This is a genomic window from Bacillus sp. N5-665 (assembly GCF_022637375.2).
Classification (GTDB): Bacteria; Bacillota; Bacilli; order Bacillales; family Bacillaceae_G; genus Bacillus_A; species Bacillus_A wiedmannii.
Genome location: NZ_CP093325.1, coordinates 4,613,249 through 4,787,500 on the forward strand (window position 1 = coordinate 4,613,249; position 174,252 = coordinate 4,787,500).

Genomic DNA, 174,252 nt, shown 5'->3' on the forward strand with positions numbered 1-174,252 from the left:
TGGCTGTATTACGGTCTTTTACAACGCGATATACGATAGAATCTAATTTAGCTTTACCTCCGACATAATCATCGAATCGATCTAATGCAACGTACTCATCTGATTTATACTCTTTAAACTTAAATGGACCTGATCCTACAGGCTCTAAGTTTTTCTTACTCTTCGCTAAATCTGCTTCCCCTTCAAATACATGTTTCGGAATTGGGAAGAAATCATTCATACCCCCTTCAAAAGATGCACTTACTTGTGGTAACACGAATTGAGTCGTTAGCTCATCCACTTTTTTCACCTCAAGCGGCTTTCCTTTAAAAATAAAGTTTTCACGACTTGAACTATTTTGCTTCTCATCTAAAATAGACTGGAATGTAAATGCAATATCGTCTGATGTAATCTTCTTGCCGTCATGCCATTTCAAATTATCCTTTAGTTTTAAAGTCCATGTTAATTGATCCTCTGAAGGCGTAAAACTTTCAGCAAGAACAAATTTTTTCTTACCGTCTTCCATATGATACAGCGGTGCATATAAAGCTTGCTGTATCGTTAATGACACACGATCATTCGCATAAAGCGGATTCATCGTATCCGGGTTATCGCTAACACCAATCGTTAACGTTCCTCCATCTTTCGGAGTCCCTGATTTACTAGTGCCCGCTTGCTTCGAAGAATCTTTCTCCCCAGAACAAGCCGCTAATGCAATAAGTAATAGTAGGACAAATGGTAATGCAAATAATTTCCGTTTCATCTTTCGGCCCCCTCGAAATATTTATACCCATAAGAAAACTCGGAATTAATCCCGAGTTTTCTTATAAGTTTTAAACTACCACTACCCGTATATAAAGTCAAACTTTTTCGTAAAGGTAGAAAGTTTGAAATCTATTCATGCATTCTTGCGATAAGCTATATTGATGCGCAGAGCAAAATAAGTTAAAAAACTAGCAGCCTACAAAAAAGTTCTCTTAAATGATTGTTATATATGATCGAAAATGTAGAATGGGATTAAGGACAAAAAACACTTTTAGGAGGTTATCATGACATTTGATGAATTGAAAAAAAACAAACCAACAAACTCATGGGTTGAGTATGATGAAGATGGAGAATTTTTCACTGAAGAAAATATAAGTGCAACAAATAAGGTTCTTGACACTTACATTAACCATTTACAGCAATTAGGTGAGAATCCAACCGAAGTCGAAGTAATGCAAGTTGTTAAAGAGGTAGTTATTAAAATAAATGAACTAAATATCGAACATGACCATTTTATCGAAACAATGGAAAGAGAAGATCTCTATGAATTTATCGATACAGCAGCACGATTAGCTGGCTTAGAATCTGAAGAAGATATAACTGAAGAATGGCGGGAATGGTAAAAAGCTGCATTTACTCCTCCATAAAAATTTGTCCCTTATTCTCCAATTGGAAAATAAGGGACAAACAAAGACAATCTACTCAGCTCCCCTAAGGTTTTAATTGTTTAATATTTTGATTTTTAAGTTTGCCTTCACAAATTCCTGTTAACACTGATAATAAGAAAAACAGGCCGTAAAACGGGCGATCAATTTGGTCATAAAGGTCATACGCTTCGCCAAGTGGAACATCCGAATCATGTGGTTGTTCACCCTGTAACAATTACTAACAGCGCGTAGAAAACATTTGGATAAATAAGAAGCAAATCAATGATTAAAAGATTGTAACCCCTACTATAAGAAATACTATTATTACCAAAGGAAGAATGATAATCATAAAGGATATTATTATTGTTAATAATGCTTTCCATGCTGAAAATTGGTGTGCTTCTCCTAAACATTTTAAGGAAATAATGATTGTCCAAATTCCAATAACTATATCAATTATGGCAAAAATAAGAAACAAAATCGTTAAAGTTATGCTACTATCCATTTCCGGTGTCTCACTCGTAAAGTTTTCTATCCCAAACAAGAAAAATGAAGGCACCCAAACTAATATAAGAGAATAAACGTAAGGGATATAAGAATAGGCAACTGAGTAACGTGTTTTTTCAAAGGTACCTTGTCCACCAAGTTTTTTTGCCACCCAATTAAATAACGCTGGTAGCAAAAAATAATAAATTAAGAAAGCAACAAAGGTACCGAATATAACCATTGAGATTAATGAAACTGGACTACTTATTGAATCTGCCATATTTTTAGAAGATGCTCGATCTAAAGTCTGTACGAATGAGCCTAATAAAATAAGTAAAAACACATTCTTAGGTTTGGATATAAAAATTTCTTTCATTGTATCACGTGGTTTTGTCCAAATGGAGAACCAAGGATTAAGTGCACGTTTAAATTGATTTTCTGGAGTTTCCATATAAAAAACATTCCCCTTTCTTAAAACATCTTAAATATAATTTCCTAATCATCCCAATTATGTACCTAGAAATATTAAAGCATAAATAGTCGGTTATTTAAATATAAATATTCAATCATTTAATTTCATCTGAAACTTAGGGGGAGTGCTTCTTAGCAATTACCTCTATATTGTCTTGCATTTTTAACTATGGGCTGAGTAGTTACTTTCATTTTTGAGTACCTCACATTCTTTAATACATTGGATAAACATTTATAATCCTATCATTAATAAGAACAAACCTAATTTCCATTCCTTCAGATGTTTTACTAGAATATAATCTTCCACTTATACATCTTTTATTGCTATAAGTCTCGTGAATGGCTTCCATAAGAAGAATGCGATTATATACTTGAAATGCAACAAATCCTCTTTAAAAGCCTATACGTATTTTCCCTCCATCTTCTATATGCTGCCGTAAATAATAATACTTATGAAGTTCTATAATCATATAAAACAAACCAAACGAAAACACTGTGCATGCAGACATAAATACAATTGCCCCCATCTGTTGTGTTGCAATGCTAAGAATTATATTAGCGATTAACTGCCCCAATCCCGCTGCAATAGCTGCTACTTTTACACCACCAGTTCCTTTCGATGATTTTGATTTTTTTCTTGGTTCCTGAAGTTTTTCAATATGATTTTTATAAAAATAATACAAAGCAAAACCATACAAACCAAATGAAAGAATAAAATAGATAGGAGTTTGTAATTGTAACACTTCATAAGCATATTTTTGAGTTATAACCAATAATCCGACTGAACATATGATGCCATATACTCCTCGAAATAGAGTGTATTGTAATTGTCGTTTCCGAGGATTGATAGCAATCCATATCGCCCATAAATTTAAAAAAATAACTGGAGGAGTTACTATATATACATAGAGTAATCGAAAAGGATTCGCAAACGCAGGCAAAAGAACAAACACGTCTGCCCCCAAAAGGACAAGACCAATTACGTGGACCCTTATTTCATTTACAGGATAAAGTGCCATATAATGTGCAAAAGCCTTCTTATTAAAATCTATACTTTTTTTCATGTTAATTAAACCACCCTGCTATTGTTGACCAAGCTTTTTTCATTTCCCCTTTACTACTATCATCTTCACCATCACCATCTAAATCAACATCCCATTTTACACCTTCTGTGAAATATCATTCCCTTCTCGAAAAGAAGATCAACCCATTAATAAGATCTAGGCTTATCAAAAAATTCAAAAAGCCGGAGATTTTGCCGGTATCGAATCTATCGGGATTCACACCATGCATAAAACCTTCGGCTATTGGTTCTATAAACAAACTAAGGATGTGGCTATGTTGCAAGAAATTTTAAATCACAGCACCCCACAAATTACACTGAAATATATTTGGCGTTAAAATGTTAACGTAATTCCTCATTTATCGTTCTCGCCATCATAGTCGCAAACTGTTCTCGTGTTAACGGATCCCCTGGTCCGAACATTCCATTGCCATATCCAACCGCAATACCATTTTTGGCTAATGATTGAATGTACGAATGTGCCCAATAACCTTTTGGAACATCTGAGAATTCTTCGCTGTGTGTCCCATTTAAATTATAGTTACGAGTTAAAATAGTTGCCATTTCAGCACGGGTTAACACGCCATTTGGCTCGAAATATTTTTGGCCGCTGTCGTTTACTTTGCCTGTAACAATACCTAATTCAACTGCTTTTGCAATTTCTTTGTACCCATAAGTACTAGGATTTACGTCGATAAAATTAGGATTGGATACATTAGATAAATCTTTAATACCTTTTTCGTTCAAAATCATAAAAATAGCTTGTAAACGAGTGAGTCTGTCTTCTGGTTTGAATGTCCCGTCTGGGAAACCTGAAATAATTTTCTTTTCAGCTAGAAAATTAATATAAGTCAAAGCCCAGTGGTTAGTAGATACATCTTTAAATTGCGGTTTTGGTTTTGGTTCAGGTTTTGGTTCAGGTTCAGGCGTAGAAGCCGGAACTAGGTCACTTTCGTTATGAAGGCGGTCTACTGCTGAAACTGCGTATGTGTAGTCACTACTATTCGTTACTGCCTTGTCTACATATGATAGTACCTCTGAACCGTTGTTACGAATTGTTGTGACAATCACAGATGAGTTGTTTCCGTCGATTAGTTGTCCTCTGTTAAAACGATAGATAACGAAATAGGCCGCGTCATTACCAGCATTGTTATTCCATGAGATTGTTGCACCGTTAGGGCCGTCTGTCACAGAATGTATAGAAGGCTTACTTGGCGCAGAGTTATCTAACCAAGGCATAGTTGGAATTAATGCTGGGTATTTGTACGCATTTGCTCGTAATTGATCTTTGATACCTAATATATTTGTCTTTAAATTGCGGTAACTAAAGAACATACTTCCTTTTACATTTTGAAGTGTTGAGTTAAGAGCCAATTGATTGTTTGTCTCAGTCGGGTTCTCCCAGGCCTTGTCCGAATCGTTATTAATCTTGTAAGCAGCTTGTCCAATGTATAGGTGTATGTTCTTTCCTTGTGCTTCGTTGTTCCACCATTTTGTTATTACGTCATAGTTTGCGGCATTATGGCCAATGCTCCAATAAACTTGAGGTGTTAAATAGTCCACCCATTCTTTATGCACCCATAATCTTGAGTCAGCATAGATGTTGTCGTAAGCGGATAAGCCATTTGTCTCGGAACCTTGTGTGTCATTATGTTTGTTTCTCCAAATACCGAATGGGCTAATTCCGAATTTCACGTGAGATTTTGTTTGTTTAATACTTGTTGATAAATCGCGAACAAGTGTGTTGACATTCTCACGTCTCCAATCGTCTTTATTTTCACCTTTCCCGTATGTTTCGTAAGTTGTTTCATCCTTGAAATTTTCCGCATCTGCGTATGGATAGAAATAATCATCCATATGAATCGCGTCTACATCATAGTTTTGGACAATTTCGAGAGTGCTATTTTTAATATAGTCTCGAACAGCTGGGATGCCAGGGTTATAGAGCAGTTGCTTGCCGTGTTTAACAACCCAATCAGGATGTTGTTTAGCTGGGTGATTTACAGCTAGTTTGTTTACATCTTGGTGACTTGTTGTAATGCGATATGGGTTCAACCATGCGTGGAATTCTAGGTTGCGCTTATGCGCTTCTTCCACCATAAATGCTAGTGGGTCATAGCCTGGGTCTTTTCCTTGTGTACCTGTTAAATACTCTGACCATGGGCTATGTTTTGATGGGTAAAATGCATCACCAGTTGGCCTTACTTGTACAACAACAGCATTCATCCCCATTGATTTAACATCATCTAAGATGTTAATAAACTGTTTCTTTTGTTCGTCAGCGCTTGCACCTTTCACTGGCCAATCGATATTGAACACAGTTGAAATCCAAACGGCACGTAGTTCACGTTTTTTATTTATGGCTTGTTGTTCTGATGCTTCTACGCTAGAAGCAGATATGATAAGTGCCAGAAATAAAATGGGAATGAGTAGACTCTGAACGCGCCCCCTACTTATTACTTTTTTTATAAACATATTTATTTCCTTTCTCTCTTTGCGATATAACAACTAGTAGATTTTTTGTTTCCTAGAATCAAAAGGTTATATATTCCAAATGCTATTATAACATTTTATATGTTTTCCGTCACAATCCCCTCATTCGGTACCTCTACTAAGCCAGGAGAAAACCTTTCTAAATTTCCATCCCCCTATTAATTCATTATCTTCAAATACAAAATACATAAAGATAACCTTATGTAACGATATTTAATTATAATCCGTTTCAGAAACTAGTAAAATTCAGGAGAAACATTGTATGAGGAAAAAGTATAGGAGGTTTTAGATCTACTTTTGAACCAGAAACATTCGGTAATCGTCCAAAACATAGGATTGCAATACAAATGAATTATGAACAGTTTTTTAAGGAGTTTATGACTGTAACGACTGGCGACCTATTTTAGTGAATACCCTTGTCCATTAAGCTAAGATTTTAAAGTACCCTCCAAATGGAAATTTTTTGTTTTTATAGACCTGAAATTTATTTTTATCATTTTGGGGGTAACCTGTTTTCTTAAGTTGATGGATGTGAGGTACTACCCCAATCTTCAAATAAAGAATATATTTATGATTAAAACTAATTATATTTTTTTACATTTAAAGGAATAGATATAAAATACAAATCTATAGCATAAATAGTAATCAAAATACCTTTACCTTCATCAGCAAACTTTGATTGAAGAAACTGTTCTGAAACTTTTCTTTTTCCCCATTTTTTAGGAAACCATTGAAATCCTGAAAACATATAATTAATCTACCTTTCCACTAAAATTTTGATAGTTTATTTCTTAACTCTAACTCTTCAACTGTTTCAAAACCTTTAAAAAATACATTGTATTCTTTAGACAAATTCCCATGAGGATATGGACAAGACACGTAATCCCACATTTTATTTCCATTCACTTGTCCCTGTTTTCTACCGTAAATCACAATTTTCTTCGTCCCACCTTTTAAGAGAACAATAGAACCATTTGGTAAAAACTTTTCTTTAGAAAATTGCATAATTCCCCATCCTTGCTTTATCTAAATGTAATTCTATATTCATGATGTTGCTTCTCCCTTTTCTTTTCCGCATTCTTTACTGACTATAGGAGAACCACGATTATATACTGAATATTCAATACAGACTCTTTAAATGGTTTCATGTGTTCTACCCCCATCTTCTATATGCTTCCTTAAATAATAATACCTATGGAGTTCCATAATGAAATGAAACAACATAAACGAAAGCATGGAGTATACACACATTAATACAATTGCTACCATCTTTTGTGTTGCAAAACCAAGACTGATATTAGCAACGAGTTGACCCAACCCTACAAAAGCCACTACTCCAAAACCAGAGTTTTTTTTCGATGATTTTGATTTTTTGATTGGTTCCTGAAGTTTTTTAATATGATTTTTATAATAATAATTCAAAGCAAAAATATACAAACCAACCGAAAAAATAAAATAGATGGGAGTTTGTAATCCTAACATTCCATATGCAAACTTTTGGGTTATAACTAATAATCCTACTGAACATACGATGCCAAATACCCCACGAAATAGAGTGTATTGTAATTGCCGCTTCCTAGGATTTATAACAATCCATATTGCCCATACATTTAAAAAAGCAACTGGTGGAACTATTATGTACATATATATCGGTTGAACAGGATTCGCAAAAGCAGGTAAAAGCACAAATATATCTGCTATCCCAATCACAAGAGTAATTATAGTCGATCTTATATCATTTACAGCATAAAGAGCCATATAATATTCGAAAACTTTTTTATTAAAATTTATACTTTTTTTCATGTTAATTAAACCACCCCACTACTGTTGACCAAGTTTCTTTCATTTCCCCTTTAATACATAATGAGTAAAATATGAATCGGTTAATTTTACTAAACATATTATGCGATTTTGTTGCGAATTTTCAAACATCAAATCTTTCTATTGAATATTAGCATATAATCAATTCTAATCATGAAACATTCTACCTTTTATAATGATTTTGGATAAGTTATAAATAGCCTCTACCTATTAATATTGTATAATTCAATAAATTTGTTAAGACTGTCTTCTAATCTCTTAATTGTGTTTGGATACTTTTTTGAATAACCCTCACACATTTTTTTTAAATAATGATAAAGTGTTTGATAATTAATTATTACCTCATCACCACTGTATAATGCAAATTCTACCCCTTCAAATGAATCTCCATTGGCAATATCATACTCATCCAAATCTCCTGGAAAAGTACATGCGCCATATTCCTCTCCAAATCCTACTCCTTCACAAACTGAATTGATTACCTTTAAAAATCTTTCATCATCTACCATATTAAACACTGCTTGTATAGGAAAATGGGTTAAATCTAGTAAATCCTCATCTTTTAATCTAAATTCTCTTTGCATACATATCTCTCCTCGTATATCTTTAATTTATTCTGGAAAAAAAGAAGAGATTTCTCCACCTTTATGGTATCCTCTCCAAGTTATTTCTTTACCGTCAACACCTGTCCCTTCTCTCGAAAGAACTCCATCACTGGTTTTTAATTTAGCGTCATTAGCTGCTTCAATTCCACGGTTAATAAATTCCTTATCACTTATAATTTTAGGATCATAAATGTTGTTTGTGAATACTTTATTTCCATACTCTCCTGTAGGGGTGCCATCCATATTTAACTTAGGCATATTGTATTCTACTATTTTTACACCTAGAATTTTTGAAGGTGATTCACTGACTATTTTTAATATCGTTTTTAAAGAACTCTTCACTGTTGTGTGCTCCATCAATACCTCTCCTTCTTGGAACAGAGGGATCTATATTTTTAATATGATTTTCTAATTTAGGAGTCGCTTTAAACTTTCAAGTGATTTAATGGTGAATGTTTTTGATACTTTTTACCTATTATGGACATTAAAAAAGCTTATGCAGGTTATACATAAGCTTTCTTACTCATGATTAGATATTTTTCAAATGCTACACATTAAAGCAAGTCTTAAAAAGATTAAATATAATAGTCAGGATTTTCATCCATTTTAATTAAAAATTCTTCTAAAGAATCCGCTATTTTTCCATCCTCAGAGTAAATAGGACATTGACCTAATTCATTTTCCTCTTTAAATTTAATGGTTAAAAAGTTAAGTTCTGTTACTTCAAAAAACACTAATGATTCATCATCATCTACATCATCTAGGTTGGGATTATATTCATAAATATCTTGTCTTAAACGGAAATCTGCAACTGAAATCGGGTCCATAAATCTGTTAAAAAACGTTCTTTTATCAGAATTTAAAAACCCACAACCTATTTCTTGATAAAAGCGTTTCAGTTCTTTTGGAAGTTCCATTTGTAATAAGCTTTCTGCCTCATCTATCTCATCTTGATATATAGGATAGAAAATAGGTTTTTGTTTAGAACGGACACTTCTGTCTGCTACAACATATTCTTTCAAAAAATTAAACATAATTTTTACTACCTCCTATTAAAGAAGGGTTATTTTTAACGCTTCCTCAAGCATTGTATTAAAATCATTATATGTGTTCATTACCGTACCTGATGGTTTATCAAGTTCTAAATAAGTACCGTCTGATAAGCTTTTACAAAACCACGCAATATTTGAATCGCCAAAGAAAAGATACTCTTTTTGAAATTCATTTTCATACCAAATCTCATTCGTGTCTATAAAGCCGCAAATATGTTCATGTTCATCTTTTTCTGTTTCTAGTAAAGGAGAATCGACTCCGTAAAGTACCAATCCATCAAAGTCTAAACCATTTACAGTTTTAAGAAACTCTTCGTATTCACTCGGTAAATCAACATTAAATTTCTCTTTTGCATATTCTCTTAATCTCTGAACTTCAGTATCCGTTGCGGGTGTATTCAGCTTATAATTAACACTTTTCAATATATCTTCAATTTCTAAAATCAGATTTTTCCACATATAAATTTCACCATTTCTTCAGCTTGAATCAGTTCAAAAATTTCTTTTTCATTTCCCTCATAATTGTTTAACATTCTTAGAATTTCTAAAACCTTTGCATCCATGTCACTAACTCCTATCAATTATTTTAGGACTTTCTTTTACATGTTTGCTTCTGAATCCCATACCTCTATAAATTCAAAACCTTTTAAATCACTTTCTAACACTGTATTTCTAAATTCATCTGATACAAAAACGGAAGGAATATGTAATATTTCATTTAAGTAAACTTTAAATATTGTTTGGTTCTTAACCATATTAGGTAAGAATGCGTATTTTTTGAAATCTATTACTAAGCCAGAACGTAGTTTCTTTAGTATAGCTTTCTCATAGTCAATAGCATCTAGTGCATTTAAAACGTTAATTATATAATACACTTCTCCCATCACATCATGAATTAGGGGAAGAAATTCTACATTATCACCAAGTATAGACTCTAAGAATTTTTTAGCTTTCCCACTAACCATTGGTGTACCAACTTCTCCCCAAAAATGAGGCAAATCACTTTGATTTCCTTCTTCTACACATTTAATACGTATTTCTCCCCATGAATCAGATGCTTTTACTGCCGAGTCAATTTTTCCTTCAAAATACTTTTTAGAATCTTCTTCTAAGTTCAATAGTTGAAAGGATTCATAGTCATCAAATGAACTCTTTAATTCCCAAATTTTCATGTTTACTCTCCTTTGTTATTTTTCTATTCTAAGATTACTCTTTCTTCGGTTTATTTAATTTTAATTCACCATTTAATAAACGTTCTCTTATATCATGTAAGGCGTCAACAGCATCTTCTTGAGTACCGCCCCGTTTCTTAACAAGACTTAATACTCTCTCTACTTCAAGTATGTACTCTGAACTATGCTTTCCTATGTGTAAGACTTCAGTAGTCACGTATTCATTAACTTTATAAGGTAAAAATACTCCATTAGCCGCTGAATCATGGTCTATCCCAAATTCCTTTAATAATTTTTGTGCCTTTTCTGCCCTACTATCGTTCCAAGGTGTTAGATGATGCGCTGCATTAGAATATGGGGTTGGTTCAATCCCTGCATCCTTAAGTTCTTCACGTAATATTTTAGATGCTGTATACGAATCAGGATACTCATTTTTCACTTCAACTCTATCAAGAACTTTATCCGCATAATCTTGTATTACTTCTTGTACACCTTTAACTCTATTTCTTCCACCAGTTTTAGAAAACATAAATGTATCACGGGCTTCTTGTAAAGCTTCAAAAGTTTTATCTGATTGCTACCAAAGCCACTAGTACCTGCGAATGCAAATCGTTCTTTCAATGGTAAATGATTCGAAACAGACGAAATACCTTCTGAGAATTTTGTTAGATTTGCAGTAGTTGCTACCTTCGATACTTTACTTAATCCTTTATCACCAATGAGGCCTAGCCCAATTTGAGTTAAAGCATAACTTCCCCATTTAGCACGACTTTCAGCATCTCCATTTATTACATCATTAATAAATGAATCTGACAATACATTATACATCGTACTAAGGGTATCAATAGGGTGCAAAGCAGCGTTCCCCATGTTTTCCCACGTTTCCCATTTACCAAGTGCCTTAAATCCTTCTATAGTATCTTCAACCGCTTCCCCCGCGCCTTCTACAATACCATCCCGAATTTTTTTGAAAGTAGATTTTTCAGGTAGCTTACCACACATTGCGCCTTCTTCACTTGAACTACTTCTCAGAAGATTTTCAGACTGACGTGCCCTCTCTTCTCCAATAGCTTGAATAGAATTTGTCCACTCCATATTCAACCCTTGCGTACTAAATGTACCACTTGCAGGACTAAAACCTTTTCCACTTTGAACTTCAGCAAGACCAGTAGCAATACTCGCTGCTAGTTGAAGAGCCGTACTATAGTTATTACTGGACGTATAATTGAATTCATATAGATGCTCTACTTTTTCTTGCTTTACAAGACCTTATGCAAAAAAAAGACCACCAAAAGGTAGTCCCTCAAAACTCAATCCTATTCCCCACTCCGCGCTCCACCGCTTTCTCATACAAATACTTCGCAACAATAATATCTACTACTGCCAAACCAACTGATTTGAAAATAGTAATCTCTTCATCGTTTTCGCGGCCAACTTTTTCTCCGCTTACGATTTGGCCGAGTTCCGCGTGGATGTCATTTGCTTTGAATAAACCTTCTCGCACTGGAACTTGAAGGTCCCCCGTTTCTTCTAATGCTGCTTCTTTTGATTCGACTACTACTTTATTTGCGCTCGTGATAGCGTGAGATGGTAGTTCTTGCATGTTCGGTTTGAATGAACCGACGGCGTTTATGTGGACGCCTTTTTGTAGTTTTTCTGAGAAGACTGGTGTGGATGCGTTCGTAGTTGTGACGATGATGTCTGCTTCGCTTATTGCTTCATTTGCATTTGTGTGAACATATGCAGGTTTGTTAAATCTCTCTTGTATATATTGCGAGAATGCATACGCCTTTTCTTCTGTTCGATTGTATAACATGACTTTTTCGATATCTCTTACCGCAAATACAGCTTCAGCAATTCCCTTCGCCTGTTCGCCGGTCCCGATAATGCATAAAGTTTTTGCGTTATGACGAGCTAAATGTTTTGTCGCTACTCCTGATAGAGCCCCTGTTCGAATCATCGTTAAGTAGGATCCTTCTAAAAGCGCGAGCGGTTCTCCCGTTTGAAAGTCTGATAGCATCACAATCCCGTTTATCGTTTTCTTTCCTATCTTTTTGTTCTCGGGGACTACTGTTACTACTTTTAAGCCAAGCGCCTCAAGTCCTTCCGCTACTGAAGGCATAATTAATGCCGTATTTTTCTCATTCGCAAATGGTAATGAACCTCGTATTGGCGTAATCGTTCTTTCTGCGGAAAATTCTTTTAAAGCAAGCGCCGCGTATTCAATGACTTCGTTCATTTTTACTAAGTTTCTTTGTTCGTTCGCGCTTATGACTAGCATATCTTTCCACCTCCTCCTTCTATCCTAACAAAAATCCCCTATTCAAATCATCTCTCGGGTCTACAACGAACTGATGAAATCCTGTAATAAATGCATGCCCCGTTACTTTCGGAACGACAGCTTCATATGTATGTACCGTTGTTACTGACAATACTTCTCCTTCGAATTTCCCGTCAGTAATGCATTCGTGGATGAAAATTTCTCCCTTTTGTAAAGCATCTTTTTCAAAAAGAGTTGCAATTCTTGCAGAAGTTCCTGTGCCGCAAGGAGAACGATCTACTTGCCCATCAGCAAAGATTGTTACATTTCGTAAAGTTGCGTCTTCCCCTTTCGGTTCATCTGAAAAAATAACACCGTATATTCCTTTTAGCCCTTCTTCAAGTGGGTGCTTTACCTCCATTTGGCTCTCGATGTAGTGCTTAATTTTACCGCCCCACGTTTGAATAGCAGATAAGTCCTTGAAATCAACTTTCAAACCAAATTCTTTACTATCTACTACCGCATAAAAAGCTCCGCCAAACGCGATATCTACTTGAAATTCATAGTTATCTATTTTAATAGGAACATCTTTCTTATATACAAATGAAGGAACGTTTTCAAATGATACAGACTCTACTTCGCTCCCGTTATATTTTGCGTACGCAATCACTTCCCCAGCAGGGCTATCAATAATGAACTTTTGTTCCTCACCTGTCACTTCAAACATACCTGTTTCAATTCCGACTGTAATAACAGCAATAATGCCGTGCCCACACATCGTACTCCAGCCTTCATTATGCATAAATAATACGCCAAAATCAGCGTGAGCACTTGCAGGCGGAGTAATGATACAACCGTACATGCCATGATGTCCTCTCGGTTCATACATAAGAACTTCGCGAAGATGGTCCAAATGCTCCATACAGTACGCGCGTCTTTCTAGCTGCGTTTCTCCTTTTATTTCTGGCACGCCGCCTGTAATAATTCGAAGCGGTTCCCCAGCTACGTGAGCATCAATTGTCGTGTACACTTTACTAACCTTCATTTCTATCTCTCCCCTATATGTTGATACTATTTTCATTGCAAATATCATGCCAACGCATAGGGTATAAATTTGTATACATTGTGTAAAAAAGCATACACTACTGTCTATTTTTTTATACAGTAGACAGTGAGTGACTCTTAGCCCGCACAAAACAAAAAAGCCATAACGTCACTACTTGAGCAAAGTTATGGTTCCTTTTTTAATTATTTTGCGGGATTTGAGCCAAAATCAAATTTATATGTCACTCGGCAATTTTTCCCACTCACTTAAATGCATGACATCTTGTTTTACGTTTTTCTTTTCAGGAAGTAGACATAGAAACTCTAAAGAATTTCCGTCAGGATCATAAAAATAAAGATTTGCAGTAGGTGTCCACGTCTGAACCATAGGCTCAGACGGTTCAAGACCGAAAGCGGCTCTTGGTTTTATTCCTTTATTAAGAAGCCATTCTCTTGCATGAATGATTTCTTCATAGTTAACCTTGAATGCAAAGTGACTTTTATGGAATTCTTCTTCTGATACCTCCCAAATGCCCAGCATTTGTTCCTTCTTATTATCTTTATCAAACCAAAAGAATGCTACACGGCGTTCTTCAATTGTGCGAGCATGAAATAATCCAAGTTTAGTATAAAACTCTTTTGCTACTTCTAAATTTCTTGTTTTAACATGTGTTTCATATAAAGTACCTGGAAACAAAGCATATCCCTCCTTTATCTTTTTAGAAATTCTTACTATAAAGCCTATTTTAATAAACTAGAAATAGAAGTGATATCCTATTCTTCTTACATGTTTTTCAATTTTGTTGCCCTAATGCTGAATAAAAAAGAAAATTCCCTCACCCCGCCACATATACTGTTCAAAAGCAAAAGGAAGTGATCCAATGTACTACGGAACAAAAGGCTGGTACGTAGCTGAATTAAAAAAATTAGGCGTGCGCTATCATGAAGGACGAAAACTAGAAAGTTACCGCGGACACGTCTTACGAAATTTATTACTTGCACAACAAGAGAAATTAAAAGAACAGTAATATACTAATGTAAGATATCGACTTGCCGACAAATTCCGCCAATTCATCTATCTAAACCGCCAACCAATCACACATCAATACAAACCAAAAAAGGTCACCCAAACGGGTGACCTTCCTTTCTTATTCACAAACAAGAATTTGTCTAGTAAATGATCCTTTTCTTGTAATACAGCGATCTGTAATTTCAAATCCTGCTTCATGAATCATGTCGTCCATTGTTTCCATCGTGACAACGACTACCTTTTTAGCGATGCGGCGCGCACTTGAAAGAATGGAGAACTGATCTTCTGGTGTTGCATGCGTAAATAAGTCGTACGGCATATCGATAATGGCAACGTCGTAGTTCTCAGTAATTTCCTCAATTGGACCTATTGTTACTGTCCCTTCAAATCCGAAATGTGCGATGTTTTTTCTCGTTCCAAGAACTACAAGTGGATTTATATCTCTACCAACGATGTTAATTCCCATAGAAAGTGCTTCTACTACTACTGTTCCAATACCGCAGCACGGGTCAATTGCTCGTACTCCCTCTGGATTTGGTACAGCGATATTTGCAACTGATCTCGCAACACGTGTGCTAAGAGATGTCGAATAACTATGCGGTTTTTTTATGTGATGATACCAAACTGGCTCACTTTCTACATAATGTCCGAAGTACCAGCGTCCTCCAAGAGGAACAATCCCGAATACACGCTCTGGATTACGAACATCTGCTTCTCCTTCAATATGCATACCGAGGTCGCGTTCAATGAGACGTCTTTCTCCATATTCAATTTTATTTTCTCCAACCAGGTCATTGATTTTAACGAAGATAACTTTAAACGACGCCCCCGCCAAATCAATTTGTTCCACTTGTTTTAGAATGCTTTCTAAGTCGTCTCCTTCATACATAACCTCAACGCGTTCCTTCATAAACGCACTTCTACTCGGATCAATTTTGACATCACTTTTCAAAATATTAACGTGAGACTCCATTCCAAAGAACGAGCGCATTTCCAAGTAACATAAAGCACGCTCCTCCTCGCGAAATGCATACGTATATATACATGCAGGTGTTTTACTATGATTACTCAATCTATTATCATCCTCTATATCGTTATAATTACAATTACTACAATACTTTTTCTTATAAAATTAAATGATATCATATGCCGGAAATAAAGAGAAACGTTAATAAATAAAAGAGACTGCCTATTGGCAATCTCTTTTGATTTATTAGCGGTAAGAAGATACGTTATTACCTTTTGCTTCGTAATAATCTAAAATACCTTGATAAATCGCTTCTGCTGCAGCTTGTCTCTGTTTTGGTGTAGCAATTTTATCTGCATCACTTTTATTATCTACAAATGCTAATTCTGTTAATACAGCTGGCATTGTATTTTCTCTAGTTACGTATAAGTCCTGATGTCTCACACCACGATCTTTTGTTCCAAGTGCTGCTACAAGACGGTCTTGAATTTTTTGTGCTAATAAAATACTGTCTTGTACATGTGGATTCGTTGCTCTTGGCGCTGCTGACTTATAATATAATGTTTCTGTACCTTGTCCATTTTTCTTTTCAGAACCATTAGCATGGATACTTACAAAAATATCTCCATTATTTTTTTGAGCAAACTCTACACGTTTCTTTAATGAATCAGGACCACTTGTTCCTGGGCGTGTATCATCTGTACGAGTGAACATCACAGTAAATGGTGCCTTTTGCTCAAATATTTTCTGTAATCGTAATGATACGTCTAATACTGTTTCGCTTTCTTTCTCATAATAACCAGGATTGCCCGAGTCAATTCCACCGTGACCTGGATCAATAATAATCGCTTTACCTTCTAGGAAGTTATCTTGCTTCGCTGGGTTTAATTGATTTTTATCTACCCACTGGAAGCCACTATTTGTACGGATACGAATCCAACTATCTTTTTCTTCAATAACTACTACTTTTTGCGCTTCACGTTTCGCTAGCACTTTAGAAGAATGTGACGCTTCTGCATATGTTGTAAATCCTTCATTAATAACTTCTGTTTTTTCTTTTAAAGGTGTCCATTTCTCACCTTTGCTTGTTACAATTTTAATCCATCCATCTCGCTCTTCTTTTACTACAACTTTTTGTGGCTCATGTTGCATGTCAGTAATTCCTGAAGATAAAGATGGTTGGTGATATGTAATGAACTTACGATCTATATACATTTCCTTCGTTGTTTCTTCTGGTTTGCTAGTATTATCATTATTTTTCTTTAGCTTGTCCGCTTTATACGTCATTTGCGCTGCTTGCTCACGTGGTATAGACAGATCCGGGCTCCAAATTGTCTTCCCAGTACCAGCAGAAATCTCTAACGCTACTAAAATATTTGCTGCTTCTTTACCGAAATGACCTTCTAAATCAGTAAATTGATTCGTAATTGGGGCTTGTACTAAACCTTGTAATTTATAAGCCTTAACAAGCATAGAAGCCATTTCAGCACGCGTTACTTTTCCATCAGGATCAAATACGCCTGCTCCTCGGCCTGAAATAATATTTTCTTTTTCAATTGCTGCAATATACTGAGTTGCCCAATGATTTTTTGAATCATTAAAAGATGGTTTCCCAGCTGGATCCACTTTTAATCCAATTGCTTTCGCTATAATTGTCGCTGCTTCCGCACGTGTTAAAAGACCTTTTGGCGCAAACGTATCACTTGTCATACCGCTAATGACATCTCGCTCTACTAAATAGTAAATTGCGTCTTTTGCAAATGAGTCGTCTCGAACATCTGAAAACTTCTTCGTTTCTGCTAAACTACTAACTGGATAAGCTAGTAAACTTGCTGCTAACATACCAGCAGCTATTGCCTTGTACTTCATAAAAATTAAATCTCCTCTCGAAATCTCACGTTATACAATTCTCTTAATCAAACTAATATTAAAAATATTAATTGGAAAATAACTCCTATAATAGTTTATAACATTCTATCACTGTAGTAAATACGTTTCCTACCTAAATTATTAAAGATGAATATATAAGGAATAATAAATGTAAATACATTTCAAAAAGCGATTCATTACCCACCAAATGAAAAGCTGATTAAAAATAATATTTTTAATCAGCCCTCTCTATTTTCTATGAAATTATTCTTCAATTAAATGAGACATTACATATGCATATACTAACGCTTCTGTATGTACAATCGAACTTTCATGTGTGCGCTCAAATGCATGAGAAGAATCAATACCCGCTCCAATTAATGCATGTTTCACATCAAATCCAGCGCGAATCGCAGCTGATGCATCCGATCCATAGTACGGATAAATATCTACTTTATATTCAATATTGTTCGTTTTCGCAAGCTCTACTAAATGTTTACGCAGTGCATAATGATACGGACCACTAGAGTCTTTTGCACAAATAGATACAGTATACTCGTCAGATGCTTGTCCATCACCTAGCGCTCCCATATCAACCGCTAAATATTCAACCGTTTCTTCTGGAATGTTAGAGTTACCACCGTATCCAATCTCTTCATTATTAGAAATTAAGAAATGCGTTGTATATGGTAATGTTATGTTTTCATCTTGTATTCTCTTAATTAATTTTAATAAAATCGCAACACTTACTTTGTCATCTAAATGACGTGATTTTATGTATCCACTCTCTGTAATTTGAACGCGCGGATCGAATGAAACGAAGTCTCCTACTTCAATTCCTAATTCACGTACTTCATCAGCTGAAAAGACACGCTCATCAATACGAACCTCAATATTTTTCTCGTCACGTTTCGCTTCACCTGCATCTTTATATACATGCACAGATGTTTGATGCATTAAAATCGTTCCTGTATAAGTCTTACCGCTTGATGTTTCAATTTCGCAATATTCCCCCTCTACAGAGTTCCAGCGAAATCCGCCAATCATAGAAAGACTTAGACGACCGTCAGGCTTAATTTCTTTCACCATCGCCCCTAACGTATCAACGTGTGCCGTTAATAAACGGTGCTGTGCATCATTTTTCCCTTTTACCGTTAAAATGAGAGCGCCTTTATTGTTACGCTTCGTTTCTACGTTCCACTCACTTACATAGTTTTCAATAAAACGAATGATTTTCTCTGTATTTCCAGACGGACTTGGAATAGAGACAAGCTCCTTAATAAGTTCCATCGTTTCTTTCGCATGATGTGCCATTGTCGTTTCCTCCTCATTTTCTCTACTATTCAGTATACCGAATTTACTATAAATCCTCTACTAATATAGTTTAATTTTCTAAATTATATTAAAATTCACTTTAACAAAAAAACATAGCGTTATTCATGAACACTATGTTTTCTATCAAACTATTCTTCTGACACATCTAATAAATAAATGCCTCTTTCAAACCCACCGCGCTCTATTTCTTTTTTCTTACGAAGACGTTCTATATCTTCAATTGTTGCACCTTCTGCACGCGCTAAAGAGATAATTACTTCCAGTGCATCCGCAAGAGAATCAAGCGCATGTTCACGTTCTTTCATAGAAGCGAATTCACGAATTTCTTCCGTTCCAATTTTCGCTAAAGCTTGTATGTATGCGTGTCCTGTTAATTTTTGAGCTGTATATGTTTTTCCAGACCTTAAAATCTTCTCTGGAACACGATCTCTTACTAACTTGTTATATGCTGACATCATTCAACCTCCTATATTTAATAACATCCGAGCTCTGCTTTATAGAAAAACCATTTTTTCTTCACGCACGCACTAAGCATATCAATTCCTGATCCATGTGCCCTTACGTGTGGAAAGAAATAGTGCTCTGATTCTTCTTCCTTACCATATAAAGTTTGGTACTCAGCTGGAATTGCTTCTTTTTTCACATCGTTTTCTTTCGTCACCTCGCCAGAAAACGCCACGCTTGGATGTCCTTCAAAAAAAAAAGCAGTTCGCACCGCCATAGATGGTGTACTATGCAAAGCGTAATATGCTATTACAATCATGCCGATCACACCGATAATTTTCTTCATACATTACTCCTTAAAAAAAAAGTGCTAACACAATTATACTAAAATGTGTTAGCACTTTCTCCCCTTTACCTTAAATTAACCGGCAGTAATACTACCATTAATTAAAATTTCACTTTATTCCCCTTTAAATGCTGGCAAACGTTTTTCTAAAAATGCCGCAATACCTTCTTTATGATCCGCTGTTTGTCTCATCGCATATTGGCCGCGTTTTTCAAGCTGCAATGTTTGTTCTAAATTAGAGCGGTTTACTTCACATAAAATTTGCTTCGTTTGAACCATCGCTTTGATCGGCTTTTGTGACCATTCACTAATTTTTTGCTTCACAGCCGTTTGGAAATCCTCACTGATTACTTCATCAATTAAGCCGATATCAAGCGCTTCTGTTGCTGATAATTTCTTTCCTTCCCAAATAATTTGCTTCGTCATATTTTCACCGACACGCTTTTGAAGGAAGAAATGGCCACCGCCATCTGGAATTAAAGCGATTCCAATAAAGTTCATCGCAATAATTGATGAAATATCCGCCATCACATAGTCAGCTGTTAATGCAATGCTTAATCCAAGACCAGCAGTTGGTCCATGAATGGCACTAATAACAAGCTTCGGCATCGTATATAAAGTTACAACAACTTCAGAAATAGTGTTCATAATACCATCAAACTTGCTTTCATCATTACTTGAAAGCATCGATTTAATATCTCCACCCGCAGAAAAACCACGGCCGTTCCCGCATAGCACAACAATATGCGCAGAACTCTCCGCTACTTCTTTCAGTTTTTGTAATAGCTCTTTTAACGTTGGCTCATCTAATGCATTTAACACCTCTGGGCGATTGACCATAACCGTTGCAACGTGCCCTTCATATTTCACAATGACAGATTCTGTTTTACTTGTTACTTCCATTATATATACCCCTCTTTTCTACATAAAGATTATACTTATATAATTATAGAAAGCAGTTGAAAAACCCTTCTTTTTTTCTTAATTTTCTGTCTAATAATTGCGTAATTTGTATATAACCTCCGTATAAAACATACAATTCCGTTGAAAAATATAGCAATTAAAGTCGGTTTATCCATACTTTTCATCTATTTACCATTACAATGAAATGGTGTATCCTTAAGTTTGATGTAAAAAATTAAATATAGAAATTCATTTTCCTTCCTATTATATAGAGGTGCTGAAATAAAGGAATGAAGAAATGGAGGAACATATGGTTACTAAGTTAAAACAGACGGATAACTCCTTCCCGCATTTCCTACTGCTATTCATTGTGTTTCAACCAATCTTAGATTTATTAACGTCTTTTTCAATCTATGTATTACACATGAGTGCAACAGTCGGAATCGTAGTCCGTTTCGCCTTTATGCTTCTTGCATTAGGTTATCTACTTCTTCACCATAAACAACAAGGTGCGAAAAAATATATTCTCTACTTATGTCTCTTTGGCATCGTACTCGCAATCGGCCTTGTGAATAATTTAATGGTAAAATCTCCAGTTTCATTTGGAGAAGAAGTGAAATTCATTTTAAAAAGTGTATATCCAATTGTACTACTGTTTGGATATATTATCGCACTAAAAAAATTAAAAAATAACGAATATGCGTTTCATAAAATCATTACGTATTTCTTATATGCAACGTTAATTTTAAGTATTTCAATCATTGCGGCTATGGCAACTGGTACAGATTTCCCAAGCTATCCGAACTCAAAGATCGGTTCAAGAGGATGGTTCTTTGCTGGAAATGATTTAAGTTCCATTTTCGCAATTATGTTCCCAATCGTTGTCTTATACTCGGTTCATAAAACAACTTCTTTCTCAAAAGTGTATTACTGGATTCCAACTGTACTTGCGATGTATGCAAGCATTATGATTGGAACGAAAGTAGGCTATGGTGCCATCGTTATTACACTTGGTATCGCCCTTTTCTTCTTATTCATTGAATACATGATACATCGTAAAAAAGAAGGAAAAGGATTCACATATCTTGTAAACACAGTTGTTGCTGCTGTCGTATTAGGAGGGTTACTCGTACTTACACCGCAAACTCCTATCGCAAAAAACATGAGCATCCATTTACAAATATATGAATACAAAAAATCAGTACAAGAAGAAAAAGACCGAAAAGAAGGAAAAGTAATTAAAGACGAAGAACATAAACAAGGCGAACTAACAGACTCTGAAATGAAAAGTTTAATTTACAGTGATCGCGACAAGTTTTTAAAAGTATACAAACAATACTATAAAGAAGCACCACTATCTCAAAAACTATTTGGAATGGGATACGCTGGTAACTATACAACGAAAATGAAATTGGTCGAAATGGATTTCCACGACCTATTCTTCGCATTTGGTATTGTCGGATTCCTTATGTACTTACTACCACTTCTTTATTTCGGTATAAAAATATTCATTCGCATCATCACAAACTTCAAAAAACTATTTAGCGTAAAACATATGCTATTAGCTAGCACACTCGTCTTATCGCTCGGTATAGGATTTATGTCTGGACACGTATTAACAGCACCTGCCGTAAGTATATTCTTTACTGTCATACTCGCTTATATGGTTGTTGATTTGGAAATTGAATAACATTGAAATGCCATGCCCTATTTTAAGGGCATGGCATTTTTTATACTTACTATGTTTACTTCTTGCAACAATCAAACAGCATAAGTCTCCTGCTCGCAAAGAACTGAATCATATAGAAAAACCCTTTCAGGAATTCTCCTGAAAGGGTTTTTCGTCAATAACAGATATACTATCTATTATTATTTTTGAACAATAGCAGTTGATGCAGTTACGTTACCAAGTGATAACTTGTTACCTGCAGCATCTGTAATGTTGATTTCTTGGTTATATGCACCTTTTGGTACTACGCTAATTGTTGCAGCTTGAGCAACGTTTAGCTCTTTTTCAGTTGTTAAGTAAACAACGTTTTTCTCTTTTTCGCCGCCATGCTTAATACCTTTAACTGCTGTATTGTTTCCATTTACAACAACTTTTAAGTCATTGATAAATTGAGCGTCATCTGCAGCGAACTCTTTAACGTTCTCATCAAATGTAACTTTGATTGTATTTGAAACTTCAGCTTCATTTGTAGCTTTCACATAAACAGCGCTAGCTAATTTTGGAGCTGTGTTATCAGCGAAGTTGATTAATTTTTCAACTGGAGCTTTTGTTTGAGCGTTAGCTACTACTTTGCTTCCAGAAGCAGTTAATACGTTTGTGCTAATTGTAAATTTAGCATCTTGAGCTTTTGCGAAATAATTTTTAGGTAAAGAAATCTTAACGATTTGTTTGCTACCAACGAACTCTGCAGTTGTACCTGCTGGTAATGCTTTACCGTCAATTTTGTAGTTCTCTACATCTTTCGCGTTACCGCTCATGTCTTGACCGTAATTTACAGTGATTACATCGCCTTCGATTGAAATAATGTCAGCATTTTTTTCTACTACAGGTGTTACGATACCTGTTTTACCAACAGTTGTAATAAATGCTTCGTTGCTATTTGTGTTTACAGAATAAGAAGCTAACTCCTCATTTTTAGCAAACTTAATAGCACCAGCTTTTAATTCTACTGTGTAAGAATCATCTTTTAATTCAACGTTATTCTTAGGAGTAACTTTTAATACGTCACCTTCAGCTACGAAAGCAGATGGTACAACTACCCCGCCTTTGTCACGTACTACGATTTGATTAGCGTCATTCACAGCAATTTTACCGTTGAATTTAACTAGTAAGTTATTACCGTCAATTTTATTTAAGCTATCAGTAGATACTTTTGGTGTAGCAGTATCTTCAGTTAAAGAAACATTCATATCAACTGGTTTACCAAGTAAGTTTACAGTATCTTTGAAGTTTTTAAGGTTAACACTTAAGTCAACGTTCTTTTCACCGCTTGCATATAATGGGTTACGAGCATCCTTTGTATCTTCTTTAATAGAAACGATGTATGAAGTTGCATCTTGTGGATCAATTGTAAATTGTACTAAACCGTTACCACCTACAGTATCATATGCTGCCGTTGGGAACGTGTAGTTACCTTTTTTCACAGTTACTTCAGGGTGTTGGCTTAATGGCTCAGAGAATGTAACTTTGAAAGAACGGTTGTTAATAGCTTTAACTGATTTCACTTCTGGTGCTGTTGTATCAGAAGATACAGTGTATTTTGTTGTTAAGATTGAAGACGTATTAGGGTTCTTTGCTAATGTATCTTTCGCATCGTATACAACTACTTCATGATCACCTTTACCGAAGATACCGTCTTTCCCTGTAACTACATCAGTTGTTAGAGTGTATACACCTGGAGTTTTACTTGCAGTTTTTGCTTCTGTAAGCTCAACACCATCAATTTTAACTTTTGCATCTGTTGTCACTGGTTTGTTAAATGTTAATTCAACTGTTTTACCAATAACGCGTGCACCTAATAATTCTGGAGCTACTGAGTCAGAGAATGTCTTTTCTGAATCAAGATATTTTTCTACAGGTTTTAAGTCTGCACCTAATACGCCTGTAGTTGAATGTACTGCATATTTGTCAGAGTTAGCAAATGCTTTGCCAGCTACTAATTTGAAAGTTACGCTCTTACCGTCTTTTGAAAGAACACCTTTTTTACCAGCTTCACCTTCAAAATCAGCAGCTGTTAAATCAGAGCCATTTTGTTTGAAAATGTAGTTACCTTCGTTAACCGCAGATTCTTCATTTACTGGTTTTGTGAATGTAACTTTAATTTCTTGAGCGTTGATTGCACTTACAGATTCAACTTTAGCATCTGTTTTTACTTTCGGGCTATATGTCATCGCATTGTAGATGAACTGAGCAGCTTGCTCACGAGTTACAACACCGTTTGGATTGTATTTGCCTTCACCTTCACCAGATACGATACCTAGGCTTGCAAGAGTCTCGATTGAAGATTTTGCAGTTGCCCAAGATAAACCGTCGATGTCACTGAAAGTTTGTTTATTTTCTTCATCAGCTTTGAAACCGTATGCGTTAACAAGAAGCTGTGCCATTTGTGCACGAGTTAACTTTTCTTTTGGACCGAATTTATTGTCGCCTAAACCAGCCATGATTTTGTTAGATTCAGCAGCTGAAACGTATTTAGCATACCATTCGTTTGCATCTACATCTGTAAATGGAGTTTTTGTTGAACCAGCTTCAATACCTTTCGCTTTTACCATGAAAGTAGCTACTTCAGCACGAGTTACATCGTCACCAAATCCGAATATACCATTACCTGTACCTACGATAATACCTTGTGCAGCCATAGCGTTGATCGCTTTTGCAGACCAATGTTCTTTAGGAACATCTTTAAACGCGCCCTCTTCTGCAGATGCAGCAACTGGAGCTACTACGCCAGCCACCATTGCAGCTGTCATTGTACCAGCCATTAATTTGTTAAAAGACTTATTTTTTGCCATTGATTTATTTCCTCCTTGAGAAATATAATACTAGCTTTAGAAATATGTATTTGAAAAACTAGTGATTTACTAAATTCATATATTAATTTACAAACACTTTTTGAAGAATAGTAATTTATTAGCCATAATAAATACTATCTTTTTCCAAAAAGTTAAACCATGTATATAATACGTCATAATTCTTTTTTTTAAAAGATTTTTTTATCGCGCAATTCGACAAATTTATAATCTTTGTCGAATTATATATTTATCAACTTTTCTAATATGTAAACGTATATACATCGCTTGTATTTAATATACAAATAGCATTATAGCACATAATATAAATGAAATGACAATTTACACTTTTTAAAATTATCGACACTCTTCGACAAGAATACGCTTTATTTCTGTTATTTTGTCGAATTATTTGTTATAATTTTCTATAAAGTGGTATTATTTTCATATAAATGTTATTAAATAACATACAGCACACTCATGTATTTTTTTCGACAAACAAAAAGACTGATCCTCTAGGTGATCAGTCTTTTTGTTTTTTCTTTATTGGTGTTTTACGTACTCTACATTTTCTTTTGCCACATATGCTTCATTTACAGCAGGGTCATCAGAAATGATTTTAACCCATGCTTGTCCATTTATCGTTTCTTCGCCTGTAACCGTAACAACTTTATTTGCCGCTAAGTTATACAGTCGTTCATTCGACGTACGAGGATCTTTTTTCGCTTCCACCTTATTCGTTACACGTGCAAGCTTATATTTGTTGTACTCTTTTTTACCTAAGTACGAATCAAAACGGAACATATGACCTGCTACTTTTTTACCCCAGTTTGCATCAGATGCATATTTCATATTTAAACCGCCAGCTTTATCACCTGTATATGTTGCCGTATAGCGCCAATGTCCTGGATTTAAATATCCTTCACTCATATATACTTTTGCAGCATGTTCAATACAATCTTCTTTTGAATTAAATGCTAGACCGTTACCAAACGGACTATTATCTGTTGCATTTAAACCAAATAAATTATTTTTATCTCTTGCAAGATCGCTTGTTCCATATAAACTTTCATGAACAGCTAATGAATATAAGAATAATGCATTTACATTATACTTACTTTCTACTTCTTTAAATTTCTTCCCTAAACCGATTAGTGGCGAATCTGGTTTTACTGATTTTACATAACTATCTAATTGTTCTGCCGTGTACTCTGTTTTCGTACGTAGTGATAGATAATTAAAATATTGATAGAATGTTTCATTTCCGAATGTTTTTCCATCTACACTATACATTGATTGCCCTTGCTTCATGAACGAAGGGGCTGCGCCAAATCTATATTCTGTATATCCAGGTGAACTTGTATTATACGTGAAATATCTGTGATATAAATATCCATCTGATTTTACGTAATAGGATGACTTCTTCATTTCATTTTCAGGAATTAAAGTAACTTCATTTTTCTTTACATAACCTGTTAGGTCAGAGAGTTGCACTTTCACACGATCTTCTCCAACTTCTAACACTTTAAATTCTGTTCCATACTGAATGTATGTATATACTGTTTCTAAATTATCACCGTACACATTAATTGTATTTCCAGGAGTTTGCTTCGCACTTGCAAAGCCATCTTTAATCCATACGTATTCATTTTCATACTTCACTGCATTGATGCCTTTATTTTGTGCAGCTGTAACAGCTTCTTTATATGTAGTGTAACGCTCTACTACTTTCCCTGCATCATTTAACAACACATAATTCTTTGTTTCTACTGGAGTTTCTCCACCGTTGTTACCAATTTTACCAAGCATTAAGTTTAGCATCGCCGAAGCCATACCTCTTGTCGCTGATAAGTGTGGTCTAAACGTATTATCTTCTGGATAGCCTTTAATAATCCCCGTTGCTACCATAACTTGTACATGTTCTTTATAGTTAATACGATTCGTATCAGCAAATGTAAGCGGACTTACAGTTACGTTAATCTTTTTATAATCTAGCGCCTGCTTTACCATTACGGCCATTTCTTCACGTGTAATCACATCATTTGGTGCAAAAGTCTCAGGACTACGCCCTTTAATAATTCCTGCTCCGAATGCTCTACTTACACCGTCATATAATCCGTATGTTTTTGGCACATCATTAAAATTCGAATCTGCTTGCGGAAGTTGTAACGCTTTCGCTACTAATGTAGCAAACTCTGCTCTCGTTATCTCTTTGTCAGGTAAATATACATTATTTCCATACCCTGACATGATCCCTTTATTAATAAGAGTACGCATATGCTGCTCAAATAGATGACCTGTAATATCATCACTCGCCGCATAACTTGAAATAGGAGTTAAAAGCAATGACCCCGTTAACGCAACTGCTGTAATACCTTTTGAAAATTTCTTCACGGTTATGTAATCCTCCTCGTAATCTACGAATTTATCATTCCAACACCGATTATATACTAATTATATAAACATGATAAACAAAAATTAACATACAGCCTTTTTAAAATAAATATTTTATTATATTAAAATATTATATATCCTACTAATCTTCCTATGTACTCCATTCCTTTTACAACCTTGAAATCCTTTATGATATAATGACGTAGTTATTTCTGTTTATATAGAAATAACTACAAAGATATTACATACGACGGAGGATCATTATGCCTAGATTATATGCATTTGCATTTAAATCACTGCAAATATTAACATTGTTATTTTTTGCAATGACTCTTATATACTCATTGCAATTTTTAATAACTGAACCGAAGTACGATCATCCCTATTTCCTTATAGTGGCACTTATAGTCGTTCTAATCGGTATTATATTCATGTCTATCATCGTGAATCGATTTTTCACTCAAACACAATTTATCATCTTTATTTGTCTACTAGCGTTCACACTTCGTCTTGCATGGGTGTTAACAGTTCAAACAAATGTCATACAAGATTTCGAACAAATGTATAACGGAGCCGTTGATGCAGCAAATAACAATTTCTCATTCGCGGACAAAGCATATTTTACTACTTGGGTATATCAATTAGGCTTTACAATGTACCAAGCTGGTGTCATCAAATTGTTTGGCGAAGGTGTACTAGCGATTAAATTATTAAATATACTGTACTGCACTGGCATTACGTACTTTATATATCGCCTAGCTACGCATCTATTTAACGAATTTAGCGGTAGAGTTGCCGCACTTATTTTCGCAACGTACATTCCTAACATTATGATGACTTCTGTACTAACAAATCAGCATCTCGCAACATTTCTATTCTATGCTGGTTTTTATCTTCTCGTAAAAAAAGGAATCTCGCATTCATATGCGTGGATATTTGTTAGTATTCTTATTGCATTTGGCGATATTATGAGACCGATTGGTATTGTTATTTTACTAGCTCTCATTCTTTTCTTAGTGATCGCTCATATAATTTGTGATCAAAAATTGAATAAAAAAATGGTTGTATCGAAGCTAATTGGCATGATTGGCATTTATTATATCGTACATTTCATCTTTAGCTATACATTAATCTCTACAGGGGTTACACAATATCCATTGTCTAGTCGAGACCCTTATTGGAAATTTGTAGTCGGATTCAATCCTGAAACAACAGGTGGATTTTCTTTCCCTGACCATAAACTTGTTTTTCAATATCCGATTGGCGAGGAACGTTTCGAAATTGAAAAACAGCTCATTAAAGAAAGAACTGCCGATAAAGGACAACTATTATTGTTATTCAAAGATAAATTTAAAGTTATGTGGGGAGATTATGACGCAGCCATTTATTGGGGATTAGAAGGACATCCAAGACCCGAATTATCAAGATTACTGTGGACGTTAGAAAAATTATGTTACGTAAGCATTTGCATATTCGCTTGCATAGCTTCTATCAAAACGATAAAAGAACAACGAAATAAAACGTTACTGTTCTTCTCATTATTAATTTTAGGTTACGCAGGCGTACACATCTTCATTGAAATTCAATCGCGCTATCGCTACTTTATCATCCCGACATTTATGATTATACAAAGTTACGGTGTCTATCTCATTACACAATATATAAAAGAAAGATTTCAACGTAAAGAAATACACTAACAAAAAAACACTCTACTTTTTCTGTAGAGTGTTTTTTTCTATATGATAAATAATTTTCTTGGCCGCTTGTTCTCCTTGCAATTGCAGCTCATCTACTCTTCTTTGCAGGGATTGCTGTATCTCTTCATGCTGCGTCACTTGCTTCTTCGCAATTTTATATAAATCTTCTGCACTCCAGTCTCCATCCACACTTCCTATAACCGGTTGATTCACTTGTCTTAAAAATGAATCGATTTTTGGATCGTATGAAATTCCAACCATCGGTGTTTTCGCGACAGCCGAAAAAATAAGAGCGTGAAGACGCATACCAATTAAAAGGGTACATTCTGATAAAATAGATATTTTCTCATCAATATCCATTTTATATGGAAGCATATACGTCTCTTCTCCCATTAAATCCACTACATCACGCGAAGCATTTTGATCAAACGGACCATGCATCGGGACGAATAAAATTTGGTACCCTTCTTGCTTTAATTTTTTTAAAGCAATCGCTAACTTTTTTATATAATCTTCTTTTGCATTCCAGTGACGCACACTCACTGCAATTATTTTCCCATGCAGAGAATGTTTTTGTAGCCAATCTGATTGTTTTTTTCGTTTCCATGTTAAAACTGGATCTGGAACAAGTTCAATATCCCTTTTCATGCCAAGTTCTTTTAAGTATAAAAATGAATCCTCATCTCGAACTGATATATATGCCGCTTTCGACAAATGCCATTTCACTAATAGTCGATTATGCCTTTTTGTAATCGGACCTATTCCTTGTGAATAAATGTAATACGGTTTTTTTAACATACGAGCAAACCCCATAATACCCGTATAATATAAAATACTTTTTACACTCGTTTTATCTTGGAGGAGGCTCCCTCCGCCACTAATAAGTCCGTCACTTTTTTTAATTGCATCATAAACCGATTTGATACTCCAACGATCCACCGCTTCTACTCCGTACATTTTCCTTGTATAGTCAGGGTCATTTGACAGCACAACGAGTTCAATATTCGGATTCTCTTTATGTAACGATTCAATAATCGATTGTAGAATAGCTTCGTCTCCAACGTTATAAAAACCATAATATCCTGATAAAACTAACCGCACTCTTAATCTCCTCCAACATTTGGTAACCAATTATTTCATCCATCATTGGCACCAACTCCTTACCTAAAAAAGCATCATCACAATAAGCCCGTCCGAATTCCAATCCTTACATTTTGTAGTTCTATATTTATTTTTTCAAAAATGGTATTTGTTTTTTTGATATCCAGTTTAATTTCACAGCACATAACGCATACAAAATTATTGCAATAGCAAGTGCTACACCACTATATAATAACGCAATAATTCTTGAAGATGTAACATCTATTATAGTAGATAGTTCATATAGTCCTAATCCTAAAATACAAGATACACCTATTACAATAAAAAATCTTCCTATATGAACAGAATAGGAAAGATATTTTCGAATGTACAGATGATTTACGATACAGATTAACACATATATAATCAATGTACTATACGCCGCTCCATCTATGCCAAACTTTTTTGTTAATACTATGTTTAATAAACATTTCACAAAACTTGCGCCAATAACAATCCACGCAGCTTGGGCAGAGCGGTTAATTCCTTGTAAAACTCCTATTGATAATACCATAACCGATGTGAAATACGAACTACCAATCATAACAGCTAACATACTGCTTCCTTTCGCATCTGTAAACAATCCCACATTTAACGGAACCGTTAATGCAATTAACCATATTGTTAACGGGGCTGTTAGCACATGCATAAGTGAGTTCGTATTTTGAACTGTCGTTTTTGCTAAATTCATATCTTTTTTTGCTAGTGCAGACGTTAATAATGGTATTAATGGAAATACAATTGCGCTTGCGAAAACAACGATTAATTGTGTAAATGCAGAACCGCGGCTATATATACCAAATTGCGCTTGAATTTCGGCTGACGATCCTTGCAGCACGTGCGGCACTGTTAGCGAATCCACCAAATTTAAAAGCGGCATAGATAAAGCTCCAATAGCAATCGGAATAGATACTTGCAATATTTTCTTTCCATCTTTTTTCAAATCTTGTAGTAAATACGAGTTGCTCTTATATCGGTATGAACTTTTATTGTACGTCATACGTAAATATATAAGTGAACTTATTACCCCAAGAAAAGATCCAACCATTGCCCCACTAGTAATGATAGCACTACTTTCATTCCAATATACTAATATATAAGCGATGATTAACATAAAAAATACTCGTACAAATTGCTCAATGACTTGCGATATCCCCGTCGGTTTCATATCACCGAATCCTTGAAAATACCCACGATAAACCGCCATATATGGTGCAACGAGTAAGGCCAATGACGTAACCAGTAAGGGCACCCTCGTTTCTTGTCCACCAAGCATACTTGCAATTTCAGTAGAAAATAACACGATCACTAAACATCCGAATATTCCAAATGCCATCCCTATAATCGATGCCGATTTAAATAATTTCGCAATTTCTTTATGCTTATTTTTTTCATTCAACTCTGCAATCAACTTTGAAATTGCCAATGGGACACCAGCTACTGATAAGGTAAGGGCAATCATATATACAGGAAACACGAGGCGAAAAATACCAAGCACTTCATCTCCTGCAATATTTTGCAATGGAATTTGAAAGAAACTTCCAAGCAATTTCGACAAAAAAGTTGTAATTGTTAAAATTGCTGCACCTTTTACAAACTTCTTATTCATGTTCCTTCTCTTTTCTTTTATACATATATTCTCAAACGAATTATTACTAAATATAGAGACTGCTTTCATCTCATTAAATTATCATACCAAATTTCTTATATATTGAATACTTTCTTTTTTGTAGCAAAATGAAAGTATACTTACTCAAAAAACGAGTTCGCTCAAACTTCCTACCACTTTCCATTTCTACTTTTTTCTAGTATAACTATACTATAATGTATCTATTGTCAGTAAGAGGAGTGTTACAAGAATGCTGAATTCGGTCAAGAAGTTATTGGGAGATTCACAAAAAAGAAAGATTAAAAATTATGAACAACTTGTGAATGATATTAATCAATTAGAATCTGTAATGGAAACATTATCAGATGGTGAACTACGCCAAAAAACTGTTACTTTCCAAAGCATGTTACAAAATGGAAAAACAGTTGACGATATAAAAATAGAAGCATTTGCTGTCGTTCGAGAGGCTGCAAAACGAGTACTTGGTCTTCGTCACTACGACGTACAGTTAATCGGTGGCCTTGTATTACTAGAAGGAAACATCGCTGAAATGCCTACAGGAGAAGGAAAAACTCTCGTTTCTTCTTTACCTACTTACGTACGTGCTCTTGAGAAAAAAGGCGTTCACGTTATTACAGTAAATGATTATTTAGCAAAGCGTGATAAGGAATTGATTGGACGAGTTCATGAATTTCTTGGATTAACAGTTGGATTAAATATGGCACAAATGGAATCTATCGATAAAAAACGCGCTTATGAAGCTGATATTACATACGGAATTGGTACTGAATTTGGTTTCGATTATCTTCGTGATAACATGGCATCATCTAAGGCGCAACAAGTACAGCGCCCCTATCACTTTGCTATTATAGATGAGATTGATAGTGTTTTAATTGATGAGGCTAAAACTCCGCTTATTATCGCTGGGAAAAAGTCAAGCAGTTCTGATTTCCATCATTTATGTGCGAAAGTAATGAAATCATTCCAAGACACTCTGCACTACACTTATGATGCGGAAACAAAAGCATGTAATTTTACAGAAGATGGAATTACAAAAATTGAAGAGTTATTTGATATTGATAACTTATATGATCTAGAGCATCAAACTTTATATCATTATATGATTCAAGCATTACGTGCACACGTAGCTTTCCAACTAGACGTTGATTATATTGTCGAAGACGAAAAAATTATGCTTGTTGATATTTTCACAGGACGTATTATGGATGGCCGCTCTTTAAGTGACGGATTGCATCAAGCACTTGAAGCGAAAGAAGGCTTACCGATTACAGATGAGAATCAAACGCAAGCATCTATTACTATTCAAAACTTCTTCCGTATGTATCCAGCCTTATCTGGTATGACAGGTACAGCAAAAACAGAAGAAAAAGAATTTAACCGCGTATACAATATGGAAGTTATCTCAATTCCAACGAATCGTCCTATACTTCGTGAAGATAAAAAAGACGTCGTATATGTAACAGCCGACGCTAAATATAAAGCTGTCTGTGAAGAAGTAATAAATATACATAAAAAAGAACGTCCTATTTTAATTGGTACGATGTCCATCCTTCAATCTGAAACAGTTGCACGTTATTTAGATGAAGTTAATTTAACTTATCAACTATTAAATGCCAAAAGTGCTGAGCAAGAAGCTGATTTAATTGCATTAGCTGGAAAAAAAGGAAAAATTACAATTGCTACAAACATGGCAGGACGCGGAACCGATATTTTGTTAGAAAAAGGCGTTCATGAGCTTGGCGGTTTACATGTAATCGGAACAGAAAGACATGAATCTCGTCGCGTTGATAATCAATTAAAAGGGCGAGCTGGTCGACAAGGTGATCCTGGAAGTTCTCAATTCTTCCTTTCATTAGAAGATGAAATGATGCAACGCTACGCAGGTGAAGATATAGAGAAGCTAAAAAAACCACTTAAAACTGATGAAAACGGTTTAATTCTAAATACTAAAATTTATGATTTAATTAACCGTACACAATTAATTTGTGAGGGTAGTCATTTTTCAATGCGTGAATACAACTTGAAATTAGATGATGTTATTAACGACCAACGTAATGTAGTTTACAAACTTCGTAATAACCTTTTAAACGAAGAAATAAATATGATAGAGATTGTCATTCCAATGATCAAAAATACAATAACTGTTATTGCTAAAGATCATTTATTAGAAGGCATGCTTCCTGAAGAATGGGATTTCACTAGACTAGTAGAAGCTTTAAAAGAAGTTTTATCTACCGAAGAAATTCCAGCCTTATCTGCTAATAACGTTCATTCTGCTGAGGACTTACAAGAGCTATTAAAAGATACTCTTACAAGTTATATAGAGCGTGTTAACAATTTAGAAAGTAATGAAGATGCACAACAAGTATTACGTCAAATTAGCTTGCACTTCCTTGATTCTGGTTGGACAAACCATTTAAGTGCAATGCAGCATTTAAAAGAAGGTATTGGCTTAAGACAATACCAACAAGAGGATCCGGCACGCCTTTATCAAAAAGAAGGTTTTGAAATCTTTTTACACACATTTAGCCATTTTGAAAAAGAGGTTGCTTTATATTTAGCAAGATATATAACTGTTCCACAAAATATATAATGAGGTGAATTGCATGCTATCATTTTTAAAGAAGGCAAGAAAAAAAGGTAGAGACTCCGTAATTTCTGGTTCTCAATTATTAGGAACCGAAGAAAACAGCAATCATACAAAAAACGTAAAACCTAACTTATACTTCCATCCATCTTGGAATGAGGTTTCACAAGAACAGAAGTATATTTATCAATTTTTACATAAATCTTTACCTACCTTACAAGAAAATCAAATTTCGCTAGCTGGCATTGAAAGTAAAAAATATGAAAATGCTTATTATATTACTACATTCATTCGTAGTAGTGTAAAGCATCCAATTCAATTTGAAACTCTTACTCTATCTTTATTAAATAAAAATGGAGAAACATGTGCACGCCAAGCATTTGATTTATCACACTTAGAAGAAATTCCATCCAATGTAAATATGCCTTGGACTTTCATCTTTGAAGAAAATTCAATTACGGAAGCAACGCTATCAACTGAAGACTGGCAACTAGTATTTGAATTACAAGGAAAACATTCATTAGATCTAGATCCTATATGGCAAGAAAAGCTACCTGAAAGTGCAATAATGAAATTACAAGAAATTGTTGCTAACTTAAATCCACCTGAAGAAGATGAAATTAACTTTCTAGGGCTAAACGCTGTTGTAGAAGAAAACGGAGATTTGAATGCAACTATTTTAATTCGTAATGGCTATAACAAAAATATAACCCTTGAGCAACTTCCATTGCATATTTCAGATCGCTCTGAATCTACCGTTGCGGAAAAAATATTTGTATTAAATGATTTTCAAATTAAGGCCAATTCTACGAAACCTTGGACCTTTACATTCCCTGCTGACTCAGTATCAAAAGAGCCAATCGATTTATCTAAATGGAAAGCGTTTATTCCGCAATAACCTTCATTACTCGCTAATCGAGTAATGAAAAACACGTCGTATCCGTTTATGAATACGACGTGTTTTCTTATGTAAAAATTCAACTACAAACGTTCAATACGATACGCTGCTTCCAACTTACAAAAATCATCTATATTATTTACTTCGTGATCTTTTAAAATTTTTAATTGCTCTTCAGTCGGCTCTTCATTAATAAGCTCGTTAATTTTCTCATTCACTTTTACTGCTAGCTCTTGATGGAAATCTGGATGTTCTTTCAACTTGTCATCTACTTTATTAATCCAAGTTGATTTTGTATATAAATATTGTTTCCACTGTTCAACAAATTGTTGTATGTCAAACTTTTCTTCGTTCCATTCAATTTCCTTCATATACTTCTCAAAAGAAGCAACGATTGAACGTGTAATCCCGACTTTTACTCCATGTGGTAACTGTTTGTACATCAAATATTCCCTCCAGCTTAAAGCGATTTCTTTTCAGTGTAAAGAAATCTTAAAATTCTTACACTTATTACCATAGCATACTGCCAATCTAAAATGTTACTATACTGCTAAGTGTATCAATTGTCAACAGACGTATAATATCTGGATATTCAAATTCAATACATACATATGCGAATAATCAGAAACCCTCACATTTTATCACATGAGGGTTCTTATCTCTAACTTGTTTTTGCCTTTAAGAATTGTAATTGTTCCCTCTGCTCATTACTTGCCATCGTCACGATTATTTGTTCAATACTCGGATGCAATTGCTCAAGTGTCACACTCGCGCCCACTTTATCCAATTGCTCAACAAAGTTTAACAATGCCATCGCTCCTGATACATCCATATAGCGCACATCTTTCATACGTAAAACAACTGGAGACTTTACGTCTTGTAAAGTCTGAAAAACACGATCCACTGTTAGGAAAGAAAGTGGACCTTTAATTTTATACGTCGCTTCCTTTTCTTTTACAATAGAAGCTTTACGTTCTTTACATTTCACCATGTATATAATGAACGAAAGAATAATACCGAACGCAACAGCGATCATTAAATCAAACTTCACTGTGACAACCATCGTTACAAGCATAACAATGACATCACCTTTTGGTGCTACATGCATTTTCTTCATACTTTCCCAATCAAACATGCCAATACCAGTTAAAATTAAAATACCTGATAATACAGCAAGTGGAATGTATTGTACGACCGAGCCAAGTCCCATAATGAAAATAAATAATATTACGCTATGCATAGATGCTGAAAGCGCCGTTTTACCGCCACTTCTTATATTCACGATAGATCGTACAGTCGCCCCTGCCCCTGCTAATCCGCCAAACAACCCGCTCATCATATTACCGATACCTTGTCCGACCAGTTCTTTATTACTTTTATGACGTGTACCCGTCACATTATCCATTACAACCGATGTTAACAACGAGTCAATCGATCCTAATAAAGCAATACTAAGCGCTGGTAAAATAAGTTCTGCCATCCCTGTTCCACTTAAAGATGGAATATGAAGCGTCGGCATCGCTTCTGGAATCGTCCCAATCTTCTCAATCACCTTATTTAATGACAAGTTTCCGATAATCGGTAACTTCACTGTAAGCCCCTCTAACGCCGAAGAAAATAAAGGAAGCATAGCCGTTACACCGACTAATGCAACTAAACTAGATGGAATGGCTTTAATCCATTTTCCAGAAACAATCATTACAATAATCGTTAATACTACGAGTAGAAAACTATTTTGCACATGCTTTATTTCACCTAAAATAATAATTAATGCGATACCGTTCATAAATCCTGAAACGACAGGATACGGAATATATCGAACGTAAGATCCAAGCTTACATACACCGAATAAAATTTGAAACAGTCCCGCCATCATAAACGCTATAAAACTCGCCTCTAACCCGTGCGTTGCAATAACTCCTGTTGCAATAACCGTAATCGGTCCAGTTGGCCCGGTAACCTGCCCCGGTGTACCACCAAATAACGCCGCAAATAAACCTGCAAAAATCGCACCATACAATCCGACTAGTGCTCCTTCAGACGTTCCGGTTGCAGCAATACCAAATGCAATGGCAAGTGGCAACGCAACAATCGCAACAGTAAAACCTGCTAAACATTCCTTTGCTATTTTTTGAAACATATAAATAACCACCTTCACATTAAGTCCACGTTCCATTGTACACCTAAAAGAATACATTCGTTAGTCCACTTTTTACAGTATCGTGACGTAAACGTATTCAATTGTAAACTCACGCCGCATCTTTGGAAACCATTGTAACTGTGCTATAATAGATAAATTAAATCTTTTATTATATATTTGGAGGCACTATGCTAACTTTTGAAGAAAAATTATCGATTATTGAATCTTTCCCTGAATTAGAAAGAAAGAACGTATCATTAAAACGCGTGAACTTTCACTTTGAAGAAAGTCGTTTAGATAAAAAGAACGTTGTATATCATTTACATCCAAATGGAAACGGATTTGTATATGCAAATGGTATTAAAGGTTATAAAACGGATGATAAAGGTATGATTAACATCCGCGAATTTTCAGCAGATGAATTACGCTCAGTAATTGAGCAATCAATTGAACTATTATCACAAGAAGAAATCGTAGTTCCTGCAGAACCTGCGAAAGAAGAAGAGTGGCATAACGAAGACGGCCATATCCTTACTCTTATTTCAGAGGATGATATGTGGAACGTGTACGCTGGTGTAAACTTAGACGGTACATTCAACTCTTATCCAGAAGCTGCGGAATACCTTGATGAAGAAGGATTTTCACGTAAATAAAAATAGAAAGTGGGTATCCCCCACTTTCTATTTTTTTGCTCCTTTTAAAGACTCTCTAAGCACAAACTTCTGTAATTTTCCACTCGCATTACGAGGCAGTTCATCCACAAATAAGTAATGACGTGGACGTTTATAATCTGCTAATTCATCACTTTCTTTACAATATATTTCCAAATCTTCTTCTGTAATCGCTTCATCTTTCTTTACAACAACAGCCACAACACGTTCTCCCCATAATTCATCTGGCTCACCAAGCACCGCAACATCTAATACACCAGGATGACTATGAAGGAAATCTTCAATTTCACGTGGATAAATATTAACGCCTCCGCTAATTACCATATCATCCACACGATCTGCGACGAATAAATAGCCATCTTTATCAAAGTAACCTAAATCACCAGAGTGATACCATCCTTTATACATCGATTTGGCATTTGCTTCTTCTCGGTTATGATAACCAGCCATCATAGTTGGGCCGCGCAAAATAATCTCTCCAACTTCATAAGGAGGCAATACATCATCTGGCTCTGCTGGTGCATCTTCGTTCGGTTTTACAATGCGAATTTCATGACTAAAGCATGGCGTGCCTGCTGAACCTGCTTTCGTAATTTGATCCTCTTCCACGAGGAACGCAACAACTGGTCCCATTTCTGTCATTCCGTAAATTTGTACAAGATCAATATAAAGACGTTCTTTACATTCCTTCACTAATGCTGGCGCCATCGCCGCTCCGCCATATATACCAATCTTCATCGACGTTAAATCGTACTGTGTTAAATCTTTTTGCAGTAACATATTCCACATCGTCGGTGCTGCAAAAAACGTCGTAATCTTCTCTTCTTGAATCGTATGTAATACTCTATCCGTATCAAAATGATGCAAAATAACATTCTTTCCACCAACTTGAATGCGCGGAATGATTCCAGCATTTAACTCGCCGCAATGATATAAAGGTGCTACAACAAGTCCGGCACTATCTCTATTATATTTTAAGAAATACGTACAAATCATACTATGCTCAGTCATTTCACGATGACGATGCAATACGCCTTTCGGATGACCTGTCGTACCGCTCGTATACAGCATAGAACAATAATCCATTTCATCAATTTCGATATCTACTTTGTCAGAAGATGCCGCATTAACTTTTTCATGGTAAGAACTAGCATAGGAAGGTGTATCGTCTTCTACATACCAAAAAGACGAATTTGGAAAATCTCGTTCAATGATAGCAACAGTTGATTCAACTGCTTTTTCAAAGACTACTACTTTCGAGGCTGCATCTTGAAGGATATAAGATAATTCTTTTGCTTTTAAACGGAAGTTAATCGGGTTAAAGATCGCCCCAATTTTCGCACAAGCTAAGTAAACGTTTACAAATTCACGGCAATTATATAAGTAAACAGATACAGTATCTCCCTTTCTTACCCCTTCTTTCAACAGAGCTTGCGCCGTTTTATTTATTTGCTCATCCCACTGTTTATATGTCCAGCGAATATTTTTTTCCGGCTCTACTAACGCCTCTGTATTCGGATACTTACCAACCGCTAAATCAAATATTCTCCCTATCGTCATGTACATGCCAACAATTTCCCCCTTTTCTCTTTCATAAATCTATCATTTCGTCCATAAGTAGACATTGTCCTCTAATGATTTGACTAATTTTTCTGATTATTATCGACATAGTTTTACAAACAGTGTGGTCTCTTGGTAAATGAAATTATAGCAACTTACTCACAACAATATAAAAAAGAGGCTGTTCCAAATCAGAACAACCTCTTTCTTCTTATACAAATAGCTCTTCTAAAATTTTCAGTTTGTCTTCTGTATATTTTACGAAGCCATCGTTATATGATTTTGGATCTTTCGGATTTGCGAAGTGCGTAATTGCACCTGTCTTCGGATGAACAAATTTACTTGATGCACCACAACCAAGTCCAATAATCGATTGAACTTCTTCCATAATAACAATGTTATAAATACTTTCTTGCGTCGGCATTGCATAACCAACGTTCTCTAAGTTACCTAAAATATTCTTTTGACGATATAGGTAATATGGTACGTAATTATGCTTTTGCGTCCACTCTTCTGCTTCATGCATCATCGCTGTAATTTCTTCGCGACCTGCTACTTTATATTTACGTTTGTTTTGCGTCATTTCAGAAGCACGTTTGAATGATAACGTATGAACTGTTAACGATTCTGGCATTAACTTTTCTGTCTCATCTAACGTGTGCTTGAAAATATCTAACCCTTCACCAGGAAGACCAATAATTAAGTCCATATTAATATTGTTCATTCCCATTTCACGAGCTAAGTGATACTTCTCAATTGTTTCTTCTACAGTATGATGACGCCCAATTGCTTTTAATGTCTCTTGATGGTATGACTGCGGATTAATACTAATACGGTCAATGTTCCATTTATTTAACACTTCTAGCTTCGCTGGCGTAATTGTATCTGGGCGACCTGCCTCAACTGTTACTTCACGCACATTTTTCACATCTGGGAACGCTTCATACATTTCTTCATACAGCATATCCATCTCTTCTGCTGTAATACTTGTCGGTGTACCGCCGCCGTAATAAATCGTCGTAACTGTTACACCTTTTTCTTTTAAAAACTTACCAATTTCACGAACTTCATAATGTAAACCACCTAAGAATGAATCAACAGAGCCTTGGCGTCCGTTAATTGCATAAGCCGGGAATGTACAATATGCACATTTTGTTGGGCAGAATGGAATACCGATATAAATACTTACTTCCTCTTTCAAACGGTATAAATCCGGAACTACCGCTAATTGGCAATCCACAATACGCTGAAGAAGTTCAATTTTCTCTTCATGAATTAAATAGCTTTCACGAAGTTCTTGGTGTGCTTCTTCTTTTGACATACCACTTTGAAGCATTTTATGAAGAAGTTTCGTCGGACGAACTCCTGTTAAAATGCCCCAGCTTTGTTCAAGACCAGTTAACTGCTGAAGAACAGAAAGATATACATAAGAAACAACGTGCTTCACTTGCTTCATACGCTCTTTTTCATCTGTGAAAGCAGATAAATCTTTTGCGAAAGTTTCTTCATACACATTTCCAGTAGCAACATCTGTTAAACGAGCTGATGCTTTCACATTCTCTTCAATGTGTATATCAACGATAAGATTTGCTTCCTCTTGTTCAAATCCAATCGTACTATCTTCAAAAAATAAGCCGCCAATATTTTGCAGCGGACGTAAAAAACGATCATCTTGTAGCGTTTTAATTGAAATTAACAACATTATCACCTTTTCATTTGCAAACTCTCTTTAGTTTACTTGAAGGGCGTTTGCAGGTCAATACAGAAGGTTTTACCTTATTTCTTCTATTTAAAAACTAAAAGGCAGAAGAGATGACATTTCTCTTCTGCCTTTTATAAATCTATTAGCTATTTTTAGTCATAAATCTTAAACGCATTCCTAATAACACAAGAATTACACCTATAAATGGAAGGTAATTTGTATTATGCCCTGTAGCTGGAAGTTTTTGATCATTGGAACTGCCTTGTTCTTTTTCTGGTAAGTTAGGCTCTCCTACTTCTTCACCCGGCTTCTCTGTTTCTTCACCTGGTGTTTCTGTCTCTCCACCTGGTGTTTCTGTCTCTCCACCTTGTGTTTCTGTCTCTCCACCTGGTGTTTCTGTCTCTCCACCTGGTGTTTCTGTCTCTCCACCTGGTGTTTCTGTTTCTCCACCTGGCTTCTCTGTTTCTTCACCCGGTTTCTCTGTTTCTTCACCTGGCTTCTCTGTTTCTTCACCTGGCTTCTCTGTTTCTTCACCCGGTTTCTCTGTTTCTTCACCTGGCTTCTCTGTTTCTTCACCTGGTTTCTCTGTTTCTTCACCTGGCTTTTCTGCTTCTTCACCTGGCTTCTCTGTTTCTTCACCTGGCTTCTCTGTTTCTTCACCTGGCTTTTCTGTTTCTCCACCTGGTTTTTCTGTTTCTTCACCTGGCTTCTCTGTTTCTTCACCCGGTTTCTCTGTTTCTTCACCTGGCTTCTCTGTTTCTTCACCTGGTTTCTCTGTTTCTTCACCTGGCTTTTCTGCTTCTTCACCTGGCTTCTCTGTTTCTTCACCTGGCTTTTCTGTTTCTCCACCTGGTTTTTCTGTTTCCTCACCTGGCTTCTCTGTTTCCTCACCTGGCTTCTCTGTTTCTTCACCTGGCTTCTCTGTTTCTCCACCTGGTTTTTCTGTTTCCTCACCTGGTTTTTCTGTTTCCTCACCTGGCTTCTCTGTTTCTTCACCTGGCTTCTCTGTTTCTCCACCTGGTTTTTCTGTTTCTTCACCTGGCTTCTCTGTTTCTCCACCTGGTTTTTCTGTTTCTTCACCCGGTTTCTCTGTTTCTCCACCTGGTTTTTCTGTTTCTCCACCTGGTTTTTCTGTTTCTTCACCCGGTTTCTCTGTTTCTTCACCTGGTTTTTCTGTTTCTTCACCTGGATTTTCTGGACCTTTACTTGGTTCTTTTTCATTCAATACTTCTTTTTTCGCTACTTTATTTGCTACAACGTTTACTTCTACTGTAACGTCTATCGCTTTGTAACCTTCTGGTGCTTTCGTTTCTTCTAACGTATACTTACCTGGCACTAAGTTTTCGAATGTAACAACACCATCTTTATTTGTTGTTTTCGCCTCTCCAACTATTTGACCATTTTCGTTTTTCAGTCTAAATTCCGCGCCTTCTAGCACGTTTCTGCTCTCAGCATCCTTTTTAACTACCTGTAAGCTTCCCAACGCTTTCACATTTTTAACTATTACCGGTACTACTTTGTTCTCTTCCACAGTAACTTCAATTTCTTCTTTTAGTAATTTATATCCCTCTGGTGCTTTCGTTTCTTTTAATGTATATTTACCTGGTTCTAATTTCTTAGAGATTACTTTACCTGTCTTATCTGTTCGTAATGTATCTATTTGTTTACCATCTTTATACACTTCAAATTCTGCACCTGGTAATAACTTTGTTTCATCACTTGCATCTACTTTTACAATTTCAAATTGACCAGTTACTTTTTCAACTGATGGTTTATTCCATTTCGGCCAATTAAATTTAAAGTTATGAACCTCAAAGCCATCTCTTTGGTGTAATCCACCAACAAAGGCTTGTCCGTTAATTGAACCACCCTTTGTATCTACAACTGCATTAGGTGCAAACACACTACCTACTACACCATAGCCTTTAGTTGTTATTTTTGTAGCGTTTGGAAACACCCAAATAACTTTACTAGCTAACTCCGTAAAAGATGAATTAGGATCATATGCTTGAGATGTATTAATTAAGTCTGTAGCCATCCCAGTGTTTTTTGTATCATACAAAATTGCACCGCCACCAAAACTCACTTCTTCCGCATCTGAATAAATAACAATAAAATCTTTATTATCTGCATTCGGAAGAAAAACGTCTGTTACATCAAATGTTTTCTTTCCCGTTTGGCCTGAAGAGACATAAATATTAGGATTATTTACATCTTCACCGATCCCAAAGGTCATACCCGATTTTGGTTTATCAGTATGTAATTGGCCCGCATCCTCAATTACGCTATCAACGTCTTTTCTAAATTCTTTAAATTTAGCATCAATCTCCGCTTGCTCTTTATAAGAGATACGGTCATATGATGATTTCATTGCACCTTCTGGGTCACCATCTTTTGTCATCGCCACTGTTCCATCTTGAATAATTACTTGTCCTGTTCCCGCTTTCGTAAATTGACCACCTAGTAATAATGCTGGATATCCTTCCTCTACCCATGTTGCTCCAGCTAAGTTATGTGCTCCTGTTGCAGCCGCTAAGACTGTATAACTTGATGCGTTCATATTTTTTTGAATAGCCATCGCACCCTCAATATCCGCACTCGTTGCACTATGATCTCCAAAAATGATTGCATTGTAATAAGATACATCACCTAAACCTTTTAATTCTGGTGTAGCTGCCTCTGCTTTATATGGTAAATGGATTAGAAAATTCATACATACTAGTAACACGACTATAAAACTACTACTTAATTTTTTTATTTTTTGATTAAATGATTTCCTCAAAAAATTCATTCCCCCTTTTAAATTTCCTAAAGCTACAAAAAGAAGTACATTTCATATGTACCAAGCCTTACTCACATTAACTTAAAATAATCCATTTAAATAAAACAAAGACACTCTACAACTAATTAGTAAAATTACTACAATTCATTTTTGAAATACTACGTGAACGAAACTATCATGCGGAAATATTTTTACGTATAGGAGCTCAATAAAATTAACCTGAAGAATATTTCATGTGGTGTAACTATTTTGGCAACATCACCCACTTTACAACAGTTTTCTAAATGATTCAAGTTAATTGTATGAATTTCAGACACAATTTATCCGGTAAAACGTTTTCATTTTTCGAATAAAACTAATAAAAAACGTAGCTGAAAAGCTACGTTTTTCTTTCATCGTTTCGGTGTATTTTTATGATTCTTCAAAAACGGAAGCGGGAATTGCTTGCGGAAATGTTCTTTAATCATATACTCTACACCGTTCTCACTATTTGAACGTGTAATCCAGTCAGCTGCTTGTTTTAACTCTACAGGTGCATTCCCCATCGCTACCCCGAGCCCTACATTTTCAATTACTTCTAGATCTTCTAAACTATCCCCAATCGCAACCATTTCGTTTAGCGAAATATTTAAATGCTCTCCAAGCAATTGTAATCCACGTAATTTTGATACATTTTGCGGCAAAATTTCTATTCGTTTTGAATCACAATCAATATACTCTATATCTTGGAATGCTTTTCGTAATGTATTTAGCCCTCGTTCTTTTTCACCTTTACTTTGGAAAATCACATCAATTTTCGGAGCAGCTACTGGATGATCACGAAGCGCATCACCTAACGAGTCTACAAATTGAACCGGATAAAATAACGGATCTGCACTCGATAATACAGTACGCGCAATTAAGTTTGGTGTATTTCTCTCCCGATTTCCGATTGAAAACCGTTCATGAGAAATGCGGACGTTACAATCGAAGTGCTCTAATACTTGCACAATGTTAAACGTCTTCTCTTCCGATAATCTTCTTTGAACGTACGGCTTATCTAACGTTGCTGAAACGAAAGCACCACCGTGTGTCACTAAGATAGAATCTAATTTCAACGCCTTTGCAACTTTATGAGCGGACTGAAAATTACGGCTCGTAAATAATGTAACGTATACATCTTTTCTTTTCACAAATTCAATTGTTTCTCGTAATCCTTTTGCAATTTTTCCGTTGTTGTATAGTAGTGTCCCATCTATATTAAGAGCTAGTAAGCGATAAATCATGTCGCACTCCCCCTCTTCGCTGTTGTACTCTATCCATAATTTATGAAATAAATGTAGCAAATAGAACGAGTTAGAATTACTACTGAAAATTTGGTTTACTATATACATATACACTCAGTAAAGGAGATAGTACAATGCAAGCACCACCTTCCTTTTATGAAGGCGATACGTTAGAAGTCGCAAAGAAATTACTCGGACAGAAACTTGTACATACTGTAGATGGAATAAAACGAAGCGGAATCATTGTAGAAGTAGAAGCATATAAGGGTCCCGATGATAAGGCCGCACATAGTTACGGCGGGAGACGAACAGGTCGCACAGAAGTCATGTTTGGCGCACCGGGGCATGCTTACGTATATTTAATTTATGGTATGTATCATTGTTTTAACGTCATTACAGCGCCAGTTGGCACCCCACAAGGTGTTCTCATTCGAGCCCTTGAGCCAGTAGACGGGATTGAAGAAATCGAATTTGCGCGATACAACAAAACCGACATTACAAAAGCGCAGTATAAAAATTTAACGAATGGCCCTGGCAAACTATGCCGTGCCCTCGGAATTACGTTAGAAGAACGAGGCGTATCCTTACAAAGTGACACATTGCATATTGAACTCGTCCCAGAAGAAGAACACATATCATCACAATATAAAATAACAGCAGGACCTCGTATTAACATCGACTATGCAGAAGAAGCTGTACATTATCCGTGGCGTTTTTATTACGAGGGGAATCCGTTCGTTTCAAAGAAATAAACGATATCAACAAGAAATATTAATAAAAGAAGACTGTTCCACAATGGAACAGTCTCTCCCTTTTACTCCGCGCCTTCCGCAGTCGCAATATTATCCTCTAAGTTTTCTCTTGATAATTCAGCCGTCATAAAGTCAGCTGTTTCTGGAAGTGCTAAATGCATATGAGCTTTTTGACAAATTTGGATCGTACAGTTTTCTACAACATAATCGAAAACATGTCCGCCTCCGCTTCTTGCATCGTCAATGTAATGTAAGTGGAAACCAGCTACACCAATACCTTGCGCGTAATCTGGTGTCCAAAATCCAGCAAGCGTACCTTCTGTATGTTTAAATGAAAAGATTGGTTGTGATTTCGTCACTTCAACGAGCGGTGTATACGGTTTTTCTTGTCTTGGAACAGTTCTCGTTCTTACTTCACGGAATGTACCGTCCATTCGAATAGCGTAAAATAAGTTTTTACTTGGCATTAATTCATGTAATAATGCCTCAACTTCTTCACGATTCATCGGGCGCTCTACTGTATAACTCATTTCTTTTTCAAAAAACGTTACAGTCGCAAACGGCGTTGTTTCTTCCGGCTCTACTTTTTCTGCTGAACCGTCTGAACGTAAATGATAAAATCCGTTATCAAATGCAATCATTTCACCATCTAATTGATCAAATGTGCCGATGCCGAAATCACCACGTTCTTTCAATTCCTCAAAGCTAATCACACCATCATATATACCATCTAATAGCGCAAGCATTGTAGATGTTTGATATACTTCATTATTCATTTTCGTTCTTTTTGCATCAATATCAATTAATTGTGCAACAGTCATCTCAATCATGCCTCCATTAGTTTAATTGGTTTGGTAATAATTTTTCACTTAATTTAATGTTGTCACGGTAGTCAATTGGAATATCAATAATGACCGGACCGTCTGCTTCTAATGCCGTTTTCAATACATCTTCTAATTCATCTGGTGTATTGACACGAAGACCTATTGCACCGAAACTTTCTGCATATTTCACAAGATCGACATCGCCAAACTCTGTAGCTGATGTTCTACCGTATTTCATCATTTGTTGGAACGCAACCATATCATATGTACCATCTCTCCAAACGAGATGTACAACCGGCGCATTTAAACGTACCGCTGTTTCTAATTCCATCGAAGAGAATAAGAAACCACCATCACCTGACACGGAAACAACTTTCTTGCCCGGTTCAACTAAAGTAGCGGCAATTGCCCAAGGAAGTGCAACACCTAACGTTTGCATACCGTTACTAAATAATAATCTACGTGGTTCATAAGAACGGAAACATCTTGCCATCCAAATAGAATGGGAACCGATGTCACATGTAACGGTTGTATCGTCACTAATTAAAGAACGAAGTGTACGAATGACTTGAAGTGGATGCGTAACACCTTCTGAAGCACGATTTGGAACTTCTGCTTGTTCTGATAATTTCGAGCGTAATCGTTCTAACACTGCTTCTGATTTCGTATTTAATACAAGCTTTGGTAATTTCTCTGCAATGCTATTTACTGTTAAAGCGATATCGCCAATTAATTCACGCTCTGGTTGGTAATCATGGTCGATATCCGCTTGATGGTCATCAAGATGAATGATCGTTCTGTCTCCAAGTTTATTCCAGAATTTCGGATCATACTCAATTGGGTCATAACCGATCGAAATAACAAGATCTGCTTCTTCTAGTAAAATATCACCTGGTTGGTTACGGAATAATCCAACGCGGCCGAAGAAATGATCTTCTAACTCACGCGAAATTGCACCAGCTGCTTGATATGTTTCAACGACAGGAAGTTCTGTATCCGCAATTAATTCACGAACGGCTTTCGTCACTTCATTTGTGCTCGCTCTCATACCGAGTAAAATAACTGGTAATTTCGCCGATTTTATTTTTTCTACTACATATGTAATTTCATGTGTGGGAGCGATTCCAAGCTGTGGCTTAGAAAGCGCACCGATAGACTCTACAGTCGTTTCCGCAGTCATAACGTCTTGCGGAAGACTTACTAAAGTAGCTCCTGGATTTGTGGAAGTCGCACTTCGGAATGCATTACTTAATGCTTCTGGCACATTATCAGGATGCTCTACTTCTACGCTATATTTTGTGATTGGTTCGAATAGTGCAGCATTATCCATAGATTGATGCGTACGTTTTAATCGATCCGTACGTGGAACTGCACCAGCTAAAGCAACAACGGGATCACTCTCCGCATTCGCAGTAACAAGACCTGTCGCTAAATTCGATGTCCCTGGTCCTGAAGTTACAAGACATACGCCCGGTTTCCCTGTTAATCTACCAATAGCAGCTGCCATAAATGCTGCGTTTTGTTCATGACGACAAACAATTAACTCTGGTCCTCTTTCTTGCAGTACATCAAATACAGAGTCAATCTTCGCTCCTGGAATACCGAAAACATGTGTAACACCTTGTTTAATTAAACAATCAACAACAAGATCTGCTCCTTTTGTTTTTGTCTTCACGTCGTTTGCTTTTACACCTGTACTCAAACTAATCATCCCTTTATTTCATAATGTGTGTAATAAAGATTTTTAATTTCACCTAGTTAATTAACGTGGTGAAGTATCGTTTATCATTATAGTACAAATGCATTATTTTTCCAACGATATGAATTTGACAGTTTTTTGACAACCATTAAAGAATCCGCTTACAACCTTTATTTATCCTAAAATAATATTTTTATATCTCATCTAAAAATGCACAAAAAACTTTCATCTCATCACAGTATTAAAAACATTACAGTACCTTGCAAAGAACACTACTAAATGATATATTTGTAAATATTGGAATACCCAGCAATTGGAATCTGCTTTGTAATTCATCATTTTATAAAGGAAAGTGATTGTTATGAACAAAAATGAATTTTTGGAACAACTTAATTCTTCCCTCCGGAATATGCCTAATGTAGAAAAGAAAGATATTATCTCAGAGTACGAAACCCATTTTATCAGTGGTAAACAAGATGGGAAATGTGAAGAAGAAATTGCTAGAAAACTAGGAAACCCTACAACGATCGCGAAAGAGCTTACTGTTTCCTATGCAATACATAACGCTGATAATAAACGAAGCTTCAAAAATATGATAACCGCACTATTTTCTGTTATGAGCTTAAGTGTTTTAAACTTTACCTTTATCATTATCGCCTTTTTCGTATTACTCTTTTTATTACCGATTATTCTAGCACTTATCATCGCCACTCCATTATTAATCATTTCACCTATTTTATTAATAGGATTAGGATTTTTCAAAGGGTTTCATCAAATTAGTTATTCCGATGTTTATAATGTATTCATCGCTTTTTGCAGCGGTTTACTCATATCCGTCATATGTTACCAAATGGTAAAACATCTATACGCAACTTTAGTAAAGTATTTGAAATGGAATATAGCTATTTTACAAAGATAATAATGAATATAAAAGGAGATTAAAATGAAGAAGTATACTTTATATCTACTCATGTTACTTACAATTTTATTTCTATCAGCTTGTTCAAACAGTGCACAACCTACGGAAGAAAACGATATAGAATCTATTAAAGATGTAACGATAAAAATTCCAGAAACTATATTCACTTCCTCAAAAAAGAATGAAACGATTAACGAAGACGAAATGAAACAAAATATAAAAACGTATTTAGATTATAGCGGGGAGTTAGACGAAAATATCGTTCCACTTTCATCATCTATGTCTGACGAGAATGTCACTGAATCCGACCGAAAGAAATTAAAACAACTAGTAGATTTAGCAAAACAAAATGATGCGAATTTCCATGATTTTATTAGTAACAATACGATCCCTGATGATTACAAACAGCCTTCGAAGGAAATTCATGATTTTATTTCAGCGTCTACGGCACTTTCAGTAGAACTAGAGCGAGAATTCGACAAACTCGCGCAAGATGGTAACTTATTCAAAACTGATTTTTCTTTTACAAAACGCTTTGAGCAAGTTAATGGTAGGAAGCAAAAAGAAATTGAAAAGTTTTTGAAGGAAAAGAAGATTGAGACTGAGTATTTCAACAAATAACAAACAAAAAAGACGCCCCTATACAGGAGCGTCTTCCACTATTACGCTTGTTGTTGCGCGTTATATAATTCTTCAAGTGGCTGCATGATAATTTTGTTAACGTCAGTGATAACGATGTTTAAACGTTGTTCAGTTTCCATTAACTTTGTGATTTTAGCATCTTGTTGAATGCGAGCTACAACTTCTTGTGCTTTTTGGTTATCTTCTTCAGTGATTTCTTGACCTTGCATCATTTTTTGTTGTAGGCCAAGTTGCATTGTGCGGAACTCATCGAATAAGTTCTTTGAATTTGCATCACCTTGTACTGCTGCGTAGCTTGCTTTTAATGTTTGGAAATCTTCGTTTTCAGCGATTGCTTTTTGTAATTCATATGCAACATCATGAATGTTTTTTGTCATTTTATTTTTCCTCCTTTAGAAGGCTAGCGCTTTTCGCTCACACTGCCTTTTAAGTGCATTTACATACGCACCTCTTCTTACCATATCAAACTATGCAAGAGATGTGAAGAAATTTCACTTTTATTTCTATGTACTTATCTTTACTACATAAGGAACAACAGTAATAGCCCTTGCACGAGTCCAATCATCCCGCCTAATAGTGCTCCTAAATACGTAATCATTTTTAGTTCATTTTTGGTAATGGATAGAACTAAATCTTCTAGTCGCTCTGTTGAAAATGTAGACACTTCTTGTTGGACAATTTCCGCAAGGTGGAGATTGTTTAATATACTTTCTACGTTTTCTGTCCCCCACTTTAAGCCTTTCGTTACAGCACTTGGAACTAGCTTTTCCTTGATTGTTTCTCGAACTGGCTCACATACTTGCTGCACAGATTGATTTAAAAACTTACTCACTGTTTCTTCAACTTTAACTGCTGACAATATGGAGCTTACAATCATTTCTTTTTCTACAAACGTTTCTAATTCTTTTACATCTCTACCTTTTAACTTTTCCCACTCTTTTTGCAGTACATCAGTTAAAAGCTGCTTTGTGCCATCTTGCCCTAAAAACTTAATAACTTCTGGCTGTACACGATCCATTAAGCTTACATTCCCTAAAAACATTCCGACTAAGTTAAGCAGCGTTCCCCTAGAAGCAAAGAAATCATCAATCATTTTTGAAAGACGAGCTTTTCCTTCCTCACTTTCAAAAAAACGAATTCCTCGCTCTAAAATAAACGCCGAGACATTTGGGATCGTATTTTCTATTTTTTCATGTACAGAATGAGGTAAAGCCTGTTCCCATGTATATGTATAGTACTCCGCTAAAAATGCCTCTATTTTTTCTGTAATCACATGTTCAATTTTCCCGGTCGCCTCTTTTTCTACATGTACTAAATTCCATTTTTCTAACATTTGTCGTAACGACTGTTCATTCGTAATTACTTTATCCACTTCTACTTGTGTCCATTGAATTAAACCTTTTTGAAACTCTTCATTTGTTAATTTCTTTCCGATTCCTTCTGGCGTTAACAAATGTTCGACAACCATTTTTCCTAATTGAACAGCAAGTTCATCGCGGCGCTTCGGAATTAATCCTGGTGTAAATGGAACTTGAAACTTTCCAATATAAATAGGGCGATGAGGACGAAATAACATTTTTATCGCTAAATGATTTGTGAATCCTCCAATAATCGCTCCGAGCCCTGTCGTCGTTAACATACTTAACCACATATTCATTACAATCAACCTTTCGCTTCTCCAAAACTATAGCATATCATCATACGGACAAAAGTATAATGGTATAAAAACGTATTTGCAATATATAGCTATGCCTCTTATGCCAACATTTTGTTAATAAAGGAGTGATTTCGTTGGTTCTCGGTATTTTAACTTCTCACCCTCATTATGAGCAAATGTATTACACCGAAATCGCTAAACGCGCTCGGTTTTATCATAATGTCGTTGCCCAGTTTACGCCATTTGGTATTGATCCTAAAACAGATCTTGTCTCTGGTCTGATTTATGATACAGATACAGGAAAATGGAAAGAGCAAATATTCCCTATTCCTTCTTATATTTACGATCGTTCTTCTTTTAACGAGGAAACAGACTTCGACAAAGCAAAATCAATTATTCATTCATTACACAACCGTGCTTCCACTACCTTTTTAAATAACACACTCATTGACTTGAGCGAACTACATGATTTATTTCTCACGAATAAAAAATTATCTCCTTATATACCAAAATTCGAAATAGCAACGATACAAAACATTTTCAAACTGTTATTAAAAACAAAAGATATTATTATACGGCCTACTAACACACATTCCAATGAAAGTCTGTACCGAATCGCTTATAAAAATAAAACGTTTCATATCGATACGATAAATGATGACTATCATACTTCTACTCCCATCAAACGGACAGATGAATTTATATCTTGGTACAAATCTAACATACGATCAGCACGTTACATCACCCATACAATGCTGCAACCACCAAATCAATTAACATACCCGCTTCATATTCGAACCATTTTGCAAAAAAATAAAGAACAGAAGTGGACTGCTATCGGCCAATTTATACAAAAAAGCTCATTTCCGAATCAACTTTTACTTTCGGCAACGGATGATTCCTCGCTGCATTCGTTTTCAAAAATTAAATACGTATTATCTAGTACCGGTGTACAATTATTACAGGACGCTTTACATGACATTATAAATGAAGTGTTTCAAACATTAGATGAATCTTATTCTTCGTTATTCGAGCTAGAGCTTTCCACCATTATGGATCAAAAAGGGGCAATTTGGCTTATGTATGTCAACACGATTCCCCCGTACGAACATTACATTCGTCATAGTGATGCACTAGCCGAAAAAATATATCACGGACCACTAAAGTTTAGTCGCTTCACACCATAATGAAAGGAGGTAACACCATTTTGAAAGAGCACATATATACATTAAATATTTCAGATGAGCATCCAAATAGTATTACTTTACCTTATATTTTTTCCATTACACCACCAATCGCATCTCTTTCCTTCGGCGTACGCCATGTTGCAAGTGAAGAGGTGAAAATTCATTATTCCTTTACTCGCGAAATCATTATCGGAAAACAAATTGCAGAGAAACTTTTACTTCCTCATTCCACTACTATCCATGCATTCACGCAAAATGAAACCATTATTTTCGGACCGTTAATCGGGATTTTCACAACTGGTTTTAACGATGACTCTTCTAATCCTTTAGGAAACCGTTCAACTTCTCTCAGCGAGTTACTAACGCCGCCATTCACCTTGCGACCATTTGTATTCGTTTTTGGTGTGCAACATATAAACTGGGCAGACGAAACAATTGAAGGATATTTCTTTCAAGAAGGGCAATGGATTAAGAAAAAAGTTCCTTTACCGAATGTCATTTATGATCGATTACCAAATCGGAAAGCCGAAAATTATAAACCGATCGTAAGAGCAAAAAGAAAATTAGAGCATGACTATTCCATTCCGTGGTTTAACCCAGGGTTTTTCAATAAATGGGAAGTGCATCAACTTCTTATGAAAGATGAATCCATTATTCCCTTATTACCAAATACGGAAGCTTTTCAACATTTCGAACAAGTAGAACGCTTTCTTGGCACGTATAAATCTGTTTACATGAAACCGATACACGGTAGCTTCGGGAGAAACATTCATCAAATATTTTACTCTCAAACAGAGAATTGCTACTACTGTCGTTATCGCGAAAATGAAGAAAATAAACTAAGAAAGTACCAATCATTAGAAACGCTTCTGAACCATGTATTAAAAGGACATGATTTAAAAAAGTTTATCGTACAACAAGGTATTTCCTTACTTCGCTTCGATGGGCAACCTGTTGATTTTCGCATTCATACAAATAAAAATCATTTTGGCCAATGGATGGTCAGTGCAATCGTTGCAAAAATTGCGGGCAAAGGTAGCTTAACAACGCATGTAAATAGCGGTGGCGATACGAAATTACTGCAAGAACTTTTTCCGGATTCAACGAAACAAGTTCAAATTGAAAATAAATTAAAACATACAGCCTTACAAATCAGTTACGCGCTCGATGAACAAGTAACCGGAAATATTGGAGAAATTGGTTTTGATATCGGTTTAGACACGCAAGAAAACCCGTGGCTCTTTGAAGCAAACTCTAAACCTGGGCGAACGGTATTCCAAGATGAAAAGTTAAAAGAACAAAGTGAACTGACGCGCCAATTATTTTACGAATATGCCATCTACTTAACTGAACATTCTTTGCGCGATGCAAAAGAAAAAATGGCTCAAATAAAATCCGGAACTCCATCAAACACCGAACATATCCCATCCCCTATGATTCACTCACAAATACGAAAACAAAAACTTCCACCTCATTCATAAGGTGGAAGTTTTCTATTTATACAAGTTTCACTACAACCTCTGTTTCCACATTACACATCCCGCAATAAAAAACATGATTGCAGTACTCTTGTGAATTACTATGTGTTAAACCATCTACTGCACTTAATAATTCTTGATCCATATACGCACTATAATCGTCTATGTAATCTACAGTTTTCCCATAATCTTGGAGTATACCTTGGCAATTTTGACAAGAATATGTTTGTGATTCTAATGCGTTGCAAAGCGGGCAAATTCCCATCACGATTCCTCCATACGTTATCATTTACAAGCAGATTGAAGAGAGCATCTAGCCGTGCATAGGAGCGTCCTGTCCCCCTACTTAAAATAGAACTATAAAGTTGCTACCGATTTAATTTTAGTAAGTCATAAATAAGAAGTTAATGATTTGCCCCACAATAGCGGGATACAAAAAGAAAAACATATTTCATATCGCTCTTAGTTTAGCCTTCTTTCTAAAAAATACAACGATTACTCTTATTTCATAATTTACGAAATCACTAAGATTTTTTACAAAATTTACAAATTATTATTTCGTATATCTTTCTAGGTAACATCCATACTATGAGTACAAACTTAATTACCGATGGATTAGCGCCAAACGGGGCGATAATCTGGTTCAAATCCAGCTAGTCCAACCAAAAAAAATTTTTCTAACTCTAAGGAGGATATATTCCTATGGCAAACCAAAGTTCTTACAATCAATTAGTAGTACCAGGAGCAACAGCTGCAATCGATCAAATGAAGTACGAAATCGCTCAAGAATTTGGTGTACAATTAGGGGCAGATTCTACGGCTCGCGCTAACGGTTCTGTTGGTGGAGAAATTACAAAACGTCTAGTTGCAATGGCTGAGCAAAGCCTTGGCGGATTCCAAAAATAAATATATATGGCAAAAAGGTCTCAAGGCATATGCCTTGAGACCTTCCTTCATTTACTGCAACATTTGTAAAAACTTTTTCGTACGTTCTTCTTTTGGATTTGTAAATACATCTTCTGGTGTACCTTGTTCGACAACGACACCGCCATCCATGAAAATAACGCGGTTCGCAATTTGATGTGCAAAACGCATTTCGTGTGTTACAATCACCATCGTCATGCCTTCTTTAGCAAGTTCTTTCATTACTTTCAGAACTTCTTGAACAAGTTCAGGATCAAGTGCTGACGTCGGTTCATCAAATAGTAATACTTCCGGCTCCATCGCAAGCGCGCGAGCAATTCCAACGCGCTGTTGTTGTCCGCCTGATAATTGGAACGGATATAAGTCTACTTTATCTGCAAGACCAACTTTTTCAAGGAAATAGTTTGCTTTTTTCTTCGCTTCTTCTTTCCCCATCTTTTTCACTGTAACGAGCCCTTCCATTACATTTTGAAGTGCTGTTAAATGCGGAAATAGATTATGGTGCTGGAATACCATACCTGTTTGCGTACGAAGATTGACAATATCTTTCTTCGATACTTTTTGAGAGAAGTCGAGCTCTTTATTACCGATGCGAATATTACCAGCGTTCGGCGTTTCTAACACGTTGAGGCAACGCAGGAATGTCGTTTTACCAGATCCCGATGGCCCGATAATAACAACAACTTCCCCCTTCTCAACTGATAAATCTATATGTTTTAGTACGGTATTATCTCCGAAACTTTTTTGTAAATGTTGAATTGAAATCATAAAAACAAAAACTCCTTTTATGAAAGGGTTATTTTAGAGTGTAACGTTCTGAACGTTTTTCTAATATTTGTTGCACAATAGATAATAAGAAGCAAATTGCCCAATAAATTAGACCTGCTTCGAAATACACAATTAAAAACTCATAGTTCATTGCCGCAATTTCCTGCGCTTTTCGGAACATTTCTGTTACTAAAATTAGCGATGCTAATGAAGTATCCTTCACTAAACTAATAAATGTATTCGAAAGCGGCGGAATAGATACTCGCGTTGCCTGCGGTAAAATAACACGTTTTAATGCTTGCGGGTATGTCATCCCAATTGTGTAAGCTGCTTCCCACTGTCCTTTCGGGATTGAAAGGATAGAAGCACGAATAATTTCAGATGCATACGCACCAACATTTAACGAAAATCCAATAACTGCTGCTGTATATGGCTCAACTTCAATATTAAGAGTTGGAAGACCATAGAAAATAATAAATAACTGTACAAGAAGTGGCGTTCCGCGAATGATAGATACATAGATACGAGCAATCCATTGTAAAATACGACTACCTGAAATACGTGCAAGCGCCGTTAACGTCGCAAGTATAATCCCGATAATAAATGTAATAAGCGTTAATGGAATTGTCGTAAACACAGCTTCCTTCAGCATAGGCATGAAGGAAGACTGCATAATATCTATCCAAGTAGACAATCGATCTGAAACCAGCGCACTACTTAGATACATTTTCACCGAACCATTTTTTCGCTATTTTATCGTACGTACCATCTTTTTTCATATCTTCTAACGCTTTATTTACTTCTTGTACTAGCTTGTCGCTACCTTTACGGAATAAGAATCCACTTTGTGACGCTTCTTTTTCTGTATCTACAATTTTAATTTTTGCATCTTTTTTCGTTTCTAAATAGTTTAACACTGATAATTTATCATTAATTGTGAAATCAACACGGCCAGTGTTTAATAATTCTGCAGCTTGGCTAAAGCCTTCTACATTCGTGATTTCTGCACCATTTTTCTTAGCAATATCTGCATAGTTACTTGTTAAAGATTGTGCGGCTTTTAATCCTTTTACATCAGCAAATGTAGCAGGTTTATCTTTATCCTTCGCAATAACTAATACCGCTGAAGATGAAACATATGGGCTAGAGAAGTCATATTTCTTTTGACGATCTTCACGAATACCAACTTCGTTTGCAACCATGTCGAAACGTTTTGCATCTAGACCAGCAAGTAAGCTATCCCATTGTGTTTCTTTAAATACAGGTTTTACTCCTAAACGTTTTGCAACTTCTTCTGCTAATTCAACGTCAAATCCAGTTAATTTATTACTTGAATCGTGGAATGTGAACGGTGGATATGTACCTTCTGTTCCAATTACAAGTTCACCACTTTGTTTTATCTTTTGTAACGCATCTTGACTAGCTGTATCTTTTTTCTCTTCTTTGCCGCAGCCTGCTACAATCCCGATCGCTAAAGTAGTTACTGCAAGAACTGAAAATAATTTTTTCATGATGGTAATCCTCCAAGTATTCTGATAGGAATTTAAAAACTATATTGATTGTATGCAATCTTGAACAATTTTTCAATGAAAATGTTCTTATTTAGTTTATCCTTTTTCTTCATAATCAAACAAAAGGGGAAAATAACGCTACATACAAAAAATAAGTAACATTTTTTAATATAGCATTTATAAAGAAAAAGGTAAAACAATACTTCTTATTTAACTGTCGCGATTCACTAAAAAAGAACTTGCAAAAATCGCAAATTCTCCTCCATACATATTAAGCGCTCTGGTTTCCTTCCATTTGCGTTTTGTACATATCGTAATAACGCCCGCGCTTTTTCATTAGTTCATCATGAGAGCCTTTTTCTAAAATCGTTCCTCTATCAAGCACAATAATTTGATCTGCACTTTTAATTGTGGAAAGACGGTGAGCGATAATAAATGTCGTTCTTCCTTTTTTCACAACTTCTAACGCTTGTTGAATCATCGCCTCTGTTTCTGTATCAATACTAGACGTTGCTTCATCTAAAATTAAAATGGCTGGGTCAAAAGCGAGTGCCCTAGCAAACGAAATAAGCTGACGTTCTCCAGTGGAAAGCGTGCTTCCCTTTTCTGTAATTTCTTCATTTATATTGTTCGCAAACCGTTCCGCACCAACATCACGCAATGCTTTTACGATGCGCTCTTTTGAAATTTTTTCGTTCTCTAAGCTTACATTAGAAGCGACCGTCCCGCTAAATAAAAACGGATCTTGCAGTACGATTCCCATATGTTCACGCGTTGCTTGTTTCGGCATCGCTTTTACATCGTGACCATCAATCGTAAGCTTCCCTTTTTCAAACTCATAAAACTGGAAGAGTACATTCATAATGGAACTTTTTCCTGATCCAGTATGACCGACAAGTGCCACTGTCTCGCCTTGTTTCGCTTCAAAAGAAATATTTTTTAGTACTTCATCTTTTCCATTATAAGAAAACGACACATTATCAAACTTTACATTTCCTTGTAAGCGAGGCATACGTTCCTCTTCTACTGCTTCCCCTTTTTCCTCTAACAATTCAAAAACACGTTCTGATGCAACACGCGATTGTTCCAAGTTAGCAAGCTGATTTACCATATTTGTAATTGGTGAGAACAATCGTGTTAAATAATCAACGAACGCATACAGTATCCCTAGAGAAATGACACCTGAAGCACTTAATGAAGCACCACCGAAATACCAAATCACACCTGTGAAAGCAATATTTCTTAATACAGACACTAAGTTATGAGAAGTTGCTGCATTTAAATTCAAAATTTTATTTTGATATTTAAAATAATCACCATTTAATTCTTCAAACTCTTTCTTCGTTTCACGCTCTTGACGAAACGCTTGAATAATTGGCATACCTTGAATAGATTCATTCACTGTCCCATTAATATCAGATAAACGTGAACGCATTTTATGATTGTATACAGACGCATACTTTCTATAAAGAATTGCCCAAACGATTAAAATCGGGATGATAAGTAAACATAATGTCGCCAATTTTACATCGAGTAAAAATAGCGCAGCGAATATCCCGATAATATAAATGATACTAGAAACGAATGTCGCCAGTACCGTTACGTATAAATCACGAATGGCTTCCGTATCATTCGTAACACGCGATACAATTTTCCCTGCTGGTAAATGATCGAAATAACGAATCGGCAACGTTTGAATATGAGAAAAGACATCTTCCCTCATAATTTGAATAATTTTGTTCGCTGCTTTCTGTAAGAAAAATTGCTTTCCGTATGCAAATAATGAGACAACCACTAATAAAGCGAAATAACCACCACCAAGTAATAATAGGGGGTTTATTTCTGGTTTATAAAACGCAAACACTTCTTCTTTCGTTAATGCTTTCGCTTTATACACTTGCACTGCCTTACCATTTTGGACGGTAATCATATCATCTTTTACAGTACGTGACCCTTCAGCATTCACTTTATTCGGTACAAAGTAATATTGAAAACCGACTTGCATCACGCGTACTTCTTTTCCTTTTTTCTCACCTTCCTGGAAGCGATCACTTCGCTTATAAAAGGCACCATTATACGAAACAGCCTCTTCACTCTGTTCTGTTTCATACCAAGGTTTCTCTATCCCGACGATATGATCGTCAATCATCGTTTTCGCGACGAAAGGACCAGCAAGCTCTGCGATGACGAAAATAAATAACATTAGCATCGCTGCAAAAATCGTCCCTTTTACTTTCATCGCATATTGGAACAATCGTTTTGATACGCTCATATTTTCACCCCACTATCCGCACTTTCACTTTCCCCTTGTTGTCTTTCAAACTGCTCCGCATACCAGCCTCCGCTTTGAATAAGCTGTTCATGCGTACCTTCTTCCATTACTTCACCTTCATCCATAACGAGAATCCAATCCGCATGTTGTACGGCAGATAAACGGTGCGTCGTAATAATCGTCGTCTTTCCGCTTCTTTCTGTTCTTATATTCTCGATGATCGCTGCTTCCGTACGAGCATCAACAGCTGATAAAGAATCGTCCAAAATTAAAATTTCTGGATTTTGAATAACAGCTCGCGCAATCGAAATCCTTTGTTTTTGCCCTCCTGATAAAGAAACACCTTTCTCTCCGACGAGCGTTTCTAACCCTTCTGGTAAAAACTCTAAATCCTTTGTAAACGCCGCAATTTCAATTGCTTTCTCGAGTTCTTCTTCCGTCGCTTCTCGGTTCCCAAATAAAATATTTTCCCTCGCTGTCTTTGAGAACAAAATATGTTCCTGAGGTACATACCCAATCCACCCGAGTACATTTTCATTCGTTATTTTATCTAACGTCACATCAGAGACCGCAATATCCCCATCACCAAGCGGATATTGACGAAGAAGCTGACGTACAAGCGTCGTTTTTCCGCTTCCTGTTTTTCCAACAACTCCAAGCGTCTCCCCTTGTTTTAATGTAAATGAAACCTTCTTTAAATTTGTTTCATTTGATGAAGGATATAAAAAGGTAACGTCATCAAACTGAATATAATCTGGCTCTTGTACAAGCTTTGGGTTTTTCGGATCCTTTACATCCGGTTCGTACGCTAATGTTTCATTCACACGGTCTAACGAAGCGTTTCCTCTTTGCATAACATTAATTAATTCGCCAATTGCAAACATCGGCCAAATCATCATCCCTAAATACACGTTAAATGAAACAAGTTCACCAAGTGTCACCTTTGATTGAAATACAAGATACGCACCATACACTAAACCGATTAAATAACTAAGGCCAACAAGCATTTTAACAGTTGGTTGGAATAATGCATCAATTCTCGCTACCTTCATATTTTTTTCGTAGACGTCATCTCCTAAATGATGAAACCTTCCCTCATCTGCATTCTCTTGTACGTATGCACGAATAACGCGCACGCCGGCGATCGATTCGAGTACTTTATCATTCATATCTCCGAACGCATCTTGCGCAACTGTAAATCTCTCATGCAATTTCTTTCCATATATGTTCATCGCATACGCCATAATCGGAAGCGGTATAAGCGCCGCAAATGTAAGCTCCCAACTGATTGTAAATCCCATCATAAAGACAATTGTAAGCATATATAAACTCGAATCCACGAGCGTTAATATACCGAAACCAGCTGTCATAGCAATTGCTTTTAAATCATTTGTCGCTCTCGCCATTAAATCACCAGTACGATTTTTATGATAAAACGTCGGTGTCATCTTAAGTAAATGCCCCATAAACTTAGAGCGCATCGTCTTCTCCAGTACGAATGCTCCCCCAAACAGCTGATGTTGCCAAACGAAAGTAAGACCATATCCAATTACCGTAACCCCTATTAAAATAAGAATAAATTGCATAATTGCCGCATTCGTTAACGTTCCTGTTTTTATATTATCAATCGTAACCCCTAACACTTTCGGGGGAATGACTTCAACTATATTCACAATTAAAAGAGCTCCAATGGCGATACTATATCTCTTCCAATGCTCTTTAAAAAACCATTTTAGCTTTAGTAATACTGATAACAATGTAACCTCTCCCTTCTCGTTCTCGTTTCACTCCCATTTCTTTACCCACTATCCAGACCCATCACATTTACATTTCGTAATCCATACAGTCTCATCACATTTTTCCACCTTCCAAATTTTTATATAGTAACGTGGAAAATAAACAAAAAAAAGCATACCGCCGCTTGACGATATGCACAAAAATGCATAAAAGCGTACGTTACGATATACGCAACGTACGCTTTTTATAAGACAAAGATGCCTTATATATCCGCACGGGTTGCGTAATGATATGAATGTTTTCTGCCATTTAACAGAGCTAAGCCCATTACATTTACGATTACAATCATTACGCACACCCCCTTCATTTATTTTCCATTTATAATCTTACAACTTTATTGAGTATTCTGTCAATTATTTTTTTACAAATCGAATAAAAATATACGCTACATCATTTTGAAATAAGGGAATCTTCTGTAAGAAAGGGCATACAAAATAAAAAAAGAATAAGAAATCGTTTTCACAAACATTTCATTTGAAAAATGCTATCAAACACCCTACAATCACCTTATACTCACTCTTACAAGTTGCTATTTTAGGAGGACTAATCATGACAACTAGCAATACGTACAAATTTTATTTAGACGGAGAATGGAGAGAAAGCTCTTCGGGAGCAACAATCGAAATTCCATCTCCATACTTACACGAAGTAATTGGACAAGTACAAGCAATTACTCGCGGAGAAGTAGATGAAGCAATTGCATCTGCAAAAGAAGCTCAAAAATCATGGGCGGAAGCTTCTCTACAAGATCGCGCAAAATATTTATATAAATGGGCTGATGAGCTCGTAAATATGCAAGATGAAATTGCCGATATCATTATGAAAGAAGTCGGTAAAGGTTATAAAGATGCGAAGAAAGAAGTTGTTCGTACAGCTGATTTCATTCGTTACACAATCGAAGAAGCTCTTCATATGCACGGAGAAAGCATGATGGGCGATAGCTTCCCTGGCGGAACGAAATCTAAACTTGCGATCATCCAACGCGCACCACTTGGTGTTGTATTAGCAATCGCACCATTTAACTACCCAGTAAACTTATCTGCTGCAAAACTTGCACCAGCATTAATTATGGGTAACGCTGTTATTTTCAAACCAGCAACTCAAGGTGCAATTAGTGGTATTAAAATGGTTGAAGCACTTCATAAAGCTGGCCTTCCAAAAGGTCTTGTAAACGTAGCTACAGGACGCGGTTCTGTAATTGGTGACTACTTAGTAGAACACGAAGGCATCAATATGGTATCGTTCACAGGTGGTACAAACACAGGTAAACATTTAGCGAAAAAAGCTGCAATGATTCCACTTGTATTAGAACTTGGTGGTAAAGACCCTGGTATCGTTCGTGAAGATGCTGACTTACAAGATGCTGCAAACCATATCGTAAGCGGTGCATTCTCTTACTCTGGTCAACGTTGTACTGCTATTAAACGTGTACTTGTACACGAAAACGTAGCAGACGAGCTTGTTAGCTTATTAAAAGCGCAAGTAGCTGAGCTATCAGTTGGATCTCCAGAACAAGACAGCACAATCGTTCCATTAATCGACGACAAGTCTGCTGACTTCGTTCAAGGTTTAGTTGACGACGCTGTTGAAAAAGGTGCAACAATCGTTATCGGTAACAAACGTGAGCGTAACTTAATTTACCCAACATTAATCGACCACGTAACAGAAGAAATGAAAGTTGCTTGGGAAGAGCCATTTGGCCCAATCCTTCCAATCATCCGTGTTTCTTCAGATGAGCAAGCAATTGAGATTGCTAACAAATCAGAGTTCGGCTTGCAAGCAAGTGTCTTCACAAAAGACATTAACAAAGCATTTGCAATTGCTAACAAAATCGAAACTGGTTCTGTTCAAATTAACGGACGCACAGAGCGCGGCCCTGACCACTTCCCATTCATCGGTGTAAAAGGTTCAGGTATGGGCGCACAAGGTATTCGTAAGAGCCTTGAGTCTATGACACGTGAAAAAGTAACTGTATTAAACTTCGTTTAATCTTATATGTAGAAGCTGATCTAGTTTTAGATTAGCTTCTTTTTATATCAAATAATTATTCATTCCTAATAACAAACTCTTCTCTATAATCTGATTATTACTATATCCATTGACGTATAAAAATACATTTGTTACTCTTAACTACGTTAATTTAATATTTAAATCCTCATTCGTATCTCGGTGAGGTAGAGGTTGCAATCATTAAGAGTATCGTTTCAGGAGATGTAGTGGCATTGATGAAGGAATGAGAAAGGAATGATTGCCGAAGTAAGTCGTGTCCACCATGCACACTTGCTGGGTCTGCATTTAATAAGTGCAGAACTGTCACAAACGAAACGTTTCGTTTGTGGAGAGCTATCGAGAGGTATGTCGTGGGTTTCTTATAAGATAGAAAGCATGTAGCGGCAAATTACGTGCTTTTTTTGTTTTGTTTGGGACTTTTCTTCTCTACTAAGAAGACATACATATCTCCTCGCTTGACTTGGTTATACTAACTTTGGAGGTATTTTCTATGCAACAAAAAAAATGGGGCTTTTGGGTACTAACAGCTTTCGTTGTCGGTAACATGGTTGGCGCTGGTATTTTCATGGTGCCAAGTACGTTGGCACAAACAGCAAGCCCTCTCGGTGTCACTTTAGCTTGGTTAACAACAGGGTTTGGTGTTTTAATGCTAGCTCTTGTTTTCGGTAATTTAGCAATTCGTCGTCCTGATTTAACGACAGGACCACAAAGTCATGCATATGCTTTATTCTCATCACCAAAAAAGAAAAAAATGGCTGGTTTCAGTATGGTATGGGGATATTGGGTTGCAAACTGGGCAAGTAACGTTGCCATCATTACATCTTTCGCGGGATATTTATCACTCTTTTTCCCAATTATGAAAGATACACGACTACTATTTTCAATCGGTTCTTTTAACATAGAAGTCGGAAAACTAATTACATTTACGATTTGTTCCATCTTACTTTGGGGAACTCATATTATATTAACAAACGGTGTAAGTGGAGCTGGAAAGCTAAACTTCTTAGCAACAACAACGAAAGTAACTGGATTCCTTTTATTCATCGTCGTTACATTATTTGCATTCGAAGCTTCTAAGTTTGGACAATGGTACACACCGATGATCGATAAATCAGGTGTATCACACGGCCTTCTTTCACAAGTAAATTTAGCTGCTCTTACAACGCTTTGGGCATTTATCGGAATTGAATCGGCAGTACTTTTATCAAACCGTGCTACCTCTCCTAAAACAGTAAAACGCGCAACAGTTGCAGGATTACTTATTACAGTTGCGATTTACTTAGGAATTACCATTTTAACAATGGGTGTACTTCACGTTGATAAATTACAAGCTTCTGAACGTCCATTAGCAGATGCATTAAATGCTGCAATGGGTCATGGCGGCGGGAAACTGATGGCATTACTTGCTCTTACTTCCCTATTCGGTTCTATATTAGGCTGGATTTTATTAAGCTCAGAAGTACCGTATCAAGCAGCAAAAGAAGGTTTCTTCCCTTCCTTCTTCACGAAAACAAATAAAAAAGGAAGTCCAATTTACTCATTACGACTAACAAACATTATGTCGCAAGTGTTCTTATTCTCAACACTATCCGGAACAATTGCGGAAGCTTATACATTCGTTATTACCGTATCAACACTAGCCTACCTCATTCCATATCTCGTTTCACCAATCTTCCAGTTAAAACTAGTCGCAACTGGTGAAACATATAAAAATGAAATGCGGGCAAGAATTACAGATGGCATAGTCGCAGTGATCGCACTTTGCTACGCACTATGGGTTATTAAAACCGGCGCAGCCGATATAAAAACGTTCCTTCTCGGAATTGGTTTATTCGTAATTGGCTTTGCCTTCTATCCATTAATGAATCGTGATCAGAAAAAAAATAACGAAAAGAAAAACGAGCAAGTTGCGTAACGCAATTTGCTCGTTTTTTCTTTTGTAAAACATATATAATAGAACAAAGAGGTGAAAAACATGTCAATTGAATCACTATGGAGCAGCCGCTTCCAACAACATATTCAAAATATCATTACATACTTTGCACGTATGATTAACGGTTTACTATATAGCTTTATCTTCGTTGCCTGTATAGGTGCTTACTATTATGCAAAGTTTCTTAAGACAGCTCCTTCTAAAGGACTATCTTTATTACTTATTACAATCGTCCTAACAGCGATTATAACGAGATGTCCTATCCGTACATTTATTCAAAAACCTGATGCTGTCTATTTGCTTGCATTAGAAGAGAAACTAACATCTTATTTTAAAAAATCTCTTCTATATAATTACATCATTCAGCTTTTCCCATTATTATTTACGTTCCTTATTCTCGTTCCACTTGCACTGCAATCATTACAATTAACTGTACCTTTCTTATGTACAATCTTTATCGTTTTAATGATTATAAAAGCTTGGAACATGTATACACATTGGATCTGGCGTGATAGTCATGAAAAAAATATATGGTTCATTATTCGTATTGCTTGTAACGCCTTAATCATTTTCATGCTGTTTTACTCGGCACATGTTCTCATATTAGGCGGATTGCTCTTACTACTTGCTTTCCTACTTCTATATACGAAAAAACAGCCTACAAAACGAATACCGTGGGATTACATAATCGAGCAAGAAGAAAAAATGAACGTCCGTTTTTATCAATTTGCTAGCATTTTCACCGATGTTCCGCAACTGAATAAGCAAGTAAATAAAAGAAAATGGCTTACAAATTGGATTGAACCTTTATTACATAAAAAACGAGCAACTTTCTTCTATTTACATACACTAGCATTTTTACGCGGGAATGATTATTTCGGTATATATATTCGCTTAGGCTTAATCGGTGCCTTCGCCTTATATTTTATACCAAACATATACGTAAAAGGCGCTATCGCATATATCGTCCTATATATGATTTCTATGCAGCTCCGTTCCCTGTGGAAATATTTTTCGGGAAATATTATCGTAGCATTATATCCAATTAATACTGAAAAACGAATGAATGAATTTCTTCGCTTAATCTTTATATTACTAAGCATTCAACTCATTGTATTTTCAAGTGTTATACTCATTGCTACAGGTCAATTTTTACATAGCCTTATCATTATGATTATCGGGGTACTCTGGATCAAATTTATTATTGTACCAAAAACGAAGCAACGCGTTTCTGCGTTTTAACGAAAAGAATTATCTTAAAGCCAAGGAGAAGATAAATTATCTCCTTGGCTTTTTTATTTTTCTTCCTCAAACAAGAATCACTGCAACAACCGACATTTTATGATTTTTACATACAAAAACGATAATACATGTTTACGCGCTAACAAAAAGGGTATGTATTAAAGTAACAGGGCAAAGGAACTGGAGGGAATGAAAAAATATGAATTAAAGTTTCACTTTATAAAAGACATTGCTCAAGGATGATTCTGGAACCGATAATATAATATAAGGAGCGGATTAGAATGAGTAAAAAAATTGCTATTTTAATAACGGATTATTTCGAGGACACAGAATACACAGAGTCAGTAGAAGCTTTTAATCAAAAGGGATATGAATTAACAACTATTGAAATGGAAAAAGGTAAAACGGTACACGGTAAACGAGGAAAAAGTGAAGTCGTAATTGATAAAAGTATTGATGATGTTTCTCCAGATAACTTTGATGCCCTCTTCATACCAGGCGGATTTTCCCCAGATATGCTTCGTGCAGATGAACGTTTTGTTCGCTTTAGCAAAGCATTTATGGATGCGAAAAAACCTGTTTTTGCTATTTGTCACGGCCCCCAATTACTCATCACTGCACAAACACTTGAAGGACGCGATGTGACTGGATATAAATCTATTGAGGTCGACTTAAAAAATGCTGGTGGACATTTTCATGACAAAGAGGTTGTCGTATGCCAAAATCAGCTAGTAACAAGTAGACAACCAGAGGATATCCCAGCGTTTATTGAAGAATCATTGCGTATATTAAGATAGTTATTAGAGGTTAACCAAAATAGCTGTTTAGCTACTTTGGTTAACCTTTTGTAACACTTCTCCATCTTTAATTTTTTGGAACAGCCTCTTTTTTGCGTCCCAAAATTTCTAATCACTTTTCATAGGCAGTTCTCATATAGTGAAAATGACTATACAATTCCTATCCATAAGTTAAACAATGATTTTACACATATATAAATACAAAAGATGGGAGCCTTATTTATGAATAACAATCCACCTTCAACGCCCCCAAATCCAACGGAAATGAATAATAATGAAGTGAGCTTACAAACGTTACGCGTCATTGGGCTTATTGTACTGATTAGTGGCTACATATTAGTAGCTCTTTCTGAAGTAGGAACGTTAAAAAATCTTTTACTACAGCCTAGTACCACTCCAGATTTAGCTGAAGTTGATCCGTTTTAAAAATTATATAAAAAGCGAGTCCAGTTCGTTCGCTTTTTATATAGTTTTATCCAATCTGAGAAACCCCTCTCTCATCCTCATACTTCTCTTTCCCAATCGCCTTCATAAATAATAAAATACTGCTCATACCAACGATAAAGTACAGAGCACTCATGCCCCAAGATGCAATAAATGAGCCTAGCATAACGCCTAATGCCCCGTTCATTTTTGCTACTTGAAAGACCATTCCGTTAATCGCCATGTATGAACCTCTTGCCTCATTCGGCACCATATCTGCCATAATAGATTGACGTACTGGCACATACATCATCTCACCTACCGTTTGGAAAAGCCCTGCAATTAATAAGACCCATAAACTATTGCTCGTTCCGAGTATTGTAAATCCAATTGTGTAAATGAATAAACCTATATATAAAATTTTCAAATCGTTGAAGCTTTTTAGCATTTTAATAAGAAGTGCTGAACATAACACAACTAAAATTGTATTCTCTGCTGAAATCCAGCTCAACATTCGAATACCTGTTAAATCAAACGTAAAACCATTCCCGAATAAAAAGTGCACTGTTTCAAATTCCTGCTGTAAACGTACTCCTAAATAATTATTAATTTGAAACTCTAAAGACAATGTACATATACTTGCTGCACAAAAAATTAAAAATGCTCTATCTTTCATCACGACTGTATAACTATCTGCCATATCTTTTAATACATTTTTCTTCTCTACTGTTTTTCTCGCTACATACACTTCTTCCATGTATACAGCCATCACATATAAAGTAATAACGGCAATAACTGTTAATCCGATAAACAATTGCAATCTATAGTTCTCAAATAGTAATCCGCCAAATATTGCTCCAATTGCCATTGATAAATTAATAGCCCAATAGTTAATGGTGTACATCACTTTTCGATTTTCAGGTGTACTCACATCAATTAACATCGCCTCTGTCGCAGGGTTCATAAGTCCAGACCCTAAACTATTTACTAACATAAACACAAATGTTAGCCACGGTGAATCTACATAATCCGAATTTGCAACTCCCATACAAGCAATGGAAATGACTTGTATACTTTGACCGATAATCATCACCTTTTTACGACCGAGCCGATCCCCAACATATCCACCGTATAAACCAATTACTAATGAAGCTATGACATTAATGAGTAATAACGCACCTGCAATCGCACTACCTAACTTTATTGAAAAGTATATCGCCATAAATGGAAAAATCATCGTGGACACAGCACGTGTTAAAAACGAAGTTATAATTCTAATTTTTATATTTCGATGCATACTCCAAAACCCCATTGTTTCCCCCTCCTTATGCTTACTTATTTTACTTTGAAAAAGAGGAAGAAAAAGGTTAGAATATTCTAAAGAGTTTCCCCTTTTATTATAAAAGGAAGTGTATATATGAAAATTATGGACTATTACATTAGACTAAGACTACATGCACAAGATCAACAGCATATCCGAAATAGCTTACAAGAACTAGCGGATATTTTATATTGCAGTACGAAAAACGTGAAAATTTTATTAAAGAAAATGAGCGAGGAGCAATTAATTCACTGGACTCCAGGGCGTGGACGCGGGAATAAAACGGAAATTCTATTTATACATAGTCTCGTGGAAGCGATTGAATCCTACACAGATGAACTGTTAACGCAAGAAAAATTAAAGGATATCTTTCTTCTTTTAAAAGAACCACTGCCTCTTGCAATTCAAAAAAAGATAGAAAATAAACTACATCATCATTTTGGATACGAACCTTCAAATGATATGTATGACATATTAAAGATTCCTATATCAAGAAAGATATTTCCATTAGATCCGGCTTTTGTGGCTGTAACTACAGAGAGCCATCTTACGAGTCAAATTTTTGACACGTTAGTCGTTTATAACGATGTTACTGAAAAAATGGAACCACACATTGCACATACGTGGGAATTAAGTGGAGACGGGCTTACGTGGACCTTTTATTTACGAAAGGATATACGTTTTCATAACGAAACAGTTTTAACTTCTAAAGATGTACAATTTTCATTTGAACGATTAAAACAAGTTCACTCTCCTTTCAAATGGTTAACAGAAGAAATTGTTCAAATTGAAACACCATCACCACTGCAAATTCGATTCCATTTAGCAAAACCCAACTTATTTTTCTTACACTATGTAAGTTCCATGCAACTAGCAATTTTACCGTGTGATGCCAGTATTCAAGATCATCATTATATAGGTACTGGACCTTTCAAACTTACTCATTACTCTGAAGATAATATCGTACTCGAAGCATTCACCCATTATTTTAAAGAGCGCGCGTTATTAGACCGTATTGAATTTTGGGGTATTCCTGATCATGTGCAAATCGATGCTGATTATGAACTGCCAAATGAAGAGGAAAATGAAAGGCATGATATACAAATAGAAGAAATAGGTTGTATTTATGCTAGCTTCAACTTTACAAAACCTGGTCCTCATCACGACATTTACTTTCGAAAAGCTTGGAGAGAACTATATGACGTTGAAACAATACTTCGTAGCATAGAGGGTAGACGAACAATTGCTGCTTCAAGCTTTTTCCCTGAAAGAAGCCGCCAAGTTCCTAAAAGGTCCTACTCTTTAGAGAAGGCAAAAGAGTATTTAAAAAAGAGCACCTATAATGGAGAAACGATACATATTTACTTCTTCGCATTTAAAGATAGTGCAAATGACGCTCATTTCCTAAAAGAACGGTGTGAAAGTTTAGGTATACAAGTAGAGCTTCACCCATTTCTCGTTTCAGATTATATGGATCGTTCTATTGATAAACATGCCGATATTATTTTCATGGGAGAAGTATTTGCTGCCGATCATGAACTCGCATTCTTAAATGTGTTTAAAAATAAAAGTTGCTTCGTAAATCGGTTCATGGACCCGCACTATGAAAACCAAATTAACTGTTTACTTGATACCTTTTTATTAGAAGAAAATAAAGAGAAGCGCTATGAGCTCATGTATGAAATCGAAGAATTTTTACAAGTAGAACACATCATTTTATTTAACTATCACGTTTTAAAAAGAAAAACATACCCTTCTTCTTTAAAAAACGTCACAATTGATTCATACGGCTGGGCAAATTTTGCGAAGTTATGGATACAGCCATCCACGTCTTAAAATGTGAGTCATTACAAAAGGAGAAGAACCATGAAACGCACCCTAGAAAAAAGACTTTCCTATCTATACACAGGTGAGTTATTTTCAGTCATTACTTTTATTTTCACAAGTTACTTACTTAATTATGCTTATCCTACGTTACATTTATATTCTCTATATTCTTTTTGGGTCTCATTTCTTCTTTTAGAGTTTATCTTATTACAAGGAGTAATTTACTGGTACGTAAAGTGGAAACGACTAAAAAAAGAGAAAACATCTGTTACCCCTATTAGGGTGGTTCAATATTTAAAAATACTTCAAAAGATAAATATAGCATTAATTATCACGGAATTTGTTACGTTTACTATTGATTTTGTAATTTGGTATCCCCACTTACCTTTAGGCGGACTATCATTCACTCTATTTATTTATATTTTTGCATTACTTGAGTACATTAACTATTATCACACTCAGCTTTCATACGATAACATCTCTGATATTAAACATTTAATTAAATCAAAAAAACTAAAACAGTCCTGTATAAGTAAAGATTTTCAACGTATTTCATGAAAGAGAAGGTACTACGTCCTTAGTAGTACCTTCTTTACAAACTATTATTTAATTACTCCATCTAAGTGATCTTTCAAGTTCAATAAATATTGCTCAATATTCGGATTCTTCACCACATCATAACAAGCAAAACTCTTTAACGAACTCATCCCAAGAAACTTCTGCACGCGATGTAAATGGCTAAGCGCTGACTCTAAACTTTCCCCTTCAAAGAACTTCGTCTTATCTCCAAATGCCTTTTCAGGTGCATTCCAAGTTGTAGAAAACATATACGCTTTCTCTTTTAATAAACCGCCTGTTCCATATTCATCAGCACCTTTAAAGAACAAACCGTATTCATATACTTCATCCATATACGTTTTAAATAAGCCCGGTACACTAAACCAATAAATCGGTGTTTGATAAATCACAACATCGGCCCATAAAAACTTCTCTTGTTCTTCCTTAATACTGTAGCCATCTTGAATCGTTGTTGTTTTCACATGATGTTTCTCACTTAATACCGTTACCATATAATCAACTAACGTTCTATTTAAACGTCCTTCTTTCGTACCGTATTTTTCATGTCCATTTATAATGAATATATTTTTCATCGCTTTTCTCTCCCCTATATAATTTACTCTTCAGCTATTAACCCAAGTTGCTGTTTCAGCGTAAGATTATCTTCTAAATGCCAGTCTTCCGTGATTTTTCCGTCTTTCACATGTAACATATCAATGGCGAAAAAATTGATTTTCTTATCATTATGCCTTCCTGTAAAAGAAAGACGAGCTGTTACTTTATCACCGACGACTAATAAATCTTCAATCTCGCAATGTATATTAGGAACGACTTTACGAAAATTTTGTGCCGCAAACTTTAATCCTTCCGTTCCTTGTGGTCGCCCTTTCGGCAATGTATTATCGAAAAAATCTTTAGTAACAGTCTGCGGAATAAGTTCCTCCTTACCTGTATCCCAAAATGCATAAAAACGCTGCGCTGCATGAACCATCTCTGTCGCTTCTTTTTTACTTAGTGAGGGATCAATTGTCATTGCTTTTGGCTGTGGCATTTCTTTTAATAACTGAATTTCAGTTTTTTGTTCCACGCCGCATGCTACAAGTACAATACAAACAACAAACAAACTAAGAAATCCAAACAACTTTTTTATCCCCATGAAAATCACCTCCTCATCTAAACCCTTTTTATTTCGTATTGCTATTGTATATGCACTAACTTCCTTTATGGAAGTAGTGATATTTTTTTCATATAGTTACCAAAAGTATATTTTTGTGATACTATAAAGCAAATTCATTCAAAAAAATTTTATGGAGGCTAGTTCCATGAACAATATAGATCCAGTTGAATTAACGAAAGGTTTACCTGGCATACCTTGTCCTATCGCTAAAACCCTTGATGTAATTCGTACAAAATGGACGTTTTTAATCATTCGTGACCTTCTTATTGAAGGAACATTACGCTTTAGTGATTTACAAAAATCAATGGACGGGATTAGTCCGAAAACATTATCGCTTCGACTAAAAGAATTAGAATCTCAAGGCATTATAACGAGAAAAGTATATCCAGAAGTTCCGCCTCGTGTAGAGTACACATTAACGGATAAAGGAAAGCAATTAGAGGGGATTTTCATTGAATTAAAACGGTTTGGATTAAGCTTATAAAACAAAAACCCCTTACCGTCGTAAGGGGTTTTATTACTTCGCAAAACTTTCAGCTAGCTGTTTCTCTCTCCACATAAATGTAATGCCGAGACCAACTATTAAAACAACTCCTGAAAATGCATATGGATAATGAATATTCATATCAAATAATATTCCGCCCATCGCTGGTCCTGCGATATTTCCTAAACTCGTATAAGTCGAGTTCATACCAGCAACGAATCCTTGCTCTTTTCCAGCTGCCTTTGATAAAAATGTCGTTAAAGCTGGACGAAGTAAATCAAATGCTAAGAAAATGAAGCAAGTAACGAGAAGTACAATCCAATAATTAAAGACTACAGTTGAAACGAAGGCTAATACTGCACCTACAATTAAACATATTTGAATTAACACTTTTTCACCGAACATGTCGACCAATTTGCCAAACATAAATACTTGCACAACTACCCCAAAGATTGAACTAATTGTAATGATTGCCGCGATATCTTTCGGTGTAAAACCAAACTTATGATCAGAAAACAGACTAAACACAGTTTCATACGCCGATAATCCGAATGCGAGTACAAATACGATAATAAATGCAATTGCATACATTGGATGTAATGATTTCTTTAAATCACCAATAAAACTGGATTCTTTCGTATTAGCAGAAATCTCTGCAAGCTCTTCCTTCGTTAACGGCTCTTTTAAAATAAAGATCGAAATTACACATGCTATAAAGGCAATTGCTGCTGCAACGAAAAACGGTACACGTATACCATACTCTGCAATAAATCCGCCAATTCCAGGCCCTATAATAAATCCAGTACTAATTGCCGCGGATAAATATCCCATTGCCTTTGGACGTTCCTGCATAGATGTAATATCCGCAACATATGCCGTAACACCAGGCATAATAAACGCGGCACTAATTCCGCCTAACACCCGTGCTGCATAAAGCATCCACACATCTTTTCCTAATCCAAAAAGAAGTTCTGAAACACCAAAAATAAATAATCCAATGATGATCATTTTCTTCCTACCGTAAAGATCGACCCACCGGCCTGTAATAGGTGACGTAATAAGCTGCGCCATTGCAAACACTGCAACGAGATATCCCATCGTCTTCCCTGTTAAACTCATGTCATTCATAAAGGACGGCATAACCGGAATGATTAATCCAATCCCTAAAAAAGCGATAAATATATTACTCAAAAGAATGACCAATATCATCTTTTGTTCTTTTATCGGTTTCTTCACTTTTTAACACCTCTTCCCGTAAGTTCCTCTCAAAAAAATGCCTAAGAAGATTTTTCTTTATCCTGCTATTTGTGGGCTAATCATGAGTAGAAATGCCTCCACCCATTAGAATTTCACTCTATCCTCCCACGCATACATACGTATTAGGTGAATGACTATCATTCATTTCCCCTCAAAAATGAACCTACCTTTTCAGACAGGTTCATCTTACTACTTCTTTATATGTAGTGCATGTGTTAAAAAATCTAGTACTTCTGCCTTTTGTAGCTCGACTTGCTCTTCATCTTTATGATCATATAAATAAACTTGTTCTGCTGCTGATTCAACAAGGGCGATAAATAACTTCGCTGCTCGCTCTGCGTGAACCGAATCACGAATTTCACCAGCTTCTTTCGCCTCACTTAAAAATTCGCTTAGCCACATATAAAGAGGCTCATACACAGCTTCCCATTCTTTTATATGTTCTGTAGATGCAAGACCCGCATACATTAAAGCTTGTATTTCACGATATTCCGCTATAAAGTGAAACACCGCATCTATTACTTGCGTCACTTTACTTGAGAAAGGCGCATCATTTTGCACTTTTTCTTTCACTGCAAGTATCATCTTTTCAACCATCACTTCTGCTATTGCAGGCATAACAGATAACTTAGAAGGAAAATATAAATAGAAAGTTCCTTGTGCAATGCCAGCTAATTTCACGATATCAGAAATCTTCGTTTTTTCAACGCCCTTCTCCTGAAACACTTCAATAGCTGCATAGACAATTTTTTCTTTTTTATTCATCAGCTAAACCCTTTCACACACATATTGAATGACTGTCACTCATTTTATAAGATAATCGATTGTACTGTCAATGATAGTGAATTCTAAGAGGAAATCATTTTTTAATAATAAAAATCTCCTAATAAACCATTAGGAGATAAAATACAATATATCTTTAAGAAAGAGCCTTTAATCCTGTCACTCCGCATACAATAAGAGCCACACTAATGATACGTGCTTTACTTTTCGACTCACCAAATAGGAACATGTTTAATAAAACGGCTCCTGCTGTTCCAATACCAATCCAAACCGCATACGCGACACTTACTTGTAAAAATAAGAAAGATGTATACAAGAATGCAAAGGATGTAGCAAACCCGCCTATATAAATCGCGCCATTTGCTAACGTCTTTTCTTTACTATACATTTTCAGACCGATCACACCGACTATTTCACTAATTGCAGCACAAAATACGAAAAACCAACCCATCTTTAAGCAGCTCCTTCCACAGTTTCTTCTTTATTATCAGCTAACTTTAAACCGATAACGCCAGCTACAACCATCACGATAAAGAATAACTTTCCTACACTAAAACTTCCGCCGAAAAGGAATACATCCATTAAGAAAGTCCCTACCGTACCAGCTCCGGCAAAAATGGCATATACAGTGCCTGTCGCAAGATGTTCACACGCTTTAGAAAGGAAGTGAAAATCAACAGCGATAACTCCTAAAATAATAATCCAATGCCACCAAGTATCGGCTGTATTAAAACCAAACACCCAAAAAATTTCAAAGATACATGTTAATATGACATATAACCAAGCTCTATTTTTCATACCTCTCACCTCTCATGACTGACTATCAGTCATTTTTTTTGTTTTAAAAACATATTCTCTTTCATCACTACTATATATAAACAACTATCATCCTCATTTACCATTATATTTGTTCCATTTCCAAGCTAACTGCATCCTGCCACACAAAAATGACTGAATGTCATTCATATGTATTGTACATGAATATTTTAAAAACTGTCAATGCCGAAAGATTATTTAAAATTTCTTTCATCCGATTTGTATATTTCCTAATAACCTGTCAATACTGCTAGTAACATAATATTTTCTCCACTCCCCCTTGGAGAGATCCCTTTAATAGAGCAGTTAGCTTGTGCTAGTTGCTCTTTTTATTTTTCATCTTTCATAATCCAATTCAATCGCATATTCACTTGATCCAAAATAAATATTTGCTTATGCAATACTATCACGATATTCCTCAATATGAATTCCCGAAAAGTCATTTCAGATTCATTTTAGATCTGATTTTCTTCGTTCTAAATCCGTAATGAGTTGTTTAATTTATTCAGATTTCAAGATGCACATCCTTTTCTACAAAATAGCATTTTCATTCAATTACCATTTCACTTTTTTGTTCTACAATTCGATATGCAATATTTCATATTTCATTATCGCAATATCACTTTATTAACCATCATTTTATATAAATGAGTTCCTATTATGCGTTAAATCAACATTTGTAATTTAATTCCTTATTTAAATCATCTAGATTTTATTTTTAAACACTATATTCGGATAATTATATTGGAATTTCCTGTTCTACACATCCAAGTACATCTTGTGTATTATGTAGGAGAAGAGTAATTAAAAGACTTACTCTTTGCTATTGAGGGAAGAGCCTGAGAGCCATATCAGGCTCTTCTTCGTTTATGTACCTTGTATTAAGATGCGATTTTCAGTGAAAAATCACATTCAAGAAATCATAATTTATCTACTATGAAAATATAAACACTAAATTTTCACATCCAATTTACCGAGCAGTTAGCCTTTGCTAACTGCTCTTTTTTATTTACCAGCACACTGTGAGATTAAATCCATTTTTATCATATATATGTTTTCTATTTATTTTCCAAAGAGGCTTTGTATGCAATAATTTTATTCTCAAGCATCTTTTCTGTAATTACTAAGTTTTCTCTTTGAATCTGAATAGATTTCCTATGATCTTCTAGGAGCTGTAAACGAGCTTCGGTTGTATGCTCCCCTTCTAAATATAACCTAGCGTATTCTCTTATTTTCGTTATTGGCATTTGCGTTTGTTTTAATTTCATAACAAACTGCAACCACTTTATATGCGACTCTGCATACATTCGATTCCCATTTGTATCGCGATTTGCAATTAATATATTTTCCTTTTCATAATAACGTAGTGTATGTGTACTCACTCCTATTAATTTAGCCACCTCGCTAATTGTGTACATACTCTAACTCCCTCCACGTGCTTACCCTCATATATTTTATAGCCTTATCAAATTCATAAAAAACATTTGACTTAGAGTATACTCTAACAAATAAAATCTAACCATAATATATTTATTTGAACTTAGGGGGATTTTATATGAAATACACTGTTATTACTGGTGCTAGTTCTGGAATTGGCTATGAATCGGCTTTAGCCTTTGCAGCTCGCGGAAAGAACTTAATACTTGTAGCTCGAAGACAAGAAGAATTAGACGGATTAAAATTAAAAATTAACGAAATGAATCCGGAATTGGATGTTGTTATTCGAAGAACGGATTTATCTATCACGAAAAATGTTTATAAGCTGTATGAAAACCTACAAGCCTTTCAAATTGAAACGTGGATTAACAACGCAGGGTTTGGTAATTTCGCCTCAATTGCTGAACAAAATTTAAATAAAATAGAAACGATGTTACATGTAAATATAGAAGCACTAACAATACTCTCCTCTCTTTTCGTTCGAGATTATTCAATGGTTGATGGCACACAGCTTATTAACGTTTCATCAGGCGGTGGATACACAATCGTTGCTGATGCTGTTACGTATTGCGCTACGAAATTCTATGTAAGTGCATTTACAGAAGGTTTATCTCACGAATTGAAACAACAAGGTGCAAAACTGCAAGCAAAGGTTTTAGCACCTGGTGCAACTGAAACAGAATTTGCAAAACGTTCATTTGATATTGATGAGTTCCAATACGATAATGTTGTACCGAAATTCCACACCGCAAAACAAATGGCACAATTTATGCTCGATCTTTACGATAGCGATAAAGTTGTAGGGCTTGTCGATGGTTCTACTTATAACTATGAGCTTAAAAATCCCATTTTTAATTTTGCGGTAAGAAAAACGAATTCAAGTTCTTAATTTCCCTATAATATAGAATCCCACTATTACGTAAATAATAGTGGGACTTTTTTCTCTCTGAAAATTTCACCCAACATACCGAATCATCGCCACCTCATCACAATAATCAACTTTTGGACAATGCCTACAATCAATCCATACTTTCTCTGGTAACGCACCTCTATTCACAAAATCAAACCCGCACTTTTGAAAAAATTCCGTTTCATATGTTAAAGAAATGACTCTATTCACTTTTATTTTCGCTGCCTCATTTATTACATGGTTCACTAACATGCGACCGATTCCTTTCCCTGCATATGTATGCGAAACGACTAATGACCGGACTTCTGCAAGGTCCTCCCCTAACACATGTAAACCAGCAACTCCAACGATTTCTTCTCCTTCTTTCATAACATATAAGCATTGTAAGTATTGATAGAGAGATAAAAGAGAACGCGGTAAAACAACTCCCTCTTTTGCATAAACTTCAATGAGACTATAAATTTCTTTCACATCACTCGTAACCGCATTAAAGATTTTCATATTATATCCCCTTGCCCCTAATATTAATATTTATAACCCAAAATGAATTTTAATACATAATTTTATATAATAATACATCTCTCTTTTCTCCCCGTCAATCACTTTATACAAACAAAAAACCAAGCATTCTAATCGATGCTCGGTTCCTCATTTCGGATCGGTAATACTGTCGAATATTTAATTTCACGAAGTGCTAAACTCGTCTGTATCCTTGTAATACCAAGCTTATTCAGCTTTCTAATAAAATGCTCCAGCTCTTTACGATCACGATTTGCAACTTTTAATAAATAATCATACTCTCCTGTTAAACAGTGACATTCTAACACTTCCGGCATCGATTCTAATTCTTTTTCCAACACGTCAAGTTTATCCGATTGATGAATATTCGTACTCATAAAAATGAAGCATAACAAATCAAAACCAAGCTTTTCTTGATTTAAAATGGCTACTTGCTTATCAATGAACCCTTCTCCATCTAATCTTTTTATTCTCGCATGCATCGCAGCTGGTGATAAATTAACGCGTCGCGCAAGCTCTGCATTACTTACTTGAGACTCCTTCTGCAATATATCTAAAATTTGTACGTCTAAATCATCTAACACTTTAATAACAGATGACTCCATTACAATTCCCCCTTTTTTCTTACCGATGATTATTCGAAAAAACATACCTTAACTTATTCAGAACTGAACCTTTTATTGCAAACTACATCTAAAACAAAATATTTTATTGACTTTTAACCATTATACAAAAGAATATATTACACAATAAAGAAAAATGCTAAAATTATTTACAATTCATATTGATTACAACAAAGGGGATTTTAGTATGCCTTATTTTTATGTCTTTTTACTATTACTAACGAGCTTATTATGGGGAGGAAATTTCGTCGTTGGAAAATCGCTCGTTAATCACGCGTCTCCGATGACACTTACAAGTTTAAGATGGATGATTGCGATCGTTTGTTTATTACCGATGGTTTGGTTTAAAGAAAAGAAAATCATTCCACCACGTGCTGCAATACTTCCGTTACTACTAATGGGGATTTCAGGGGTCGCTCTTTTTAACATCTTTCAATTTCTAGCACTAGAAAAAACATCCGCAACGAATGTAGGGCTTATTTCTACATTAAATGCGATTTCAATTGCATTATTTTCAGTATTATTTCTAAAAGAAAAAGTAAATACACTTCAAATTCTATCCATGATTCTTTCATTCTTTGGGGTGGTTCTCGTCCTTTTAAAAGGAAATTTTACACTTCTATTTTCACTACATTTTAATAGCGGAGATTTATGGATGATGGCGGCTGTTTGTATTTGGGGAATGTATTCTGTTTGTAGTAAATGGGCAACAAAAACAACTACACCGCTCATGGCAACATTATACTCTGGTATTTTCGGCGTTATTTTATTACTGCCATTTAACATAGGGAGCTTCACTGTTACAAACATAAATACTTCTTTCCTAACATCACTTTTATATACTGGGCTTATTTCCACAGTTCTTTGTATGGTGTTTTGGAATATTGGCGTGCAAAAATTAGGAGCGACTACATCCGGTATTTTTCTAAACTTCAATCCGATTTTTACAGCTATTTTAGCATTCCTTTTCCTCGGCGAAGAACTAACGTGGATACAAATTTTCGGGACAATGATCGTTGTGACGGGATGTTATTTATTTTCTCATTTCAAAACGGTTACTGTTCAGCCAACTAGAGCTTTAATGCGAAAACATTCTTAATCAAAAACATCGCCATCAAAGTGGCGATGTTTTTATTTACCTTTCATTTCTTTCACATACTGCTTTTCTTCTTCTGGCGATAAACGTTCTGTTGCCTTTCCAGTATCACCACCTTGAATTTCCCACAAAAAGTTATGCTCCTCAACCGTTTGTGAAAAATCCCCTTTCTCCCAACGCTCTAAAGTCGCAAGTAACTTTGATTTATATTTAAAATTTGTACTACTTTCTACAGCCTTCTTGGCGCTAACAATTTCCTTAGTTGTCATTTCAATAAATCCCCATTTTTCAGAGGATTTCACTTTTTGATGTACCATCCTATGCATGGTAGAAATAATTTCATCCTCACTAAATTGTGGCTTCTCTTCCGCAACTTTCTTGTCCTTTTGGCTCATCACTTTTTGTGTTTTAAGACTCTTCTCCTCTTCCTCTATATAATTAAGAAGTTTAGTAACACCGAATACAGCTCCTATCGCAATTACAATGATTGTAATTGCCCCTATTATCCATTTCTTCATATTATGTACTCCCCATTCCCCTAATAATCACATAAACAAATGGAATCGCCTGCGCACAGTCGATTCCATTTGTTTCCTTATTTCATTTTAAACCTTCATCGCTTCTCGTACAATATAACTATCCACATATTGCTTGAATTTTACGATTTTTCCATTTTCAAGCTGCCATACATGAACAAACTCTGCTTCAAATGATTTTCCCGTTTCTTTATAAACTCCTGAATAAACACCTTCAGCAATAATTACATCTTTTCCGTTTACTTCATGGTACATATTTACACTCGCTTTATAATCATGCCATTCTGATCCTAATCGGCTAAATACATTTTCCATTATTGCTTCTACACCTATATAAGTTCCCCCATAAGGGAATCCTTTTGCCTCTGTCCATTCTACTTTTTCAGAGAGGGCTTCTACTAAATGTTTTGCATTTGAAGAAGCTGACCCTTCATACGTGCTTCGAATAATTTCTAAATTTGATTTAGGCATATTACTTCCTCCCGTTTTATTTATTTTTTACACGAGATGTAACCGATAATGTTACATCTTGTGTAAAAAAATATTTAAATTGTTTTATTCTTAATCCACTAGTTGTAATCATTATAGTTACAATTATGATTCAAGTCAACAATTTATAAATAAGTTTACTTCGCTTTCATTACTTTCTCTTTTACGAAGCGATCTACATATCCTTCTGCTTTTACAACGAATAAATACGCGCCCATTGCTAATAATGCAAGATCTAATTCATATCCTGGATTCTTTCCATCTCCTAATAAACCTGCTGCTCCATTTACCTTTACGATAGCTCCAGCTAAAATAAGAGCGAATAACAATCCTACATATCTTACGCCTAAACCGATAATTAATAATATACCACCAACTAATTCAACTGTTGCTACGCCATATGCAAGACCACCTGGTAAGCCGATGCTTGTAAACCATCCCGCTACGTTATCGATACCTGATTGAAACTTCGCTAAACCGTGTGCAAAGAACGTTACTCCTAACACGATACGAATCATTAAATTCCCAATATATTGGTTCATTTTAAACTCTCCTTTTTGTTTTGTTATGGTGAACTTTTATTCACAAGTCAAAACAATACGGTATTTCATTTCATTCGTCAAATACTTTTTTTAAGAAAACAAAAAACATTATCCCTTTTACGGATAATGTTTTCCTACAAAATAGCGCTAATTCAAGCTTTTACTCTATCGCACAAAAAAAGTTGAAACATTTTTCCAGCACCAACATACGGCAATAAAGACAAGTCCTCTTCTACAACCATTCCAACAACATTCACTTTCTCATCCTTAGGCAACTCATGTACAACAACTTGCATCTCTCCTGCATATCTACCGTACAATTCATTATCAATTGTAATGCTGCCTTTCTTTCTTGCAATGGCATCCATCGGCTGTAAAATCACTTTATTCTCCTCTCGTGATTCTACAGAACGAATGACATCACAAGCTGGATCTAGTCTATTTGTATGCACTTGTTCTACCATTTTTAATACTTCACTTTTCTTTATCAATGGCTCATACCGCAGCGGAATAATTCCTCTACTCGCGCTCGCTATCTCTTGTACACTTTCTACACTTCCGCTTATGTCCCCGATTAGCACCTTATCGACACCACAATCTTGTACAAGTTCTAAGTACGCTTCCAGCGGGCGCATATTGCGGTGCTTTTCTAACGTTGGTAAGCCTTCATATAACGGACCACGTTTTTCACCATCTCCCGGAATAAATGCCATCGTTTTTATTCCGCACTCATGTAAGTATTCGTTTTGTTTTTGTAAGAATGATTTTGCTAGTCCTGTTTCTGGACGCGGATAAAAATTATGCCAAGCTTCTACATTCGCTACTTTTATATTTTCTATGATTAACTCTTTCCAAAATGAATCTGTAATCGTACTCGCATTTAAAGCTACTTTCATCTTATGAGATACGCGTGCGATTTCTTTCGGCGTGATGCCGTAGTCCATTCGTAAACCAGTAATGCCCCAGTCTACTAACTCTTCGACATTTTCGTACGTCATTCCTAAATGGTATAACGATTTTGGAGAAACATCCACCATTAATTCCATGTCATATTTGAGCGCTTGCTTCCCAAGTATTTGAATTAACTCTTTATACGTACCAGGATCATCCTCTGGTATATGAAGTGATGTAAAAATAGATAAAAACCCGTTTTCCTTCGCCACTTTTAGCCACTCTTCTTGCTTCTGTACTCGTTCTTTTGAAAGATAAATTGAAACTCCTATCATATGAATCTCCCTTTCTATGAATAGAAAAAGAGAAAGGAATCCCTTTCTCTATATGTTTTCTGCCATTTCTTCTTTAAATCCGAAGAAGTACGTAAAGATAAATCCAAAAGTATATGCCACAACTAACCCAAGGAAATATAATAAATATTTATTATCAGCAATTAACGGAATTAATGATAATCCTGATACGCCAATTCCGAGTGCGGCTGTTTTCATAACTGCTTGGAATGCACCACCGACAGCTGCACCTAAACAAGCTGTAAGAAACGGTTTCCCAAGTGGTAATGTAACCCCGTATAATAACGGTTCGCCAATTCCTAAAAAGCCAACTGGTAATGCACCTTTAATTACGTTACGAAGTCGTTTGTTTTTTGTTTTTACAAAAATCGCAATCGCTGCTCCTACTTGCCCAGCTCCAGCCATTGCTAGTACTGGTAATAAAGGCGTTACGTGCGTTTGATTAATAAACTCCATATGAATCGGTGTCAAACCGTGATGTAATCCGACCATAACGAGTGGTAAAAATGTTCCCGCAAGCACTGCTCCCGCAAACGCTCCACCAATACTTAAAATGCCGTTAATTCCGCTTGTAATTCCTTCAGATAAGAAACCTGCTACCGGCTGAATGGCTAACATCGTTACGATACTTACTACTAATACAGTAATGAGTGGTGTCACGATAATATCAACTGCATTTGGCACTGCTTTTCGAACTTGTCTTTCTACTACAACCATAAGCCATGCTGCAAAAATAACTGCAAACAATCCACCCCGTCCGGGTACGAGCGCTTCACCGAATAATTTTACATTCGCCATCGCCGGGTTAAAAATTAAAATACCAGCAATCGCCCCAAGAACTGGTGTCCCGCCAAATTCTTTCGCTGTATTCCAGCCGACTAAAATCCCTAAGAATGTAAAGATACCGCCGCCAATAAGTAGTAACATTTGTAGCCACGTTGCATTTGGATCAGCACCTGCGTTTTTCGCAAAGTTAGCAACCCCGTTTATAATTCCTGACGCAACAAGACCTGGAATTAACGGAATGAAAATACTTCCTATTTTTCGTAAAAAGTTTTTCACTGGTGTATTATTTTTCTTCTTAATCTCTGACTTCATCTCTTGCCCAAGATCTTCAAGATGATGATCTGCCACCTCACCAATTCGCAGTCCCGTTAAACCTTCCATTTCAGCAGCTACTTTATTTACTGTCCCTGGGCCAACAACAACTTGAAGCGTCTCATCTTCAATAACGCCCATAACCCCTTCAACCTTTTTCAAAAGGTCCATATTCACTTTACTTTCATCATGAAGCGTTAATCGCAGTCTCGTCATACAATGAGCAATGCCACGAATATTTTTTACTCCCCCAAGTTGCTCTGAAATCTCTTTGGCCATTCTCTCTTCTTTCTTCATAATAGAATCCCCCTCCCTATTATTTTATAGTGCCTTCTTCACAAACCCTTTCGCTTCTTTTAACTTTTCCAGTGCTTCCCCATACTCACACTGCAATAACACCATAACAATCGCAGCTTTCACATTACGTTCTGCTTTTTCATAACACTCTGCTGCTACTTCATAACTAACCCCTGTTGCTTCCACAATAATTCGTTTTGATCGTTCTACTAACTTTTCATTTGTAGATTGAACATCTACCATTAAGTTTTTATATACTTTCCCAACACCAATCATAGAAGCTGTTGAAATCATATTAAGTACTAATTTTTGTGCTGTACCAGCCTTCAAACGCGTTGAGCCTGTTAATATTTCTGCGCCTGTCTCCACTTCTACATTGAGTTTTGCATACTTACTTATTTCAGCATTTTTATTACAAGAAATACTCGCCGTACTAGCTCCCACACTATGTGCGTATTTCAATCCGCCAATTACGTAAGGGGTTCTACCACTTGCGGCAATACCAATCACTGTATCTTTCTCGTTTAATCCAATACTTTTCAAATCTTCTTCTGCTAACTCTTCGCGATCTTCGGCACCTTCCACTGCCTTAGTAAACGCTTTCAATCCACCTGCTATAAATCCTTGCACCATTTTATCTTCTGTGCCAAATGTCGGCGGGCATTCCACTGCGTCTAAAATACCTAAACGACCACTCGTACCAGCCCCAATATAAATTAATCGGCCCTCTGCTTCAAAAGATTTAATAACAGTCTGTACGACCTTTTCAATTTGTTCTATCTCTTTTTCAACTGCTAACGCAACAGTTCGATCTTCTTCATTCATACTCTGTAACACTTCTTTTATACTCATCTCATCTAGATTCGTCGTTTTCTCATTACGGTGTTCTGTCGATAAATTTTCTAACATATTGCCACCCTCTTTGAAATTATATTTCACACTTTTATTATAACTTCGAGAAATTAAAAATCAATATTACTTTCTTATTTTATGAAATAAAATTTCATAAAATGACATATTTGTGTCAAAGATAATAAAAAAGATGAGTCCCCTCATCTTTTCTTCTACTTTAACTTCCGTAACCGCACTGCTTCTTCTCGCGTCTCCATAAATTGATCCAACACTTTATTACCAATACGATTAAAAGTAATCACATATAAAGCATCAATCATATTCAGTTGTGTCATTCTAGAAGCAATACTTGCAATACGATGATCTTGCTCTACATCTGGCATACAAAGACGAATATCCGCCTCTTTATATAACGGTGATGATTGGTCAAGCTTTGTAATCGCAATAACTGTTGCACCTTGTCTCTTCGCATATTGCGCCATTTCAAGTACATCTTTCGTACGACCAGATGTTGAAATCGCAACAAATATATCGCCCTCTTTTAAATTCGTTACAAGCGGCAACATCATATGAAAATCAGATAGCATCATCGCTGTAAATCCGAGCCTTGTAAATTTATAAGCCCCGTCCATCGCCGGAGTAGCTGATCCGCCTACTCCATAAAATATAATTTTACCCGCATTTACAATACGATCTGCAGCTTTCTCAAGTTCCTTTTTATCTATCGCAGTAACGCTCGCCTCAATTGCAGCTTTATTCACATACGTAACTTTATTAAACAAGTCATACGGTCCATCTTCCGTATTCATAACTGAAAAATCATTAATATTATAATCAGCAATCGTCAATTCACGAACGAGCGCGATTTTAAATGCTTTAAAGCTTCCAATCCCAATCGACTTACAAAAGCGAACAACACTCGCCTCACTTGCGCCCGCATTCGTTGACACTTCTTTCGTCGTTAAGTTCGGAACAATTTCTGCATTCCCCATTATGTACATGGCAACCTTCTTTTCAGCTGGTGAAAATTGATCCATATTACTTTCAATTTTAAATAGTAATGTTGAAGCTTTCACTATTTAACCTCCACTTCTTACGGTTGCTTTCACTTATTTTCTCTTGCTTCAAAAAGATAAAAACCATCATCGCCAGGAGGATGGTGAACAATTACAGTTCGATCCCCTCTTTTATATGACGTTATTTCACCTTCAGATCGCTGTTTTTCCCATCCATGTATCCAAATTGCAAAGTCAGGTACAAAAGCAGTGTAATTATAGTCTTTCGGGTTTTCGTCTTCTACATAGGAAGAAAAAATAGAAACAGGAAAGTCTTTCACTTTTGACTCTTTCCATGCAGTAAATGGTATACATAGCGCAATAAGTATGATTATACCGATAACCTTCCCCTTCGTAATCCTCACACATTTTCTCTCCTCGACTTATCATATACGTAGATTTTAACATAATTACAACCTATTCACGCTATATGACTATTGCTTTTTCCAATAAAAAAAAAGCTTACCTACATGAGATAAGCTCTTCCTCTCTATACAAAATATTTTTTCAAAAGCGGCGGCGTAATAATCGTCGTTAATATAACAACAATAACAATCGCTGTGAAATTTTCTTTCGCTAATAAATTCGCCGCAAGTCCATTTGCTGCGATGATAAGCGCCACTTCTCCGCGCGAAACCATCCCCGCACCAATACTAATAGAAGATTGAAGGTTGAACCCTGTCAGTCTTGCTCCTAAACCTGATCCGATTAACTTTGTAAAAATTGCAATAAGCGTCATGATGATAATGAACCAAAGCTGGCTTCCGATACCTTGAAATGTAATTTCCATTCCAATACTTACGAAGAACACCGGTACAAATATCGCATAAGCAATCGGTTCAATTTTATGTTCTACTTCGTGCTTATACTCTGTTTGCGAAATGGCAATTCCGGCTGCAAATGCCCCAATAATACCTGCGATCCCCATCATTTCACTGTAATACGAAAATGAGAAACAAATAATAAGAGCTGCACTAATTAACGCCTCTGTTACGCGAAGTGGTACGAGCATTTTCATAATCCATGGAACAACTTTCCAAGAGATGAAAACGATACTGACAAAAAAGATAATTTTCTTTGCAATGACAAGCGTTACATTTACATCTTGTGTACCTAAAAAACTCATCACAAATGCTAATAAAATAACAACAATTACATCATCAAATACAGCTGCCCCTAAAATCGTCGTACTTTCTCTCGTATTCATTTTCCCTAAATCTCTTAATGTTTGAACAGAAATACTAACGGAAGTGGCACAAAGTAATAACCCTAAAAAGATCGCATGCGACTGTAACATTCCAAACGCAAGTCCCGCTAAATACCCACCAAGGAATGGGAAAATAATTCCCCCCATCGCTACTGCGAATGCAGATTTCAAATTCCGATTTAACTCTTCTAAATCTGTTTCAAGCCCTGCCATAAACATAAGTAGTAAAACACCAATTTCACTCAGTTCATCGATCAATTCAGAACTATTAATAATACCAAGCACAGCCGGACCGATAATAATACCAACGATTAATTTACCAAGTACAGAAGGCTGGCCAAGTCTCACGCTAATATCACCAGCTAATTTCGTACAAAGTAAAATGACGACAAGTTCAAAATAAAATAACATAACATCTTCTCCTACTTTATAAAGTGAAACTTTTATGAGTGGTTTTGTCACTCTGTTAACCCTCGTCCATTTCTGCAAGTAGTTTCCCCTATTCATCCGCATTTTATTTGTCATATTTTTATTTGACAAAATATTCTGAATTATATTAAGATTAATCCAGCAATTTTAAAAAACTACATACCATAACTGTACCTCCATTTACTTACATACTCTCTTCTAGTGGGCTCATACTATATTCGCAGTTATGGAAATGAAAAAACGGGGGGAGAGTCCAAAGTGAAGTCATTATTACGAAAAAAGCCACTTAGTACTGAATCACCACGGCAGTTAGAGAGAACATTAACTGCACTTGATTTAACTTTTTTAGGAATTGGCGCCGTAATTGGGACAGGGATCTTTGTATTAACAGGTATTGTCGCAGCGAAACATTCTGGTCCTGGTATTATGTTATCATTCCTTATTGCTGCATTTACTTGTGCTTGTGTAGCCTTTTGCTATGCCGAATTTGCTTCTTCTATTCCTGTCTCTGGAAGTGTGTATACTTACGCATACATGACAGTCGGAGAAGTCGTCGCCTTCATCGTCGGCTGGTGTTTAATGCTCGAATATTTACTTGCAGTCGCGGCTGTAGCTGTCGGTTGGTCTGGTTATTTACAATCTTTACTACAAGGGTTTAACATCCATCTGCCCACCATAATCGCCTCGGCCCCTGGCGTAGGAAAAGGCGGCATTATCGATTTACCAGCTGTTTGTATTTTACTACTCATTACGGGCCTTTTAAGTTTCGGTATACGCGAAAGCGCACGCATTAATAATGTTATGGTTCTTATCAAGTTAGCTGTTATTATCGCCTTTATCGTAGCAGGCGCAAAATATGTAAAACCTGAAAATTGGACGCCGTTCATTCCATTCGGATACGACGGTATCATTACTGGAGCTGCCACTGTATTCTTCGCCTTCTTAGGCTTTGATGCAATCGCCACCGCGGCAGAAGAAACGAAAAAACCACAGCGCGATTTACCAATTGGCATTATCGGTTCTCTTCTTATTTGTACTGTTTTATACATGATTGTATCTTTCGTTTTAACAGGTATGGTTCCATATACACAATTAGATGTTTCTGATCCAGTTGCGTTTGCCTTACATTTCGTTGGCGAAGATACAATTGCAGGACTTCTCGCTGTTGGCGCGATGACTGGAATGACAACCGTCCTCCTAGTCGTTATGTACGGACAAGTTCGCGTTTCTTATGCGATGAGCCGCGACGGACTACTTCCAAAAGCGCTAGCACGTGTAAATAAAAAAGTAAAAGTCCCTTTATTAAACACATGGATCACTGGTGTTGTTGCCGCTTTATTAGCAGGACTTCTAGACCTACATCTACTTGCTAATTTAGTGAACATCGGTACGCTAACAGCCTTTACATTCGTTTGCTGCGCAGTACTCATTTTACGAAAAACACATCCTGACTTAAAACGTGGATTCCGCGCACCTTTTGTACCTGTATTACCAGTTGTTGCAATTCTTTGCTGTTTATATTTGATGATTAATTTGTCTAAAACGACATGGATTAGCTTTATAGCTTGGCTTATAGTTGGCTTATGCTTCTATTTCTTCTACTCTAGAAAACATAGTCATTTAGCTACTGAAAAAACAAATGATGGAGAGAAAAAAGCATAACAAAATAGCTCGCCGATAAAACGGTGAGCTATCTTTCTGTATTATTATATTTTTTCGTTAACGATTGTAAAATGAAAAATATGCCGATGCAAGCTGTAAACGATGCCCAATTTCCTATCGGTGTAGAATATTTTAAAACGCCAATACCTACAAGCACTATGAAAAGAATCACCTGATATATGAGCTTCCACTTTTGCATATATTCCCTCCTTTACTTCGTTCCCTTCTTTTTCTTCTTCCATGCATTTAGACTATCAAAGAAGAAATTAATAAATAACGTGCCTAAACCCGCTAATAAAAACGTCATTAGAAATAGAACCCATATACTTTTTTCTTTTAAGAAATAATATCCTACAAGGAGCACAACCACGATCCATACATATTCAAGAATTCTTTTTAGCTTTTTCTCTTCCAAATTATTCGCTCCCTCATTCTATACTATTTTTAGTATAACAAAAAAGAAGCCTATCATGATAAGCTTCTTTTCTTCTCTCTTATTTGTTTATGCTTTTTTCAACGAGTGAAATCGCATATTCCATCGTACGATTCATCGTTTCTACTTGTGCATCTTTTACTTTCGCATCTTTTAACACAGATTCTGCCACTGTAATTTTTTGACTCAATGATTTCACTGAACCATCCGTTACATTTGCAGCTTGCGCTTTTTTCACCACTGCTTTTGCAGTTTCAATATTGATTTGTAATTTTTCTTTCGGTGTTTTCGGTTGTTCTTCTGCTACTTTAGATTGTACAAATGTTACATTAGCTGTTTTTAATTCGTTATACGCTTGAACGATTTGCTCTCCAGTACTTCCTACATTTTCAAATGCTTGCTTTGCAGTGTTATAGCTTTTCTCTAGTGCTTGAAATGCTTCCTTTGAATATTGACCTGGTTTGTCACCAAACTCATACGTACCAGCTAACACTTCTTTTACTTTTCCAAGCTCTTCATATAACGCGTTTACTTGCTCTAATTTTGTACGATTAGAAAACTCATTATATGCTGCTAATACTTCTGAAGAACTTAACGCTTTACTATATAATTTTGCAAGCGCAATTTGTCCGTTTAACGGAATACCGCCATTCCCGTTGCTATCTGGATCTGCACCAAGTGCAAATGGTACGTTCGGGTGATATACTTTCCCTGTAGCTGGTTGGCTATTTACTTTTTTACCATCTACGTAAATGGCTACTTCACTTCCATTATACGTTCCAGTTAAATGGTACGTTTTATTTGCCTCTAATTGCACGCCAACACGCTTATAGCTACCGCCAATATGAGCCCATAATTCTACATAACCACTTCCTGTAGATTCAAAGCCAATTCCGCCGCTCTCTGTATTTTGTAAAATACCTTGCCCACGGATTTCATTCATTGAAAACACAGTTTCTAACGTAAATGTATTTGCTACTTTCTCTTTTTGTGCTGCTGAAAACGGAAGATATCCAAATGTATTTGCTTTTCCGTTTAGCTTCATAGCATTCTTTTTCAACGCTTTATCATATTCAATAGTCACATTACCCTTAACATCACCTTTTGTACCAAATGATGAATTGTCTTTAAATGTACCATCTGCAAAGTTCACATCAAAAACATCCGCCTTTGGTACTTTCACATTCGGATCAATATTATCTTTTTTCGTAGTAACCTCTGCCGTTAATGGTTGTGCACTTTCATTGCCGAATGAATCAATCGCAACGACTTCCAGTGTATATGTTTTCCCGCCATCTAGTCCTGCAAGCGTAAATGTCAGTTCTTTCGGCACTGGATCACGATAAAACTCTGAGAATGCTAACAATTTATTCTTTATTTCTCCCGTTTGCTTATCTCTCGCTTGTACACGGTAAGAATGAACAAGAAGGTTGTCCAACGCTTGCTGGAATGTTACTGTTGCTGCATTTTCTGTTACATTTGATACCGATAACTTCGCATCTTTTGCAAAGTAAGGCTTTTCTTTATCACGATCTTCTACATGTGTAAATGTCTCTTTCTTTGATGGCAACTGAATTTTCCAAGGCTCGCCTGTCCAAGAATTTGTATGGAAATCACGGCGATTAATCGTTACTTCTTTATCATCTACTTCTACTAATAAACCTTGGCTTAATGCACGCGATTCTGAAGGAATATTCCCTTGCACTTTGCCACCCTCTACCTCCATATAGCTTACAGAAGAGGTACCAACGGATGTAAAGTCTTTTTGATGAATCGATCTTGGATCATCTAATGGATAATGTGAATGACCTGAAAACGTAATGACTTGTGGATATTCTTTTAATACTGCATTAATTTTTGCACTATCTTTCGTTCCCCATTCTTGACTACCGTACACTGTATCTTTAATATGTTGATGTAAAAATACGAAAATTGGTTTTTCTGGATCATCTTTTTGCGCCTTTGCCATCTCTTCTTTTAACCAATTAATTTGCTTGTCCGAATAATATCCATGAGTTGTTCCATCCTCTGGAGACATAACAAGGAAATGATAACCTTTTACCACATTATGATAATAAATTGATTTCATTCCTGTTTTTTCTAAGAAACGCTTCTGTGCTCCTTCTACAGATAAACCATTCCAATAATCATGATTACCAAGAGAATTCATTCGTACCGCATCTTTATTTGCATTTTCATTATATACTTGCATAAAACGATCATATTGTTGTACCGATCCTGAATCAGTAAAATCTCCCACAATTACGAACGCATCTTGCTTTGGTGCAAGTGTATTAAACTGTTCAATCGCTCTTTTCCAGCGAAACGTATCATCCGTTCCACTATTTTTAATATGTACATCACTCACAACTGGAAAAACTATCTTCTTTTCACTTGGTGCCTTTTCTTGCTTCTTCTCTTCCGCTTTGACTGATGTACTCCACGGAACTGATACGAATGCTAATACAAAAAACATTAATAATCCAATAAGACCTTTTACTTTTCGTAAAGCTGTTCTTTCCACGTGAATCCTCCTCATAATAATTAATTCATTACAAGAGCTATTTTATCTAAAACATGTTAATGTCGTTTAAATAACAAATGAATTTTATTAGATTTTTGTAAATATACAGTTAATTAGAGGTTAAGTCCAACATTCCTCATACTATTGTATACAACCACCTTTTGTCTAAAAGAGTCTGATCATTCTTTTCCTATGACTATTCACATATAATCTTTTCTATAACACTAATGATAAATTAAAGTTTAAGCCTATTGGACAATCTTAATTTTTAACATTTCCTTCTTTTTTAACACATCGGCCATGCTTCTACATTTAATAGTAGTAAAAGACAACTTAAAAGGAGGGGTTATATTGAGGAACAAAAAAAATATTGGCTGTTTCGCTCCTTTATCTATTATTTGTCCAGACCCTTGTCCACCACCCCCTCCCCCAAATCCAAATTGCGAGCGAGTAACAAATGAATTTGCAGGGAATTTCCTCATAACTAATAACACCATCCCATCTGCCAAAGATGCATTACAATCAATGATACTATGGAAAAGTGATAGGATACTACTTATATCAGGTACTGTCTCGGTTTACAATAGTACTAGCAGCACAGAAGCAATTACAATTCAAATCACTGGAGCAGTAACTAATATTTTCACTGTGTTTCCTGGTAATACTATATCTTACACAGGAAAAGACTTACAATCTGTCAGTATTATTAATATACAAAGTGATCCTTCACTATATTTAGAAGGCAAGTACTGTTGCCAATTTACATGTTGCTTATAGAATACCAATTTCATTACTTTCTCAATTAAAAAAGCATACCATTCACGGTATGCTTTTTTTATGAAATCGGATAACGTACAGTAATACAAAACTCTCCTTGATTAACAGTTGTTCCTGTCGTAGTAATTCGAACAGTAGTAAAATATCGTACAGTGAAAGTACCACTACTTTGTGGTTGTACAGTAATTGTATCAACTACTGTAGCACCTACTAAAAAATCAACTGTAATGGGATTCGCGCCTACATCATATTTCACATAACCTGAACCATATACTTCTTGTGTAATATTATTCGTATATACAATTTGAGTACCAGCACCTGTAATAGACCAGTCTGTACATACTTGATCTTGCACAAGTGTTTTATTAGAACAACAAGACAAACCGGAACTTCTCATTCCCATTTCAATCCTCTCCTATTCTACTATGAAAGTGGATAGCGTGTTGTAATACAAAATTCTCCCTGATACGTTCCAGCAGGTGTTGCAGGTAACACAACTTGTATACTATCAAAGCGGCGATACGTAAAAGCGATACTCGTTCCTGGGTTTAATATTTGTGTATCAATTGTAGCCCCAGCAGAATCAAGCGCTTCTACAGTAATTGGACCTGGACCAACATCATATTTAACAAAACCAGTACCAACTACATTTTGGTTAATATTATTTGTATAAAGAACATTATCAATTGCTGTTGCAACTACAGTAGCAGACCACGGACTACACACTTTATCTTGTACATAATTTTTATCTGGACAACAAGTTAATGCTGACCCTGAGCACTCACAAGACATAGTTGTTTCCCCTCTCTCTTTTATATTCCCTATATGTGTATGTCCCTCAGAGTCTTTTGCCTGTACTATTCATCTATTTTCAAAAAATATGAAAATTTCAGTACCACTGACTAGATAGATTCAGTTTTATTTCGTTTTTTCATAAATTTATAGATAAAGATACTAGCCACGATAAGAAGTACGCCTCCTAATATCGGTAACATATATTGTCCAACAACATCCGCAGCCTTTTCCCAATGCGGCCCTAATTTCATTCCAAAATAGACATATAAAGTCGTTAACGGGAACATTGCTACAAATGTATATATGCTAAATTTCCATATATTCATTTTCGCCATTCCACATGGAACAGAAATAAGCGTTCGAACCCCTGGCACAAAGCGTCCAACAAATGCTACAACTGGTCCATATTTCTCAAAGAAATCATCTGCTTTTTGAATTTGCTCTTCTTTAATAAAGAAGTATTTCCCGTATTTTATTAATAGAGGACGGCCACCGTAATAACCGAGTGCGTATAACGTTAATGGTCCTGTCGTTCCGCCAAGTGTCCCTGCTAATACAGCTAGCCAAAAATTCATATCTCCCTCGTACACCCAATACCCAACCATAGGCAAAACTACTTCTGCTGGAATAAATTCAAACGTTAATGCTAACACAACTCCAAAATAAGAAAACTGCTTTAAAAACTCGATTATATCTAAAATAATTTGCTCCATATTTTCAACTCCTATCCTACGTTTACGTTATGCTTTTCTTGTAATTGCACTGGCGCCATTTTTACAATTCGGTTCAAAATGAATAACACAATTCCAATATCATCTAAAATACCGATAAACGGCAGGAAGTCTGGAATTAAATCAAGCGGCATCGCAACATACCCAACTAAAAAAGCAACAGATAAAATTTTCTTCTTTATTGAAACCTCTTTTGAAGTAAAAAAGTCAAATAGGAATGGAACGAAACGACGAACATGAAATACAACTCTTAATCTACTAATAAGTTTTTTCATTTTTATTTCTCCTCTCTTTGTATACAAAAAGGACCCTACCAAATATGGTAAGGGTCCTAAAAAAGACAATAAGGGGCCTTTACCATTGCTGGTAAAGGTCTCACTAACAACGAAACGTTGCCAATAAAGCCGAGGGTTTCTCCCTGTAATGACGACTTTACTGTAATAAGTTACTCCCCTTTATATACACAGTTTTATACAATCACATTAAAATATTTGCCTAAGCTTGTCAATATTTTTTTCATTCACCATTCAGATTATTCCATTATAAAAAGCTCTATTCCATATTTTATATTGAAGTAAATTGGAGTGTATAACCATCTGGATCATGAAATATTATTCTAACTTCTTCACCATGGTGCTCTTCTACAAATGATATTTGATAAAACACTAACTTTTTCTTTAACCGCTCGATATTTGTAGTTTTTAACAATAGTTCTTTCACTGATGATATAACGGTCTCTCTATGTTCTCCTAGTCCCCTATTTACAACAAAACAAATTCTCGTTGAACCGATATCATACCACACACCTGTTACACGTATTTGTGGCCTCTCCTTGCTCGGTTTAAACCCTAGAATTCCTTCGTAAAAATATAATGTTTCCTTTAAGTTTTTAGATTCTAATACAATACATGTTGTAACACTTTCCATCCGCACTCCCCCTGCCTCTTTTAGTTTTCTATATGAGTCATAATTTGCAATTATGTACGAATACAATACGTAGTGATGAATATTTCATTTATAAAGGAGGCGTGTAACATGGATGAATTTATGAAATCCTACATACCTTTCCATGGCCCAAACGACCCTTGCCCTCCAATTGGAAAAAAATATTACTCAACTCCCCCACACCTATTTATGGGCTTTCAACCACCTAACCTACCACAATTCCCACCAAAAGAAGCTTTACGAAAAGGAACTCTGTGGCCTGCTTTTTATGATTTTTATGAAAATCCTTACAAAAAAGGACGGTGAATAAAAACGTGACACAGACATTGCCTGATGAATATTACAAATGGATTGAAGAACTACAAGAACTAGACTTTGTATTAGTTGAACTTACCCTCTATTTAGATACGCACCCAAACGATACTGCAGCTATAAATCAATTCAACGATTTCTCCTATAAACGAAGAGTATTACAACAAAAAATCGAAGAAAAATACGGGCCACTCCAGCAGTTCGGAAATAGTTATTCTAACGCTCCATGGGAATGGAGCAAAGGACCGTGGCCATGGCAAATATAAAGGAGAGAGACTATGTGGATTTATGAAAAGAAATTACAATATCCAGTTAAAGTGAGTACTTGTAATCCAGCACTCGCCAAATTATTAGTTGAACAATATGGCGGTGCGGACGGCGAACTCGCTGCTGCTCTTCGCTACTTAAATCAACGTTATACCATTCCTGACAAAGTAGTTGGCTTACTAACCGACATTGGTACCGAAGAATTCGCGCATCTAGAAATGATTGCGACAATGATTTATAAATTAACAAAAGATGCAACACCAGAGCAAATGAAAGCTGCTGGATTAGACGCACAGTACGCTAATCATGATAGTGCTTTGTTTTATCATAATGCTGGTGGCGTTCCTTTTACTGCTACTTATATTCAAGCAAAAGGAGACCCTATTGCAGATTTATATGAAGATATTGCTGCTGAAGAAAAGGCAAGAGCAACTTATCAATGGCTCATTGATTTATCTGACGATCCTGACATAAATGACAGCTTACGCTTTTTACGCGAACGAGAAATTGTCCATTCACAACGTTTCCGAGAAGCAGTTGAAATTTTAAAAGAAGAACGTGATAAAAAAATATTTTTTTAAGACACGTATCCTAGCGATATGTGTTTTTTTTACGTTTAAAGTTAAATCCTTCCTATTAAAGATATAAATAGTATATTTATTCAATTTTACGCATTATTTTAAAATATTTTTAAAATTCCCTATTGCTTTCTAGTCATCAGACCTTTAAAATGGTAACAGTTACTCGACAAATTATTTGAATTTTCGACAAAAACACTCATTAGGAGGATTTTCTTTATATGCGTACAACTTTAAAACCAGCGCAAATACTTTCGATTAGTTTATTACTATTCGCAGTTTTCTTCGGTGCTGGTAATATGATTTTCCCGCCCCTTCTCGGTCTTTCATCCGGAGAAAACATGTGGATTTCCATTACAGGATTTATTATTACAGACGTCGGTTTATCTTTACTAGCTATCGTCGCTGTTGCCCTTGCCGGTGGTAGTTTTAACACTTTAGCAAGCCGTGTTCATCCAAAATTCGCAGCAATATTCGCTATCATTATTTATCTTTCAATCGGCCCACTATTTGTTATTCCACGAACTGGATCTGTATCTTACGAAATTGGGATTGCACCACTTTTCCCGGACCAATGGTACTCTATGTTAATCTTTAGTGCGATTTTCTTTACAGTCGTTTACTTCTTATCATTAAATCCATCAAAATTAGTAGATCATATTGGAAAAATATTAACGCCAATTTTACTTGGAATTATTGCAATTATGGCAACAAAAGCGATTCTTTCACCAGGAACGTTTGCAGAACCTGTTGGTGACTATAAAGAAATTCCATTTTTCAAAGGATTTCTTGAAGGATTTTTAACGTTAGATGCAATTGGTGCTCTCGTATTATCAACAATTGTTGTAAATGCAATTCGCCAAAACGGTATACAAGAGAAAAAATCGATTGCGAAATATACAATTATTTGCGGGAGCATTGCAGCCCTATTCTTAACAATTGTTTATTTCTTACTCGGTTATATCGGCGCTTCAAACGGCAATCTAGGGCAATTCGAAAACGGTGGTCAACTATTAGCTACTGTTATGTATCAATTCTTTGGGACAAGCGGTAATGTTTTATTAAGTATCGCCATTATCTTCGCTTGTTTAACGACAGCAATCGGTGTTGTAAGTGCATTCGCCAACTATTTCGCAACAGTACTAACAAATGTTTCATATAAGAAACTCGTACTATACGTTTGTATATTTAGCTTCGTCATTTCAAACTTAGGATTAAGTTTACTAATAAAAATTACATTACCTGTATTAATCATTTTGTATCCAATTACAATCATTTTAATTTTCGTATCATTTATTGATAAATATACGAAACGTAAACCTTCTGTCTACATCGGAGCAATGCTCGCAGCATTCATTATTAGCTGTATTCATGCACTTGATAATGTGGAATTGATACCAAGTTTTATCGCTAATATCGTACACACCATTCCTTTTTACAACTTAGGAATCGGCTGGATTATTCCAGCAATCATCGGTGGTATAATCGGATACTATATTCCTCAAACAGAAGCTGAAGGTGAAGTTTCTACAAAATAAAATGAAGCAAGCATGAAATCCATGCTTGCTTCTTTTCACATCGTATGTTTAAAAGTAAATAGCTCTTCTTTTGACTGCACAGCAGATTGTTCCTCTTCTACATCCGTCTTCTTTATCTCTCCCCCTAATCGAACTTTTGTCATCGCTTCTTCTATACTTTTCACAATCATATTTCCTGAAAAAATAGTAAGTCCAAAAAATGTAATGGGAACGAGCGGAATCCACGGATTCACTGTTAATGATCTAAAATAGACTCCAATTAAGCCTGACCATTCATGTGTGTAAGAGTCTATTTCTTCTATCGGTCCGAAAAACTGAACTGTTCCGCCAAAGAATATTTCCAGTAATCCTAAGTGCAGTAAAATAGTAAGAGTTTGCGTAAACTGCTGAAAAAATACAAGTATAAACGTCATATAAAGATGCGGGAAAATATGCTTTATAACAATATGCCTTCTCGATCCACCTAATATGCACGCAGCTTCAATAAATTCTTCGGTTCTCAACTTACGGACTTCCTTCGCAACATACAATGCAATAACTGGCATCACAAGCATTACAAGTAATAAAACTTGAAACGAAGCCCTTTCAAAAAAGGTTGTTGTTTCCTCTCCACTCCCAAATGCATTTGCAGATTGAAGAAAAAAATACGCAATCATAACTGTTGGAATAACTGTAAAACTATCAAAAAAAGCCTCGATTTTTGAAAACCCTCTTTTTACATATGTTCCGAGTACGACACCGAAAAACACACCTATTACCATTCTAAGTGCCGCAATTAAAATAGCTATACCAATTGTCCACTTCGCACCTTCAATGACTAAATGTAACAGGTCGTATCCTTTCCGGTCTGTCCCAAGTAAAAATTGGAATGAAGGTGAAAACGGTGGAACTTCTGGATTTTCATCCGCATCATATTGCAATGTAACTTGTCTAATATGTCCATCGTTCCATATCGTATTTCCGATGCTCAAAAGAACTAATATGAGAAGAAACCCAATGCTTATCCAAAATCTTTTATCGCGTTTTATATACGTCCACATATTATAGTCTCTCCTTCATCGCAGCTGGAATGAGATAATGAAACAATTTAAACAAAATAAAAATCGGAATATAAATAAGCAGCACACTAACGATGAAAACCTCAATCCTAATACCCTCATACGATTTCAAAAACATAAAAATACCACCCGTATTAAAAATCCATTCTATAATATATAAATTAGATAACATAAAAAAGATATTCGTTTTCGCAAAGAAAAGTGTACTAAGCAACACATTTCGTAAAATATGACGATTTAAAATATGAAAACGATCGAGCCCTTTCGCCTTAGCAAATAGTACATAATCTTTTTCTAGCTCATTTTCAAAACGAAGCACTAACAGTTTTACAAACAGAATCGTAGTCGGTATACTCAAACAAAATATTGGTAATCCTCTAATTGATTCGCCTCCAATTGATGCAATTTGAAAGGGCAAAAAACCTGTTTGTTTAAAAAACCATACAACTAAAATTTGTGATACTAAAATAAGTAGAATGTCTGGAATAGATTCTAAGAAGATGAGAAATGATTTAATGCGATGTTGTATACGCGGTGAACTACTCGTAATCACATAAACAATACAAAATGCTACAAATAATGAAATAAAAAAAGCAGCTAAAAAAATAACAATCGTTTCTTTATAATGGACGAACAACTGCGGAAATAAAAATTCACCTCTCACATATTGAAAATTAGAGATATCCATTAAGTTCACAAACACTTCTTTTAAACTCTGTATGTACCTTGATGCATGCAGCTCAAATCCATAAAATAATTTCGGCAGTGCCCCTAAACAAATAATACCCAAAATCGAAATAATAAATTGAACCGTCACTTCCATCCCATTCAGAAAAACTTTTTTGACCACGTTTTCCCTTCTCTCTCTATATAATTTACCCCTTAATTTTATTCTTAATTTTCTGAATTGTAAATATTTACACGAAAAAATCACTAGGTTATGATCCTAGTGATTCTTTATGCGCATGCCCTTCTCTTTTCGCAAACGGCATATACAAAATAAAACATCCAATAAGCGCAGCTATTTCTAATGAAATAATATAGTAAGGGTGCGGCCCTAACATATCAAGTAATGAAGCAGTTTCTGGCTTACGAGCTAAAAACATATAATTACCGCCTGTTTTGTAGTTCACAAAAGAAACGATTGGAATTACTATGTTTAAAAATATCATCGTACGCTTAATTGATTGCAAGGTCGGTCTATATCCTTCTACCCACGTCATAAAGAGTGGTGCCCAAATGAGTAATACATGTGCAGCGAAGAATTCTATAAAGCGAAAATGCGGAAAAGCATATTGCACGTTCGGCGTTAAAATCGCTTGTGATGCACCGATAATTCCTGTAAAAAATACAATCTCATATATGCGGTAACTTTTCGTTACAATCATAATCGACGCTAACAATAAACTAATCGTACATAACTCAAATGGTAATGAAGTGCCTAGTTCAAAAATCCCCGCTTTCCATTCCCACATATGGAGCCCAATTTCACTCCCAATAAATAAAAATGCAATCGCATATCGAACCGTTATATTCCACTCATTTTGACGCAATAAATCTTGGTATTGATATAGAAAAAATATCCCTACCAACATAATAAATAATATAAGGACGTGTTGCCTTGAGTATGGAATAAATGGTTTTAATGGATGCGCACTAAAATAAGCTTCCATCTTGCCTCCTCCTCTCCTTCATACAATATTATTGTAAGAAAGAAACGACGAGTCAATTCATTTGCTTACACTTGGACAAGCTCTACCTTACATTTACATATTCATACCTTACAAAACTGTAAGGTTATTGTAAGCTAAAACGATTTGTCAGATTCTTCACCTCTTTTATACTGAATGTAGATACTAAAACGAACGAAAAGGTGATAAATAGATGAAGAAGAAAAATAAAGTGTTAATTACTAGTGTAGTAGCAATCGGTATTGCAGCTGGATCATATTTTGCATTTGCTGGCGGTAGTTCAGAAGTAGCAATGGCATATAGCGGATATAAAGTAACAGAAAAACAAATTGAAAACGCGCAAAAATTTGGCGGTGAAGTCATTCCAAACGGCATCGAAACAATTTCATTTGATCCAACAAAAGGTACGTATGAATTAGCTGTAAAAAAAGGTGATGAAGTAAAAAAAGGCCAGCTCCTTTTTAAATATAATGACCCTACTGCGAAACAAGGTGTAACAGAAGCAGAAATGCAAAAGAAAATTGCACAAAAAGAAGTAACATTGTTCCAAAAACAAATTGATGCAGCGAAACAAAAATTACAAAAAGAGAAAAATGCAGGCCTTCCTGCTGAAGCGTTAAAAGCATCAGAAATCGAAGTACAACAATTAGAATCACAAATTGAAATGAAAAAGTTTGAAGTGGAAAAATCTGATGAAATGATTAAAGCAGCAAAAGAAAAAGTAAACACACTTTCTGTAACGAGCCCTACTGATGGCGTAATTGATGATATCGTAAAAACTGCTGATGAAAAAACAGGTATGAGCGGCATTACACTTCGTCATGCTGGTCCATTTAAAGTAAAAGGTCAACTTTCTGAATATGAGCTTGCTAGTATGAAAGTTGGGCAAGAAGTAACTGTTTCATCAAAAACTGTCGCTGGTAAGACTTGGACAGGAAAAGTAACAGAAATCGGTTCTACACCATTAAAGAGCATGGATGAAAACAAAACAGTTTCTAACTATCAATTCACTGTCACATTAGATAATAGTGAAGAATTACAAAACGGCTTCCACGTTTACGTAACAAGTAAATCTGGCGAAGCAACTGGTACGATTGTTCCGAAAAGCAGTATCGTGAAAAAAGGTGACAAAAATGTTGTCTTCGTTGTAAAAGACGGTAAAGCGAAAGAACAAGCAGTTACTGTTGAATTCGAGACTGATAGCGAAGCAAAAGTTTCTGGAGTGAAAAAAGGAGAGCAAATTATCTCTAAACCTGAAAAAGACTTAAAAGATGGTATGGAGGTTGTCGTTGAATGATTAACTTAAAAGGCATCACGAAATCTTTCCAAAATGGTGCAGAATCCGTTCAAATATTACACGGCATTGACGTAACACTGAACCAGGGAGAATTCACTTCTATTATGGGACCATCTGGTTCTGGTAAATCAACATTAATGAACATTATTGGTTGCTTAGATAAACCAACGACAGGTGCGTATGAACTAGCTGGTCAAAATATTTCAAACATGTCTGAGACAGAACTTGCACGCGTTCGTAATAAAGAGATTGGGTTCGTATTCCAAAACTTCATGTTATTACCGAGACTTACAGCACTTCAAAATGTAGAATTACCTCTTATTTACGCTGGAGTTGATAAAAAAGAAAGACGTGAGCGCTCATTAGCCGCTTTAACAAAAGTAGGTTTAGCTGATCGTGCTACTCACCTACCGAACGAATTATCAGGTGGACAAAAACAGCGTGTCGCAGTCGCACGTGCAATCGTAAATAATCCAAAGTTCATTTTAGCCGATGAACCGACAGGTGCACTTGATACGAAAACGAGTACACAAATTATGGACCTCTTTTACGAATTAAACAAACAAGGCTCAACAATCATTATGATTACCCATGATCGTGAAATCGGGGAAGCTGCAGCACGTCAAATTGTAATTCGTGACGGAAATATCGTCCAAGATTGGAGAGGTTAATTTTGAACACGAGTGAAAATATACGCATGGCCCTTTCCTCTATCTTTGCCCATAAAATGCGTTCTATATTAACGATGTTAGGTATTATTATCGGTATTAGTGCCATTATTACTATCATCTCAATGGGTGATGGTACAAACGCAAAGTTTAAAAAAGAGTTAGGCCAAGGAAAAGATACTGAAGTAACGATTTACTACAACAACCCTGATTACGGAACTGATAGTGCCAAAATTACAGCTGATATGTTAAAACGTCTTCAAACTGTTCCTGGTGTTAAAGATGTGTATCCAGATGTAAGTATGAAAGTAAAAGCATCTTCTGGTTCAAAAGATGTCTCTCTTGATTTAAAAGGTGGAACAGGCGCCTTCATGACAGATGCGAAAATAAAATTAGTTCACGGTCGTGAATTAAATGATAGTGAATTAAAGCAAGCAATTCCTGCTGTTATTTTAAATGAAGAAGCTTTCAACAAATTGTTTAATGGTTGGGAATCAAATTTATATACTGATATAAAAGGAAAGCCATATAAAGTAGTCGGTGTGTATGAAGCAAAAAATGATTTCGGAATGGCTATGTCAGAAGGTTATACATCACTTGAAAACGCTCCTGTAATCTCAGGAGTAACTGAGTATGACTCTGTAAGATTAATATTAACTTCGCCAGCAGAACGTAAAAGTGTAGAAAAACAAGCTGCTTCTGTTTTAAACGAAATGAAAGCTCCTAAATTTGAGCATAAATTCGAAGCACAAGATTTAGGTGAATTTACGAAGCAATTAGACGAGTCCATCGGTATGATGAAAATGGTATTCGGTGGTATCGCTGCTATTTCTTTACTTGTTGGTGGTATCGGTGTAATGAACATTATGCTTGTATCTGTAACAGAACGTACACGTGAGATCGGTATTCGTAAAGCACTTGGTGCAACGCGCGGTAAAGTATTAACACAATTCTTAATTGAATCTTGTATTTTAACAGGACTCGGTGGTTTCATCGGATTCATGCTCGGTATATTCTTCGCTTGGATCGTCTCAATCTTTGCCGGATGGCCACTCGTTATCTCAAAAGAACTTGGACTTCTTTCAGTAGGTATCTCAATGCTAATCGGTATTGCATTCGGTTTACTACCAGCGAACAAAGCTGCAAAACTTGATCCAATTGAATGTTTACGATATGAGTAAATAAAAAACGTAGGAGTGTAAACTCCTACGTTTTTTATTTATCTATTAAATCGTGTTTCTTCTATTATATATGTTTCACGTTATCAACACCTTTAATTATTTTAGCGTACTAAAGCTATTATAGAATCCTATTATTGCAAAAATAATATGTGATGACCTAAAATCAAGGCGTAATTTTTTCCATACCTCGACTTATTTTGTAACAATTATGGCGATATTTCATTGATTTTCACCTCATATATATATTTACACAACCAAAATAGTTATTATTACATAACTATCTCTACGTTACAATAGTGAAATACACCACTTTTGTAACACGTATGAAAAGTTTATGTAACACTACAGAAACATTATTAACCTATTAGAAATTGAAATACTCTCATTTTTATGTATCACATGCTATAACCTCCCCTAACACCTATAAGAAAGCGCTTTTAGGATATTACTGGAATTATTACAGAATATTAATGACCCGTTACGAATGCTTTGTAGTTTTGTGTTTTCCGCAAATAAGAAAATAATGGTTGCTATAATGAGGTCAACGAAAACAAATGCAATGGAGGCTATTATGAAAAAATTTATGGGTATAGCAACAGCAGCGGTTTTTGGTCTTGGGATTTTCACAACATCTGCTAAAGCAGAAACGATTGTAACAACTGACGTACTAAACGTACGAGAAAACCCAACTACTGAATCACAAGTTGTCGGAAAGTTATTAGATGGATATAAAGTTAACGTTTTACATACAGAAAACGGATGGTCAAAAGTGAAATTGAATAGCGGTAAAGAAGCTTTCATTAGCGCTGACTATACAAAAGACACTTACTACGTAACAGCAAACGTATTAAACGTACGTGCTGGTGCAAACACAGACTCAGAAATTATTGGTAAGTTGAAACAGGATGACGTAATCGAAACAACACACCAAGTGCAAAATGACTGGATTCAATTTGAATATAACGGAAAAACAGCTTATGTTCATGTTCCTTACTTAACAGGTAAAGCTCCAGTTAAAGTTCAACCAGCAGTTAAAGTGGAAAAAACAACTAAAGTTCAAGATACAGCTAAAGCTGTGGAAGCAACTAAAGCTCGTGAAGTAGCTGAAACGCAAGCAAAAGCTAAGGCTCAAGAGGCAACTAAAGCTCGTGAAGCAGCTGAAGCTCAAGCAGAAGCTAAGGCTCAAGAGGCAACTAAAGCTCGTGAAGCAGCTGAAGCTCAAGCAGAAGCTAAAGCTCAGGCAGCAGCTGAAGCTCAAGCAGAAGCTAAGGCCGGGGAAGCAGCTAAAGCTCGTGAAGCGGCTAAAGCCGAGGCAGCAGCTGAAGCTCAAGCAGCGGCTAAAGCTCAAGAGGCAGCTAAAGCTCGTGAAGCAGCTAAAGCTCAAGAAGCAGCTGAAGCTCGTGAAGCGGCTAAAGCTCAAGAAGCAGCTGAAGCTCGTGAAGCGGCTAAAGCTCAAGAGGCAGCTAAAGCTCGTGAAACGGCTAAAGCTCAAAAACCAGCTACACAACAACCTGTTGCAAAAGAAACTGAAACAAGTGCACCATCATCTTCTCGTGAACTACGTGTTGTAGCAACAGCTTACACAGCAGACCCACTTGAAAATGGTTATAAAGCAGGCGACCAAGTAAAATCAGCTTTAGGTCATAACTTAACAGCTAATCCAAACATGAAACTTATTGCAGTTGACCCAAGTGTAATTCCATTAGGTTCAAAAGTATGGGTTGAAGGTTACGGAGTAGCAATCGCTGGTGATACTGGTGGAGCTATTAAAGGAAATAAAATCGACGTTTTAATGCCTGATAAAGGTACATCAAGTAACTGGGGACGTAAAACAGTTACAGTTAAAGTATTAAACTAGTTCGTATAAAAAGAGTCAGTCTCATTGAGGCTGACTCTTTTTTTGATTCTCACATTCTAACTTTCTCTTGAAAGTAACTAATATGATCCCGAATCCACTTTCGCTCTGACATAAATAAGTTCCCTCGTTTGTTATATACTTTATCAAACGCCTTTAAAACTTCTTCATGATTAACAAACTTATGTAAAAAACGAAGAGCGATGACAATCTCCTTCTCTCCCGTCCAAATTAAATCTATCTCTTTGCATTCTATATACGATAGATTACTATTTCAACAGAACAAAGAGGATGCCATAGCATCCTCTCCTCCCCTATTCCACACAAGTAAACTGCGTCCAAGCTCCTACATAATCTAGTAAGAATAACTCTTCTTCCGCAATTGTACCGACAATATTTTTCCGTTCATCTATCGGCATTTCTTTTAGAATGATTTGCAGTTCACCTTTATACTTACCAAATGAGTTGTTCCCAATTACAACTTGCCCTCTTTCCTGTCGTACACTTTCGCGCACTGGGAAGTCATAGTTTTTGTACTTTTTACGTACTTCTGTAGAACGTACCATATATTCTGTTATGTCGCCGCGTCTTACGTGTAATTCTTGCAGTGTCGCTTTCTTCTCTACTTCAGTCGCTTCTTCTACAAAGTGTACCTTTAGCTGTAACATGTAACGATTTAAGTTTCCTAGTTTCTCTAACTCTTCTTCACTCGCATAAGCATTTCCGATAATAACATCATCAATAAGCCCTGTTGCCCATAAATGTTTCGCTTGTACTTCAATCGGTAAATTTCGATGTTGTTCTAACGTACATAATCCGTCATTAATATCCCATGGACCGATGTCGGCTGCATGTGACGTAATAAAGGCTGCCGTACGAATACTGTGTTTTTTAAAGCGTTCACTACAGCGAATGAAATAATCATACGGAAGACCAGTAAATTTTTGCGGATAGAAATTATGACAACCAATTAAAGCTGGTTTATTCGCCTGATGCGAAAGAATATTTTCTAAGTATGCAATATCGTTACTTACGTTTAGCTCAATTTTTAAGCCGTACGGATTATTCGTCATTTTTGCTTCTGTTAATCCGTCAAAACCTAAATCTAAACGAATACCATCTGCACCTAACTCTGCAAAGAATGATAGGTCGCTATAGCTAATACCAAGTTGATCAAATACTGCCGGAGCTACATCTAAAATAACTTCCATATTGTTATCTTTTGCATGATTAATAATTTCTTTAAATTCAGCTACAATTTCTTCTTTCGGACGATTCACAGATAATAGACATGTGAATATTCTTGAAAAACCGTGGCGTGCCGCTGCCGAAATGTATACCATATCTTTTTCTTTCGTTGAATGCTCTGGATAAAGTGAAATCCCTAATTTACGCTCCATGCTTTTGCATCTCCTTCACACGTTGTATTAATGCCATGCTCGTAAATCTATATTTTGCAGATAAACATGTTGCACATAAAATCGTTGGTACAATGATTACGTACGGTGATTGTAACCCTAACATTACATAGGCACCCATTGAACTACCGATAAATACAATTGATACGAGTAGTAACACTAATAAAGATTTACTTTGTACCCATTTTGAATAATGTGCAATACACTGCCCCGCTACGAATGTAATTAAGATGATAATGGCTCCGAGCATTCTGTTTTCTCCTCTCCTGCTAATTGTTGTTTCTCATACATTTTGAAGAATGGGTAGTAAATAACGAATGAGATAACAAAGTTAATAAGTACAAGTACACCAGCCATAATTGTCCAGTCTGTACTAATAATCGCTGCAATTGGTGCTAACATCGTAAATGGCAACTTCGCCATCATGAGCGGAATCATGCCTGAAACAACTGCGAAATATGATACTGTCGTTGTCACTAACGGTGTTATAACGAATGGAATAATTAAAATTGGGTTCATTACAATTGGTGCCCCGAAAATAATCGGTTCGTTAATATTGAATAAACCTGGCACGAATGATAATCTACCTAACTCTTTTAGGAATTTAGATTTAGAGAACATAAACATAATAACTAAAGCTAATGTTGAGCCTGATCCACCGATCCATACGAACCATTGAATAAATTGCTCTGTAAATAAGTTTGGTAATTGATGTGCATTTCCTGTAGCTGTGAATACTTCCATATTTTCAAGAATTGCTGAATCCCACATCGGACGAATGATTGGTCCTAAAATCGCTGGGCCATGTATACCGAATGACCAGAAGAACACGATTAAGAATACTGTTAATAAACCGCCGAATAAATTATTTCCTACTAATACTGATTTTAGTGGTGCGATTAAATATGTGATTGTTGTATTCACATCGAATTTTAAACCGTAACGAATACCCCAGAATAAAAGAATAACGACTAAAGTTGGAATTAATGCTGCAAACGAGTTTGCAACTGCTGGTGGTACACTATCTGGTAATTTAATCGAGATATTATGCTTAATCATAAAATGATAAATTTCTACTGCAATTAAAGCTGTAACAATTGCGCCGAATAAAGACGTTGCACTTAATGTTCCTACTGAAATGTATCTTCCTGCATCAATAACACCTGGTACAGCTTTCGTAATTTGAATTGGTTCAACTGATGCTAGTAAAAAGGCGAGTACAGATAACAACCCTGCACTTAACTGATTGAGCTGATAAAAGTTTGCGAGTGAAGCTCCTACCCCAAATGCTGCGTATAACGCCATTAAACCTACTGTAAACCGGAATGGAATATCTAAAATATGGCGAAATGGTGCAATCCATTCCATATATGCATCAATTGGTAAATTTAAAAAGATAACGAAAAATGATCCGACAATCGTTAACGGCAATGTAGAAATAACTCCGTTTCGAATTGCTAATAAATGTCGTTGTCCTGCAATCTTTTGCGTTGTTGGCATAATCTTTAGTTCCATAAAACTCATAAAACCATTCATCAATACCCCTCCTCTTTCTCTTTACTACGCAAGGACAAAAAGTTATAACATTATAATGTTTATATTTAAAAAAATATAATTATGCTATAACTAATTGTTCTGCTTGTTTCAGTACTTTTAAACCGTCACACATGCCATAATCTCGTTGTTCTATTATTGCAACCGGTATATCGTATGATTTCGCAAGAAACTGTACCGCTGGAAACAAATACTTCACCTGTGGCCCGATTAAAACAACATCAGCATTTTTTATTTCCAGTTTCACAAGTTCTGAATCAACTGCTTTAATTTTATAATCCTTCCCTTGTTTCTTTGCCTCTTCTTGCATTTTTCTTACAACCATACTCGTTGACATGCCTGCTGCACAACATAATAAAATGTACATCTTATACTGTCACTTTCTCTTCTACTCGTTTATGAAGAGTAATAAATTCTTCAGCAAGTTCTTTCACTGTAATTGCATTCATTAAATGATCTTGTGCATGTACTAACAGTAAACTGATTTCTGCATGATTTCCTCTTGCTTCTTCTTGAATTAAGTCTGTTTGAATGCGATGAGCTGCTGAAATCTCTTCACTAGCAAGTGTCATCTTTTCACTCGCATTCTCAAAATCTCCTTGTCTTGCAAAAGCAATTGCTTCAAGCGCCGCGCTTCTCGCATTGCCACCATGTAAAATTAACGCAAATGGAGTTTGCATATCAGTCATTTTAAATTCCCCCAAGCTATCTTTTTTCTATATTGTTATCTTATTATGAAAACGCATACAATTAAACATAAAAAACTTCCGTTGTGTAACGGAAGTTTTTATATACTTTTTCAAAACGATAGTAAAATCTCTTGAAATTCTTCAATCATTCCAGCCTGAGTTAATTTCTCTATCGTATGCTGACTAGACATAATATCATATAAAAAATCATAAAGCTTTTGTAAATCTTCATTATTATTGCGCTTTACACTAAATAAAATAATAACTTGTACTTTCTTATCTCCCCAGTCAACCGCTTTATTAAGTGTACAAAACATCAAAAATGTTTTCTCACTTAATAACTGCATCGGATGTGGAATTGCAACTAAATTCCCAACGGCTGTAGGAGATGTATTCTCTCTTTCCTTAACAGAATCATAAAATTTTTCTGGTACATAGTTTTTCTCAGCAGCTTTCTCACATAAAAATTGGATAACCTCTTCCTTCGTAGAAGCGCTATGATTTAAAAAGATCAAATCTTCCTTTATATACTGCTGCACACTAGTATTCACATGCGTAAACAACTGCTGACCGATTGACTTAATCTCTTTATCATCAAATATTGAGTTCACTTTTATAACAGGCACAGGCAAACCACTCGGTATATGAATCGTACTAATAATACAATCTATTTTCTCTTTATAAAGGTCTTCCACTTTCAATTGATAATAACCTGTAATCCCTACAATCTCTAATTTATCTCGGAACTGTGATAGAATTTTATATTTCAATAGCTGGGCGCTTCCTTGACCAGTCGCACAAACTAGTAAACATCTTTTCTTTTGATTCTGTTCCTGTAAACGACTCATCGCTCCCCCGAAGTGAATCGCAATATAACCAATTTCACTTTCCGGAATCGATTCTCCCGTATAATCACCAATTATATCTCCAACGAGAACCGCAATTTCAAAAGCATACGGATAATTCTTTTTCACTTCTGCCAAAAGAGGATTTCTCGTATTTAACTTATACTTCAAACGGTTTAATAACGTTTTTAAATGAACACCAAATCCAAATAATAATTCTTCATCATAATAAAAAATAAGATTCCGTTCTTCCGCTACTTTAAAAAGAATATGTTGCATAAATGCATATAGATCTTTCCCTAATAGTTCTTCCACATTTTCATAACGATCTCTCGCTGTAACAGCAGTACTCAATAAATGCATCGTCACATATAAAACTTCTTCTTCTGGAAATGAAAGATGCAACTCTTTCTCTAAATCCCCTACAATCTCTTTCGCAATTGTATATTCTTTCTTTATTATGAGTTCTGATTGCTTCGTATTCAGTCCTTTCATATAATGTTGATCTTCACAACGCCTTATTGCAATTGCAATATGAATGACTAAATTATCAATTTCAATATCTGATAAATATATCGTTCCTCCCTCGATATACTTTAATATAACCGAACGGATAAGTGGAATATGAGGTAACGATAAATATGTATCCCTCTGCTCAAATTGCTCATGAAACGGAGTATGGTCATAACGCGGTAAACCATATTGTGATAAACAAGAACGAATATGAAACTCCTCTCCCACAATACGTATACCATAATACGGTCTCTTTTCGATTTGTAATTGATAACGACCACATATATCTGTAACATCTTTCATAATTAAATTTACAGTCGATTTACTCACATAAATCTCCTCTGCTAACTGTGAAAGCTTCACATATCCCTCTGTCGTTACAATACGTTGCAGGATGTACGCTATCCTTTCTTCATAAGAAGTCGGGATCTTTTCAGTCTGTTTTTGAAATAGACCCACGCAAAACTCTTCAAACTTCTTCGTTTGTATAATTTCTAGTTCGTATCCAGTCCCTCTTTGCGATTCAATTTTCGCTCCGTTTTCTTCCAATATATCATTTAATAATTTTATATCTTTTTGAATCGTCTTCGTTGATACATGTAAACGGCTCGCTAAAAAAGCTCGATTTAACATCGATTTCTCTTCTAAAAACTCCTCTAAAATAGAAATTAATCGCTGATGCACTTTTGTCATAGCTCTTCCTCTCACAATTTATATATAAAAAGGAAAAAGCTGCTGAGGTCAGTAGTTTTTTCCTTTTTCATTTTATCTATTTCTTTAATGTAAATCCGAATTTATCCCATGCTTGTAAATAATCTAATAAGAAAATTTCTTCTTCCACAATTCGGCCAACTACATTTGTTTTTCCTGTATTCACCATATCTTTTAAAGCAATTTGTAATTCACCTTTATATTGACCATACTGTTCATTATCAATTAAAAGATCACCGCGTTTAATTTCGCGTGTATTATGCGGTTTGAACTCTTCTTTCTTATATTTCACACGACTTTGTGTCGAACGAATCATATATTCAGATACATCCCCGCGGTAAAAATGAGGCTCGTCTAATACGATAATTTTTTCTAGTTCTGTTGTTGTATCATATAATCCTATATCAAATGTTTGTTTCTCTTTATTTAATGCACCTAGTGCTTGTAATTCTTCTTCTGATGCATACGCGTTCGCAATAATAACATCATCAATTAATTCTGTCGCAAATAAATGCTTCGCTTGTGTTGTCATCGGTAATTCACGATGCTGCTCTAACGTACATAAGCCTTCTGTTACTGGCCAAGGTCCGTACGTTGCATCAAAGGATGAAATAAACGCAGCCGTTCTCATACCGTAATCTTTAAATTGTTTCGAGCATTTAATGAAATGATCGTATGATAATCCTGAATAACGATGCGGATAAAAATTATGGCAACCAATTAAATTTTCACGGTTTGGTCTATGGCTCATAATGTTATCTACATATTTCGTACCGTTACTCATATTAATTTCAATTTTTAAGCCGTATGGATTGTAAGTCATAATCGATTCTTCTAAACCAGAGAAACCGACATCTAAACGAATGCCGTACGCTCCTAACTCATGGAAGAACGATAAATCATTATATGAAATACCTAATTGTGTAAAGACAGACGGACTAATATCAACTAATACTTGGAACCCTAATGCATTTGCATGAGAGACTGTCTCTTTAAACTCTTCTATAATTTTCTCTTTTTCTCCATCTACAGACAATAAGCATGTGAATACACGAGTAAATCCGTATTTACTTGCTAATGTTAAATATTCCTTATCTTTCTCTACCGTTGAATGTTCTGGATAAATAGAAATACCTAATCGTCTCATATGTACACGCCTCTTTCTTCATTGTTTTGTAAACCTTTTCAAATATATGTAGTGAAAAAGTATATTTCCCCTTCTCATTCACTACTTTTTGAATCCGCTTTCTTTAAAGAAAAACCAATTTCTATCATTCATAACAACTACAAGTCTATACATCTATACTTTACAACTTTTTTTCATAGTTGTGTAGTTTTTACACAAATTTGTCAGTTTTTCCACCTCGAAAATTGTTATACGTTTTCAAGGCACCTTCCTTGACTATTACATTGACCAATACATATACTCGAAAGAAAAGAGATAAAGTGAAACTTTAATCAGTGAGGGGGGTGTTCATCCCCCACTGATTATTAGTTGAACCAATCGGGCATTTACGGGCAGTTGATCTCCCACCTAACTTCTTTGCTCCAGCCGGATTTTGAGGTGGGAGTTTTACTGCCCGTTAATAGCGGGAAAATTTTATATAGGGGATGAATATATGGGAGAAGCAATACTCGTAAAACGAGAATCGTTATGGACGAAAGAGTTTGTCGCTTTAATTTTTGCAAACTTATGTATGTTTTTAGGGTTTCAAATGTTAATTCCTACTTTACCTGTTTATGTGAAAGAAATTGGCGGCACAAGTTCTAATATCGGATTTGTTGTAGGCATGTTTACCGTGGCGGCACTTTTTGTTCGACCACTAACTGGAAACGCCTTGCAAAAATTCAACAAAAAAATCATTTTAATGATCGGTACTGCTATTTGTTTACTCGCTATGGGTAGTTATCTTTTCGCTTCAACCGTCTTCCTATTGCTTGCCGTGCGAATTTTACACGGAGCTGGCTTTGGTATTACAACGACTACATATGGAACTGTCGTTTCAGATTTAATTCCGCAAGCTCGTCGCGGCGAAGGCATGGGATATTTCGGTCTTTCTGGAACGATTGCAATGGCGCTCGGTCCACTTATCGGACTTTGGCTCATGCAAACATATAACTTCACGATTCTTTTTTTATGTGCACTTTCATGTACAATTGTTTCATTAATATTAACGAAACTACTTCAAATCAAAAAATCGCCGCAACCACCACAGCAAACATCTGGTACTTTTCTCGATGGATTTATTGAGCGCAAAGCTTTACTTCCTTCATTATTAATATTATGTATTACATTAATGTACGGCGGAATCGGAAGCTTTATTACATTATTTGCTACGGAAGTCGGAATTGCTGATATAAGCCTCTTCTTCTTATTTAATGCACTTGCAATCGCTGTCACTCGTCCGTTTTCTGGAAAGTTATACGATGCGAAAGGTCATGCATTCGTTATTATTCCAGGGGTTATCATTACGTTTACAGGTATTATTTTATTGTCGTATACAACTACAATTCCGAGTTTAATTATTGCAGCAGCATGCTACGGAAGTGGTTTTGGAGCGATTCAACCTGCACTACAAGCATGGATGATCGACCGAGTAGCACCACACCGACGAGGAGTCGCAACAGCTACATTCTTCTCAGCATTTGACCTCGGCATTGGCGCTGGCGCAATTATATTTGGATTCATTGCACATTTTACAAACTACGCAACTGTATATCGCTATTCCTCTCTATTACTTATTGCATTCCTGTTCATTTACATCACAAGTATAAGAAAGCAAAAGCATGGAGATAAAAACAGAGAAAAAGCTGCTGGATAATTTCAGTAGCTTTTTTTATCGTATTTTTGCTGTTATAAAACTACATGCATTTTCCTACATATTTTTTTACCTTTCATCAAAAAATATACGATGAACTCGCAGACGCTTTCCTTGATATTTAACTGAAAAATACTATTCTAAAAATTGTGATTTCTTTACAAAATTAAGATTTATATAAGATGAAAACCAATAAAATACAGCTGTTTCTTTAAGTAATTGTAAACTTTTTATCTCTTTGTAAAGTTAGTGTAAATTTTACTAACAAACCGTTTACAGTGCCTCAAGGTTCAGTTAATAATTACATCGTACATGAAATTTAAGGAGTGGAATGCGTGGAATATAATGTTCAAGATATGATCTTCCAGTTCATTGGTGGATTAGGTATTTTCTTATTCGGGATTAAATACATGGGCGATGGACTGCAACAAGCAGCTGGTGATCGTCTTCGCGATATTTTAGATCGCTTTACAACAAACCCACTTATGGGTGTACTAGCAGGTATGTTAGTTACTGTATTAATCCAATCAAGTTCAGGAACAACCGCTTTAACAGTCGGACTTGTAAGTGCCGGATTTATGACATTAAGACAAGCAATCGGTGTTATTATGGGTGCGAACATCGGAACGACAGTTACTGCATTTATTATCGGAATTAAAATCGGAGAATATGCGCTCCCAGTTATGGCAGTTGGAGCGATTTTACTATTCTTCTTTAAAAATAAAAAAGTACATTCTGTAGGTCAAGTTGTATTCGGTTTTGGTATGTTATTCTTCGGTTTAGAATTAATGAGCGCAGGTATGAAACCTCTTCGCTCTTTAGAGTCATTCCAAGAGTTAATGGTTAGCATGAGTGACAATCCAATTTTAGGAATTATTGTCGGTACAGTGTTCACTTTAATTGTACAAAGCTCAAGCGCAACAATCGGTATTTTACAAGAACTATTCGGTCAAGGTGCTATTGATTTACAAGCTTCTCTTCCTGTATTGTTCGGTGATAACATCGGTACAACAATTACAGCAGTATTAGCAGCAATCGGTACTTCAATTGCCGCAAGACGTGCAGCATTAGTTCACGTTATCTTTAATATTATCGGTACCATTATCTTTACAATTTTATTGGTACCATTTACAAGTTTAATCCAATATTTCCAAACTTCATTAAACTTAAATCCAGAAATGACAATTGCATTTGCACATGGAACATTTAACGTAACAAATACAATCATTCAGTTCCCATTTATTGCAGTATTAGCATGGATCGTAACAAAAATCATTCGTGGTGAAGATTCATCTATTAACTTCAAACCACAACATTTAAATCCAATCTTTATTGAGCAATCTCCAGCTATCGCTTTAACTGAAGCTCAAAAAGAGGTTGTGCGTATGGCTGAATTTTCATTACACGGCTTAAAAGAAGCGAATCAATATTTAAATACACAAGACAAAAAGCACGAAAACATGGCTACTCAATTAGAAGGAGCTATTAACAATTTAGATAAAAAAATTACCGAGTATTTAGTTTTACTATCAGAAAAGCCGCTTTCACCTTCAGACTCTGAAAAACACTCCGTTTTAGCTGGTGTGGTTGGAGATATTGAACGTGTTGGTGATCATGTAGAAAACCTAGTAGAACTTGTAGATTTCCAAATTTCAAACCGCGTTTCACTATCAGACGAAGCACTAGCTGAACTAAATGAAATGCTTGAATTAACGATTTCAACATTACAAGACGCAGTCGAAGCTTTAACAAACTTCGATACTGAATTAGCTCAAACAGTTATTGCAAAAGAACGCAAAATCGACCAAATGGAACGTGTTCTTCGTAAACGTCACGTATTACGCCTAAACGAACGTAGCTGTTCAGGTGATGCAAGTATCATCTTCGTTGATATGGTAAGTAACTTAGAGCGTATCGGTGATCACGCTGTAAATATCGCTGATGGTGTTTTAGGTGAACAAGGTAAAATCAATTTAAAACAATCATTATAATAAAAAAGAGACGCTAACTTAAGCGTCTCTTTTTTCATTTCATATTTACAACCGTTCTTCCTTTTAACTTTCCTTGCAATATAAGTGTAAACTTTTCATCTAACTCTTCCAATGTACATTCTTCTGTATAAGATAGTAACTCATTATTTTCCCATTCACTTGCTAAGAGCGTCCACACATCTCTTCTCACATCCACTGGGCATTGCACAGAATCTATTCCTAAAAGACTTATGCCTCGCAAAATAAACGGATATACCGTTGTTTGTAATTCCTGCCCTGCCACATTACCGCATGTCGTTACACAACCACCATACTTTACCGTTTTTAAAGCGGTTTCTAGCATATGTCCACCTACAGTATCGATAACTCCAGCGTATATCCCTTTTAACATTGGTCTTCCTGATTCATCATTCAACTCCGTACGATGAATCACTTGTTTCGCTCCTAGACGTAGTAGCATCTCTTCCTCTTCCATTTTCCCTGTCGCTCCTACTACGTTAAATCCTAGCTTACTTAAAATACTAACAGCTACACTCCCTACGCCGCCTGTTGCACCCGTTACTAAAACATCTCCCATACTAGGCGTTATGCCTGCTCCAATAAGCTTATATACTGATAAAGCAGCTGTAAAACCTGCTGTCCCGTACATCATACTTTCCTTTAATGACATTCCCTCTGGTAAAGGGATGATCCAAGATGCTGGCACGCGAATATACTCTCCGAAACCACCAGAAGTATTCATACCTAAATCATATCCCGTTACAATAACTTGGTCTCCTACCTTAATGGTTTCATCTGCACTACTCACAACCACTCCTGCTGCATCAATCCCTGGCGTATGAGGATATGTTCTCGTAACACCTTTATTACCCGTGGCTGAAAGAGCATCTTTATAATTTAATGAAGAATAATGAACCTGTATTAATACGTCTCCCTCAGGTAAACTACTTACTTCTCTCTCTACAACGTTTCTTACAAACTGCTTACTTTCTGTTTCGTTCACAACGATTGCTCGGAATGATGTATGATTCATTATGCTCTCTCCTTTATCCGTAAATTTCTTCTTTATTATATAGAAGAAAGAAGTAAACCTACTCATTTCTTCTTGGCTATATTTCAACAAATCTTACTTCTCTATAACTTTCTCACAATACATGTTTTCATTTTCACTAAAACAACTTATACTTATTCTACATCTGAAAAATAAAATATAGAAATCTGACTTTTTATAAATAAATTGAATTTTTACGAAATGTAAATGATTTGTAATGTTTTTTTTCGCTAAATTTCATTATAATAAGTGGATATGAGTGTCGTATTTCAATTCAAATGAAGGAGTACAAGAAATGGAGCAAAACCCATCTTTGCAAGAAAATACACGCAGTAAACCGAAAAAAAGTAAGAAAAAAACAAAAATTATTATAAGCGTTATTCTATTCTTTTTAATAATAGGTGGCGGTTATACTTGGTTTTTAGTAAATAAAGCATCTTCTGCTGTTCGAAATGCCGCACACGATTTAGCGCGCGGTGATAAATCTGATTTACGTGATAAAGCTGTAAAACCTATCACAAATAACGTCTCCGTCTTAATCATGGGTGTTGATGAAAGCGATGTCCGCGGGAAAGAATATGGAGAAGCTATAAGAACGGATGCACTACTACTTGCAACGTTTAATAAAGATAGCAAAACTGTAAAACTATTAAGTATTCCACGAGATACATATACTTATATTCCAGTGGAAAAGAAAAAAGATAAAATTACACACGCTCATGCATACGGTTCTACTAAAAACGGAAAAGATGGTGGACCACAAGCAAGTATTGATGCAGTTGAAAAATTAATGAATGTTCCCGTTGATTACTTTGTAAAGTTTAACTTCAAGTCATTTATGAAAATTGTCGACGATTTAGGTGGTATTGAAGTCGATGTACCAGTTGAATTTACTGAACAAGATAGTAATGATACTGCTGATGCGATTCACCTGAAGAAAGGTGTTCAAAAGCTAAATAGTGAAGAAGCTCTTGCCCTTGCTAGAACGCGCCACATCGATAGTGATGCAATGCGTGGACAACGTCAACAACTCGTTATTGAAGCTATTTTAAAGAAACTAACAAGCGTTGGATCTGTAACAAAAGTTGGTAACATCATTGATGATATTAACGGACAATTCGTTACTAACTTAACATTCGATGATATGCTTTCATTCTACAAGTACGGATCGGACTCGGAAATTGAGAAATTACAAATTCAAGGTGAAGACTGCTATATGGAAAAAGGTGACGATACATGTAGCAAATCTGCTGGCGGCGGCCGAACGTATTACTACAATCCAGATAAAAAAGAATTAGCAACTGTTACAAACGAACTTCGTACTCACCTTGGATTACCTGCATATACAAAAACAGACTCTGATTCAAAGAAAACAAAAGAATCTAAGTCGGAAAATTCAAGTGAACGCGAATCAAGTAACAACGAATCTAAAAATAAGAATAAAAATAGCAGTGAAGAAACAGAAACATCGTCTAACGACAATGAATAAAAAAGAAGCAGTTCTCTATGGAGGTAGAGTACTGCTTCTTTTTATTTCTCCATAATTAAAAATCAGAACTTTCTAACTATCTTTTTTAATATTTTTAAATTATAATAAATAGTAGCAATCTATTCCAATTATCAGGGGGCTCATACATATGAAAGCTGCAGTAAAACACAACATCTCAGATTTTAAAGACTACTTAAAATCAAACGATATATTCATGGAAGAAAATATAGATGAAAATGATGGTTCTGTTCATTTTTCAGTAGGATTAGAGACAGAAGCTGGCGCAAAAATTCAACTTATCGCTGCTTTCCAAAACGAACATCCTACTGTAGATATATACTGCTTCAATGTTGCTCACGTACCTGATGCAACATCAACAAATGATATTTTGCATGTTATCAATGAATTAAACACATCTTATCGATTTGCAAAATTTACATTAAACAAGCAAAATGCAATTGATATTTCAGCATCTCTTGCATTCTCAGAACCAAACTTTAATCCAGCACTTGTCTTTGAACATACGAGAATGCTATATAAATTAGCAAATGACGAATATAAAAATTTAATGAAAGTTATTTGGGCATAAATAAAAGGATGGGCTGCAAGCAGCACCATCCTTTTATTTCGATATCATATCAATCCACATCTTAACAGCAGTGCCTACAATCAAAATCGATAACATATATTGCAATGCTTTTTGATTGATCCTCTTCCCAACTCGCGCTCCAAGCGGCGCAGCAAAGATACTTGCAACCGCAATAATAAGAGCTGGAATTACAACTACTTGACCAGTTATCACTTTTCCAGTCGTAATCCCTACTGAGGAAATAAACGTAATAGCGATAGATGTTGCTATTGTTGTACGTATCGGCAATTTTAAAATAACTAACATAATCGGTACTAATAAGAAAGAACCGCCAGCACCTATAATGCCTGATGCTCCGCCTACAATAAACGCTAGCAAACTTGCTAACCGTTTATTATATTTCACTTTATCACCATTATTTCGCTTCGGTACGAACATCATAATAGCAGCAATTGTTGCTAACGCTGCATAAACAACATTGACCGTATGTTCCTCTAACACGTTAGCACCAAAACTCCCTATGAAACTTCCTATTAAAATACTAGCTCCCATATACACAACTAGCGTTTTATCCATATCATTACTTTTCCGATAAGCCCATGCACCTGCAAAAGTTGCAAAGAATACTTGCACCGCTGTAATACCACTCACTTCATGTGACGTATAACCAGTAAATCCTAGCAATACCGGAATGTATAGGATCATTGGATAATTAATAATCGCACCGCCAATTCCAACCATTCCTGATATAAACGATCCTATAAACCCAATTATAAAAAGTAATACGACTAAACTCACCTTATATCCCCCGCCTTCTAAAAAGAAGGTGATTTAAATGAATAAGTTTACATTCCCATCCGAAGCATCTGCTAAATAAGCTCCTACTCCTGCAAACTCTACCCCTTCCATAATCTCTTCCTCTTTTAACCCTAATAAATCTACCGTCATTTGACAAGCTACAAGTTTAATCCCCTGTTCTTTCGCTAAATCCATTAAATCTGGTAAAGGCATCGCATTATGTTTTTTCATAATACCTTTAATCATCTTTTGTCCCATACCGGCAAAATTCATTTTTGATAAGCCCATCTTATCTGCACCACGTGGCATCATTTTTCCAAATACTTTTTCTATGAAAGTTTTCTTTACTTTCACATGTTCATCTTTCCTTAAAGCATTTAATCCCCAAAAAGTATGAAAAATAGTCACCTCTTGATCATACGCCGCTGCACCATTTGCAATAATATAAGCAGCCATCGCCTTATCATAATCTCCGCTAAATAAAACAATTGTTGTTTTATTCTGTTGCTCCATGTTGTGCTCCCTCCAATTACCTATAGGGGTATTTTATTATTTATAAAAAGACTCAAATCATTTATCTCTGTACTATACGACTTTCCCTTCCCACGCTAACATACCACCTACCATATTGATTGCTTGAAAACCGTAGCTCTCTAAAAACTGAACTGCTCTTGCACTTCTTCCGCCAGAGCGACAAACGATAATATATTCTTTATGTTTATCCAACTCATGCATACGAAATTCTAATAGTCCTAGTGGAATATTACTTGCTTCTGGAATTTTCCCCTCGACTACTTCTTCTACTTCACGTACGTCTACGATATTTACTGCCTCTTTACGTAACAATTTTCCTTCTAATTCTTTTACTGTCATTTCTTTCATTTTAAATTGCCTCCTTACAAACCATTCATGCCACTCGAAACATTGATAACGTGCTGAAATCCTAATTTCTTTAATACTTTTGCTGCTTGCTTACTTCTCATCCCGCTCTGACAAATAACGATTACTTCCTTATTTTTATCTAACTGATTTGCCTTACTCACTAGCTCATTTAGCGGGATATTTTGAAATCCTTTCATATGATTTCCTCTATATTCACCTACTGTGCGAACATCGATAAATTGTTTCTCCTTTTTCCCCGCTATACTCTTTAATTCTTTTCCACTTATATTTTGAACATCTTTTACCGGTAAAAAACGTGAAATAACAAACACTGCAGCAAGTACAATGAAGAGCGTACTTAATATTGTATTCATATAACCAACCTCTCTACATTTATAAACATGCTACGCCTTCTTAATCCAAAACTTTAGCACATCAGCTTCTTCTACATGCTTTACGATGTCATGACCACCTTTATTTGCCCACGCTGGAATATCCTTAACTGACCCTTTATCTGTTACATGTACTTCTAACACTTCTCCAGTTTGTAAAGTATCCATCGCTTTCTTCGTTCTTACAATCGGCATTGGGCATGCTAAACCTTTCGCATCTAATACTTGTTTTACATTCATCATCTATTCCTCCATTTTTTATTTATTTTATTATTCATGAACTGCACAACGATTTGGACCAATTTCCATTTCACGTTCTTCATCCACACTCGGATGAATCTTACCCATATTCGTTTGACGAATTTCTTCGTAAGCATTCGGCTGAGGTGGTAAATTCTCCGTTACAACGTTACGAAACTCTCCCTCATCCTCAATATTTAGTCCTGCATTATACGCAAATAAATCTTTTAACTTTGCGCTCACAACACCATTCTCATCCATTTCACTTATTTTTGAATAATGAGCTGGTAACACGATTAATTGTTGAGATAATACTTTATATCGGTCATATAAAGTTTCTCGCAAATCACTCACCCAATCCTCAGCCTTTCCAGCAAGATCTGGACGCCCAATTGAATCTACAAATAAAATATCGCCTGATAATAAATAGAAATCATCTACAATAAATGATGTACTCCCAATCGTATGCCCCGGTGAGTATAATGCGTCAATTTCAATTTTAGTACCCCCCATCGTAATGACAGCTCCTTCAACGAGCGGCTTATATGAGAAAACAACTTCCTCCGCATCTTTTGGCGGTAACCAATACGTACCATCTACTTTTTCCGCTAACTTACGTCCTCCAGAAATGTGGTCTGCATGTAAATGTGTATCCATTACATTCGTAATCGTAACGCCATGCTCTTTCGCAAACTCTTCGTATGCTTCAATTGTTCTGACTGCATCAATAACTGCTGCCTCACCATTTGAAACGACCATATAAGATAAACAGCCTTTTCCAAGGCGGTTAAATTGATATATACTTCCTCCGCCCTGTACATCTCCTACTTTTAACGGCTTCACATATTCACTCCAAGCTTTCATACCGCCAGCTAAATAATAAATATTTTCTAATCCGGCCTCTGTTAATTGCTCTGCCACAAATATAGAAGACCCTTCTTTTGCACATACTACTAAAACATCTTTATCTTTAGGTAATTCACTTGCAATATGATCTACACCATCTAACAAATCAAAATATGGTTTATTTATAGAAGAAATTTGTTTCCCTTCAATTTTCCACTCTTCATAATCCGTCTCATTACGAACATCTAAAATAAACAACTCTCCAAATAAAACTTTCTCTGCGACATCTTTTGTATGCAACGGTTTAACACTCATCTAATTACCCCCTTAGGTATATTTTCATTTAAAAAATTTTACTTTTCCACATCCCCTTGCCACTCTAACATACCTGGAATGACATTTTTCACATTTAAATACCCTTTCTCTTTCAACATTTGGCAAGCTATATCACTACGGTTACCAGTTCGGCAAATAACATATATTTGTTTCATCTGATCTAATACTGCACTATCTAGTTCGCCTATTGGAACTGAAATAGCCGCTGGAATATGAACAAAGGCGAATTCCGCTGCTTCGCGAACATCTAATACAATACACTCTTCACCGCTTAATAATATATTTTGCAATTCCGCATTTGTAATTGTTTGAGGATATTTCACTACTTCATTCACTTCATGCTCGTGTGCTTTTCTAACGTAATGCATCAATAGATCTCCTTCGTGTTTCGTCCCGATATATTGATGACCTACTTTACTCGCCCAACTTTGTATATCTACAGTAGACCCTTTATCTGTTGCCTGAACTTCAATCACTTGCCCTGATGCGAGACTTTCCATCGCCTTCTTCGTCTTCACAATCGGCATCGGACAAGCCAATCCCTTACAGTCTAAACTCCTATTCACTTTTATACTCATAGTCGATTCCTCCATAACTTATATACATATACCAGTAGGGGTATATTAAAATGTTTTTGATAATCTGTCAACACTTACGTTTGACAGATTATCGGCTTTTTACAAGTAATTGAACAGCTTCTTTAATTAACTCTTCATTTGAACCATTACCACTTTCAAACTGTTCACGCAAACATTGCTCTAAATTTGTTCCAACAACAAGTCCAATTGTACGATCAAGTGCAGAACGAGATGCCGTTAACTGTGTAATAACCTCTCGGCAATCTTTTCCTTCTTCCATCATACGAAGTACACCACGAACTTGACCTTCAATACGTTTCAATCTATTTTTCATATCTTGATTATATTCCACTGTAGACCACCTCCGTATTTATAACTATATTATACATTACTTTGTAACTTTGTATAATAACATATACCCTAAAGGGTATATTGTAAAGCGTTTTATTTTTTTGAAACTTTCTAACGTATAGTGAAAATGCAAAAGTCACTGATTTTATTGACTTTTGCATTTCTCAACTACACTGCATTATTATCTTACTTCTTATAAACTCCTTGTAAAACTATAATCCATTTCTCCACCTAGTGCTGCAGCTGTATCACCAGTTTCTCTAAAATCATGTGTATATATTTTTTCAAATGAACCGAAATCTACTTGCTTATAAAATTCAAAACAAGGGAATCCATCATGCTCCCCTTGAATCTCAATACTACCATCCTTGTTCACACATACATGTAATACATAATCTACAGGAGGTGCATATATATTTAATGGATTACTTGCACTCGCACTCATTTTAAATTGCACACCATCAGGATTCCATACGATATTAGTGCACACAATATTTTCAGTACTCGCTTTTCCTGTTCTTTTATTCACAGAACCATCTGGATTCGTAACCTTCTCTGTCGTAATACCCGTGTTCGCATATGAAAACACTTCTTCTTTATAAAAATCCACTACTACCTCTTGCTCCACTCTAGAGCGCATAGTATTTACCGCATGTGGTGTAAATTCGCGTGAATCACCTTCGAATTGAATTATTTTTCCTGTTTCCATATCCTTCCTCGGTTCTGTCCAAGACATTGGAATAAATACGCTGCCTCTAACTTTTACGATATTAGTCATAAGAAACACCTCTATAATTCTAATTTTATATACTGCATTATTTAATAAAAAAACACCATTTCAGCCACATAATTAAAATCTTTCTCTTTTACGTTGGCTACTTCCTTCTTAAAAATGACGCTATATTTATAGCTAGATTTTCGTTTTAAAGCTATATTCCATTTCTCCAGCTAGTGCTGCTGGGGTATCATTCGTTTCTCTGAAATCATGTGTATATATTTTTTCAAATGAACGAAAGTCTATTTGTTTATAAAATTCATAGCAAGGGAAACCATCATGTAAACCTTCAATATGCACAATGCCACTTGTATTAACTCTTATAACCAAAAAATAATCTGCTGCGGGTGCCGCTGCATTTAACGGATTACTTGCACTTGCTCTCATTTCAAATGAAACTTCATCCTCGCCCCATACGATATTAGTACATACAATATTTTCTGTACTTGTTTCTCCTTTTTGATACTCAATTGAACCATCTGAATTTGTAATTTTCACAGTAACGATGCAAGCATCTACATATGTGAAAATTTCTCTTTTATAAAAATCAACAATCACTTCTTGTTCTAATCTTGAACGCTTTGTATTTACAGCGAATGGTGTAAATTCACGTGCATCTCCAGCGTATTCAAAAACTCTTCCTGTTGCAGCATCCTTAATAGGCTTCAGCAACGCATACGGTGCAAATACACTCCCTCTAATTTTTACGATATTAACCATGTGAAACCTCCGTTGATTCTATTTATATAAATCATTATTTGTACTATACAGGATATAATCAATTTGATTGACTATATCCTGTATAGTACAATAGGTTTTATATATAGTCAACTTAATTGACTACAATTGTGGAGGTTATACATGAATCATCAAACATTTAACGAACTAGACCTTACTTCACTTTTATCATTATCTTTCAGTACATTAATTACTGAACTGCATGACAGATTAAGTGAATTGGGATTTGAAGATATTAGGCCAGCACACGGCTTTATGTTCAAACGTATCCTTCCTAATGGAGCAACCGGTATAGAATTGGCTGAGTATTTAGGAGTTTCTAAACAAGCTGTAAGTAAAATGATCGATTCTCTTGAAAATAGTGGTTATGTCACGCGCAAAAAGCATCCTACTGATAAAAGAGGTAAAATCATTATTTTAACCGAACGAGGTTTAGCTGTAATGAAAGCGAAAGAAGAAATAGTAGCTGAAATAGAGCAACGATGGATTGAAAACATAGGTACTGAACGAATGCAAATGCTCAAGGAAGATTTAACAACATTCGTTACTAAAGAAAATACAGAGAAATTATCATCAAATATACGACCTGTTTGGTAAGCAAAAACTCCATATAAAAACGAATCCATTTTGATCAGTCCCTTTCAAAATGGATTCGTTTTCTACAGTTTTATTAATAATTATTGCTTCTTTTAAATTTCATATCAAATATGCAAGAGTCTATATTTTACGCATTATATAATTCCATAGCTCTCTGCACGACTAATTCTGCCGTATTCTCCTCCGGTGGCATCAATAAATTCGTAACAGGCCCATATACAACAGGGTTTAGCTCTACTTCGTACCCACCATATGCAAACTCTTCTTTTGTCGGTAAATAACCAATATATCCATTCGTATATCCACCTAAAAAAGCTATTTCATTTTGAAGACGCTCTTTCACTTCTAAAGCTGTTTCTGAAAAAGGTTCCATCGGTATACCAAAGAACATACCATCATTAATTTGAAACAGTTGAACTTCTAAATCAATACGTAACTGCCGAATACCTTGCTTATATTTCTCTAAAATTATAGTAAGCCATTCATCCGTATTCACATCCCACTGCTTCTCAGCTAATTGAGCCATGCTTCGTATTTCATTAATTTCAGGAATATCTTTCAACTTCATTTGCATCGTACTTGAAACTGTTCTTAAACTTACAATTGGGCTATATGTAACTATTGGCAACATCGTTAATACATGTCTACTAAGCGTGTAAGCCATTTGTGTTAATGCTTCCCTTGAACCGCGATACTTTGCATTTACATTGCCAGCAGCACCTTGCACAATAATAACAGGACAGTTTACGATTTTCTCAAGAATCTCTCTCGTCATTCCCGGATAATCCGCCGATAGTACATCGCTATCACCTTTTAACACATTCGGATGTGCCGTACAAAATACTATAATCCCAGATAGCTCCTTCGTTTCAGCATTTCTTATGGCTAACATGCCAATTCGTTTATCTACAACACCCTCTATATTTGTTCCCATCTTCGCTCTTCCATCAGATGTTCTCTCTCTTCGGTTTACCCCAATATAACCTGTCGTAACACTCCAGCCAATTTCACATGGCCTCAAGTTGTTATTCGCAGTAACAGCACCGTGCACTACATTATTTACTAAAATCGTTTTATACGACTTTATTAAAGGATGATCACCGACTGTTTCCGGACCAGAGTGTGTATGTGTATAAACAACAGTTATTCGCTCAAATGATATATGAAGCTCTCTCGCTATTTGTTCACGAACCATATTTGTATCTTCTACTAACATTCCAATATTATCAATACTTATAAACACAGTTTTCGTCTCATCTTTTTCAAATACAAAAACTGTCCCATAAATACACTCTTCAATATTATTTATTCCTGTCTCTCTATGGTATCCGACAAAATCAATACCTACAGGCGGCGTAATATCCACCTTGCATACCCCTATTTTGCTCATTTGAATCGCTCCATTTCTCTATGTAACTCCCTTTTTCAAGAATAGCATATTTGACCTTGTTCCAAATAAAAAAGAACGGACATAGCATTCTATGTCCGTTCTTTTTATCACACATACTTCCGATGCACCATCTTCCCATCATAAGAAAACACAACGCCCTTACTCTCTACAATCGACTCCATATGCACCGTTCTTCCCCATAATTGATGAATATATGGCAGTACTTTTTCTAAGTATTTTAAATCGAGCTCAATTCCTTCGTAACTATGTTTAATGTACAACTCTCCGTTCTTTAAGTAGTCACCATCTTCTACTACTAAGTACGGGAAGCCACCATTTGTACGCATATTTACGAGCTGATCACGTACATGTTCCCACTCTTTATCTATTACTTTATATTCTTTTCCTTGGCGCTGGAATAAGTACATATCTTCTCTCATTACGAGGTCTTTATTTAAGTAGTTTCTTAAGAACGATACGTCCCACTCAATTTCACGTACTTCAAAAATTTTGTCTCGACCAGATCCTGGTTTTACACCGCGTCGCTTCATTTCTTCTGTCGGGTTATTGTAGCGTTCTTCAATATCTTCGAACATTTTAATACCGAGGTAGTATGGGTTAATGCTTGTTTTTGATGGTTGAACTACACCTGCATTAAGCTTTGCGAATTCAATCGCTTCAGAAGATGTTAAGTCCATTTCACGGAGTATGCGTTGATGCCAGTACGAAGCCCAACCTTCGTTCATGATCTTCGTTTCAAGCTGCGGCCAGAAATATAACATTTCCTCGCGCATCATCGTTAATATATCGCGCTGCCAATCTTCTAGCTCACGGCTATATTCTTCAATAAAGAGTAGTAAATCTTTCTCTGGTTGCGGCGGAATTTTCTTCTTTTTATGCATATTAGGTCGTTCTCTCTTTTTGTTTCGATCATCTAAATTCCATAAATCATCGTACTGTGATATCCTTTTCTTTTCTACATCCTCTTCTAAATCTTCAATACTCCACGCAAGTTTCGGACGCATAAGCGATGGATCAATATGCTCTTGAATAGCAAGTACGGCATCCAAAAATGTCTCTACTTCTGCCTTTCCATACTTATGCTCATATGCTTTCACACGTTCAGCTGTTGCAGACATACTTTCTACCATATCTCGCTTCGTATTTGAAAAACGAATATTATTTTTAAAGAAGTCGCAGTGTGCTAAAACGTGCGCTACAATTAATTTATTTTGAATTAACGAGTTCGTATCTAATAAAAAGGCATAACATGGATCAGAGTTAATAACGAGTTCGTATATTTTACTAAGACCTAAATCGTATTGTAATTTCATTCTGAAAAATTGTTTTCCAAAACTCCAATGTGAAAACCTCGTCGGCATCCCATATGCACCAAATGTATAAATAATTTCTGCTGGACATATTTCATAACGCATCGGATAAAAATCAAGCCCAAATCCAGTCGCAATTTCCGTAATTTCCGCAATCGCATATTGCAGTGCTTTATCGTCACTTGCTCTCATTATTTTCCCTCCTTACACTTTCCCTTAAGAAAGTGTATGATTGGAAACAAGCTTTCATGAGAAATAAACAAACTTACTTCATTTATCCCCTATCTTTTATACTTTTATATACCACTCTTAATCAAAGAATCATTAATAAGTAAATACATACACGGCAATAAATATTTTTATCTGTTTATTATAATTTAAATATAACTTTTATTGATAATATTGTGATATTTAAATTATAATTATTAGGAAAAATATCTCAGGAGAGGAATGATTTCGATGCCGTTACCATTTATTCCATTAGTTGTTGCTGCTGGTGCTGCAGTTGCCACTGCAGTTGCTGGAAAAAAAGGACATGAATCATATAAAAATATGAAGGAAACAAAAGATATTGCCGAATCAATAGAAAAGCGCTACAAAAATTCTTTTAACACATTTGACAAAGCACGTCAAAGCACAAATACTCAATTTGAAAAATACGGAGAATTAAAACTAAACATCCTTAATGGCACAATGAAAGAATTCATTTCAGAATTCAAGAAATTAAAAAATGTTGATTTTACAGATAAAACTACTATTGATTCCCTTGAAGATGTATCTGATTCTAAACGTTTTATGCAGGAAATTGAAAAACAAGTTATCGCTGCATCTGATTTATTAAAATCGGGGGTTTCCGCAATTGCTGGCGGTGGACTGGCAGCTTTCGGAGCACTCGGAGCTGCTACAACATTTGGCGCTGCCTCAACTGGAACGGCTATTGCTTCTTTAAGCGGGGTAGCTGCGACCAATGCAACGTTAGCATTTTTAGGTGGCGGGTCACTAGCTGCTGGGGGCTTAGGAATGGCTGGGGGGATGGCTGTTCTAGGTGGAATTGCTCTTGCCCCTGCTTTAGCATTAGGAAGCGTAATTTTCGCTGCCTCCACCAAAAAAAAATTGGAAGAAATGAAAATTCAAAGAGAAGAAGTCAAAGTAGAAATTGAAAAATTGAATAGTGCCACTTCTGTTTTACAAGAAATTAAAGCCTATACTGTCAAATTATCCGATTTAACTACTGAAACAAATAATCTTTTTGGTGACTATATTGCAACAATGAGTTCTATCATCAATGAAAAAGGTATCGACTATCGCAATTTCACCGATGATGAAAAACTTGCAATCCGTTATACTACTGAACTGGCAATTATATTGAAAAAGTTATTAGATACACCAGTTATTGATGATAATGGTGAACGATCCAAAACCTTAGACGATGTCCTTAAAAACACAGAAAAATCAATTCAACACATGTACTAGGTGATTGCATATGAGGAACAATCTAGACATTCTCGCAACTCAAATTGTAGCCGAACAAATTGAGCGCTATGGAAATGCTACTATAGAAACATTTGCTGGAATGGATACACTAACCAAATTAGCAAAACAATATATGAACTGTTCTCCCAATATTACACAAGGACGGCTTTTTGAAATCATTGAAGCAACCAAATTTAATAAAGAGGCAGCTTTAAAAGGTGAAAGTTTGCGTGCTTTTACAACAGACTCTCTAGGGAATCCACATGCCGCAGCTGATATCTTAATCAAAGATGGGGATACATTAATTAAAGAAATCCAAGCAAAGTCTGGCGCTAAAGCTGCATCACTAGCAAGAATGGTATCAAGCGAAAAGTATGGGGACATGGATCGTTTAGTTAACAGTGAAAAAGCTGATAAAGTAAAAGAATTAGTTGAGCAACGCGCAAATTCCCAAGGTATTTACGCCAAAGACTATGAACAAGCTTCCCCTCATATAAAAGGTCAACTAGAAGCAAATAATATTACAAGTGGTGGCACTACATATGAAGAAGCTTTAAAAGCTGCAAACCAGCCAAACACATACGCACTAAAAGAAAAACTGTATACATTTGCTGAAGGAACATTTTCTTCCATGATGAACGGCGCTTTAGCGGGAGCATGTGTAGGTGGTGGAGTATCACTCGTGCAACAGACTGTTGCAATTTGTAAAGATGAACAGCAGATCAAAAATGGACTAATACAAGCAGGAAGAGATAGTGGAAAACAAGCGGGACAAAGTGCTGTTGTTGCTGGTATTGCTCATGGTATTAAATTTATCAGTAAAGATAGTATCATGATGAAGGGAAATGTAGCAGCAGCTCTTGCTTCTTCAGCTGTTAGACTAACAGAAAGCTCCTACCAGCTCATAAAAGGAAAACTATCTATTGAAGAATTTTTAGAAATAGTTGGTGAAAACGCTGTTACCACTTTTTCAGGAATTGTATTCAGCGCAGCAGGGGCCATGCTTCTCGGCCCTGTCGGTGCAGCTGTTGGTGCTACTGTCGCAATGCTAGGAATGAAACAACTTTATGGAGCATTCACTCATGCCCAACAAGAATTAGAACTAACAATTGAAGAGCGAAAAAGGGTTGAAAAATTAAGTAAAGTCCTTATAGATTACATTAAACAAGAAGAAGAACGTATTTGTAAATTTTATCAAGAAACTGGTGCGAAAATAGAAAACTTAACTGGGCTGGTTAAACAAACGATTCATACAGGTAAAAACATAGAAGCGACTATTCATCAACTTGCCGAAAATTTAAACGTTTCGTTTAAATATAAAAATCAAGATGAATTCAATTCATTTATGCTAAGTGAAGAGTCATTCACATTATGATAACTTTTCCTTGTACTCAATGTGGAATCTGTTGTCAAAACATAGAAGGTATTGACTCCCTGTCTCATTTAAACAGAGGTGTTGGCTGTTGTATCTATTATGATATCGACAATCGGTCATGTACAATTTATGAAGAACGTCCTCTTCTCTGCAATATTGAACTGGCATATGAAGAGCTTTTTAAAAAATCCATGTCAAAAAAAGATTTTTATCTATTAAATGTGGAAGCCTGTAATGAATTGCAAGAAATGCATCAAGTTCCTTCAACCTATAGAATTGATATTAAAAAGACTATTGGATAATAAAAGACATAAGCACAAATTCGACTAGAAACGTGCTTATGTCTTTCTATTTCACAGTTTTATAACACTATACTTCATATCATAATTCACTTATATATAGTAATAATCAAATTGCCCTTTTATACTAGAGAAAAATCTCTGCATCTCTTTATTTCCAATATTTATGATGATTAAATTTTTTCTACACCGTGTTATTCCAGTGTATATAAGTTCTTCCACTGCAATTTTTTCCTCATCTTCACTTTTATTTATATCTTCTGCAACAAATAGTACAAGGTTATTGATTTCCCATCCTTTAAAACTATGTATAGTTGCAATTTTAGTGGTACCGCCATTCATCCAAAAATTGTACTTCCTCTCTCTTCTTAACTTTTCCAACTGCCTCTTACAGTCATAATCCTCTTTAATTTGTTCGTATACTTCCTTGCTTTCAAAAGTTCTTGTTGTCTTTTCTTTGCGATATAACCTTATGTAATAGTCCAACTCTCGTAATAATTCAATCTGTGCCCCTAAAAAGCATAAATCATTTCGATGTACATCAAATTTCTCGATTATGTTATACACAATTTCAAAAAATTCAATATATTTCCCATTCTCCAAAGATTTTTTTATAAAATAATAATGTAATTGTGTACCATCATCAAGAGTGAGCTGTAATTGCTCTTGGAGATCAATATTATCTAATTCATATTTCTCTTTAAAAAAATGTTTTTGGAATTCAATTGCTATATCAGATATCCTTGACGTTAAACGATATGATGTATTTAATTGGTTCCATGCACCTGAAATAGTTGTCTTCACCTTTTTATCTTCTTCTAGTTCTCGATTATAAATATTCTGCTTCTCATCTCCTAAAAGAACAAACTCCCCTCCTTCTTCTAAAAAATACTTCCTTATAATCTGTTGCCATTCAAATTTAAAATCCTGTATTTCATCAATAAAAATAGCACTATACTTTTCAATCCTATTTTCTACACCACTAAATAAATTTGTATCCTCAAAACTTCCAAGTGTTATCTTAATGCCATGTTTTTTACATTTACTAGATATAAAGAGGTGATAATGTTTAATCTCAAAATTTGACCAGTCGAAATCCTCCCGAACATCACTAATTCGATCTTTAATATAATTTCTTAATGTAATATTAAAAGTTAGAACAAGTACACGTCTCCCTGTCCTTTTGTATGCATTCACACATCTTCTTGCAAGGACAAGGGTTTTCCCTGAACCCGCAACTCCTTTTATCTTTTGGTGCTTTGAAATAGTTTGAAGTAGTTGTTTTTGCTTTTTATTATATATAGGCTCTTTACCTGATTCTAAATCATGGAAAGAAGGCATTAAACAACTCTTAATTTTTTCATATAGTTCGTCTGTAAATAAAGATGATTCATTTACTAAGGTATTAGAAATTTTATTACTCGTATCTCTCCCCCATATCTGTATAAATTTCGTATCTTGTTCTATTAAGAAATTCTTCGCATTAACTTCTAATTCTTTATGAAAATATACCCCACATTTAATAAGTCCATAATATTTTTTATTTAACATCTTCTGCTCTAGTAAACCTTCTATATGCCAGTCATACATACTATTTTTATAATTAACAACTTGTTTTAAAGGACAATCTTTAATTGGTCCATTATCCTTTTTCACATACCAGTTTCCTGATTTATCTATACGGTAACTATCCAATTCCCAATCTTTTACTTCAATAATTACGGCACCGTATTTTTTCGCAGTACTACAATATCTGGGCGTTCTCCATTTAAAAATGGTTGAAAAAACACTTCATATGAATCATCTAGAATAACTTGAAGTATTCTCAACAAAGACATTTCTCCATCTGTCGGCTTTACCTTTAATTGTTCAACAACTTCCATTTCTGGGTATAAAATCGCCAAAACAATCCCCCTCTTTATACTACAAAACTATTACTATAGTTAATAAAATTTATATCTTTATTTACTTATTATAAAACTATTCAAAAATAACGTTTTAAAGTTAGCTCTTTGGAAAATTAAAAATTCTCCTTTCTAAACTTTTAAATAGTACTACCTTAGACTCTCAAAGATAAATTTCTTTCCTATGTTTTAATATCCTCAAAGAACCTTAGTCGTTCATGATTTTCGTTTCAAGCTGTGGCTAGAAGTATATTCCTTTCGAAACTCATCTCTTAATATCGCATACTTAATCAAATTTGCCACAAAGAGTTTTACATCTCTGTGCTTCCACTTAAATTCTCTAGAATGATCTAATACTCCTAGAATAATTTGATTGTCTTCATTTACTAGCTCAGGTGCTTTCTTTTTTATAAATTGAATTACTTTATCTCTTTTGACAGCCCCTTTTTTCCCTGCTGTCAAAGTACCATCGTGCCATATCATACATTCTTTTTTTCCTACAGACACATATTTATCAATACTTAATTGCAAGGAATTATGACTCTTATCAAAATCATCAATTGCAACAACCAAATAAGTTATCCCTTTTCGTGTTCCATAAACTGGGTCATTTATAGTTTTTGCTGTGGCAAATATAGACATGCTAACAATTTGATGGTTCCCTTCTTTATCTTCAACAATAAAGTATCGATAATCTCCTGGATAGGTTCCACCTGCTGCATTTCCATAAGACATGTAACGCAATCCACCATCTTCAATTAAATTAATATCATTAAAAGATTGAGAGCGTAAAGAATATCTTTGATCTTTTAGTAAACCCATCAAGTTAACAATAAAATTACGTGACTGGCTAGGGGTATCTTCTCCAATCCATCCCTCGGTTTTAAATTCTTCTATTATTCGCGAAGAATAATTACCATAAAAAACAGGACGCTCCCATAATCCATCCAGTTTCTCCTGAACAACTTGAAGTTTTTGTCTCTCAACTAGATCCTTATAAGATGGGAGAACAGCTAAAGTTTTATATAATTCGGTACTTGTACAATATGCTTGAAAAATAGTTTCAATACCATTAGTAACCATAATCATATCCGCCAAAATCATTTCATCATAACGAATAACTTGATTAAAAACACTGTCTGTTAATGGAACTAGATTTGCTTTACATTCTATAATTAACACAGGGATAAGTTGATTATCCCTTTCGCTATAAACAATAATATCAGCTCTTCCTTTTAAGCCTTTCTTAAAATAAGACATCGGTACTTCAACCTCAATATATTCATTCGGTACATGCATATCTTTAATTAAAAATTGAATAACTTGTTGCCTCACTATTTCTTCTGGAGTAATTAAAATTAGTTTCTTTCTAATTGGATCAAAAAAGCATTCTTTTCCGTTTCTGATAAAAATTTTTGGAAGTTCGTATTTATTATATTTTATACTTTCATACATTTTCCCCACCCAATCCAATCTTTTATATTTATCCTTGAAAATATTCCCACTTAATTTTACAACAAAAAGAAACTAAATGAATTATTATTATCGACGTTCGCTCTCATTGCTTTCATGAGGATTGATTGCATAATAAAAAGACATCCTCATAAAAACGAGAATGTCTCATCTATTAACCTTCAATAATCTCCATCTTCTCCGTAATCGGTGTACGAGCTTTTCCTTCTGGTGCTTTATCGAAATAGCCAAGGTGAAGAATTCCAACGATGCGTTGACCTCTTGTTAAACCAAGTCCTTCTATAAATAATGGATTGTAGTTTAATCCGCCTGATTTCCAAACACAACCTAATCCGCGTTCCCAAGCAAGCAGTTGGAAGTTTTGCATAAATGCACATGTTGCAGCGTAATCTTCGTCGCGTTGAATTTGACGTGGATCTTCATTAATATAAACAACAATTTGTGCAGGCGTGCTTAAGAAACGATCTGATAAAATTTTGCCGCGTTTCGATCTTTCTTCTTCTGTGAAAGAGTTTAATACTGCATCTACTAATTTTTTGCGACCTTCTCCAATGTATAATTTACAATTCCATGGTTCACGGTGTTTATGATTCGGTGCCCACGTTGCGTCGTTTAATAGTTCAATTAATAACTCGTTATCTACAGCTTTATCTGTGAATGTACGTACAGAGCGTCTTTCTTTAATCACATTTGCGATGGAAGTATATGTAGTCATATTTTTCTCTCCCTTATTTTCATCTATATGTATACATTTGTTATTGATATTGATTTTCAATTTCGATTATACCTTAGTTTTTTACTATTAATCAATGTTTTATGTTGGAAAACTTCCAAAAACGTCATTTTATACTGTGAATAAAAAAACTTCATTTGTTCACAAGTATTTCACATTTTATGGAAATGATATGTGTACAGTTTTCCACATTATCCATCTAGGAGGAATTTATATGTACAAAAAAATCATAGTAAGTATGACTATGGCAGCATTATTATGTGGGATATCTACCTTCCCTACTTCTGCTTCCGCTACCACGCCAAAAGAAGTAACATTGCACCATCATCATAAGCCTATTTCAGAAGAAGAAATGCAGTCGCTCGAAAAGCTCGGCTATAACAAACATGAAATTTGGAAAGCTGCTCATATTGCAAAAATGAGTAAAAAAGAAATAAAAGACGTTTTAGCTTACTATAAACAAAATAAATCTTGGGAGAAAACAGCCCAGCATTTCGGTGTAGATCCAAGTAAGTTGAAAAAGCATCATATGAATAAAGAGACGAAAAAAGCACTGCTGCAAGAATTAGCAAATATGCAAAAAGCTACACCAGACGGACTCAAACAAAAAATGAAAGAATATAATATCGGATTACGTCAACTCACAGTATTAACAATCATCTCTCAAAAAAGTAATACCCCTCTCGATGATGTACTAAAAATGAAAAGAGATGGAATGGACATTAAGCAAATTGCAGAAAAACTAAACGTGAAAAAAGAAGATATACGAGCAGAAATGATTAAATTAGTGAAGTCTATTAAAGAAAAGAACACAAATTAACATGCCAAAAAGGAAGAGATATTTAATACTCTTCCTTTTCTTTATGAACTTTCAATTTTCAAGTATAAATTCCCGTCTTTCCCAAAAACTAACACAAGTAAATGATGTATGTCAGGGGTGAGAAAATGTTTCGTTTATCATCTAAAAAGAAGAAACAATCCGTTTGCTCTGTTCCAGAATTCATCCACACTATGAAAGAATCCAGCGATTTTTCCTCTTATAATGTCATAGAGGATGGGGCATTATGTTTGTTTTATTATAAATCCACAGTAGAATCACTTATTATCAATCGATTCATTTTAACACCTATCAAAAAAGAATTAGATCGCATTCAAAATATAAATGACATAGCAAATATCGTCACACTTGAGGAGATTATCATCAATCCTTCTATTGATGATATACGTGAAAAACTATTAGGTGGCCATGTACTCTTGCAGCTAAAAGTTGATTCCCAAACAGCCGAATATGCACTGATTCGTGCTGAAAGTTTAGCTTTAGGTACACGATTATATAACGACACAGAAAATGAATATAGTGTCATCGGTCCCAAAATTGGATTCGTTGAGAATATTGATACGAATATACATTTACTTCGCCGAAGCATTGTAACAGAGCAATTAGTTTTCAAGGAGCTTTCCGTTGGCTCTATTTCGAAAACAAAGATTGTAGTCGCTTATATGGCGGATATTACAAATGAACAGCATGTGAACACCGCAATGCAACGCCTACAAGATATTGATTTTGATTACCCTTTTGATGCAACTATGATTGAACAGTTTATTAGTGATAATAGTAACTCCCCATTCCCTGTTTTACTACCTACAGAGCGTTTAGATCGATCCGTTTATGCATTACTGAATGGAGGAGTCGTCATTTTAACAGACGGTTCACCATATGCATTAGCTGGACCCGCAACACTACTCGATTTCTTCGTCTCTCCAGAAGACTATTATTTACCATGGATAGCAGGGTCATTTCTTAGATTAGTTCGTTTTTTTGGAGCAGCATTCTCTCTATTTTCATCAGCTATTTATACAGCTGTATTAACGTATCACTATCAAATGATTCCAGCAGATTTACTCGGCCCTATTATTTATTCTAGAGCCAACGTACCATTTCCACCTGTTTTGGAGGCACTTTTTTTAGAAATTACAATCGAATTACTGCGCGAAGCTGGGGCGCGTTTACCGACTAAAGTCGGCCAAACGATTGGTATTGTTGGCGGCATTGTAATTGGGCAAGCATCTGTTGAGGCTGCTTTAACGAGCACCATCTTATTAATTGCTGTTGCGTTGTCTGCACTAGCTTCTTTTACAACACCAACAGTAAAAATGTCTTCTACTATCCGGATATTACGCTTCCCTCTCATCATTTTAGCTGGAGCATTTGGAGGTGTAGGGCTTATCGTCGGATTTGTATTCATATTGGCTCATTTAATTCGCTTAAAATCACTTGGATCACCTTATTTATTACCTTTATACCCATTTCGCGGGTTAGGTACAGCTGAAGGACTCCTTCGCCTTCCATTTAGTCAAACTGCAGGACGTGCTTCTTTTCTAAGACCAAAAAAGAAATGGCGCTATGATCCAAACAAAGCGAAAGAAAAACACGACGGTGAGGAAAAATGAAAAATATTTTATTCTGCTTTTTCATTATCATTTTAATTTTTCAATCTGGTTGTACAGAAGCAAATATAGTTGATACACAGCGAATGATTCACGTAGGTGGATTCGATATAATAAAAGATAAAAAATTTCGCGGGACAATTTTATATCCCGATTACACAAAAGGCGTACAATCTAAACCAGAAACTCAATCAACCCATGCAGGTACAATTGAAACTATATCTTCCCTTCTAAACGCCAAATCGCCACATACGATTGCCGTAGGTCAAATGCGTGTTGTCCTATTTGGAAAAGCATTTGGTGAACATGGACTTGGAGATGTTATTAACAACTTACAACGTGATCCTAACATTGGACGAGATGTACAACTAGCGCTTGTAGATGGTTCAGCAGAAGAATTACTTAAACATGTCAGAACAAATGGATCACTTTATCTATCTGATTTACTGGAGCAAAATATAAAAAACGAGACAATCCCGCGGACAGCTTTAAATATTTTTTTATATAACTTCTATTCATCTGGATGCGATCCATTTCTTCCTTACATTCAAGTATCAGAAGACAAATCTGCTTCCATTAAAGGACTAGCTTTTTTAAAAAAGGATAAAGTGGCTATGTATACAGATAAGAAAAGGTCTTTTTTATTTAAATTACTCATTAATCCAACGAAAAATGGGCGTTACGAAGTTCCGATACGTCAAGGTAAACATAAAGGATTGATTGCTACTCAAAACTTATCTGGAAAAAGTGTATGTTCTCTTTCACCAAACGGTGATATTCCGAAAGTTAACATACACTTAAAATTAAATGGACTCATAAAAAATGCTCCTAGTTGGCTTGATTTATCAAAGAGTGAAAATGTAACTTACGTAAAAAGACATGTAGAAAAAACACTTGAGAAGGATTTAAACGAATTAATACAAACATTCCAAGAAAAAAAAATCGATCCAATCGGTATACGTGAAGAAATTCGTAGTCATTCAAGAAAATGGAGCATGAAACAAATTCAAGATATGTATCCTAACGTAGACGTTGCTGTCAATGTAAAGATTAATGTCATACAATCTGGTATCGGAGAATAGTGAGGTGCTATCATGACTGGACAAGATAAAACACATACAGTTTCCCCGTATTTCACATTCCTTCTATTACACTCTCTTCAAATTGGAGTAGGGGTGTTAGGATACCAAAGGATTATTGCGCAATTTGCCGGTTATGACTCTTGGATTTCTCTTATTATCGCTGGTATTGCAACTCATATCGTATTATTTTGTATGCTGAAAATGTTAGAAAAAGATAATGATTTAATGAATATCCATACGACATGTTTCGGAAAGTGGATTGGAACATTTTTTTCCGTATGCTTTGCGGCATATCTTCTATTATTTTGCCTTACTGTTCTTCGTACATATATTGAAGTTATTCAAGTTTGGGTCTTTCCTACAATTAAACCGTGGAAATTAACTTTACTATTTTTACTTGTAGCTTATTACATAATTAGAGGCGGCTTTCGTTCTGTAACAGGAATATGTTTTTGGGGCGTCATAATACCGATTTTCGTCCTGTTCTTCTTAGTTTTCCCAATGAAATATGCGCATGTTCGTAACATCTTTCCAATTCTAACTCATTCACCTTTAGACATTTTAACTGCAGCGAAAGCATCTGCATTAGAATTTCTCGGATTTGAAGCAATCCTTGTTTTTTATCCATTTATTAAAAAAGGAAAATCGTTAAATAAATGGGCACATGGTGGTATTGCTTTTACGACGCTCCTCTACGTAATATTAGCCATCGTTTCCCTTATGTACTATAGCCAAGGGCAACTACATCATACAATTTGGCCAACCTTAACGATGCTAAAAATTATTAAGGTGCCTTTTATTCAAAGGTTTGAGTACATCATTATTTTCATATGGTATCTTATTATTTTACCTAATCTTTGTTTAACCATTTGGTCTTCTTGTTGCATTAGTAAAAAATCTTTTCACATACCTTTTAAAATCACACTGCCATTTTTTATCGCAGCTATCTTTATTTCGTCCTTATTTTTTACAAACCGTGAAAGTATCAACACATTAAATACAGTACTATCTCAAGCTGGCTTATATATTGTATACGCCTATATCCCAATTTTATTTCTATTTCATTCACTACGATGGCACTTCAAAAATCGTTCAAAAAAAGCTTCTCCCTAGGTGTTTTAGTCTGATACAATTTGATTAATACATTTGTAAAGGGGACAAGCGTATGAAGAAATATGTATTTTCTTTACTTGCAGTACTGAGTTTAATTCTTGCTGGTTGCGGAAGCACTAGTACAAATGAAAAGAAATCATCTGAATCAAAAGAAGAGCATGACCACGCATCGCATACTCAGCAAGCTGACATTCAAGAAAAAACAAAAGGAGTCGACACACTTCCTACCTTCCTAGACAAGCTTGATCCACAAATGAAAGATATCTACACTGTCGCTGGGCAAAATGCAGAGCTATTAGATTGGATTCCATGTTACTGCGGTTGTGGTGAGAGTGTAGGACATAAAAATAATAAAAACTGCTTTATTCGTGAAATTAAAAAGAATGGTGAAGTTGTTTGGGATTCCCACGCAACGACTTGTGTCAATTGCCTAGAAATCGCAGTTGAATCTGCTTCCATGAAACAAAAAGGAAAATCAACGCTGGAAATTCGCAACTATATTGACAATAAGTATAAAGAAGGATACGGAAAACCAACACCTACGCCAATGCCAAAAGCTTAAAAACGAGGATACACCTCGTTTTTTCTTTTCATTCACTTTTTTTCTTAACAAATTCTTTCAAGTGTATTTCTCCTTACTTGTCACACACTATATATAACTCCTCAGTAAGGAGGGTACACAGTGCAAACATATAACGACTATGACAAAGCTCTCTATTACACGTATAGCTGTAATTGGGATAAATTACTCGTTCTTATGGTTCAAACGAACGATCAACTATTTTCTAAGCGTATTGAACATTTTTTACACGCTTATCAATACAGTAAAGAAATGTCAGAAGTTGATAAACAATTGCAGCTCCTATTTCAATATATTGACCATGCATCCCAAAAGTCACATATAGAAGAAGTAGAGCAAATTCAAATGTAAAATATAGCGCTATTCTCTTCAGGAGAATGGCGCTTTTTTAAATATCGATATCAATAAAAGTTTTTCCTTATAAAACTTTTATTGATAAACATATTTTTTCTTTCTTTTCTGTGCCACTTCATACTATAATTTAGTATGTAACTATTATAAGAGAGGTATAAAATATGGGACGAGAAAAAAAGCAAGAATATGCTTTACTTACCGCGTGGGGAGCTTCTTTTATCGCTACACTAGGAAGTCTTTATTTTTCTGAAATCATGAAATTTGAGCCTTGTGTACTTTGTTGGTATCAACGTATTTTTATGTATCCATTCGTTTTATGGCTTGGTATAGCTGTAGCAAAGAAAGATTATCGCATCGCAAGTTATTCTTTACCAATTGCAAGTATTGGTGCTTGTATTTCTTTATATCACTACGCAATTCAAAAAGTCGCAGCATTTTCAGCTGCTGGAGCAGCTTGCGGACGTGTACCTTGCACCGGAGAATTCATAAACTGGTTTGGTTTTATTACAATCCCGTTTTTAGCACTTATCGGCTTTATTACAATCGCTGTTTGTAGTTTTATTGTAATAAAAAACAAATAAGGAGATGAAAAAATGAAAAAAATGCTTATATTTGGTGGTATTATTATCGCCTTGTTTGCAGCAATTTTCGCTGTCACACAAATGGAAGAAAAAAACGCTACTAGCCAAAAAATTGATAATGCTACTGATAGTAAGACAAATGGCCCTGACTACTATACAAACAAAATCTCTCTTTCAGATCTTCAAAAGAATTTAAAAGAGAACAAAGAAGAAACAGTATACTTTTATCAAACATCTTGCGTTCATTGTCAAAAGCTATCTCCTGTCGTAGTACCAATGGCTAAAGACTTGAACGTTGATATGAAAGTTATGGATATTGAAAAACTAGATGTTCCTTGGGATGAATATAAAATTAAAGGAACTCCAACAATCATTCACTTTAAAGATGGCAAAGAAGTAAGCCGTATTAGTGGTGAACAACCGGAAGACAAATTAAAAGAATGGCTTGAGCAAACGAAAAAATAACGAGAAAAGGAAACTCCTTCTACACATGAAATGGGCGTAAAATCCCAAACTAATGTATAAGGAGGGGGTTTTATGCCAGAAGTGAAATGTTCTGTTTCCAATTGCTCATTTTGGGGACAAGGTAACTTTTGTCAAGCAAGTGCAATCATTGTTCAACCAGATGCACAAGAATCTAGTTCGAATACAAATGATTCATATACAGGCGCAGTTTTAACAAACGAGACGCTAGAAAGTTCTGTGGCAACGAGTGTAGAAACTTGTTGTCATACTTTTAAGCCAAAATATTAAACAAAAAAAGCATACGATTACTCGTATGCTTTTTTACATTCCTCTCCAAAAATCATGCATGATAAAAAAGTACAAAATAACGAGAACAACTGTCCCACATAAGGTAATGCGCCGATATATACTCTTCTCTCCTTCTCTTGCTTTCACAAATGCCCAAATAAATCCGAAGAACAATATTAAATCAACATATGGAACATAAAAAGAAAAAACGAGAAACGCATACAAATACACGATAAATAAACAGGTCGTTACTAAGAAAATTTTAAAAGCAAATTCACTTTTCATAATGTAACCGCCCCCCTATCTGTACTGTATTATATTCAGTAAAATACAATAGTTGCAGTTAAACTCGAAGTAGAAATAAGCTACCGTCTATAATACGGTAGCCATTACGGAATATTATATTTCCGTTTATATATATTACTTAAAGTCGAAGTAGGAATTTGCTCATAACGAATTTTTTCTCCTGTTTCATCCACAATATACAAATTGTTTCCTATATAATATACTCCATCTTTTCGTTTTGAGTACACTGCATATCTTTCGTTCGGCAATACTGTTTTCACTTTCGTTAACTGCCCATTTGGTTCTTGCCAATATATATCGGCACGGTCTACTAACGTAAGTATACCAATTTGTTCTTCTTCTATTTTACGACCACTCCAACTCACAACGCGGTAACCAAGCTTATTCGCTTCATATTCGGGACTCGTATGAAAACGAGAAATGATTACTTTTGTCTGTAATTGGACTCGGTCATATAACCACTGTATATCCCTGTCATGCATGCGAATACAGCCATTTGATTCCCTACTTCCAATCGTCCATTCCCGATTTGTCCCATGAATCGCATATTCATTCTTATCTAGCCCAAGCCATCTCGTACCAAGAGGGTTATTCGGTGCACCCCCAGCTATTTTTTTCCGATGGTATTCTTTATTTTTATATTTAGTTATAATACAAAAATTACCTTCAGGCGTAGGCGTACGATCTCTTCCAGTTGTTACGGGGAATGTTTTTGTATAATTTCCATTTTCAAAAAAAGACAACTGGTTTGTCGTAAGATTCACTAATATTAAATGATCTGTATCAGCAAAAGCACTAACCGGTAGGATGAAAAATAATAGTATGACGAAACATAACTTTTTCATCTATAATCCCCCCTAGCGCTCACTATAATAAGTGGAATTAACTTTACTTTGCTCTTATAAATGAAAACTATCCATTTACAATAACGCCCCCATTTACATGTATCATTTGCCCGGTAACATAGGATGAATCCCCAGACGCTAAGTATACGTATGCTGGCGCTAGTTCATATGGTTGACCAGGTCTTTGCATCGGAACATTGCTCCCGAACTGAGAGACTTTCTTCTCATCAAAGCTCGATGGGATAAGTGGTGTCCAAATTGGTCCTGGCGCAACACCATTTACACGAATCCCTTTTTGCACTAACGATTGAGAAAGTGATCTTGTAAAAGCTACGATTGCTCCTTTCGTTGCGGAATAATCAATTAAAGTTTCATTTCCTTCATACGCAACGATAGACGCCGTATTTATAATGACATCCCCTTGCTTTAAATGAGAAAGTGCTGCTTTCGTAACGTGAAAATAAGAAAAAATGTTAATACGAAAAGTCTTTTCTAGCTGTTCTGCTGTAATATATTCTAGTCCTTGCTGCGGATATTGCTGCGCGACATTATTTACTAAAACATGTAAACTACCTAGCTGCCGGACAGTCTCTTGTACAATATCTTTACAATGCTGTTCATTACTTAAATCACCTGGCAACAATACACACTTTACACCTTCTTTCTCAACATATTGTTTCGTCTCATTTGCATCTCCCTCCTCATCTAAATACGCAATCGCAATATTTGCACCTTCTTTTGCAAAAGCAATGGAAACAGCTCGTCCAATTCCGCTATCTCCACCTGTAATTAATACATTCTTTCCTTTTAACTTTTCACTTCCTTTATAATTTGGATCTTCAAACTGCGGAAGTGGATTCATTAACGATTCAAGACCAGGCTGTTTATTTTGATGTTGCGCAGGCATTGTTACAAAGTTTTTTTGCTGTGGCATAGCTTCTTTCAACTCCTTTTCCTTATAATGCGCACAATAAAAACTGAAATTCACACATCATGTTACGATTAATATTCGAATTTAAGACACAAAATATGAATTGTTGTAAACTTTTTAAGTAAAACTATTGCAAAATAGTTAAAAAACGAATATTATATATAACTGTTGTGAAAATTATTCGTAAACAGAAAGGATGTTTATATGTTTAACCTTTCAAAACATAAAACTTCTATTAAAACTGAAATTATGGCAGGTATTATTACCTTCTTAACAATGGCATATATCATTGTGGTAAACCCTGTTATCCTTGGGGATGCAGGTGTTCCATTTGAACAAGCATTTACAGCAACAATTATCGCTGCTGTTGTCGGAACATTATTTATGGCGATCTTTACAAACTTACCAATCGCAATTGCACCAGGTATGGGATTAAATGCTTACTTCTCTTATTCTGTTGTAAAAGCTCATGAAGGCATGACTTTCGCAATTGCATTCTCTGCTGTATTCGTAGCAGGTATGATCTTAATTTTGTTATCATTCACTTCTTTCCGTACAAAATTAATGGAAGCAATTCCTGAAAACTTAAAACATGCAATTACTGCTGGTATCGGCCTTTTCATTGCCTTTATCGGTTTACGTTTAACAGGTATCGTTACAAAAAATGAAGCAAACTTAGTTGGACTTGGTGATCTTCACTCTGCTCCAGTTCTACTAGCATTAGCTGGACTTGGAATTACAATTGTCCTTATGTCTTTAAATGTAAATGGTGCACTATTTATCGGAATGCTATTAACTGGTATTATCGCTTTCTTCACAGGACAATTAACATTCTCAAACGGTGTTACATCAATGCCTGGATTACCAGAAGGAATTATCGTTTCAAATCCAATTACTGCTGTATCTGATGTAATTAACTACGGATTGTACGGCGTTGTATTTTCATTCTTCCTTGTTACATTATTCGATACAACAGGTACATTACTTGGCGTAGCTCAACAAGGTGGATTTATGAAAGACGGAAAGCTTCCAAAAGCTGGACGAGCTCTTCTATCTGACTCATTCTCAGCAACAATCGGTTCTATGTTCGGAACAACACCATCAACAGCTTACATTGAATCATCTGCTGGTGTTGCAGCTGGTGGTCGTACTGGTTTAACGACTGTTACAGTAGCTGTTCTATTCGCACTAGCAGCATTCTTCGGACCATTAGTAAGTGCTGTTTCTGGCGTATCAGCTATTACTGCACCATCATTAATTATCGTTGGTAGTCTTATGATGGGATCAGTTCGCCACATCGATTGGGACGCATTTGATGAAGCATTCCCAGCATTCTTAGTAATCTTAAGCATGCCACTTACATCAAGTATCGCAACAGGTATCGCACTTGGATTTATTTCATACCCACTTATGAAAGTGGCAAAAGGTAAATTCCGTTCTGTTCACCCACTTGTGTATGTATTCGGAATCTTGTTCGCTTATCAATTAATTTTCTTACCACATTAAAATCCCTCATAAAGAGGGATTTTTTTATACATAAAAAAGTAGCGCATCGAAATTCGATGCGCTACTTTCCTTTTGCAACAATCAAACGAGCTACTTTCAATGCAAGAAGTAAAAGACCGTTCACTATCGCTGTAATCCCTAAAAATGCCGCTATCATTAGCTCTCCCAAATTCATGGGATCCTAATTTATCCGAGGCACTTTCAATATATGTATAACTCCCATTTGAATTAATAAAAGAAATCGCTACTGAACAGCGGGATGCATTTTGATTCGTAGTAGTTTGGGCTCTATAAGATAATAGATTATCACTTTTATTAACGCTTAAAGTTGAGTAGAAGGCACTGGTTGAGATCACTGTTGCTAATAACACGAAAGTTGTAATTGTAAAAACTTTTCCCTTCATTAACAATCACCTCTTAAATGAATAATTTAGTGGTGCTACATCGTCATAGTATCGTTCAATCGAATGCTCCTCAATAAGAAAACCAGATGTTTTACAAACTCTTTAAACACTTAAACATTTATACATCTTTTTAAAAGCAATATAAAAAGGCTGCGGAGAAACTCTTCTCCACAGCCTAATACTTATTTTTGTAAAAACGACTGTAAATTTGCAAACTGTCTCTTTGCATCTTCATAGCCTTGCTCATATAGATTTTGTAGTTTTGCCGTATCTTTTTCCATACGATCTACTTGAAGCTGTACTTCTGGACGAATAACAAATAAGTTCCCAGCTTGCTCTTCTTTTTCAATGTAGTGAAGTGTTTCATTATATACTTCATAACGATTCAACATCGTATTAACAAGTTTCGGATATTTTTTATAAGCTTTCGCTGCCACCCATCCAAACTTTGATTTTTTCTTAGCATAACCTTGATTTCTCGTTAAAATAACGACTGATTTTTTAAATCCATCTTCTTGCGCTTTACGAACTGGAATCGGATCCGAAATCCCGCCATCTAATAACTGCTTACCACGGTAATTTACTACAGGTGCAATGAAAGGTAATGAACTAGATGCTTGTAATAAATTTAGTGCATCATCATTCGTTCCCTCTTTTTCAAAATAAACAGACTGTCCTGTTTCACAATCTGTTGTACCTACAAGGAAACGCTCTGGACTATTAAAATATGTTTCAAAGTCAAACGGGACATGTTTTTCTGGAATTTCATGAAAAATGAACTCCATATCAAACAATTGGCGTTTTCTCCATAAATTTTTATACGATAAATATTGTGGGTGTGATGCATAATCAATATTTACTGTTTTATTTCTATTTCTTTGTCTGGAAAGATACGACGCTGCATGACAAGCACCGGCTGATACACCAATTACATATGGAAAATATAAATCTTGTTCCATAAAATATTCTAATATCCCGCCCGTATATACACCACGCATACCGCCGCCTTCTAATACTAATCCCGTATTTTCAAGCATGTTATTCTCTCCTCTTTATATATTGACTCTTTAATTATTCACTATGTTAAGTATCTTTCTCTATTATATATGAGTTTTTTTAGAAATTATATTCAAAAGGCTTGAAATAAAGGAGTTTTTTCTTCCAATTATATTTCCAGATGTTTGGAGACATCCTTTATAAACCTTTGAATAAAATTTTGCTCTTCTTCCGTATATCCATCTAACAGTAGCAGCCACTTTTCTTCAGCTTGTTTATGCAATTTATCATGAGCTTTATATATTTCATTTCCGCTTTCCGTTAAGCGAAAGAAAATTTCTTTTTGATTATCTAACATTTGCATCTTCTCAACGAATTGCTTTTGAAACAACTTTGTACAAATTTTAGAGATTGCACCCTTTGTCATTCCCATTTCTGTCGTAATAGCAGTTACATTCATCAGAGCATTTTTTCCGATACACTCGATCACATGTAATTCAGATAAAGACATACCACTTATACCTGTCTCACGAAGAAACTTCTCATTTTGCCCTTTCGAATGTTCTTCTTTTTTATGCAAAAGTGTACGAATGTCCGAAAGTATTTCCATTTGTTTCATTGTACGTTCCAATCCGTTCGCCCCCTAAGTTTCCAAAGAAACAATTTAACTATATACCATTTTAAAATCATTTTTTCATATTTACAAGTGAGAAAATCATGTTAAAATAAATTTAGTTTCCCGGGAAACTAAATAACAAGGAGGTTAACATGATGAAAAAATCCAAACTACATTTCATTTTATATGTTGTCTGTATGAGTGCCTTACTCGGTTCCTTCGCTCAAAATATTTACACACCTATCTTGCCTATGATTCAAGCTTCTTTTCACACTTCTCTTTATCTAGTAAATTTAACAGTTTCACTATTCACATTCGTTCTTGCAATTATGCAGCTCATATACGGACCTTTAATTGATACAAAAGGGAGAAAATATGTCCTTATCCCTAGTTTAATCATTAGTACAATTGGTTCAATCGGATGTGCTTTTTCGGCGAACGTTTATTTTTTTCTATTTTTCAGGGCTGTTCAAGCTATAGGAATAGCAGCTATCCCTGTAGTTGCAGCAACGATTATTGGTGATTTATTTGAAGGAAAAGAACGCGGAGAAGCGATGAGCCTGTATCAAATGTTACTTGCTCTCGCACCTGCAATTGGCCCTCTTATAGGTGGTTATCTCGGCAGTATAAATGGCCATTTATACGTATTTTTATTTTTATCTACACTTGGCATTCTCTTATTAATTATAAACATTTCACTACTTCCAGAAACAAAACCAACTGTAATTAAGCAACCGCAAGCAAAAAAGAGTTACTGGTTTATCTTAAAAAATAAAACTGGATTTTCTATTAATCTTATTGGCTTCATTCAATTTTGTATTTACTTTTGCTTCCTCGTTTTTTTACCAAACATTTTAACAAATTCATTTCACTTAACTGCAAGTAAAATTGGTCTTATATTTGTACCGATGTCCCTTTCTATTATGTTAGGAAGTTATTGCTACAAGCTTTTGCAAAAATGCCTCACAACAAAGCAAGCTTTATTCATCACTAGTTTCTTCAATATTATATGTGTCACTTTATTCTCTTTCACATATAGCATCAATATCTCATTCATCATTATCGTTACATCTTTATACGGTTTTAGTATGGGACTTTCTATGCCAACTCACACTACTTTATTAACGGAAGAATTCGTACAAGAACGCGCAACAGCCATCGGTATGTATAACTTCATACGCTATCTCGGTATGAGCACAGGGCCACTTGTAGGTGGATTTCTTGTATTTAATCAAAATTACTTTTGGATTTTCTTCCTAGGTGCAATTACATTTCTATTTATCATTTTATGCGCAATGAAAATGCTACGTTTTCAGGCTGTACAAAAAGCAAAATAGAGACCTATAGATGGTCTCTATTCTAAACTCTTTGATCTGCAACGATATGAATATCAATATACTTCGTTTCTCTCATAATTTCATTTACAATTGAACCTTTTCGAATTTCTTCCCACCTTGTTCTTGCTGATTGTCCGAGTAAAATTTGCGTTACTTGTAGTCTTTTCGCGACTTCAATAATAACATCCGCTGGCTTTCTTCCTTTTGCCTCTTCTAAAACAAAACTCGCATCAAATTGATTCGTTAGCGACTTCCACTCTTCAATCGTTTGCTTTTTCCCTGCTGCAAGAGACTCTATATTTTCCCTTTCTACGTTTAAGACATACAATTCAGCGTTTAACCGATCCGCCATGCGCCATCCCCGTCTTATTAACTTCTCTGCTGTTGAACTGTATTGTACACAAACGAGAATTTTTTCTTTCACGCCAATCGGTTCTATAACGGTTTGACTAATTTTCTCGTCCATATCATCGGCAACTTCCCGAAGTGATAATTCTCTTAGTGCCCCTAAATTATTAAGCGTGAAGAAATTTTGTAAGCTTTGCTCTATTTTTTCTTCTTTATATATCTTCCCGTCTATTAATCTCTTCCTTAATACCTCGGGTGTTGCATCAACAAGTTGAATTTCATTTGCTTTTTGTAAAATAAAATCTGGAATACGTTCTCTTACTTTTACATTTGTAATTTGAGCTACAATGTCATGAACGCTTTCTAAATGTTGAATATTAAAAGCTGATAAGACGGATATACCGGCATCTAGCAATTCCTGTACATCCATATAACGTTTCTTATTTTTAGATCCAGGAATATTGCTATGCGCAAGTTCATCCACAACAACGACTTGCGGTGCACGTTTTATAATTCCTTCCACATCGAGTTCATAAAATACTTTCCCTTTATACTCTATTTCTTTTAAAGGAACTTTTTCTAAATCAGCAATTGCGTCTTCCGTCTCTTTTCTCCCGTGCGTTTCAATTAAACCAATTACAATATCCGTACCTTCCTTTTTCATCTCTCTGGCATCAAAGAGCATTTTATAACTTTTTCCTACTCCTGGAGCCGCTCCTACATATAACTTTAACTTCCCGCGGTTTTGCTGACGAATATATTCTAAATACTCTTCTGGTGTTCGCCTTTGAAAAGTTGGTTTATAGTCATCCGCATACAAAACACTCACAACCTTCCTTTCGAAACAACGCTACCTCAATCCGTTAGATTGAGGTAGCACTGTTACTGTTTCAGTAGTTTCTGCAATTCTAAATTTAACTTTAAAACGTTTACGCGGTTCTCTCCAAATAAGCCAAGTGCAGCACCTTCCGTTTGATCTTTAATCAATTGACCTAATGTTTCTTTCGGAATTTTCGTTAATTTAGAGATACGATCCACCTGCACAGAAGCTGCCTGCGGACTAATATCAGGATCTAGCCCTGAACCTGAATTCGTCACTAGATCAATCGGCACTTCTGTTACCGGAACAGTTGGGTTTTGTTTCTTCCACTCTTCAACACTTTTCTCTACTCGTTTCTCTAAATCCGGATTAGATGGTGCATAGTTATTAGACCCTGATGCTTCTGCTTTATATTCAATACTAGAAACACGCCCATGAAAATAACGTGGATCTGTGAAATTTTGACCGATTAATGTAGAACCAATCACTTCGTTTTTATCATTATATATTAGACTTCCATCCGCATTATCCTTCATTACTGCTTGTGCAATACCAGTTACAATAAGCGGGTATACAAGGCCGCACAACACTAAAAATGTAAAAGTAATACGGATGATTGGTGATAGTATACTTTGTTTCTTCTCCATCTTTTTCCCCTCTTCCTTATATGAACAAGCCGACAATTATATCAATTACTTTAATTCCAATGAACGGTACAATCACTCCACCAAGCCCATAAATAAGTAGGTTTCGGCCCAATAGTGCATTCGAACTCATCGGTTTATATGCGATACCTTTCATCGCCAATGGAATAAGTAACGGAATAATAACAGCGTTAAATATTAATGCTGATAAAATCGCTGACAGCGGTGATGTTAATTTCATAATGTTTAATGCTTCCATTTGCGGAATCGCAAGTGTAAACATTGCTGGAATGATTGCAAAATATTTTGCAATATCGTTCGCAATACTAAACGTCGTTAACGCACCACGCGTCATTAACAATTGCTTACCAATCCCTACAACCTCAATAATTTTTGTCGGGTTCGAATCTAAATCAATCATATTCGCTGCTTCTTTCGCAGCTGTCGTACCACTATTCATCGCTAATCCAACGTCAGCCTGCGCTAATGCCGGCGCATCATTTGTACCATCACCCGTCATCGCTACAAGTTTCCCTTTATCTTGCTCTGCTTTAATAACCGCAATTTTATCTTCTGGCTTACACTCAGCAACAAACTCATCTACCCCTGCTTCTTTTGCAATCGTTGCTGCTGTTAACGGGTTATCACCTGTACACATAACCGTTTTAATCCCCATTTGGCGCAATTGTTCAAAACGCTCACGCATACCTGGCTTTACTGTATCCTTTAAATAAATTAAACCGTAAATACGATTATTCACTGCAACTACAAGTGGTGTCCCGCCCTCTTTGGAAATGGAATCTGCTTTTTGATTTACATCTTTCGGAATCGTTCCACCTTGTGACCTAACCCATTCAATTACGCTACCTACAGCACCTTTTCTCACTTTCGTTCCGTCCTGTAAATCAACACCACTCATTCTCGTTTCTGCTTTAAACGGAACAAATTCACCTTGTTCTGCAATTTCTCGATTATATGATATAGATTTCGTTTTTACATATTCTATAACTGATCGACCTTCTGGTGTTTCATCTAAGACTGAACTAATCGCAGCCCATTTCCCTACTTGCTCAATCGTCTCATTTCCTACAGGAAGCAATGTATGTGCCATTCGGTTCCCGAAAGTAATCGTACCTGTTTTATCTAAAATGATTGTATTAATATCACCCGCAGCTTCTACTGCTTTACCCGACATCGCTAACACATTGAACTTTGTCACCCGGTCCATCCCGGCAATACCAATTGCTGATAATAAACCACCAATTGTCGTTGGAATTAAACAAACTAACAACGCTACAAGTACAGCTGTATCAATTTGAAACCCTAAATAGTTTGTAAAAATCGGCAACGTCACAACAACGATTAAGAAAATAAGCGTTAAACTCGTTAATACTGTATTTAAGGCAATCTCATTCGGCGTTTTTTGACGAGCAGCTCCTTCTACTAACGAAATCATTTTATCAATAAATGATTCACCAGGATTACTCGTAATGACAATTGTAATCTCATCACTTACGACCATCGTTCCACCTGTCACGGAACAAAAATCACCGCCCGCTTCTTTTATTACAGGAGCCGATTCCCCTGTAATCGCAGATTCATCAACAGACGCTAATCCTTTTATGACTTCTCCATCACTCGGAATCATTTCTCCTTGTTTTACAATAACAACGTCATCTTTTCTCAGATCAGTTGCTGAAACTTGAACAATGTTTCCAGTTTCTTTTACAACATTTGCAAACACATCTTTCTTCGACTGTTTTAAAGAATCGGCTTGCGCTTTCCCCCGTCCTTCCGCTAACGCTTCTGCAAAGTTAGCAAATAAAACTGTAAATAATAGAATGAGAGAAACTGTTATATTAAACCATCCTGGTACACTACTAGAACGACTTGGAAGAAACGATAAAATGAACGTAATGATAAATCCAATTTCTACAACAAACATAATCGGATTCTTTATCATGACTTTCGGATTCAATTTCGCAAAGGATTGTTTCATCGCATGTTTCACGATATCACGATCCATCGTTTTCGCTTGTCTAACTTCATCTTCTACAGCATGTATTTGTGAATCATTTACTCTCTTTTCTTTTACTACTACCGGTCTCATCATTTACCCTCCATTACTTCAATGTAAGAAATTCTGCAATTGGGCCGAGTACTAACATCGGGAAGAATGTTAATGCACCGACAATTACAATTGTTCCGATGAAAATGCCGCCAAATAAACTATTATCCGTACGGAACGTTCCGACTGTTTCTGGTACTACCGTCTTTTCTTTCAATGAAGCTGCAACAGCTAGCATCGTAATTAAACTGAAATAGCGCCCTAAAAACATAACTAAGCCAGTTGTAATATTCCAAAACGGTGTATTATCCGCTAACCCTTCAAATCCAGATCCGTTATTCGCAGCTGACGATGTATATTCATATACCACTTGCGTTAAACCGTGGAAACCAGAATGAGAAATGGCATCCGTTCCTAAACTTGTTGAAAGAGCTAATGCTGAAAACCCTAAAATAAGCAGTGGATGAAATAGTATCGTTACCGCAATTAATTTCATTTCCTTACCTTCAATTTTCTTACCTAAAAACTCTGGTGTCCGTCCAACCATCAATCCAGATATAAAGACTGCGATAATCGCATACATAATAATGTTCACAAAACCTGCCCCAACTCCGCCATACACTGTATTTAACATCATATTTACGAGTGGTACTAACCCGCCAATTGGTGTTAACGTATCATGCATCGTATTAACGGCTCCTGTTTCAGCAGCTGTCGTCACTGTTGCGTATAGGGAAGAAAATACTGTTCCAAATCGTACTTCTTTTCCTTCTGTACTCCCTTGTACATGTTCGATGCCCATTCCATTTAACGCTGGATTCCCATGTAATTCAGATGTAGTAATCGTTATAAATCCTAGTAAAAACACCATGAATAGTGATACGAAAAGGATACGACCTTGTTTTTTATTTCCTACCATTCGTCCGTACGTAAATGGAAGTGCTGTTGGCAATAACATCATAAGCATCATTTGTAAAATATTACTCATTTGCCCTGGATTTTCAAAAGGGTGCGTAGAGTTTGCTCCGAAAAATCCACCGCCGTTATTTCCGAGTTCCTTAATGGACACGAATGATGCAACAGGCCCACGTAATATACTTTGCTTTGCCCCATCGATTGTTTGTGCTGTAACTGCACTGTCTAACGTTTGTGGTACGCCAAGTGCGACAAAGACTAGTGCCGCAATAAATGCGATAGGAAGAAATACTCTCGTTAGTGCTCTCGTAAAATCAACGAAAAAGTTACCGAGTTCCTTCCCAGCAAGCCCTCTTATAAACGCCATTACAAGTGCTAACGTCGTTGCTGGTGCTGCAAACATTAAAAATGTAATTCCGATTAATTGTGATAAATACGATAAACCATTTTCACCGCTATAATGCTGTAAGTTTGTATCAGCCATAAAACTAATTGCTGTATTAAAAGCAAGCGTAGGCTCCATCCCTTCAATGTGTGCTGGATTTAATGGCAATACTCCTTGTAGTCTGAAAATGAAATATACGACAACAATCATAAATCCATTTAATAAAACTAATGACAATGCGTACTGTTTCCACGTTTGATTGTATTCTTTTACACCCGTAATTTTAAAAATAAGTTTTTCAAAAGGCCCGAATACTTTATCTAACTTTTTACTACCTTGAAAGGCTTTCTCTAAATAAATCCCCATTGGCTTTGCCACAAGAATAAACAACAGCATGGTAATAACAACTGCGACCCAAATCATAATGAATGATTCCCCCTAATTAAAACTTTTCTGGATTTAATAATGCATACACTAAGTACACCGTAATTGCTGCAACAATAACCGATAAGGCAACCGTCATGATTGCTTCCCTTCTTTCACAACTTTATCTGACCAACTTGCAAGACTTACCATCGATGCGACTAACACAACAAAAATCCCGATCATTACAACATCTAACATAGCCATTCCTCTTTTCTGTAAAAATTTACCATTAATTTATCAAAAAAAGAACACTAAGCTCTACTTAGTGTTCGAAATGAACAACACAAAGTAAACCTCCTCTCTAAACGCTTACGAGGTTAGCTGTCGGATTCGGGCCTAAAGAGTAGCCCTACTTTCAAAACTGAAAGATTCACCCCAAGTGACGATGCACAAAATTGGTTCCCCCGCTCCATTTCTGGAACTCAGCGATTTTAGGTTTTTTTGGAAATTTTATGAATGATTTATGAGAGTAAATATACTCCTCTATATTTAACTTGTAAAGAGCTAAATTACTGAAAATAAGAAAATATCCATCTATTTAAACGCTTACATTGAGTGTTATTAATATTATTTCATCTGTTTTCTCGTCTTTTCTTTCTTTTTCACAAAAATAATCTTTTAAATACGAAATAAAAAGAGCGCATGACATGAAGTGCATAGCTTGTTGCACTTAGCATTCGCTCTTTTTTTTCACTATTTATTCTCCACGCAAAAATGCGCGCAAATTTCTCCCGCGAATATAAACTTGTGACAATTCTGCATGTAGCTGCTCATATTCGATAACATCTGTTTTTAAATATAAAGCGTCTTTCGATGGCAATATGATATAGGCCCTTGGAAAAATAGGATCAAGCACCACCAATTCTTGAACTCGCTCTACTGATACCGCCCAACGATTCGCTATATCTCCTAGTAACAACACCTTCATCTTTTTTCCCCCGCCCTATTCAAAAAATAAAAAAGAAATATTATTACAATTCGTAAACACGACAAATGTAGCTCCAATTTTTTCATAGAGCCTCGCTGGATATCGTTTATTCCTTGTAACAACAGTAATAGGTGCTTGAAAAGAAAAGCGAATGTGTTCTGTGAAGAAACTAATGATTGGAAGCTCATCCCCTAGTAAAATCACCTTCTTAATACACTCACAAATACTAGTAAAATCTTGTGCCTTACTACAGCTATAAGTCCAATCAAACCCACAATTCCTAACTTCAGCAGCTATCTCTTCATTTGCTGTAAAAATAATTAACTCATGTTGAAATGCTACTAAATCTCTTAAACTATTTACCTTGCTTTCTTCTCCAATACAAATAAGTGTTAATTCCATGTACCTCATCCTCCTTAGCATAAAAGAACTCAAACATAGATTGATATTCCCTTATACTAATCAGATTGATGAAGTGATGTATCCATCATGGCACCGTCCTCTCTCAAGACGCTTACGAAGTTAGCTGTCGGATTCGGGCTTTGAGAGTAGCCCTACTTTCAAAATTGAAAGATTCACCCCTAGTGACACTGCACAAATTGGTTCCTCCGCTCCTTATATTTGGACTCAGCGTATTACAAAAAATGTATTCTGGCTGATATATTACTCCTGTATTTGAAAAAAGTAAACAGAAAAAAAGCCAGTTATAAAACTGACTTTTCCTTTCTTTATGCTTGTGTTTTATTCAATTTATATGCAAAATGATTCGTCGGCCCATGACCACTTCCGATATTCAAAGGCTCTTCAATTGCTATACTAATAAATCGTTTCGCTTCTAGAACTGCCTCTTCAATTGAGTAGCCTTTCGCAAGTCCTGCTGTAACCGCTGAAGCAAATGTGCACCCGCTTCCGTGCGTTTGCTTTGAAGGAATCCGTTCACTTCTAAATTCGATAAATTGCTCACCATCAAAGAGTAAGTCAATTACTTCATTACCTTGATATTCTGCATGTCCACCCTTCATAAGCACGTATTTCGCACCTAGTTCATGCAGTACTTTCGCAGCTTCCTTACTATCTTCAACATTATGAATCTCCATCCCGGTTAACACTTCTGCCTCAGGAACATTCGGTGTTACAACGGTTGCTACTGGTAATAAATATTCTTTTAATGCTTGTACTGCTTCCTGTTGTAATAATGATGCACCGCCCTTAGCAATCATAACAGGATCTAGTACAATATTATTCCACCCAAACTTATTAATATGTTCTGCGACAATTTGAATAATTTCACTGCTAAATAACATTCCTAGTTTCACAGCATCTGGTGTTAAATCCGTACCAATTGAATTCAGCTGTTCCGTAATACCTTCTAACGGAACTGGATATACCCCTTGAACGCCAAGCGTATTTTGAGCAGTAATTGCCGTAATTGCCGTCATCCCATACACACCAAGCTCTTGGAAGGTTTTTAAATCTGCTTGAATGCCGGCACCACCTCCACTATCAGATCCTGCAATTGTTAAAGCTTTATTTACTTTCATCCCACTCATCCTTTTCTATCCAAAATAGCGATGATAAATTGTTTTTGCTTCGCTTATATCTTTCGTTCCATGTACAAGTACCCGGCCATCTTTAAAAGCAACTAATCTCTTTTCCTCCACAGAAAATGATATTAAATATGGATTTACATTCAAATTATTCACACGATCTTTCAGCAGCTCTTTATATCGTTCAAAATCCATTTCTTCTTTATGAGGTGGTCTAATTTGAACTGTATTTCTCCCGCACAAAACTGCTGTTTTCGATGTATTTTCTTTATTTAAATACGGGTATATCGCATTCTCTCCGCACGAAGGACAATTATGCTTACGAAGCTTTTGCACATTCATACATGAATATTCATTCTTCCATACATCAAACGACACAAGTCCATCTCGAAGCAATTCATAATCTTCCACTAACAGTTTAAGAGCTTCCGTTACTTGATGAGAAACGACGAGAGATACAGCAGGAGATATAATGCCCGCTGTATCACATGTCGCCCCGCCAAGCGGAATCGATTGTAATAGACAAGATAAACATGGCGTTTTACTAGGAAGAATTGTGTAAGAAAGGCCGTAACTCCCTACACAGGCTCCGTAAACCCATGGAATGGAATACTTTTGTGCTATATCATTCACAATAAAACGCGTTTCGAAATTATCAGTTGCATCAATAATTACATCAACATTTGTAACGAGTTCTTCTAATTCCTCAGCTGTTACATCTTGAACGAGAGCTTCTACTCTTACTTCACTATTAATTTCTTCTAGACGCTTCTTTGCCGCTACAGCCTTCGGTAGGTTATTCTCTACATCGCTCTCTGCATACAATTGTTGCCTTTGTAAATTACTCCAATCGACATAATCTCGGTCAACAATCGTTACTGTTCCAACACCTGCTCTTACAAACATCTCTGCATTTGCACTACCTAATGCACCTGCACCGATAATGAGTACATGCTTTTCTCTTATCTTTCGTTGCCCCTCTTCTCCAATTGGAGAAAATAATTCTTGGCGAGAATATCGATTATTCAACTACGCTCATTCCTTCTAAAGGACTACTTGCTGTTGCACAACGTTTACGTGCAATACGCCCCGCTTCAAATCCTAATCGTCCTGCTTCAATACTTAATTTCATTGCTTGTGCCATTTTTATTGGATCTTTTGCTCCCGATACAGCAGTATTTAATAACACGCCATCCGCTCCTAATTCCATTGCAAATGCCGCATCAGCTGGGCTACCGATACCAGCGTCAACGATAACTGGTACTGTCGCTTGTTCAATAATGAAGCTTAAGTTTAACGGATTTACAATACCAAGCCCTGAACCGATTGGTGATGCTCCTGGCATAATTGCATGCACACCTAGTTCTTGTAATTTACGTGCTAATACAACATCATCAGATGTATACGGAAGTACGATAAATCCTTCTTCTAGTAACATTTCAGATGCCTTTAACGTTTCTACTGGATCAGGTAATAACGTTCTATCATCACCGATAACTTCTACTTTGATCATATCGCAAAGCCCCGAAGCTTTTGCTAATTTTGCAATACGAACAGCTTCTTCAGCATTTTTTGCTCCAGCTGTATTCGGTAATAACGTATATTTTTTCACATCAAGTTTCTCTAATAAATTAGGCTGCTTTGCATCAAATATATCCATACGACGTACTGCGAACGTTAAAACCTCAGCCTCAGATACATCAATTGCCTTTTGCTGTACATCAAAATCAGGGAATTTCCCTGTTCCTAATAAAAGTCTAGAATGAAATGAAAATGATCCAATGTTTAACATAATCAACCGCCTCCTACGAAAGTTACAATCTCAATTTGGTCTCCATCAAAAACAGATGTATCTGTATGATCATCTTTTTGTAAAATATCTTTATTACGCTCTACTACTACAATTCTGTTATCTAACTCTAAATGCGTAAGTAGCTCAGCCACTGTTTTCACACTCTCTGGCACTTCAAGTTGGTTACCATTAATTTTTAAATTCAAACTTCCATCCCCTTTCTAAACTATTTTAGAAAGCAATGAATCTAGCAAATGATTCGCCTGCTTTCCTTCTATTAAATCAGCCATATACTGACCAGAAACAGGACTTAATAAAATACCGTTTCGATAATGCCCAGTACAAGCGTATAAACCTTTTATTTCTTCATGCTCTCCCATATAAGGAGCTTCATGATTCGATTGTGGTCTTAACCCTGCCCATGCGCTTTCCCACTCTGCTTCTTTTAAAGTTGGCAATATTGTATACGCGCGCTCTAATATAGAAGTAATACTTTCTGGTTGCACGGTTTTATTAAACGTATGAGGCTTCATCGTTGCTCCAATTACGTAACGTCCGCCGCGCTTTGGTGCAATGTAAAATCTTTCTTGGAAAATAGGCGCCTTTAAAAGTGGTTTTCTACTTCTTACCGCTACTACTTCTCCTTTAACTGGATATGTACCCCATTCGTGGTGAAAATGCCCTAGTAACTTCGTGCTCCATGAACCACCCGCAATAACAACTTTCTCGCATGCTATAATACCTTCGCTCGTCACAATCCCAGTCACTTTATTGTTTTCAATACGAATATCAAACACTTCTGTCTGTTCATATATATCAGCACCCGAAATTGATGCGGAATGTGCGAATGCTTTCGTAAGCTCCGGTGCAATAACATGACCGTCTTTTGGATAATATACAGCACCTATAATTGAATCAGATAGAAACGGTTCTTTCTCTCGTAAACGATCTCCCGTTAGAAAGTAAGAATCTTCACCTGTTTTCTGCTGCCAATCCATAATGTGAAAAATTCTTTCCTTCTCATCTTCATTTTGGGCAATGCGATAAATGCCTTTCTCATCATACCCAATATCGATGCCTGTTTTTTCACGTAAAACTGCTGCAAGTTGTGGAAATATAGCACGGCTTTCTCTCGCAAGTTCAAATAGTGGGTTATATGCATCCCATTCTGCCTGAACCCCAAGTAAACCAGCGGCTGCTTTCGAGGCTTCAGATGCAATTCTTTGCTTCTCTATAATCGCTACTTTATGCCCTCTTTCTGCTAGAAAATGTGCAACTGAACTACCGATTACACCACCACCAATTATCGCTACATCATACTTCTTACACATGTTTTTCCGCCCACTTTCTTATTGATTCCTTATAAGATTTCGCTTTGCTATACGGGTTACTACTACTTATAATCCCAGACATAACAGCAATACCACTGACACCGTTAGTAAGAACATCCCCGATATTTTCCGTGGTAATTCCACCAATTGCTGTAATCGGTATGGATAAACACTTTGCAATGTCTGAAAGCTCTTCAAGCCCTCTCGCTGGTACACCTTTTTTACAATCTGTCGGAAATACATGACCATAGACGAGTGAATCCGCTCCATTCTTAAATGCATCGATCGCCTCTTCTAAAGAATGTACAGAATAGCCGACATGCAAATAAGAAAACTTTTCTTTCACTGACCTTACATTTGCGCTTCGATATCCTAGCTGCACGCGTGGAATGTTTAATAAAATAGCGATATCAATTCGATCATTTATCACTATTTTTGATGCCGGAAAGCCTTTCTTCAAAAGACTTTCCACACCTTCATACAAATCCTTCGTACTTTTCTCACGCTCACGAATATGCAAATAGTCAATCTCACTTTCAATTTGCATCGCTACATTCACTAACTCTTCGAATGACATGTGACCATTTGAGATTACATGAAGCTCATTTTTCATATTCATTCGCCTACTTTAAAATATTTTCGAAGAACTCATCGGCCGGAACGATTTCTTTCGTCATTCCTTTATCTTTCAGCCATTTATTTTGTTTCTCCCATGACTCTTTTGAATCTGATAAGAATGGTTCATCTTTCGTTTCCATCTTCTCTAATAAAATTTTCATACTCTCTTTTTCAACTTCTGGTACAAGTGGGAAGTTTTCTTTTTCTTGATGATTTAATAAAATATTTAATGCTTCATCTGGATTTTTCTTCATAAAATCATAGCCTTTTTTCGTACCACGTAAGAAGGCTTGTAACGCTTCTTTATCTTTTTTCAACGTTTTATCACCTGTTACAAATACAAGCTCATGATAATTCGGTACACCGTAATCGGCTGGATTAAAGTATGCTGGTTCATGACCTTCATGACGCATAACAGGTACTTCATGGTTAATGTATGCCCCTGTTACCGCATCCACTTTCTTCGTAATTAATGCCGGTACTAGATCAAAGCCAACATCGACTACTTTCACTGTATCTGGATTACCACCAGCTTCTTTTACCATCGTTTTTAAATACATCTCACTTAAAGGTGTTCCAGAATATCCAACTGTTTTCCCCTCTAAATCTTTTGGCGATTGAATGCCTGCTGATTTCAGCGATACAACATGATTTAATGGTGAACGTACGACAGCTCCAATTGATTTCACTGGAATTTGTTCATTTGCTTTTGCCATGACAACATCTGGCTGATAATATAAGCCAACCGTTACTTTTCCTGCAGCTGCTAAAGTTAATGGATCAGTCGGATTAGAAGGGAATTTAATATTCACCTTGACTCCTTCTTCTTTAAAGTATCCTTTTTCAATCGCCGCATAAATAAAGCTATGTACCGCATTTGGGTACCAATCAAGCATGACCGTTATTTCTTTTTCTTTTTTATTCTTATCTGACGCTGAATTACTAGAACATCCAGCGATCATTGCAACTAATAATGTCAACACAAAGATGCGTTTTAAAAATTTCATGAATACTTCCTCCAACTAATAAATTTCTTTTCTAATACTGAGATAAGTATGACGAAGAAAATAGCTAATAATGATAACAATACAATGGGTGCAAATACACCTGCTCCGTCTAACTGCGTCATCATTCTTTTACTGAAATATCCAAGCCCAGCTTGTGCACCGAGCCACTCACCGATTGCTGCCCCAATTACACTAAGCGGAACTGCAATTTTTAAAGCTGAGAAAAAATAAGGAAGAGCAGATGGTAACTTTAATTTAAGAAAAACATCTTTTTTCGTTGCCCCATACGTAACTAAGAGCTCCTCCCATTCTTTTTTCGTACTGCGTAGTCCATCATACGTATTGACCGCAATTGGGAAAAACGTAATTAAAACAGTAACAACAACCTTACTCCAGATCGTATATCCAAACCATAAAACGAAAAGCGGCGCAAGCGCTGTAATAGGAATCGTTTGTGAGGCAACTAATAATGGATAAAATGCTCTCTCCATCCAATTACTCGCATTCATTAACATCGCTAGCCCTACCCCAAGTACGATAGAAATAGCCACCCCTATTAAAACGACCGATAAGGTTGCCGGCAAATGAACCGTAAATAATATATCTTTTAGTTTCCATATCTTCATCACAATTGCAGACGGTGACGGTAAAATGTACATTTCATCTACGATTCTTGCGCCTACTTCCCAAAAGGCAAGTAAAATACTAGAAAGTGTAAGGGCAGGTAATAGCTCCTTCAACCGGTTCATCATACGAGTACCTGCCTTTGTAACATACTAAGAAGCTCATCTTTAAGCGCTAACACTTCAGGCTTATATAAATCTTTTCTTGTTCGATTACGATCAAGCGGTACAACCCTCTCGGTTAAAGTAGTTATCGGTTGCTGCTCTACTACTAAAATTCGATTAGAAAGAAACAACGCTTCTTCCACATCATGAGTGATAAATAAAATTGTTTTTTCCCACTCTTTCCATTGTTCAAACAGCCATTCTTGCAAAGATGCCTTCGTTAAAGCGTCCAACGCGCTAAACGGTTCATCTAACAACAATATCTCCCCGCCTGTTAATAAAGTTCGAATAAAAGATACGCGTTGTCTCATACCACCAGATAAATCTTTCGGATATTTTGTCTCATACCCTTGTAAGCCAAATTTATGTAGCAGTTCCTTGGCCTTTATTTGTGCTTCTTTCTTCTGTACACCTTGACACTCTAGCGGCAGAGCAGCATTCTCAATAATCGTTCGCCACGGCAGGAGCATATCTTTTTGGGGCATATACCCTACAGGATGGCTCTTCGTTTCTGTCAGCTCTATCTGCCCAGTACTTACTTCTTCTAAACCTGTAATAAGGCGAAATAGAGTACTTTTCCCGCATCCACTCGGTCCGATAATACTTACAAACTCTTTATCTTGTATAGAAGCATTTAATTCATTGATGATTGGTTTCTCATCATAATGAAAAGAAACATTATGAAACTGTAGTATGTTCTTGCTCCTCAAATCCCCACATCTCCTTACGATAGGACATATCCCAGAATAAATATTCAAATCGACTGGAATATAGGAAAATCTCCTCTAATCGATCTAGCTCTTTTTCAGACTTTCCAACTGCCATTTCATTTAATAAATCGATTAACCAAATACAAAGGTTACCGTATTCTTCAGAACTATATCCTTGAATCCACTCACCAAAGAACTCATGATCTCTTGCTCCAGGAATATCATTTAAACGCTTTCCAATTTCCCAGTAGCTCCACATACATGGAAGAAGTGCTGCTATTAATTCCGCAAGTGTGCCATTTTGAGATACAGACATCATGTAATTTGTATAAGCTAAATTTTTAGCAGATGGCTTTGCAGACTCTATCTCTTCTATAGAAATTCCAAGTCTTTTTGCATACTGTTTATGGATTGTCATTTCTCCATTTAATATGCCATCAATTTGTTCAGCAAATTTCCCCATTACTTGTGGGTTCGTTGCTTTTACAACACCAATCGCATATAGCTTTGCATAATCTAACAAATATAAATAATCTTGAATAATGTAATACTGAAACTTATCTTTTTCTAACGTGCCATCCCCCATACCTACTACAAACGGATGATTATGACTCATCTCCCAAACTGGTTGTACAGTTTCTAATAATCTATCGCAAAATTTCATTTCTCTATCCCCTTTCGATTTATATATCTAAATAAAAAACCACTTCTAAATAAGAAGTGGTTACAGCAAATAAAATTATAATTTATTCGTTGCTCCACTTCCCTTCGCTAGTATTACCTAGATCAGGTGTTATAAGGGTTAAGGATTATTCCTCTCTCAGCACAACAAGCACCCCTAGTGGTTTCAATATGAAATTTTCAAACAAAAAAGCCCCGTTTCTATACGCAAAGAAACGGGGACTTATTATTAGTGTCCGAATTGCTTCCCTACGCTAGCATAATCTAGATCAGGTAATGAAAAGGATCAAAGGCTTACGGCCTACTCTCAGCTGGCAACACCAGCTCTCCTAGCAAACTATGAAATTATCACTGTCAGTATAACATCGTAATAAGACATCATCAACTGTTTTAATTTTCTCAATTGTCAACAAAATAACAAAACTATATACTACTTATATTCTATCTTAGAAATTATTATCCTAATTAATCGGATAAAAAGGAATCATTATCCTCAAAAAATTTATTTTTATATTGATTTCATATTACATTTATGTGAATACACCCACTATATTATATCTTTATACTATAATAAAATTACAACTATACAACTAGAGGAGGTCTCTATTATATGAATATGAAAGCTACTGCTTTAACAGCAACTACTGTCGCAATTGCCTCTTTACTTCCTTCTATGGGAGAAACAAATGTACAAACAGCCAACGCTGAACAATTATCTAATGTGAAAACTGGATATGTCAAAGTCGATCAAGTAGCCTTACATACAAAAGATAACGCAAATAGCTCATCAATTGATACAATTCGCTTTAATACGAAAGTGAACATACTTGAAACAACTAATGGCTGGTATAAAGTATCTGTTAATAATAAAGTAGGTTACGTACAAAAAGATGCTATTCTACTAAAAAACAAACTTCAATCTAATAATCAATACATCGTTAATGCCAATGCATTAAACGTTCGTTCTGAACCTAATTTAGAATCTTCAATTTTAGATGTATTACCAAATGGAAAATTCATTACCATTCAAGAAGAACAAGGCGAGTGGTATAAAATTTTACATAATGGCAAAACAGGTTACGTACAAAAAGCATTTGTGGCTAATGGTTCACAGCCTTTAGTAAAAGGCATCACAGTTCAAAATAATACGAAATACACAGTTGCAACACCTAAACTTAATGTACGTGGCAACGCTAGTACAAGTAGTGCACTACTTGGTTCATTACAAAATGGTACACAAATACAAGTAGTGGAAACTGTAGGAACTTGGTATAAAATTCGTTTTGGCACAGGATACGGATACGTAGCAAAACATTATGTGATGCAAAATCAATCACAAGCTCAAACGGCTCAAACTACTTCCATTCCAGCAGTTTTCAAATTCCCTACTCAAGGAAGAATTAGCTCAACCTTTGATATACGCTGGGAACAAATGCATTATGGTATAGATATTGCAGCTCAAGGTAATGTCTCTATCCAGGCGGCAGCTGCAGGTAAAGTTGTGAAATCATATTATTCAGCTAGCTATGGCAATGTTGTGTTCATCGCCCATCAAATAAACGGGAAATTATATACAACAGTCTATGCACACATGAAAGATCGCACTGTACAAGCTGGTGATCAAGTACAAGCTGGACAATTAGTAGGTCATATGGGAAACACAGGTCATTCATACGGGCAACATCTTCATTTTGAATTACACAATGGAGAATGGAATTTTGAAAAAACAAATGCAGTAAACCCACTGCCATATTTAGTTAGGTAAATTGTATGCAACGCAATATCAATATACCTCTCTTAATTGAATACTTCGCCTTTTTAGGTTTAATCTATTGTTTAATCATTTACAATACAAACACTGTATTTTTATCTATTATCATTGCTTTTGTTGCTTTAGAAATTATGATGGAATCCTTTCAAGTACAATTAAAACAAAAAATTGCCCATATATATAATGCCATCTTTCTATTAAGTGCCCTAATAACAAATATTATTAGTAATGGTTTTTATTTATCTACCGTATTTCCTGTATTCTTTATGGCTGTTTTATTATTCATAGCTAGATACATTCATGTCCCTACTAACAAAAAACACGAACAAAAAGCTTAGAAAGAGGAGACATTGTGTACCGATCTTTCAAAGATAATCCGCTAAAATATATATTGAATTTATACACAAAAATAAATACTTTTTTTGGTATACAAGGAAGCAATACGGCACAATTTCTCCTTTATGGAATTTTATTTCTCGTCTTAATTGCGTTCTCCTTGCTTTACTAATAAAAAAAAGGATCTCACATAAACTTGAGATCCTTTTTAATTTATATAAATTTTTTATATAGAAAATGCTCTTTATCCACAAGCATATTTTTCATAAATAAAGCTAAGATTATATTTTTTCTCTAAACTCATTCTTTGTTCATCATCACACCAATAGAACAGAATGTCATGAATCGTTGCATAACGCTTATTTTTAAGAAATAGTTTAAAGAATGATGGTAAACAATCATGTAATTGTATAAATATATAATTGCGTAATATTTCTTCTTTATATTCAATGCCCTTACAAATATACAGTAATTCTTCACAATAATATGCATGTTGCGGAACTTGAATCATTTCGAAAAATGGCACATATGATAATAACTTTCCGATAAAATGATCATATCGATCCATTATCCCTATCGTCATATGCTCCATCATTTCTTTCATTACATATAAATAATCATCTACATGAGTAGTTTTCAATGGGTCTAATCGATCTGAAATTTGAGAAAGTACAGCTCTTTGACAAGCTAACACCGCTTGACTAGGTCCATAATATGATAGGAAGTCTGTACACTTACGATATTTTCGTAATAAGTCATGTGTGTATAAGTCATACACAAACGTATTACAATACATCGCTAGACTCATCATATCACTATTTAATTGCTCTTTTGATAGTAATTTAGCTCTCTTACACATATAAAAGAATGTAAATTCCAATACTTCTTTATGAGATAATAGTTGTTTACAATCCGTTATACATTTCTCATTAAATTTAACCCTATCCCAAATTTCTACATCCCCATCAGTCAATTCACCCATACGATATTTAATAATTAAATAGTTTAAAGCAACCGCTTGCGTCAACAGATCCCACGTTTCATATTCCAATGAAGTGTGAACAAACTCAGCTAGTCCTTGAGTTATCATAAATGTATTTGCTTCTTCATACCAACCAATCTCTTGGCATAAGCGAAGAATACGTACTAGAGTTGGAATTTCATCTTTATGAAACTGCGGCAAATTCTTTACTTTATCCATTCCATATACGATAAATGCCGCTAAATTTTCTTCTTTATAAAATTCTTTTTCTTTCCACACTAATATAGTCCGTTCTTTCCCTTCACCTTTTGGATGACAAGGTACAAGCAAAGAAAATAATTCAGCGAAATTATTTGGTTCTATATATGTATCTGTAACCAAATTCCAATTTGGATCGCGCTGTACAGCCCTCATATAATTCCCCTTCCCTTTTGTCTACATAGGAAATATTAATCCATTATTACATCATTAACAATGAATATTGTTATATTCAAAATCTTTCATAATACTTATATCTATCAGTATATCATTTTTTCTCTTATTTAAAATTAGGAATGACAAATTTTAAAAAACTGTCGAAATTACTAACTGTATACTTATATTATATAATGTCTCAGATACATCATGCTAACATATTAGTTTAATCCATATATACTAGAATAATGCATCTGATTTTTATACGTAACTTATCCCACTAATGAACGACTCTCTTCATTCCGTATGCTCCGAGATTTCACTTAAAGCAAATCCAGCTTGATCATCTGCCGATTCTCTTATAGCTAAATCACCTAGTGCTAGCATCCCCACGAGTTGACCACTCTCAACTACTGGTAATCGTCTAATTTGATACTGTGCCATTAACTCTGTAGCTTTTTCAATAGAATCATCTGGAGAAACTGAAACAATGTTTGTTGTCATTACATTTGTAATTTTATTAGATCCAGGATGTTTCTCAGCAATCCCACGAACAACTAAATCTCGGTCCGTAACAAGCCCAACAACTTGCTCATTTTCAACAACTGGAATCAATCCAATCGATTCTTCTTTCATCTTTACAGCAGCCTCATATACATTGTCTAGCGGTGTACAATGTACAACATGAGTACTCATAAAATCTCTCACTCGTGTCATTTTTGTCTCCTCCTTTTTATACATACCATAGCTTTTCCTAAATCCCTTTATTTATTTCAGGAAAATCAGTTGATAAAGGAGGATTCCACAAAATAAAAAAGAGTCAGCAATATGCTGACTCTTTTTTTATGACCCGTACGGGATTCGAACCCGTGTTACCGCCGTGAAAGGGCGGTGTCTTAACCACTTGACCAACGGGCCATGGCTCCGCAGGTAGGACTCGAACCTACGACCGATCGGTTAACAGCCGATAGCTCTACCACTGAGCTACTGCGGAATAATATATGGTGGGCCTAAATGGACTCGAACCATCGACCTCACGCTTATCAGGCGTGCGCTCTAACCAGCTGAGCTATAGGCCCATACACTTTTACAGGGGCAGTAGGAATCGAACCCACACTGGAGGTTTTGGAGACCTCAGTTCTACCTTTAAACTATGCCCCTAAAGGATGCCGACTAGAGGACTTGAACCCCCAACCTACTGATTACAAGTCAGTTGCTCTACCAATTGAGCTAAGTCGGCATAAAAAAATGGTGGCTCGGGACGGAATCGAACCGCCGACACGAGGATTTTCAGTCCTCTGCTCTACCGACTGAGCTACCGAGCCAACATAAATGGCGGTCCCGACCGGGGTCGAACCGGCGATCTCCTGCGTGACAGGCAGGCATGTTAACCACTACACCACGGGACCATTTGGTTGCGGGGACAGGATTTGAACCTGCGACCTTCGGGTTATGAGCCCGACGAGCTACCGTGCTGCTCCACCCCGCGACAATATAATGTTTTTAAAAAATGGAGGAGGTAGAGGGATTCGAACCCCCGCGCGACTCTCGCCGCCTGTCGGTTTTCAAGACCGATCCCTTCAGCCGAACTTGGGTATACCTCCATGAAGGAAAAAACAAAAATTTTATTATTATATGTATCTAAACCATTTAAAAAGAAAATGGAGGAGGTAGAGGGATTCGAACCCCCGCGCGATTCTCACCGCCTGTCGGTTTTCAAGACCGATCCCTTCAGCCGAACTTGGGTATACCTCCGAGACATATAATAAATAAAGTGGAGCCTAGCGGGATCGAACCGCTGACCTCCTGCGTGCAAGGCAGGCGCTCTCCCAGCTGAGCTAAGGCCCCATGTTTTTGGGAATATCGGGAAGACAGGATTTGAACCTGCGACCCCCTGGTCCCAAACCAGGTGCTCTACCAAGCTGAGCCACTTCCCGTTAATAAAAGCGCGCCCGAGAGGAGTCGAACCCCTAACCTCTTGATCCGTAGTCAAACGCTCTATCCAATTGAGCTACGGGCGCATATGGTGCCGAGGGCGGGGGTCGAACCCGCACGGTGGTCACCCACCGCAGGATTTTAAGTCCTGTGCGTCTGCCTGTTCCGCCACCCCGGCATGTCATATTGAAAATTGGAGCGGAAGACGGGATTCGAACCCGCGACCCCAACCTTGGCAAGGTTGTATTCTACCACTGAACTACTTCCGCAAGACATGTTTGAGTTATTTTATTAAAAGTGCGGGTGAAGGGAGTCGAACCCCCACGCCAAAGGCGCTAGATCCTAAGTCTAGTGCGTCTGCCAATTCCGCCACACCCGCATATTTTGTTAAAATGGTGAGCCATGAAGGATTCGAACCTTCGACCCTCTGATTAAAAGTCAGATGCTCTACCAACTGAGCTAATGGCTCTTAATGGCTGGGCTAGCTGGATTCGAACCAGCGCATGACGGAGTCAAAGTCCGTTGCCTTACCGCTTGGCTATAGCCCATTAATTAAGAATGGTGGAGGGGGGCAGATTCGAACTGCCGAACCCGAAGGAGCGGATTTACAGTCCGCCGCGTTTAGCCACTTCGCTACCCCTCCGACATATATGGTGGAGGATGACGGGATCGAACCGCCGACCCCCTGCTTGTAAGGCAGGTGCTCTCCCAGCTGAGCTAATCCTCCATTTTGCCTGGCAACGTCCTACTCTCACAGGGACAAGGTCCCAACTACCATCGGCGCTAGAGAGCTTAACTTCCGTGTTCGGTATGGGAACGGGTGTGACCTCTCTGCCATCATTACCAGACTATATTCATTTAAGACAAGAATCATTTTAACTTATTTAACTTTTAAAGTCAACAAGTTTTTTATATTCTTTCAAAACTAGATAACATTGCTTCATATTATATGGTTAAGTCCTCGATCTATTAGTATTCGTCAGCTCCACATGTCACCATGCTTCCACCTCGAACCTATCAACCTGATCATCTTTCAGGGATCTTACTAGCTTACGCTATGGGAAATCTCATCTTGAGGGGGGCTTCATGCTTAGATGCTTTCAGCACTTATCCCTTCCGCACATAGCTACCCAGCTATGCCCTTGGCAGAACAACTGGTACACCAGCGGTGCGTCCATCCCGGTCCTCTCGTACTAAGGACAGCTCCTCTCAAATTTCCTACGCCCACGACGGATAGGGACCGAACTGTCTCACGACGTTCTGAACCCAGCTCGCGTACCGCTTTAATGGGCGAACAGCCCAACCCTTGGGACCGACTACAGCCCCAGGATGCGATGAGCCGACATCGAGGTGCCAAACCTCCCCGTCGATGTGGACTCTTGGGGGAGATAAGCCTGTTATCCCCGGGGTAGCTTTTATCCGTTGAGCGATGGCCCTTCCATGCGGAACCACCGGATCACTAAGCCCGACTTTCGTCCCTGCTCGACTTGTAGGTCTCGCAGTCAAGCTCCCTTATGCCTTTGCACTCTACGAATGATTTCCAACCATTCTGAGGGAACCTTTGGGCGCCTCCGTTACACTTTAGGAGGCGACCGCCCCAGTCAAACTGCCCACCTGACACTGTCTCCCGGGTCGATAAGACCCGTAGGTTAGAATTTCAATACATTCAGGGCGGTATCCCACCAGCGCCTCCACCGAAGCTAGCGCTCCGGTTTCAATGGCTCCCGCCTATCCTGTACAAAATGTACCAAAATTCAATATCAGGCTACAGTAAAGCTCCACGGGGTCTTTCCGTCCTGTCGCGGGTAACCTGCATCTTCACAGGTACTATAATTTCACCGAGTCTCTGGTTGAGACAGTGCCCAAATCGTTACACCTTTCGTGCGGGTCGGAACTTACCCGACAAGGAATTTCGCTACCTTAGGACCGTTATAGTTACGGCCGCCGTTTACTGGGGCTTCAGTTCAGAGCTTCGCTTACGCTAACCCCTCTCCTTAACCTTCCAGCACCGGGCAGGTGTCAGCCCCTATACTTCGCCTTACGGCTTCGCAGAGACCTGTGTTTTTGCTAAACAGTCGCTTGGGCCTATTCACTGCGGCTTTCCGTTAAGAAAGCACCCCTTCTCCCGAAGTTACGGGGTCATTTTGCCGAGTTCCTTAACCAGAGTTCTCTCGCACACCTTAGGATTCTCTCCTCGCCTACCTGTGTCGGTTTGCGGTACAGGCACCTTTTATCTCGCTAGAAGCTTTTCTTGGCAGCGGGGAATCAAAGACTTCGCTCCATAAGGAGCTTCCCCATCACAGCTCAGCCTTCACGATAAGCGGATTTGCCTAC

General features: G+C 36.0%; 175 protein-coding genes, 20 tRNA genes, 2 rRNA genes, 5 pseudogenes and 5 riboswitches (2 of these 207 only partly in view). Of the genes and pseudogenes, 55 read left to right on the forward strand and 147 right to left on the reverse strand.

Translation table 11 applies throughout. From position 1 onward, the window contains the following. Positions 1-742 carry the 5' portion of an ABC transporter substrate-binding protein gene (locus MNO09_RS26315; RefSeq protein WP_088107423.1) on the reverse strand. The gene continues 848 nt to the left of window position 1, outside the view, so the window shows 742 of its 1,590 coding nt (coding positions 1-742); its start codon is at positions 740-742; its stop codon lies off the left edge, out of view. Positions 743-1,028: 286 nt separating this feature from the next. On the opposite strand from MNO09_RS26315, the gene MNO09_RS26320 reads away from it, so the two are divergent. Continuing rightward, complete coding sequence (locus tag MNO09_RS26320) at positions 1,029-1,367, forward strand: hypothetical protein (protein ID WP_000141759.1); 339 nt, start codon at positions 1,029-1,031, stop codon at positions 1,365-1,367. Positions 1,368-1,455: 88 nt separating this feature from the next. Here MNO09_RS26320 and MNO09_RS26325 read toward each other — a convergent pair whose 3' ends face one another. The 3 genes from MNO09_RS26325 to MNO09_RS26335 all read right to left on the reverse strand — a co-directional run bounded on the left by MNO09_RS26325 (position 1,456) and on the right by MNO09_RS26335 (position 3,412). Next, positions 1,456-1,626: a hypothetical protein gene (locus MNO09_RS26325; RefSeq protein WP_082180995.1), complete on the reverse strand. Its 171-nt coding sequence runs from the start codon at positions 1,624-1,626 to the stop codon at positions 1,456-1,458. Between the two features lie 51 nt (positions 1,627-1,677). Beyond that, entirely contained in the window at positions 1,678-2,328 is a 651-nt protein-coding gene (locus MNO09_RS26330) for a Yip1 family protein (protein ID WP_000449719.1), read from the reverse strand. 412 nt (positions 2,329-2,740) lie between these two features. Next, positions 2,741-3,412, reverse strand: coding sequence for a hypothetical protein (locus tag MNO09_RS26335; RefSeq protein ID WP_000748158.1), 672 nt, complete (start codon positions 3,410-3,412; stop codon positions 2,741-2,743). 118 nt (positions 3,413-3,530) lie between these two features. Between MNO09_RS26335 and MNO09_RS26340 the strand changes: the two are divergent. Continuing rightward, positions 3,531-3,749, forward strand: a pseudogene (locus MNO09_RS26340) (tyrosine-type recombinase/integrase); the annotation flags it as partial. 4 nt (positions 3,750-3,753) lie between these two features. Here the strand turns inward: MNO09_RS26340 and MNO09_RS26345 are convergent. Beyond that, positions 3,754-5,886, reverse strand: a complete 2,133-nt coding sequence (locus MNO09_RS26345) for a family 10 glycosylhydrolase (RefSeq protein WP_140399259.1) — start codon at positions 5,884-5,886, stop codon at positions 3,754-3,756. A gap of 284 nt (positions 5,887-6,170) precedes the next feature. On the opposite strand from MNO09_RS26345, the pseudogene MNO09_RS26350 reads away from it, so the two are divergent. Further along, positions 6,171-6,311: pseudogene (locus MNO09_RS26350) on the forward strand (nucleoside hydrolase); the annotation flags it as partial. Between the two features lie 173 nt (positions 6,312-6,484). On the opposite strand, the gene MNO09_RS26355 reads toward MNO09_RS26350, so the two are convergent. The 13 genes and pseudogenes from MNO09_RS26355 to MNO09_RS26410 all read right to left on the reverse strand — a co-directional run bounded on the left by MNO09_RS26355 (position 6,485) and on the right by MNO09_RS26410 (position 14,555). Continuing rightward, the gene (locus MNO09_RS26355; protein WP_000490952.1) at positions 6,485-6,652 is read right to left on the reverse strand and encodes a hypothetical protein; all 168 of its coding nucleotides are present in this window, start codon (positions 6,650-6,652) and stop codon (positions 6,485-6,487) included. 20 nt (positions 6,653-6,672) lie between these two features. Next, positions 6,673-6,909 carry a DUF4176 domain-containing protein gene (locus MNO09_RS26360; protein ID WP_001160634.1) on the reverse strand — a complete coding sequence of 79 codons (237 nt, stop codon included), beginning with the start codon at positions 6,907-6,909 and terminating at the stop codon, positions 6,673-6,675. A 129-nt stretch (positions 6,910-7,038) separates the two neighbouring features. Beyond that, complete coding sequence (locus tag MNO09_RS26365; protein ID WP_000748417.1) at positions 7,039-7,707, reverse strand: hypothetical protein; 669 nt, start codon at positions 7,705-7,707, stop codon at positions 7,039-7,041. 221 nt (positions 7,708-7,928) lie between these two features. Then, complete coding sequence (gene cdiI, locus MNO09_RS26370) at positions 7,929-8,309, reverse strand: ribonuclease toxin immunity protein CdiI (protein WP_001188527.1); 381 nt, start codon at positions 8,307-8,309, stop codon at positions 7,929-7,931. A gap of 27 nt (positions 8,310-8,336) precedes the next feature. Beyond that, positions 8,337-8,687 carry a CdiA family toxin C-terminal domain-containing protein gene (locus MNO09_RS26375; RefSeq protein WP_070168449.1) on the reverse strand — a complete coding sequence of 117 codons (351 nt, stop codon included), beginning with the start codon at positions 8,685-8,687 and terminating at the stop codon, positions 8,337-8,339. 218 nt (positions 8,688-8,905) lie between these two features. Further along, the gene (locus MNO09_RS26380) at positions 8,906-9,364 is read right to left on the reverse strand and encodes an SMI1/KNR4 family protein (protein ID WP_000481683.1); all 459 of its coding nucleotides are present in this window, start codon (positions 9,362-9,364) and stop codon (positions 8,906-8,908) included. Between the two features lie 18 nt (positions 9,365-9,382). Next, a complete protein-coding gene (locus tag MNO09_RS26385; RefSeq protein WP_000265783.1) occupies positions 9,383-9,841 on the reverse strand; it encodes a YrhA family protein in 459 nt (152 codons plus the stop codon). Between the two features lie 140 nt (positions 9,842-9,981). Next, the gene (locus MNO09_RS26390) at positions 9,982-10,554 is read right to left on the reverse strand and encodes an imm11 family protein (RefSeq protein WP_000707080.1); all 573 of its coding nucleotides are present in this window, start codon (positions 10,552-10,554) and stop codon (positions 9,982-9,984) included. A 34-nt stretch (positions 10,555-10,588) separates the two neighbouring features. Beyond that, positions 10,589-11,083, reverse strand: a complete 495-nt coding sequence (locus MNO09_RS31105; RefSeq protein ID WP_002203410.1) for an AHH domain-containing protein — start codon at positions 11,081-11,083, stop codon at positions 10,589-10,591. Positions 11,084-11,240: 157 nt separating this feature from the next. Continuing rightward, positions 11,241-11,811 (reverse strand): annotated as a pseudogene (locus tag MNO09_RS31110) (cytosolic protein); the annotation flags it as partial. A gap of 46 nt (positions 11,812-11,857) precedes the next feature. Continuing rightward, positions 11,858-12,835 carry an ornithine cyclodeaminase family protein gene (locus MNO09_RS26400; protein ID WP_000960291.1) on the reverse strand — a complete coding sequence of 326 codons (978 nt, stop codon included), beginning with the start codon at positions 12,833-12,835 and terminating at the stop codon, positions 11,858-11,860. Between the two features lie 19 nt (positions 12,836-12,854). Beyond that, positions 12,855-13,907, reverse strand: coding sequence for a proline racemase family protein (locus MNO09_RS26405; RefSeq protein ID WP_098098312.1), 1,053 nt, complete (start codon positions 13,905-13,907; stop codon positions 12,855-12,857). A 186-nt stretch (positions 13,908-14,093) separates the two neighbouring features. Beyond that, a complete protein-coding gene (locus MNO09_RS26410; protein ID WP_000483912.1) occupies positions 14,094-14,555 on the reverse strand; it encodes a VOC family protein in 462 nt (153 codons plus the stop codon). Positions 14,556-14,698: 143 nt separating this feature from the next. On the opposite strand from MNO09_RS26410, the pseudogene MNO09_RS26415 reads away from it, so the two are divergent. Next, a pseudogene (locus MNO09_RS26415) lies at positions 14,699-14,886 on the forward strand (YflJ family protein); the annotation flags it as partial. A 120-nt stretch (positions 14,887-15,006) separates the two neighbouring features. Here the strand turns inward: MNO09_RS26415 and MNO09_RS26420 are convergent. From MNO09_RS26420 to MNO09_RS26445, 6 genes are all read right to left on the reverse strand, one after another. Beyond that, on the reverse strand, positions 15,007-15,960 hold the full coding sequence (locus MNO09_RS26420) for a TRM11 family SAM-dependent methyltransferase (RefSeq protein WP_000064979.1): 954 nt from the start codon (positions 15,958-15,960) through the stop codon (positions 15,007-15,009). 141 nt (positions 15,961-16,101) lie between these two features. Further along, on the reverse strand, positions 16,102-17,724 hold the full coding sequence (locus MNO09_RS26425) for an N-acetylmuramoyl-L-alanine amidase (protein ID WP_000875344.1): 1,623 nt from the start codon (positions 17,722-17,724) through the stop codon (positions 16,102-16,104). Positions 17,725-17,988: 264 nt separating this feature from the next. Beyond that, a complete protein-coding gene (locus MNO09_RS26430; protein WP_000930033.1) occupies positions 17,989-19,038 on the reverse strand; it encodes a M42 family metallopeptidase in 1,050 nt (349 codons plus the stop codon). 149 nt (positions 19,039-19,187) lie between these two features. Then, positions 19,188-19,514 carry a nucleoside triphosphate pyrophosphohydrolase gene (locus MNO09_RS26435; protein WP_001277355.1) on the reverse strand — a complete coding sequence of 109 codons (327 nt, stop codon included), beginning with the start codon at positions 19,512-19,514 and terminating at the stop codon, positions 19,188-19,190. Between the two features lie 17 nt (positions 19,515-19,531). Further along, positions 19,532-19,849 carry a YjcN family protein gene (locus tag MNO09_RS26440; protein ID WP_000720144.1) on the reverse strand — a complete coding sequence of 106 codons (318 nt, stop codon included), beginning with the start codon at positions 19,847-19,849 and terminating at the stop codon, positions 19,532-19,534. A gap of 114 nt (positions 19,850-19,963) precedes the next feature. Beyond that, on the reverse strand, positions 19,964-20,752 hold the full coding sequence (locus MNO09_RS26445; protein ID WP_070168444.1) for an enoyl-CoA hydratase: 789 nt from the start codon (positions 20,750-20,752) through the stop codon (positions 19,964-19,966). A 310-nt stretch (positions 20,753-21,062) separates the two neighbouring features. Here MNO09_RS26445 and MNO09_RS26450 point away from each other — a divergent pair, with 310 nt between their 5' ends. Beyond that, positions 21,063-22,442 carry an O-antigen ligase family protein gene (locus MNO09_RS26450; RefSeq protein WP_070168443.1) on the forward strand — a complete coding sequence of 460 codons (1,380 nt, stop codon included), beginning with the start codon at positions 21,063-21,065 and terminating at the stop codon, positions 22,440-22,442. A gap of 179 nt (positions 22,443-22,621) precedes the next feature. On the opposite strand, the gene MNO09_RS26455 is transcribed toward MNO09_RS26450, so the two are convergent. Continuing rightward, a complete protein-coding gene (locus MNO09_RS26455) occupies positions 22,622-25,273 on the reverse strand; it encodes an S-layer homology domain-containing protein (RefSeq protein ID WP_070168442.1) in 2,652 nt (883 codons plus the stop codon). 540 nt (positions 25,274-25,813) lie between these two features. Continuing rightward, positions 25,814-27,664 (reverse strand): S-layer homology domain-containing protein, encoded by a 1,851-nt coding sequence (locus MNO09_RS26460; RefSeq protein WP_000714569.1) that lies wholly within the window; start codon positions 27,662-27,664, stop codon positions 25,814-25,816. Positions 27,665-27,927: 263 nt separating this feature from the next. Here MNO09_RS26460 and MNO09_RS26465 point away from each other — a divergent pair, with 263 nt between their 5' ends. Further along, on the forward strand, positions 27,928-29,361 hold the full coding sequence (locus MNO09_RS26465; protein WP_001137780.1) for a glycosyltransferase family 39 protein: 1,434 nt from the start codon (positions 27,928-27,930) through the stop codon (positions 29,359-29,361). 12 nt (positions 29,362-29,373) lie between these two features. Here the strand turns inward: MNO09_RS26465 and csaB are convergent, their stop codons facing one another. Together csaB and MNO09_RS26475 are read right to left on the reverse strand one after the other, a co-directional pair. Then, positions 29,374-30,462, reverse strand: a complete 1,089-nt coding sequence (gene csaB, locus MNO09_RS26470) for a polysaccharide pyruvyl transferase CsaB (protein ID WP_001241588.1) — start codon at positions 30,460-30,462, stop codon at positions 29,374-29,376. A 127-nt stretch (positions 30,463-30,589) separates the two neighbouring features. Next, complete coding sequence (locus tag MNO09_RS26475) at positions 30,590-32,110, reverse strand: putative polysaccharide biosynthesis protein (protein WP_001034593.1); 1,521 nt, start codon at positions 32,108-32,110, stop codon at positions 30,590-30,592. A 250-nt stretch (positions 32,111-32,360) separates the two neighbouring features. On the opposite strand from MNO09_RS26475, the gene secA2 reads away from it, so the two are divergent. Both secA2 and MNO09_RS26485 read left to right on the forward strand, forming a co-directional pair. Next, the gene (gene secA2, locus MNO09_RS26480) at positions 32,361-34,724 is read left to right on the forward strand and encodes an accessory Sec system translocase SecA2 (protein WP_000935167.1); all 2,364 of its coding nucleotides are present in this window, start codon (positions 32,361-32,363) and stop codon (positions 34,722-34,724) included. A gap of 13 nt (positions 34,725-34,737) precedes the next feature. Beyond that, the gene (locus MNO09_RS26485) at positions 34,738-35,616 is read left to right on the forward strand and encodes an accessory Sec system S-layer assembly protein (protein WP_000948202.1); all 879 of its coding nucleotides are present in this window, start codon (positions 34,738-34,740) and stop codon (positions 35,614-35,616) included. Positions 35,617-35,699: 83 nt separating this feature from the next. Here MNO09_RS26485 and MNO09_RS26490 read toward each other — a convergent pair whose 3' ends face one another. Beyond that, positions 35,700-36,059, reverse strand: a complete 360-nt coding sequence (locus tag MNO09_RS26490) for a hypothetical protein (RefSeq protein WP_140399260.1) — start codon at positions 36,057-36,059, stop codon at positions 35,700-35,702. Between the two features lie 218 nt (positions 36,060-36,277). Next, on the reverse strand, positions 36,278-37,792 hold the full coding sequence (locus MNO09_RS26495) for a SulP family inorganic anion transporter (RefSeq protein ID WP_098656193.1): 1,515 nt from the start codon (positions 37,790-37,792) through the stop codon (positions 36,278-36,280). A 152-nt stretch (positions 37,793-37,944) separates the two neighbouring features. Between MNO09_RS26495 and MNO09_RS26500 the strand changes: the two genes are divergently transcribed. Then, positions 37,945-38,409, forward strand: a complete 465-nt coding sequence (locus MNO09_RS26500; RefSeq protein ID WP_088057384.1) for a hypothetical protein — start codon at positions 37,945-37,947, stop codon at positions 38,407-38,409. A gap of 27 nt (positions 38,410-38,436) precedes the next feature. On the opposite strand, the gene MNO09_RS26505 is transcribed toward MNO09_RS26500, so the two are convergent. The 4 genes from MNO09_RS26505 to MNO09_RS26520 all read right to left on the reverse strand — a co-directional run bounded on the left by MNO09_RS26505 (position 38,437) and on the right by MNO09_RS26520 (position 45,736). After that, positions 38,437-39,993 carry a fatty acid--CoA ligase gene (locus tag MNO09_RS26505; protein WP_070168436.1) on the reverse strand — a complete coding sequence of 519 codons (1,557 nt, stop codon included), beginning with the start codon at positions 39,991-39,993 and terminating at the stop codon, positions 38,437-38,439. A 205-nt stretch (positions 39,994-40,198) separates the two neighbouring features. Continuing rightward, on the reverse strand, positions 40,199-41,689 hold the full coding sequence (locus MNO09_RS26510) for a coproporphyrinogen III oxidase (protein ID WP_002007015.1): 1,491 nt from the start codon (positions 41,687-41,689) through the stop codon (positions 40,199-40,201). Between the two features lie 142 nt (positions 41,690-41,831). Beyond that, entirely contained in the window at positions 41,832-44,471 is a 2,640-nt protein-coding gene (locus MNO09_RS26515; RefSeq protein ID WP_088107428.1) for a SpaA isopeptide-forming pilin-related protein, read from the reverse strand. Positions 44,472-44,863: 392 nt separating this feature from the next. Next, positions 44,864-45,736: a Cof-type HAD-IIB family hydrolase gene (locus MNO09_RS26520; protein ID WP_000640413.1), complete on the reverse strand. Its 873-nt coding sequence runs from the start codon at positions 45,734-45,736 to the stop codon at positions 44,864-44,866. Between the two features lie 134 nt (positions 45,737-45,870). On the opposite strand from MNO09_RS26520, the gene MNO09_RS26525 reads away from it, so the two are divergent. Continuing rightward, the gene (locus MNO09_RS26525) at positions 45,871-46,488 is read left to right on the forward strand and encodes a DNA-3-methyladenine glycosylase (RefSeq protein ID WP_001148819.1); all 618 of its coding nucleotides are present in this window, start codon (positions 45,871-45,873) and stop codon (positions 46,486-46,488) included. Between the two features lie 62 nt (positions 46,489-46,550). On the opposite strand, the gene alsD is transcribed toward MNO09_RS26525, so the two are convergent. Together alsD and alsS are read right to left on the reverse strand one after the other, a co-directional pair. Further along, positions 46,551-47,309 (reverse strand): alpha-acetolactate decarboxylase, encoded by a 759-nt coding sequence (alsD, locus tag MNO09_RS26530; protein ID WP_088107429.1) that lies wholly within the window; start codon positions 47,307-47,309, stop codon positions 46,551-46,553. A gap of 16 nt (positions 47,310-47,325) precedes the next feature. Next, positions 47,326-49,014 carry an acetolactate synthase AlsS gene (gene alsS / locus MNO09_RS26535; RefSeq protein ID WP_088107430.1) on the reverse strand — a complete coding sequence of 563 codons (1,689 nt, stop codon included), beginning with the start codon at positions 49,012-49,014 and terminating at the stop codon, positions 47,326-47,328. A gap of 358 nt (positions 49,015-49,372) precedes the next feature. On the opposite strand from alsS, the gene MNO09_RS26540 reads away from it, so the two are divergent. After that, a complete protein-coding gene (locus MNO09_RS26540) occupies positions 49,373-49,930 on the forward strand; it encodes a DUF1700 domain-containing protein (protein WP_088107431.1) in 558 nt (185 codons plus the stop codon). Positions 49,931-49,954: 24 nt separating this feature from the next. Further along, positions 49,955-50,551, forward strand: coding sequence for an NDxxF motif lipoprotein (locus MNO09_RS26545; RefSeq protein WP_000760956.1), 597 nt, complete (start codon positions 49,955-49,957; stop codon positions 50,549-50,551). A gap of 41 nt (positions 50,552-50,592) precedes the next feature. Here the strand turns inward: MNO09_RS26545 and MNO09_RS26550 are convergent, their stop codons facing one another. Continuing rightward, positions 50,593-50,949, reverse strand: coding sequence for a YlbF/YmcA family competence regulator (locus tag MNO09_RS26550; protein WP_048545636.1), 357 nt, complete (start codon positions 50,947-50,949; stop codon positions 50,593-50,595). A 143-nt stretch (positions 50,950-51,092) separates the two neighbouring features. Then, the gene (locus MNO09_RS26555; RefSeq protein ID WP_070168476.1) at positions 51,093-52,229 is read right to left on the reverse strand and encodes a DUF445 domain-containing protein; all 1,137 of its coding nucleotides are present in this window, start codon (positions 52,227-52,229) and stop codon (positions 51,093-51,095) included. Positions 52,230-52,363: 134 nt separating this feature from the next. On the opposite strand from MNO09_RS26555, the gene MNO09_RS26560 reads away from it, so the two are divergent. Both MNO09_RS26560 and MNO09_RS26565 read left to right on the forward strand, forming a co-directional pair. Next, positions 52,364-53,416, forward strand: coding sequence for a YheC/YheD family protein (locus tag MNO09_RS26560; RefSeq protein ID WP_000242701.1), 1,053 nt, complete (start codon positions 52,364-52,366; stop codon positions 53,414-53,416). 20 nt (positions 53,417-53,436) lie between these two features. After that, the gene (locus MNO09_RS26565; RefSeq protein WP_000658065.1) at positions 53,437-54,897 is read left to right on the forward strand and encodes a YheC/YheD family endospore coat-associated protein; all 1,461 of its coding nucleotides are present in this window, start codon (positions 53,437-53,439) and stop codon (positions 54,895-54,897) included. Between the two features lie 16 nt (positions 54,898-54,913). Here the strand turns inward: MNO09_RS26565 and MNO09_RS26570 are convergent, their stop codons facing one another. Further along, positions 54,914-55,159 (reverse strand): hypothetical protein, encoded by a 246-nt coding sequence (locus MNO09_RS26570; protein WP_000510463.1) that lies wholly within the window; start codon positions 55,157-55,159, stop codon positions 54,914-54,916. A 437-nt stretch (positions 55,160-55,596) separates the two neighbouring features. Here MNO09_RS26570 and sasP point away from each other — a divergent pair, with 437 nt between their 5' ends. Next, on the forward strand, positions 55,597-55,800 hold the full coding sequence (sasP, locus tag MNO09_RS26575) for a small acid-soluble spore protein, SasP family (protein WP_000013349.1): 204 nt from the start codon (positions 55,597-55,599) through the stop codon (positions 55,798-55,800). Between the two features lie 51 nt (positions 55,801-55,851). Here the strand turns inward: sasP and MNO09_RS26580 are convergent, their stop codons facing one another. From MNO09_RS26580 to MNO09_RS26600, 5 genes are all read right to left on the reverse strand, one after another. Beyond that, on the reverse strand, positions 55,852-56,586 hold the full coding sequence (locus MNO09_RS26580; protein ID WP_000623593.1) for an amino acid ABC transporter ATP-binding protein: 735 nt from the start codon (positions 56,584-56,586) through the stop codon (positions 55,852-55,854). Between the two features lie 28 nt (positions 56,587-56,614). Then, positions 56,615-57,313 (reverse strand): amino acid ABC transporter permease, encoded by a 699-nt coding sequence (locus MNO09_RS26585; RefSeq protein ID WP_033657688.1) that lies wholly within the window; start codon positions 57,311-57,313, stop codon positions 56,615-56,617. Next, positions 57,300-58,097, reverse strand: a complete 798-nt coding sequence (locus MNO09_RS26590; RefSeq protein WP_000732850.1) for an amino acid ABC transporter substrate-binding protein — start codon at positions 58,095-58,097, stop codon at positions 57,300-57,302. Before MNO09_RS26590 ends, MNO09_RS26585 begins: the two co-directional genes overlap by 14 nt. Positions 58,098-58,368: 271 nt before the next feature. Next, complete coding sequence (locus MNO09_RS26595) at positions 58,369-60,369, reverse strand: ABC transporter ATP-binding protein (RefSeq protein ID WP_000116655.1); 2,001 nt, start codon at positions 60,367-60,369, stop codon at positions 58,369-58,371. After that, positions 60,366-62,126 (reverse strand): ABC transporter ATP-binding protein, encoded by a 1,761-nt coding sequence (locus MNO09_RS26600; protein WP_241950069.1) that lies wholly within the window; start codon positions 62,124-62,126, stop codon positions 60,366-60,368. The genes MNO09_RS26595 and MNO09_RS26600 overlap by 4 nt, the downstream gene beginning before the upstream one ends. 589 nt (positions 62,127-62,715) lie before the next feature. Between MNO09_RS26600 and gapN the strand changes: the two genes are divergently transcribed. The 5 genes from gapN to MNO09_RS26625 all read left to right on the forward strand — a co-directional run bounded on the left by gapN (position 62,716) and on the right by MNO09_RS26625 (position 68,574). After that, complete coding sequence (gapN, locus tag MNO09_RS26605) at positions 62,716-64,155, forward strand: NADP-dependent glyceraldehyde-3-phosphate dehydrogenase (protein ID WP_000213611.1); 1,440 nt, start codon at positions 62,716-62,718, stop codon at positions 64,153-64,155. A gap of 178 nt (positions 64,156-64,333) precedes the next feature. Then, positions 64,334-64,520: riboswitch (Lysine riboswitch) on the forward strand. A 146-nt stretch (positions 64,521-64,666) separates the two neighbouring features. Further along, on the forward strand, positions 64,667-66,091 hold the full coding sequence (locus MNO09_RS26610; protein ID WP_001186279.1) for an amino acid permease: 1,425 nt from the start codon (positions 64,667-64,669) through the stop codon (positions 66,089-66,091). Between the two features lie 60 nt (positions 66,092-66,151). After that, a complete protein-coding gene (locus MNO09_RS26615) occupies positions 66,152-67,351 on the forward strand; it encodes an ABC transporter permease (RefSeq protein ID WP_078182863.1) in 1,200 nt (399 codons plus the stop codon). 281 nt (positions 67,352-67,632) lie between these two features. Further along, on the forward strand, positions 67,633-68,148 hold the full coding sequence (locus MNO09_RS26620) for a type 1 glutamine amidotransferase domain-containing protein (RefSeq protein WP_088107432.1): 516 nt from the start codon (positions 67,633-67,635) through the stop codon (positions 68,146-68,148). A gap of 222 nt (positions 68,149-68,370) precedes the next feature. Then, positions 68,371-68,574 (forward strand): hypothetical protein, encoded by a 204-nt coding sequence (locus MNO09_RS26625; protein WP_001063859.1) that lies wholly within the window; start codon positions 68,371-68,373, stop codon positions 68,572-68,574. A 46-nt stretch (positions 68,575-68,620) separates the two neighbouring features. Here MNO09_RS26625 and MNO09_RS26630 read toward each other — a convergent pair whose 3' ends face one another. Continuing rightward, positions 68,621-69,883, reverse strand: coding sequence for an MDR family MFS transporter (locus MNO09_RS26630; protein ID WP_000508181.1), 1,263 nt, complete (start codon positions 69,881-69,883; stop codon positions 68,621-68,623). Positions 69,884-69,988: 105 nt separating this feature from the next. Here MNO09_RS26630 and MNO09_RS26635 point away from each other — a divergent pair, with 105 nt between their 5' ends. Both MNO09_RS26635 and MNO09_RS26640 read left to right on the forward strand, forming a co-directional pair. After that, positions 69,989-71,728 (forward strand): SgrR family transcriptional regulator, encoded by a 1,740-nt coding sequence (locus MNO09_RS26635; protein WP_070168429.1) that lies wholly within the window; start codon positions 69,989-69,991, stop codon positions 71,726-71,728. Positions 71,729-71,758: 30 nt separating this feature from the next. Next, entirely contained in the window at positions 71,759-72,277 is a 519-nt protein-coding gene (locus MNO09_RS26640) for a hypothetical protein (RefSeq protein ID WP_000831577.1), read from the forward strand. A 44-nt stretch (positions 72,278-72,321) separates the two neighbouring features. Here MNO09_RS26640 and MNO09_RS26645 read toward each other — a convergent pair whose 3' ends face one another. Then, the gene (locus tag MNO09_RS26645) at positions 72,322-72,870 is read right to left on the reverse strand and encodes an NAD(P)H-dependent oxidoreductase (protein ID WP_000789197.1); all 549 of its coding nucleotides are present in this window, start codon (positions 72,868-72,870) and stop codon (positions 72,322-72,324) included. Positions 72,871-72,893: 23 nt separating this feature from the next. Beyond that, positions 72,894-73,433, reverse strand: coding sequence for an ester cyclase (locus MNO09_RS26650; protein WP_000511565.1), 540 nt, complete (start codon positions 73,431-73,433; stop codon positions 72,894-72,896). A gap of 166 nt (positions 73,434-73,599) precedes the next feature. Between MNO09_RS26650 and MNO09_RS26655 the strand changes: the two genes are divergently transcribed. Beyond that, positions 73,600-73,938 carry a winged helix-turn-helix transcriptional regulator gene (locus MNO09_RS26655; RefSeq protein ID WP_001059468.1) on the forward strand — a complete coding sequence of 113 codons (339 nt, stop codon included), beginning with the start codon at positions 73,600-73,602 and terminating at the stop codon, positions 73,936-73,938. Positions 73,939-73,971: 33 nt separating this feature from the next. Here MNO09_RS26655 and MNO09_RS26660 read toward each other — a convergent pair whose 3' ends face one another. The 5 genes from MNO09_RS26660 to MNO09_RS26680 all read right to left on the reverse strand — a co-directional run bounded on the left by MNO09_RS26660 (position 73,972) and on the right by MNO09_RS26680 (position 78,212). Next, the gene (locus tag MNO09_RS26660; protein WP_000742932.1) at positions 73,972-75,174 is read right to left on the reverse strand and encodes an MFS transporter; all 1,203 of its coding nucleotides are present in this window, start codon (positions 75,172-75,174) and stop codon (positions 73,972-73,974) included. A 210-nt stretch (positions 75,175-75,384) separates the two neighbouring features. Further along, positions 75,385-75,963 (reverse strand): TetR/AcrR family transcriptional regulator, encoded by a 579-nt coding sequence (locus MNO09_RS26665; RefSeq protein ID WP_033657689.1) that lies wholly within the window; start codon positions 75,961-75,963, stop codon positions 75,385-75,387. A gap of 151 nt (positions 75,964-76,114) precedes the next feature. Then, positions 76,115-76,429, reverse strand: coding sequence for a DMT family transporter (locus MNO09_RS26670; RefSeq protein WP_000539678.1), 315 nt, complete (start codon positions 76,427-76,429; stop codon positions 76,115-76,117). Between the two features lie 2 nt (positions 76,430-76,431). Next, complete coding sequence (locus tag MNO09_RS26675) at positions 76,432-76,776, reverse strand: DMT family transporter (RefSeq protein ID WP_000796014.1); 345 nt, start codon at positions 76,774-76,776, stop codon at positions 76,432-76,434. 1,076 nt (positions 76,777-77,852) lie between these two features. Continuing rightward, positions 77,853-78,212 (reverse strand): MerR family transcriptional regulator, encoded by a 360-nt coding sequence (locus MNO09_RS26680; RefSeq protein WP_000288054.1) that lies wholly within the window; start codon positions 78,210-78,212, stop codon positions 77,853-77,855. Between the two features lie 137 nt (positions 78,213-78,349). Here MNO09_RS26680 and MNO09_RS26685 point away from each other — a divergent pair, with 137 nt between their 5' ends. Beyond that, positions 78,350-79,120, forward strand: coding sequence for an SDR family NAD(P)-dependent oxidoreductase (locus MNO09_RS26685; protein WP_000878087.1), 771 nt, complete (start codon positions 78,350-78,352; stop codon positions 79,118-79,120). Between the two features lie 66 nt (positions 79,121-79,186). On the opposite strand, the gene MNO09_RS26690 is transcribed toward MNO09_RS26685, so the two are convergent. Then, complete coding sequence (locus tag MNO09_RS26690) at positions 79,187-79,642, reverse strand: N-acetyltransferase (protein ID WP_000689153.1); 456 nt, start codon at positions 79,640-79,642, stop codon at positions 79,187-79,189. 128 nt (positions 79,643-79,770) lie between these two features. Continuing rightward, the gene (locus MNO09_RS26695) at positions 79,771-80,265 is read right to left on the reverse strand and encodes an Lrp/AsnC family transcriptional regulator (protein WP_000446101.1); all 495 of its coding nucleotides are present in this window, start codon (positions 80,263-80,265) and stop codon (positions 79,771-79,773) included. A 205-nt stretch (positions 80,266-80,470) separates the two neighbouring features. On the opposite strand from MNO09_RS26695, the gene MNO09_RS26700 reads away from it, so the two are divergent. Further along, positions 80,471-81,382 (forward strand): DMT family transporter, encoded by a 912-nt coding sequence (locus MNO09_RS26700; RefSeq protein WP_001146286.1) that lies wholly within the window; start codon positions 80,471-80,473, stop codon positions 81,380-81,382. A gap of 32 nt (positions 81,383-81,414) precedes the next feature. On the opposite strand, the gene MNO09_RS26705 is transcribed toward MNO09_RS26700, so the two are convergent. The 9 genes from MNO09_RS26705 to MNO09_RS26745 form a co-directional block, all read right to left on the reverse strand. Next, complete coding sequence (locus tag MNO09_RS26705; RefSeq protein WP_000758757.1) at positions 81,415-81,897, reverse strand: DUF6241 domain-containing protein; 483 nt, start codon at positions 81,895-81,897, stop codon at positions 81,415-81,417. A gap of 87 nt (positions 81,898-81,984) precedes the next feature. Beyond that, positions 81,985-82,386: a nuclear transport factor 2 family protein gene (locus MNO09_RS26710; RefSeq protein WP_001126716.1), complete on the reverse strand. Its 402-nt coding sequence runs from the start codon at positions 82,384-82,386 to the stop codon at positions 81,985-81,987. A gap of 155 nt (positions 82,387-82,541) precedes the next feature. Next, positions 82,542-82,946 (reverse strand): DoxX family protein, encoded by a 405-nt coding sequence (locus tag MNO09_RS26715; protein WP_001077758.1) that lies wholly within the window; start codon positions 82,944-82,946, stop codon positions 82,542-82,544. 152 nt (positions 82,947-83,098) lie between these two features. Then, a complete protein-coding gene (locus MNO09_RS26720) occupies positions 83,099-84,172 on the reverse strand; it encodes a DUF871 domain-containing protein (protein ID WP_000580645.1) in 1,074 nt (357 codons plus the stop codon). A 48-nt stretch (positions 84,173-84,220) separates the two neighbouring features. After that, entirely contained in the window at positions 84,221-85,585 is a 1,365-nt protein-coding gene (locus MNO09_RS26725) for a PTS transporter subunit EIIC (protein WP_000711310.1), read from the reverse strand. 24 nt (positions 85,586-85,609) lie between these two features. Then, positions 85,610-86,494 (reverse strand): N-acetylmuramic acid 6-phosphate etherase, encoded by an 885-nt coding sequence (murQ, locus tag MNO09_RS26730; protein ID WP_000892378.1) that lies wholly within the window; start codon positions 86,492-86,494, stop codon positions 85,610-85,612. A gap of 155 nt (positions 86,495-86,649) precedes the next feature. Further along, positions 86,650-87,513 carry a MurR/RpiR family transcriptional regulator gene (locus MNO09_RS26735; RefSeq protein WP_000648178.1) on the reverse strand — a complete coding sequence of 288 codons (864 nt, stop codon included), beginning with the start codon at positions 87,511-87,513 and terminating at the stop codon, positions 86,650-86,652. 29 nt (positions 87,514-87,542) lie between these two features. Beyond that, complete coding sequence (locus tag MNO09_RS26740; protein ID WP_001223246.1) at positions 87,543-87,857, reverse strand: hypothetical protein; 315 nt, start codon at positions 87,855-87,857, stop codon at positions 87,543-87,545. Between the two features lie 125 nt (positions 87,858-87,982). After that, complete coding sequence (locus MNO09_RS26745) at positions 87,983-89,206, reverse strand: cation:proton antiporter (RefSeq protein ID WP_050552155.1); 1,224 nt, start codon at positions 89,204-89,206, stop codon at positions 87,983-87,985. A gap of 180 nt (positions 89,207-89,386) precedes the next feature. Here MNO09_RS26745 and bcaP point away from each other — a divergent pair, with 180 nt between their 5' ends. Then, on the forward strand, positions 89,387-90,790 hold the full coding sequence (bcaP, locus tag MNO09_RS26750) for a branched-chain amino acid transporter BcaP (protein WP_000838746.1): 1,404 nt from the start codon (positions 89,387-89,389) through the stop codon (positions 90,788-90,790). 28 nt (positions 90,791-90,818) lie between these two features. Here bcaP and MNO09_RS26755 read toward each other — a convergent pair whose 3' ends face one another. From MNO09_RS26755 to MNO09_RS26765, 3 genes are all read right to left on the reverse strand, one after another. Then, the gene (locus MNO09_RS26755; protein WP_001174855.1) at positions 90,819-90,989 is read right to left on the reverse strand and encodes a hypothetical protein; all 171 of its coding nucleotides are present in this window, start codon (positions 90,987-90,989) and stop codon (positions 90,819-90,821) included. 12 nt (positions 90,990-91,001) lie between these two features. Then, complete coding sequence (locus MNO09_RS26760; RefSeq protein ID WP_088107433.1) at positions 91,002-91,205, reverse strand: hypothetical protein; 204 nt, start codon at positions 91,203-91,205, stop codon at positions 91,002-91,004. 79 nt (positions 91,206-91,284) lie between these two features. After that, positions 91,285-93,747, reverse strand: a complete 2,463-nt coding sequence (locus MNO09_RS26765; RefSeq protein WP_140399261.1) for a LamG-like jellyroll fold domain-containing protein — start codon at positions 93,745-93,747, stop codon at positions 91,285-91,287. Positions 93,748-94,098: 351 nt separating this feature from the next. On the opposite strand from MNO09_RS26765, the gene MNO09_RS26775 reads away from it, so the two are divergent. Continuing rightward, a complete protein-coding gene (locus tag MNO09_RS26775) occupies positions 94,099-94,524 on the forward strand; it encodes an S-Ena type endospore appendage (RefSeq protein WP_002096836.1) in 426 nt (141 codons plus the stop codon). Positions 94,525-94,582: 58 nt separating this feature from the next. Here MNO09_RS26775 and MNO09_RS26780 read toward each other — a convergent pair whose 3' ends face one another. From MNO09_RS26780 to MNO09_RS26800, 5 genes are all read right to left on the reverse strand, one after another. Next, the gene (locus MNO09_RS26780) at positions 94,583-94,927 is read right to left on the reverse strand and encodes a DUF3992 domain-containing protein (protein ID WP_000525803.1); all 345 of its coding nucleotides are present in this window, start codon (positions 94,925-94,927) and stop codon (positions 94,583-94,585) included. Between the two features lie 20 nt (positions 94,928-94,947). Continuing rightward, a complete protein-coding gene (locus MNO09_RS26785) occupies positions 94,948-95,316 on the reverse strand; it encodes a DUF3992 domain-containing protein (protein WP_001277539.1) in 369 nt (122 codons plus the stop codon). A gap of 110 nt (positions 95,317-95,426) precedes the next feature. Further along, complete coding sequence (locus MNO09_RS26790) at positions 95,427-96,032, reverse strand: DedA family protein (RefSeq protein WP_000435018.1); 606 nt, start codon at positions 96,030-96,032, stop codon at positions 95,427-95,429. 11 nt (positions 96,033-96,043) lie between these two features. After that, positions 96,044-96,325 (reverse strand): YkvA family protein, encoded by a 282-nt coding sequence (locus tag MNO09_RS26795; RefSeq protein ID WP_000733852.1) that lies wholly within the window; start codon positions 96,323-96,325, stop codon positions 96,044-96,046. Between the two features lie 289 nt (positions 96,326-96,614). Beyond that, positions 96,615-96,977, reverse strand: a complete 363-nt coding sequence (locus MNO09_RS26800) for a VOC family protein (protein ID WP_000446755.1) — start codon at positions 96,975-96,977, stop codon at positions 96,615-96,617. A 108-nt stretch (positions 96,978-97,085) separates the two neighbouring features. On the opposite strand from MNO09_RS26800, the gene MNO09_RS26805 reads away from it, so the two are divergent. The 4 genes from MNO09_RS26805 (at position 97,086) to brnQ2 (ending at position 99,690) form a co-directional block, all read left to right on the forward strand. Further along, positions 97,086-97,301, forward strand: a complete 216-nt coding sequence (locus tag MNO09_RS26805) for a spore coat associated protein CotJA (RefSeq protein ID WP_000343267.1) — start codon at positions 97,086-97,088, stop codon at positions 97,299-97,301. A gap of 8 nt (positions 97,302-97,309) precedes the next feature. Continuing rightward, entirely contained in the window at positions 97,310-97,573 is a 264-nt protein-coding gene (locus MNO09_RS26810) for a spore coat protein CotJB (RefSeq protein ID WP_000194954.1), read from the forward strand. A gap of 12 nt (positions 97,574-97,585) precedes the next feature. Continuing rightward, complete coding sequence (gene cotJC, locus MNO09_RS26815; protein ID WP_000265283.1) at positions 97,586-98,155, forward strand: spore coat protein CotJC; 570 nt, start codon at positions 97,586-97,588, stop codon at positions 98,153-98,155. Positions 98,156-98,373: 218 nt separating this feature from the next. Further along, the gene (gene brnQ2 / locus MNO09_RS26820) at positions 98,374-99,690 is read left to right on the forward strand and encodes a branched-chain amino acid transport system II carrier protein BrnQ2 (protein WP_001260895.1); all 1,317 of its coding nucleotides are present in this window, start codon (positions 98,374-98,376) and stop codon (positions 99,688-99,690) included. Positions 99,691-99,725: 35 nt separating this feature from the next. Here the strand turns inward: brnQ2 and MNO09_RS26825 are convergent, their stop codons facing one another. From MNO09_RS26825 to MNO09_RS26835, 3 genes are all read right to left on the reverse strand, one after another. Next, the gene (locus tag MNO09_RS26825) at positions 99,726-100,730 is read right to left on the reverse strand and encodes an ABC transporter permease (protein WP_000269931.1); all 1,005 of its coding nucleotides are present in this window, start codon (positions 100,728-100,730) and stop codon (positions 99,726-99,728) included. A gap of 1 nt (position 100,731) precedes the next feature. Next, positions 100,732-101,598, reverse strand: a complete 867-nt coding sequence (locus MNO09_RS26830; RefSeq protein ID WP_241950070.1) for an ABC transporter permease subunit — start codon at positions 101,596-101,598, stop codon at positions 100,732-100,734. An 88-nt stretch (positions 101,599-101,686) separates the two neighbouring features. Next, on the reverse strand, positions 101,687-102,421 hold the full coding sequence (locus MNO09_RS26835; protein WP_070168426.1) for a YwaF family protein: 735 nt from the start codon (positions 102,419-102,421) through the stop codon (positions 101,687-101,689). Between the two features lie 211 nt (positions 102,422-102,632). On the opposite strand from MNO09_RS26835, the gene MNO09_RS26840 reads away from it, so the two are divergent. The 4 genes from MNO09_RS26840 (at position 102,633) to entC (ending at position 107,443) form a co-directional block, all read left to right on the forward strand. Beyond that, positions 102,633-103,736 carry an efflux RND transporter periplasmic adaptor subunit gene (locus tag MNO09_RS26840; RefSeq protein ID WP_070168425.1) on the forward strand — a complete coding sequence of 368 codons (1,104 nt, stop codon included), beginning with the start codon at positions 102,633-102,635 and terminating at the stop codon, positions 103,734-103,736. Continuing rightward, positions 103,733-104,407, forward strand: a complete 675-nt coding sequence (locus MNO09_RS26845; RefSeq protein ID WP_000609098.1) for an ABC transporter ATP-binding protein — start codon at positions 103,733-103,735, stop codon at positions 104,405-104,407. Before MNO09_RS26840 ends, MNO09_RS26845 begins: the two co-directional genes overlap by 4 nt. A 26-nt stretch (positions 104,408-104,433) precedes the next feature. Then, on the forward strand, positions 104,434-105,585 hold the full coding sequence (locus MNO09_RS26850; protein ID WP_406655986.1) for an ABC transporter permease: 1,152 nt from the start codon (positions 104,434-104,436) through the stop codon (positions 105,583-105,585). Between the two features lie 448 nt (positions 105,586-106,033). Further along, complete coding sequence (entC, locus tag MNO09_RS26855) at positions 106,034-107,443, forward strand: cell wall-binding protein EntC (protein ID WP_098656116.1); 1,410 nt, start codon at positions 106,034-106,036, stop codon at positions 107,441-107,443. Between the two features lie 49 nt (positions 107,444-107,492). Here entC and MNO09_RS26860 read toward each other — a convergent pair. From MNO09_RS26860 to MNO09_RS26895, 8 genes and pseudogenes are all read right to left on the reverse strand, one after another. Continuing rightward, positions 107,493-107,666: pseudogene (locus MNO09_RS26860) on the reverse strand (HEAT repeat domain-containing protein); the annotation flags it as partial. 88 nt (positions 107,667-107,754) lie between these two features. Continuing rightward, entirely contained in the window at positions 107,755-108,840 is a 1,086-nt protein-coding gene (locus MNO09_RS26865; protein ID WP_000440074.1) for a DUF871 domain-containing protein, read from the reverse strand. Continuing rightward, positions 108,830-109,108: a hypothetical protein gene (locus MNO09_RS26870; RefSeq protein WP_000900036.1), complete on the reverse strand. Its 279-nt coding sequence runs from the start codon at positions 109,106-109,108 to the stop codon at positions 108,830-108,832. The genes MNO09_RS26865 and MNO09_RS26870 overlap by 11 nt, the downstream gene beginning before the upstream one ends. Beyond that, positions 109,084-110,394 (reverse strand): PTS sugar transporter subunit IIC, encoded by a 1,311-nt coding sequence (locus MNO09_RS26875; protein WP_088107436.1) that lies wholly within the window; start codon positions 110,392-110,394, stop codon positions 109,084-109,086. Before MNO09_RS26875 ends, MNO09_RS26870 begins: the two co-directional genes overlap by 25 nt. 79 nt (positions 110,395-110,473) lie before the next feature. Next, a complete protein-coding gene (locus MNO09_RS26880; RefSeq protein ID WP_088107437.1) occupies positions 110,474-110,779 on the reverse strand; it encodes a PTS sugar transporter subunit IIB in 306 nt (101 codons plus the stop codon). 1 nt (position 110,780) lies between these two features. Then, on the reverse strand, positions 110,781-111,101 hold the full coding sequence (locus tag MNO09_RS26885) for a PTS lactose/cellobiose transporter subunit IIA (protein ID WP_000131328.1): 321 nt from the start codon (positions 111,099-111,101) through the stop codon (positions 110,781-110,783). A 110-nt stretch (positions 111,102-111,211) separates the two neighbouring features. Continuing rightward, on the reverse strand, positions 111,212-113,152 hold the full coding sequence (locus MNO09_RS26890) for a BglG family transcription antiterminator (protein ID WP_088107438.1): 1,941 nt from the start codon (positions 113,150-113,152) through the stop codon (positions 111,212-111,214). Between the two features lie 76 nt (positions 113,153-113,228). After that, complete coding sequence (locus MNO09_RS26895) at positions 113,229-114,317, reverse strand: DUF871 domain-containing protein (RefSeq protein WP_088107439.1); 1,089 nt, start codon at positions 114,315-114,317, stop codon at positions 113,229-113,231. A gap of 472 nt (positions 114,318-114,789) precedes the next feature. Between MNO09_RS26895 and MNO09_RS26900 the strand changes: the two genes are divergently transcribed. Next, on the forward strand, positions 114,790-115,992 hold the full coding sequence (locus MNO09_RS26900; protein ID WP_048562484.1) for an MFS transporter: 1,203 nt from the start codon (positions 114,790-114,792) through the stop codon (positions 115,990-115,992). 332 nt (positions 115,993-116,324) lie between these two features. Then, entirely contained in the window at positions 116,325-117,980 is a 1,656-nt protein-coding gene (locus tag MNO09_RS26905; RefSeq protein ID WP_000456277.1) for a Na/Pi cotransporter family protein, read from the forward strand. Positions 117,981-118,014: 34 nt separating this feature from the next. On the opposite strand, the gene MNO09_RS26910 is transcribed toward MNO09_RS26905, so the two are convergent. Next, a complete protein-coding gene (locus MNO09_RS26910; protein WP_001016995.1) occupies positions 118,015-119,013 on the reverse strand; it encodes a YhdH/YhfP family quinone oxidoreductase in 999 nt (332 codons plus the stop codon). A gap of 313 nt (positions 119,014-119,326) precedes the next feature. Here MNO09_RS26910 and MNO09_RS26915 point away from each other — a divergent pair, with 313 nt between their 5' ends. Then, positions 119,327-120,520 (forward strand): LCP family protein, encoded by a 1,194-nt coding sequence (locus MNO09_RS26915; RefSeq protein WP_000437422.1) that lies wholly within the window; start codon positions 119,327-119,329, stop codon positions 120,518-120,520. A 148-nt stretch (positions 120,521-120,668) separates the two neighbouring features. After that, positions 120,669-121,109: a hypothetical protein gene (locus MNO09_RS26920; protein WP_000642356.1), complete on the forward strand. Its 441-nt coding sequence runs from the start codon at positions 120,669-120,671 to the stop codon at positions 121,107-121,109. A 33-nt stretch (positions 121,110-121,142) separates the two neighbouring features. Here the strand turns inward: MNO09_RS26920 and MNO09_RS26925 are convergent, their stop codons facing one another. The 10 genes from MNO09_RS26925 to MNO09_RS26970 form a co-directional block, all read right to left on the reverse strand. Further along, positions 121,143-121,907 (reverse strand): sulfite exporter TauE/SafE family protein, encoded by a 765-nt coding sequence (locus MNO09_RS26925; RefSeq protein WP_000060741.1) that lies wholly within the window; start codon positions 121,905-121,907, stop codon positions 121,143-121,145. A gap of 33 nt (positions 121,908-121,940) precedes the next feature. After that, on the reverse strand, positions 121,941-122,420 hold the full coding sequence (locus MNO09_RS26930; protein WP_000437754.1) for a DsrE/DsrF/DrsH-like family protein: 480 nt from the start codon (positions 122,418-122,420) through the stop codon (positions 121,941-121,943). Between the two features lie 72 nt (positions 122,421-122,492). Next, on the reverse strand, positions 122,493-122,789 hold the full coding sequence (locus MNO09_RS26935) for a rhodanese-like domain-containing protein (RefSeq protein ID WP_000661820.1): 297 nt from the start codon (positions 122,787-122,789) through the stop codon (positions 122,493-122,495). Between the two features lie 14 nt (positions 122,790-122,803). Continuing rightward, a complete protein-coding gene (locus tag MNO09_RS26940) occupies positions 122,804-123,163 on the reverse strand; it encodes a rhodanese-like domain-containing protein (protein WP_001092314.1) in 360 nt (119 codons plus the stop codon). A 30-nt stretch (positions 123,164-123,193) separates the two neighbouring features. Further along, positions 123,194-123,424 (reverse strand): sulfurtransferase TusA family protein, encoded by a 231-nt coding sequence (locus tag MNO09_RS26945; RefSeq protein ID WP_002070570.1) that lies wholly within the window; start codon positions 123,422-123,424, stop codon positions 123,194-123,196. A 27-nt stretch (positions 123,425-123,451) separates the two neighbouring features. Continuing rightward, positions 123,452-124,582: an MBL fold metallo-hydrolase gene (locus MNO09_RS26950; RefSeq protein ID WP_000114049.1), complete on the reverse strand. Its 1,131-nt coding sequence runs from the start codon at positions 124,580-124,582 to the stop codon at positions 123,452-123,454. Between the two features lie 38 nt (positions 124,583-124,620). Further along, complete coding sequence (locus tag MNO09_RS26955) at positions 124,621-125,196, reverse strand: sulfurtransferase TusA family protein (RefSeq protein ID WP_098656112.1); 576 nt, start codon at positions 125,194-125,196, stop codon at positions 124,621-124,623. Positions 125,197-125,269: 73 nt separating this feature from the next. Next, positions 125,270-125,533, reverse strand: coding sequence for a metal-sensitive transcriptional regulator (locus MNO09_RS26960; protein WP_000456206.1), 264 nt, complete (start codon positions 125,531-125,533; stop codon positions 125,270-125,272). Positions 125,534-125,725: 192 nt separating this feature from the next. Continuing rightward, positions 125,726-126,310 (reverse strand): DUF3238 domain-containing protein, encoded by a 585-nt coding sequence (locus MNO09_RS26965; RefSeq protein WP_088107441.1) that lies wholly within the window; start codon positions 126,308-126,310, stop codon positions 125,726-125,728. A gap of 132 nt (positions 126,311-126,442) precedes the next feature. Beyond that, positions 126,443-127,027 (reverse strand): DUF3238 domain-containing protein, encoded by a 585-nt coding sequence (locus tag MNO09_RS26970; protein ID WP_000247255.1) that lies wholly within the window; start codon positions 127,025-127,027, stop codon positions 126,443-126,445. Between the two features lie 141 nt (positions 127,028-127,168). Here MNO09_RS26970 and MNO09_RS26975 point away from each other — a divergent pair, with 141 nt between their 5' ends. Further along, positions 127,169-127,642, forward strand: coding sequence for a MarR family winged helix-turn-helix transcriptional regulator (locus MNO09_RS26975; protein ID WP_001016465.1), 474 nt, complete (start codon positions 127,169-127,171; stop codon positions 127,640-127,642). 127 nt (positions 127,643-127,769) lie between these two features. On the opposite strand, the gene MNO09_RS26980 is transcribed toward MNO09_RS26975, so the two are convergent. Both MNO09_RS26980 and spoVR read right to left on the reverse strand, forming a co-directional pair. Continuing rightward, the gene (locus MNO09_RS26980) at positions 127,770-129,032 is read right to left on the reverse strand and encodes a neutral/alkaline non-lysosomal ceramidase N-terminal domain-containing protein (RefSeq protein WP_002096838.1); all 1,263 of its coding nucleotides are present in this window, start codon (positions 129,030-129,032) and stop codon (positions 127,770-127,772) included. A 107-nt stretch (positions 129,033-129,139) separates the two neighbouring features. After that, positions 129,140-130,555 (reverse strand): stage V sporulation protein SpoVR, encoded by a 1,416-nt coding sequence (spoVR, locus tag MNO09_RS26985; protein ID WP_001202706.1) that lies wholly within the window; start codon positions 130,553-130,555, stop codon positions 129,140-129,142. A 267-nt stretch (positions 130,556-130,822) separates the two neighbouring features. Here spoVR and MNO09_RS26990 point away from each other — a divergent pair, with 267 nt between their 5' ends. Both MNO09_RS26990 and MNO09_RS26995 read left to right on the forward strand, forming a co-directional pair. Continuing rightward, positions 130,823-131,836, forward strand: a complete 1,014-nt coding sequence (locus tag MNO09_RS26990) for a hypothetical protein (RefSeq protein WP_070168419.1) — start codon at positions 130,823-130,825, stop codon at positions 131,834-131,836. A gap of 10 nt (positions 131,837-131,846) precedes the next feature. After that, positions 131,847-133,211 (forward strand): hypothetical protein, encoded by a 1,365-nt coding sequence (locus MNO09_RS26995; protein WP_001245560.1) that lies wholly within the window; start codon positions 131,847-131,849, stop codon positions 133,209-133,211. A 392-nt stretch (positions 133,212-133,603) separates the two neighbouring features. Here the strand turns inward: MNO09_RS26995 and MNO09_RS27000 are convergent, their stop codons facing one another. The 4 genes from MNO09_RS27000 to MNO09_RS27015 form a co-directional block, all read right to left on the reverse strand. Further along, positions 133,604-135,166 carry a UvrD-helicase domain-containing protein gene (locus MNO09_RS27000; RefSeq protein ID WP_241950071.1) on the reverse strand — a complete coding sequence of 521 codons (1,563 nt, stop codon included), beginning with the start codon at positions 135,164-135,166 and terminating at the stop codon, positions 133,604-133,606. A gap of 62 nt (positions 135,167-135,228) precedes the next feature. Beyond that, positions 135,229-135,414, reverse strand: a complete 186-nt coding sequence (locus MNO09_RS27005; protein WP_241950072.1) for a hypothetical protein — start codon at positions 135,412-135,414, stop codon at positions 135,229-135,231. Between the two features lie 216 nt (positions 135,415-135,630). Beyond that, positions 135,631-136,869, reverse strand: a complete 1,239-nt coding sequence (locus MNO09_RS27010; RefSeq protein WP_000273336.1) for a type I restriction enzyme HsdR N-terminal domain-containing protein — start codon at positions 136,867-136,869, stop codon at positions 135,631-135,633. Positions 136,870-137,041: 172 nt separating this feature from the next. After that, positions 137,042-137,602, reverse strand: coding sequence for a nitroreductase family protein (locus MNO09_RS27015; protein WP_000214815.1), 561 nt, complete (start codon positions 137,600-137,602; stop codon positions 137,042-137,044). A gap of 232 nt (positions 137,603-137,834) precedes the next feature. On the opposite strand from MNO09_RS27015, the gene MNO09_RS27020 reads away from it, so the two are divergent. From MNO09_RS27020 to MNO09_RS27060, 9 genes are all read left to right on the forward strand, one after another. Continuing rightward, positions 137,835-138,440, forward strand: a complete 606-nt coding sequence (locus MNO09_RS27020; protein ID WP_000277000.1) for a hypothetical protein — start codon at positions 137,835-137,837, stop codon at positions 138,438-138,440. 125 nt (positions 138,441-138,565) lie between these two features. Further along, the gene (locus MNO09_RS27025) at positions 138,566-140,071 is read left to right on the forward strand and encodes a spore germination protein (protein WP_000489319.1); all 1,506 of its coding nucleotides are present in this window, start codon (positions 138,566-138,568) and stop codon (positions 140,069-140,071) included. After that, positions 140,068-141,150, forward strand: a complete 1,083-nt coding sequence (gene gerYC / locus MNO09_RS27030; protein WP_000789764.1) for a spore germination protein GerYC — start codon at positions 140,068-140,070, stop codon at positions 141,148-141,150. Before MNO09_RS27025 ends, gerYC begins: the two co-directional genes overlap by 4 nt. A 12-nt stretch (positions 141,151-141,162) precedes the next feature. Further along, on the forward strand, positions 141,163-142,263 hold the full coding sequence (locus tag MNO09_RS27035; RefSeq protein WP_000147538.1) for a GerAB/ArcD/ProY family transporter: 1,101 nt from the start codon (positions 141,163-141,165) through the stop codon (positions 142,261-142,263). 52 nt (positions 142,264-142,315) lie between these two features. Continuing rightward, entirely contained in the window at positions 142,316-142,825 is a 510-nt protein-coding gene (locus MNO09_RS27040) for a PCYCGC domain-containing protein (protein ID WP_000761039.1), read from the forward strand. Positions 142,826-142,945: 120 nt separating this feature from the next. Continuing rightward, positions 142,946-143,194 (forward strand): YhdB family protein, encoded by a 249-nt coding sequence (locus tag MNO09_RS27045; RefSeq protein WP_088107442.1) that lies wholly within the window; start codon positions 142,946-142,948, stop codon positions 143,192-143,194. A gap of 164 nt (positions 143,195-143,358) precedes the next feature. Next, a complete protein-coding gene (locus MNO09_RS27050) occupies positions 143,359-143,778 on the forward strand; it encodes a disulfide formation protein C (RefSeq protein ID WP_000532262.1) in 420 nt (139 codons plus the stop codon). Positions 143,779-143,790: 12 nt separating this feature from the next. Continuing rightward, entirely contained in the window at positions 143,791-144,243 is a 453-nt protein-coding gene (locus MNO09_RS27055; protein WP_000738443.1) for a thioredoxin family protein, read from the forward strand. Positions 144,244-144,315: 72 nt separating this feature from the next. Next, positions 144,316-144,531, forward strand: coding sequence for a DUF1540 domain-containing protein (locus MNO09_RS27060; protein WP_001115397.1), 216 nt, complete (start codon positions 144,316-144,318; stop codon positions 144,529-144,531). A 33-nt stretch (positions 144,532-144,564) separates the two neighbouring features. Here the strand turns inward: MNO09_RS27060 and MNO09_RS27065 are convergent, their stop codons facing one another. The 3 genes from MNO09_RS27065 to MNO09_RS27075 all read right to left on the reverse strand — a co-directional run bounded on the left by MNO09_RS27065 (position 144,565) and on the right by MNO09_RS27075 (position 146,616). After that, the gene (locus MNO09_RS27065; protein WP_000834190.1) at positions 144,565-144,816 is read right to left on the reverse strand and encodes a hypothetical protein; all 252 of its coding nucleotides are present in this window, start codon (positions 144,814-144,816) and stop codon (positions 144,565-144,567) included. Between the two features lie 104 nt (positions 144,817-144,920). Further along, entirely contained in the window at positions 144,921-145,682 is a 762-nt protein-coding gene (locus tag MNO09_RS27070) for a L,D-transpeptidase (protein ID WP_000732018.1), read from the reverse strand. A gap of 67 nt (positions 145,683-145,749) precedes the next feature. Then, positions 145,750-146,616: an SDR family oxidoreductase gene (locus MNO09_RS27075; protein WP_001136293.1), complete on the reverse strand. Its 867-nt coding sequence runs from the start codon at positions 146,614-146,616 to the stop codon at positions 145,750-145,752. Positions 146,617-146,817: 201 nt separating this feature from the next. On the opposite strand from MNO09_RS27075, the gene MNO09_RS27080 reads away from it, so the two are divergent. After that, positions 146,818-148,119, forward strand: coding sequence for an NCS2 family permease (locus MNO09_RS27080; RefSeq protein WP_000482729.1), 1,302 nt, complete (start codon positions 146,818-146,820; stop codon positions 148,117-148,119). Here MNO09_RS27080 and MNO09_RS27085 read toward each other — a convergent pair. From MNO09_RS27085 to MNO09_RS27095, 3 genes are all read right to left on the reverse strand, one after another. Then, positions 148,116-148,523, reverse strand: coding sequence for a hypothetical protein (locus MNO09_RS27085; RefSeq protein ID WP_002096840.1), 408 nt, complete (start codon positions 148,521-148,523; stop codon positions 148,116-148,118). The genes MNO09_RS27080 and MNO09_RS27085 overlap by 4 nt on opposite strands. Before the next feature lie 182 nt (positions 148,524-148,705). Next, positions 148,706-149,560, reverse strand: coding sequence for a patatin-like phospholipase family protein (locus tag MNO09_RS27090; RefSeq protein WP_000892705.1), 855 nt, complete (start codon positions 149,558-149,560; stop codon positions 148,706-148,708). 128 nt (positions 149,561-149,688) lie between these two features. Then, positions 149,689-150,138 carry a MarR family transcriptional regulator gene (locus MNO09_RS27095; RefSeq protein WP_371400099.1) on the reverse strand — a complete coding sequence of 150 codons (450 nt, stop codon included), beginning with the start codon at positions 150,136-150,138 and terminating at the stop codon, positions 149,689-149,691. 152 nt (positions 150,139-150,290) lie between these two features. Between MNO09_RS27095 and MNO09_RS27100 the strand changes: the two genes are divergently transcribed. Then, positions 150,291-151,472, forward strand: coding sequence for an MFS transporter (locus MNO09_RS27100; protein ID WP_000748684.1), 1,182 nt, complete (start codon positions 150,291-150,293; stop codon positions 151,470-151,472). 22 nt (positions 151,473-151,494) lie between these two features. On the opposite strand, the gene kdpDN is transcribed toward MNO09_RS27100, so the two are convergent. The 18 genes from kdpDN to tenA form a co-directional block, all read right to left on the reverse strand. Beyond that, positions 151,495-152,649, reverse strand: coding sequence for a KdpD-like non-kinase potassium sensor (gene kdpDN, locus MNO09_RS27105; RefSeq protein WP_002096843.1), 1,155 nt, complete (start codon positions 152,647-152,649; stop codon positions 151,495-151,497). Between the two features lie 53 nt (positions 152,650-152,702). Continuing rightward, on the reverse strand, positions 152,703-153,287 hold the full coding sequence (gene kdpC, locus MNO09_RS27110; protein WP_088107445.1) for a K(+)-transporting ATPase subunit C: 585 nt from the start codon (positions 153,285-153,287) through the stop codon (positions 152,703-152,705). 16 nt (positions 153,288-153,303) lie between these two features. Beyond that, positions 153,304-155,394 carry a potassium-transporting ATPase subunit KdpB gene (kdpB, locus tag MNO09_RS27115; protein WP_070168414.1) on the reverse strand — a complete coding sequence of 697 codons (2,091 nt, stop codon included), beginning with the start codon at positions 155,392-155,394 and terminating at the stop codon, positions 153,304-153,306. Positions 155,395-155,407: 13 nt separating this feature from the next. Next, positions 155,408-157,075 (reverse strand): potassium-transporting ATPase subunit KdpA, encoded by a 1,668-nt coding sequence (gene kdpA, locus MNO09_RS27120; protein ID WP_000638334.1) that lies wholly within the window; start codon positions 157,073-157,075, stop codon positions 155,408-155,410. Between the two features lie 19 nt (positions 157,076-157,094). Next, positions 157,095-157,175 (reverse strand): K(+)-transporting ATPase subunit F, encoded by an 81-nt coding sequence (gene kdpF / locus MNO09_RS27125; protein ID WP_000214976.1) that lies wholly within the window; start codon positions 157,173-157,175, stop codon positions 157,095-157,097. Next, positions 157,172-157,276, reverse strand: a complete 105-nt coding sequence (locus MNO09_RS27130; RefSeq protein ID WP_000887892.1) for a SipW-dependent-type signal peptide-containing protein — start codon at positions 157,274-157,276, stop codon at positions 157,172-157,174. The genes kdpF and MNO09_RS27130 overlap by 4 nt, the downstream gene beginning before the upstream one ends. A gap of 94 nt (positions 157,277-157,370) precedes the next feature. After that, positions 157,371-157,516: riboswitch (cyclic di-AMP (ydaO/yuaA leader) on the reverse strand. 259 nt (positions 157,517-157,775) lie between these two features. Continuing rightward, the gene (locus MNO09_RS27135) at positions 157,776-158,006 is read right to left on the reverse strand and encodes a hypothetical protein (protein WP_000866313.1); all 231 of its coding nucleotides are present in this window, start codon (positions 158,004-158,006) and stop codon (positions 157,776-157,778) included. Between the two features lie 15 nt (positions 158,007-158,021). Then, the gene (locus tag MNO09_RS27140) at positions 158,022-158,408 is read right to left on the reverse strand and encodes a hypothetical protein (protein ID WP_000424062.1); all 387 of its coding nucleotides are present in this window, start codon (positions 158,406-158,408) and stop codon (positions 158,022-158,024) included. A 93-nt stretch (positions 158,409-158,501) separates the two neighbouring features. After that, a riboswitch (cyclic di-AMP (ydaO/yuaA leader) is annotated at positions 158,502-158,649 on the reverse strand. Positions 158,650-158,734: 85 nt separating this feature from the next. Further along, on the reverse strand, positions 158,735-159,556 hold the full coding sequence (gene thiD / locus MNO09_RS27145; RefSeq protein WP_098098299.1) for a bifunctional hydroxymethylpyrimidine kinase/phosphomethylpyrimidine kinase: 822 nt from the start codon (positions 159,554-159,556) through the stop codon (positions 158,735-158,737). A 6-nt stretch (positions 159,557-159,562) separates the two neighbouring features. Continuing rightward, a complete protein-coding gene (thiF, locus tag MNO09_RS27150) occupies positions 159,563-160,582 on the reverse strand; it encodes a thiazole biosynthesis adenylyltransferase ThiF (protein WP_070168412.1) in 1,020 nt (339 codons plus the stop codon). Then, positions 160,575-161,345, reverse strand: a complete 771-nt coding sequence (gene thiG / locus MNO09_RS27155) for a thiazole synthase (RefSeq protein WP_088107446.1) — start codon at positions 161,343-161,345, stop codon at positions 160,575-160,577. Before thiG ends, thiF begins: the two co-directional genes overlap by 8 nt. Positions 161,346-161,347: 2 nt before the next feature. After that, positions 161,348-161,551: a sulfur carrier protein ThiS gene (thiS, locus tag MNO09_RS27160; protein ID WP_001049510.1), complete on the reverse strand. Its 204-nt coding sequence runs from the start codon at positions 161,549-161,551 to the stop codon at positions 161,348-161,350. A 15-nt stretch (positions 161,552-161,566) separates the two neighbouring features. After that, positions 161,567-162,676, reverse strand: coding sequence for a glycine oxidase ThiO (gene thiO, locus MNO09_RS27165; RefSeq protein WP_241950073.1), 1,110 nt, complete (start codon positions 162,674-162,676; stop codon positions 161,567-161,569). Next, positions 162,669-163,289 (reverse strand): thiazole tautomerase TenI, encoded by a 621-nt coding sequence (gene tenI, locus MNO09_RS27170; RefSeq protein ID WP_000787175.1) that lies wholly within the window; start codon positions 163,287-163,289, stop codon positions 162,669-162,671. Before tenI ends, thiO begins: the two co-directional genes overlap by 8 nt. A 10-nt stretch (positions 163,290-163,299) precedes the next feature. Continuing rightward, a complete protein-coding gene (locus MNO09_RS27175; RefSeq protein WP_000670442.1) occupies positions 163,300-164,301 on the reverse strand; it encodes an ABC transporter substrate-binding protein in 1,002 nt (333 codons plus the stop codon). Further along, complete coding sequence (locus MNO09_RS27180) at positions 164,298-165,050, reverse strand: ABC transporter permease (protein WP_078182938.1); 753 nt, start codon at positions 165,048-165,050, stop codon at positions 164,298-164,300. The genes MNO09_RS27175 and MNO09_RS27180 overlap by 4 nt, the downstream gene beginning before the upstream one ends. After that, positions 165,050-165,799: an ABC transporter ATP-binding protein gene (locus tag MNO09_RS27185; RefSeq protein WP_001256820.1), complete on the reverse strand. Its 750-nt coding sequence runs from the start codon at positions 165,797-165,799 to the stop codon at positions 165,050-165,052. Before MNO09_RS27185 ends, MNO09_RS27180 begins: the two co-directional genes overlap by 1 nt. Then, complete coding sequence (gene tenA / locus MNO09_RS27190; protein ID WP_000666826.1) at positions 165,768-166,463, reverse strand: thiaminase II; 696 nt, start codon at positions 166,461-166,463, stop codon at positions 165,768-165,770. Before tenA ends, MNO09_RS27185 begins: the two co-directional genes overlap by 32 nt. An 82-nt stretch (positions 166,464-166,545) precedes the next feature. Further along, positions 166,546-166,649, reverse strand: a riboswitch (TPP riboswitch). 60 nt (positions 166,650-166,709) lie between these two features. Continuing rightward, positions 166,710-166,821: riboswitch (TPP riboswitch) on the reverse strand. 269 nt (positions 166,822-167,090) lie between these two features. Here tenA and MNO09_RS27195 point away from each other — a divergent pair. Continuing rightward, positions 167,091-168,245: an SH3 domain-containing protein gene (locus MNO09_RS27195; protein WP_001056050.1), complete on the forward strand. Its 1,155-nt coding sequence runs from the start codon at positions 167,091-167,093 to the stop codon at positions 168,243-168,245. Positions 168,246-168,250: 5 nt separating this feature from the next. Then, on the forward strand, positions 168,251-168,589 hold the full coding sequence (locus MNO09_RS27200; protein WP_001189484.1) for a hypothetical protein: 339 nt from the start codon (positions 168,251-168,253) through the stop codon (positions 168,587-168,589). Positions 168,590-168,831: 242 nt separating this feature from the next. On the opposite strand, the gene MNO09_RS27205 is transcribed toward MNO09_RS27200, so the two are convergent. From MNO09_RS27205 to MNO09_RS27320, 24 genes are all read right to left on the reverse strand, one after another. Beyond that, positions 168,832-169,983: a DUF3965 domain-containing protein gene (locus tag MNO09_RS27205; protein WP_001203049.1), complete on the reverse strand. Its 1,152-nt coding sequence runs from the start codon at positions 169,981-169,983 to the stop codon at positions 168,832-168,834. A gap of 297 nt (positions 169,984-170,280) precedes the next feature. Next, a complete protein-coding gene (locus MNO09_RS27210) occupies positions 170,281-170,700 on the reverse strand; it encodes a CBS domain-containing protein (RefSeq protein WP_000199001.1) in 420 nt (139 codons plus the stop codon). A 129-nt stretch (positions 170,701-170,829) separates the two neighbouring features. Further along, positions 170,830-170,901, reverse strand: a tRNA-Glu gene (locus MNO09_RS27215). A 1-nt stretch (position 170,902) separates the two neighbouring features. Further along, a tRNA-Asn gene (locus MNO09_RS27220) sits at positions 170,903-170,977 on the reverse strand. Positions 170,978-170,985: 8 nt separating this feature from the next. Further along, positions 170,986-171,062: transfer RNA gene (locus MNO09_RS27225), tRNA-Ile, on the reverse strand. Positions 171,063-171,073: 11 nt separating this feature from the next. Continuing rightward, positions 171,074-171,144 (reverse strand) — tRNA-Trp (locus MNO09_RS27230). A 6-nt stretch (positions 171,145-171,150) separates the two neighbouring features. Further along, positions 171,151-171,223: transfer RNA gene (locus MNO09_RS27235), tRNA-Thr, on the reverse strand. Positions 171,224-171,232: 9 nt separating this feature from the next. Further along, a tRNA-Phe gene (locus MNO09_RS27240) sits at positions 171,233-171,308 on the reverse strand. 8 nt (positions 171,309-171,316) lie between these two features. Next, a tRNA-Asp gene (locus MNO09_RS27245) sits at positions 171,317-171,392 on the reverse strand. A 3-nt stretch (positions 171,393-171,395) separates the two neighbouring features. Next, positions 171,396-171,472 (reverse strand) — tRNA-Met (locus MNO09_RS27250). Positions 171,473-171,494: 22 nt separating this feature from the next. Further along, positions 171,495-171,587 (reverse strand) — tRNA-Ser (locus MNO09_RS27255). Positions 171,588-171,645: 58 nt separating this feature from the next. Next, positions 171,646-171,738, reverse strand: a tRNA-Ser gene (locus MNO09_RS27260). 20 nt (positions 171,739-171,758) lie between these two features. Continuing rightward, positions 171,759-171,831 (reverse strand) — tRNA-Ala (locus MNO09_RS27265). Between the two features lie 15 nt (positions 171,832-171,846). Further along, a tRNA-Pro gene (locus tag MNO09_RS27270) sits at positions 171,847-171,920 on the reverse strand. Positions 171,921-171,930: 10 nt separating this feature from the next. Further along, positions 171,931-172,004, reverse strand: a tRNA-Arg gene (locus MNO09_RS27275). Between the two features lie 3 nt (positions 172,005-172,007). Beyond that, positions 172,008-172,096, reverse strand: a tRNA-Leu gene (locus MNO09_RS27280). Positions 172,097-172,112: 16 nt separating this feature from the next. Next, a tRNA-Gly gene (locus MNO09_RS27285) sits at positions 172,113-172,187 on the reverse strand. Between the two features lie 29 nt (positions 172,188-172,216). Then, positions 172,217-172,297 (reverse strand) — tRNA-Leu (locus tag MNO09_RS27290). A 14-nt stretch (positions 172,298-172,311) separates the two neighbouring features. After that, a tRNA-Lys gene (locus MNO09_RS27295) sits at positions 172,312-172,387 on the reverse strand. Between the two features lie 4 nt (positions 172,388-172,391). Then, positions 172,392-172,466, reverse strand: a tRNA-Gln gene (locus MNO09_RS27300). Positions 172,467-172,477: 11 nt separating this feature from the next. Next, positions 172,478-172,561 (reverse strand) — tRNA-Tyr (locus tag MNO09_RS27305). An 8-nt stretch (positions 172,562-172,569) separates the two neighbouring features. Continuing rightward, positions 172,570-172,645 (reverse strand) — tRNA-Val (locus MNO09_RS27310). Positions 172,646-172,650: 5 nt separating this feature from the next. Beyond that, positions 172,651-172,766: ribosomal RNA gene (gene rrf, locus MNO09_RS27315) — 5S ribosomal RNA — on the reverse strand. A 101-nt stretch (positions 172,767-172,867) separates the two neighbouring features. Next, positions 172,868-174,252: ribosomal RNA gene (locus MNO09_RS27320) — 23S ribosomal RNA — on the reverse strand (it continues 1,537 nt past the right edge of the window).

Bases quoted from the DNA above. Each gene is read 5' to 3' on its own strand.
- MNO09_RS26320 (WP_000141759.1), top strand. From the start codon at position 1,029: ATGACATTTGATGAATTGAAAAAAAACAAACCAACAAACTCATGGGTT.
- MNO09_RS26330 (WP_000449719.1), bottom strand. From the start codon at position 2,328: ATGGAAACTCCAGAAAATCAATTTAAACGTGCACTTAATCCTTGGTTC.
- MNO09_RS26335 (WP_000748158.1), bottom strand. From the start codon at position 3,412: ATGAAAAAAAGTATAGATTTTAATAAGAAGGCTTTTGCACATTATATG.
- MNO09_RS26345 (WP_140399259.1), bottom strand. From the start codon at position 5,886: ATGTTTATAAAAAAAGTAATAAGTAGGGGGCGCGTTCAGAGTCTACTC.
- MNO09_RS26355 (WP_000490952.1), bottom strand. From the start codon at position 6,652: ATGTTTTCAGGATTTCAATGGTTTCCTAAAAAATGGGGAAAAAGAAAA.
- MNO09_RS26360 (WP_001160634.1), bottom strand. From the start codon at position 6,909: ATGCAATTTTCTAAAGAAAAGTTTTTACCAAATGGTTCTATTGTTCTC.
- MNO09_RS26365 (WP_000748417.1), bottom strand. From the start codon at position 7,707: ATGAAAAAAAGTATAAATTTTAATAAAAAAGTTTTCGAATATTATATG.
- cdiI (WP_001188527.1), bottom strand. From the start codon at position 8,309: ATGCAAAGAGAATTTAGATTAAAAGATGAGGATTTACTAGATTTAACC.
- MNO09_RS26375 (WP_070168449.1), bottom strand. From the start codon at position 8,687: ATGGAGCACACAACAGTGAAGAGTTCTTTAAAAACGATATTAAAAATA.
- MNO09_RS26380 (WP_000481683.1), bottom strand. From the start codon at position 9,364: ATGTTTAATTTTTTGAAAGAATATGTTGTAGCAGACAGAAGTGTCCGT.
- MNO09_RS26385 (WP_000265783.1), bottom strand. From the start codon at position 9,841: ATGTGGAAAAATCTGATTTTAGAAATTGAAGATATATTGAAAAGTGTT.
- MNO09_RS26390 (WP_000707080.1), bottom strand. From the start codon at position 10,554: ATGAAAATTTGGGAATTAAAGAGTTCATTTGATGACTATGAATCCTTT.
- MNO09_RS31105 (WP_002203410.1), bottom strand. From the start codon at position 11,083: ATGTTTTCTAAAACTGGTGGAAGAAATAGAGTTAAAGGTGTACAAGAA.
- MNO09_RS26400 (WP_000960291.1), bottom strand. From the start codon at position 12,835: ATGCTAGTCATAAGCGCGAACGAACAAAGAAACTTAGTAAAAATGAAC.
- MNO09_RS26405 (WP_098098312.1), bottom strand. From the start codon at position 13,907: ATGATATTTGCAATGAAAATAGTATCAACATATAGGGGAGAGATAGAA.
- MNO09_RS26425 (WP_000875344.1), bottom strand. From the start codon at position 17,724: ATGAAGTACAAGGCAATAGCTGCTGGTATGTTAGCAGCAAGTTTACTA.
- MNO09_RS26430 (WP_000930033.1), bottom strand. From the start codon at position 19,038: ATGGCACATCATGCGAAAGAAACGATGGAACTTATTAAGGAGCTTGTC.
- MNO09_RS26435 (WP_001277355.1), bottom strand. From the start codon at position 19,514: ATGTCAGCATATAACAAGTTAGTAAGAGATCGTGTTCCAGAGAAGATT.
- MNO09_RS26440 (WP_000720144.1), bottom strand. From the start codon at position 19,849: ATGAAGAAAATTATCGGTGTGATCGGCATGATTGTAATAGCATATTAC.
- MNO09_RS26445 (WP_070168444.1), bottom strand. From the start codon at position 20,752: ATGGAAGTAACAAGTAAAACAGAATCTGTCATTGTGAAATATGAAGGG.
- MNO09_RS26450 (WP_070168443.1), top strand. From the start codon at position 21,063: ATGGTTACTAAGTTAAAACAGACGGATAACTCCTTCCCGCATTTCCTA.
- MNO09_RS26455 (WP_070168442.1), bottom strand. From the start codon at position 25,273: ATGGCAAAAAATAAGTCTTTTAACAAATTAATGGCTGGTACAATGACA.
- MNO09_RS26465 (WP_001137780.1), top strand. From the start codon at position 27,928: ATGCCTAGATTATATGCATTTGCATTTAAATCACTGCAAATATTAACA.
- MNO09_RS26475 (WP_001034593.1), bottom strand. From the start codon at position 32,110: ATGAATAAGAAGTTTGTAAAAGGTGCAGCAATTTTAACAATTACAACT.
- secA2 (WP_000935167.1), top strand. From the start codon at position 32,361: ATGCTGAATTCGGTCAAGAAGTTATTGGGAGATTCACAAAAAAGAAAG.
- MNO09_RS26485 (WP_000948202.1), top strand. From the start codon at position 34,738: ATGCTATCATTTTTAAAGAAGGCAAGAAAAAAAGGTAGAGACTCCGTA.
- MNO09_RS26490 (WP_140399260.1), bottom strand. From the start codon at position 36,059: ATGTACAAACAGTTACCACATGGAGTAAAAGTCGGGATTACACGTTCA.
- MNO09_RS26495 (WP_098656193.1), bottom strand. From the start codon at position 37,792: ATGGAACGTGGACTTAATGTGAAGGTGGTTATTTATATGTTTCAAAAA.
- MNO09_RS26500 (WP_088057384.1), top strand. From the start codon at position 37,945: ATGCTAACTTTTGAAGAAAAATTATCGATTATTGAATCTTTCCCTGAA.
- MNO09_RS26505 (WP_070168436.1), bottom strand. From the start codon at position 39,993: ATGTACATGACGATAGGGAGAATATTTGATTTAGCGGTTGGTAAGTAT.
- MNO09_RS26510 (WP_002007015.1), bottom strand. From the start codon at position 41,689: ATGTTGTTAATTTCAATTAAAACGCTACAAGATGATCGTTTTTTACGT.
- MNO09_RS26520 (WP_000640413.1), bottom strand. From the start codon at position 45,736: ATGATTTATCGCTTACTAGCTCTTAATATAGATGGGACACTACTATAC.
- MNO09_RS26525 (WP_001148819.1), top strand. From the start codon at position 45,871: ATGCAAGCACCACCTTCCTTTTATGAAGGCGATACGTTAGAAGTCGCA.
- alsD (WP_088107429.1), bottom strand. From the start codon at position 47,309: ATGACTGTTGCACAATTAATTGATATTGATGCAAAAAGAACGAAAATG.
- MNO09_RS26540 (WP_088107431.1), top strand. From the start codon at position 49,373: ATGAACAAAAATGAATTTTTGGAACAACTTAATTCTTCCCTCCGGAAT.
- MNO09_RS26545 (WP_000760956.1), top strand. From the start codon at position 49,955: ATGAAGAAGTATACTTTATATCTACTCATGTTACTTACAATTTTATTT.
- MNO09_RS26550 (WP_048545636.1), bottom strand. From the start codon at position 50,949: ATGACAAAAAACATTCATGATGTTGCATATGAATTACAAAAAGCAATC.
- MNO09_RS26555 (WP_070168476.1), bottom strand. From the start codon at position 52,229: ATGAATATGTGGTTAAGTATGTTAACGACGACAGGGCTCGGAGCGATT.
- MNO09_RS26570 (WP_000510463.1), bottom strand. From the start codon at position 55,159: ATGGGAATTTGCCCGCTTTGCAACGCATTAGAATCACAAACATATTCT.
- sasP (WP_000013349.1), top strand. From the start codon at position 55,597: ATGGCAAACCAAAGTTCTTACAATCAATTAGTAGTACCAGGAGCAACA.
- MNO09_RS26580 (WP_000623593.1), bottom strand. From the start codon at position 56,586: ATGATTTCAATTCAACATTTACAAAAAAGTTTCGGAGATAATACCGTA.
- MNO09_RS26585 (WP_033657688.1), bottom strand. From the start codon at position 57,313: ATGTATCTAAGTAGTGCGCTGGTTTCAGATCGATTGTCTACTTGGATA.
- MNO09_RS26590 (WP_000732850.1), bottom strand. From the start codon at position 58,097: ATGAAAAAATTATTTTCAGTTCTTGCAGTAACTACTTTAGCGATCGGG.
- MNO09_RS26595 (WP_000116655.1), bottom strand. From the start codon at position 60,369: ATGAGCGTATCAAAACGATTGTTCCAATATGCGATGAAAGTAAAAGGG.
- gapN (WP_000213611.1), top strand. From the start codon at position 62,716: ATGACAACTAGCAATACGTACAAATTTTATTTAGACGGAGAATGGAGA.
- MNO09_RS26610 (WP_001186279.1), top strand. From the start codon at position 64,667: ATGCAACAAAAAAAATGGGGCTTTTGGGTACTAACAGCTTTCGTTGTC.
- MNO09_RS26615 (WP_078182863.1), top strand. From the start codon at position 66,152: ATGTCAATTGAATCACTATGGAGCAGCCGCTTCCAACAACATATTCAA.
- MNO09_RS26620 (WP_088107432.1), top strand. From the start codon at position 67,633: ATGAGTAAAAAAATTGCTATTTTAATAACGGATTATTTCGAGGACACA.
- MNO09_RS26625 (WP_001063859.1), top strand. From the start codon at position 68,371: ATGAATAACAATCCACCTTCAACGCCCCCAAATCCAACGGAAATGAAT.
- MNO09_RS26630 (WP_000508181.1), bottom strand. From the start codon at position 69,883: ATGGGGTTTTGGAGTATGCATCGAAATATAAAAATTAGAATTATAACT.
- MNO09_RS26635 (WP_070168429.1), top strand. From the start codon at position 69,989: ATGAAAATTATGGACTATTACATTAGACTAAGACTACATGCACAAGAT.
- MNO09_RS26640 (WP_000831577.1), top strand. From the start codon at position 71,759: ATGAAACGCACCCTAGAAAAAAGACTTTCCTATCTATACACAGGTGAG.
- MNO09_RS26645 (WP_000789197.1), bottom strand. From the start codon at position 72,870: ATGAAAAATATATTCATTATAAATGGACATGAAAAATACGGTACGAAA.
- MNO09_RS26650 (WP_000511565.1), bottom strand. From the start codon at position 73,433: ATGGGGATAAAAAAGTTGTTTGGATTTCTTAGTTTGTTTGTTGTTTGT.
- MNO09_RS26655 (WP_001059468.1), top strand. From the start codon at position 73,600: ATGAACAATATAGATCCAGTTGAATTAACGAAAGGTTTACCTGGCATA.
- MNO09_RS26670 (WP_000539678.1), bottom strand. From the start codon at position 76,429: ATGGGTTGGTTTTTCGTATTTTGTGCTGCAATTAGTGAAATAGTCGGT.
- MNO09_RS26675 (WP_000796014.1), bottom strand. From the start codon at position 76,776: ATGAAAAATAGAGCTTGGTTATATGTCATATTAACATGTATCTTTGAA.
- MNO09_RS26680 (WP_000288054.1), bottom strand. From the start codon at position 78,212: ATGTACACAATTAGCGAGGTGGCTAAATTAATAGGAGTGAGTACACAT.
- MNO09_RS26685 (WP_000878087.1), top strand. From the start codon at position 78,350: ATGAAATACACTGTTATTACTGGTGCTAGTTCTGGAATTGGCTATGAA.
- MNO09_RS26690 (WP_000689153.1), bottom strand. From the start codon at position 79,642: ATGAAAATCTTTAATGCGGTTACGAGTGATGTGAAAGAAATTTATAGT.
- MNO09_RS26695 (WP_000446101.1), bottom strand. From the start codon at position 80,265: ATGGAGTCATCTGTTATTAAAGTGTTAGATGATTTAGACGTACAAATT.
- MNO09_RS26700 (WP_001146286.1), top strand. From the start codon at position 80,471: ATGCCTTATTTTTATGTCTTTTTACTATTACTAACGAGCTTATTATGG.
- MNO09_RS26705 (WP_000758757.1), bottom strand. From the start codon at position 81,897: ATGAAGAAATGGATAATAGGGGCAATTACAATCATTGTAATTGCGATA.
- MNO09_RS26710 (WP_001126716.1), bottom strand. From the start codon at position 82,386: ATGCCTAAATCAAATTTAGAAATTATTCGAAGCACGTATGAAGGGTCA.
- MNO09_RS26715 (WP_001077758.1), bottom strand. From the start codon at position 82,946: ATGAACCAATATATTGGGAATTTAATGATTCGTATCGTGTTAGGAGTA.
- MNO09_RS26720 (WP_000580645.1), bottom strand. From the start codon at position 84,172: ATGATAGGAGTTTCAATTTATCTTTCAAAAGAACGAGTACAGAAGCAA.
- MNO09_RS26725 (WP_000711310.1), bottom strand. From the start codon at position 85,585: ATGAAGAAAGAAGAGAGAATGGCCAAAGAGATTTCAGAGCAACTTGGG.
- murQ (WP_000892378.1), bottom strand. From the start codon at position 86,494: ATGTTAGAAAATTTATCGACAGAACACCGTAATGAGAAAACGACGAAT.
- MNO09_RS26745 (WP_050552155.1), bottom strand. From the start codon at position 89,206: ATGAATAGGGGAAACTACTTGCAGAAATGGACGAGGGTTAACAGAGTG.
- MNO09_RS26755 (WP_001174855.1), bottom strand. From the start codon at position 90,989: ATGCAAAAGTGGAAGCTCATATATCAGGTGATTCTTTTCATAGTGCTT.
- MNO09_RS26780 (WP_000525803.1), bottom strand. From the start codon at position 94,927: ATGGGAATGAGAAGTTCCGGTTTGTCTTGTTGTTCTAATAAAACACTT.
- MNO09_RS26785 (WP_001277539.1), bottom strand. From the start codon at position 95,316: ATGTCTTGTGAGTGCTCAGGGTCAGCATTAACTTGTTGTCCAGATAAA.
- MNO09_RS26790 (WP_000435018.1), bottom strand. From the start codon at position 96,032: ATGGAGCAAATTATTTTAGATATAATCGAGTTTTTAAAGCAGTTTTCT.
- MNO09_RS26795 (WP_000733852.1), bottom strand. From the start codon at position 96,325: ATGAAAAAACTTATTAGTAGATTAAGAGTTGTATTTCATGTTCGTCGT.
- MNO09_RS26800 (WP_000446755.1), bottom strand. From the start codon at position 96,977: ATGGAAAGTGTTACAACATGTATTGTATTAGAATCTAAAAACTTAAAG.
- MNO09_RS26805 (WP_000343267.1), top strand. From the start codon at position 97,086: ATGGATGAATTTATGAAATCCTACATACCTTTCCATGGCCCAAACGAC.
- cotJC (WP_000265283.1), top strand. From the start codon at position 97,586: ATGTGGATTTATGAAAAGAAATTACAATATCCAGTTAAAGTGAGTACT.
- brnQ2 (WP_001260895.1), top strand. From the start codon at position 98,374: ATGCGTACAACTTTAAAACCAGCGCAAATACTTTCGATTAGTTTATTA.
- MNO09_RS26825 (WP_000269931.1), bottom strand. From the start codon at position 100,730: ATGTGGACGTATATAAAACGCGATAAAAGATTTTGGATAAGCATTGGG.
- MNO09_RS26835 (WP_070168426.1), bottom strand. From the start codon at position 102,421: ATGGAAGCTTATTTTAGTGCGCATCCATTAAAACCATTTATTCCATAC.
- MNO09_RS26840 (WP_070168425.1), top strand. From the start codon at position 102,633: ATGAAGAAGAAAAATAAAGTGTTAATTACTAGTGTAGTAGCAATCGGT.
- MNO09_RS26845 (WP_000609098.1), top strand. From the start codon at position 103,733: ATGATTAACTTAAAAGGCATCACGAAATCTTTCCAAAATGGTGCAGAA.
- MNO09_RS26850 (WP_406655986.1), top strand. From the start codon at position 104,434: ATGGCCCTTTCCTCTATCTTTGCCCATAAAATGCGTTCTATATTAACG.
- MNO09_RS26865 (WP_000440074.1), bottom strand. From the start codon at position 108,840: ATGGAGCGTAAATTAGGGATTTCACTTTATCCAGAGCATTCAACGAAA.
- MNO09_RS26870 (WP_000900036.1), bottom strand. From the start codon at position 109,108: ATGCTCGGAGCCATTATCATCTTAATTACATTCGTAGCGGGGCAGTGT.
- MNO09_RS26875 (WP_088107436.1), bottom strand. From the start codon at position 110,394: ATGAATGGTTTTATGAGTTTTATGGAACTAAAGATTATGCCAACAACG.
- MNO09_RS26880 (WP_088107437.1), bottom strand. From the start codon at position 110,779: ATGTACATTTTATTATGTTGTGCAGCAGGCATGTCAACGAGTATGGTT.
- MNO09_RS26885 (WP_000131328.1), bottom strand. From the start codon at position 111,101: ATGACTGATATGCAAACTCCATTTGCGTTAATTTTACATGGTGGCAAT.
- MNO09_RS26890 (WP_088107438.1), bottom strand. From the start codon at position 113,152: ATGACAAAAGTGCATCAGCGATTAATTTCTATTTTAGAGGAGTTTTTA.
- MNO09_RS26895 (WP_088107439.1), bottom strand. From the start codon at position 114,317: ATGAGACGATTAGGTATTTCTATTTATCCAGAACATTCAACGGTAGAG.
- MNO09_RS26900 (WP_048562484.1), top strand. From the start codon at position 114,790: ATGGGAGAAGCAATACTCGTAAAACGAGAATCGTTATGGACGAAAGAG.
- MNO09_RS26910 (WP_001016995.1), bottom strand. From the start codon at position 119,013: ATGAATCATACATCATTCCGAGCAATCGTTGTGAACGAAACAGAAAGT.
- MNO09_RS26915 (WP_000437422.1), top strand. From the start codon at position 119,327: ATGGAGCAAAACCCATCTTTGCAAGAAAATACACGCAGTAAACCGAAA.
- MNO09_RS26920 (WP_000642356.1), top strand. From the start codon at position 120,669: ATGAAAGCTGCAGTAAAACACAACATCTCAGATTTTAAAGACTACTTA.
- MNO09_RS26930 (WP_000437754.1), bottom strand. From the start codon at position 122,420: ATGGAGCAACAGAATAAAACAACAATTGTTTTATTTAGCGGAGATTAT.
- MNO09_RS26935 (WP_000661820.1), bottom strand. From the start codon at position 122,789: ATGAAAGAAATGACAGTAAAAGAATTAGAAGGAAAATTGTTACGTAAA.
- MNO09_RS26940 (WP_001092314.1), bottom strand. From the start codon at position 123,163: ATGAATACAATATTAAGTACGCTCTTCATTGTACTTGCTGCAGTGTTT.
- MNO09_RS26945 (WP_002070570.1), bottom strand. From the start codon at position 123,424: ATGATGAATGTAAAACAAGTATTAGATGCGAAAGGTTTAGCATGCCCA.
- MNO09_RS26950 (WP_000114049.1), bottom strand. From the start codon at position 124,582: ATGAGTGTTAAACCGTTGCATACAAAAGATGTCGCAGAGAAAGTTTTA.
- MNO09_RS26955 (WP_098656112.1), bottom strand. From the start codon at position 125,196: ATGGAGGAATCGACTATGAGTATAAAAGTGAATAGGAGTTTAGACTGT.
- MNO09_RS26965 (WP_088107441.1), bottom strand. From the start codon at position 126,310: ATGACTAATATCGTAAAAGTTAGAGGCAGCGTATTTATTCCAATGTCT.
- MNO09_RS26970 (WP_000247255.1), bottom strand. From the start codon at position 127,027: ATGGTTAATATCGTAAAAATTAGAGGGAGTGTATTTGCACCGTATGCG.
- MNO09_RS26975 (WP_001016465.1), top strand. From the start codon at position 127,169: ATGAATCATCAAACATTTAACGAACTAGACCTTACTTCACTTTTATCA.
- MNO09_RS26980 (WP_002096838.1), bottom strand. From the start codon at position 129,032: ATGAGCAAAATAGGGGTATGCAAGGTGGATATTACGCCGCCTGTAGGT.
- spoVR (WP_001202706.1), bottom strand. From the start codon at position 130,555: ATGAGAGCAAGTGACGATAAAGCACTGCAATATGCGATTGCGGAAATT.
- MNO09_RS26990 (WP_070168419.1), top strand. From the start codon at position 130,823: ATGCCGTTACCATTTATTCCATTAGTTGTTGCTGCTGGTGCTGCAGTT.
- MNO09_RS26995 (WP_001245560.1), top strand. From the start codon at position 131,847: ATGAGGAACAATCTAGACATTCTCGCAACTCAAATTGTAGCCGAACAA.
- MNO09_RS27010 (WP_000273336.1), bottom strand. From the start codon at position 136,869: ATGTATGAAAGTATAAAATATAATAAATACGAACTTCCAAAAATTTTT.
- MNO09_RS27015 (WP_000214815.1), bottom strand. From the start codon at position 137,602: ATGACTACATATACTTCCATCGCAAATGTGATTAAAGAAAGACGCTCT.
- MNO09_RS27020 (WP_000277000.1), top strand. From the start codon at position 137,835: ATGTACAAAAAAATCATAGTAAGTATGACTATGGCAGCATTATTATGT.
- MNO09_RS27025 (WP_000489319.1), top strand. From the start codon at position 138,566: ATGTTTCGTTTATCATCTAAAAAGAAGAAACAATCCGTTTGCTCTGTT.
- gerYC (WP_000789764.1), top strand. From the start codon at position 140,068: ATGAAAAATATTTTATTCTGCTTTTTCATTATCATTTTAATTTTTCAA.
- MNO09_RS27035 (WP_000147538.1), top strand. From the start codon at position 141,163: ATGACTGGACAAGATAAAACACATACAGTTTCCCCGTATTTCACATTC.
- MNO09_RS27040 (WP_000761039.1), top strand. From the start codon at position 142,316: ATGAAGAAATATGTATTTTCTTTACTTGCAGTACTGAGTTTAATTCTT.
- MNO09_RS27050 (WP_000532262.1), top strand. From the start codon at position 143,359: ATGGGACGAGAAAAAAAGCAAGAATATGCTTTACTTACCGCGTGGGGA.
- MNO09_RS27055 (WP_000738443.1), top strand. From the start codon at position 143,791: ATGAAAAAAATGCTTATATTTGGTGGTATTATTATCGCCTTGTTTGCA.
- MNO09_RS27060 (WP_001115397.1), top strand. From the start codon at position 144,316: ATGCCAGAAGTGAAATGTTCTGTTTCCAATTGCTCATTTTGGGGACAA.
- MNO09_RS27065 (WP_000834190.1), bottom strand. From the start codon at position 144,816: ATGAAAAGTGAATTTGCTTTTAAAATTTTCTTAGTAACGACCTGTTTA.
- MNO09_RS27070 (WP_000732018.1), bottom strand. From the start codon at position 145,682: ATGAAAAAGTTATGTTTCGTCATACTATTATTTTTCATCCTACCGGTT.
- MNO09_RS27075 (WP_001136293.1), bottom strand. From the start codon at position 146,616: ATGCCACAGCAAAAAAACTTTGTAACAATGCCTGCGCAACATCAAAAT.
- MNO09_RS27080 (WP_000482729.1), top strand. From the start codon at position 146,818: ATGTTTAACCTTTCAAAACATAAAACTTCTATTAAAACTGAAATTATG.
- MNO09_RS27085 (WP_002096840.1), bottom strand. From the start codon at position 148,523: ATGAAGGGAAAAGTTTTTACAATTACAACTTTCGTGTTATTAGCAACA.
- MNO09_RS27090 (WP_000892705.1), bottom strand. From the start codon at position 149,560: ATGCTTGAAAATACGGGATTAGTATTAGAAGGCGGCGGTATGCGTGGT.
- MNO09_RS27095 (WP_371400099.1), bottom strand. From the start codon at position 150,138: ATGAAACAAATGGAAATACTTTCGGACATTCGTACACTTTTGCATAAA.
- MNO09_RS27100 (WP_000748684.1), top strand. From the start codon at position 150,291: ATGAAAAAATCCAAACTACATTTCATTTTATATGTTGTCTGTATGAGT.
- kdpC (WP_088107445.1), bottom strand. From the start codon at position 153,287: ATGGAGAAGAAACAAAGTATACTATCACCAATCATCCGTATTACTTTT.
- kdpB (WP_070168414.1), bottom strand. From the start codon at position 155,394: ATGAGACCGGTAGTAGTAAAAGAAAAGAGAGTAAATGATTCACAAATA.
- kdpA (WP_000638334.1), bottom strand. From the start codon at position 157,075: ATGATTTGGGTCGCAGTTGTTATTACCATGCTGTTGTTTATTCTTGTG.
- kdpF (WP_000214976.1), bottom strand. From the start codon at position 157,175: ATGACGGTTGCCTTATCGGTTATTGTTGCAGCAATTACGGTGTACTTA.
- MNO09_RS27130 (WP_000887892.1), bottom strand. From the start codon at position 157,276: ATGTTAGATGTTGTAATGATCGGGATTTTTGTTGTGTTAGTCGCATCG.
- MNO09_RS27135 (WP_000866313.1), bottom strand. From the start codon at position 158,006: ATGAAGGTGTTGTTACTAGGAGATATAGCGAATCGTTGGGCGGTATCA.
- MNO09_RS27140 (WP_000424062.1), bottom strand. From the start codon at position 158,408: ATGGAATTAACACTTATTTGTATTGGAGAAGAAAGCAAGGTAAATAGT.
- thiD (WP_098098299.1), bottom strand. From the start codon at position 159,556: ATGAGTGGGATGAAAGTAAATAAAGCTTTAACAATTGCAGGATCTGAT.
- thiG (WP_088107446.1), bottom strand. From the start codon at position 161,345: ATGTTAAACATTGGATCATTTTCATTTCATTCTAGACTTTTATTAGGA.
- thiO (WP_241950073.1), bottom strand. From the start codon at position 162,676: ATGTGTAAGAAGTATGATGTAGCGATAATTGGTGGTGGTGTAATCGGT.
- tenI (WP_000787175.1), bottom strand. From the start codon at position 163,289: ATGAAAAATGAGCTTCATGTAATCTCAAATGGTCACATGTCATTCGAA.
- MNO09_RS27175 (WP_000670442.1), bottom strand. From the start codon at position 164,301: ATGAAATTTTTAAAACGCATCTTTGTGTTGACATTATTAGTTGCAATG.
- MNO09_RS27180 (WP_078182938.1), bottom strand. From the start codon at position 165,050: ATGAACCGGTTGAAGGAGCTATTACCTGCCCTTACACTTTCTAGTATT.
- tenA (WP_000666826.1), bottom strand. From the start codon at position 166,463: ATGAAATTTTGCGATAGATTATTAGAAACTGTACAACCAGTTTGGGAG.
- MNO09_RS27195 (WP_001056050.1), top strand. From the start codon at position 167,091: ATGAATATGAAAGCTACTGCTTTAACAGCAACTACTGTCGCAATTGCC.
- MNO09_RS27200 (WP_001189484.1), top strand. From the start codon at position 168,251: ATGCAACGCAATATCAATATACCTCTCTTAATTGAATACTTCGCCTTT.
- MNO09_RS27205 (WP_001203049.1), bottom strand. From the start codon at position 169,983: ATGAGGGCTGTACAGCGCGATCCAAATTGGAATTTGGTTACAGATACA.
- MNO09_RS27210 (WP_000199001.1), bottom strand. From the start codon at position 170,700: ATGACACGAGTGAGAGATTTTATGAGTACTCATGTTGTACATTGTACA.